205 protein-coding genes, 2 tRNA genes, 1 other RNA gene and 9 pseudogenes (2 of these 217 running past the window's edge) are annotated in these 230,686 nt (G+C 50.1%); 128 read left to right on the top strand and 89 right to left on the bottom strand.

From position 1 onward, the window contains the following. Positions 1 to 709: the 3' portion of a DNA-binding transcriptional regulator YqhC gene (yqhC, locus tag D9742_RS14285; protein ID WP_138158408.1), read on the top strand. The gene continues 191 nt to the left of window position 1, outside the view; only the last 709 of its 900 coding nucleotides appear in the window; the start codon falls outside the window, past its left edge; it ends in the stop codon at positions 707 to 709. A gap of 39 nt (positions 710 to 748) precedes the next feature. Here yqhC and yghB read toward each other — a convergent pair whose 3' ends face one another. Both yghB and metC read right to left on the bottom strand, forming a co-directional pair. Beyond that, positions 749 to 1,408: a DedA family general envelope maintenance protein YghB gene (yghB, locus tag D9742_RS14290; protein ID WP_130237335.1), complete on the bottom strand. Its 660-nt coding sequence runs from the start codon at positions 1,406 to 1,408 to the stop codon at positions 749 to 751. Positions 1,409 to 1,547: 139 nt separating this feature from the next. Then, complete coding sequence (metC, locus tag D9742_RS14295) at positions 1,548 to 2,735, bottom strand: cystathionine beta-lyase (RefSeq protein WP_130237336.1); 1,188 nt, start codon at positions 2,733 to 2,735, stop codon at positions 1,548 to 1,550. A gap of 251 nt (positions 2,736 to 2,986) precedes the next feature. Between metC and exbB the strand changes: the two genes are divergently transcribed. Beyond that, a complete protein-coding gene (exbB, locus tag D9742_RS14300) occupies positions 2,987 to 3,721 on the top strand; it encodes a tol-pal system-associated acyl-CoA thioesterase (protein ID WP_130237337.1) in 735 nt (244 codons plus the stop codon). Between the two features lie 6 nt (positions 3,722 to 3,727). Beyond that, on the top strand, positions 3,728 to 4,153 hold the full coding sequence (gene exbD, locus D9742_RS14305) for a TonB system transport protein ExbD (protein WP_130208035.1): 426 nt from the start codon (positions 3,728 to 3,730) through the stop codon (positions 4,151 to 4,153). A 147-nt stretch (positions 4,154 to 4,300) separates the two neighbouring features. Here the strand turns inward: exbD and yghA are convergent, their stop codons facing one another. After that, positions 4,301 to 5,185 carry an NADP(+)-dependent aldehyde reductase gene (gene yghA, locus D9742_RS14310; RefSeq protein ID WP_130237338.1) on the bottom strand — a complete coding sequence of 295 codons (885 nt, stop codon included), beginning with the start codon at positions 5,183 to 5,185 and terminating at the stop codon, positions 4,301 to 4,303. 190 nt (positions 5,186 to 5,375) lie between these two features. Here yghA and D9742_RS14315 point away from each other — a divergent pair, with 190 nt between their 5' ends. Next, positions 5,376 to 5,870: a TIGR00645 family protein gene (locus D9742_RS14315; RefSeq protein WP_000439331.1), complete on the top strand. Its 495-nt coding sequence runs from the start codon at positions 5,376 to 5,378 to the stop codon at positions 5,868 to 5,870. 39 nt (positions 5,871 to 5,909) lie between these two features. Here D9742_RS14315 and gpr read toward each other — a convergent pair whose 3' ends face one another. Next, on the bottom strand, positions 5,910 to 6,950 hold the full coding sequence (gpr, locus tag D9742_RS14320) for an L-glyceraldehyde 3-phosphate reductase (protein ID WP_130237339.1): 1,041 nt from the start codon (positions 6,948 to 6,950) through the stop codon (positions 5,910 to 5,912). A 156-nt stretch (positions 6,951 to 7,106) separates the two neighbouring features. Between gpr and yghX the strand changes: the two genes are divergently transcribed. The 10 genes from yghX to hybG all read left to right on the top strand — a co-directional run bounded on the left by yghX (position 7,107) and on the right by hybG (position 15,255). Then, entirely contained in the window at positions 7,107 to 7,994 is an 888-nt protein-coding gene (yghX, locus tag D9742_RS14325) for a YghX family hydrolase (protein WP_130237340.1), read from the top strand. Positions 7,995 to 8,112: 118 nt separating this feature from the next. Further along, complete coding sequence (yghW, locus tag D9742_RS14330; protein WP_064529658.1) at positions 8,113 to 8,400, top strand: DUF2623 family protein YghW; 288 nt, start codon at positions 8,113 to 8,115, stop codon at positions 8,398 to 8,400. A 188-nt stretch (positions 8,401 to 8,588) separates the two neighbouring features. Beyond that, a complete protein-coding gene (hybO, locus tag D9742_RS14335) occupies positions 8,589 to 9,707 on the top strand; it encodes a hydrogenase 2 small subunit (RefSeq protein WP_000145410.1) in 1,119 nt (372 codons plus the stop codon). Positions 9,708 to 9,709: 2 nt separating this feature from the next. After that, entirely contained in the window at positions 9,710 to 10,696 is a 987-nt protein-coding gene (gene hybA, locus D9742_RS14340; protein WP_001702576.1) for a hydrogenase 2 operon protein HybA, read from the top strand. Continuing rightward, positions 10,686 to 11,864, top strand: a complete 1,179-nt coding sequence (hybB, locus tag D9742_RS14345; RefSeq protein ID WP_000017703.1) for a Ni/Fe-hydrogenase cytochrome b subunit — start codon at positions 10,686 to 10,688, stop codon at positions 11,862 to 11,864. The genes hybA and hybB overlap by 11 nt, the downstream gene beginning before the upstream one ends. Further along, positions 11,861 to 13,564, top strand: coding sequence for a hydrogenase 2 large subunit (hybC, locus tag D9742_RS14350; RefSeq protein ID WP_130237341.1), 1,704 nt, complete (start codon positions 11,861 to 11,863; stop codon positions 13,562 to 13,564). Before hybB ends, hybC begins: the two co-directional genes overlap by 4 nt. After that, a complete protein-coding gene (locus D9742_RS14355; RefSeq protein ID WP_001221940.1) occupies positions 13,564 to 14,058 on the top strand; it encodes a HyaD/HybD family hydrogenase maturation endopeptidase in 495 nt (164 codons plus the stop codon). Before hybC ends, D9742_RS14355 begins: the two co-directional genes overlap by 1 nt. After that, entirely contained in the window at positions 14,051 to 14,539 is a 489-nt protein-coding gene (gene hybE, locus D9742_RS14360; RefSeq protein WP_130237342.1) for a hydrogenase-2 assembly chaperone, read from the top strand. The genes D9742_RS14355 and hybE overlap by 8 nt, the downstream gene beginning before the upstream one ends. Beyond that, a complete protein-coding gene (gene hypA / locus D9742_RS14365) occupies positions 14,532 to 14,873 on the top strand; it encodes a hydrogenase maturation nickel metallochaperone HypA (RefSeq protein ID WP_000544956.1) in 342 nt (113 codons plus the stop codon). Before hybE ends, hypA begins: the two co-directional genes overlap by 8 nt. 133 nt (positions 14,874 to 15,006) lie before the next feature. Continuing rightward, positions 15,007 to 15,255: a hydrogenase maturation factor HybG gene (gene hybG, locus D9742_RS14370; protein ID WP_000334896.1), complete on the top strand. Its 249-nt coding sequence runs from the start codon at positions 15,007 to 15,009 to the stop codon at positions 15,253 to 15,255. A gap of 172 nt (positions 15,256 to 15,427) precedes the next feature. On the opposite strand, the gene yghU is transcribed toward hybG, so the two are convergent. Next, positions 15,428 to 16,294: a glutathione-dependent disulfide-bond oxidoreductase gene (yghU, locus tag D9742_RS14375; RefSeq protein WP_001295515.1), complete on the bottom strand. Its 867-nt coding sequence runs from the start codon at positions 16,292 to 16,294 to the stop codon at positions 15,428 to 15,430. A 204-nt stretch (positions 16,295 to 16,498) separates the two neighbouring features. On the opposite strand from yghU, the gene gss reads away from it, so the two are divergent. Beyond that, the gene (gene gss, locus D9742_RS14380; RefSeq protein ID WP_130237343.1) at positions 16,499 to 18,358 is read left to right on the top strand and encodes a bifunctional glutathionylspermidine amidase/synthase; all 1,860 of its coding nucleotides are present in this window, start codon (positions 16,499 to 16,501) and stop codon (positions 18,356 to 18,358) included. Between the two features lie 302 nt (positions 18,359 to 18,660). Continuing rightward, the gene (gene pitB, locus D9742_RS14385; protein ID WP_130237344.1) at positions 18,661 to 20,160 is read left to right on the top strand and encodes an inorganic phosphate transporter PitB; all 1,500 of its coding nucleotides are present in this window, start codon (positions 18,661 to 18,663) and stop codon (positions 20,158 to 20,160) included. A gap of 47 nt (positions 20,161 to 20,207) precedes the next feature. On the opposite strand, the gene D9742_RS14390 is transcribed toward pitB, so the two are convergent. Continuing rightward, positions 20,208 to 20,900 (bottom strand): dTMP kinase, encoded by a 693-nt coding sequence (locus tag D9742_RS14390; RefSeq protein WP_130237345.1) that lies wholly within the window; start codon positions 20,898 to 20,900, stop codon positions 20,208 to 20,210. Positions 20,901 to 21,072: 172 nt separating this feature from the next. Here D9742_RS14390 and D9742_RS14395 point away from each other — a divergent pair, with 172 nt between their 5' ends. From D9742_RS14395 to lptG, 7 genes are read left to right on the top strand one after another with little or no spacing between them, the layout of a single operon-like run. Further along, positions 21,073 to 21,786 (top strand): dTMP kinase, encoded by a 714-nt coding sequence (locus D9742_RS14395; protein ID WP_130237346.1) that lies wholly within the window; start codon positions 21,073 to 21,075, stop codon positions 21,784 to 21,786. 31 nt (positions 21,787 to 21,817) lie between these two features. Then, positions 21,818 to 22,576 carry a hypothetical protein gene (locus D9742_RS14400; protein ID WP_130237347.1) on the top strand — a complete coding sequence of 253 codons (759 nt, stop codon included), beginning with the start codon at positions 21,818 to 21,820 and terminating at the stop codon, positions 22,574 to 22,576. A 46-nt stretch (positions 22,577 to 22,622) separates the two neighbouring features. After that, the gene (locus D9742_RS14405; protein WP_130237348.1) at positions 22,623 to 23,975 is read left to right on the top strand and encodes a lipopolysaccharide biosynthesis protein; all 1,353 of its coding nucleotides are present in this window, start codon (positions 22,623 to 22,625) and stop codon (positions 23,973 to 23,975) included. After that, positions 23,972 to 24,796, top strand: a complete 825-nt coding sequence (locus D9742_RS14410; RefSeq protein WP_130237349.1) for a hypothetical protein — start codon at positions 23,972 to 23,974, stop codon at positions 24,794 to 24,796. Before D9742_RS14405 ends, D9742_RS14410 begins: the two co-directional genes overlap by 4 nt. 11 nt (positions 24,797 to 24,807) lie before the next feature. Continuing rightward, complete coding sequence (locus D9742_RS14415) at positions 24,808 to 25,365, top strand: YtfJ family protein (RefSeq protein ID WP_096266393.1); 558 nt, start codon at positions 24,808 to 24,810, stop codon at positions 25,363 to 25,365. Positions 25,366 to 25,395: 30 nt separating this feature from the next. Continuing rightward, a complete protein-coding gene (gene lptF / locus D9742_RS14420) occupies positions 25,396 to 26,466 on the top strand; it encodes an LPS export ABC transporter permease LptF (protein WP_096266392.1) in 1,071 nt (356 codons plus the stop codon). Continuing rightward, positions 26,463 to 27,542 carry an LPS export ABC transporter permease LptG gene (gene lptG, locus D9742_RS14425; protein WP_130237350.1) on the top strand — a complete coding sequence of 360 codons (1,080 nt, stop codon included), beginning with the start codon at positions 26,463 to 26,465 and terminating at the stop codon, positions 27,540 to 27,542. Before lptF ends, lptG begins: the two co-directional genes overlap by 4 nt. Before the next feature lie 34 nt (positions 27,543 to 27,576). Here the strand turns inward: lptG and D9742_RS14430 are convergent, their stop codons facing one another. Genes D9742_RS14430 through D9742_RS14445 form a run of 4 tightly spaced genes read right to left on the bottom strand, consistent with a single transcriptional unit; the run spans position 27,577 to position 31,640 of the window. Further along, a complete protein-coding gene (locus D9742_RS14430; RefSeq protein ID WP_130237351.1) occupies positions 27,577 to 28,749 on the bottom strand; it encodes an aminotransferase class I/II-fold pyridoxal phosphate-dependent enzyme in 1,173 nt (390 codons plus the stop codon). Then, positions 28,749 to 28,997 (bottom strand): acyl carrier protein, encoded by a 249-nt coding sequence (locus tag D9742_RS14435; protein ID WP_001697422.1) that lies wholly within the window; start codon positions 28,995 to 28,997, stop codon positions 28,749 to 28,751. Before D9742_RS14435 ends, D9742_RS14430 begins: the two co-directional genes overlap by 1 nt. 31 nt (positions 28,998 to 29,028) lie before the next feature. After that, entirely contained in the window at positions 29,029 to 29,943 is a 915-nt protein-coding gene (locus D9742_RS14440) for an NAD-dependent epimerase/dehydratase family protein (protein ID WP_130237352.1), read from the bottom strand. After that, complete coding sequence (locus tag D9742_RS14445) at positions 29,940 to 31,640, bottom strand: fatty acyl-AMP ligase (RefSeq protein WP_240780483.1); 1,701 nt, start codon at positions 31,638 to 31,640, stop codon at positions 29,940 to 29,942. Before D9742_RS14445 ends, D9742_RS14440 begins: the two co-directional genes overlap by 4 nt. 396 nt (positions 31,641 to 32,036) lie before the next feature. Between D9742_RS14445 and yghO the strand changes: the two genes are divergently transcribed. Then, the gene (gene yghO, locus D9742_RS14450) at positions 32,037 to 33,179 is read left to right on the top strand and encodes a protein YghO (protein ID WP_205712876.1); all 1,143 of its coding nucleotides are present in this window, start codon (positions 32,037 to 32,039) and stop codon (positions 33,177 to 33,179) included. Between the two features lie 76 nt (positions 33,180 to 33,255). Here yghO and glcC read toward each other — a convergent pair whose 3' ends face one another. Beyond that, complete coding sequence (glcC, locus tag D9742_RS14455) at positions 33,256 to 34,026, bottom strand: transcriptional regulator GlcC (protein WP_130237354.1); 771 nt, start codon at positions 34,024 to 34,026, stop codon at positions 33,256 to 33,258. Between the two features lie 250 nt (positions 34,027 to 34,276). Between glcC and glcD the strand changes: the two genes are divergently transcribed. From glcD to D9742_RS14580, 25 genes are all read left to right on the top strand, one after another. Further along, complete coding sequence (glcD, locus tag D9742_RS14460) at positions 34,277 to 35,776, top strand: glycolate oxidase subunit GlcD (protein ID WP_130237355.1); 1,500 nt, start codon at positions 34,277 to 34,279, stop codon at positions 35,774 to 35,776. After that, the gene (gene glcE, locus D9742_RS14465) at positions 35,776 to 36,828 is read left to right on the top strand and encodes a glycolate oxidase subunit GlcE (RefSeq protein WP_089630447.1); all 1,053 of its coding nucleotides are present in this window, start codon (positions 35,776 to 35,778) and stop codon (positions 36,826 to 36,828) included. The genes glcD and glcE overlap by 1 nt, the downstream gene beginning before the upstream one ends. Before the next feature lie 10 nt (positions 36,829 to 36,838). Then, positions 36,839 to 38,062: a glycolate oxidase subunit GlcF gene (glcF, locus tag D9742_RS14470; RefSeq protein WP_130237356.1), complete on the top strand. Its 1,224-nt coding sequence runs from the start codon at positions 36,839 to 36,841 to the stop codon at positions 38,060 to 38,062. Between the two features lie 4 nt (positions 38,063 to 38,066). Continuing rightward, positions 38,067 to 38,471, top strand: coding sequence for a GlcG family protein (locus D9742_RS14475; protein WP_000853256.1), 405 nt, complete (start codon positions 38,067 to 38,069; stop codon positions 38,469 to 38,471). A 21-nt stretch (positions 38,472 to 38,492) separates the two neighbouring features. After that, positions 38,493 to 40,664: a malate synthase G gene (glcB, locus tag D9742_RS14480; RefSeq protein WP_130237357.1), complete on the top strand. Its 2,172-nt coding sequence runs from the start codon at positions 38,493 to 38,495 to the stop codon at positions 40,662 to 40,664. A gap of 355 nt (positions 40,665 to 41,019) precedes the next feature. After that, positions 41,020 to 42,702, top strand: a complete 1,683-nt coding sequence (gene glcA / locus D9742_RS14485; protein ID WP_106991688.1) for a glycolate permease GlcA — start codon at positions 41,020 to 41,022, stop codon at positions 42,700 to 42,702. Positions 42,703 to 43,186: 484 nt separating this feature from the next. Then, positions 43,187 to 47,734, top strand: coding sequence for a lipoprotein metalloprotease SslE (gene sslE, locus D9742_RS14490; protein WP_130237358.1), 4,548 nt, complete (start codon positions 43,187 to 43,189; stop codon positions 47,732 to 47,734). A gap of 326 nt (positions 47,735 to 48,060) precedes the next feature. Next, positions 48,061 to 48,870, top strand: coding sequence for a prepilin peptidase PppA (pppA, locus tag D9742_RS14495; RefSeq protein WP_130237487.1), 810 nt, complete (start codon positions 48,061 to 48,063; stop codon positions 48,868 to 48,870). Between the two features lie 65 nt (positions 48,871 to 48,935). Beyond that, positions 48,936 to 49,346 carry a type II secretion system pilot lipoprotein GspS-beta gene (gene gspS2 / locus D9742_RS14500; protein WP_130237359.1) on the top strand — a complete coding sequence of 137 codons (411 nt, stop codon included), beginning with the start codon at positions 48,936 to 48,938 and terminating at the stop codon, positions 49,344 to 49,346. Between the two features lie 17 nt (positions 49,347 to 49,363). Then, positions 49,364 to 50,323, top strand: coding sequence for a type II secretion system protein GspC (gspC, locus tag D9742_RS14505; protein ID WP_130237360.1), 960 nt, complete (start codon positions 49,364 to 49,366; stop codon positions 50,321 to 50,323). Positions 50,324 to 50,352: 29 nt separating this feature from the next. Next, on the top strand, positions 50,353 to 52,413 hold the full coding sequence (gene gspD / locus D9742_RS14510) for a type II secretion system secretin GspD (RefSeq protein ID WP_000498829.1): 2,061 nt from the start codon (positions 50,353 to 50,355) through the stop codon (positions 52,411 to 52,413). Next, the gene (gene gspE, locus D9742_RS14515) at positions 52,413 to 53,906 is read left to right on the top strand and encodes a type II secretion system ATPase GspE (protein WP_130237361.1); all 1,494 of its coding nucleotides are present in this window, start codon (positions 52,413 to 52,415) and stop codon (positions 53,904 to 53,906) included. Before gspD ends, gspE begins: the two co-directional genes overlap by 1 nt. Continuing rightward, complete coding sequence (gene gspF, locus D9742_RS14520; protein ID WP_130237362.1) at positions 53,906 to 55,129, top strand: type II secretion system inner membrane protein GspF; 1,224 nt, start codon at positions 53,906 to 53,908, stop codon at positions 55,127 to 55,129. Before gspE ends, gspF begins: the two co-directional genes overlap by 1 nt. Before the next feature lie 16 nt (positions 55,130 to 55,145). Beyond that, complete coding sequence (gene gspG, locus D9742_RS14525) at positions 55,146 to 55,601, top strand: type II secretion system major pseudopilin GspG (RefSeq protein ID WP_001087296.1); 456 nt, start codon at positions 55,146 to 55,148, stop codon at positions 55,599 to 55,601. A gap of 3 nt (positions 55,602 to 55,604) precedes the next feature. Beyond that, positions 55,605 to 56,168 carry a type II secretion system minor pseudopilin GspH gene (gene gspH / locus D9742_RS14530; RefSeq protein ID WP_130237363.1) on the top strand — a complete coding sequence of 188 codons (564 nt, stop codon included), beginning with the start codon at positions 55,605 to 55,607 and terminating at the stop codon, positions 56,166 to 56,168. Continuing rightward, positions 56,165 to 56,536 carry a type II secretion system minor pseudopilin GspI gene (gspI, locus tag D9742_RS14535; RefSeq protein ID WP_130237364.1) on the top strand — a complete coding sequence of 124 codons (372 nt, stop codon included), beginning with the start codon at positions 56,165 to 56,167 and terminating at the stop codon, positions 56,534 to 56,536. The genes gspH and gspI overlap by 4 nt, the downstream gene beginning before the upstream one ends. Next, positions 56,533 to 57,138 carry a type II secretion system minor pseudopilin GspJ gene (gspJ, locus tag D9742_RS14540; RefSeq protein WP_130237365.1) on the top strand — a complete coding sequence of 202 codons (606 nt, stop codon included), beginning with the start codon at positions 56,533 to 56,535 and terminating at the stop codon, positions 57,136 to 57,138. Before gspI ends, gspJ begins: the two co-directional genes overlap by 4 nt. Further along, the gene (gene gspK / locus D9742_RS14545) at positions 57,135 to 58,112 is read left to right on the top strand and encodes a type II secretion system minor pseudopilin GspK (RefSeq protein ID WP_130237366.1); all 978 of its coding nucleotides are present in this window, start codon (positions 57,135 to 57,137) and stop codon (positions 58,110 to 58,112) included. Before gspJ ends, gspK begins: the two co-directional genes overlap by 4 nt. Next, complete coding sequence (gene gspL, locus D9742_RS14550) at positions 58,109 to 59,287, top strand: type II secretion system protein GspL (RefSeq protein ID WP_130237367.1); 1,179 nt, start codon at positions 58,109 to 58,111, stop codon at positions 59,285 to 59,287. The genes gspK and gspL overlap by 4 nt, the downstream gene beginning before the upstream one ends. A gap of 1 nt (position 59,288) precedes the next feature. Beyond that, a complete protein-coding gene (gene yghD / locus D9742_RS14555; protein ID WP_130237368.1) occupies positions 59,289 to 59,825 on the top strand; it encodes a GspM family type II secretion system protein YghD in 537 nt (178 codons plus the stop codon). A 1,165-nt stretch (positions 59,826 to 60,990) separates the two neighbouring features. Continuing rightward, positions 60,991 to 61,767: an ABC transporter permease gene (locus tag D9742_RS14560; RefSeq protein ID WP_130237369.1), complete on the top strand. Its 777-nt coding sequence runs from the start codon at positions 60,991 to 60,993 to the stop codon at positions 61,765 to 61,767. Continuing rightward, positions 61,764 to 62,429, top strand: coding sequence for an ABC transporter ATP-binding protein (locus tag D9742_RS14565; protein ID WP_130237370.1), 666 nt, complete (start codon positions 61,764 to 61,766; stop codon positions 62,427 to 62,429). Before D9742_RS14560 ends, D9742_RS14565 begins: the two co-directional genes overlap by 4 nt. Positions 62,430 to 62,563: 134 nt before the next feature. Further along, a complete protein-coding gene (locus D9742_RS14570; RefSeq protein WP_130237371.1) occupies positions 62,564 to 63,847 on the top strand; it encodes a hypothetical protein in 1,284 nt (427 codons plus the stop codon). Between the two features lie 165 nt (positions 63,848 to 64,012). Next, a complete protein-coding gene (locus D9742_RS14575; protein WP_130237372.1) occupies positions 64,013 to 65,386 on the top strand; it encodes a bifunctional cytidylyltransferase/SDR family oxidoreductase in 1,374 nt (457 codons plus the stop codon). Between the two features lie 6 nt (positions 65,387 to 65,392). Continuing rightward, positions 65,393 to 66,559 carry a hypothetical protein gene (locus D9742_RS14580; protein ID WP_240780484.1) on the top strand — a complete coding sequence of 389 codons (1,167 nt, stop codon included), beginning with the start codon at positions 65,393 to 65,395 and terminating at the stop codon, positions 66,557 to 66,559. A gap of 447 nt (positions 66,560 to 67,006) precedes the next feature. On the opposite strand, the pseudogene D9742_RS23485 reads toward D9742_RS14580, so the two are convergent. Then, positions 67,007 to 67,284 (bottom strand): annotated as a pseudogene (locus D9742_RS23485) (hypothetical protein). Between the two features lie 584 nt (positions 67,285 to 67,868). Between D9742_RS23485 and D9742_RS14595 the strand changes: the two are divergent. Beyond that, the gene (locus D9742_RS14595; protein WP_240780480.1) at positions 67,869 to 69,197 is read left to right on the top strand and encodes a glycosyltransferase family 2 protein; all 1,329 of its coding nucleotides are present in this window, start codon (positions 67,869 to 67,871) and stop codon (positions 69,195 to 69,197) included. A gap of 300 nt (positions 69,198 to 69,497) precedes the next feature. On the opposite strand, the gene D9742_RS14600 is transcribed toward D9742_RS14595, so the two are convergent. The 8 genes from D9742_RS14600 to D9742_RS14635 all read right to left on the bottom strand — a co-directional run bounded on the left by D9742_RS14600 (position 69,498) and on the right by D9742_RS14635 (position 78,915). Further along, complete coding sequence (locus tag D9742_RS14600; protein ID WP_130237375.1) at positions 69,498 to 70,733, bottom strand: capsular biosynthesis protein; 1,236 nt, start codon at positions 70,731 to 70,733, stop codon at positions 69,498 to 69,500. Between the two features lie 34 nt (positions 70,734 to 70,767). Continuing rightward, a complete protein-coding gene (locus tag D9742_RS14605) occupies positions 70,768 to 72,795 on the bottom strand; it encodes a capsular polysaccharide biosynthesis protein (RefSeq protein ID WP_130237376.1) in 2,028 nt (675 codons plus the stop codon). Next, positions 72,792 to 73,532, bottom strand: coding sequence for a 3-deoxy-manno-octulosonate cytidylyltransferase (gene kdsB, locus D9742_RS14610; RefSeq protein WP_130237377.1), 741 nt, complete (start codon positions 73,530 to 73,532; stop codon positions 72,792 to 72,794). Before kdsB ends, D9742_RS14605 begins: the two co-directional genes overlap by 4 nt. 9 nt (positions 73,533 to 73,541) lie before the next feature. Then, entirely contained in the window at positions 73,542 to 75,218 is a 1,677-nt protein-coding gene (locus tag D9742_RS14615; RefSeq protein ID WP_130237378.1) for a polysaccharide biosynthesis/export family protein, read from the bottom strand. Positions 75,219 to 75,241: 23 nt separating this feature from the next. Then, a complete protein-coding gene (locus D9742_RS14620) occupies positions 75,242 to 76,390 on the bottom strand; it encodes a capsule polysaccharide export inner-membrane protein KpsE (protein ID WP_000905920.1) in 1,149 nt (382 codons plus the stop codon). Positions 76,391 to 76,461: 71 nt separating this feature from the next. Next, positions 76,462 to 77,445, bottom strand: coding sequence for a KpsF/GutQ family sugar-phosphate isomerase (locus D9742_RS14625; RefSeq protein ID WP_130237379.1), 984 nt, complete (start codon positions 77,443 to 77,445; stop codon positions 76,462 to 76,464). 706 nt (positions 77,446 to 78,151) lie between these two features. Then, positions 78,152 to 78,487 carry a lysozyme inhibitor LprI family protein gene (locus D9742_RS14630; protein ID WP_130237380.1) on the bottom strand — a complete coding sequence of 112 codons (336 nt, stop codon included), beginning with the start codon at positions 78,485 to 78,487 and terminating at the stop codon, positions 78,152 to 78,154. Beyond that, positions 78,484 to 78,915: a hypothetical protein gene (locus D9742_RS14635; protein ID WP_240780525.1), complete on the bottom strand. Its 432-nt coding sequence runs from the start codon at positions 78,913 to 78,915 to the stop codon at positions 78,484 to 78,486. The genes D9742_RS14630 and D9742_RS14635 overlap by 4 nt, the downstream gene beginning before the upstream one ends. A 702-nt stretch (positions 78,916 to 79,617) precedes the next feature. Between D9742_RS14635 and tssB the strand changes: the two genes are divergently transcribed. The 11 genes and pseudogenes from tssB (at position 79,618) to D9742_RS14685 (ending at position 89,905) form a co-directional block, all read left to right on the top strand. After that, positions 79,618 to 80,115, top strand: a complete 498-nt coding sequence (gene tssB / locus D9742_RS14640) for a type VI secretion system contractile sheath small subunit (RefSeq protein ID WP_130237382.1) — start codon at positions 79,618 to 79,620, stop codon at positions 80,113 to 80,115. A gap of 33 nt (positions 80,116 to 80,148) precedes the next feature. Beyond that, entirely contained in the window at positions 80,149 to 81,693 is a 1,545-nt protein-coding gene (tssC, locus tag D9742_RS14645; RefSeq protein ID WP_130237383.1) for a type VI secretion system contractile sheath large subunit, read from the top strand. 21 nt (positions 81,694 to 81,714) lie between these two features. Next, a pseudogene (gene tssK, locus D9742_RS14650) lies at positions 81,715 to 81,879 on the top strand (type VI secretion system baseplate subunit TssK); the annotation flags it as partial. After that, positions 81,870 to 82,463 (top strand): annotated as a pseudogene (locus D9742_RS14655) (OmpA family protein); the annotation flags it as partial. The pseudogenes tssK and D9742_RS14655, both read left to right, overlap by 10 nt. A gap of 4 nt (positions 82,464 to 82,467) precedes the next feature. Further along, positions 82,468 to 82,959, top strand: coding sequence for a type VI secretion system effector Hcp (hcp, locus tag D9742_RS14660; protein ID WP_024558534.1), 492 nt, complete (start codon positions 82,468 to 82,470; stop codon positions 82,957 to 82,959). A 176-nt stretch (positions 82,960 to 83,135) separates the two neighbouring features. Then, entirely contained in the window at positions 83,136 to 85,775 is a 2,640-nt protein-coding gene (tssH, locus tag D9742_RS14665) for a type VI secretion system ATPase TssH (RefSeq protein WP_130237384.1), read from the top strand. Positions 85,776 to 85,876: 101 nt separating this feature from the next. Beyond that, entirely contained in the window at positions 85,877 to 87,472 is a 1,596-nt protein-coding gene (tssA, locus tag D9742_RS14670; protein WP_130237385.1) for a type VI secretion system protein TssA, read from the top strand. 230 nt (positions 87,473 to 87,702) lie between these two features. Beyond that, positions 87,703 to 87,831, top strand: a pseudogene (locus D9742_RS23255) (type VI secretion system baseplate subunit TssF); the annotation flags it as partial. Continuing rightward, a pseudogene (locus D9742_RS23800) lies at positions 87,823 to 87,948 on the top strand (type VI secretion system lipoprotein TssJ); the annotation flags it as partial. The pseudogenes D9742_RS23255 and D9742_RS23800, both read left to right, overlap by 9 nt. After that, on the top strand, positions 87,941 to 88,390 hold the full coding sequence (gene tssE / locus D9742_RS14680) for a type VI secretion system baseplate subunit TssE (protein ID WP_130237387.1): 450 nt from the start codon (positions 87,941 to 87,943) through the stop codon (positions 88,388 to 88,390). The pseudogene D9742_RS23800 and the gene tssE, both read left to right, overlap by 8 nt. 123 nt (positions 88,391 to 88,513) lie before the next feature. Further along, entirely contained in the window at positions 88,514 to 89,905 is a 1,392-nt protein-coding gene (locus D9742_RS14685; protein ID WP_130237388.1) for a VasL domain-containing protein, read from the top strand. Positions 89,906 to 90,133: 228 nt separating this feature from the next. On the opposite strand, the gene D9742_RS14690 is transcribed toward D9742_RS14685, so the two are convergent. Together D9742_RS14690 and D9742_RS14695 are read right to left on the bottom strand one after the other, a co-directional pair. Further along, positions 90,134 to 90,209: transfer RNA gene (locus D9742_RS14690), tRNA-Phe, on the bottom strand. A 105-nt stretch (positions 90,210 to 90,314) separates the two neighbouring features. Further along, entirely contained in the window at positions 90,315 to 91,022 is a 708-nt protein-coding gene (locus tag D9742_RS14695; RefSeq protein ID WP_130237389.1) for a DUF554 domain-containing protein, read from the bottom strand. Positions 91,023 to 91,423: 401 nt separating this feature from the next. On the opposite strand from D9742_RS14695, the gene speC reads away from it, so the two are divergent. Further along, a complete protein-coding gene (gene speC, locus D9742_RS14700; protein ID WP_130237390.1) occupies positions 91,424 to 93,559 on the top strand; it encodes an ornithine decarboxylase in 2,136 nt (711 codons plus the stop codon). Between the two features lie 49 nt (positions 93,560 to 93,608). On the opposite strand, the gene nupG is transcribed toward speC, so the two are convergent. The 4 genes from nupG to mutY form a co-directional block, all read right to left on the bottom strand. Then, a complete protein-coding gene (gene nupG / locus D9742_RS14705; protein WP_130237391.1) occupies positions 93,609 to 94,865 on the bottom strand; it encodes a nucleoside permease NupG in 1,257 nt (418 codons plus the stop codon). Positions 94,866 to 95,067: 202 nt separating this feature from the next. Next, on the bottom strand, positions 95,068 to 96,147 hold the full coding sequence (gene mltC, locus D9742_RS14710) for a membrane-bound lytic murein transglycosylase MltC (protein WP_130237488.1): 1,080 nt from the start codon (positions 96,145 to 96,147) through the stop codon (positions 95,068 to 95,070). A 64-nt stretch (positions 96,148 to 96,211) separates the two neighbouring features. Next, positions 96,212 to 96,487 (bottom strand): oxidative damage protection protein, encoded by a 276-nt coding sequence (locus tag D9742_RS14715; RefSeq protein ID WP_000091700.1) that lies wholly within the window; start codon positions 96,485 to 96,487, stop codon positions 96,212 to 96,214. Positions 96,488 to 96,514: 27 nt separating this feature from the next. Continuing rightward, positions 96,515 to 97,567 (bottom strand): A/G-specific adenine glycosylase, encoded by a 1,053-nt coding sequence (gene mutY, locus D9742_RS14720; RefSeq protein ID WP_130237392.1) that lies wholly within the window; start codon positions 97,565 to 97,567, stop codon positions 96,515 to 96,517. A 160-nt stretch (positions 97,568 to 97,727) separates the two neighbouring features. Here mutY and trmB point away from each other — a divergent pair, with 160 nt between their 5' ends. The 5 genes from trmB (at position 97,728) to D9742_RS14745 (ending at position 102,023) form a co-directional block, all read left to right on the top strand. Next, positions 97,728 to 98,447 carry a tRNA (guanosine(46)-N7)-methyltransferase TrmB gene (gene trmB, locus D9742_RS14725; RefSeq protein ID WP_000786920.1) on the top strand — a complete coding sequence of 240 codons (720 nt, stop codon included), beginning with the start codon at positions 97,728 to 97,730 and terminating at the stop codon, positions 98,445 to 98,447. After that, a complete protein-coding gene (locus D9742_RS14730) occupies positions 98,447 to 98,773 on the top strand; it encodes a YggL family protein (protein WP_044865674.1) in 327 nt (108 codons plus the stop codon). The genes trmB and D9742_RS14730 overlap by 1 nt, the downstream gene beginning before the upstream one ends. 183 nt (positions 98,774 to 98,956) lie before the next feature. Continuing rightward, positions 98,957 to 99,676, top strand: coding sequence for a DUF2884 family protein (locus tag D9742_RS14735; RefSeq protein WP_000984799.1), 720 nt, complete (start codon positions 98,957 to 98,959; stop codon positions 99,674 to 99,676). A gap of 176 nt (positions 99,677 to 99,852) precedes the next feature. Continuing rightward, on the top strand, positions 99,853 to 100,899 hold the full coding sequence (gene ansB, locus D9742_RS14740; RefSeq protein ID WP_000394125.1) for an L-asparaginase 2: 1,047 nt from the start codon (positions 99,853 to 99,855) through the stop codon (positions 100,897 to 100,899). A gap of 116 nt (positions 100,900 to 101,015) precedes the next feature. Beyond that, positions 101,016 to 102,023 (top strand): DUF1202 family protein, encoded by a 1,008-nt coding sequence (locus D9742_RS14745; protein ID WP_130237393.1) that lies wholly within the window; start codon positions 101,016 to 101,018, stop codon positions 102,021 to 102,023. A 64-nt stretch (positions 102,024 to 102,087) separates the two neighbouring features. On the opposite strand, the gene hemW is transcribed toward D9742_RS14745, so the two are convergent. From hemW to yggS, 5 genes are read right to left on the bottom strand one after another with little or no spacing between them, the layout of a single operon-like run. Then, a complete protein-coding gene (hemW, locus tag D9742_RS14750; RefSeq protein WP_130237394.1) occupies positions 102,088 to 103,224 on the bottom strand; it encodes a radical SAM family heme chaperone HemW in 1,137 nt (378 codons plus the stop codon). Continuing rightward, entirely contained in the window at positions 103,217 to 103,810 is a 594-nt protein-coding gene (locus D9742_RS14755; protein ID WP_001174747.1) for an XTP/dITP diphosphatase, read from the bottom strand. Before D9742_RS14755 ends, hemW begins: the two co-directional genes overlap by 8 nt. A 7-nt stretch (positions 103,811 to 103,817) precedes the next feature. Then, positions 103,818 to 104,108, bottom strand: coding sequence for a DUF167 family protein YggU (gene yggU / locus D9742_RS14760; protein ID WP_001277217.1), 291 nt, complete (start codon positions 104,106 to 104,108; stop codon positions 103,818 to 103,820). After that, a complete protein-coding gene (yggT, locus tag D9742_RS14765; protein WP_001094831.1) occupies positions 104,105 to 104,671 on the bottom strand; it encodes an osmotic shock tolerance protein YggT in 567 nt (188 codons plus the stop codon). Before yggT ends, yggU begins: the two co-directional genes overlap by 4 nt. 17 nt (positions 104,672 to 104,688) lie before the next feature. Further along, a complete protein-coding gene (gene yggS, locus D9742_RS14770) occupies positions 104,689 to 105,393 on the bottom strand; it encodes a pyridoxal phosphate homeostasis protein (protein WP_073534959.1) in 705 nt (234 codons plus the stop codon). A 17-nt stretch (positions 105,394 to 105,410) separates the two neighbouring features. Here yggS and D9742_RS14775 point away from each other — a divergent pair, with 17 nt between their 5' ends. Beyond that, entirely contained in the window at positions 105,411 to 106,391 is a 981-nt protein-coding gene (locus D9742_RS14775) for a type IV pilus twitching motility protein PilT (RefSeq protein ID WP_130237395.1), read from the top strand. 228 nt (positions 106,392 to 106,619) lie between these two features. Here the strand turns inward: D9742_RS14775 and ruvX are convergent, their stop codons facing one another. The 8 genes from ruvX to metK form a co-directional block, all read right to left on the bottom strand. After that, entirely contained in the window at positions 106,620 to 107,036 is a 417-nt protein-coding gene (ruvX, locus tag D9742_RS14780) for a Holliday junction resolvase RuvX (protein WP_130221432.1), read from the bottom strand. After that, positions 107,036 to 107,599 (bottom strand): YqgE/AlgH family protein, encoded by a 564-nt coding sequence (locus D9742_RS14785; RefSeq protein ID WP_130237396.1) that lies wholly within the window; start codon positions 107,597 to 107,599, stop codon positions 107,036 to 107,038. Before D9742_RS14785 ends, ruvX begins: the two co-directional genes overlap by 1 nt. 108 nt (positions 107,600 to 107,707) lie before the next feature. Continuing rightward, entirely contained in the window at positions 107,708 to 108,658 is a 951-nt protein-coding gene (gene gshB, locus D9742_RS14790; RefSeq protein ID WP_130207907.1) for a glutathione synthase, read from the bottom strand. 12 nt (positions 108,659 to 108,670) lie between these two features. Then, positions 108,671 to 109,402 carry a 16S rRNA (uracil(1498)-N(3))-methyltransferase gene (rsmE, locus tag D9742_RS14795; protein WP_130237397.1) on the bottom strand — a complete coding sequence of 244 codons (732 nt, stop codon included), beginning with the start codon at positions 109,400 to 109,402 and terminating at the stop codon, positions 108,671 to 108,673. Positions 109,403 to 109,480: 78 nt separating this feature from the next. Then, positions 109,481 to 110,188 carry a deoxyribonuclease I gene (gene endA / locus D9742_RS14800; protein WP_130237398.1) on the bottom strand — a complete coding sequence of 236 codons (708 nt, stop codon included), beginning with the start codon at positions 110,186 to 110,188 and terminating at the stop codon, positions 109,481 to 109,483. A gap of 94 nt (positions 110,189 to 110,282) precedes the next feature. After that, positions 110,283 to 110,780 (bottom strand): SprT family zinc-dependent metalloprotease, encoded by a 498-nt coding sequence (locus tag D9742_RS14805; protein WP_130237399.1) that lies wholly within the window; start codon positions 110,778 to 110,780, stop codon positions 110,283 to 110,285. 76 nt (positions 110,781 to 110,856) lie between these two features. Next, positions 110,857 to 112,251 carry a galactose/proton symporter gene (gene galP / locus D9742_RS14810; RefSeq protein ID WP_130237400.1) on the bottom strand — a complete coding sequence of 465 codons (1,395 nt, stop codon included), beginning with the start codon at positions 112,249 to 112,251 and terminating at the stop codon, positions 110,857 to 110,859. 527 nt (positions 112,252 to 112,778) lie between these two features. Further along, positions 112,779 to 113,933 carry a methionine adenosyltransferase gene (gene metK / locus D9742_RS14815; RefSeq protein WP_130237401.1) on the bottom strand — a complete coding sequence of 385 codons (1,155 nt, stop codon included), beginning with the start codon at positions 113,931 to 113,933 and terminating at the stop codon, positions 112,779 to 112,781. Positions 113,934 to 113,988: 55 nt separating this feature from the next. Here metK and D9742_RS23685 point away from each other — a divergent pair. The 6 genes and pseudogenes from D9742_RS23685 (at position 113,989) to speB (ending at position 118,637) form a co-directional block, all read left to right on the top strand. Next, a pseudogene (locus D9742_RS23685) lies at positions 113,989 to 114,240 on the top strand (hypothetical protein). A 110-nt stretch (positions 114,241 to 114,350) separates the two neighbouring features. Beyond that, the gene (gene yqgG, locus D9742_RS23690) at positions 114,351 to 114,494 is read left to right on the top strand and encodes a protein YqgG (protein ID WP_276319709.1); all 144 of its coding nucleotides are present in this window, start codon (positions 114,351 to 114,353) and stop codon (positions 114,492 to 114,494) included. A gap of 93 nt (positions 114,495 to 114,587) precedes the next feature. Then, positions 114,588 to 114,719, top strand: a complete 132-nt coding sequence (yqgB, locus tag D9742_RS14830) for an acid stress response protein YqgB (RefSeq protein WP_130237402.1) — start codon at positions 114,588 to 114,590, stop codon at positions 114,717 to 114,719. A gap of 8 nt (positions 114,720 to 114,727) precedes the next feature. After that, positions 114,728 to 116,704 carry a biosynthetic arginine decarboxylase gene (gene speA, locus D9742_RS14835; RefSeq protein WP_130237403.1) on the top strand — a complete coding sequence of 659 codons (1,977 nt, stop codon included), beginning with the start codon at positions 114,728 to 114,730 and terminating at the stop codon, positions 116,702 to 116,704. 145 nt (positions 116,705 to 116,849) lie between these two features. Then, the gene (locus D9742_RS14840) at positions 116,850 to 117,581 is read left to right on the top strand and encodes a hypothetical protein (protein WP_130237404.1); all 732 of its coding nucleotides are present in this window, start codon (positions 116,850 to 116,852) and stop codon (positions 117,579 to 117,581) included. A gap of 135 nt (positions 117,582 to 117,716) precedes the next feature. Then, positions 117,717 to 118,637 (top strand): agmatinase, encoded by a 921-nt coding sequence (gene speB / locus D9742_RS14845; RefSeq protein ID WP_000105566.1) that lies wholly within the window; start codon positions 117,717 to 117,719, stop codon positions 118,635 to 118,637. Between the two features lie 205 nt (positions 118,638 to 118,842). Here speB and loiP read toward each other — a convergent pair whose 3' ends face one another. After that, a complete protein-coding gene (loiP, locus tag D9742_RS14850) occupies positions 118,843 to 119,601 on the bottom strand; it encodes a metalloprotease LoiP (RefSeq protein ID WP_130218025.1) in 759 nt (252 codons plus the stop codon). Between the two features lie 277 nt (positions 119,602 to 119,878). Here loiP and tkt point away from each other — a divergent pair, with 277 nt between their 5' ends. The 7 genes from tkt (at position 119,879) to D9742_RS14885 (ending at position 127,538) form a co-directional block, all read left to right on the top strand. Then, complete coding sequence (tkt, locus tag D9742_RS14855; protein ID WP_000098609.1) at positions 119,879 to 121,870, top strand: transketolase; 1,992 nt, start codon at positions 119,879 to 119,881, stop codon at positions 121,868 to 121,870. A 313-nt stretch (positions 121,871 to 122,183) separates the two neighbouring features. Continuing rightward, positions 122,184 to 122,627: a PTS mannitol transporter subunit IIA gene (gene cmtB, locus D9742_RS14860; RefSeq protein ID WP_001239650.1), complete on the top strand. Its 444-nt coding sequence runs from the start codon at positions 122,184 to 122,186 to the stop codon at positions 122,625 to 122,627. Between the two features lie 27 nt (positions 122,628 to 122,654). Then, on the top strand, positions 122,655 to 124,043 hold the full coding sequence (cmtA, locus tag D9742_RS14865; RefSeq protein ID WP_130237405.1) for a PTS mannitol transporter subunit IICB: 1,389 nt from the start codon (positions 122,655 to 122,657) through the stop codon (positions 124,041 to 124,043). Between the two features lie 14 nt (positions 124,044 to 124,057). Continuing rightward, entirely contained in the window at positions 124,058 to 125,335 is a 1,278-nt protein-coding gene (locus D9742_RS14870; protein WP_130237406.1) for a zinc-binding dehydrogenase, read from the top strand. Continuing rightward, on the top strand, positions 125,332 to 126,297 hold the full coding sequence (glpX, locus tag D9742_RS14875; RefSeq protein WP_130237407.1) for a class II fructose-bisphosphatase: 966 nt from the start codon (positions 125,332 to 125,334) through the stop codon (positions 126,295 to 126,297). The genes D9742_RS14870 and glpX overlap by 4 nt, the downstream gene beginning before the upstream one ends. Before the next feature lie 21 nt (positions 126,298 to 126,318). Then, on the top strand, positions 126,319 to 126,828 hold the full coding sequence (gene fumE / locus D9742_RS14880; protein WP_130237408.1) for a fumarase E: 510 nt from the start codon (positions 126,319 to 126,321) through the stop codon (positions 126,826 to 126,828). Beyond that, the gene (locus D9742_RS14885; protein ID WP_130237409.1) at positions 126,825 to 127,538 is read left to right on the top strand and encodes a nucleoside/nucleotide kinase family protein; all 714 of its coding nucleotides are present in this window, start codon (positions 126,825 to 126,827) and stop codon (positions 127,536 to 127,538) included. Before fumE ends, D9742_RS14885 begins: the two co-directional genes overlap by 4 nt. On the opposite strand, the pseudogene D9742_RS14890 reads toward D9742_RS14885, so the two are convergent. Beyond that, positions 127,510 to 127,740, bottom strand: a pseudogene (locus D9742_RS14890) (ABC transporter ATP-binding protein); the annotation flags it as partial. The gene D9742_RS14885 and the pseudogene D9742_RS14890 sit on opposite strands and share 29 nt — an antisense overlap. Then, positions 127,726 to 127,806, bottom strand: a pseudogene (locus D9742_RS23265) (DUF296 domain-containing protein); the annotation flags it as partial. The pseudogenes D9742_RS23265 and D9742_RS14890, both read right to left, overlap by 15 nt. Positions 127,807 to 128,177: 371 nt before the next feature. Here D9742_RS23265 and epd point away from each other — a divergent pair. From epd to D9742_RS14925, 7 genes are all read left to right on the top strand, one after another. After that, complete coding sequence (gene epd / locus D9742_RS14895) at positions 128,178 to 129,197, top strand: erythrose-4-phosphate dehydrogenase (protein ID WP_130237410.1); 1,020 nt, start codon at positions 128,178 to 128,180, stop codon at positions 129,195 to 129,197. Between the two features lie 48 nt (positions 129,198 to 129,245). Continuing rightward, positions 129,246 to 130,409, top strand: a complete 1,164-nt coding sequence (gene pgk, locus D9742_RS14900) for a phosphoglycerate kinase (RefSeq protein WP_130237411.1) — start codon at positions 129,246 to 129,248, stop codon at positions 130,407 to 130,409. A 142-nt stretch (positions 130,410 to 130,551) separates the two neighbouring features. Continuing rightward, positions 130,552 to 131,631 carry a class II fructose-bisphosphate aldolase gene (gene fbaA, locus D9742_RS14905; RefSeq protein ID WP_000034372.1) on the top strand — a complete coding sequence of 360 codons (1,080 nt, stop codon included), beginning with the start codon at positions 130,552 to 130,554 and terminating at the stop codon, positions 131,629 to 131,631. A gap of 527 nt (positions 131,632 to 132,158) precedes the next feature. Beyond that, positions 132,159 to 133,019, top strand: coding sequence for a small-conductance mechanosensitive channel MscS (gene mscS, locus D9742_RS14910; protein WP_130237412.1), 861 nt, complete (start codon positions 132,159 to 132,161; stop codon positions 133,017 to 133,019). Between the two features lie 138 nt (positions 133,020 to 133,157). Then, the gene (gene argO, locus D9742_RS14915; RefSeq protein ID WP_130237413.1) at positions 133,158 to 133,793 is read left to right on the top strand and encodes an arginine exporter ArgO; all 636 of its coding nucleotides are present in this window, start codon (positions 133,158 to 133,160) and stop codon (positions 133,791 to 133,793) included. Positions 133,794 to 133,885: 92 nt separating this feature from the next. Continuing rightward, a complete protein-coding gene (locus D9742_RS14920; RefSeq protein WP_130237414.1) occupies positions 133,886 to 134,626 on the top strand; it encodes an oxidative stress defense protein in 741 nt (246 codons plus the stop codon). Positions 134,627 to 134,796: 170 nt separating this feature from the next. Beyond that, positions 134,797 to 135,693, top strand: coding sequence for a LysR family transcriptional regulator (locus tag D9742_RS14925; RefSeq protein WP_130237415.1), 897 nt, complete (start codon positions 134,797 to 134,799; stop codon positions 135,691 to 135,693). Here D9742_RS14925 and scpC read toward each other — a convergent pair. The 9 genes from scpC to D9742_RS14965 form a co-directional block, all read right to left on the bottom strand. Continuing rightward, complete coding sequence (gene scpC / locus D9742_RS14930) at positions 135,690 to 137,168, bottom strand: propionyl-CoA:succinate CoA transferase (RefSeq protein WP_130237416.1); 1,479 nt, start codon at positions 137,166 to 137,168, stop codon at positions 135,690 to 135,692. The two genes, D9742_RS14925 and scpC, sit on opposite strands and share 4 nt — an antisense overlap. A gap of 25 nt (positions 137,169 to 137,193) precedes the next feature. Continuing rightward, positions 137,194 to 137,979: a methylmalonyl-CoA decarboxylase gene (scpB, locus tag D9742_RS14935; protein WP_130237417.1), complete on the bottom strand. Its 786-nt coding sequence runs from the start codon at positions 137,977 to 137,979 to the stop codon at positions 137,194 to 137,196. A gap of 10 nt (positions 137,980 to 137,989) precedes the next feature. Further along, positions 137,990 to 138,985 carry a methylmalonyl Co-A mutase-associated GTPase MeaB gene (gene meaB / locus D9742_RS14940; RefSeq protein WP_130237418.1) on the bottom strand — a complete coding sequence of 332 codons (996 nt, stop codon included), beginning with the start codon at positions 138,983 to 138,985 and terminating at the stop codon, positions 137,990 to 137,992. Continuing rightward, entirely contained in the window at positions 138,978 to 141,122 is a 2,145-nt protein-coding gene (gene scpA / locus D9742_RS14945) for a methylmalonyl-CoA mutase (protein WP_130237419.1), read from the bottom strand. Before scpA ends, meaB begins: the two co-directional genes overlap by 8 nt. Positions 141,123 to 141,325: 203 nt before the next feature. Then, a complete protein-coding gene (gene argP / locus D9742_RS14950; protein ID WP_000828349.1) occupies positions 141,326 to 142,219 on the bottom strand; it encodes a DNA-binding transcriptional regulator ArgP in 894 nt (297 codons plus the stop codon). A gap of 69 nt (positions 142,220 to 142,288) precedes the next feature. Continuing rightward, on the bottom strand, positions 142,289 to 142,495 hold the full coding sequence (locus D9742_RS23490) for a hypothetical protein (RefSeq protein WP_240780481.1): 207 nt from the start codon (positions 142,493 to 142,495) through the stop codon (positions 142,289 to 142,291). A 445-nt stretch (positions 142,496 to 142,940) separates the two neighbouring features. Next, positions 142,941 to 143,306: a ferric reductase-like transmembrane domain-containing protein gene (locus tag D9742_RS23495; protein WP_240780482.1), complete on the bottom strand. Its 366-nt coding sequence runs from the start codon at positions 143,304 to 143,306 to the stop codon at positions 142,941 to 142,943. Positions 143,307 to 143,354: 48 nt separating this feature from the next. Continuing rightward, complete coding sequence (locus D9742_RS14960; RefSeq protein WP_130237420.1) at positions 143,355 to 143,615, bottom strand: DUF1471 domain-containing protein; 261 nt, start codon at positions 143,613 to 143,615, stop codon at positions 143,355 to 143,357. Between the two features lie 16 nt (positions 143,616 to 143,631). Then, the gene (locus tag D9742_RS14965; RefSeq protein ID WP_130237421.1) at positions 143,632 to 144,261 is read right to left on the bottom strand and encodes an NAD(P)H-dependent oxidoreductase; all 630 of its coding nucleotides are present in this window, start codon (positions 144,259 to 144,261) and stop codon (positions 143,632 to 143,634) included. Between the two features lie 100 nt (positions 144,262 to 144,361). Here D9742_RS14965 and D9742_RS14970 point away from each other — a divergent pair, with 100 nt between their 5' ends. From D9742_RS14970 to D9742_RS14985, 4 genes are all read left to right on the top strand, one after another. After that, entirely contained in the window at positions 144,362 to 145,258 is an 897-nt protein-coding gene (locus D9742_RS14970) for a LysR family transcriptional regulator (RefSeq protein WP_130237422.1), read from the top strand. Positions 145,259 to 145,313: 55 nt separating this feature from the next. Continuing rightward, complete coding sequence (rpiA, locus tag D9742_RS14975; protein ID WP_130237423.1) at positions 145,314 to 145,973, top strand: ribose-5-phosphate isomerase RpiA; 660 nt, start codon at positions 145,314 to 145,316, stop codon at positions 145,971 to 145,973. Positions 145,974 to 146,227: 254 nt separating this feature from the next. Next, entirely contained in the window at positions 146,228 to 147,460 is a 1,233-nt protein-coding gene (gene serA / locus D9742_RS14980) for a phosphoglycerate dehydrogenase (RefSeq protein ID WP_001151604.1), read from the top strand. Between the two features lie 239 nt (positions 147,461 to 147,699). After that, positions 147,700 to 147,759, top strand: coding sequence for a type I toxin-antitoxin system Ibs family toxin (locus D9742_RS14985; RefSeq protein ID WP_100635201.1), 60 nt, complete (start codon positions 147,700 to 147,702; stop codon positions 147,757 to 147,759). A 101-nt stretch (positions 147,760 to 147,860) separates the two neighbouring features. Here D9742_RS14985 and D9742_RS14990 read toward each other — a convergent pair whose 3' ends face one another. The 3 genes from D9742_RS14990 to zapA form a co-directional block, all read right to left on the bottom strand. Further along, positions 147,861 to 148,463 (bottom strand): 5-formyltetrahydrofolate cyclo-ligase, encoded by a 603-nt coding sequence (locus tag D9742_RS14990; RefSeq protein ID WP_130237424.1) that lies wholly within the window; start codon positions 148,461 to 148,463, stop codon positions 147,861 to 147,863. 20 nt (positions 148,464 to 148,483) lie between these two features. Further along, positions 148,484 to 148,667, bottom strand: a non-coding RNA gene (gene ssrS, locus D9742_RS14995) — 6S RNA. A gap of 41 nt (positions 148,668 to 148,708) precedes the next feature. Then, the gene (zapA, locus tag D9742_RS15000; RefSeq protein ID WP_073520924.1) at positions 148,709 to 149,038 is read right to left on the bottom strand and encodes a cell division protein ZapA; all 330 of its coding nucleotides are present in this window, start codon (positions 149,036 to 149,038) and stop codon (positions 148,709 to 148,711) included. Positions 149,039 to 149,205: 167 nt separating this feature from the next. Between zapA and ygfB the strand changes: the two genes are divergently transcribed. Genes ygfB through ubiI form a run of 4 tightly spaced genes read left to right on the top strand, consistent with a single transcriptional unit; the run spans position 149,206 to position 153,535 of the window. Beyond that, a complete protein-coding gene (ygfB, locus tag D9742_RS15005; protein ID WP_001295378.1) occupies positions 149,206 to 149,784 on the top strand; it encodes a UPF0149 family protein YgfB in 579 nt (192 codons plus the stop codon). 25 nt (positions 149,785 to 149,809) lie between these two features. Continuing rightward, a complete protein-coding gene (gene pepP / locus D9742_RS15010) occupies positions 149,810 to 151,135 on the top strand; it encodes a Xaa-Pro aminopeptidase (protein WP_130237425.1) in 1,326 nt (441 codons plus the stop codon). After that, on the top strand, positions 151,132 to 152,310 hold the full coding sequence (ubiH, locus tag D9742_RS15015; protein ID WP_130237426.1) for a 2-octaprenyl-6-methoxyphenyl hydroxylase: 1,179 nt from the start codon (positions 151,132 to 151,134) through the stop codon (positions 152,308 to 152,310). Before pepP ends, ubiH begins: the two co-directional genes overlap by 4 nt. Positions 152,311 to 152,332: 22 nt before the next feature. Next, positions 152,333 to 153,535, top strand: coding sequence for an FAD-dependent 2-octaprenylphenol hydroxylase (gene ubiI / locus D9742_RS15020; protein WP_130237427.1), 1,203 nt, complete (start codon positions 152,333 to 152,335; stop codon positions 153,533 to 153,535). Positions 153,536 to 153,608: 73 nt separating this feature from the next. Here the strand turns inward: ubiI and D9742_RS15025 are convergent, their stop codons facing one another. Further along, positions 153,609 to 153,692, bottom strand: a complete 84-nt coding sequence (locus D9742_RS15025) for a hypothetical protein (protein WP_130237490.1) — start codon at positions 153,690 to 153,692, stop codon at positions 153,609 to 153,611. A gap of 288 nt (positions 153,693 to 153,980) precedes the next feature. On the opposite strand from D9742_RS15025, the gene gcvT reads away from it, so the two are divergent. The 4 genes from gcvT to D9742_RS15045 all read left to right on the top strand — a co-directional run bounded on the left by gcvT (position 153,981) and on the right by D9742_RS15045 (position 159,629). Continuing rightward, positions 153,981 to 155,075: a glycine cleavage system aminomethyltransferase GcvT gene (gene gcvT / locus D9742_RS15030; protein ID WP_130237428.1), complete on the top strand. Its 1,095-nt coding sequence runs from the start codon at positions 153,981 to 153,983 to the stop codon at positions 155,073 to 155,075. A gap of 23 nt (positions 155,076 to 155,098) precedes the next feature. Then, a complete protein-coding gene (gene gcvH, locus D9742_RS15035; protein ID WP_130237429.1) occupies positions 155,099 to 155,488 on the top strand; it encodes a glycine cleavage system protein GcvH in 390 nt (129 codons plus the stop codon). Positions 155,489 to 155,606: 118 nt separating this feature from the next. Beyond that, a complete protein-coding gene (gene gcvP, locus D9742_RS15040) occupies positions 155,607 to 158,480 on the top strand; it encodes an aminomethyl-transferring glycine dehydrogenase (RefSeq protein WP_130237430.1) in 2,874 nt (957 codons plus the stop codon). Between the two features lie 405 nt (positions 158,481 to 158,885). Continuing rightward, positions 158,886 to 159,629: an SDR family oxidoreductase gene (locus D9742_RS15045; protein WP_130237431.1), complete on the top strand. Its 744-nt coding sequence runs from the start codon at positions 158,886 to 158,888 to the stop codon at positions 159,627 to 159,629. Positions 159,630 to 159,690: 61 nt separating this feature from the next. Here the strand turns inward: D9742_RS15045 and bglA are convergent, their stop codons facing one another. After that, complete coding sequence (gene bglA / locus D9742_RS15050) at positions 159,691 to 161,124, bottom strand: 6-phospho-beta-glucosidase BglA (protein ID WP_165382781.1); 1,434 nt, start codon at positions 161,122 to 161,124, stop codon at positions 159,691 to 159,693. A gap of 44 nt (positions 161,125 to 161,168) precedes the next feature. On the opposite strand from bglA, the gene yqfB reads away from it, so the two are divergent. Then, positions 161,169 to 161,480 carry a N(4)-acetylcytidine aminohydrolase gene (gene yqfB / locus D9742_RS15055; RefSeq protein ID WP_130237433.1) on the top strand — a complete coding sequence of 104 codons (312 nt, stop codon included), beginning with the start codon at positions 161,169 to 161,171 and terminating at the stop codon, positions 161,478 to 161,480. 163 nt (positions 161,481 to 161,643) lie between these two features. Next, positions 161,644 to 162,303 carry a hemolysin III family protein gene (locus D9742_RS15060; RefSeq protein WP_130237434.1) on the top strand — a complete coding sequence of 220 codons (660 nt, stop codon included), beginning with the start codon at positions 161,644 to 161,646 and terminating at the stop codon, positions 162,301 to 162,303. Positions 162,304 to 162,498: 195 nt separating this feature from the next. Here the strand turns inward: D9742_RS15060 and ygfZ are convergent, their stop codons facing one another. Further along, on the bottom strand, positions 162,499 to 163,479 hold the full coding sequence (ygfZ, locus tag D9742_RS15065) for a tRNA-modifying protein YgfZ (protein ID WP_130237435.1): 981 nt from the start codon (positions 163,477 to 163,479) through the stop codon (positions 162,499 to 162,501). A 251-nt stretch (positions 163,480 to 163,730) separates the two neighbouring features. Here ygfZ and sdhE point away from each other — a divergent pair, with 251 nt between their 5' ends. Both sdhE and D9742_RS15075 read left to right on the top strand, forming a co-directional pair. Continuing rightward, a complete protein-coding gene (sdhE, locus tag D9742_RS15070) occupies positions 163,731 to 163,997 on the top strand; it encodes an FAD assembly factor SdhE (protein WP_000354046.1) in 267 nt (88 codons plus the stop codon). After that, positions 163,978 to 164,385, top strand: a complete 408-nt coding sequence (locus tag D9742_RS15075; protein WP_000244781.1) for a protein YgfX — start codon at positions 163,978 to 163,980, stop codon at positions 164,383 to 164,385. The genes sdhE and D9742_RS15075 overlap by 20 nt, the downstream gene beginning before the upstream one ends. Before the next feature lie 39 nt (positions 164,386 to 164,424). Here D9742_RS15075 and fldB read toward each other — a convergent pair whose 3' ends face one another. Continuing rightward, on the bottom strand, positions 164,425 to 164,946 hold the full coding sequence (gene fldB / locus D9742_RS15080; protein WP_130237436.1) for a flavodoxin FldB: 522 nt from the start codon (positions 164,944 to 164,946) through the stop codon (positions 164,425 to 164,427). Between the two features lie 111 nt (positions 164,947 to 165,057). On the opposite strand from fldB, the gene xerD reads away from it, so the two are divergent. From xerD to lysS, 5 genes are all read left to right on the top strand, one after another. Continuing rightward, positions 165,058 to 165,954 (top strand): site-specific tyrosine recombinase XerD, encoded by an 897-nt coding sequence (gene xerD / locus D9742_RS15085; protein WP_064529792.1) that lies wholly within the window; start codon positions 165,058 to 165,060, stop codon positions 165,952 to 165,954. Positions 165,955 to 165,978: 24 nt separating this feature from the next. After that, positions 165,979 to 166,689: a bifunctional protein-disulfide isomerase/oxidoreductase DsbC gene (dsbC, locus tag D9742_RS15090; protein WP_000715230.1), complete on the top strand. Its 711-nt coding sequence runs from the start codon at positions 165,979 to 165,981 to the stop codon at positions 166,687 to 166,689. Between the two features lie 5 nt (positions 166,690 to 166,694). Beyond that, the gene (gene recJ / locus D9742_RS15095) at positions 166,695 to 168,428 is read left to right on the top strand and encodes a single-stranded-DNA-specific exonuclease RecJ (protein WP_130237437.1); all 1,734 of its coding nucleotides are present in this window, start codon (positions 166,695 to 166,697) and stop codon (positions 168,426 to 168,428) included. A gap of 90 nt (positions 168,429 to 168,518) precedes the next feature. After that, positions 168,519 to 169,617, top strand: a protein-coding gene (prfB, locus tag D9742_RS15100) for a peptide chain release factor 2 (RefSeq protein WP_001701073.1) whose coding sequence is annotated in 2 segments (ribosomal slippage) — positions 168,519 to 168,593 and positions 168,595 to 169,617 — 1,098 coding nt in all. Because the reading frame shifts where the segments join, the coding sequence is not laid out codon by codon here. A 9-nt stretch (positions 169,618 to 169,626) separates the two neighbouring features. Beyond that, positions 169,627 to 171,144 carry a lysine--tRNA ligase gene (lysS, locus tag D9742_RS15105; protein ID WP_130237438.1) on the top strand — a complete coding sequence of 506 codons (1,518 nt, stop codon included), beginning with the start codon at positions 169,627 to 169,629 and terminating at the stop codon, positions 171,142 to 171,144. A gap of 63 nt (positions 171,145 to 171,207) precedes the next feature. Here lysS and D9742_RS23695 read toward each other — a convergent pair. Together D9742_RS23695 and idi are read right to left on the bottom strand one after the other, a co-directional pair. Further along, positions 171,208 to 171,306 (bottom strand): annotated as a pseudogene (locus D9742_RS23695) (hypothetical protein); the annotation flags it as partial. Between the two features lie 56 nt (positions 171,307 to 171,362). After that, complete coding sequence (gene idi / locus D9742_RS15115) at positions 171,363 to 171,911, bottom strand: isopentenyl-diphosphate Delta-isomerase (protein WP_130237439.1); 549 nt, start codon at positions 171,909 to 171,911, stop codon at positions 171,363 to 171,365. A gap of 54 nt (positions 171,912 to 171,965) precedes the next feature. On the opposite strand from idi, the gene D9742_RS15120 reads away from it, so the two are divergent. After that, positions 171,966 to 172,019 carry a hypothetical protein gene (locus tag D9742_RS15120; protein ID WP_123057966.1) on the top strand — a complete coding sequence of 18 codons (54 nt, stop codon included), beginning with the start codon at positions 171,966 to 171,968 and terminating at the stop codon, positions 172,017 to 172,019. A gap of 14 nt (positions 172,020 to 172,033) precedes the next feature. On the opposite strand, the gene D9742_RS15125 is transcribed toward D9742_RS15120, so the two are convergent. Both D9742_RS15125 and uacT read right to left on the bottom strand, forming a co-directional pair. Next, the gene (locus tag D9742_RS15125; RefSeq protein ID WP_064529875.1) at positions 172,034 to 172,159 is read right to left on the bottom strand and encodes a hypothetical protein; all 126 of its coding nucleotides are present in this window, start codon (positions 172,157 to 172,159) and stop codon (positions 172,034 to 172,036) included. 1 nt (position 172,160) lies between these two features. Continuing rightward, positions 172,161 to 173,609: a urate/proton symporter UacT gene (gene uacT / locus D9742_RS15130; RefSeq protein WP_130237440.1), complete on the bottom strand. Its 1,449-nt coding sequence runs from the start codon at positions 173,607 to 173,609 to the stop codon at positions 172,161 to 172,163. Positions 173,610 to 174,045: 436 nt separating this feature from the next. On the opposite strand from uacT, the gene ygfT reads away from it, so the two are divergent. Together ygfT and D9742_RS15140 are read left to right on the top strand one after the other, a co-directional pair. Beyond that, the gene (ygfT, locus tag D9742_RS15135; protein WP_130237441.1) at positions 174,046 to 175,965 is read left to right on the top strand and encodes a formate-dependent uric acid utilization protein YgfT; all 1,920 of its coding nucleotides are present in this window, start codon (positions 174,046 to 174,048) and stop codon (positions 175,963 to 175,965) included. Beyond that, positions 175,965 to 176,453, top strand: coding sequence for a 4Fe-4S dicluster domain-containing protein (locus tag D9742_RS15140; protein WP_130237442.1), 489 nt, complete (start codon positions 175,965 to 175,967; stop codon positions 176,451 to 176,453). The genes ygfT and D9742_RS15140 overlap by 1 nt, the downstream gene beginning before the upstream one ends. Positions 176,454 to 176,486: 33 nt before the next feature. Here D9742_RS15140 and ghxQ read toward each other — a convergent pair whose 3' ends face one another. The 8 genes from ghxQ to mocA form a co-directional block, all read right to left on the bottom strand. Next, a complete protein-coding gene (gene ghxQ, locus D9742_RS15145) occupies positions 176,487 to 177,854 on the bottom strand; it encodes a guanine/hypoxanthine transporter GhxQ (protein WP_130237443.1) in 1,368 nt (455 codons plus the stop codon). Between the two features lie 35 nt (positions 177,855 to 177,889). Then, entirely contained in the window at positions 177,890 to 179,206 is a 1,317-nt protein-coding gene (guaD, locus tag D9742_RS15150; RefSeq protein ID WP_130237444.1) for a guanine deaminase, read from the bottom strand. Positions 179,207 to 179,223: 17 nt separating this feature from the next. Then, positions 179,224 to 180,624: a xanthine/proton symporter XanQ gene (xanQ, locus tag D9742_RS15155; RefSeq protein WP_130237445.1), complete on the bottom strand. Its 1,401-nt coding sequence runs from the start codon at positions 180,622 to 180,624 to the stop codon at positions 179,224 to 179,226. 164 nt (positions 180,625 to 180,788) lie between these two features. Continuing rightward, positions 180,789 to 183,659 carry a molybdopterin-dependent oxidoreductase Mo/Fe-S-binding subunit gene (locus tag D9742_RS15160; RefSeq protein WP_130237446.1) on the bottom strand — a complete coding sequence of 957 codons (2,871 nt, stop codon included), beginning with the start codon at positions 183,657 to 183,659 and terminating at the stop codon, positions 180,789 to 180,791. Continuing rightward, complete coding sequence (gene ygfM, locus D9742_RS15165) at positions 183,656 to 184,435, bottom strand: molybdopterin-dependent oxidoreductase FAD-binding subunit (protein ID WP_130237447.1); 780 nt, start codon at positions 184,433 to 184,435, stop codon at positions 183,656 to 183,658. The genes D9742_RS15160 and ygfM overlap by 4 nt, the downstream gene beginning before the upstream one ends. 50 nt (positions 184,436 to 184,485) lie before the next feature. Beyond that, positions 184,486 to 185,814, bottom strand: coding sequence for a putative aminohydrolase SsnA (gene ssnA, locus D9742_RS15170; protein WP_130237448.1), 1,329 nt, complete (start codon positions 185,812 to 185,814; stop codon positions 184,486 to 184,488). Positions 185,815 to 185,816: 2 nt separating this feature from the next. Beyond that, positions 185,817 to 188,915 carry a putative selenate reductase subunit YgfK gene (gene ygfK / locus D9742_RS15175; protein WP_130237449.1) on the bottom strand — a complete coding sequence of 1,033 codons (3,099 nt, stop codon included), beginning with the start codon at positions 188,913 to 188,915 and terminating at the stop codon, positions 185,817 to 185,819. Positions 188,916 to 189,235: 320 nt separating this feature from the next. Beyond that, positions 189,236 to 189,814 (bottom strand): molybdenum cofactor cytidylyltransferase, encoded by a 579-nt coding sequence (mocA, locus tag D9742_RS15180; RefSeq protein ID WP_130237450.1) that lies wholly within the window; start codon positions 189,812 to 189,814, stop codon positions 189,236 to 189,238. A 93-nt stretch (positions 189,815 to 189,907) separates the two neighbouring features. Between mocA and yqeC the strand changes: the two genes are divergently transcribed. Further along, positions 189,908 to 190,678, top strand: a complete 771-nt coding sequence (gene yqeC, locus D9742_RS15185; protein ID WP_130237451.1) for a selenium cofactor biosynthesis protein YqeC — start codon at positions 189,908 to 189,910, stop codon at positions 190,676 to 190,678. 47 nt (positions 190,679 to 190,725) lie between these two features. After that, positions 190,726 to 192,351, top strand: coding sequence for a selenium-dependent molybdenum cofactor biosynthesis protein YqeB (yqeB, locus tag D9742_RS15190; protein WP_130237452.1), 1,626 nt, complete (start codon positions 190,726 to 190,728; stop codon positions 192,349 to 192,351). Between the two features lie 40 nt (positions 192,352 to 192,391). Here yqeB and arcC read toward each other — a convergent pair whose 3' ends face one another. The 5 genes from arcC to ygeW form a co-directional block, all read right to left on the bottom strand. Further along, positions 192,392 to 193,324: a carbamate kinase gene (gene arcC, locus D9742_RS15195; RefSeq protein WP_064529810.1), complete on the bottom strand. Its 933-nt coding sequence runs from the start codon at positions 193,322 to 193,324 to the stop codon at positions 192,392 to 192,394. 47 nt (positions 193,325 to 193,371) lie between these two features. Then, a complete protein-coding gene (gene hyuA, locus D9742_RS15200; protein WP_130237453.1) occupies positions 193,372 to 194,757 on the bottom strand; it encodes a D-phenylhydantoinase in 1,386 nt (461 codons plus the stop codon). A gap of 227 nt (positions 194,758 to 194,984) precedes the next feature. Then, positions 194,985 to 196,196 (bottom strand): YgeY family selenium metabolism-linked hydrolase, encoded by a 1,212-nt coding sequence (locus D9742_RS15205; protein ID WP_064529812.1) that lies wholly within the window; start codon positions 196,194 to 196,196, stop codon positions 194,985 to 194,987. Positions 196,197 to 196,253: 57 nt separating this feature from the next. Further along, positions 196,254 to 197,450 (bottom strand): diaminopropionate ammonia-lyase, encoded by a 1,197-nt coding sequence (gene dpaL / locus D9742_RS15210; protein WP_130237454.1) that lies wholly within the window; start codon positions 197,448 to 197,450, stop codon positions 196,254 to 196,256. 58 nt (positions 197,451 to 197,508) lie between these two features. After that, positions 197,509 to 198,696, bottom strand: a complete 1,188-nt coding sequence (ygeW, locus tag D9742_RS15215; protein ID WP_001360948.1) for a knotted carbamoyltransferase YgeW — start codon at positions 198,694 to 198,696, stop codon at positions 197,509 to 197,511. A 478-nt stretch (positions 198,697 to 199,174) separates the two neighbouring features. Between ygeW and D9742_RS15220 the strand changes: the two genes are divergently transcribed. Next, the gene (locus D9742_RS15220) at positions 199,175 to 200,953 is read left to right on the top strand and encodes a sigma-54-dependent Fis family transcriptional regulator (RefSeq protein WP_130237455.1); all 1,779 of its coding nucleotides are present in this window, start codon (positions 199,175 to 199,177) and stop codon (positions 200,951 to 200,953) included. Between the two features lie 40 nt (positions 200,954 to 200,993). On the opposite strand, the gene xdhC is transcribed toward D9742_RS15220, so the two are convergent. The 3 genes from xdhC to xdhA are packed head-to-tail and all read right to left on the bottom strand — an operon-like array spanning position 200,994 to position 204,656. Next, on the bottom strand, positions 200,994 to 201,473 hold the full coding sequence (gene xdhC, locus D9742_RS15225) for a xanthine dehydrogenase iron sulfur-binding subunit XdhC (RefSeq protein WP_130237456.1): 480 nt from the start codon (positions 201,471 to 201,473) through the stop codon (positions 200,994 to 200,996). Further along, complete coding sequence (gene xdhB, locus D9742_RS15230; RefSeq protein ID WP_130237457.1) at positions 201,470 to 202,348, bottom strand: xanthine dehydrogenase FAD-binding subunit XdhB; 879 nt, start codon at positions 202,346 to 202,348, stop codon at positions 201,470 to 201,472. The genes xdhC and xdhB overlap by 4 nt, the downstream gene beginning before the upstream one ends. A 10-nt stretch (positions 202,349 to 202,358) precedes the next feature. Then, a complete protein-coding gene (gene xdhA, locus D9742_RS15235; RefSeq protein WP_130237458.1) occupies positions 202,359 to 204,656 on the bottom strand; it encodes a xanthine dehydrogenase molybdenum-binding subunit XdhA in 2,298 nt (765 codons plus the stop codon). A gap of 376 nt (positions 204,657 to 205,032) precedes the next feature. Between xdhA and actS the strand changes: the two genes are divergently transcribed. Then, positions 205,033 to 205,791, top strand: a complete 759-nt coding sequence (gene actS / locus D9742_RS15240; RefSeq protein ID WP_130237459.1) for an amidase activator ActS — start codon at positions 205,033 to 205,035, stop codon at positions 205,789 to 205,791. Between the two features lie 78 nt (positions 205,792 to 205,869). Continuing rightward, positions 205,870 to 205,943, top strand: a tRNA-Gly gene (locus D9742_RS15245). A gap of 164 nt (positions 205,944 to 206,107) precedes the next feature. Here D9742_RS15245 and D9742_RS15250 read toward each other — a convergent pair. From D9742_RS15250 to D9742_RS15270, 5 genes are all read right to left on the bottom strand, one after another. Continuing rightward, complete coding sequence (locus D9742_RS15250; protein WP_130237460.1) at positions 206,108 to 207,514, bottom strand: winged helix-turn-helix domain-containing protein; 1,407 nt, start codon at positions 207,512 to 207,514, stop codon at positions 206,108 to 206,110. Between the two features lie 587 nt (positions 207,515 to 208,101). Continuing rightward, a complete protein-coding gene (locus D9742_RS15255; RefSeq protein ID WP_130237461.1) occupies positions 208,102 to 208,584 on the bottom strand; it encodes a hypothetical protein in 483 nt (160 codons plus the stop codon). Continuing rightward, positions 208,577 to 209,386 (bottom strand): transcriptional regulator, encoded by an 810-nt coding sequence (locus D9742_RS15260; protein ID WP_130237462.1) that lies wholly within the window; start codon positions 209,384 to 209,386, stop codon positions 208,577 to 208,579. The genes D9742_RS15255 and D9742_RS15260 overlap by 8 nt, the downstream gene beginning before the upstream one ends. Positions 209,387 to 209,731: 345 nt before the next feature. Beyond that, positions 209,732 to 210,364, bottom strand: a complete 633-nt coding sequence (locus tag D9742_RS15265; protein ID WP_130237463.1) for a helix-turn-helix transcriptional regulator — start codon at positions 210,362 to 210,364, stop codon at positions 209,732 to 209,734. Positions 210,365 to 210,824: 460 nt separating this feature from the next. Next, on the bottom strand, positions 210,825 to 212,054 hold the full coding sequence (locus D9742_RS15270) for an amino acid permease (RefSeq protein WP_130237464.1): 1,230 nt from the start codon (positions 212,052 to 212,054) through the stop codon (positions 210,825 to 210,827). Between the two features lie 254 nt (positions 212,055 to 212,308). On the opposite strand from D9742_RS15270, the gene D9742_RS15275 reads away from it, so the two are divergent. The 5 genes from D9742_RS15275 (at position 212,309) to ygeA (ending at position 217,945) form a co-directional block, all read left to right on the top strand. After that, positions 212,309 to 213,496: an acetyl-CoA C-acetyltransferase gene (locus tag D9742_RS15275; RefSeq protein ID WP_130237465.1), complete on the top strand. Its 1,188-nt coding sequence runs from the start codon at positions 212,309 to 212,311 to the stop codon at positions 213,494 to 213,496. 278 nt (positions 213,497 to 213,774) lie between these two features. Then, entirely contained in the window at positions 213,775 to 214,611 is an 837-nt protein-coding gene (gene kduI, locus D9742_RS15285) for a 5-dehydro-4-deoxy-D-glucuronate isomerase (RefSeq protein ID WP_130207764.1), read from the top strand. A 28-nt stretch (positions 214,612 to 214,639) separates the two neighbouring features. Further along, entirely contained in the window at positions 214,640 to 215,401 is a 762-nt protein-coding gene (kduD, locus tag D9742_RS15290) for a 2-dehydro-3-deoxy-D-gluconate 5-dehydrogenase KduD (protein ID WP_130237466.1), read from the top strand. A gap of 314 nt (positions 215,402 to 215,715) precedes the next feature. Continuing rightward, complete coding sequence (gene araE, locus D9742_RS15295; RefSeq protein WP_000256427.1) at positions 215,716 to 217,134, top strand: arabinose-proton symporter AraE; 1,419 nt, start codon at positions 215,716 to 215,718, stop codon at positions 217,132 to 217,134. Positions 217,135 to 217,252: 118 nt separating this feature from the next. Further along, positions 217,253 to 217,945 carry an amino acid racemase gene (gene ygeA / locus D9742_RS15300; RefSeq protein ID WP_130237467.1) on the top strand — a complete coding sequence of 231 codons (693 nt, stop codon included), beginning with the start codon at positions 217,253 to 217,255 and terminating at the stop codon, positions 217,943 to 217,945. A gap of 4 nt (positions 217,946 to 217,949) precedes the next feature. Here ygeA and lysR read toward each other — a convergent pair whose 3' ends face one another. Beyond that, positions 217,950 to 218,867 carry a DNA-binding transcriptional regulator LysR gene (gene lysR / locus D9742_RS15305; protein WP_130237468.1) on the bottom strand — a complete coding sequence of 306 codons (918 nt, stop codon included), beginning with the start codon at positions 218,865 to 218,867 and terminating at the stop codon, positions 217,950 to 217,952. A gap of 121 nt (positions 218,868 to 218,988) precedes the next feature. Here lysR and lysA point away from each other — a divergent pair, with 121 nt between their 5' ends. Then, on the top strand, positions 218,989 to 220,251 hold the full coding sequence (gene lysA, locus D9742_RS15310; protein WP_130237469.1) for a diaminopimelate decarboxylase: 1,263 nt from the start codon (positions 218,989 to 218,991) through the stop codon (positions 220,249 to 220,251). Between the two features lie 6 nt (positions 220,252 to 220,257). Here lysA and galR read toward each other — a convergent pair whose 3' ends face one another. Then, complete coding sequence (gene galR, locus D9742_RS15315) at positions 220,258 to 221,289, bottom strand: HTH-type transcriptional regulator GalR (protein ID WP_130237470.1); 1,032 nt, start codon at positions 221,287 to 221,289, stop codon at positions 220,258 to 220,260. 585 nt (positions 221,290 to 221,874) lie between these two features. Between galR and aas the strand changes: the two genes are divergently transcribed. Both aas and lplT read left to right on the top strand, forming a co-directional pair. After that, complete coding sequence (aas, locus tag D9742_RS15320; protein ID WP_130237471.1) at positions 221,875 to 224,034, top strand: bifunctional acyl-ACP--phospholipid O-acyltransferase/long-chain-fatty-acid--ACP ligase; 2,160 nt, start codon at positions 221,875 to 221,877, stop codon at positions 224,032 to 224,034. Continuing rightward, complete coding sequence (gene lplT / locus D9742_RS15325) at positions 224,027 to 225,220, top strand: lysophospholipid transporter LplT (RefSeq protein WP_130237472.1); 1,194 nt, start codon at positions 224,027 to 224,029, stop codon at positions 225,218 to 225,220. Before aas ends, lplT begins: the two co-directional genes overlap by 8 nt. Positions 225,221 to 225,252: 32 nt before the next feature. Here the strand turns inward: lplT and D9742_RS15330 are convergent, their stop codons facing one another. The 4 genes from D9742_RS15330 to mutH form a co-directional block, all read right to left on the bottom strand. Continuing rightward, positions 225,253 to 226,293, bottom strand: a complete 1,041-nt coding sequence (locus tag D9742_RS15330; RefSeq protein ID WP_130217886.1) for an NADP(H)-dependent aldo-keto reductase — start codon at positions 226,291 to 226,293, stop codon at positions 225,253 to 225,255. A gap of 107 nt (positions 226,294 to 226,400) precedes the next feature. After that, the gene (ygdR, locus tag D9742_RS15335) at positions 226,401 to 226,619 is read right to left on the bottom strand and encodes a lipoprotein YgdR (protein ID WP_130237473.1); all 219 of its coding nucleotides are present in this window, start codon (positions 226,617 to 226,619) and stop codon (positions 226,401 to 226,403) included. A gap of 141 nt (positions 226,620 to 226,760) precedes the next feature. Next, positions 226,761 to 227,474 (bottom strand): TerC family protein, encoded by a 714-nt coding sequence (locus tag D9742_RS15340; protein WP_064529833.1) that lies wholly within the window; start codon positions 227,472 to 227,474, stop codon positions 226,761 to 226,763. Between the two features lie 56 nt (positions 227,475 to 227,530). Then, positions 227,531 to 228,232 carry a DNA mismatch repair endonuclease MutH gene (mutH, locus tag D9742_RS15345; RefSeq protein ID WP_064529834.1) on the bottom strand — a complete coding sequence of 234 codons (702 nt, stop codon included), beginning with the start codon at positions 228,230 to 228,232 and terminating at the stop codon, positions 227,531 to 227,533. Between the two features lie 185 nt (positions 228,233 to 228,417). Here mutH and D9742_RS23700 point away from each other — a divergent pair, with 185 nt between their 5' ends. The 3 genes from D9742_RS23700 to ptsP form a co-directional block, all read left to right on the top strand. Further along, on the top strand, positions 228,418 to 228,564 hold the full coding sequence (locus tag D9742_RS23700; protein ID WP_276319710.1) for a hypothetical protein: 147 nt from the start codon (positions 228,418 to 228,420) through the stop codon (positions 228,562 to 228,564). Positions 228,565 to 228,916: 352 nt separating this feature from the next. Beyond that, positions 228,917 to 229,447, top strand: a complete 531-nt coding sequence (gene rppH / locus D9742_RS15355; RefSeq protein ID WP_130207736.1) for an RNA pyrophosphohydrolase — start codon at positions 228,917 to 228,919, stop codon at positions 229,445 to 229,447. Between the two features lie 12 nt (positions 229,448 to 229,459). Next, a protein-coding gene (ptsP, locus tag D9742_RS15360) for a phosphoenolpyruvate--protein phosphotransferase (RefSeq protein WP_130237475.1) crosses the window boundary here: on the top strand, positions 229,460 to 230,686 show its 5' portion. The gene runs 1,020 nt beyond the window's last position; the window shows 1,227 of its 2,247 coding nt (coding positions 1-1,227); its start codon is at positions 229,460 to 229,462; the stop codon falls past the right edge of the window.

Consider the following 230,686-nt stretch of genomic DNA (forward strand, 5'->3'; position numbering starts at 1 on the left):
TGAACGCGTGTTTCGCTATGACGCCAATGAATACCTGCTGCTGACGGTGCCGCTGCCGTTTGAGTGCGAAACCTATGCGACACCAGAGGTGCCGCTGGCGGGGGTGCGTCTCAATGTCGATATTTTGCAGTTACAAGAACTGTTGATGGACATTGGCGAAGATGAACATTTTCAGCCATCGATGGCAGCCAGCGGTATTAACTCCGCCACATTGTCAGAAGAGATTTTATGCGCGGCGGAGCGGTTACTGGATGTGATGGAACGACCGCTGGATGCGCGTATTCTCGGTAAACAGATTATCCGCGAAATTCTTTACTATGTGCTGACCGGGCCTTGTGGCGGCGCGTTACTGGCGCTGGTAAGTCGCCAGACTCACTTCAGCTTAATTAGCCGCGTGCTTAAACGAATTGAAAATAAATACACCGAAAACCTGAGCGTTGAGCAACTGGCGGCAGAAGCCAACATGAGCGTTTCGGCGTTTCACCATAATTTTAAGTCTGTCACCAGTACCTCGCCGTTGCAGTACCTGAAGAATTACCGTCTGCATAAGGCGCGGATGATGATAATCCACGACGGCATGAAGGCCAGCGCGGCGGCGATGCGCGTCGGCTATGAAAGCGCGTCGCAATTTAGCCGTGAGTTTAAACGTTATTTCGGTGTGACGCCGGGAGAAGATGCAGCCAGAATGCGGGCGATGCAGGGGAGTTAAATGCGTTCCCGGCATGGCCACCGGGAACGGAGAAAATCGTCAGACGCTAGAGTACTTTTTTTTAATCACCACGAACAACGTGCCTAACAAGCCAGCGGTTAACAAGGCAATCGGCAGGATCATCAGGAACGTCATCACCTGATCTTCATGGCGTTTTACAAACGGGATCATGCTTAAGGCATAGCCAAAACTGGTTACCACGCTGACCCATAGCAATCCGCTTAACCAGTTGAAAAACTGGAAGCGGCGGTTTGGTAGACCGGAAATCCCTGCCATGGTTGGCAGCAGCGTGCGGACAAAGGCGAGAAAACGTCCAGCCAGCAGCGCAAGTAGACCGTGGCGGTCAAACATACAGGTGGCGCGCTGGTGATATTTAGCCGGAAGCTGTGCCAGCCAGCCTTTCACCGTTTTGGTATTACCTAGCCAACGCCCCTGAATGTAACTCAGCCAACAACCCAGGCTGGCTGCGGCAGTCAGAATTGCGATTGTTGGCAGAAAATCCATAACCCCCTGGGCAATCAATGCGCCAGCCAGAATCAACAAGCTGTCGCCAGGCAAAAATGAGGCGGGCAGCAGGCCGTTTTCTAAAAACAGCGTGGCAAACATGACAAAGTAAACAACGCTAACAATGTGAGGGTCCGCCAGCGCGGCAAAGTCATGTTGCCAGAGCGCAGCGATAATATCTTGAATAACAGCCATGGACTTTCCTGTGGAACAGCGTTTAAGCCTTAATTTGACTATTGTACTCCTGAATCATCCGGGACGCCTTGATCCCGGACGCAACAATTTAAGACTAATCACAATTAAATGTCTGCAAAATTGTCCAAATTTAGCAATGTTACACAATTCGCGCGAAGCCGGCGTCCAGATCGGCAATCAGATCGTCGACATTTTCCAAACCAATATGCAGGCGAATCAAGGTGCCGCTGAAATCGATCTCGCCTTGCGGGCGGATAGCTGCGAGATGTTCTGGCTGGTTCGCGAGAATCAACGACTCATATCCGCCCCATGAGTAGGCCATGCTGAATAAACTGAAGTTATCCAGATAGTTAGCCAGTTCTTCATCGTTGAGTTTTTTCTTCAGCACAAAAGAAAATAGTCCGCTGCTGCCTGTAAAGTCTCGTTTCCAGAATTCATGGCCTTTACTGCCAGGCACGGCAGGGTGGTTAACCCGCTCAACCTGCGGATGTGCGGCCAGCCATTCTGCCACTTTCAGGCTGCTTTCATGATGTTGGCGCAGACGCACGCCCAGTGTACGCAGGCCGCGACTGGTCATGTAGGCGGTATCAGCATCAACCATCTGACCCATCAGGTAGGCATTTTCCCGTAGTTGCTCCCAGCAGCGGGCATTACACACCGCAGTACCAATCATCGCATCCGAATGCCCTATCAGATATTTGGTGGCGGCCTGAATGGAAACATCGATACCAAAATCAAGAGCTTTGAACAGCACTCCGGCAGCCCAGGTGTTATCGATCATAATGATGGCGTTCGGAACGACGCTGCGTACGGCGGCAACAATCGCTGGAACATCATGCACTTCCATAGTGATGGAGCCTGGTGATTCCAGAAATACGACTTTGGTGTTTGGCTGCAGATGTTTAACGATATCTGCGCCAATCAGCGGATCAAACCACGATGTCGTTACGCCCAACTTGCTGAGGATTTTGCTACAGAAATCCTGGCTCGGCTCGTAGGCGGTATTGGTCATCAACACATGATCGCCATGTTCAACAAAAGCAAGAATGGAATTGGCAACTGCGGCCGCCCCGCAAGGAAACAGCACGCAACCAGCGCCACCTTCCAGTTCGCACATTGCTTCTTGTAATGCGAAGTGCGTTAACGTTCCGCGCCGTCCATAGAACAACTCGCCATTGGCGCGATTGCGCGTCGCATGTTTTTTGGCTTCCACACTGTCAAAGACCAGCGAGGAGGCGCGCTGAATCACGCTATTTACCGCGCCGAGAGTGTATTTTTTGCTGCGTCCTGCATTCACCAGTTGAGTATCAAGTTGTTTGTCTGCCATGTTGGGATTCCTGTTTTTATACGTCTGGATGTCTAAACTAGCATGAATATCCACGGGCGCATCCTGAAGAATTGGCATAAAGCAGAAAAATTTCGCAAAAGGTGTACTGGTGACTTTTTTACTGCGTAAACGCAAAGAAAAGAAAGCAAAGGTACGGCAGTATGCAAATAGTAATGAGAACGACTATCAATTCGACGTCGTTTTGATATTATTGTGCGCAGATTTTGTGACTTGCGTCCTGGAGATACACAGTGGGTAATAATTTAATGCAGACGGACCTTTCCGTCTGGGGTATGTATCAGCACGCCGATATTGTCGTTAAGTGCGTGATGATTGGGCTTATTTTGGCCTCCGTAGTCACCTGGGCAATCTTCTTCAGTAAGAGCGTAGAGTTCTTCAATCAGAAGCGTCGCCTTAAGCGCGAGCAGCAACTGCTGGCTGAAGCACGCTCCTTAAACCAGGCCAGCGATATTGCCGCTGATTTTGGTGGCAAAAGCTTAAGTCTGCATTTGCTCAATGAAGCGCAAAACGAGCTGGAACTGTCAGAAGGCAGCGACGATAACGAAGGTATTAAAGAGCGTACCAGTTTCCGCCTTGAGCGTCGGGTCGCCGCAGTGGGTCGTCAAATGGGCCGCGGTAACGGTTATCTTGCTACCATCGGCGCAATTTCGCCGTTCGTTGGTCTGTTTGGTACCGTCTGGGGCATCATGAACAGCTTTATTGGTATTGCGCAAACGCAAACGACCAACCTGGCAGTGGTTGCGCCGGGTATCGCAGAAGCGTTGCTGGCAACGGCAATCGGTCTGGTGGCAGCGATTCCGGCGGTCGTTATCTATAACGTATTTGCACGCCAGATTGGCGGCTTTAAAGCGATGCTTGGCGATGTCGCAGCACAGGTATTGTTGCTGCAAAGCCGTGACCTGGATCTGGAAGCCAGCGCCGCTGCGCATCCGGTTCGTGTTGCACAAAAATTACGCGCAGGATAATGTCCGATGGCAATGCATCTTAACGAAAACCTCGACGATAACGGCGAAATGCATGATATCAACGTGACGCCGTTTATCGACGTGATGTTGGTTCTGCTGATTATCTTTATGGTGGCGGCGCCGTTAGCGACGGTAGATGTGAAGGTGAACTTGCCTGCTTCTACCAGCACGCCGCAGCCGCGCCCGGAAAAACCGGTTTATCTGTCGGTGAAGGCGGACAACTCAATGTTTATCGGTAATGATCCAGTCACCGATGAAACAATGGTTACGGCGCTGAATGCGTTAACCGAAGGTAAGAAAGACACCACCATCTTCTTCCGTGCAGATAAGACCGTCGACTATGAGATGTTGATGAAGGTAATGGATAAGCTGCATCAGGCAGGTTACCTGAAGATAGGTCTGGTCGGCGAAGAAACTGCCAAAGCGAAGTAAGGCAAAATTGCCTGATGCACTACGCTTATCAGGCCTACAAAATCTATCATACATGAGTTTGTAGGCCGGACAAGGCGTTCACGCCGCATCCGGCAAGAGTTATAAAGTACGATGATGCCCGGTGGCTTTACACAACCGGGCATTTTTTTAGCCTAAATGTTCGCCGCCACACACGCCGTGCACTTCTGCAGTGACGTAGCTCGACTCCTGACTTGCCAGATAAACATACACTGGGGCCAGTTCCGCCGGTTGCCCTGCACGTTTCATCGGTGTTTTCTGACCAAACTGCGGGATCTTATCCTGCGTCTGTCCACCGGAAATTTGCAGCGCCGTCCAGATAGGGCCTGGTGCGACAATATTCACCCGAATGCCTTTCTCGGCGACCTGCTTCGCCAGGCCACGGCTGTAGTTCAGAATCGCCGCTTTCGTTGCCGCGTAATCCAGCAAGTGCGGGCTCGGCTGGTATGCCTGGATTGATGAAGTGGTGATGATACTGGCGCCTTTAGGTAGTAGGGGAATTGCTTCCTGGGTTAGCCAGAACAGCGCGAAAACGTTAATGGCAAAGGTCTTTTGAAACTGTTCGCTGGTGAGGTCCGCAATATCAGGAATGGCAACCTGTTTCCCGGCAACCAGCGCCATAATATCCAGCCCGCCTAACGCCTTATGCGCGTCGTGAACCAGTGAACGGGCAAATTTCTCATCGCTTAAATCGCCAGGCAGCAGAGCGACTTTACGTCCGCACTCTTCAATAATTTTTTTCACATCCTGGGCGTCTTCTTCTTCCGCCGGAAGATAACTAATTGCCACGTCAGCGCCTTCACGCGCGTAAGCGATGGCGGCAGCGCGACCGATTCCGGAATCGCCCCCTGTCACCAGTGCTTTACGATCTTTCAGGCGACCGCTACCAACATAGGTTTTCTCGCCGCAATCCGGCACCGGTGTCATTTTCGCCTGGATGCCTGGCGTCGGTTGTTTCTGTTTGGGATATTCACCAGTGTAATACTGCGTGGTCGGGTCTTTTAAATGAGACATCGTTTTTCTCCCTTCAGGTTCAACGTCCTTTAAGGGTAGACGCACGCGCCACGGTAATCAGTGAACCAGGAAGATCCCTAAATCTCAGAATCATGCGACAACGGTTTAACGTATATGTTGATTTGCTGTTGCACGCTGTTTACTCAATTGCGATATACTGTTGCCCGTTTTAACTACACGACAGGAATGTATGGAACGTTTTCTTGAAAATGCAATGTATGCTTCTCGCTGGCTGCTTGCCCCCGTGTACTTTGGCCTTTCGCTGGCGCTGGTTGCCCTGGCGCTGAAGTTCTTTCAGGAGATTATTCACGTCCTGCCGAATATCTTCTCGATGGCAGAATCAGATTTGATTCTCGTGTTGCTATCGCTGGTGGATATGACGCTGGTTGGCGGTTTGCTGGTGATGGTGATGTTTTCCGGTTATGAGAATTTCGTCTCGCAGCTGGATATTTCTGAGAACAAAGAGAAGCTGAACTGGCTGGGGAAAATGGACGCAACGTCGCTAAAAAACAAAGTGGCAGCGTCGATTGTGGCAATCTCTTCCATTCACTTACTGCGCGTCTTTATGGATGCGAAAAATGTCCCTGATAACAAACTGATGTGGTACGTCATTATCCATCTGACGTTTGTGCTCTCTGCGTTTGTGATGGGCTATCTTGACCGACTGACTCGTCATAATCACTGATCTGATGCGGGCGCGGTTCTCGCGCCCGTTATTAACAGGTCATTTATCGGAAGAAGCCTGCCACAGATTTAGCTCGCCATCGGCGATATGCTGGTCAATCTGCGCCAGTTCTTCGGCACTAAACGTCAGGTTATTCAATGCCTGCACGTTCTCCTCTAGTTGCTCCGCGCGGCTGGCACCAATCAATACCGACGTCACGCGATCATCTTTCAGCAACCAGCTTAACGCCATTTGCGCCATTGATTGTCCACGCTGCTGTGCCATTTCATTCAATAAGCGCAGGCTGTTGAGGTTGGCTTCGGTGAGCATTTTCGGCGTCAGGCCACGAACTTTATGACCTTCGCGATGCATCCGTGAATCCTCCGGAATACCGTTGAGATATTTTCCGGTCAGCAATCCCTGGGCCAGTGGGGTGAAGGCGATGCAGCCTACGCCGTTATTTTCCAGAGTATCCAGCAGACCGCTTTTATCTACCCAGCGGTTGAGCAGATTGTATGAAGGTTGATGAATTAACAGAGGAATTTTCCACTCACGCAGCAACTCGACCATTTTTTGCGTCCGCTCTGGCGAGTAAGAGGAGATCCCGACATACAGCGCCTTGCCGCTTTGCACTGCATGAGCCAGCGCAGAGGCGGTTTCTTCCATCGGCGTGTTTTCATCGACGCGGTGCGAGTAAAAGATATCCACATACTCAAGCCCCATACGCTTCAGGCTTTGGTCGAGGCTGGCAAGCAGGTATTTACGTGAGCCGCCAGAGCCATACGGGCCAGGCCACATATCATAGCCAGCTTTGGTGGAGATAATTAACTCGTCACGATAAGGCGCAAAATCTTCCCGTAACAGACGACCAAAGTTCTCTTCTGCACTACCAGGAGGTGGGCCGTAGTTGTTGGCTAAATCAAAATGAGTAATACCCAAATCAAAGGCTTTGCGCAGGATTGCACGCTGTGTTTCCAGCGCGTTGACGTGACCGAAATTGTGCCATAAACCGAGCGATAACGCGGGCAGGCGTAAACCGCTTTTTCCGCAATAGCGGTACTGCATCTGCTCGTAACGTTCGGGATTCGCTAACCAGACCATGACATCTCCTTTCCACCATTCAATTTCGAAACATTGTTTCTAGTCTAGCGATTTACCCGTGTCTATCCCGTAGCATCGCTCACAGAGTGACGAAAAACTGGGCAAAAACACACGCTTATGCTTTGCTTAAAAAAACAACAGTTGAGGAGTAAAACGATGCCGCGTTTGACCGCCAAAGATTTTCCGCAAGAGTTGCTGGATTACTACGACTATTACGCTCATGGGAAAATATCAAAACGTGAGTTTCTCAACCTGGCAGCGAAGTACGCGGTGGGCGGGATGACGGCATTAGCGTTGTTTGATTTGCTCAAGCCAAATTACGCGTGGGCGACCCAGGTGGAGTTTACCGACCCGGAGATTGTTGCTGAGTACATCACGTATCCTTCGCCAAATGGTCACGGCGAGGTACGGGGTTATCTGGTGAAGCCCGCAAAGATGAGCGGCAAAACGCCAGCCGTGGTGGTGGTGCATGAGAATCGTGGACTGAATCCGTATATCGAAGATGTGGCACGGCGGGTGGCGAAGGCGGGATACATTGCTCTTGCGCCCGACGGTTTAAGTTCCGTTGGTGGTTATCCCGGAAATGATGATAAAGGCCGCGAGCTGCAACAGCAGATTGACCCAACCAAACTGATGAATGATTTCTTTGCCGCAATTGAGTTTATGCAACACTATCCCCAGGCCTCGGGCAAAGTTGGCATAACCGGATTTTGCTATGGCGGCGGCGTCTCGAACGCGGCTGCCGTGGCGTATCCGGAACTGGCCTGCGCGGTGCCTTTTTATGGTCGCCAGGCACCCACTGCCGATGTGGCGAAGATCGAAGCGCCTTTACTGCTCCATTATGCTGAACTGGACACGAGAATCAACGAAGGCTGGCCCGCCTATGAGGCGGCGTTGAAGGCCAATAACAAAGTCTATGAAGCGTATATTTATCCGGGGGTTAACCACGGGTTCCATAATGATTCCACGCCACGTTATGACAAATCAGCCGCCGATCTTGCCTGGCAAAGGACGCTGACATGGTTCGATAAATATCTTTCCTGATGTGTTTATCCCTTAAAGGATAACGTCCTACATGTGCAGGAAAAAATAGCGTGCGTAAAAGTCGGAGTTTGCCTAAAATATCGCTATATATATTGATATATAACGATTGAGGTAAACGATGAATAACCATTTCGGTAAAGGCTTAATGGCGGGATTAAAAGCAACGCATGCCGACAGTGCGGTTAATGTGACTAAATTTTGCGCCGATTATAAACGTGGTTTTGTATTAGGATACTCGCACCGGATGTATGAAAAGACCGGCGATCGCCAGCTTTGCGCCTGGGAAGCGGGTATTCTGACGCGCCGTTATGGGCTGGATAAAGAGATGGTAATGGATTTCTTTCGTGAGAATAATTCCTGTTCTACGTTGCGTTTTTTTATGGCCGGTTATCGCCTCGAAAATTGATCAAACATACGTATTATCTTGCTTTAATTAATTACACTAATGCTTATTCCCTTCGTTTTAGCGCCCCGCCGCAGTATCATTGTAATGATAACCATAATAAATGTGTGGTAAATGGCGCATCGATCGCATTATTGATTTTGCGATTGAGGCAAAATATATGCCAGGTCTTCGCAACGGAATAACTATAAATGACTGGAGATAACACCCTCATCCATTCTCACGGCATTAACCGTCGTGATTTCATGAAGCTTTGTGCAGCACTAGCCGCCACCATGGGGTTAAGTAGTAAAGCCGCCGCAGAGATGGCCGAATCGGTCACTAACCCGCAGCGCCCGCCGGTTATCTGGATTGGCGCGCAGGAATGCACCGGTTGTACGGAATCTCTGCTTCGTGCAACGCATCCAACGGTAGAAAACCTCGTGCTGGAGACTATCTCTCTGGAGTATCACGAAGTGCTCTCTGCCGCCTTCGGCCATCAGGTTGAAGAGAACAAACATAACGCGCTCGAGAAATACAAAGGGCAATATGTGTTGGTTGTGGATGGTTCCATCCCATTAAAAGATAACGGTATTTATTGCATGGTTGCCGGTGAGCCGATTGTGGACCACATCCGCAAAGCGGCAGAAGGCGCAGCAGCCATTATTGCAATCGGTTCCTGCTCCGCGTGGGGCGGTGTCGCCGCGGCTGGGGTTAACCCAACCGGCGCGGTCAGTCTGCAAGAAGTTCTGCCAGGCAAAACTGTAATCAACATTCCTGGCTGCCCGCCGAACCCGCACAACTTCCTCGCGACCGTTGCGCACATCATCACTTACGGCAAACCACCGAAGCTGGATGATAAAAACCGTCCGACCTTCGCCTACGGTCGTCTGATTCACGAACACTGTGAACGTCGCCCGCACTTCGATGCTGGTCGCTTTGCGAAAGAGTTCGGCGACGAAGGCCACCGCGAAGGCTGGTGCCTGTACCATCTCGGCTGTAAAGGGCCAGAAACTTACGGCAACTGCTCAACGCTGCAATTCTGCGACGTTGGCGGCGTGTGGCCGGTAGCGATTGGTCACCCGTGCTATGGCTGTAACGAAGAAGGTATCGGCTTCCATAAAGGCATCCATCAGCTTGCCAACGTCGAAAACCAGACGCCGCGTTCACAAAAACCGGACGTCAACGCTAAAGAAGGCGGCAACGTCTCTGCGGGCGCTATCGGTTTGCTCGGCGGTGTGGTTGGGCTGGTTGCCGGTGTCAGCGTGATGGCGGTGCGTGAACTGGGGCGTCAGCAAAAGAAAGATAACGCTGACTCACGGGGAGAATAACCGTGAACAGACGTAATTTTATTAAAGCAGCCTCCTGCGGGGCATTGCTGACGGGCGCTCTGCCGTCGGTCAGCCATGCGGCTGCTGAAAACCGCCCGCCAATTCCGGGAGCGCTGGGGATGTTGTATGACTCGACCTTGTGCGTAGGCTGCCAGGCTTGCGTCACCAAGTGTCAGGATATCAACTTCCCTGAACGTAACCCGCAAGGGGAACAGACCTGGTCGAACAACGACAAACTGTCGCCGTATACCAATAACATCATTCAGGTGTGGACCAGCGGCACGGGTGTCAACAAAGACCAGGAGGAGAACGGCTACGCGTACATTAAGAAACAGTGTATGCATTGCGTCGATCCGAACTGTGTCTCCGTGTGTCCGGTTTCTGCACTGAAAAAAGATCCGAAAACCGGCATTGTCCATTACGACAAAGATGTGTGCACTGGCTGCCGTTACTGCATGGTCGCCTGCCCATACAACGTGCCGAAGTACGACTACAACAACCCGTTTGGTGCGCTGCATAAATGTGAGCTGTGCAACCAGAAAGGTGTGGAGCGCCTCGATAAAGGCGGTCTGCCTGGCTGCGTAGAAGTGTGCCCGGCGGGCGCGGTGATTTTTGGTACGCGTGAAGAGCTGATGGCTGAGGCGAAAAAACGTCTGGCACTCAAGCCTGGCAGCGAATACCACTATCCGCGTCAGACGCTGAAATCTGGCGACACTTACCTGCACACGGTGCCGAAATATTATCCGCATCTGTACGGCGAGAAAGAGGGCGGCGGTACTCAGGTTCTGGTACTGACCGGCGTGCCTTATGAAAATCTCGACCTGCCGAAACTGGACGATCTTTCTACCGGTGCGCGTTCCGAAAATATTCAACACACCCTGTATAAAGGCATGATGCTACCACTGGCTGTGCTGGCGGGCTTAACCGTGCTGGTTCGTCGCAACACCAAAAACGACCATCACGACGGAGGAGACGATCATGAGTCATGATCCACAACCGCTGGGCGGCAAAATCATCAGTAAACCGGTCATGATTTTTGGACCGTTAATCGTCATCTGTATGCTCCTGATTGTGAAGCGTCTGGTGTTCGGTCTGGGCTCTGTCTCCGACCTGAACGGCGGCTTCCCGTGGGGCGTGTGGATCGCGTTTGACCTGCTGATTGGCACCGGCTTTGCCTGTGGCGGCTGGGCGCTGGCGTGGGCGGTATACGTCTTTAACCGTGGGCAATACCATCCGCTGGTGCGTCCGGCGCTGTTGGCGAGTCTGTTCGGTTACTCACTGGGTGGCTTGTCGATCACCATCGACGTTGGTCGTTACTGGAACCTGCCGTACTTCTACATTCCGGGTCACTTCAACGTGAACTCGGTACTGTTCGAGACGGCGGTCTGTATGACCATCTACATTGGTGTGATGGCACTGGAGTTTGCTCCGGCACTGTTTGAACGTCTGGGCTGGAAAGTGTCGCTACAGCGTCTGAACAAGGTGATGTTCTTCATCATTGCGCTCGGGGCGCTGCTGCCGACCATGCACCAGTCTTCAATGGGGTCGCTGATGATCTCGGCGGGCTACAAGGTGCATCCGTTGTGGCAGAGCTATGAAATGTTGCCGCTGTTCTCGCTGCTGACGGCGTTCATCATGGGCTTCTCGATTGTCATCTTTGAAGGTTCGCTGGTGCAGGCGGGTCTGCGTGGCAATGGTCCGGATGAAAAGAGCCTGTTCGTCAAGCTGACGAATACCATCAGCGTACTGCTGGCGATTTTCATCGTGCTGCGCTTTGGCGAGCTGATCTATCGCGACAAGCTGTCGTTAGCGTTTGCCGGTGACTTCTACTCCGTGATGTTCTGGATTGAAGTCCTGCTGATGCTCTTCCCGCTGGTCGTCCTGCGTGTGGCGAAGCTGCGTAATGATTCCCGCATGCTGTTCCTGTCAGCACTGAGCGCGCTGTTAGGTTGTGCAACCTGGCGTCTGACCTATTCGCTGGTGGCATTCAATCCAGGCGGTGGTTACGCCTACTTCCCGACCTGGGAAGAACTGTTGATTTCTATTGGTTTTGTGGCTATTGAGATTTGCGCTTACATCGTACTCATTCGTCTACTGCCGATACTTCCTCCTTTAAAACAAAACGATCATAATCGTCATGAGGCGAGCAAAGCATGAGCCAGAGAATTACTATTGATCCGGTAACCCGAATTGAAGGGCATTTACGCATCGATTGCGAAATCGAAAATGGCGTCGTTTCGAAAGCATGGGCTTCCGGTACCATGTGGCGCGGCATGGAAGAGATCGTGAAAAACCGCGATCCGCGCGATGCATGGATGATTGTGCAACGTATCTGTGGCGTATGTACTACCACTCACGCGCTGTCTTCCGTACGTGCGGCAGAGAACGCGCTGAATATCGACGTTCCGGTTAACGCGCAATACATCCGTAACATCATTCTGGCTGCGCACACCACGCATGACCATATTGTTCATTTCTATCAGCTTTCGGCGCTGGACTGGGTGGATATCACTTCTGCACTGCAAGCTGACCCAGCCAAAGCCTCTGAAATGCTGAAAGGCGTTTCGACCTGGCACCTGAACAGCCCGGAAGAGTTCACTAAAGTTCAGAACAAGATCAAAGATCTGGTTGCCAGCGGTCAGTTGGGGATTTTCGCCAACGGCTACTGGGGACACCCGGCGATGAAACTGCCGCCGGAAGTGAACCTGATTGCGGTAGCGCACTACCTGCAAGCGCTGGAGTGCCAGCGTGACGCTAACCGCGTCGTGGCGCTGCTGGGCGGTAAAACGCCGCACATTCAGAACCTGGCGGTAGGTGGTGTCGCGAACCCGATCAACCTCGACGGTCTGGGCGTGCTGAACCTTGAGCGTCTGATGTACATCAAGTCCTTCATCGACAAGCTGAGTGACTTTGTTGAGCAGGTTTACAAGGTCGATACCGCGGTTATCGCTGCGTTCTACCCGGAATGGCTGGAGCGTGGTAAAGGTGCGGTGAACTACCTGAGCGTGCCGGAATTCCCGACTGACAGCAAAAACGGCAGCTTCCTGTTCCCTGGCGGCTACATCCAGAATGCCGATCTATCGACTTACCGTCCGATTACTTCGCACTCTGATGAATACCTGATCAAAGGGATTCAGGAAAGCGCGAAGCACTCCTGGTATAAAGACGAAGCGCCGCAGGCACCGTGGGAAGGCACCACCATTCCGGCTTACGACGGTTGGTCTGACGACGGTAAATACTCCTGGGTGAAATCGCCGACTTTCTACGGCAAAACGGTAGAAGTGGGTCCGCTGGCTAACATGCTTGTGAAACTGGCAGCTGGTCGCGAATCTACCCAGAACAAACTGAATGAAATCGTTGCGATTTATCAGAAACTGACTGGCAACACGCTGGAAGTGGCGCAACTGCACTCCACGCTGGGCCGTATTATTGGTCGTACTGTTCACTGCTGCGAATTGCAGGATATCCTGCAAAATCAATACAGTGCACTGATCACCAATATCGGCAAAGGCGATCACACCACCTTTGTGAAGCCAAACATTCCGGCAACGGGCGAGTTCAAAGGCGTTGGCTTCCTCGAAGCACCGCGCGGAATGCTCTCTCACTGGATGGTGATTAAAGACGGTATTATCAGCAACTACCAGGCGGTCGTTCCGTCAACCTGGAACTCCGGCCCGCGTAACTTCAATGATGATGTAGGTCCGTACGAGCAGTCGCTGGTGGGCACGCCGATTGCCGATCCGAATAAACCGCTGGAAGTGGTGCGTACCATTCACTCCTTCGACCCGTGCATGGCATGTGCGGTACACGTAATGGATGCTGACGGCAACGAAGTGGTTTCAGTGAAGGTTCTGTAATGCGTATTTTAGTCTTAGGGGTCGGCAATATTTTGCTGACCGATGAAGCCATCGGTGTGCGGATTGTCGAAGCGTTAGAGCAACGATACATTCTGCCGGATTATGTTGAGATCCTCGATGGCGGCACGGCGGGAATGGAGCTGCTTGGCGACATGGCAAATCGCGATCATCTGATTATCGCCGACGCCATTGTGTCGAAAAAGAACGCGCCGGGAACGATGATGATCCTGCGGGATGAAGAAGTTCCGGCGTTGTTTACCAACAAAATCTCTCCGCATCAGCTTGGCCTGGCCGACGTATTGTCGGCCCTACGCTTCACCGGCGAGTTTCCGAAAAAGCTGACTCTTGTCGGCGTGATCCCGGAATCGCTGGAGCCGCACATCGGCTTAACGCCGACGGTTGAAGCAATGATTGAACCTGCGCTTGAGCAGGTTCTGGCTGCGCTGCGCGAATCAGGCGTGGAAGCCATCCCACGGGAGGCGACTCATGACTGAAGAGATAGCAGGTTTCCAGACCTCCCCGAAGGCGCAAGTACTGGCAGCGTTTGAAGAAATTGCCCGGCGCTCGATGCACGATCTCTCTTTTCTGCATCCTTCAATGCCGGTGTATGTTTCTGACTTTACGCTGTTCGAAGGTCAGTGGACGGGGTGTGTGATCACCCCGTGGATGCTGAGTGCAGTTATCTTCCCCGGCCCGGATCAACTCTGGCCGCTGCGGAAAGTGAGTGAAAAAATTGGTCTGCAACTGCCGTATGGCACTATGACCTTTACCGTTGGCGAACTGGACGGTGTGTCGCAATACCTCTCCTGCTCGCTGATGTCGCCGCTTTCGCACAGCATGTCGATTGAAGAGGGCCAACGCCTGACGGATGACTGCGCGCGAATGATCCTTTCGCTGCCAGTCACGAATCCGGATGTACCACACGCAGGGCGTCGCGCCCTGCTGTTTGGTCGCAGGAGTGGCGAAAATGCATGAGTTGTCGCTTTGCCAGAGTGCCGTTGAAATTATCCAACGGCAGGCGGAGCAGCACGATGTTAAGCGCGTCACCGCCGTGTGGCTGGAAATTGGCGCGCTCTCCTGCGTTGAGGAGAGCGCCGTCCGTTTTAGTTTTGAAATTGTCTGCCAGGGAACTGTGGCGCAAGGGTGCGATTTACATATCGTTTATAAACCCGCCCAGGCCTGGTGCTGGGATTGCAGCCAGGTGGTGGAGATTCATCAGCACGATGCGCAGTGTCCGATCTGTCACGGCGAACGGTTGCGTGTCGATACCGGCGATTCGCTGATCGTCAAAAGTATTGAAGTTGAATAAGACTGAGGACAACGCCTGAAAAGCGCACGGACGGTCCCCTCGCCCCTTCGGGGAGAGGGTTAGGGTGAGGGGAAACACCCGATAAAGGTTCTTTTTCGCGTTTGTCCGGCAATCGAAATAACCGGAGTTAACAATGTGTATTGGCGTTCCAGGCCAGGTGCTGGCTGTCGGTGAAGATATTCACCAGCTTGCGCAGGTTGAAGTATGTGGTATCAAGCGCGACGTGAATATCGCGCTGATTTGCGAAGGTAACCCTGCCGATCTACTGGGCCAGTGGGTGCTGGTACACGTCGGATTTGCCATGAGTATCATCGACGAAGACGAAGCCAAAGCCACATTAGACGCACTGCGCCAAATGGATTACGACATTACCAGCGCGTGATGATTAGCTTTCGTAGGCCTGATAAGACGCGGCAGCGTCGCATCAGGCATTGTGCTCGATTGCCTTTCAGTGAGCATTATTCGAGCCTGTGCTGACCTGTTCCCCTCACACTAACCCTCTCCCCGAAGGGGCGAGGGGACAATTTGTGCACAATTTTCCGCCTCGTCAACTCTTACCCCTGGCGCTTATCTTCCGTATTCGTCTCAAAATCACTGGCGTCATGGCGCTCATGCAACTGCTCGTTCAGCGGCCCGTTGGTGCGGTTAACAATACGCCCACGTTTCACTGCCGGACGTTCGCCCACTTCTTTCGCCCAGCGTTGCACATGTTTATAACTGCCCGCATCAAGAAACTCTGCGGCATCATATACGCCGCCTAACACCACGTTGCCAAACCACGGCCAGATCGCCATATCCGCAATGGTGTACTCATCGCCCGCGACAAACTTATGCTGCGCCAGTTGCTTATCCAGCACGTCGAGCAGGCGCTTGGCTTCCATGGTAAAGCGGTTAATGGCGTACTCAATTTTCACTGGCGCGTAATGATAAAAGTGACCAAAACCACCGCCGAGGAACGGTGCAGCGCCCTGTAACCAGAACAACCAGTTCATCGTTTCAGTTCGCTTCGCTAGATCCTGCGGCAGGAAGTAGCCAAATTTCTCGGCCAGATAAAGCAGAATCGATCCTGACTCAAAAACGCGGATCGGCGGGTTATGCGTATGATCGCGCAGAGCGGGAATTTTCGAATTTGGGTTCACTTCCACAAAACCGCTGGAGAATTGATCGCCATCGCCAATACGAATTAGCCATGCGTCGTATTCTGCCCCGGTAACGCCCAGCGCCAGCAGCTCCTCAAGCATAATCGTTACTTTCTGACCGTTCGGCGTTCCCAGCGAATAAAGTTGCAATGGGTGTTTGCCAACGGGCAGCGTTTTCTCATGCGTCGGACCAGAAACCGGGCGATTGATATTGGCGAACGCGCCGCCAGCGGATTTATCCCACGTCCAGACTTTCGCGGGCTGATAAGTATTGTCTGTCATAGTGAGTTGCCTTCTGAGTGGTAGTGTTGAAGCAGTGTAGCAGGTCACTTGCTGTACAGAATGTGAATTTTTTAACCCTTTGCGCCAGCCGCTGCGTTGAGGTGTATGATAAGTCTAACCTCTGTCCGGTTAATGTCGCTGAGCAGGTAATCAGAGCACAACAATTACGCCAACTGCTTAGGTTGTATTGTTAAAGGTAAAGTGATGAGCAAAGGAACGACCAGCCAGGATGCCCCGTTCGGGACGTTATTGGGCTACGCCCCCGGTGGGGTAGCAATCTACTCTTCAGATTACAGTTCTCTCGATCCGCTGGAATACGAAGATGACGCCGTATTCCGTAGCTATATCGACGACGAATATATGGGCCACAAATGGCAATGCGTTGAGTTTGCTCGCCGTTTTCTCTTTCTGAACTACGGTGTGGTCTTCACTGACGTGGGCATGGCGTGGGAGATTTTCTCGCTGCGCTTCCTGCGTGAAGTGGTTAATGACAACATCCTGCCATTGCAGGCATTTCCTAACGGCTCGCCGCGTGCGCCGGTGGCGGGCGCGCTTCTTATCTGGGATAAGGGCGGTGAATTTAAAGACACCGGCCATGTCGCCATCATTACGCAATTGCATGGCAACAAAGTCCGTATTGCCGAACAAAACGTGATTCATTCCCCGTTGCCGCAAGGGCAACAGTGGACGCGCGAGCTGGAGATGGTGGTAGAAAACGGCTGCTATACCCTCAAAGACACTTTCGATGACACCACCATTCTGGGCTGGATGATCCAGACGGAAGATACTGAATACAGCTTACCGCAGCCGGAAATTGCAGGCGAGCTGCTGAAAATCAGCGGAGCGCGCCTGGAAAACAAAGGCCAGTTTGATGGTAAATGGCTGGATGAAAAAGATCCGCTGCAAAACGCCTACGTGCAGGCGAACGGTCAGGTGATCAATCAGGATCCGTATCATTACTACACCATTACGGAGAGCGCCGAACAGGAACTGGTTAAAGCCACCAACGAGCTGCACCTGATGTATCTTCACGCTACCGACAAAGTGCTGAAAGATGACAATCTGCTGGCGCTGTTCGACATTCCGAAAATCCTCTGGCCGCGTTTGCGCCTCTCCTGGCAGCGTCGTCGCCACCATATGATCACCGGTCGTATGGATTTCTGCATGGATGAGCGTGGCCTGAAGGTCTATGAATACAATGCCGATTCCGCCTCCTGTCATACCGAAGCGGGCTTAATCCTCGAGCGTTGGGCGGAGCAGGGCTATAAAGGCAATGGCTTCAACCCGGCGGAAGGGCTGATTAACGAACTGGCTGGCGCGTGGAAACACAGTCGCGCGCGTCCGTTTGTCCATATCATGCAGGACAAAGATATTGAGGAGAACTATCACGCTCAGTTTATGGAGCAGGCGCTGCAACAGGCAGGTTTTGAAACGCGTATCTTGCGCGGGTTAGATGAACTGGGCTGGGATGCTGCCGGGCAACTGATTGATGGAGAAGGGCGACTGGTTAACTGCGTGTGGAAGACCTGGGCGTGGGAAACGGCGTTTGATCAGATTCGTGAAGTCAGTGACCGTGAATTTGCTGCGGTCCCGATTCGCACTGGTCACCCGCAAAATGAAGTGCGCCTGATCGACGTTCTGCTACGCCCGGAAGTGCTGGTCTTTGAACCGCTTTGGACGGTGATCCCTGGCAACAAAGCGATTCTGCCAATTCTCTGGTCGCTGTTTCCGCATCATCGTTATCTGCTGGATACCGATTTCACTGTTAATGATGAACTGGTGAAAACCGGTTATGCAGTGAAACCGATTGCCGGTCGCTGTGGTAGCAATATCGACCTGGTCAGCCATCATGAAGAGGTGCTCGACCAAACCAGCGGTAAATTTGCCGAGCAGAAAAATATCTACCAGCAACTGTGGTGTCTGCCAAAAGTGGACGGTAAATACATTCAGGTATGTACCTTCACCGTGGGCGGCAACTACGGTGGGACATGTTTGCGCGGCGATGAATCTCTGGTCATCAAAAAAGAGAGTGATATTGAACCGTTAATTGTGCTGAAAGAGTAATAGACTTTTTCGTAAACCCGTGCTGATTATCAAAAATAATCAGCACGGAAAATCGCTCATGGAATACTCAAAGTATTGAATGTTGTAATGCATGAAGTTAATAAATTCACAACGTGAATGTATTAATGATTGAAATGATTTGCCATTAATTATTTCTTAAAATTTTGAATGGCAACTTATTATCTGATACTAAAGTAATAACACTCTTTTTATCGCTAAAAGATGATATTTCACTTTGCCCACGCCGTTAAAGTCACTGATAATGCGTTCGTTCGTAAATTCAAAATGGCGTAATCTAATATATGCTAAATTTATTCGTTGGCCTTGATATATACACAGGGCTTTTGTTATTACTTGCTCTGGCATTTGTGTTGTTCTACGAAGCAATCAATGGTTTTCATGACACGGCGAATGCGGTGGCAACCGTTATTTATACCCGAGCCATGCAGCCACAACTTGCCGTGGTGATGGCGGCATTTTTTAACTTCTTTGGCGTGTTATTGGGCGGGCTTAGTGTCGCTTATGCCATCGTCCATATGTTGCCAACCGATTTGCTATTGAATATGGGGTCAACCCACGGTCTGGCGATGGTCTTTTCCATGCTGCTGGCGGCGATAATCTGGAACCTGGGAACGTGGTTCTTTGGTTTACCGGCTTCCAGTTCGCACACGTTGATTGGCGCGATTATCGGCATCGGCTTAACCAACGCGCTATTGACCGGCTCGTCGGTGATGGACGCGTTAAACCTGCGTGAAGTCACCAAGATTTTCTCTTCGTTGATTGTCTCCCCCATCGTCGGCCTGGTCATTGCAGGAGGGCTGATTTTCCTGCTGCGCCGTTTCTGGAGCGGGACGAAAAAGCGTGACCGTATTCACCGTATTCCTGAAGATCGCAAAAAGAAAAAGGGCAAACGTAAACCGCCATTCTGGACGCGTATTGCGCTGATTGTTTCCGCTGCGGGCGTGGCGTTTTCACATGGTGCGAACGACGGACAGAAAGGGATCGGCCTGGTAATGCTGGTATTGGTGGGGATAGCCCCCGCAGGGTTCGTCGTTAATATGAACGCGTCTGGCTATGAAATTACGCGTACCCGCGATGCCGTCACCAACTTCGAACACTATCTGCAACAGCATCCTGAACTGCCGCAGAAGTTGATTGCGATGGAACCTCCATTGCCTGCGGCACCGACTGATGGCACGCAAGTGACGGAGTTCCATTGTCATCCGGCAAATACCTTTGACGCAATTGCGCGCGTTAAAACGATGCTGCCGGGCAATATGGAAAGCTACGAACCGTTAAACGTGAGTCAACGCAGTCAGTTGCGCCGGATTATGCTTTGTATCTCTGATACCTCTGCGAAGCTGGCGAAACTGCCTGGCGTTAGCAAAGACGACCAGAACCTGCTGAAAAAACTGCGCAGCGATATGTTAAGCACCATTGAATATGCTCCTGTGTGGATAATCATGGCGGTGGCTTTAGCGCTCGGTATTGGCACCATGATTGGCTGGCGTCGTGTCGCGATGACCATCGGTGAGAAAATTGGTAAGCGCGGCATGACTTATGCGCAAGGGATGGCGGCGCAGATGACGGCGGCGGTATCAATCGGTCTTGCCAGCTATATTGGGATGCCAGTTTCCACAACTCACGTACTCTCTTCTGCGGTGGCGGGGACGATGGTGGTGGATGGCGGTGGGTTACAGCGTAAAACGGTAACCAGCATCCTGATGGCGTGGGTGTTTACCTTACCGGCAGCGATTTTTCTGTCTGGTAGTCTGTACTGGATTGCATTGCAGCTTATTTAACCTTCCTGATAATGCCCGGTCTTGCGATCGGGCATTATCACTTCTGACTAGTGATAACCTCGTGCTGTCATAAAATCCGTAATCGCTTTTTCCGCATCAACCAGCACTTGTTCCAGCGGTTGATTGGCATCGATATCAACCAGTTGCGCGCCTCCAAAAGTTAACTGTGGCGTTATGGCTATCTTCCTTTCCAGCGATGCCCTTTTGTGGTCAGGCTTACGCGCGCAGGCCACGTCCAGGGAGACATTGAGTTTGATGACCAGGTCAGGCTTATGGCTCGCCATCCAGTGAAATGCTTTACGTTCCTGACTTGCCAGCCAGGACACAAACCGGCTGCCTTCAACGTTAGGCGGAAACACCGTACCATCATAAGCGCCAGGAATTTGGTCTTGCGGATAACGGTCGGTTAAAACAATTAACCCGCGGCGACGACAGGCAAGCATATGACGAAAGCGCAGTAAGCGACGTGCGACAAACGCTGTAATTACCAGCGCCGGAACTGGCCCAGGCAATTTTTTCGCTGTTTTCACTTTATTGCGTTCAATGGATTTATTCAGCGATTTTCCCATTAAGGGCAGTTTTACCACTGCACGACCGACATTTCCGGCTTGTTTTCCGAGATGAACTCTTTCTGCGGCACCATATTTTTCGACAACGGTAATGAGATGTTCACAAACCGTTGACTTGCCTGAGCCATCACTACCAATAACGGCTATTAATGGAGGTGTTATTGACTGCATGAATATATCCTTAAATTTAAATATCCATCCAAAATATTTATTTGGTTAATATATTTTATGAAAGCGTAATTCAAGTGAATGTCACAATTAACCATTGTCACAATAAGATTGAACGGATATTCTGAGCACGGACCACGTAATATTCAATACATTATTTGCTGCCGGGTTTTTCGTGAATCAACGTAATATGTCAATAATTAATTCCATGCCAGTGCGTGTTATTGCCATTGTGGGATGTGATGGTTCAGGTAAATCGACCCTCACGGCAAGCCTGGTGAATGAACTGGCAGCAATAATGCCAACAGAACACATTTATCTCGGGCAATCGTCCGGGCGAATTGGCGAATGGATTTCACAGCTACCTATAATTGGCGCCCCTTTTGGGCGTTATCTGCGGGGGAAGGCAGCTCATGTGCATGAAAAGCCCTCAACGCCGCCTGGCAATATTACCGCGCTGGTTATCTATTTGCTTTCCTGCTGGCGGGCGTACAAGTTTCGCAAAATGTTAAGAAAAAGCCAGCAAGGCTATCTACTCATCACCGACCGCTACCCGCAGGTTGAAGTCCCTGGCTTTCGTTTTGATGGCCCACAACTGGCTAAAACTAAAGGCGGTAATGGTTGGGTAAAAATGTTAAGGCAGCGCGAGCTGAAGCTGTACCAATGGATGGCGTCTTATTTGCCCGTATTGTTGATTCGTCTTGGCATTGATGAACAAACCGCGTTTTCGCGTAAACCTGACCATCAACTGGCGGCGTTACAGGAAAAAATCGCCATTACGCCGCAACTGACGTTCAACGGCGCCAGGATCCTTGAACTGGATGGACGGCAACCCGCCGATGAAATCCTGCAAGCGTCACTACGCGCAATTCACGCCGAACTTTCCTGATCACCAAAATGGATAGGGGATGATTTAAAGAATGGATGCACTACAAACGCAAGCTGTAAACAGCACCACCGCTCCGCAGTCCAACTATATTCCGGGGCTAATTGCGGTGGTCGGGTGCGATGGCACCGGTAAATCAACGCTAACCACCGATCTGGTGAAATCATTACAACAGCACTGGCAAACCGAGCGTCGCTATCTGGGGCTGCTCTCCGGCGAAGACGGCGACAAAATCAAACGATTACCGTTGGTTGGTGTCTGGCTGGAGCGGCGGCTGGCGGCCAAATCCTCGAAAACCCAAAGCATGAAAACTCGCTCTCCGGCGCTCTGGGCAGCGGTGATTATGTACTGCTTTTCACTACGGCGAATGGCGAACCTTCGTAAGGTCCAGCGACTGGCACAAAGCGGCGTTCTGGTGGTCAGCGATCGCTTTCCGCAGGCGGAAATTTCCGGTTTTTATTATGACGGACCGGGGATTGGCGTCGAACGTGCGACCGGGAAAATCAGCATGTTTCTGGCGCGGCGCGAACGGCGTTTATACCAACAAATGGCGCAGTACCGTCCTGAATTAATCATTCGTTTGGGGATTGATATTGATACTGCCATCTCCCGCAAGCCTGATCATGACTATGCCGAGTTGCAGGACAAAATCGGCGTCATGTCGAAGATTGGCTATAACGGCACGAAAATTTTAGAGATTGATTCCAGAGCGCCCTACAGCGAAGTGCTGGAACAGGCACAGAAAGCGGTTTCTCTGGTTGCCATAGTTTCTGACCGCCGAAGCTTGACTTAAGGCAGACGGGATATTTTTCATTTTTCAACGATAAGGTCAGGCTGAATTGGCAGGTTTTAACATCAAACATTGGTTTGCAGATGGCGCCTTTCGCACCATTATTCGTAACAGTGCCTGGTTAGGTTCCAGCAATGTCGTGAGCGCCTTGCTGGGCTTACTGGCGCTTTCATGCGCCGGTAAAGGGATGACGCCAGCGATGTTTGGCGTACTTGTCGTCATACAGTCTTATGCCAAGTCGATCAGCGATTTTATTAAGTTTCAGACATGGCAGTTGGTGGTGCAGTACGGAACGCCAGCATTAACCAACAATAATCCCCAGCAATTCCGCAATGTCGTCTCATTTTCCTTCTCGCTGGATATCGTCAGCGGCGCGGTGGCGATTGTCGGCGGCATTGCCTTACTGCCATTCCTTTCCCATTCATTAGGTCTGGATGACCAAGGCTTTTGGCTGGCAGCGCTCTATTGCACGCTCATTCCTTCAATGGCTTCCTCCACGCCAACCGGCATTTTGCGTGCGGTTGATCGCTTCGACTTAATTGCGGTACAGCAGGCGACGAAACCTTTTCTGCGTGCGGCGGGCAGCGTAATCGCCTGGTATTTTAACTTAGGCTTTGCCGGATTTGTTATCGCCTGGTACGCATCGAATCTGGTTGGCGGCACCATGTACTGGTGGTTTGCCGCGCGTGAATTACGTCGCAGAAATATCCATAACGCCTTCAAATTGAACCTGTTTGAGTCTGCCCGACACATCAAAGGCGCGTGGAGTTTTGTCTGGTCAACCAACATTGCCCATTCCATTTGGTCGGCGCGTAATTCATGTAGCACGGTGCTGGTGGGGATCGTATTAGGACCAGCTGCTGCCGGGTTATTTAAAATCGCTATGACATTCTTCGATGCCGCCGGGACGCCTGCCAGTTTGTTGGGTAAGAGTTTTTACCCTGAAGTTATGCGCTTAGATCCACGAACGACCAGACCGTGGCTCCTTGGGGTGAAGTCTGGATTGCTGGCTGGCGGGATTGGCATTCTGGTGGCGCTGGCTGTGTTAATCGTTGGCAAGCCACTTATTTCACTGGTGTTTGGTGTTAAGTATCTCGAAGCGTATGACCTGATCCAGGTGATGCTCGGAGCGATTGTTATTTCGATGCTGGGCTTCCCACAGGAGTCATTATTGCTAATGGCAGGGAAACAGCGTGCCTTTCTCGTGGCGCAAACCATCGCCTCAATTGGTTATATCGTGTTGCTGTTCATGTTCTGTCATTTGTTTGGCGTGCTGGGGGCAGCATTTGCTTACTTCGGTGGGCAATGTCTGGATGTGGTGCTCTCATTAATTCCGACATTAAAGGCGTTCTTTCAACGCCATTTATTGGCCTATAACGCAGTGGGAGAAAAATCCCAATGATGAAAAAATATTTTCCACTTGAGGTCAGTGAGCGTTTATTTGTCGCGGTCGAAGAAGATGATGTTGTTGACGCTCAAGTTAGCTTACCGCCAACGATCGCACTGCGTTGTTCATCGGAAATTATTCATGACAATTATGCATTATGCCTGAGATTCTGGTTGGACGGAGTCAATCGCAAGGCGTTACTCCACCTGACCCTGAAGCAAGCGAAAGGCGACTCTCTTACCGATGAAGAACGCAAACAATTTAAATACATGCGAGCGCGCTACAAGCATCTGCGTTTTGCGCAACGGTTGTATTTAAAGAAGCATCAGGCCGGATTTTTATTCGGCAAAACGACGGTTTTTCTTGGACGTTTCCAGGACGGTTTTCGTAATGGTAAGAAAAATATTGTGTCGTATTACGGCAACCTGTTACGTGTTTATTTAAGCTCCCCTGTCTGGTGGCTGGTGAATTATTCATTACGCCATAGCCAGCTAGAAAGCGTTAACGGTTTTATCGCTTATCGCCAGAAGCAAATGCACATCCTGAAAAAAATTATTGCCAGGCCGCAGCTAACCGGCAGGGAATTTCATGATGTGCGAAAAATCATCAGTCAGCAGGTTTCTTATTACGACACTCTAAGATCGATTGATCCCGAAAATATAGAGGCGTTGCAGATTTCCCGCTTCCTGGCGGCCATTAATGGCCTGATGGGGGATAAGCACGATGACATGGTGGCGGATGATTTGGAAAATCGCCAGTCATATGATGCACCGGTGGCACTCGACAGCGATATTCGTCAGCGCTTAGAACTGCTGATTTCGCGTTTTCCGCTATAACCGGAGCAATGATGCCCTCTCGTCTGATTACTGCGCTGATATTTTTACTCTTCCCGTTCGGCGCGATTGCGCACAATTTCGTCATCGGAAAAACGGTCACGCCTGTTTATATTCAGGACGGTGGTGAATTGCTGCTTAAAAATGACGAAATTTACTATCAAAAATGGAACAGCACGCAACTGAAGGGAAAAGTCCGCATTATTCAGTATATTGCCGGACGAAAGTCAGCGAAGAAGAAGAACTCACTGTTAATCAAAGCAGTAGAAGCAGCAAACTATCCTCAGGATCGTTTTCAGCCCACCACCATCGTGAATACCGATGATGCCATCTTCGGCACCAGCTATTTTGTGACAGGTAAAATTGAAAAAAATAAACGTCGCTATCCGTGGGCGCAATTCGTAATCGACGGAAGCGGTCTGGGGCGCGTTGCCTGGCGCTTGCCGGAACAGAGTTCAACCATTCTGGTGCTGAATAAAGCCGGGCAAATTCAGTGGGCGAAGGACGGCAGCCTGACGCCAGAAGAGGTTGATCAGGTCATAGCGTTGGCGCAGAAACTGATCAATGAATAAAAAACTCAAAGGATTGAGGGCGTTAGTGAAATGAAACTGGTTGAACACTACATCATGCGTGGTACGCGCCGTCTGGTGCTGATTATCGTTGGTTTTTTGATCTTTATCTTCGCTAGCTACTCTGCACAGCGTTACCTGACCGAAGCAGCCAATGGGACTTTAGCGCTTGATGTAGTACTTAATGTCGTTTTCTACAAAGTGCTGATAGCGCTTGAAATGTTACTTCCGGTGGGCCTGTATGTGTCGGTTGGTGTGACGCTTGGGCAGATGTATACTGACTCGGAAATTACCGCTATCTCTGCGGCGGGCGCCAGTCCCGCACGTTTGTATAAAGCCGTTCTGTATCTGGCAATACCATTAAGCATTTTTGTCACGCTGTTGTCGATGTATGGTCGGCCCTGGGCTTATGCGCAGATTTATCAACTGGAACAACAGTCGCAGTCGGAACTGGATGTTCGCCAGTTGCGGGCAAAGAAATTTAATACTAACGATAACGGGCGAATGATCCTTTCACAGACGGTTGACCAGGACAATAATCGCCTGACTGACGCGCTGATTTACACCTCTACCGCCAATCGAACCCGCATTTTCCGCGCCCGTTCGCTTGATGTTGTTGACCCCTCTCCTGAGAAGCCTACCGTAATGTTGCATTCCGGCACGGCTTATATACTCGATCATGAGGGTAGTGACGACAACGAACAGATCTACCGTAATCTGCAATTACATCTGAATCCGCTGGATCAAAGCGCCAACGTCAAACGTAAAGCGAAATCGGTCGCGGAACTGGCGCGCTCTGTATTTCCTGCCGATCATGCTGAACTGCAATGGCGACAAAGCCGTGGCCTGACAGCGTTGTTGATGGCGCTGCTGGCCATCTCTTTAAGTCGTGTAAAACCGCGCCAGGGGCGATTTTCTACGTTACTGCCACTGACGTTGCTGTTTATTGCCATTTTTTATGGCGGCGATGTTTGCCGTACGCTGGTGGCTAATGGCGCGATCCCTCTTATTCCAGGTTTGTGGTTGATACCAGGGGTGATGTTGATTGGCTTGCTGCTGCTCATTGCCCGCGACTTCTCTTTGTTGCAGAAATACTTCCGATGAATATTTTCAGTCGCTATTTGATACGTCACGTGTTTCTCGGGTTTACGGCTGCGGCTGGATTACTGCTTCCGCTTTTCACCACCTTCAACCTGATTAACGAACTAGATGATGTCAGCCCCGGCGGCTATCGCTGGACCCAGGCGGTGATGGTGGTGTTGATGACCTTGCCGCGTACGCTTATCGATCTTGGACCGTTTATCGCCTTATTAGGCGGGATTGTTGGTCTTGGACAGATGTCGAAGAACAGTGAACTTACCGCCATTCGCACCACAGGTTTTTCCATTTTTCGTATTGCAATGGTGGTGTTGGTCGCGGGTATTCTGTGGGCTGTCTCGTTAGGCGCAATTGATGAATGGGTTGCTTCGCCATTGCAGCAACAGGCGCTGCAAATCAAATCGACCGCCACCGCGTTGGGGGAAGACGATGACATTACTGGCAATATGCTGTGGGCCAGACGTGGCAATGAATTTGTGACGGTAAAATCGCTAAACGAACAGGGCCAGCCGGTGGGGGTGGAGATTTTTCATTACCGTGACGATCTCTCGCTCGAATCCTACATTTACGCGCGCAGTGCCACTATTGAAGACGACAAAACGTGGATCCTGCATGGTGTGAATCATAAAAAATGGCTGAATGGCAAAGAAACGCTGGAAACATTAGATAATCTTGCCTGGCAATCGACATTCACCAGTATGAATCTTGAAGAACTGTCGATGCCGGGCAATAGCTTTTCCGTTCGTCAGCTCAACCATTACATCAATTACTTGCAGGAAACCGGACAACCGAGCAGTGAGTATCGCCTGGCATTGTGGGAAAAGCTGGGGCATCCCATTTTAACCCTGGCGATGATTTTGCTGGCAGTGCCTTTTACCTTTAGCGCCCCGCGCTCGCCGGGGATGGGCAGCCGTCTTGCTGTAGGCGTCATCGTTGGCTTACTTACCTGGATAAGCTACCAAATAATGGTCAATCTGGGATTATTATTTGCGCTGAGTGCGCCCGTTACTGCACTCGGTTTACCTATGGCATTTGTGCTGGTGGCGTTGATTCTGGTGTATCTATTTGATAGGCAACATTAAACCCGTCGTGGCGCAACACCACGGCGGGCTCACATTACTGCTTCAGAGTAGCAAATGCCTGAATGATGGCATCGATTTGCTCACGACTGTGGGCAGCGTTTACGCTACAGCGCAGCAGCGTGATGCCCGCCGGCGCGGCAGGTGGCAGGATAAGATTCACATACACGCCCAGCGAAATAAGCTCACGCCAGATGCGTAAACCTTCCTCTTTCGAACCGATTATTACCGGCACTACCGGACTAATATGTGAGCTTAACTCATAACCCAGCTTTTGCAGCCCGTCATACAGATGGTTGGCATTATCCATCAGTTTTTGCCGCAACTCTGGTTGAGTGGCAATAGTTCTTAACGACGAGCGCACGGTTGCAATGCAGGAAGGAGAAGGGGAGGCGGTAAAAATATACGGACGACTGCCGTAGCGCAGCACTTCCATCGCTTCCGAACCCACGGCAAAACCACCAATAGAAGCCAGGCTTTTACTGAAGGTGCCAACGATAATATCCACATCATCTTCAACGCCAACGGCTTCAACCAGCCCGCGCCCCGTTGCGCCTAACACGCCAAACGAGTGAGCTTCATCGACAATTAAATATCCGCCGAGACGACGTTTGATATCAACAATTTCCGCCAGCGGCGCAACGTCACCGAGCATACTGTAGATGCCTTCAACGATAATAATCGCCTCTTTTGCCCGTTCACCGAGGCGAACCATGCGACGTTCCAGATCGTTGGCGTCATTATGGCGGAAACGAATAATCTCCGCGCCGCCGAGAGAACAGGCGTCATAAATACTGGCGTGGCTGTCGGCATCCAGCAACACCACGGCGTTATGGTCGGCGAGTGCGCTGATGACACCTAAATTAGCGGTATAACCGGTTGAAAAAACGATAGCGGTAGGGCGATTGAAAAACTCGGCAATCTCTTTCTCTAACGCCAGATGCGGCGCATAACTACCATTAGCCATACGTGAACCGGTGGTGCCGGTACCTTGTGCCGCTAACGCTGCCTGACCATCGGTGATGGCATCATGATTGAAGGTTAATCCGAGATAATTATTGGTCCCGGCCAGAATCACTTTTTTATTGCCGATCCGGCCTTCGGTGGCGGAATACACTTCATCAATACAGGTGCCAAACGGTGTTAACCCGTTGTCACTAAATTGCAGTCGCTCGCCAGCAAGGCGCGCATATTTATCGTATAGCCCCATTATTTATTCTCCAGCCATGGAAGTAGTGTTTCCATTAATTGCACAGGGGTTTTGACATCCAGCAGAATATTAATCGGAATGGAAATATCAAATCTGTCTTCCAGCATCATTAAGAGATCCATCACTTTAATCGACTCCAGGCCGAGATCGTTGACGAGATCGCTGTCAGGCTTAATTTCCACACCGTTTTCGACCAAATCCTGTAAACAGGAAAGGATGTAATCCATTACTATTTCACGATTTACCATAGAAACGTTAACACACCTTTAAACAAGACAATCAAAATAGCCCGTTGCGTAATGCGTGTTCCAGGCTAATCCCGGGAAACCAATTAATATCTTCAGAAATACGGTTATTACTTGCCGACCAGTCAACATGGGTTAATTCACCCAATTTCGAGCGGGTCAGCATAGGTTCTTTACCTGCCAGGCGACTCAACGCGGTACTGATATCCGCAAGGCAGGTGAGTATCGGCAGAGGAATGCCAACCATTCGCACGGAACCACAACGGGCGTCGGCGGCAAGCTGTCGTACGCGTTGCCAGTCATAGCCGCCAGCGACGCCATCGCATAATTCATAGGTTTGCGTCTGTACGGAGTCGGCGCTTAACCACTGACCCACTGCTTGTGCGAAATCGGTGACGTGCAGGAAAGTGAGCTGCGTCTCTGGTGCGCCCAGCCGTGGCAGCAGGCCGCGCAGCATCCAGTCAAACAGTGGTTTTAACTCTTTATCGCCGGGGCCATAGACTGCCGTTGGGCGAAAAACGCCCAGCGTAATTGCGTCCGCCATTGCTGCCAGTCGTTGTTCGGCGACATGTTTGGATTTTGCATACCAGGAGAGCTCGGGATGGCGCGCCGCCAGCGAAGAGATAAATAGAAAACGTTGGCAAAAGCCGCTCTCTTTTGCCGCCTGCATCAGGCGCAGGCTGCCGTCAACGTTACAGCGAGTAAAGACATCCTCTTTGTGTCCACGTACTTGCCCGGCGCAATGGACCACAGCACCGGCACCAGCAACCAGCTCGCTAAGTGAATGTGTATCTTCCAGCGAACCGCGCACCCAGGTAACGTTATCGTTATGGTGAGCACGAGGAGTACGCGTCAATGCGCGGATGTGAAAGCCGCGGTCGAGCAGGTTATCGATAATATATTTACCGATAAACCCGGTAGCGCCCGTCACCGCGACAGTTTGGTTCATTGCGCAAAACCTGCGAGGGATTCCTGCACATGAAGATTGGCGGCATAGGCTTTCTGATAACGTTTTTTCGCTTCTGCGCGGGCAGGTTTACCGGAAGATGTGCGCGGAATACTGTGTGGTGGTAACAAGTCGATAGCCGCCGAAACGCCAAATTCGCTTTGTATCCGCGCTGCCAGAGAGTGGATAAGCTGGGCGCGTCGATTTTCGTCGCTGATCCGGCACTGGATCTGCAAAATGATTCTTTCCTGGGCGGTCACAAAAGCAATGGCATCGCCAGAGTGAATTTCCGGTTCTTGTTCCGCAATGTATTCAATATCTTGTGGCCAGATATTGCGGCCACGAATAATAATCAGATCTTTAATACGCCCAGTGACATAGAGGTAACCGTCCAGCAGATAACCGAGATCGCCGGTGTCTAACCAGCCCGTCGCCGCGATATCGTCCTGCGAAGTCTGGTCGCCAAAATAGCCGCTCATCAGGCTGGGGCCGGAGATGCAAATATGGCCTACCACACGTTCCGCGACAGGCATACCTGCTTCATTGCGGATTTCAATGCCATGTTCCGGCAACGCTTTACCGCAGTTGACGAAAGTCGATACGGCGCGTGTTTCAGCACCCGGCGCGACGGCTTTACCCTGATATTCGAGGATGTCGCGATCCACTTCGTTAACCACAACACCGGAGGCTTCATCGGAGAAGCTGACGGCCAGCGCGTTCTCTGCCAGTCCGTAGCACGGCATGAAAGTTTTATCGTCAAAGTTGACCTGACGGAAACATTCAGCGAATTGATGGAGTTGTTCTGCGGAGATCGGCTCAGCACCAATACCAGCGACGCGCCAGCAGGAGAGATCCAGTTCAGCGAGATCTTTTTCATTCACGCGGCGCTGGCACAATTCATAGCCAAACGGCGGCGCAACGGAAACGGTGCCACGATTTTTACTGATCAATTTAAGCCATTGCAGCGGGCGCATGGCAAAGTCCTGAGTTCGTAAATAATCCACCGAAAGCTGTGTGGCGACGGGGGTCAGGAGAAAACCGACCAGCCCCATATCATGGTAGAAAGGTAGCCAGGAGACGCAGCGGTCGCCAGGGCGTAATTTAATGCCGTCGTGGCTTATGGCGCGTAGATTAGCCATCACTTCGCGGTGAGTGATGATAACGCCACGGGGAAAACGGGTGCTGCCGGAGGTGTACTGGAGGTAGGCGATATCGTCTGGAACTGGGCGCTGGAGTGCAACATCGGCTTCCGGTAACGCCTTAAACCAGGCGTGGCTTAAAACATGTAATTCAGGGTTATCATGCGTTGCGGCATTGACCAGCGGCAACCATTCATCGCCAGTGATTATCGCGGCAGGTTGGCAGCTTGCCAGTAAACCTTGCAGTTTGGTGCTCCAGGAATCCCGCTGACCGACGCCCATTGGAATCGCCAATGGTACGGCAACTAATCCAGCATACTGGCAGGCAAAAAATGCCTCGACAAACCCGCTACTGGTTTCGGCAATCAGCGCCACGCGATCGCCTTTTTTCAGGTTCAGCGATAGCAGTCGCTTTGCTCCTGTTTCGGCGCGCGCTTTTAGTGTCTGATATTCCAATTTTTCTTCAAGTTGGCAACGCCTGTCGTAAAAACTCATTCCGGCGCTTCCCAGCGCGGCATAGTCCAAAGCATCAACCAGCGTTGGAAAATCGGCATAGCGCATAGGCAGGGAATGCGTAAAAATTTTATTGGACATATACACCACGAAAAAATTGGATATCAAAAATAAAGTGACAATAATGCGGTGGATTATATATGCATAAAAGATAAATGAGATAGTATTTTCATTGGTGTGATATTGAACATTGATTAAAATAATGCTTTAAATCTTAACTCTGTTTATTGTGAATAATATTTAATTTATGAATATATTAAGATAATGCCCTGGCGGGTCGCATTAAATCCACAATAGTCATGTTGATCGGCTAACGGTGGCGCTGGGTTATCGTAATTATTCATAAATATTATTTTGTTTTTTCTTATATTCACCGTGTGGATTGTTAAGGTGCCGTCCGTTGCTGTTTATTTTCAGCATTAATAATTTGTTATCCACAGAACTATGGAATGCGATCTGCTGATGATTAAAATTGAAAAAGTAATAAATAAAAACGACTTAAAGGTATTTATCGCTTTCCCGTCGTCACTTTATCCCGATGATCCGAACTGGATCCCTCCTTTATTCATTGAACGCAGCGAACATCTGTCAGCGAAAAATCCGGGGACGGACCATATCATCTGGCAGGCATGGGTGGCGAAAAAAGAAGGGCAGGTAGTAGGGCGCATTACTGCGCAAATCGATACCTTGCACCGCGAGCGTTACGGCAAAGATACCGGTCATTTCGGCATGATTGACGCCATTGATGATCCGCAGGTTTTTAAAGCTCTATTTGGCGCAGCGGAAGCGTGGTTGAAATCAAAAGGTGCAAGTAAGATCAGCGGTCCTTTCAGCCTGAATATCAATCAGGAAAGCGGATTACTGATTGAAGGTTTTGACACACCACCCTGTGCGATGATGCCACACGGCAAACCGTGGTATGCCGCGCATATTGAACAACTGGGTTATCACAAAGGCATTGATTTACTGGCATGGTGGATGCAGCGAACCGATCTCACTTTCTCTCCGGCGCTAAAAAAACTGATGGATCAGGTGCGCAAAAAGGTGACCATTCGCTGTATTAATCGTCAGCGGTTTGCTGAAGAGATGCAGATCCTGCGTGAGATTTTCAACTCTGGCTGGCAGCACAACTGGGGATTTGTGCCGTTTACCGAACATGAATTTGCGACCATGGGCGATCAACTTAAGTATTTGGTGCCGGACGATATGATCTACATCGCCGAGATTGATTCTGCTCCCTGCGCGTTTATTGTCGGCTTACCGAATATTAACGAGGCGATTGCCGATCTGAATGGATCGCTTTTTCCCTTCGGCTGGGCAAAATTGCTGTGGCGCTTGAAAGTCAGCGGTGTGCGGACCGCGCGAGTGCCGCTTATGGGCGTACGGGACGAGTATCAGTTCAGCCGCATCGGCCCGGTGATTGCGCTGTTATTGATTGAAGCTTTACGCGATCCGTTTGCCCGCCGGAAGATCGATGCGCTGGAAATGTCATGGATCCTCGAAACCAATACAGGCATGAATAACATGCTGGAACGTATTGGGGCGGAGCCGTACAAGCGTTACCGATTGTATGAAAAGCAGATTTAACACCAGATCCTATTAAGCGCAGGGGCGGTCCCCTCGCCCCTCGGGGAGAGGGTTAGGGTGAGGGGGAAAACTCTGCTCACATCCCCTCCTTGTTCATCTCCTGCGGCACTGCCGAACGAATCAAATGGTGGCCTTCCAGCTCGATATCGTGGAGATTCTTTTTCACGGTCCGCACATGATCGCGTGCTGCGCGCTGGGCGACGTGCGGCAGCCGCTGCAACACCGCGTTGTAGATCCGCGCATGCTGGCGATCGATCTGCTTTTTTTGCTGTGGTCGATGGTAGAGATTATTTACGCTGGCAAACACTGAATTAAACATCAGGTCGGTCAATGATTGCAGCGTAAACACCAGCACCTGATTGTGAGAAGCCTGACAAATGGCGAGATGGAAAGCGTGATCCAACTGCGCATGTTCGATCAGCGAAATCTCTTTGTTGTTCTCACTGGCGGCGAGCATTTTTTCATAACAGCGGGTTATCAAAACAAAATCAGCCTGGGTTCCCAGCGTAGCAGCCAACCTTGCCGATTCCCCTTCCAGCAATGCGCGAACGTCGAGTAGATCATACAGCGTTCGCGGCTGCGTGCTGAATAGATGAATTAGCGGGCTGGTGTCCTGGACCCGATTAAGCCGGGCGACACGAGAATCGCGCCCCTGCGCCGTTTCAATAATCCCGCGCCCGCGCAGCACGGTCAGCCCTTCACGCAGTGCGGAACGCGAGAAGCCGAGCTTTTCACACAGTCGACGCTCCGAAGGAAGCGGCTGTCCGACCTTCAGTACGCCGTCGATAATTAACCGTTCGATACTCTCTGCAACCACTTCGCAAATAGGGCGACGCTCATCTTTCATTCCCGGACCTCGTGCACAGGTAGGACCAATTTTTCTGTTCTTAACTCGCGAAACACGTACATCACGTAAGTGATTATGTTACATCAATTTAACATTAAGTTAACCAAGGCAAGGTCACAGAGATGGAAAAAAAATGGTCTGACCGGTAGCTAAAGAGATAGACGAAAACGAAAACCCCGCTTAATAACTGTTCACAGAAGCAGCGCGCAAAAATCAGCTGCCACACAACACAACAAAGCGAACTCTACTCATGAGCATCTTGTACGAAGAGCGTCTTGATGGCGCTTTACCCGATGTCGACCGTACATCGGTACTGATGGCACTGCGTGAGCATGTCCCTGGACTGGAGATCCTGCATACCGATGAGGAGATCACTCCTTACGAGTGTGACGGATTGAGCGCGTATCGCACGCGTCCATTACTGGTTGTTCTGCCTAAGCAGATGGAACAGGTGACGGCGATTCTGGCTGTCTGCCACCGCCTGCGTGTGCCGGTGGTGACCCGTGGTGCAGGCACCGGGCTTTCTGGCGGCGCGCTGCCGCTGGAAAAAGGTGTGTTGTTGGTGATGGCGCGCTTTAAAGAGATCCTCGACATTAACCCCGTTGGTCGCCGCGCGCGCGCGCAGCCGGGCGTGCGTAACCTGGCGATCTCCCAGGCCGTTGCACCGCATAATCTCTACTACGCACCGGACCCTTCCTCACAAATCGCCTGTTCGATTGGCGGCAATGTGGCGGAAAATGCCGGCGGCGTCCACTGCCTGAAATATGGTCTGACCGTACATAACCTGCTGAAAATTGAAGTGCAAACGCTGGACGGCGAGGCGCTGACGCTGGGATCGGATGCGCTGGATTCGCCTGGTTTTGACCTGCTGGCGCTGTTTACCGGATCGGAAGGTATGCTCGGCGTGACCACCGAAGTAACGGTGAAGCTGTTGCCGAAGCCGCCCGTGGCGCGGGTTCTGTTAGCCAGCTTTGACTCGGTAGAAAAAGCTGGACTTGCGGTTGGTGACATCATCGCCAATGGCATTATCCCCGGCGGGCTGGAGATGATGGATAACCTGTCGATCCGCGCGGCGGAAGATTTTATTCATGCCGGTTATCCCGTCGATGCCGAAGCGATTTTGTTGTGCGAGCTGGACGGCGTGGAGTCTGACGTACAGGAAGACTGCGAGCGGGTTAACGATATCTTACTGAAAGCGGGCGCGACTGACGTCCGTCTGGCACAGGACGAAGCAGAGCGCGTGCGTTTCTGGGCCGGTCGCAAAAATGCGTTTCCGGCAGTGGGGCGCATTTCCCCGGATTACTACTGCATGGATGGCACCATCCCGCGCCGCGCGCTGCCTGGCGTACTGGAAGGCATTGCCCGTTTATCGCAGCAATATGATTTACGCGTTGCCAACGTCTTTCATGCCGGAGACGGCAACATGCACCCGTTAATCCTTTTCGATGCCAACGAACCCGGTGAATTTGCTCGCGCGGAAGAGCTGGGCGGGAAGATCCTCGAACTCTGCGTTGAAGTTGGCGGCAGCATCAGTGGGGAACATGGCATCGGGCGAGAAAAAATCAATCAAATGTGCGCCCAGTTCAACAGCGATGAAATCACGACCTTCCATGCGGTCAAGGCGGCGTTTGACCCCGATGGTTTGCTGAACCCAGGAAAAAACATTCCCTCGCTACACCGCTGTGCTGAATTTGGTGCCATGCACGTGCATCACGGTCATTTACCTTTTCCTGAACTGGAGCGTTTCTGATGCTACGCGAGTGTGATTACAGCCAGGCGCTGCTGGAGCAGGTGAATCAGGCAATTAGCAATAAAACGCCGCTGGTGATTCAGGGCAGCAATAGCAAAGCCTTTTTAGGTCGCCCTGTCACCGGGCAAACGCTGGATGTGCGTTGTCATCGCGGCATTGTTAATTACGACCCGACCGAGCTGGTGATAACCGCTCGTGCCGGAACGCCGCTGGTGGCGATTGAAGCGGCGCTGGAGAGCGCGGGGCAAATGCTCCCCTGCGAGCCGCCACATTATGGTGAAGAAGCCACCTGGGGCGGGATGGTCGCCTGCGGGCTGGCGGGGCCGCGTCGCCCGTGGAGTGGTTCGGTACGCGATTTTGTCCTCGGTACGCGCATCATTACCGGTACTGGTAAACATCTGCGTTTTGGTGGCGAAGTGATGAAAAACGTTGCCGGATACGATCTCTCACGGTTAATGGCCGGAAGCTACGGCTGTCTTGGTGTGCTCACTGAAATCTCAATGAAAGTGTTACCGCGACCGCGCGCCTCCCTGAGCCTGCGTCGGGAAATCAGCCTGCAAGAAGCCATGAGTGAAATCGCCGAGTGGCAACTCCAGCCATTACCCATTAGTGGCTTATGTTACTTCGACAATGCGTTGTGGATCCGCCTTGAGGGCGGCGAAGGATCGGTAAAAGCAGCGCGTGAACTGCTGGGTGGCGAAGAGGTGGCGGGTCAGTTCTGGCAGCAATTGCGTGAACAACAACTGCCGTTCTTCTCGTTACCAGGTACCTTATGGCGCATTTCATTACCCAGCGATGCGCCGATGATGGATTTACCCGGAGAGCAACTGATCGACTGGGGCGGGGCGTTACGCTGGCTGAAATCGACAGCCGATGACAATCAAATCCATCGTATCGCCCGCAACGCTGGCGGTCATGCGACCCGCTTTAGTGCCGGAGATGGTGGCTTTGCCCCGCTACCGGCTCCTTTATTCCGCTATCACCAGCAGCTTAAACAGCAGCTCGACCCTTGCGGCGTGTTTAACCCCGGTCGCATGTACGCGGAACTTTAAGGAGCAGGCAATGCAAACCCGATTAACCGAAGAGATGCGTCAGAACGCGCGGGCGCTGGAGGCCGACAGCATCCTGCGCGCCTGTGTTCATTGCGGATTTTGTACCGCAACCTGCCCAACCTATCAACTTCTGGGCGATGAACTGGACGGGCCGCGCGGGCGCATCTATCTGATTAAACAGGTGCTGGAAGGCAACGAAGTCACGCTTAAAACACAGGAGCATCTCGATCGCTGTCTCACTTGCCGCAATTGTGAAACCACCTGTCCTTCTGGTGTGCGCTATCACAATTTGCTGGATATCGGGCGTGATATTGTCGAGCAGAAAGTGAAACGCCCACTGCCGGAGCGAATGCTGCGCGAAGGGTTGCGCCAGGTAGTGCCGCGTCCGGCGGTCTTTCGTGCGCTGACGCAGGTAGGGCTGGTGCTGCGACCGTTTCTGCCGGAACAGGTCAGAGCAAAACTGCCCGCCGAAGCGGTGAAAGCCAAACCGCGTCCGCCGCTGCGCCATAAGCGTCGGGTTTTAATGCTGGAAGGCTGCGCCCAGCCTACGCTTTCGCCCAACACCAACGCGGCAACTGCGCGAGTGCTGGATCGTCTGGGGATCAGCGTCATGCCAGCTAACGAAGCAGGCTGTTGTGGCGCGGTGGACTATCATCTTAATGCGCAGGAGAAAGGGCTGGCACGGGCGCGCAATAATATTGATGCCTGGTGGCCCGCGATTGAAGCAGGGGCCGAAGCAATTTTGCAAACCGCCAGCGGCTGCGGTGCGTTTGTCAAAGAGTACGGGCAGATGCTGAAAAACGATGCGCTGTATGCCGATAAAGCGCGTCAGGTCAGTGAGCTGGCGGTCGATTTAGTCGAACTTCTGCGCGAGGAGCCGCTGGAAAAACTGGCAATTCGCGGCGATAAAAAGCTGGCCTTCCACTGCCCATGTACCCTACAACATGCGCAAAAGCTCAATGGCGAAGTGGAAAAAGTGCTACTGCGCCTGGGATTTACCTTAACCGACGTTCCCGACAGCCATCTGTGCTGCGGGTCGGCGGGAACATATGCGTTAACGCATCCCGATCTGGCGCGCCAGCTGCGGGATAACAAAATGAATGCGCTGGAAAGCGGCAAACCGGAAATGATCGTCACCGCCAACATTGGTTGCCAGACGCATCTGGCGAGCGCCGGTCGTACCTCTGTGCGTCACTGGATTGAAATTGTAGAACAAGCCCTTGAAAAGGAATAACAAAATGAAAACTAAAGTCATTCTTAGCCAGCAAATGGCGAGTGCAATTATTGCCGCAGGTCAGGAAGAGGCGCAGAAAAATAACTGGTCCGTTTCCATTGCTGTTGCTGATGACGGCGGTCATCTGCTGGCATTAAGTCGCATGGACGATTGCGCGCCGATTGCGGCTTACATCTCCCAGGAGAAAGCGCGTACTGCCGCGCTGGGCCGTCGAGAAACCAAGGGCTATGAAGAGATGGTCAATAATGGGCGCACGGCGTTTGTGACTGCGCCGTTACTGACGTCGCTGGAAGGCGGCGTACCGGTTGTTGTTGATGGGCAAATTATTGGTGCCGTGGGCGTTTCTGGTTTAACCGGAGCACAGGATGCGCAGGTCGCGAAAGCGGCAGCAGCGGTGTTGGCGAAATAAGCGAAAACGAGGAGAGAAACAATGAGTCAAACCATAACCCAGGGCCGTTTACGCATTGACGCCAATTTTAAACGTTTTGTGGATGAAGAAGTTTTACCGGGCGTAGAACTGGATGCTGCCGCGTTCTGGCGCAATTTTGATGAGATCGTTCACGATCTGGCACCAGAAAATCGTCAGTTGCTGGCAGAACGCGATCGCATTCAGGCGGCGCTTGATGAGTGGCATCGCAGCAATCCGGGGCCGGTAAAAGATAAAGCGGCCTATAAATCTTTCCTGCGTGAACTGGGCTACCTGGTGCCGCAACCGGAGCGCGTGACGGTGGAAACCACGGGCATTGACAGCGAAATCACCAGTCAGGCGGGGCCACAGCTGGTGGTTCCGGCAATGAACGCCCGCTACGCGCTGAACGCGGCGAACGCTCGCTGGGGCTCACTGTACGATGCGTTATACGGCAGCGACATCATCCCGCAGGAAGGGGCGATGGTCAGCGGCTACGATCCGCAACGCGGTGAGCAGGTTATCGCCTGGGTTCGGCGTTTCCTCGATGAATCTCTACCGCTGGAAAACGGCAGCTATCAGGATGTGGTAGCGTTTAAGGTGGTCGATAAACAATTACGCATCCAGTTGAAAAATGGTAAAGAAACCACGTTACGTACCCCGGCGCAGTTTGTCGGTTACCGTGGCGATGCCGCTGCGCCGACCTGCATTTTGCTGAAAAATAACGGCCTGCATATTGAGCTGCAAATCGATGCCAACGGGCGGATTGGCAAAGACGATCCGGCGCACATCAACGATGTTATCGTCGAAGCGGCCATCAGTACCATTCTCGACTGCGAAGATTCGGTCGCGGCGGTTGATGCGGAAGATAAAATCCTGCTGTACCGCAACCTGCTGGGCCTGATGCAGGGGACTCTGCAAGAGAAAATGGAGAAAAACGGTCGGCAAATCGTACGTAAACTGAATGACGATCGTCATTACACCGCCGCCGATGGCTCTGAAATTTCTCTGCACGGACGCTCGTTGCTGTTTATCCGCAACGTGGGTCATTTGATGACCATTCCTGTGATTTGGGACAGTGAAGGCAATGAAATCCCGGAAGGCATTCTTGATGGCGTCATGACTGGCGCGATTGCCCTCTATGATTTAAAAGTGCAGAAAAACTCGCGCACTGGCAGTGTCTATATTGTGAAACCGAAAATGCACGGTCCGCAGGAAGTGGCGTTCGCCAACAAACTGTTTACCCGCGTTGAGACAATGCTCGGCATGGCTCCGAATACCCTGAAAATGGGTATTATGGATGAAGAACGTCGGACCTCGCTGAACTTGCGTAGCTGTATCGCTCAGGCGCGCAACCGCGTGGCGTTCATCAATACTGGTTTCCTCGACCGTACCGGCGATGAAATGCATTCGGTGATGGAAGCGGGCCCGATGCTGCGTAAAAATCAGATGAAATCGACGCCTTGGATCAAAGCCTACGAGCGTAATAACGTGCTTTCCGGTCTGTTCTGTGGGCTGCGCGGTAAAGCGCAAATTGGTAAAGGCATGTGGGCAATGCCGGACCTGATGGCAGACATGTACAGCCAGAAGGGCGACCAACTGCGTGCCGGGGCAAACACGGCCTGGGTTCCGTCACCAACCGCCGCTACGCTGCACGCGCTGCACTACCATCAAACCAACGTACAGAGCGTACAAGCTAACATTGCTCAGACCGAGTTCAATGCTGAATTTGAACCGTTGCTGGACGATCTGCTGACCATTCCGGTTGCTGAAAACGCTAACTGGTCGGCGCAAGAGATCCAACAAGAGCTGGATAACAACGTGCAGGGGATTCTGGGTTACGTGGTGCGTTGGGTAGAGCAGGGGATTGGTTGTTCAAAAGTGCCGGACATTCACAACGTGGCGCTGATGGAAGACCGCGCAACGCTGCGCATCTCCAGCCAGCATATCGCCAACTGGTTACGTCACGGTATTCTGACCAAAGAACAGGTTCAGGCGTCGCTGGAGAATATGGCGAAAGTGGTTGATCAGCAAAACGCTGGCGATCCGGCTTATCGTCCAATGGTGGGGAATTTCGCTGACTCGTGTGCCTTTAAAGCTGCCAGCGATTTGATCTTCCTCGGTGTGAAACAGCCAAACGGTTATACCGAACCGTTATTACACGCCTGGCGTTTACGCGAAAAAGAAAGTCATTAATAGCGTCAAAAAAAGCCCCGGCAAGATTTATTGTCGGGGCTATTATAGTAACTGCGGTAGTACATTTATCCCGGAAATAACCGGAGCGATTATCAGGGTTTAACAAAATTAAATACCCGTAGCGCATTACTAGCGGGCCTAAAACAACAATATGGACATCTTAACGATACTCTGCGCCTGCGTGTGCGGAACAGAAACCCTTACCCGATATACTTGTTATGCCAGAGGTAGCAATTGCGTTAGCAGCGTACTGTTGCTGTAAAGTATAACGCCTATATTTTACAGTTCAGTCCTCTTTTGCTTATTACAACCTTAATCATATCAAGCATATAAAGATAATAAGAGACTGAACAATATGGTTACCTGGACCCAAATGTATATGCCGATGGGAGGACTGGGGCTATCCGCTCTGGTTGCCCTGATCCCAATAATATTCTTCTTCGTTGCACTCGCGGTATTACGTCTGAAAGGACATGTCGCCGGAGCAATAACCCTTATATTATCTATCCTGATTGCGATATTCGCCTTTAAAATGCCGATTGATATGGCATTTGCTGCTGCGGGCTATGGCTTTATTTATGGTTTATGGCCTATTGCCTGGATTATTGTTGCAGCGGTATTCCTCTATAAATTAACCGTTGCCAGCGGTCAGTTTGATATTATCCGCAGCTCGGTCATCTCCATCACTGACGATCAGCGTTTGCAGGTGTTGCTGATTGGTTTCTCCTTTGGCGCGCTGTTAGAAGGTGCTGCGGGCTTTGGTGCGCCGGTGGCGATTACCGGCGCTCTGCTGGTGGGGCTGGGCTTCAAACCGTTATACGCGGCGGGGCTGTGTCTGATAGCCAACACTGCGCCGGTGGCGTTTGGTGCGTTGGGCGTGCCGATTCTGGTCGCCGGTCAGGTAACGGGAATCGATCCGTTCCACATTGGCGCAATGGCGGGACGTCAGTTACCGTTCCTGTCGGTTCTTGTGCCGTTCTGGCTGGTGGCAATGATGGACGGCTGGAAAGGGGTGAAAGAGACGTGGCCAGCGGCGCTGGTGGCAGGGGGAAGCTTCGCTGTCACTCAGTTCTTTACCTCTAACTACATTGGTCCGGAACTGCCGGATATTACTTCGGCGCTGGTGAGTATCGTCTCACTCTCTTTATTCCTCAAAGTGTGGCGGCCAAAAAATACTGAAACGGCAATCAGCATGGGGCAATCCGCAGGGGCGATGGTGGTGAATAAACCATCTTCTGGTGGGCCCGTGCCTTCAGAATATAGTCTGGGGCAAATCATTCGCGCGTGGTCACCGTTTTTAATCTTAACGGTGTTGGTCACCATCTGGACCATGAAACCGTTTAAAGCGTTATTTGCTCCGGGCGGTGCGTTTTATTCGCTGGTGATTAATTTCCAGATCCCTCATTTGCATCAACAAGTCTTGAAAGCGGCCCCCATTGTCGCCCAGCCGACACCAATGGATGCGGTGTTTAAATTCGACCCCCTCTCCGCTGGCGGCACCGCTATTTTCATTGCAGCGATTATCTCTATCTTCATCCTCGGCGTGGGGATCAAGAAAGGTATTGGCGTCTTTGCCGAAACGCTAATTAGCCTGAAGTGGCCGATACTGTCGATTGGCATGGTGCTGGCGTTCGCCTTCGTCACCAACTATTCTGGCATGTCCACCACGCTGGCGCTGGTACTGGCAGGTACAGGCGTGATGTTCCCGTTCTTCTCACCGTTCCTCGGCTGGCTGGGGGTATTCCTTACCGGCTCGGACACCTCCTCTAACGCCCTGTTTGGTTCACTGCAATCGACCACGGCGCAGCAAATCAACGTCTCTGACACTCTGCTGGTGGCAGCAAATACCAGCGGCGGCGTAACTGGCAAGATGATCTCCCCGCAATCTATCGCCGTGGCCTGCGCCGCGACGGGCATGGTGGGCCGAGAATCTGAACTGTTCCGCTACACCGTGAAGCACAGTCTGATTTTTGCCAGCGTTATCGGCATTATCACGCTGTTGCAGGCGTATGTGTTTACCGGGATGTTAGTCTCGTAAATCAATAAAGCCGGATGATCGTTAATATCATCCGGCTTCATTTACATTATTCTGTCTTATTAATTGAAAATCATTTCTCGCTTTATTATCCATGCAGCAATAATGTTTTGCGTTCAGATAACCTGCTAAATAATTAAGAGCGTGAGAACATCTATTTTTTTATCACGCAAAACAAGTCTGTATTAATTATGTTCGCTTGATGAGCAAACACCGTTCTATCTGTTGCTTTTGCAATCTTAATCGTTAAAACTACCAACGAATTTATATAGTTACGTTGTGAAATGTTGTTAATTTTTTGTTTATTGAAATTTCGTAAAAATAGCCAGATAGACATCGTATAGGGGTTATTCTTATAAATTTCACCTGTTTTCTATCAATGATGTCGTTTTCTTAAGAATGGAGGAAATTATTAAAGAAGATAAAGCATAAAACTATTTCTCCCAGTTACGAATTTTTTAACATTGTTTTGTCACTTGCGTTATTAATGAATAAGAAATTTAAATATAAGAAATCGCTTTTAGCGGCTATTTTGAGCGCAACCCTGTTAGCCGGTTGTGATGGCGGTGGTTCCGGATCTTCCTCCGATACGCCGCCTGTAGATTCTGGAACAGGGTCTTTGCCGGAAGTGAAACCTGATCCAACACCAAACCCGGAGCCGACGCCTGACCCTGAACCTACGCCGGATCCGACACCTGAACCAGAGCCAACACCAGAACCGGAGCCAGAACCTGTTCCGACGAAAACGGGTTATCTGACCCTGGGCGGAAGCCAGCGAGTAACCGGTGCTAAATGTAATGGTGAAAACAGCGACGGCTTTACTTTTACACCTGGCGAGAACGTTACTTGCGTGGCGGGTAACACGACAATTGCCACCTTCAACACTCAGTCAGAAGCTGCGCGTAGCTTGCGTGCGGTTGAAAAAGTGTCGTTTAGCCTTGAGGACGCGCAAGAACTGGCGGGCTCCGATGACAAGAAAAGCAATGCGGTTTCGCTGGTAACGTCCAGTAACAGCTGTCCGGCGAATACAGAACAGGTTTGTCTGACGTTCTCCTCGGTGATCGAGAGTAAACGCTTCGACTCGCTGTATAAGCAAATCGATCTGGCACCGGAAGAGTTCAAAAAGCTGGTCAATGAAGAGGTGGAAAACAATGCCGCAACCGATAAAGCGCCATCCACTCATACCTCTCCGGTCGTGCCAGTCACCACACCGGGAACAAAACCGGATCTGAACGCTTCCTTCGTGTCGGCTAACGCGGAACAGTTTTATCAGTATCAACCTACGGAAATCATTCGCTCCGAAGGCCGACTGGTAGATAGCATGGGCAATGGTGTGGTTGGCGTAAATTACTACACCAGCTCAGGCCGTGGCGTAACTGGCGAAAACGGCAAATTCAATTTCAGCTGGGGCGAAACCATCTCCTTTGGTATCGACACCTTTGAACTGGGCTCAGTACGCGGCAATAAGTCGACAATTGCATTGACTGAGTTGGGCGACGAAGTTCGCGGCGCGAATATTGATCAGCTTATTCATCGTTATTCCCAGGCCGGAAAAAATGATGAGCGTGAAGTGCCGGACGTAGTGCGCCAGGTCTTTGCCGAATATCCCAACGTGATCAACGAGATTATCAATCTCTCGTTATCCAATGGCGAGGCGTTGAGCGAAGGCGATCAAACCTTTGAGCGGACAAACGAATTTCTTGAGCAGTTTGAATCCGGGCAGGCTAAAGAGATTGATACGGCGATTTGTGACTCCCTTGGGGGCTGCAACTCTCAGCGTTGGTTCTCGTTGACAGCACGCAATGTTAACGAAGGTCAGATTCAGGGCGTTATCAACAAGCTGTGGGGTGTGGATAAAGATTACAAATCTGTGACGAAATTCCACGTATTCCATGACTCTACCAACTTCTATGGCAGCACCGGTAATGCGCGCGGTCAGGCGGTGGTAAATATCTCCAACGCGGCATTCCCGATTCTGATGGCGCGTAATGATAAAAACTACTGGCTGGCCTTCGGCGAAAAACGCGCCTGGGATAAAAACGAGCTGGCGTACATTACTGAAGCGCCTTCTCTTGTTGAGCCGGAAAACGTTACGCGCGATACCGCCACCTTTAACCTGCCGTTTATTTCGCTGGGGCAAGTGGGCGATGGCAAGCTGATGGTTATCGGTAACCCACACTACAACAGCATTTTGCGTTGCCCGAACGGTTACAGCTGGAACGGGGGCGTTAATAAAGACGGGCAGTGTACGCTCAGCGGTGATTCAGATGACATGAAGCACTTCATGCAGAACGTGTTGCGCTATCTGTCAAATAATCGCTGGTTGCCGGATGCAAAATCCAATATGACCGTGGGTACTAACCTGGACACGGTGTATTTCAAAAAACACGGGCAGGTTACAGGAAACAGTGCTGCGTTCGGCTTCCATCCGGATTTTGCGGGTATCTCCGTTGAGCATTTAAGTAGCTATGGCGATCTCGATCCGCAGGAAATGCCGCTGCTGATCCTTAACGGCTTTGAGTATGTGACTCAGGTGGGGGGCGATCCCTATGCCGTGCCTCTGCGTGCAGATACCAGCAAACCGAAGCTGACCCAGCAGGATGTGACCGATCTGATCGCCTATCTGAACAAAGGTGGCTCGGTGCTGATCATGGAAAACGTGATGAGCAATCTTAAGGAAGAGAGCGCGTCTGGCTTTGTGCGTCTGCTGGATGCCGCAGGCCTGTCAATGGCACTGAACAAGTCGGTGGTGAATAACGATCCGCAGGGGTATCCGGATCGCGTTCGTCAGCGTCGAGCGACTGGCATCTGGGTTTATGAACGTTATCCGGTTGTGGAAGGTGAGCTGCCGTACACCATTGATTCCCAAACAGGAAAAGTTACCTGGAAATATCAGATTGATAACAAACCTGATAAGAAACCGAAACTGGAAGTTGCTAGCTGGCAGGAGGAAGTTGAGGGCAAACAGGTAACGCGTTATGCCTTTATTGATGAAGCGGAATACACAACAAAAGAATCTCTGGATGCTGCGAAGAAGAAAATTCTGGATACTTTCAAGGGATTAAAGGAGTGTACGGACCCGACATATCACTACGAGGTCAACTGTCTGGAATACCGTCCTGGCACGAACGTTCCGGTAACCGGTGGCATGTATGTTCCGCAGTATACGCAACTGAATCTCAGCGCCGACACTGCGAAAGCAATGGTGCAGGCGGCGGATTTAGGCACCAACATTCAGCGTCTGTATCAGCACGAGCTTTACTTCCGTACCAATGGTCGCAAAGGTGAGCGTCTGAGCAGCGTCGATCTGGAACGTCTGTACCAGAACATGTCGGTCTGGCTGTGGAATAAAATTGAATATCGCTATGAAAACGACAAGGATGACGAGCTGGGCTTTAAAACGTTCACTGAGTTCCTGAACTGCTACGCCAACAATGCCTATAACGAAGGCACGCAGTGTTCTGCAGATCTGAAAAAATCGCTTGTCGATAACAACATGATCTACGGTGACGGTAGCAGCAAAGCAGGCATGATGAACCCGAGCTACCCGCTCAACTATATGGAAAAACCGCTGACGCGCCTGATGCTGGGGCGTTCCTGGTGGGATCTGAACATCAAGGTTGATGTCGAGAAGTATCCGGGGGCGGTATCGGCTGAAGGTGAGAAGGTTACTGAAACCATCAGCCTGTACTCGAATCCGACCAAATGGTTTGCGGGTAACATGCAGTCTACTGGTCTGTGGGCTCCGGCTCAGCAGGAAGTCAGCATTAAGTCCAATGCGAACGTTCCTGTGACTGTCACCGTGGCGCTGGCCGACGATCTGACCGGACGCGAGAAGCATGAAGTCGCGCTGAACCGTCCGCCAAAAGTGACTAAAACCTATGATCTGAAAGCCAATGGTGAGGTGACCTTCAAGGTTCCTTATGGCGGTCTGATTTATATCAAGGGCGACAGCCCAACGAATGAGTCAGCCAACTTCACCTTTACTGGCGTGGTAAAAGCGCCGTTCTATAAAGACGGTAAATGGAAAAACGCTCTGAACTCACCGGCTCCGCTGGGTGAGCTGGAGTCAGACTCTTTCGTCTACACCACACCGAAGAAGAACCTTGAGGCCAGCAATTACAAGGGCGGTCTGGAACAATTCGCTAAAGATCTGGATACCTTTGCCAGCTCGATGAATGACTTCTACGGTCGTGATGATGAAGACGGTAAGCACCGGATGTTTACCTATAAAGCATTGACGGGTCACAAACATCGTTTCACCAACGATGTGCAGATCTCCATCGGTGATGCGCACTCTGGTTATCCGGTGATGAACAGCAGCTTCTCGCCGAACAGCACCACGCTGCCGACGACGCCGCTGAACGACTGGCTGATCTGGCACGAAGTAGGGCACAACGCTGCAGAAACGCCGCTGACTGTACCGGGCGCAACTGAAGTGGCGAACAACGTGCTGGCGCTGTACATGCAGGATCGTTATCTCGGCAAGATGAACCGTGTCGCTGACGATATTACCGTCGCGCCGGAATATCTGGACGAGAGCAACGGTCAGGCATGGGCACGCGGCGGTGCGGGTGACCGTCTGCTGATGTACGCGCAGCTGAAGGAGTGGGCTGAGAAGAACTTTGATATCAAGAAATGGTATCCAGAAGGTGAATTGCCTAAGTTCTACAGCGAGCGTGAAGGGATGAAAGGCTGGAACCTGTTCCAGTTGATGCACCGTAAAGCACGTGGCGATGATGTTGGCAAAACCAAGTTTGGCGAAAGAAATTACTGTGCTGAGTCCAACGGTAACGCTGCGGACACGCTGATGCTGTGTGCATCCTGGGTCGCTCAGACGGACCTTTCCGCATTCTTTAAGAAATGGAATCCGGGCGCGAATGCTTACCAGTTGCCGGGAGCGACAGAGATGAACTTCGAGGGCGGTGTGAGCCAGTCGGCTTACGAGACGCTGGCGGCGCTTGGTCTGCCGAAACCGCAGCAAGGGCCGGAAACCATTAATCAGGTTACCGAGCATAAGATGTCAGCCGAGTAAGCCTGTATGCCGGATAAGGCGCTCGCGCCGCATCCGGCATGAAATAAGGCGCACCGGGTCAACACATATGCCCGATGCGCAAGCTTATCGGGCCTACAGAGAGGGAAAGCTGCGTTTATTTGCGTTGGCAGACACTTGTAGGCCGGATAAGGCGCTCGCGCCGCATCCGGCATGATATAAGGCGCATCGGGTTAACACATATGCCCGATGCGCCATCTTATCGGGTCTTCAGGGAAAGCCGCGATTACTTGCGTTGGCAGATACCTGTAGGCCGGATAAGGCGTTTTACGCCGCATCCGGCAAGTTACAACAAACAACCTTTAACCATGCTTTTTGATGTTTTTCAGCAATACCCCGCGGCGATGCCCGTCCTGGCAACCGTCGGAGGATTAATCATCGGTAGTTTTTTGAATGTGGTGATTTGGCGTTACCCCATCATGCTGCGCCAACAAATGGCGGAGTTTCACGGTGAAATGCCGAGTGCGCAGTCAAAAATAAGCCTGGCGCTGCCACGTTCGCACTGTCCACATTGTCAGCAGACCATCCGCGTTCGTGACAATATTCCGCTGCTCTCCTGGCTGATGCTCAAAGGGCGCTGCCGCGATTGTCAGGCGAAAATCAGCAAGCGTTATCCGCTGGTGGAGTTATTGACAGCACTCGCTTTTTTGCTGGCGAGCCTGGTGTGGCCGGAAAGTGGATGGGCGCTGGCGGTGATGATATTATCCGCCTGGCTGATTGCCGCGAGCATCATCGACCTCGATCACCAATGGCTGCCCGATGTTTTTACTCAGGGCGTATTGTGGACAGGACTGATTGCGGCATGGGCGCAGCAGAGTCCGCTCACGCTACAAGATGCAGTCACCGGCGTCCTGGTGGGGTTTATCACTTTTTACTCGCTGCGTTGGATAGCCGGAATAGTTCTGCGTAAAGAAGCATTAGGCATGGGCGATGTATTATTGTTCGCTGCTTTAGGTGGCTGGGTGGGGGCGTTGTTGCTGCCCAATGTTGCTTTAATCGCCTCATGCTGCGGCCTGATATATGCCGTTATTACAAAAAGAGGATCAACCACACTGCCTTTTGGACCGTGTTTAAGTCTGGGCGGTATAGCAACACTTTATCTACAGGCATTGTTTTAATGATAACCACGTCATTATCGAAGTGACATTTTAACTCTTATTAATAACCTTAGAGATTATTTACCATGTCGATAAAACAGATGCCAGGGAGGGTATTAATATCGCTATTGTTGAGCGTTACAGGATTATTAAGTGGCTGTGCCAGCCATAATGAAAACGCCAGTTTGCTGGCGAAAAAACAGGCGCAAAATATCAGCCAAAACCTGCCGATTAAATCTGCGGGATATACCTTAGTGCTGGCGCAAAGTAGCGGCACGACGGTAAAAATGACCATTATCAGCGAAGTGGGTGCTCAGACCACGCAGACGCCTGATGCCTTTTTAACCAGCTATCAACGACAAATGTGCGCTGACCCAACGGTGAAATTAATGATCACCGAGGGAATTAATTACAGCATAACGATTAATGATACACGTACAGGTAACCAGTATCAGCGGAAACTGGATCGTACCACCTGTGGAATAGTCAAAGCATAACGTCGGGTAAATATAAATTGGCGCGGGTTGTTTTTCGTGACGCACGAGTTTATTTCATTCAATGGCTGACTAAAATTCGTCACACTCTTAGCCAGAGACAATCTCTTAATACAGATAAAGAGCATCTGCGCAAAATTGCACGCGGGATGTTCTGGCTGATGCTGCTTATTATTTCTGCAAAAATGGCGTATTCACTCTGGCGCTATTTCTCCTTTTCTGCGGAATATACGGCGGTTTCTCAATCGGTGAATAAACCGACCCGTGCGGATGCAAAAGCGTTCGATAAAAAAGACGTGCAATTAATCAGCCAACAAAACTGGTTTGGCAAATATCAGCCCGTCGCCGCACCGGTAAAACAACCTGAACCTGCGCCTGTGGCAGAAACGCGTCTTAATGTGGTGCTGCGGGGGATCGCCTTTGGTGCCAGACCCGGCGCGGTTATTGAAGAAGGCGGTAAACAGCAGGTCTATTTGCAGGGTGAACGGCTTGGTTCTCACAACGCGGTAATTGAGGAAATCAATCGCGACCATGTGATGCTGCGCTATCAGGGAAAAATAGAGCGTCTGAGTCTGGCTGAAGAGGAGCGTTCCACGGTTGCTGTGACCCGCCAAAAAGCCGCCAGTGACGAAGCAAAGCAAGCTGTTGCTGAACCTGCTGCCAGTGCGCCCGTTGAGATCCCGGCAGCCGTGCGTCAGGCACTGGCGAAAGATCCGCAGAAAATTTTTAACTATATCCAGCTTACGCCTGTGCGTAAGGAGGGGATTGTCGGTTATGCAGTGAAACCGGGGGCAGATCGTTCTCTGTTCGATGCCAGCGGTTTCAAGGAAGGCGATATCGCCATTGCGCTAAATCAGCAGGATTTCACTGATCCACGAGCAATGATTGCTCTGATGCGGCAGTTACCTTCAATGGATTCCATTCAACTTACGGTTTTACGCAAGGGTGCGCGCTACGACATTTCCATCGCGCTGCGCTAACCGCATTTAATCCAGGAGAATCATTCATCGTGTTTTGGCGTGATATTACGTTGTCGGTCTGGCGTAAGAAGACAACTGGCCTCAAAACAAAAAAGCGTTTACTGCCGCTGGTGCTGGCAGCGGCATTATGCAGTTCACCGGTCTGGGCGGAAGAAGCCACTTTCACCGCTAATTTTAAAGATACCGACCTGAAATCGTTCATCGAAACCGTCGGCGCTAACCTTAATAAGACCATCATTATGGGGCCGGGCGTACAGGGAAAAGTGAGTATTCGCACCATGACCCCGCTCAATGAACGCCAGTATTACCAGCTATTCCTTAACCTGCTGGAAGCGCAGGGCTATGCGGTCGTACCGATGGAAAACGATGTGCTGAAGGTGGTGAAATCCAGCGCCGCAAAAGTTGAGCCGCTGCCGCTGGTCGGTGAAGGTAGCGACAACTACGCGGGCGATGAAATGGTCACCAAAGTAGTGCCGGTACGTAATGTGTCGGTACGCGAGCTGGCACCGATTCTGCGCCAGATGATCGACAGCGCAGGCTCAGGCAACGTTGTTAATTACGATCCCTCCAACGTGATTATGCTCACCGGACGTGCCTCCGTCGTGGAGCGCCTGACGGAAGTGATCCAGCGTGTGGATCATGCGGGAAATCGCACTGAAGAGGTGATCCCGCTGGATAACGCCTCGGCTTCGGAAATTGCCCGCGTGCTGGAAAGCCTGACTAAAAACAGCGGCGAGAATCAGCCAGCAACGCTGAAATCTCAAATTGTCGCCGACGAACGCACCAACAGTGTGATTGTCAGTGGTGACCCCGCCACGCGGGACAAAATGCGCCGCCTGATCCGTCGCCTGGACTCAGAAATGGAACGCAGCGGCAACAGCCAGGTTTTCTATCTCAAATACAGCAAAGCCGAAGATCTGGTCGATGTACTGAAGCAGGTCAGCGGCACGCTCACGGCGGCTAAAGAAGAGGCGGAAGGCACGGTCGGTAGCGGGCGTGAGGTTGTCTCCATCGCCGCCAGCAAACACAGTAATGCCCTGATTGTAACCGCGCCGCAGGACATCATGCAGTCGCTGCAAAGCGTTATTGAACAACTGGATATTCGCCGTGCTCAGGTGCATGTCGAGGCGTTGATCGTGGAAGTGGCCGAAGGCAGTAATATCAACTTCGGCGTGCAGTGGGCGTCGAAAGATGCCGGATTAATGCAGTTTGCTAATGGTACGCAGATCCCTATCGGTACGCTGGGGGCAGCCATTTCTCAGGCGAAACCGCAGAAAGGTTCTACGGTGATCAGCGAAAACGGCGCCACCACCATTAACCCGGATACCAACGGCGATCTCTCCACGCTCGCCCAGCTTCTTTCCGGCTTTAGCGGTACGGCGGTTGGCGTGGTGAAAGGCGACTGGATGGCGCTGGTACAGGCGGTTAAAAACGACTCCAGTTCTAACGTGCTCTCCACGCCGAGCATCACCACGCTGGACAACCAGGAAGCCTTCTTCATGGTGGGCCAGGATGTTCCGGTATTAACCGGATCTACCGTTGGCTCCAATAACAGCAACCCTTTCAACACAGTAGAGAGGAAAAAAGTCGGCATCATGCTGAAAGTCACGCCGCAGATTAACGAAGGTAACGCGGTACAGATGGTGATTGAGCAGGAAGTCTCGAAGGTGGAAGGACAGACCAGCCTCGACGTCGTGTTTGGTGAGCGCAAACTGAAAACCACCGTGCTGGCTAACGATGGTGAGCTGATTGTGCTTGGCGGTCTGATGGACGACCAGGCGGGAGAAAGCGTGGCGAAAGTGCCGCTGCTGGGCGATATCCCATTGATTGGTAACCTGTTTAAATCCACGGCGGATAAAAAAGAAAAACGTAACCTGATGGTGTTTATCCGTCCAACCATTCTGCGTGACGGTATGGCGGCAGACGGTGTGTCGCAGCGCAAATATAACTATATGCGCGCCGAGCAGATCTATCGTGATGAGCAAGGCTTAAGCCTGATGCCGCACACTGCGCAGCCGGTACTGCCAGCGCAAAACCAGGCCTTACCACCGGAAGTACGCGCATTCCTCAATGCCGGGAGAACGCGTTAATGGTGCCTGTAGCACAGGAAACCACCGCTAACACCGTGCGTCTGCCCTACAGTTTCAGCCGTCGGTTTAGCCTGGTGGCATGGTGCGAAGCGTCGCTGGAGATCCTCCACGTTCATCCGCTATCGCTCTCTGTTTTGCAGGAGCTGCAGCGGGGGCTGAACGCGCCCTTTACGCTGCGGCAAATCGACGAGGCCGAATTTGAACAGCGGCTGAATGCGGTCTGGCAGCGGGACTCTTCCGAGGCCCGCCAGCTGATGGAAGATCTCGGTTCTGCTGAGGACTTTTTTACTCTCGCTGAAGAACTGCCGGAAACGGAAGATCTGCTGGAAAGCGACGACGACGCGCCAATCATCAAACTGATCAACGCCATGCTGGCAGAGGCGATTAAAGAAGGCGCTTCGGATATCCACATCGAGACGTTTGAAAAGAGTCTGGTGATCCGTTTTCGCGTTGACGGCACATTACATGAAATGCTGCGCCCGGGGCGCAAACTGGCCTCGCTGCTGGTATCGCGTATTAAGGTGATGGCGCGGCTGGATATTGCCGAAAAGCGCGTACCGCAGGATGGGCGTATTGCGCTGCTGCTGGGCGGTCGGGCGATTGACGTGCGTGTCTCCACCATGCCTTCTGCCTGGGGCGAGCGCGTGGTGCTGCGACTGCTGGACAAAAACCAGGCCCGCCTGACGCTGGAGCGTCTGGGGCTTAGCCAGCAACTGACCGCGCAGTTGCGCCAGCTGTTACACAAACCGCACGGCATCTTTCTGGTGACGGGGCCGACGGGTTCCGGCAAAAGCACCACGCTGTACGCCGGATTGCAGGAGCTGAACAACCACTCGCGCAACATTCTCACGGTTGAAGACCCCATCGAATACATGATTGAAGGGATAGGTCAGACGCAGGTTAACACCCGCGTCGGCATGACCTTCGCCCGTGGCCTGCGCGCGATTTTGCGTCAGGACCCGGATGTGGTGATGGTCGGTGAAATCCGCGATACCGAAACCGCAGAAATCGCTGTCCAGGCATCGCTTACAGGGCACCTGGTACTTTCCACGCTGCATACCAACACGGCGGTGGGGGCGATCACGCGTTTGCAGGATATGGGCGTGGAGCCTTTCCTGCTCTCTTCCAGTCTGACGGGCGTGATGGCGCAGCGACTGGTTCGCACGCTGTGCCCCGACTGCCGCCAGCCCGCGTCTGCCACTGACGAAGAAAAACGCCTGCTGGGAATTACCGACGCGCGTACCGTCACTCTGTACCATCCGCAGGGCTGCCCCGCCTGTAATCACAAAGGTTTCCGCGGACGTACCGCCATCCATGAGCTGATCGTGGTAGACGCCACATTGCGTGATTTGATCCACCGTCAGGCCGGGGAACTGGAGCTGGAACGTTATGTCCGGCAACACTCTGCGGGTATCCGCAGCAACGGCATTGAGAAAGTGCTCGCCGGAGAAACCTCTCTCGATGAAGTTCTGCGGGTAACCATGGAGGCGTAATGGCACTGTTTTACTATCAGGCGCTGGAGCGTAATGGTCGCAAAACCAAAGGCATGATTGAGGCGGATTCCGCGCGTCATGCCCGCCAGTTGTTGCGCGGTAAAGAGCTTATCCCCGTGCACATTGAAGCCAGGATGAATGCTTCGGCAGGGGGGATGTTGCAGCGTCGGCGGCACGCACATCGTCGCGTGGCGGCGGCAGATCTGGCGCTGTTCACTCGCCAACTGGCAACGCTGGTACAGGCAGCAATGCCGCTGGAAACCTGCTTACAGGCGGTCAGTGAGCAAAGTGAAAAACTGCATGTAAAAAGCCTCGGAATGGCGCTGCGCAGCCGGATTCAGGAAGGTTACACCCTGTCGGACAGCCTGCGCGAACATCCCCGCGTCTTTGATTCCCTGTTTTGTTCGATGGTGGCTGCCGGAGAAAAATCCGGGCATCTCGACGTGGTGCTTAATCGCCTGGCGGATTACACCGAACAGCGGCAGCGCCTGAAATCACGACTGTTGCAGGCCATGCTCTATCCGCTGGTATTGCTGGTAGTGGCAACGGGCGTGGTCACTATTTTGTTGACGGCGGTAGTGCCGAAAATTATCGAACAGTTTGATCATCTCGGACACGCGCTGCCCGCCTCTACCCGCACGCTTATTGCCATGAGCGACGCGTTACAGGCCAGCGGCGTGTACTGGCTGGCAGGCCTGCTGGGGCTTCTGGTGCTGGGGCAACGGCTACTCAAAAATCCTGCGATGCGCCTGCGCTGGGACAAAACCCTGCTGCGCCTGCCTGTGATAGGGCGGGTCGCTCGCGGACTGAATACGGCGCGCTTTTCCCGCACCTTAAGCATCCTCACCGCCAGCAGTGTTCCGCTACTGGAAGGCATTCAGACCGCTGCCGCCGTGTCGGCAAATCTCTATGTCGAACAACAACTGCTGTTGGCGGCAGATCGCGTCCGCGAAGGAAGCAGTCTGCGCGCTGCACTGGCGGAGTTGCGCCTGTTCCCACCGATGATGCTGTACATGATCGCCTCCGGCGAACAGAGCGGCGAACTGGAAACCATGCTTGAGCAGGCAGCGGTCAACCAGGAACGGGAATTTGATACCCAGGTGGGGCTGGCGTTAGGGCTGTTTGAACCGGCGCTAGTGGTGATGATGGCGGGCGTGGTGCTGTTTATCGTCATCGCCATCCTCGAGCCGATGCTGCAACTGAACAATATGGTTGGAATATAATTTACGGAGTTATCACATGAATTCGTTATCCCGCACACAAAAACCACGGGCAGGTTTTACCCTGCTGGAAGTGATGGTGGTGATTGTTATTCTTGGCGTCCTGGCAAGTCTGGTGGTGCCTAACCTTTTGGGCAACAAAGAGAAAGCGGATCGGCAAAAAGCCATCAGCGATATCGTGGCGCTGGAGAACGCGCTGGATATGTATCGACTGGATAACGGGCGTTATCCGACCACCGAACAGGGGCTGGAGGCGCTGATCCAGCAACCGGCCAATATGGCGGACTCACGCAACTACCGTACCGGTGGATACATCAAACGGCTGCCAAAGGATCCGTGGGGCAATGATTATCAGTATCTCAGCCCGGGTGAAAAAGGGCTGTTTGATGTTTATACCCTGGGGGCAGATGGTCAGGAAAACGGGGAAGGCGCTGGCGCAGATATCGGTAACTGGAATTTGCAGGAGTTTCAGTAATCAGTGCCTGAACGCGGATTCACACTTCTGGAAATCATGCTGGTGATTTTCCTTATCGGCCTTGCCAGTGCGGGCGTGGTACAGACTTTTGCGACCGATTCTGAATCGCCTGCGAAAAAAGCGGCGCAGGATTTTCTGACTCGCTTTGCGCAGTTTAAGGACAGGGCAGTGATCGAAGGGCAAACACTCGGTGTGTTAATCGACCCGCCCGGCTACCAGTTTATGCAGCGTCGTCAGGGGCAGTGGTTGCCTGTTTCCGCGACCCGGTTATCGGCACAGGTTACGGTGCCGAAACAGGTACAGATGGTGTTACAACCCGGAAGTGATATCTGGCAGAAGGAATATGCGCTGGAGCTGCAACGTCGTCGCCTGACGCTGCACGATATTGAACTGGAGCTGCAAAAAGAGGCGAAAAAGAAGACGCCGCAGATCCGTTTCTCGCCTTTTGAACCCGCCACGCCGTTTACGCTGCGTTTTTACGCGGCTGCGCAAAACGCATGTTGGGCGGTAAAACTGGCGCACGATGGCGCGTTATCCCTCAATCAATGTGATGAGAGGATGCCATGAAGCGCGGATTTACCTTGCTGGAAGTGATGCTCGCGCTGGCGATTTTTGCGCTGGCTGCCACGGCGGTGTTACAGATTGCCAGCGGTGCGCTGAGTAATCAGCAAGTTCTTGAGGAGAAAACGGTAGCGGGCTGGGTAGCTGAAAACCAGACCGCATTGCTCTACCTGATGACCCGCGAGCAGCGGGCTGTCAGGCATCAGGGCGAGAGCGACATGGCAGGAAACCGCTGGTACTGGCGAACGATTCCACTGAATACAGGCAACGCGCTACTCCAGGCGGTGGATATTGAAGTCAGTCTTCACGAAGACTTTTCGCGGGTGATTCAGTCACGACGCGCCTGGTTTAGCGCCGTGGGAGGCCAACAGTGAGAAGGACTCGCGCTGGTTTCACGTTACTGGAAATGCTGGTGGCAATCGCCATTTTTTCCTCGCTGGCACTGATGGCGCAGCAGGTGACTAACGGCGTCACGCGCGTGAATAGCGCCGTCGCCGGACACGATCAAAAACTTAACCTCATGCAGCAAACGATGAGTTTTCTGACCCACGATCTGACCCAAATGATGCCGCGTCCGGTAAGAGGCGAGCAGGGCCAGCGAGAACCTGCGTTACTGGCGGGCGCTGGCGTGCTGGCGTCTGAGAGTGAAGGAATGCGCTTTGTACGCGGCGGCGTGGTTAATCCGTTGATGCGTCTGCCGCGCAGTAATCTGCTCACCGTCGGTTACCGCATTCATGACGGTTATCTCGAACGGTTAGCCTGGCCGCTGACCGATGCAGCAGGCAGCGTGAAGCCAACAATGCAAAAGTTGATTCCGGCGGATTCGCTCCGTTTGCAGTTCTACGACGGCACACGCTGGCAGGAGACCTGGTCATCACTTCAGGCGATTCCAGTGGCGGTACGCATGACCCTGCACTCGCCGCAATGGGGCGAGATTGAACGCATCTGGTTGTTACGCGGGCCGCAATTATCATGATCACCTTACCACCAAAACGCGGAATGGCACTGGTCGTGGTGCTGGTATTGCTGGCAGTTATGATGCTGGTAACCATCACGCTTTCCGGGCGGATGCAGCAACAACTTGGGCGAACGCGCAGCCAGCAGGAGTACCAGCAGGCGCTGTGGTACAGCGCCAGTGCCGAAAGCCTGGCGCTGAGCGCGCTCAGTCTGAGCCTGAAAAATGAAAAGCGTGTGCATCTGGCACAGCCGTGGGCTTCTGGCCCTCGTTTTTTCCCACTGCCGCTGGGGCAAATTGCCGTCACTCTGCGCGACGCACAGGCGTGCTTTAACCTGAATGCCCTTGCTCAGCCGACAACGGCGTCGCGTCCGCTCGCGGTACAACAACTGATTGCCCTGATCTCGCGCCTCGATGTGCCTGCTTATCGGGCCGAACTGATAGCCGAAAGCCTGTGGGAGTTTATTGACGAAGATCGCAGCGTGCAGACGCGTCTGGGCCGTGAAGACAGCGAGTATCTCGCCCGTTCGGTGCCGTTCTACGCCGCTAATCAACCGCTGGCCGATATCAGCGAGATGCGCGTGGTGCAGGGAATGGACGCCGGACTTTATCAAAAACTGAAACCGCTGGTTTGTGCGCTGCCGATGACCCGCCAGCAAATCAACATCAATACCCTGGACGTCACGCAAAGTGTGATTCTTGAGGCGCTGTTTGACCCGTGGTTAAGCCCTGTTCAGGCGCGGGCGTTATTACAACAACGTCCGGCGAAGGGCTGGGAAGATGTCGATCAGTTTCTTGCACAGCCGCTACTTGCTGACGTCGACGAGCGTACTAAAAAACAGCTAAAAACCGTCCTGAGCGTGGACAGCAATTACTTCTGGCTGCGTTCAGATATCACCGTGAATGAGATTGAACTGACGATGAATTCGTTAATTGTCCGCATGGGCCCACAACACTTTTCGGTTCTCTGGCATCAGACAGGAGAAAGTGAGTGAGTTCCATGCTTGAGATTTTTTTCCCGCTTTGCGCCTCCGACACCATCCGCTGGCAGCGCCGTACACCCGACGTGGAGCACGGTATCTGGCCTGACGTTGCTGACGAACGTCTCCAGCAATGGCTGCAAACTGATGCGATTCGACTCTACATTCCCGGCGAATGGATCAGCGTCTGGCAGGTTGAACTGCCTGATATCCCCCGCAAGCAGATACCGACTATTCTGCCCGCCTTGCTGGAAGAAGAGCTGAACCAGGATATCGATGAACTGCATTTCGCCCCGTTGAACATCGACCAGCAACAGGCAACCGTGGCAGTGATTCACCAGCAGCATATGCGCAACATTGCGCAGTGGTTGCAGGAAAACGGTATCGCCCGCGCTACCGTCGCGCCGGACTGGATGTCCATTCCTTGTGGGTTTATGGCTGGCGATGCGCAACGGGTTATCTGCCGCATTGATGAATGCCGGGGATGGAGCGCCGGGCGGGCGCTGGCTCCGCTCATGTTCCACGCCCAGCTCAATGAGCAGGATTTACCGCTTTCACTAACCGTAGTCGGCATTGCACCGGAAGAGCTATCTGCATGGGCTGGCGCGGACGCTGAACGCCTGACCGTTACGGCTCTGCCCGCCATTACCACTTATGGCGAACCGGAAGGGAACCTGCTGACAGGGCCGTGGCAGCCTCGCGTCAGCTACCGAAAACAGTGGGCGCGCTGGCGGGTGATGATTCTGCCGATATTGCTGATTCTGGTTACGCTGGCAGTGGAACGGGGCGTGACGTTATGGAGCGTCAGCGAACAGGTAGCGCAAAGCCGCGCCCAGGCTGAGAAACAGTTCTTAACGCTGTTCCCGGAGCAGAAGCGGATTGTGAATTTACGCTCTCAGGTGACGATGGCGCTGAAAAAATATCGCCCACAGACTGACGATACCCGGCTGCTCTCAGAGTTGTCAGCGATTGCCAGTATCCTGAAATCAGCGTCACTTTCCGACATTGAGATGCGTGGTTTCACCTTTGATCAAAAACGCCAGACGCTTCACCTCCAGCTACGGGCCGCGAACTTTGCCAGCTTCGACAAACTGCGTACCGCGCTGGCGGCAGATTTTGTTGTGCAACAGGACGCGTTACAGAAAGAGGGTGATGCGGTTTCCGGCGGCGTAACGTTGCGGAGGAAATAACATGTTACGCGATAAATTCCTTCACTATTTTCAGCAATGGCGTGAACGCCAGTTAAGCCGTGGCGAACACTGGCTGGCACAACACCTGGCGGGGCGTTCGCCGCGTGAAAAGGGCATGTTACTGGCAGCGGCGGTGTTCCTGTTTAGCGCCGGATATTACGTCCTCATCTGGCAGCCTTTGAGCGAACGGATAGAACAACAGGAGATGATGTTGCAGCAGCTGGTGGCGATGAACACCCGACTGAAGAGCGCCGCGCCGGATATTATTGCTGCGCGAAAATCCGCCACAACAACGCCCGTTCAGCTATCTCGAGTTATCAGCGATAGTGCATCTGCACACTCTGTGGTCATCAAGCGGATAGCCGAGCGTGGGGAGAATATTCAGGTCTGGATAGATCCGGTGGTGTTTAATGATCTGCTGAAATGGTTAAACGCGCTGGATGAAAAGTATGCGCTGCGGGTGACACAAATTGATGTCAGTGCGGGTGAAAAGCCTGGGATGGTGAACGTGCAGCGGCTGGAGTTTGGACGGGGGTAGGTATTGCCATCCCCTTAAACCCCACCTGATAACCTTAGCCCAAAGGTGATTGCGGAACCGACCCGCTCACCGGGCTAAGTTCCGATGTAGCAAGAATTATCTCCCTCCAGACCACCACGGAATATTCGGTAACACTGAAGGAACCTGTTTTTCACCATGTAGCCTTCGTTAATCGATATCTTTATAAAACTGTAAAGATGCTTAAGTGTTTTGACACATTATGATTATTAATAGTTGTAATAAATCATTGAGTAACAATTGATAGGTCAAAACATATAGGATAATTCTTGTGTGATCTGTATTTTGTGTAGCCTGGAAATTAGTAAAATTCCTGGAGATAATCAGAAAGGGAATTTTAAATAAACACAATGATTTCCCAGGAAACTATTCGTTGGTTTTAAGAAATATCGGCTCAGGTATATCTACTGAGGGATAATGCTGGCTGTAACACTGGTTAAAATAAATACACAAAATAATCAAGATGTATATTTTAATTGGTGAAAATAATTACTCGCGGGATTATTAATGCGACTTAAAAACACCGTTTAAATGTGATGTAAATCACAAATATGGCTGTAAAGAGGGGCTGTAGATATAAATAAGAAGTACATGAGTGAATTTTAAATAGGGAAATAGTTTCTATGTAAACAATTTATTGGTAATCAATCGCGTGCGTTCTGTTTGAGACAGATTGCAGGTGTTATTACGCATAAAATCCATAGGGGATATTATAATCAAGTAGTTAACAGTAATAGCAAAAAATAATTTCTTGCGAAATTAGTGGCCCATTTTGAATAAGTGTGTTCCGGAGTAATCCAGAACGCATGGCGCTTTACGTCTTTTTCAAGCCATATTGGTTAAGCAAAAAGAGGTAAAAATAATTTCCTGAGAAATTAACTCTACATTCTAAAACGGCCAGTTTTCTGAAATTACCAGAAGACCGAATGCGTTCATGCCTGAAGAATGGAATAGAAGAAACGAGACGGAAATAGAACAGTTTATTTCTGCGGAAATAATTTCTGCTGAAATTGTTTACGGCTATTAAAAAGGCCGAACCGTCTGAACGAAATTTATCCAGTTACAAATAAGTATTACCTCCAGTGTATTGGTAGCTGTTAAGCCAAGGGCGGTAGCATACCTGAAGATATTAGGATCACATCATCAAATGGCAAGAAGTGGATTTGAAGTCCAGAAAGTCACCGTAGAGGCATTATTTCTACGAGAAATACGAACACGCTTTGGTAAGTTCCGTCTGGGATATCTGTGGGCGATTCTCGAACCCTCTGCGCATTTGCTGATACTGTTGGGCATTTTTGGTTACATTATGCACCGCACGATGCCAGACATCTCATTCCCGGTGTTTTTACTTAATGGCCTGATCCCCTTTTTTATCTTTAGCAGTATTAGCAAACGTTCTATTGGTGCTATTGAAGCGAACCAGGGGTTGTTTAATTATCGTCCAGTAAAACCCATCGATACGATCATTGCGCGCGCACTGCTTGAGACACTGATTTACGTTGCTGTTTATATATTGCTCATGCTTATCGTCTGGATGGCAGGCGAATATTTCGAAATAACAAACTTTTTACAACTTGTGCTTACCTGGAGTCTGCTGATCATTCTTTCATGTGGCGTCGGCTTAATATTCATGGTCGTTGGCAAAACCTTCCCTGAAATGCAAAAGGTCCTGCCGATACTGCTTAAGCCGCTGTATTTCATCTCCTGCATCATGTTCCCTCTACACTCGATTCCAAAGCAATACTGGTCATATCTACTCTGGAACCCATTAGTGCATATCGTGGAGTTAAGCCGCGAGGCAGTTATGCCTGGCTATATCAGCGAAGGCGTGAGTCTGAACTACCTGGCAATGTTCACTCTGGTCACCCTGTTCATCGGTCTGGCGCTATACCGAACGCGTGAAGAGGCAATGCTGACGTCATGATTAAGATTGAGAATTTGACGAAGTCCTATCGCACGCCAACGGGTCGACACTATGTGTTTAAGGATTTAAACCTCGAAATCCCTTCAGGAAAAAGCGTTGCCTTTATTGGTCGTAATGGTGCAGGTAAATCAACGTTACTGAGAATGATTGGCGGCATTGACCGCCCCGACAGTGGAAAGATCATCACCAATAAAACAATATCATGGCCAGTCGGCCTTGCAGGTGGATTTCAGGGAAGTTTAACCGGACGCGAAAACGTAAAATTTGTTGCGCGGTTATACGCGAAGCAAGAAGAACTGAAAGAGAAAATTGAGTTTGTCGAAGAATTTGCCGAGCTCGGTAAGTACTTTGATATGCCGATTAAAACTTACTCATCAGGTATGCGATCTCGCCTGGGCTTTGGTTTAAGCATGGCATTTAAGTTTGATTATTATATCGTCGATGAAGTAACCGCAGTCGGTGATGCCAGGTTTAAAGAAAAATGCGCTCAATTGTTTAAAGAAAGGCATAAAGAATCTAGTTTTTTAATGGTTTCACATAGCTTGAATTCATTGAAAGAGTTTTGTGATGTGGCCATTGTGTTTAAAGATGATAATGCAGTTAGTTTTCATGAGGATGTTCAGGAGGGGATAGAGGAATATGTTGTAGAACAAAAAATATAGCCATTAGATACATTTTTCATAAACCTGTGCGGTTAATAAATAATGCAATTAATTTTTTAATAAATTATCTCTCGTACCATGAATTATATAAATGTGTGTGTGAAATTATATTTTTTTAAAATCAAGGAGCTAAAATGAGTAAGCTAACAAAGTTAATCACGAAACCGAGACTTTTTTTTAGAGATGCGAAAATAAATCGAAGTAATACAGAACCATCTAAACAAGTTGCGAAAAAAAACATGCCGGTACAAAAAAAAGTGGAAAGTAAAAAAGAGAAAGTCGTCACCAAGCCAAAAATAAATAGTCTTGATCATTTTAATATCTTAGATGATATCAGGGTTATTTTACATTCAGGAGAAAGTTTCGATGCAGGTGTGGCACATTTAAAACCCTGGATTGCAGTATTGATGCGCAGTAATGTTAAATTTCTGATATTAGTGCGTAATTTGAATTTATTTGAGTGGGTAAAGACGAACTTTCCATGGACATATGTATCCTATGCGAAAGGAGCTCAGGATATTGAAAATCTTTTAAAAAAAATGCCATATGTTAATACTGTTCTATATCCTTCAAGTACGGGTAACAATATACATCTTGTGCGGTTTAGTTATTTAAATCATATTTTTATTGGGCATGGTGATAGTGATAAGGCCTCTAGTGCGCACAAGGGATTAAGGTTATATGATGAGATATGGACGGCAGGAGAGGCACATATTGATAGATTTCGCAACAGTGATTTTAATACCCAGCATATGATATTCAATAAAGTTGGGAGGCCAAACAGTAAAAAAATTATAGAAGCATGCCAATCAAATTGGAAAGAAAGAAACTATCGCGTACTTTATTTGCCCACCTGGGAAGGTCATTTTGAAGAAAGCAACTATTCCTCTGCTTTGATTTCTGGAGGTATCATACAAACTGTTGCAAATAATCTAAAGCTACATATCGATGCCAAATTTCACCATATAACAGGGTCACGAATTAGTGAGTTAAAAAACCTTGATGCTAATTTATCACAATATAATTCTGATGAGGAAAGCAGAGTTACTATTATTCCGCGAACTATTCCTGTTGATACAATTTTAGCTACTTATAACATATTCATTTGCGATATTTCTGCTGTCATCAGTGAATGTCTCGCTGGTAATGGGCCAATATTTGTATATATTCCTCAAGATAGAGAAATTAATATCTCAAATTCTAATATGGCTTATGGCGATTATTGTTATACTTTTTCTACGCTTAATGAACTGGAAGAGAAGTTAAGCTCTGTATTAGCTGGCAATGACTATCTTGAGGAAAAAAGAAAATTTGCCATGAATTACATTTTAGGTTATGAAGAAACTCTTAATGATAAGTTCGTTAAAGAAATAAAAGAAATTTATGAACAACCTCAAAAAATAACGCAGCTTAAATAAAAGTAAGCATATCGATTAGTGAGAGTGAATAACTGTGCTCGCGAATACTGCTAAAAACGTTAGAGTTCTACACTAATTATTAATTAAAAAATCTTATCAAAACAATATCTGTAATTTATTGTTTTTACTTATTATAGTCTTTAATTATAAGCTTAGAGTTGAAAAATGAAGAATATCGCTGTGATTTTATCTGGAGGTACAGGTTCTCGTTTCGGAGGCACCCTGCCAAAACAATTTACAAAACTAGCTGGAAAAGCTGTTATAGAGTATACGATAGACGCATTCGAAAAATCTACTAATATTGATGAAATAATTATTGTATCTCAACCGGAGCATATGCATTTAACATGGGATATAATCAAAAAAAATAAATGGAAGAAAGTTGTTAAAGTCTTTGCTGGAGGTAAGGAGCGGTTTGATTCAACTTATTCAGCTATTGTTGGATTAGAGGGGTATAATCATGACTGTAATATTCTTATTCATGACGCAGTACGGCCATTAATAAATGAACATATTATAAATGACTGTGTTTTTGCTCTCAAAGAATTTGATGCTGTCGATGTTGTAATTCCTTCATCAGATACTTTAGTCGAAGTTTTTGATGATGAATGTATTTCCAATATACCCAATAGAGCTTTCATGCGTAGAGGGCAAACACCACAAGCTTTTAAACTTGGCACAATAAAAAAAGCTTATCAAAAAGCAATAAAAGAACAGAGATTCACATTTACTTGTGACTGTGGTGTTGTTAGATCAATGATACCGGGTATTAGAGTCGCTACAGTTAAAGGAAATGAAGCTAATATAAAAATTACTCATCCTATAGATCTCTTTATTGCTGAAAAATTATTGCAAGAAGCTAATAAAATTTCTTATAATCCTGAAGATGATTTATCATTTTTAAAAAATAAGAATCTAGTAATTTTCGGAGGGTCAAGTGGCATTGGTTTAGAAATAAAAAATTCAGCAATTTTGTTGGGTGCAAATGTGGATGTTGCAAGTCGCTCTTATAATAATGTAGATATAACTGACATTCATTCTATCAATAAATTTCTGGCTGTGGTTAAAAAAGAACGTGGCACAATCGATTATGTTATCAATACAGCTGGGCTGCTAATAAAAAAACCTATTGATTCTTTATCTCAGTCTGAAATTAATAATTTAATAGGAATAAATTATACAGGCGCAGTAAATGTTGCAATTGCATCTAAAAAATATTTAACTGAAAGTTCAGGTATGCTTGTTAATTTCACGTCAAGTTCATATACTCGTGGACGCTCATTATACGCGCTCTATTCATCATCTAAAGCAGCAATAGTTAACTTCACTCAAGCACTTGCTGAAGAATGGACAACAGAGAACATTCGCGTAAATTGTATTAATCCGGAAAGAACTGCAACACCAATGCGTACAGCTAATTTTGGTCTTGAACCAACTGAACTTTTACTAAATGCAAAAGATGTTGCATTAACAACTATTAAAATATTAGGAACCAGAAATACTGGGTTGATTGTTGATATTCGAAAAGATGGTCGGTAAGAGGTGATGCAAGTGTCTGGAAGTAATTTATATTATATTTATTTGGATACTAAAATAATTGGAGCTTTGGAGCAACTTATTGGTTATTTCCAGACACAAGTTTTTGACTCAAATAAATGTATTGAAGTAATATGTAAATACTATAAAGAGATAGCAGATACATTTAAGAATGTTTTTATTAAACATAATATTCCTTTCAGATTTGTACGCAAACAAGCAGATTATAAACTTGATAAAGGAAAAGTAGTATTATATCTTTTCAATGCACAGTCTAACTGTAGACTAGTCGCCAATAGGAGTTTGGTACATATTTTTGTTACTCATGGTGAAAGTCATAAATTAGCTTCAATTAAACCAATTATAAGAATTTATGATTATGTTGTAACATCAGGAAATGTCGGGATAGATCGTTTTCTTAAATCTGGAATTTTTTCTCCCTATGATGTTCAAAGCGGACGTATAATCACGTTAGGAGACACGTTTTTAGGAAATAATGAGTTTCATTATAATTTTAATAGCAATGCTTTAGTTTATGCTCCTACATGGGAAGGAGGAGTGCCTGAAGAAAATTACTGCTCATTACAAGAGGTAAATGTAAATAAAATAATTGATTTTTGTAAGCGGGAATTAATAAAATATGTATACATTAAGCCTCATCCAAATCTAGGGCACAGAGATAAGATTTATATATCACAATTAAATTTAGCTATTAAAAACATTAGGAAAAATGGGATCTTTGTGTTTGTTTGCACACCAAAAAATAAAAAATTCAATATTTTTAAGTTTTTACTAATTGCAAAAAATGGAGATGTTAAAAAAATTAATGATTGGGGGGCGGTTAAGTTTGCTATTACTGATATTTCTGCAATGGAAATGCAATTTATACGAAAAAAAATACCATGCCTAACGTTAATTGATAGAAAATACACCAATGAATTATACATTCCTAAAAGGCTTAACATGTATACATCAAAAACTTTTTTTGATGTTAATGATTGTTTATCGTATGATTCAGATTCAGAAAAAATCCGAGATGAGTTGTTTGATTATTTTATAACTTATCCTTCAGAGGATATTGCTGGCATGTCATATTCCGAACGTATTCAATGGCTCTGCCAATATACAACGATGCACATGCTGAAAAGAAATAAATTCTTCAAAGAAAATTATTGAGTATAAAATGAATGTTTTATTAATCTTGTCTCAACTTATTTTAATTGATTACAGTTATGCAACACTTCATGACTAAATATTCTCTCATTATGTAAATAACCCGTCTTCGAGTTTAGACGATAAGCGTTCTACTTCTCATTCATATCTATATCTTAGTGACTCACATTACATAGATAAAAATCGTAATGATATTCACTTGATACTTGGCGCGGTTGATGTATCAACACAGTTATTTTGTACTTGAAACTTCTTCTTGGCAGTCAGCTACGATGAATCTTCTTCTGTGGCTTTCACAACCGATCTTTCAGTCTGAAGTGGAATCGTTAACTATCAGTACAAAGTTTAGCAATACAGCATATAATGCTAATTTTCTAATACACTAACCCACAATAATCACTTTTAACGAAGCACAATAAGCTTTATTTTCCACCCGCGATTACCCAACAACTAGAGTAGCAAACACGTCATAACAGGAACCGCAGAATCCAACAGACTTGCCTTTCCTGTACGCTGAAATTAAAACTACCCCACCATGGCATGTTATTTCACTTGCTATGTCCGAATATTTTTATCCAGCGATATTCAGGTTGGACATGTTCACGCGCAATGAAGAATGTACAATCAGCTATAACACAATAGGTCCAATTTCCAGTAAGAAAGCCGACCAGTACCAATGCAACCACAGCACAAAGCACATGAAAATGGGGAGTATTTCTATCATGAATTTCCCTACTGGCCCCAGCATAATTCCATTTGTTATTAAGTTAGATAAAATAGTACACCTACGCAAATATATAATTACTTCACTGTGAATAACATATATGATAAAATCATGACCTAACTATCTGGAATTTAACCATTTCCGCGTTTTATGCCCGCAGCTTCCGCGGGCTTTTTTAGTGAAATTATCCCTAAAAAGAAACTATCATATTCACTTTTACCTCAATGCGGAATAAGATATACAATCACACAATTTGTACTATTAGTTTTGTTTCGTGCCTTCCCCGCTTTCGAAAGAATGTGGGGATTATTATATAACCAGAACTTCACATCCACTATATGTATACATATAATTCGCTGCGTTTAAAGATATTCAAAATGCATTTAGACAGATTTAGATATGCTAAACTCGACTGCCACAAACAATCACCAGTAAAACTGTTATGAATATTAAGTATATTGTGTCATTTTGTAGTAATCTATACAGATGACAACATTAAATTATGTAATAATATTTATATATAATTCTCCATCTTAAGATGGTGGTGTTTTTATACTATTAAATGCTGTTGATGTTAGAGATTGAAAAATGAAAGATGATATTGCTGCTATGACTGAAAATATAGTGAGATTTTTTGAGCAGACATCACTGCGCGAATACATCAAAAAAACATGGTTCTACAATGAAAATTGCTTCGTTGTTGATTTTGAATATAAGAATGTGAAATTCGCATTAGACTTCACCGCCAACCAGACAGTCTTGAACGTGGATTTTGTGCTTCGTACTGACTGTTCTTTTTTTACCATTAAAGGTATTGAAAAAAAAGAAAGAATTTCATCTTGTGTTATTTTAATTGAAGCTCTTCCCTGTGCTTTATATAAAATAATATCCGTTATAAATACTATCGATTCAAATATTAAATTCGACATCTCAGTTATAATTCCTGTTCATAATAGGGAAAATTTAATTGTTGAATGTATAAAGTCCATTAATTCGCAAACGCTAGATAAAAACAGATTTGAAGTGATTTTTATTGACGATGGTTCAACCGATAAAAGTATTTCAGCAATTGAGTATTTTATTGCGTCGGACATAAATTGGCGTGTTATTCGCAGAGAAATTCCTTCTGGAAATGCTTCCGCTCCACGCAATGAAGGAATAAAAGCAGCCAAAGGACGTTATGTTTTCTTTTTAGATTCTGATGATGCAATTCATCCAGAATTACTTTATGATGGACTACATATTGCAGATAAAAATAATAGTGATATTGTATATTTTAAACAAGCCTCATCTACAGGGCGTGGAATACCTATACGGGCATTCAGAAAAAGTGCTAACAAAGCAGATATTATCAAAAATCATTTATTCAGATCACTGAAAATTTTCAAATTATTTAAGAGAAAATTACTTATTGATAATGGGGTTTTATTCAACCCATCAATACCTGTTTACGAAGATATGATTTTTTCATGTCACGCGTTAACTGTTGCTAATACTGTATCAGTTTTAGCAGATAAGGATTATTATATTCTTAACGGGCACGATCAACCACATCTTTCTAAAGTGAGCTTCCCAGTTGAAAATAGAATTTTTGTTTTGCAAAGTGGATTAAACTATATTTTGCTTAGTAAGAATGAAATGATTGAAAAAATAAAAATGTTCAACGCATGGATGATCATATGTTCAGAACATTTAGCAGCCATCATAAGAAACAAAAATCTATCTAATGAGAAAAAAGAATGCTTTTTTAGTCAGATGCATAAATCATTAGCAGCCCATCCAGAACTTACAAACATTGATTTTATTTACAAAAAATTTAAAAATCTTTCACAATACCTTCTGGAGGGAAACTATGAAGATTTTAAACATGATGCTTTAGAATTGAATAAAATAAATAAGAAGCAGGAGAGTAATTGATTTAATAGTCTATTTAGCTGTATAAACATATTTTCACATAAGGAATTCCCATGCGAGATAAAACTAGTTATCCCGCATGGTTTTTTACATGTAAATAGATTTTATATATCTCAAAAATATTGGAAGCAGGACTGTAGTTAATATGTGAAAATTCTAGCGGTTAACTATTGAAAATTATATTTATCTTAATAAATCAAATTGTGAAGCGTAACTTTTCAGCATGTATCTAATAGTTAGTTTTGTTTTTTAATTAACATTCATTGAGACTTAAATTTAAATCACCTATCAATCCATTATGTTTCATACTTGACGCATAATACTACCAAAATCCTTACCCGCCTTAATATTATGTTCAAAATGTCTATCCCCATAATAAACCCCATTAACCTGCGTCTTCACCAATAAATACCCACGAAACTTCTTAAACAGTTTCATATCCGGTTTAAAGTCGGCCTGCCAGAACTGGTGCAAATGCCCTTGATACGTCAAGCCTTTGATGTCGTACAGGGCATTGCCCATCACTTTGAGTGGTTTGTTATGAATCAGTGCAGAGATCCCCGCCGTACTGTTAATTGTCACCACCGCTTTTGCATGGCGTAATAATTCCGGCATCGGGAGATCGTGCACATAAATGACTCGCTCACCTAAGCCATATTCCTTACTCAACCGCTTAATTAATGGTCGATAGAGTCTGTGACCACGATCCATTGGATGATGTTTGATCACCAAATAACTCTCTTTCGGCGCTTTACGCGAAAATGAGTACATGACTTCATTAATATAGTCACGTACATCGTTATAATTGCTGTGGTTACGAATCTGGCTATCGTTATACACTTGCAAAACGGCAAGATAATAACGTTGGTCCAGCTCGGTCATTAACCTCGGCAATACCTTACGCTGCGTTACCTTGTAAAGTTGCTTGCGCCAGTACGCACGAACCCAGCAACGTGCCTCATACCAGGGGGAAAACGATTTGTGATGACGGTAGCGAGGAAACTCATGACGGTAATGCCAGCCCATCAGGTAATACCACATCGCATGGCCAATGCGTTTCATCGTTGAAGGTTTTAAGTTCTCAATGTGCGGAGCAGGGATATCTGGTAACTTACGATAAAAATCCGGATCGCGCGGCAGCGATGAATATGCGTTCACTCCGCCTTCTTCAACGGTTATAAATTGCGGGCGTAAATATCCTTCCTCAAATGCCAGAAAGCGGATCCCTTTCGAATTTGCCCAGCGTTTTGCTTCTTTGTGTAATGGGCGGCAGTCACCAAAGCAGAGGATGGTATCAAAGTCATATTGTCGATGGAGATCTCGCAACCAACCGGGAAACTCTTTTGGCGTTTGGTAATAAGCCAGGTATTGTCGATTGCGGCAGTAAAAACGATCCCCACCGTTGAACACAACATTCACAGCGTTACGGCCTAATGACTCTAACCATTCGGCGACGTCATTGAAAAAAGGTCCCATCGGTCCCTGCAATAGCAGATATTTTTTACCGGATAATAAAATGGTTAGTGCGTTGCCTTGCATAAATAATCTGTGTAATAGTCAATAATGAAATTGTTCAGCCCAACCTGACTTTGCAGAACATAATTAATTTGCGGTAATAACGTATGAGCCGTCCCGCTTTTTTTCGGGTAATAAACATCGGCTTGCGCGGCGTCTGGATTAAATATTCCGCAGCTTCTTCAACCGTAATAGGTTGTAGCCGTGTTGGGTGAATGTATGTTGGGTAAATAATCAACGCCTGATAGATCAGGTCTGCTATCGTTAATCTGCGCTCGCGGCGCGGGCAGTGATGTTCATCAACGGTTAAACCCCAACCGGCATAGAAGGGCAGGCCGTAACAATGAACTTGCTTGCCATGTAATAACGCTTCAAACCCGGACAATGATGTCATGGTGTGCACTTCATCTGCGCGCTGAATACATTGAATAATATCTGCGTCCAGTGCCTGATAATCAGCGAGTTCAGCAATCAGTTCTGCTGGAATATTACCCTTGCGATTTCCCACTAATACATCCGGGTGCGGTTTATAAATAATGTAGGCGTGCGGGTTACGTTCACGTACGGTGCGCAATAACTCAAGGTTACTCTTAATAGAAACGGTGCCGGTTTTTATCGAGGCATCGTCTTCTACCTGACCCGGCACCAGGATGATTTTTTTATCTTTGGCCTCGGCAGGTAGAGAGAAATCGGCCCCCAGGTTGTATTTGCTCAGTTTGCTTTCAACCAGCCGCTGCCGTAACTTCTCAGCTCGCATCTGCTGCGCCAGCGTTAACTGGCTGTGATTAAGCAGCACTTCCAGGTCGCTGGGGCGCGTGGCGTCATAGTAGATCCCGCGTTTATCCAGCACCAACGATAGCGGCGGCAACAGGTCAGAGCCAAGCCCGGATGAACGCAGAAAGCCATCTTCCATCCGCCATAATGGCAGTGATTTTCGCTGCGCTTCGGCTCGCCATTGCTGCTCTCCCTTTACACCCCATACCACGCAAGCCGTCGCCGCAGCACAACGGCGTGAATAACTCAGCCTGTTTGTCGCGGTCCGCAAGAAAGGTTTCAGGATCGCCGACTTCCACAGCGTTAAGCCTGGCGCCCATAAATAGCCATTACGCTGCTGCTGATGGCTGCGCTGTAATTGCAGCCATTGCATTACGGTAAACAGATCACTTGCGGCCCCGGTTAGCGGGTCGATATAGCGACAGTAACGCAGGTATGCTGCGGCAAAAAGTTCTTCCAGCGTGGCAGAACCGCGTCGGGCAGATAACAAAGCCGACTGCGGATGGCGATCGTCGGTTAAGCCCCAGCCTGCATACCAGGGCTGACCGAAGCATGTCACCGGTTTTCCTGCCAGCAAGGCTTCAAAGCCGTATTGGGAGGTCACGACGTAAACCCGGGAAACGTGTCGCAACAGCGACTGCGGGCTGACATTCTCAGCAATCAAACGTACTCGTTGCGTGGCGCGCAGGTCAGCGAAATAACCTGTTTTCTTTCCTTCCAGTACATCAGGATGCACCTTCACCCAAATTTCGGCTTGAGGATTTTCCGCCATCGCAGCTTCGAGCATGGCGGCAAACTCATTCGGACCAGCATTGCCATACGTCACTGACATATCATTAAATGTCTGATCGACAACCAGAATGATGTCTGAATGCTCTGAGTCATCAGCCACAAACGCAGGCGCCAGGTTATATTTCGACAAATCTTCGGCCACGATGGTGTGCATCGCCTCTCTGGCCTGGCTTATCAGAGCGGCATTTCCGGCTTTATCCTGTACCAGTTTCTCCAGTGCTGAAGGCTTGCTGGCATCGTAGTAAATGCCGGAGTCGTCCACCACCAAAGAAAGCGGCGGCGCACCATTGACGCCAAGATCCAGCGAACGCACAAATCCATCTTCCAGACGAATGATGGGTTTTCCCGCTGCTTTGGCGATGGCGACTGGTTTCGCCGCGCTGGGGCGATGTCCCCACACGGCGATAGCATCGACGTTTTGCGGAACAGGACGCAGCAGAGAAAGTTTCTGGCACGGTTGCGCCAGAAATTTCTCCAGATGCGGAATACGCCAGATGCCAGGCGAGTAAATGCCAATCATGCGTTTTCAGCCAGTTCTTGCGCCATCAGAGCGCGCACTTTTTCAAGGCATGCCGGGGTGTCGACGCCCGGACCGGTTGCGGCAACCTCAAATGTGCGAATGTTGATCCCCGCGTTCATCAACCGTAGCTGCTCCAGTGATTCCGCCTGCTCCGGCATGGACTCTGGCAATTGACTGTAGTTTTGCAGCACATCACGGCGATAAGCGTAAATACCAACGTGTTTCAGGTAGCGCGCTTTTTCAGCATTACGCGGATACGGAATCGGCGAACGGCTGAAATAAAGTGCATCCTGGCGGGTATTTACCACCACTTTTACCGTGCTTGGCTCGGTCGCTTCTTCGGCAGTAATCGCGTGGCATAGCGTTGCCACTGGCAACGCGGGATCATCACGCATTCCTTGTAGCAGCGTTTCTACATCCTGCGGGCGAATCATTGGTTCATCGCCCTGCAAGTTAATGTAGATATCTGCTTCCACCGTATGCATCACCTCGACCAGCCGATCGGTGCCGGATTCATGATCGTTGCGCGTCATGATGGCTTTCCCGCCGAACGCCTGCACGGCCTGTTCAACGCGCGGGTCGTCTGTTGCCACCCAAACTTCCGCAACGCCCGCCACCTGTAACGCACGCTCGTAAACATGCTGGATCATTGGTTTGCCAACAATATCGAGCAGTGGCTTACCCGGCAGGCGCGATGAACCGTAGCGGGCCGGAATGACAATAACTGCTTTGCTCATCTCAACTCCTTACAAAGACAGAATCACTTTTGCACCCACCGCCAGCTGATAGAGGATGGTGGAAATACCACGGGTGACTTCAATATTTTTCGATTCATATTTCGGCAGAACCATAATCTCATCGCCCGGCTTGAGTGAATCCACATCTTCCGCGTTGACCGCCGCACCGTTCTGACGAATGACGATAATTCTGGCGTTACCCGATTTCTGCGTCAGGCCACCACATTTCTCGATGTAATCCTCGGTGGTCATCCCTTTCTGCCAGCTCACCGCGTTCGGGAACAGCACCTCACCATGAACCATAACCAGCGATGTTTTCTCCGGAATATTGATGACGTCGCCATCTTCAAGCAGAACAGAATCAATATTGGATTCGTTGAGGATCACTTCGCCTTTCGGGACCACGGTGCGCGCTTTCGCCACAAAGCGGCTAATCAGTTGCGCTTCCTGCATTCGCAGGCTGGCTTCTTCTTTAGTGGATGACTGGGCAGAAAGTGATGCTTCCTCCAGCTTTTGCAGCGAGAGATTCAGCATCTCTTTCTGACGCTGGGCTACTGATGGGCGATAAAGCTGAACCGCGTTCATCTGCGACATGCTATTCGGACGGACTTTTTCCAGAACCGCCCGCATGGTGGAACCATAAGGCAGTACCATGGCATGTTCGCCGGAGTGCGCGCCTTCAACCCGAACCTGAATGGTGCCGGCATAGCGGTCAGTGCTGACGATTAAGGTATCGCCATTTTGCAACATGCGGCCTGGCGCAGAGCTTATCGGATAGTATTCGCTACGTTTTTGCAGCCCTTGTTTACGCATAATCGTAATGTGAGTTGCGCCAGGCTTAGGACGCGCCCAGCTCAACGCTTCCGTTACGGGAATGCTGCTTTCGCGGAACTCAAAATCATAGCTGTTGAAGACATCGCCCTGAACGCTGAAAGTATGCTGACGTGGTCCGACGATGATGGTGTCACCATCGGCAAACTGCGAAAGCCCCAGTTTGCCGTTCAGCAGGAAGTCGTACAGGTTGACGTTGGAGCGCACGCGGTTGCCGCGCTTGACCACAATATCAACGTAACTTCCGCGCTCGGGATCAACGCCGCCAGCTTTGATCAGATAATTGAGTAACGAATCAGACGTCACACCGCCATACAGACCAGGATTACGCACAAATCCGGTCACGTACACTTTTACTGGCTGCGCCTGTAATAAGGAGGCGTAGACGTTGACGTTGGACTGGTACACTTCCTTCACTTTGGATGTGACCAGGGCATTTAACTGACTATTACTGACGCCAGCAACTTTCACCGGACCGACGTTCGGCAGAAAAATATTACCTTTGGGATCAATCTGTAACGCACCATCAAAGGTGAACGCACCCCACAAGCGGACCTGAATGCTATCGCCCGGATTCAGAATATAGTCTGGGTTGAATCCTACCGTCGCACCGCTATCTGCGCTGGTGCCATTAAATAGTTGGGCGCCAAACATACGGCTCATTACCACCGGCGGTGCTGGCGGCGGGGTATTGTCGAAGCCGCTCATGTTTTGCGTATCCGACTTCTGTCCGTTCAGAATACCGGTAAGCGGCGCGGCTCCTGTAAGGTTTGGGTCAGCGTTAATATCAATGGCCGCGCTGGCCTGCGCAGCCTGACAGGCGGCAATCAGTAAAATTGATTTAAATAATTTCATCACAAACTCATTCAGCGACAGCGTTAATCTCGGTGATCTTCAATGACAGCCAGCAACAGTTTCAGTGTGCCGAACAGCAGGCAGCACACCAGTAACCAACAGGCGATCAAATAAGGGATGTTTGGAAAAGATGATTCCTGCGGCAACTGTGGCGAACTGATCACAGACAGCACCTTGAGCTTACGAGCCGCTTCTACACGGGTCTTTTCAATGGAGGTCAGCGTCAGTTTGTAGAGCTCGGTGTTGAACTCTACTTTTGATTTGATTTCTTCAAAATCCACCGCCATCCGGTTTAGCTTGTCACCCTGTGGCGCTGTGATTTTGCTTTTTTCTTCATCGATTTGTGCCTGCAATGACTGAATCGCATTACGCGCACTCACAACTTGTGGGGCGTCTTCACGCAGATATGTCAGCAAGTTACGCAGATCCGCTTCCATCTGGATCTTCTGGCCCATCAGCGTATTCACTAACGTGCTCGCCGCCTGTGCCTGTGCCTGTGGATCCAGAACGTTGTTGTTGTCCTGATAAGAGAGCAGCTCCGCTTTGCTGGCATCCAGACGCTGGCGCGCTTTTTCCATCTCCGTTTCTGCAAAGGCAAGCTGGTCACGCGCAATGCGATGTGACATCTCATTGATAAAGCGCTCTGACTCTTTCAGTACGGTCTGGTTAAACTTAAGCGCAAACTCCGGGCTAAAGCCTTGGGTCTGAATATTGAGCAATCCGGTTTTATCGTCATACGAGACGTTGATACGGTCCTTGTAGTACTTCAGGAAGCCTTCTGCGGTTTCATCCTTGCTAAGATGATTAAGAAAATCGAGCCCGCTGTGGCTAAACGCTTCGCGAAAATTCAGTTGCTTATCTAACGCCGCCAGCATATCTGGAGAGTTGATGTACTCTTTCAGATATAACGCATCCTCTGCGGAACTCGGGTTAGAGGCACCCAATAGCAGACCAAAATTTAAGCTGCCGCTGTTTAAATCATCTGAGCGTTTAATGGCGACTTTCGACTCGCTCATATAGCGAGGCTGGCTGAAGATAGCCAGATAGATCAGCAGCACAGCCATCGGTGCCAGAATGATGATTTTCGCCAGGTGTTTTTGGATATCTGCCAGTGAGATGGCAGACAAACGAGCACGCATCCAGGATACGGCAGACTTCACTTTTATCAACATGTAACGATTATCAGAGTTTCAGTGGGGCGCATATTCAATGAGAGACTTAACTCTCGCGCCCTGTTGCTTAATTAGTCGAAAATGCGCACAAGGCCAGTGACTTTGTTCGCCTTGTTGGTCACCAATAACGTCGAGACGCGGTGTTTTTGCATCTTTTCTTCCGCTTCGATGATCATGGTTTCTTCTGGCAACGTCAGCGGTTCACGCGTCATCATCTGCGCCGCCGTGGCGGATGTCAGAGAATCCTCTTTTTCCATAAAGCGACGCAGGTCACCGTCGGTGATAATTCCCGCCAGCTCGCCTTCTGCGTCTTCTACCATCACCATTCCCTGGCAACCGCTGGTGATACGTTGAATTACCGTTTTAAATGGCGCATCCAGGTGAACCGAAGGGACATCATGCTGCATGACATCTGCAACGCGGGTCAGCAGGCGACGACCTAATGAACCGCCCGGGTGATAGCGCGCAAAATCATTCGGCATAAATTTGCGTTGGTGCATCATGGCAATCGCCAATGCATCGCCGATCGCCATGGTCAGGGTGGTAGACGTTGTTGGTGCAAGATTATTCGGGCAGGTTTCATTCGCCATGTGGAGTTCCAGCACGGCATTAGCATTTTTCGCCAGGGTAGAATTTCCATTATTGGTAATGGCGATAATTCGGTTGCCGAAATTCTTCAGTGACGGGACGAGCTTCAGGATTTCATCTGTTTCGCCGCTGGCAGAAATAAGGATCAGAAGATCGTAAGGCGTAATCATGCCCAGATCGCCATGGAAAGCTTCTGCGGGATGAATAAAGAAACTCGGCGTACCCGTAGAGGCCAGAGTAGCAGACATTTTTCGACCAACATGCCCTGATTTACCCATTCCCGAAAGAATAACGTGTCCTTTACAATTAATTATCAATTCAAGAGCACGCTGGTACTGAGTGTAATCCAGTTGTTTGGACAAATTTTGCAATGCTGCACCTTGCTCTGCCAGAGTCTGGCAAACCGAGGTAATTAAATATGGGTCGATAGTACTGCTCTGGTCATCAGGTAAATGTCTTTCAGACATATCAACTCCTTTGCTCGGAAATAATGCCATAGTCACAACAAGCCCGAACTATTAATTAATTATTGACATTAAATCAATGACTTATGGCGGATAATTTTAGTGAATATAAATTTTATGGGCAGTCCATTTTTTTATCATGGACTGGTCGCCTTCTTATAAAATCGCAATGTCTCATTGAAGTTAGAGGATGCTGCAATATTACAGATGAGAAGGGGAGCCAAATTTTGCCCACCTATTTAACATACCACCACATTATGGACAAGGGATTTGATTCTTTTATTTTTAAAACGGAATGTTTCGCGCTTAACTATTGAGTTAAAAAACAATTTAGCAATTGATTATAACAATGCAAACATGAGGTGTATGACACTGTTATCAATAAATAAAACATATCTACAACGGTGGGCGTTTTGCGATTTACTATTTTAATTGTTCATAGTTAACAGGTTGATTATCCCCCGATAAACCAGACGTAAATAATAAAATTTTTACGAGGAATATTAATCAATATGATAGTTTTGTGGTTGATTATTTATGGTGATAAATATGGATTTGAGTCAAACTGGGATTATATTTTCTCTGGAAACTATTATTAAATTAAAAAATAATGGCGGGGATTATCACGCATTAACCCATAACTGCACGCACTGGTAAGGAAGTGCCTCGTATGAAGGCACTTCCGACCACCAACGAGCCCACTTTAGATTCAGAGTGGTTTGTTAATCGCGTCATAAAGATGGTTCAACGTTGTTAAGCGCTGTCTGTATATTTCTCTCAGGCAGGGCTTGTCACTGCCACAACGGCGTCGTTTAGCCAGCCACTGTGTCTGTGATTCTTGTAGTTCCCCGGCGGCACCCATTGCGTAAAGTCCATGGAGAAATTTGTATTTAACGCTCATCTCCACATCCATGTCGTTCAGGGTACGCGATGCACAAATCGCTTTTTCATCCGCACGGTGGGGCTGTCGACAGTCAAAACTGGCTGCTGTGACAGAGAAAGCAGGCAAAGTGATGATAAGAAATGCCGCAAGTAGATTTTTCACTGGCTGACTCCTTCAGAAAGAATAACTGGTCCTGGCGCCATGGTCAGGGCTCTGTTTCTCGTCAGCCTGAATCCTGTTGCTTCCCCGGTTTTTACTGACAGTTCACATTCGAAGTGAAACGTCGTCCAGCTAATCCCCCTACGGTACTGGCCATTGCCTGTCAGTAGTGCAGGTGAGAGCAGCCGCTGCATATTATGTTTTCCCTGATCGAAAATAACCTTATCTACGTCGGGGTACTGCTTCTGCAGCTCTTTTAGTGCGAGCGGTCGGCAAATAAATTCGGCTACGCGCTGAGCTTCAGTCCATTTGGTGTTGACAAAATTACGGTCATTCTTCCCTTTTACCTCACGATTGATAACACTATTCAGATGTTCTACCTGGACAGAATTCAATGTGACGTTCGTTGCAAATGCAAATCCGGTATACATACAGGATATCGCAGTAATAACAACCAAATACTTACTAATCCGAAATACTCCATTACGCATAAGTACCTACTTTTACTGTGCAATTACAATGTCTACGTGAATATAAGTGGTGAAAATAAATAATATGCTGCGCTGCGTCAATGTTTATGCGTAATCAGAGTATTCCTGAAGCGGCTTGCGGATGTAAAAATGTAAAATTCCGATTACCTTAAATAAAAATATTAATAAATAAAATTTCTTTCTACGGTATTTAACCTAATAGAAACTGGTTTGACTTTAAGTTGGAGCGTGCAAGGAGGAAATGCCAGTGCATGGTGAATATTCACGGTTTACTATGGTGATATATTTTATATACAAACAAACTACTTCGATATTACATCGAAAAAACACTCAGGGTTGCCGCATGAGTATCATGAAGAATGTTGTTATATAATAAGTCAGCGTTTTGCACTTTGTACAATCTGGGTTAGGGTATAAAAAATAAAGTAGTTACGTAATGAAAATATAATTCAGAATATGTATAAAGGCGTTTTTAATTGCTTGATATGTCTACGGTTGTTTTTGTTGTCTGGCAGTATTCTTACTGTTTTTTAATTTCAATTTATTGATCTATATTGTTTTTTTGACCTTAATATTGCCCTAGTATCCGGTTAAGGAAATATTGTTGTTAATTTGACTTTAACTGAATTACGTGAGGGAACTATGAGTGACAGCTTCCAGCGGGAGATACCGAAAGCCCGTATTAATCTAAAATTAGATCTGCATACAGGTGGCGCAAGCAAAAAAATGGAATTACCCCTTAAGTTACTTATTGCGGGTGATTTCAGTAATGGTCAAGAATCCGCACCATTATCAGAACGTAAAAAAGTTAATCTTAACAAAAATAACTTTGATGCAGTCCTTTTTGATTATTCTCCAGAAGTAAATCTTATCGTTAAAAATACGCTTGCTGATGACGATAGCGAAGACAGTATCAAACTGACATTCCGCAGTATAAAGGATTTTTCCCCGGAACAAGTCTCCCGGCAAATACCGCAGCTGAAGGCCATGCTTTCCATGCGTAATTTACTTCGTGATTTAAAAGCAAATCTTCTGGATAACCAGGCTTTCCGCAAAGAACTGGAAAACATTCTGCTGGACCCGGCATTAAGCGCAGAACTCAGAGCCGAACTCTCAGCCCTGGCACCAAAACAGCCATAACGATCATGACGATTTAACGGATTAATAAGGAATATGTTGATGTCTGTAAATAATGAGAATGCCACTTCTGGCGAGAGTGTGGTCCTTGAACGTCCTGTGGCAAGTGGAGTTTATGCGTCCCTGTTTGAAAAAATTAATCTGAGCCCAGTCTCAGAGTTGAGTGCACTGGATATCTGGCAGGATGCACAGGCGATGTCGGATGCGACAGCGGATGAACGTTTAACGGCCGGGATGCAAGTATTCCTGGAATGTCTGACTAAATCCGGCTCTAAAGTTGAAAAGCTCGACAAAAATTTGATTGACCACCATATCGCAGAACTGGATTACCAGATAAGCCGTCAACTTGATGAAGTTATGCATCATGAGGCCTTTCAGGCGGTAGAAAGCCTGTGGCGGGGCGTGAAATCGTTGGTTGATAAAACTGATTTCCGTCAGAACGTGAAAATTGAACTGCTGGATATCTCTAAAGAAGACCTGCGTCAGGATTTTGAAGACAGCCCGGAAATTATCCAGAGTGGTTTGTACAAACACACATACATAGATGAGTATGACACACCGGGTGGCGAGCCGATTGCCGCGCTGATTTCCGCTTACGAGTTTGATGCTTCTGCGCAGGACGTGGCGCTGATGCGTAATTTGTCAAAAGTGTCTGCTGCGGCACATATGCCTTTTATCGGTTCTGCGGGGCCGAAATTTTTCCTGAAAGAGTCAATGGAAGAGGTCGCGGCCATCAAAGATATTGGTAACTACTTTGACCGCGCCGAGTACATTAAATGGAAAAGTTTCAGGGATACGGACGACTCCCGTTACATGGGGCTGGTCATGCCTCGTGTGCTGGGTCGTTTGCCGTATGGCCCGGACACAGTACCGGTACGTAGTTTTAATTATGTTGAAGAAGTGAAAGGCCCGGATCACGATAAATACCTGTGGACCAATGCCACCTTCGCTTTTGCGGCCAACATGGTGAAAAGCTTCATCAACAACGGCTGGTGCGTGCAAATCCGTGGTCCACAGGCCGGTGGTGCAGTGCAGGATCTGCCCATTCATCTGTATGATCTCGGCACGGGTAATCAGGTAAAAATTCCGTCAGAGGTGATGATCCCGGAAACCCGCGAATTTGAGTTCGCAAATCTTGGATTTATTCCCCTGTCGTACTACAAAAACCGCGATTATGCCTGTTTCTTCTCGGCGAACTCCACGCAAAAACCTGCGCTCTACGACACTGCTGATGCCACTGCCAATAGCCGCATCAATGCGCGTTTACCGTACATCTTTCTGCTGTCGCGAATCGCTCATTACCTGAAGCTGATTCAACGGGAAAACATTGGTACAACCAAGGATCGTCGTCTGCTGGAACTGGAGCTTAATACCTGGGTTCGTGGTCTTGTGACAGAAATGACCGATCCGGGCGATGACTTGCAGGCTTCTCACCCGCTGCGTGACGCGAAAGTGCTGGTGGAAGATATCGGGGATAACCCAGGCTTCTTCCGCGTGAAACTCTTTGCCATCCCCCACTTCCAGGTGGAAGGGATGGACATCAACCTATCACTGGTTTCCCAGATGCCAAAAGCCAAGTAGTAAGGCGAGGGGAAAGCAAGGATGAAAATTTTTCGCCAAGTTTGGGAGGACGGGGCTGCACTGGCCCCGCAACAGTTCCAGCAGCAGGCCCGCTGGAATGCGCACATTGCCGATACCGTTGCAAGGATGGGGATTTCCCATCCCTGGGGCGTGGTGAATGCGGAATTTGACACCGCCGCGCTGACGGTGCACTGCTGGATGATTGGCATCGTCGCGGTGAGCCTGTGCGCTATCGCCTCGGACTGTATCAGGGGCTGCGTCTTGTACCTGTTATTGAAGCCGTCATGAATGACCTGGCACCACCGTCGCTCTCTTCGCCTGTTATCCAAAAAATCGTCCCGGGGCAGAAGATTATCCGCCTCGACAGTATGTCGCTATTCGATTCCGGCAAATCGGTGCTGAAAGCAGGGTCTACCAAAAAGTTGGTTAATTCACTGGCGGGGTTCAGAGCAAAACCGGGCTGGCTGATTGTGGTCGCTGGCCACACGGATAACACCGGCAATGCACAACTAAACCAGACGCTTTCACAGAAACGTGCCGAAGCGGTGCGCGGCTGGATGCATGAAACCGGTGACGTGCCGGAAAGCTGTTTTGCGGTACAGGGCTATGGCGCAAGCCGTCCGGTCGCAACCAATGACACCCCGGAGGGCCGTGCGCTCAACCGCCGTGTCGAAATCAGTCTGGTACCGCAGGCTAATGCCTGTCAGATACCAGGACACACCCTGGCGTCATCGCAGGATGATGGCGCATCACAACATAATGGAGAGTAATTCCATGGCAATACCTGTTTATCTTTGGCTGAAGGACGATGGCGGCGCGGACATCAAAGGGTCTGTGGACGTTCAGGATCGTGAAGGCAGCATCGAAGTCGTGGCCCAGGAACACAACCTGTACATCCCGACTGATAACAACACAGGCAAACTGACCGGCACCCGTATCCATACCCCGTTCCTGTTCACCAAGGAAATCGACTCCTCCAGCCCGTACTTGTACAAGGCAGTGACCACCGGGCAGACCCTCAAGTCTGCCGAATTCAAGTGGTACAAAATCAACGACGCGGGCCAGGAAGTGGAGTACTTCAACACCAAACTTGAGAACGTGAAAGTGGTGAAGGTGAATCCTGAAATGTATGACATCAAGGATCCTTCTAAAGAGAAGCACAACCACCTTGAGCGCATTGAACTGCGTTACGAAAAAATCACCTGGACCTACAAAGACGGCAACATCATTCATTCCGATTCCTGGAACGAACGCGCCACCGCGTAACCACAAGCGGGCAGAGCTTCTCTGTCCGTTTTTTTGTTTTTGCTGAACGTCTGAAGCCATCGGGTTTTCAGCAAAGACTCCACAATCTACCAGCACGACCGTATGCGCTTTGGTCTTCTTCACGAGAAACAGCGAGGGGCGGTAGCGTGTTCAGAAACCGAAAAAGAGAGAAATTCATGGAAAATCCAGCCATTTTGCTGCGACGTCTGAACCCTTATTGCGCCCGAGCGATGGAAGGCGCGGCTTCACTCTGTCAGATTCGCGCACATGCGGAAATTTTGCCAGAGCACTGGCTGCTGAAACTTCTTGAGCAGGGCGAGGGTGATCTCACCGTGCTGGCACGCCGCTACGAGTGGGACATGGACATTCTCTGGCAAGATTTGCTTGCCTGGCTCGATAAACAACCTCGCTCGGTGCGCCATCGCCCGCAGCTTTCAGAAAATATCCAGATATTGATGCAACAAGCCTGGCTGATTGCCTCACTGGCGGGAGAAGAACAGATTCGAAGTCACCACCTGCTGATGGCGCTGGTGGCTAAACAGAAGCTGGTGCGCTGCGATGGTCTGTGGCCATTACTGACCCTGGGCCAGAGCCAGTTGGAGTGCCTGCGCCCGCTACTGGATGCTCAGTCAGACGAGCGTGCACAGGTACAGCAGGAAGCCGAACTCACGGGGAGCCATGGTGGGGACGTGGAGTTTATCGGGCGTCCAGTAGGGAGTGAGATGAAAGAAGGGGAAATGAGTCCGGCGCTGCAGAATGCGCTGGATAAATTCACCCATGACGTCACCGCCCAGGCGCGTGAAGGCAAAATTGATCCGGTATTTGGCCGCGATACTGAAATCCGCCAGATGGTGGACATTCTTTCTCGCCGCCGAAAAAACAACCCAATCCTGGTCGGTGAGCCAGGTGTTGGGAAAACCGCACTGGTAGAAGGTCTGGCGCTCAGAATCTCTGAAGGTAATGTCCCTGAATCCCTCAAGCCGGTGGTGCTACGCACTCTTGACCTCGGGCTGCTGCAGGCGGGGGCGGGAGTGAAGGGGGAATTTGAGCAGCGCCTGAAAAATGTGATTAATGCCGTACAGCAGTCTCCGGTACCCATTTTGCTGTTTATTGATGAGGCCCATACCATCATCGGCGCAGGTAATCAGGCTGGTGGTGCTGATGCTGCCAATCTGCTGAAACCTGCCCTGGCGCGCGGTGAGTTGCGAACCATCGCCGCGACGACCTGGTCTGAGTATAAACAATACTTTGAGCGCGATGCCGCACTCGAACGCCGCTTCCAGATGGTGAAAGTTGACGAACCAGACGACGACATGGCTTGTCTGATGTTGCGTGGCCTGAAATCCCGTTATGCCGAACATCATAATGTGCACATCACTGATGATGCGGTGTGCGCTGCCGTTACGTTATCCCGACGTTATCTGACAGGTCGTCAACTCCCGGACAAAGCCGTTGACCTGCTCGACACTGCAAGCGCTCGCGTGCGTATGAGTCTCGACACCGTACCCGAACAGCTGACCCGTATCCGTTCCCGGATTACCTCTCTTGAAATGGAGAGACAAGCTCTACAGGAAGATATTGCCGTCGGTAGTCAAAACCACGGTGAACGCCTGACGGCAATCGAACAGGAAGAGAAAAACGTCATCGTTGAACTCCACGAACTTGAAACCCAGTACGGCCAGGAACTGAAGCTTACTGAACAACTACGGGAAAGCCGTCAGGACATTTCCCGTCAGAGCGAAACGCATGCCCTGCAACAGGAGCTGAACGGTATGCAGCAGGGCAATCCGTTGTTGTCGGTGGATGTGGATGTGCGCACTGTTGCAACAGTGATTGCCGACTGGACCGGCGTGCCGCTTTCTTCGCTGATGAAAGACGAACAGACCGAACTGCTTACCCTGGAAAATGAAATCGGCAAACGTGTAGTCGGTCAGAGTGTTGCGCTTGAAGCCATCGCCCGGCGCCTGCGTGCCGCTAAAACTGGCCTCACCTCTGAGAACGGTCCACAGGGGGTATTCCTGCTGGTTGGCCCAAGTGGTGTAGGAAAAACTGAAACCGCGCTGGCACTGGCGGATGCGCTGTACGGTGGCGAAAAATCGCTGATTACCATTAACCTGTCGGAATACCAGGAGCCACACACAGTTTCCCAGCTGAAAGGTTCTCCACCTGGTTACGTCGGCTACGGCCAGGGCGGCATTCTTACTGAAGCCGTACGCAAGCGTCCGTACAGTGTGGTGCTGCTCGATGAAGTCGAAAAAGCGCACCGTGACGTGATGAATCTGTTCTATCAGGTATTCGATCGTGGTTTTATGCGCGACGGCGAAGGGCGTGAAATCGACTTCCGCAATACCGTTATTTTGATGACCTCCAACCTTGGTAGTGACCACCTGATGCAGTTGCTGGGCGAACAACCGGAAGCCTCCGAGGCAGACCTGCACGAACTGCTGCGCCCGATACTGCGCGACCACTTCCAGCCCGCGCTGCTCGCCCGTTTCCAGACCGTGATTTACCGTCCGCTGGCAGAAGCAGCCATGCACACGATTGTGGAGATGAAACTCTCCCAGGTCAGCAAGCGCTTACAGCGCCACTACGGCCTGACCACGCAGATTGATGAAAGCCTGTACGACGCGCTGACCGCTGCCTGCCTGCTACCGGACACTGGTGCGCGCAATGTTGACAGCTTACTCAACCAACAAATTCTGCCGGTGCTGAGTCAGCAATTACTGGTTCACATGGCGGCGAAAAAGAAACCACACTCCCTGGTGCTCTGCTGGAATGATGAAGAAGGGATTGTGCTGGAGTTTAAATATGACTGAAGGAACCTTATGAGTCTGACAGATACCATCTTCAGCACGGCGAAAGTGGCAGTGACAGACCCGGTCGCCAGCACGAACAGTGAGGCAGCGGAGGTCAATTGATGAGCACGTTAAATGCCCTGGTTAGCGCCTGCCAGACAGAGCCGACAACACTCCTTGACGCTACCCGTGAGCATGTGGCGCAGTGGAATAATTGGCTGCAGCCGTTACCCGGTGAGTCATCAGTGGGGGATGACCCAGGTTATGACGATGGCTTCCAGCAAATGCGTGAGGAGGTCAATAAGCTGTCCGGGGCGGATACTGAGCTTATCTGCCAGCTGGCGGAGAAAGTGCTCACCACCACCGCGAAAGACATTCGTGTGGCGACGTATTACTGCTGGGCCAGGTTGCATCGTGAAGGCGAGCAGGGGCTGGCAGAGGGACTCGAACTGCTGGCGGGGCTGATAGACCGCTTCGGTGTGCAGCTGCATCCACAGCGCAACCGCAGCCGCAAGGCAGCACTGGAATGGCTGGCTGGTTCACGCATGACGGATTCTCTTTCACTGTATCCGGAAGTGGTCAGGGAAGATGCGCAGCGCACCATCGGCGCGCTGCTGTTGATAGCGCAGCTCACCGAAAATGAGCCGGATGAAACCCGCCCAGAACTTAACGCGCTGTATGGTGCGCTGGAAAACCGCCTGCAGAAAGCGGGCGGTGTGGATGCAGTTGTACCGCAGAACGCCAGTACTACTGAGACACTTTCCACGGCAAGCCACAGCGATGCCCCTGCTATCGGGAGAATCACTTCCGGTCAGGATTTGCTGGCGCAGGCGCGCACTCTTAGCGAATACCTGCGCGAACAGCCCGACGGCTGGTTGTCGGCGCATCATCTGATGAAAAGTCTGCGCCACGATACCCTGCAGGCTATTCCGGCTCCAGATGCACAGGGTCGAACTCGCATCGAACCTCCAAGAGCAGACCAGCGTGCGCTGCTCAAACGCCTGTACCTGCAACAAAACTGGGCTGAGATTCTGGAAACGGCGGACAGTACCTTTTCCCGCGGTGCCAACCACCTGTGGCTGGATCTGCAGTGGTATATCCATCAGGCGCTGACGAAGTCCGGTAAAGAGATAGTGGCTGACATTATTGCCGCTGATCTGAAGGGGCTACTGACCCGGTTATCCGGGCTGGAGACGCTGGCATTCAGTGACGGTACGCCGTTTGCTGATGAAGTGACGCTGAACTGGATCCAGCAGAGCGTACTGGATACCACTGCTGGGTGGGGCAAAGAAACGCCTTCCGCCCGTATGACCGAAGTGAATGACGACATTATGGCTCTGGAGCCGGAAGCCGTGGCGCTGGCGGACAGCGAAAGCCCGGATGCAGCACTGAGCTGGTTACAGCATCGACCAGGCATCGCCACTGCGCGGCAGCAGTGGCTGCTGCGCCTGCTAATGGGGCGTATCGCAGAGCAGTACGGAAAAAATGAGCTCGCAGTGCATCTGTTCGCAGAACTGGGTGAGCGTGCCAGAGAAGTGGCCCTTAGCGACTGGGAACCCGAGCTGCTGTTTGAGGTACAGGCCCGTCATCTGAAACTCCTCAGACTGAAAGCCAGTCGCAGTGAGGCTGACAAGATTCGCCTCGGGCCTGCTATGGAAAAATTGCTAGGCGGGCTGATTCAGCTCGATCCGGCGCGGGCCGCGGTGTTATGTGGTTAGAGAAAGTTATTGGCTGGATAAAAGGAGGATGAATAAGTGTGGCTCATAATTTATAGCAAGGTACTTTCTCACATTTTTTCATCTGGTCAGTCATTCAGAAAAATAACTACTGAATTTGAGATTTTAAATGAGGAGATAAAACCTATGTCTCTGACTACTCGCGAAGTGGTGAGATAACTTCCACTTTTGGGGAAGAAAACATTGTTTCCTATATTTTGAGTAACTATTTTATGGAAGATTTAACCCTGCGTTATTACGACGCAGAAATGCGCTACCTGCGTGAAGCCGCGAAAGAGTTTGCACAAAGTCATCCGGACCGGGCAGCGATGTTAGACCTGGATAAGGCCGGCACTCCGGATCAGGTGAATAACACCTGGCGGATCGTGTTGAGCCGTGACGACCTTGACCCGGATTCTGCCAGAATCATTGAAGCAGGGAGCGACCGGTTGACTCTGAAGGCGTTGAAAAATGAATGACACTCCGCGTCCGTCGCTATATGAAACCTTGTTTGGGAATTTTACCGGAGGTCTGGATCTGAATCAGGTTAGCGAGCAGAACCAGATAATCCTCTCAGTACTGGACAATATGCAGCGCATTCTTAACTGTCGTGCCGGCACGTTGGCGCATCTGCCGGACTATGGTCTACCGGATATGACCAAAATTCTCCAGGGAATGCCGGGGACGGCGCATGAAATGATGGGGACGTTATCTACCGTACTGCTCAAATACGAGCCGCGCCTGAAAAAAATAACCGTTGTTCTGCTGGAACAGGTCGTTCCTGGCGAGTTGTGCTATGCCATTGACGCTGAACTTAAAGATGTTGGTCTGGTGCGTTATGGCACTGAATTTATGCCTGAAGGACGAGTCCTGTTGAGGCACCTGAAACAGCAGTATCTCGACACGGTAGCTCGTATTTAAGGCCTGGTTTTAGCGTTTCTCCCTAACCCTGTCAGTATCTGCCACGCCCTGAATATGCAGAACACGAAGCTGCATAAACAATCATCTTCTATAACCGCAAGTACGTCAGATGGATAACTGGTCATGAATGACATTACCCCACGTAGGATCAAAACCGGCGGTGACCCGCGCAGACTACCGGATTACGCCGCTTTGTGTGATGAACTAAATAAGCTAACGCATCCGGCACGCCCGGATGTGAACTGGCGTTATGCCGAAAAACTTTGTCTCTCACTGTTTGAGCAAAATGGTGTTGAGCTGCAGACTGCGGCCTGGTATACGCTGGCCCGTACGCAGCTAGCCGGATTGTTTGGTCTGAATGAAGGGTTGGCAATACTGGAGGCTCTGATAAGCCATCAGTGGGGCGTGCTTTGGCCGCAGCCTGTCCATGTTCGGATTGAGATCCTCAGTAATCTGAGCCAGCGTTTGCAACAACGGATGCGCTCACTCCCGCTGAAATACAGCGACCTTAGCCAACTGTACCGGGCAGAGCAAATTCTTACCCGTTTGGGGGCAGTTTTGCAGCGTCTGGAGCTCAGACATCTCAGTCAGCTGGATACATTGCGTACCCTGATGCATAACAACGCTGTCAGGTTGGAGAACAGCGATGACACAATCTGTACAGGGGCGACAATTCAGTCGGGTATCGTTTCGCATGGTCCGGTCATGAATGACGTGGGTATAACAACAGGTTCCCATACCGGTCGTTCGTTTGAAGCTGATAGTGCAGTGCAATGGGTTTACGTTACGCAGCCGAACGTGGAGGTACTGCCGGCAATACCTGCGCCAGTAAAAAAATGGAAATCTTTTGTCGGCGGGATGTGTACCATGCTGGTGATAGGTGCAGCAACGGTGTGGACCTGGCAGTTTTTTCATCGACCGGACCCGTTACAAACTCAGTTTACTGCCTCTCTGGCACCGTTACCCCCAGTACTCACGCCTGAACAATTGGATTTATTGCGTCAGCAATCTCCGTTGCCACTAGATTTAATTACGCAAACACAGCAGCAGATTACGCTTCTGGATAAGCTACCGCCGGACTGGCTCATAACCCGGGAAAGGCAGCTTGTCGAACAGGCCCGGGCGATATGGCCGGAGCGCGCAAAGCCCCTGATACAGCAGTGGCAGCAACAATTTAATGTTGCTGCATTGCCGACAGGAAATTTGAATGGCTGGCATCAGGGAATGGTTACGCTACAGAAACTGAGTGAACGACTGAACGGGCTGGATGAGCATAAGGGGAAATACATGACGGTCAGTGAGCTGAAGTCAGTGGTGTTTTCAACGATGCAATCTTTTAATCAATCCATACCGGCTGAAGAGCAACTGCGGATACTGGAACAGTCGTCGGCAGGACAACCACTCCCTCCAGCCGCAGGGGCTGAGGCAGAGATGCATCTGAAACAGCTCATCGCCAGATATGCTGACATTAGACAGAATGCTTCGAATATAAAAGGCGCGAATGTTTATGAGTGACTTTGCCCCTTATCGGAATAACCATGCCTTCCGGGATTGGTGGCTGACAGGATATCACTATGAACGCTCGTAATAATCATTGAGCAACCTGATGCGGAAAGAAGGCATCTGATCGGGGGAACTAAAACGGGACGGTGTCATCCCCGAGCTTCTTACTACAACCGATGTAAGCACTGAGGAGAGACCGAAAAAGAAAAAGCCCCGCTTTGCAGCGAGGCCTTATAAATTTGGTGCCCGGACTCGGAATCGAACCAAGGACACGGGGATTTTCAATCCCCTGCTCTACCGACTGAGCTATCCGGGCAACGGGGCGCATTAAACCTGATTCGCCTCGTCTCGTCAATCAAATTTCTTCAATTTACTGCAGACTGCACAATCTATCATCACTTTGCCGTTATTGCACACATTGTCAGGCAAACCAGGCGCTCCAGGCGGCGGAAAGAGGCATTGCCAGTAGCAAAGCGGGTAGCATGTTGACCACCGGAAACATTTTAATGCCGCAGATGCGCAAGCCGGTTGCTAACAACAGTAATCCCCCGACGGCGCTGAAGTCAGCCATCATCGATGGTGTGGTCATGGGGAGTATTAGTGTGGCGCAACTGGCAAGGGCTAACTGGATGATCAATAACGGGATGCTGATTACCGATACTGCAATGCCGAGCGAGCAGGCGAAAATCATTGCAGTAAAGAAATCGAGAAACGACTTGGCGATTAAAATACTCGGATCACCCGTCATCCCTTCGTTCATCGCACCGAAAATACCCGTGCCGCTGGCGCAGAACAGAACAATGATCGCCACAAAATTCTGAATAAACGATTCATGCGCTGTGTTTTTATGTGAGGAGCGAAACAGACTTTGCGCTCGGGTCACTGCGTTATTGATTCCCTTCTCCAACAAACACAACTCGCCAACCAATGCCCCCAGAAGTGTTGCTAATACCATGACGGGAAGATTGGCACATTTCACCACCAGTAAAATACCAATTCCCAGCGATGCCAGCCCAAAAATAGACGTCATCGAGACACGGATCCGCTCCGGTAAACGTTGGCTAAGTAGAGCGCCAAGTACGCCGCCAATAAGTACTGCACTTGCGTTGATAAAAGGGCCGATGACCACAAGAGTTCCTGTTAACTGTATTGTCAGATTTCTCTATTATGAACATATTCGCCGTCAGATGGCTTGTCTGGTCGCAAAGTCCTGGCTTGCACACGCTGGTGAAAGGTGCAATGATTGCGCGAATTTTCTCCTTCCTGTACGGAGTTTGCCTGATGCACGCCGCCTCCTTACATTCTTTCGCTTATCGCCGTTTCGCGCGAAATGTCTCCTGTTCTGTGACGCTGCTTTTTATGCGGTGACGTTAACGCATGCTCACTGCAGGGCAACAGTAAAATCAGAGCGTTTCTGCTTTTACTGATGTCTGGCGGTCGGAGCTGGTGACCAGTTTGACCCACATCTCATGGGGCAGGGTTTTCCACCTTGCCCGGTATTTTTACTTCCCCGAAACGGGTTTTGCGCTTATGAAATCAATGAGTATTGCCGCCAGTGGTGAACTGGTTTCCCGACTTTCTACTCATCGCCGCGTGGTGGCGCTGGAAGATACTGATTTTACGGACGTCGCGGCAGTCGTCATTACCGCTGCGGATAGTCGCAGCGGCATCCTTGCGTTACTTAAGCGCACCGGTTTTCATCTACCGGTGTTTTTGTATTCTGAAGATGCGGTTGAATTGCCCGCGGGTGTTACGGCTATCATCAACGGCAATGAACAGCAGTGGCTGGAGCTGGAATCCGCAGCCTGTCAGTATGAAGAGAATTTGCTGCCGCCATTTTATGACACGCTGACTCAGTACGTTGAGATGGGCAATAGCACCTTTGCTTGTCCAGGGCATCAACATGGCGCGTTCTTTAAAAAACATCCTGCCGGACGTCATTTTTACGATTTCTTTGGTGAGAACGTCTTTCGTGCCGATATGTGCAACGCCGACGTGAAACTGGGCGATTTGCTTATTCATGAAGGTTCCGCGAAGGATGCGCAGAAATTCGCTGCCAAAGTTTTTCATGCCGATAAAACTTATTTTGTCCTTAATGGCACCTCGGCGGCGAATAAGGTTGTGACAAATGCACTGTTAACACGTGGCGATCTGGTGCTATTCGATCGTAACAATCATAAGTCGAATCATCACGGTGCGCTGATTCAGGCGGGGGCGACGCCGGTCTATCTGGAAGCTTCACGTAACCCGTTTGGTTTTATCGGCGGGATTGATGCGCACTGTTTTAATGAAGAATATCTGCGCCAGCAAATTCGCGACGTTGCGCCAGAAAAAGCCGAACTGCCGCGCCCGTTCCGCCTGGCGATTATTCAGCTGGGAACCTATGATGGCACTATCTACAACGCCCGCCAGGTGATCGATACCATTGGCCATCTGTGTGATTACATTCTGTTTGATTCTGCATGGGTGGGGTACGAGCAGTTTATCCCGATGATGGCAGATAGCTCGCCGCTGCTGTTGGAACTTAACCAAAACGATCCGGGGATTTTTGTTACCCAGTCGGTGCACAAACAGCAAGCGGGATTTTCACAGACATCGCAGATTCATAAAAAAGATAACCATATCCGCGGACAGGCGCGTTTTTGCCCGCATAAGCGGTTGAATAATGCCTTTATGCTCCATGCTTCTACCAGCCCGTTCTACCCGCTGTTTGCCGCGCTGGACGTTAACGCCAAAATTCATGAAGGGGAGAGTGGGCGTCGGCTGTGGGCGGAGTGCGTTGAGTTGGGTATTGAGTCGCGCAAGGCGATTCTTGCGCGCTGTAAGCTTTTCCGCCCGTTTATCCCGCCCGTTGTTGATGGCAAATTGTGGCAGGATTATCCGACGTCAGTGTTAGCCAGCGACCGCCGTTTTTTCAGTTTTGAGCCGGGGGCGAAGTGGCACGGCTTTGAGGGATATGCCGCGGACCAGTATTTTGTTGATCCGTGCAAGCTGTTACTCACCACGCCGGGCATCGATGCTGAAACTGGCGAATATAGCGACTTTGGCGTTCCGGCGACGATTCTGGCGCACTATCTGCGTGAGAACGGCATTGTGCCGGAGAAGTGCGATCTCAATTCCATCCTGTTCTTATTAACTCCGGCGGAAAGCCATGAGAAGCTGGCGCAACTAGTGGCGATGCTGGTGCAGTTTGAACAGCATATTGAGGATGACTCGCCGCTGTCTGAGGTGTTGCCAAGCGTTTATAACAAATACCCGGTGCGCTATCGCGACTATACCTTGCGCCAGTTGTGTCAGGAGATGCACGATCTGTATGTCAGTTTTGACGTCAAAGACCTGCAAAAAGCGATGTTCCGCCAGCAGAGTTTCCCGCCAGTGGTGATGAATCCCCAGGATGCACATAACGCCTATATTCGCGGTGAAGTGGAGTTGGTGCGCATTCGTGATGCCGAAGGGCGAATTGCGGCAGAAGGCGCGTTGCCTTATCCACCAGGAGTGCTTTGCGTGGTGCCGGGAGAAGTGTGGGGCGGGGCGGTCCAGCGTTATTTCCTCGCGCTGGAAGAAGGCGTGAATTTGTTGCCGGGATTTTCGCCGGAACTGCAAGGGGTCTATAGCGAAACCGATGCAGATGGCATGAAACGATTGTACGGTTATGTGTTGAAATAAGAATAAAAAAAACGGGGCACCTTCTGGCGCCCCGTTTTTCTTTACGTAATTAGTGGCTAACAGTTTGTGTACCGGCAGGGACACGAACATGTTTGTATTTAAACATCGCCATGAATGCGAAGGCCAGAATCACGGAGTAACCTGCGAAAATCAGCCACACGGTCTGCCAGTCGGTAATGCCGTTTTGGGTATACATCTCAACCACTTTACCGCTCACGATACCGCCGAGGATACAGCCGAAGCCGTTGGTCATCATCAGGAACATCCCCTGCGCACTGGCGCGAATCGCCGGGCTAACTTCTTTTTCGACAAACACCGAACCTGAGATGTTGAAGAAGTCGAACGCACAGCCGTAAACAATCATCGACAGCACCAGCAGTACGGTGCCGAACGGAGTCGGGTCGCCGTAAGCAAACAGCGCAAAACGCAGGATCCACGCCACAATACTGATCATCATTACGTTCTTAATACCGTAGCGGCTTAAGAAGAACGGGATGGTCAGAATGAACAGGGTTTCAGAGATCTGCGAAATCGACATGATGATTGACGCATGCTGCACGATGAAGCTGCTGGCAAACATCGGATCTTTGTCGAAGCTGTGCAGGAAGGTATTACCGAACATGTTGGTAATCTGCAGTTCCGCGCCCAGCAGCATTGAGAAGATGAAGAAGATTGCCATACGCTTGTTTTTAAACAGCGCGAATGCATCGAGGCCCAGCAGGGTTGTCCAGCTCTGATTCGCTTGCTGTTTAGCAACCGGAATATGCGGCAGAGTCAGGGTAAACAGAACCAGAACGGCGGAAAGAGCTGCGCCAATATAGAGCTGCATGTGGCTCAATTCGAAGCCAGACAGGCTCACTACCCACATCGCCATGATAAAGCCGATAGTACCCCAGATACGGATTGGCGGGAAATCAGTCACGATATCCATTCCGGCATTTTGCAGGCGATAGTAGGAGATGGTGTTGATTAACCCAAGCGTTGGCATATAAGCAAACGAGTTAATCAATATCACAAGGAACATCGCCTCCGGAGTGGTAACTTGTGCCGCCAGGAAGAGGGTGATTGCACCGATGGTGTGACAAATAGCATACACCCATTTCGCACTTAACCATTTGTCGGCCACAATCCCCAGCAAAGCAGGCATAAAGACCGCAGCGATACCCAGTGAGCTATAAACTGCGCCAATAGAAGCACCGTCGAACTTCAGGGTAACGAACATATATGAGCCGAGGGTCGTCAGCCAACTTCCCCACAGACAGAACTGCAGAAAAGAGAGGATTTTCAGCTGCAGCTTAAGATTCATGTTAATTTCCTCACATCATGATGCGGATGAGTGTTTCAAAAAGCACATTTGACCGTGCAAGATGATGCGATTCTATCAACTTCGCGGACTGTTTTTTTGTTACCCGTGGCAAATAATTGCAAATAATATCATTTTGCAAAACGAAATTGTGAGGCAGATAACACTTTTGCCCCTGGGCATGGTCAAGGGGCGGTAAGTGGAATTATCGGCGACGGTAAGATTTTTGCGCCGTGTTCACTTTATAAAGATAGCGACGAGACTCCGCAGAAGGATGGCGGGTCGTCAGCGTCTGATAAACATCGCCCGGTGTCATGGTATTAATAATATTAGCAGCCTGAATCTTATCGTTAGAGAAAACGCGTAACACGCTGCCTGCGCCACCGTTATAGGCGGTGATGACGGCATAACGCCGCGACGTTGGGTTATCAATTCCGCCGAGATAGACATTGTTCAGTATCGCCAGATACGCGGTGCCGGTATCAATATTACTGGCAGGATCAAACAAGAAACTGCGGCTCGGCGTACCGGATTTCCCCTGTGAACGGAAAACATCTTTCCCGGCTGTGTGTTGTACCACCTGCATTAATCCCAGCGCATCGGAACGGCTGACCGCATACGGGTTAAAGGAAGATTCGGTCTGCATAATTGCCAGAATCAGCGACTCATCAACGCCATATTTCCGTGATGCCTGGCGGACCATGCCGAGATATTTATGCGCACGTTTATCAAGGTGGTTCGGCACCATGTTAATGGTGACGCTATAGATGATATGCAGCCCGTTGCTGCGGCTTTGCAGACGGTTTTTCAGCAGATAATCCGCGAAGTTGCTCGCGCGACCTTCCCAGCGAATCGGCTGCCCGGTGTTATCTACCACCTGACCGTAAAGGAAAGGTTCTTTCGAAATCGTAATATCATCAACGTCGGAATAGAGATCGACCGAACTCGGATCGTCACCCATCAGCAACGTTTTAATAATTGCCCGACGCAGATGCGCAGCAGGTTCTGTCCCGGCGATAGTTTCGATAGTGATCGTACCGTCATCGAAGTTGATGTGGCTGCGGGTCTGATATTGATCGGTGTATTTCACGTAGTCCTTAGGACCGGCGATCACCACCTCTTTGAATCCCCAGATGTTCTCAATATTGTGGGCAAATTGCCCCATCAGAATATCAAAACCGTTGGTATCTTTGACCCAGGCTTCGTTATAGGTATCGCCTTTTTTGGTCGTCGAACAGGAGATGAGCAACGGCGCAATCAAAGCCAGCGCGAGATATTTTTTCATCATTCCGGGTGCGTGTTGTGTTTGTTTTTATGCAAGTTGCCGGAGGCGTGCTCCGGCACTGTTTTTATTTTTTATCTTCCGGCGTATAGCCCTCGATATGCACCTCTTTACCCTCGAACAGGAAGTTGACCATCTCCTGCTCCAGCAGTTTGCGGTGCTCGGCATTCATCATGTTGAGTTTCTTTTCATTAATCAGCATGGTTTGTTTGTGCTGCCACTGCGCCCAGGCTTCTTTGGAGATCTCGTTATAGATGCGTTTTCCCAGTTCGCCGGGGTACAGCTGAAAATCCTGACCTTCTGCTTCACGTTGCAGGAAAGTACAAAAAATCGTTCTGCTCATAAATCATCCTCTTTATCGACTCACGCGCTAAACCGGCGCGCCAGTGCGTAACTGCTGTAACAAACGCTCCACGGGAGCCGCCAGGCCAACTGACGGCGGTTGCGCTAAGTTATACCAGAGCGCATTGCCTTCATCCATGCAACCGGTGAATGACGACACGGGAAGCCACATAGGCACAATATCTAAATGGAAATGGCTGAAGGTATGACGAAACGCGGTCAGTTGCGTCAGGTTATCGGCAGCAATCTGCCGTTGCGCCAGCCACTGCCGCAAACTGTCTTCGTCGGCAAACTGCGGGAAACAGTATAAACCGCCCCACAATCCACTTGGCGGGCGCTGCGCCAGCAATACTTCATCTTCGTGCTGTAACAGCAAAAAGTAGCCAGTGCGCTCCGGCAGCGTCTGTTTCGGTTTTTTGCCCGGATAAAGCGACCAGCTATTATTAGCGGCGGCAATACAACCGTTTTGTAGCGGGCAGAGCGAACATTTCGGCTTCGAACGCGTGCATATCATCGCGCCTAAATCCATCATCGCCTGATTAAACCGCTCCACGCCGACGGCAGGCGTCACCTGCTCGCTCAGATTCCACAGTTTATTCTCGACCTCTTTTTTCCCTGGCCAGCCGCTTACAGCATAGCAGCGTGCTAACACGCGTTTGACGTTACCGTCGAGAATCGGAAAGTGCTTACCCAGAGAAAGCGAGAGAATCGCGCCTGCAGTGGAACGCCCTACGCCTGGTAACGCCGCAACTTCCTCAAAGGTTTCCGGGAATTTACCGCCGTGTAAGGTGGCAACTTGCTGTGCCGCTTTATGCAGATTGCGCGCGCGGGCGTAATAGCCAAGTCCGGTCCATAAGTGGAGAACTTCATCCAGCGGCGCATTGGCGAGATCGGTCACCGTCGGGAAACGCGCCATAAAGCGTTCAAAATAGGGGATAACGGTCGCAACCTGAGTTTGTTGCAACATCACTTCTGAGAGCCATACTTTGTAGGGCGTCTTGTCAATTTGCCAGGGCAGCGTTTTCCGCCCGTATTTATCGTACCAGTCCAGAACCTGGGCTGAAAATTGCGACGCTTGCATGGTCACCGAATTCACTGTTGTTGGGGGCAAGATTGCAGCACAGCGGCGGCGGGGTGTAAACCGGAACTTTCCGCAGCTACGGCCTTATCATGCTTGCATCCGCCAACTAACTTTGGATAATGCCCGTTTTCAGAACACTTTCACAAGCGACTAAATCTTTATGAAAAACGACGTCATCTCACCGGAATTTGATGAAAACGGCCGCCCACTGCGCCGTATCCGTAGTTTTGTGCGCCGCCAGGGGCGACTGACCAAAGGCCAGGAACATGCGCTGGAAAACTACTGGCCGGTGATGGGCGTTGAGTTCAGCGAAGATATGCTGGATTTCCCTGCGCTTTTTGGCCGTGAAGCGCCGGTGACGCTTGAGATTGGTTTTGGCATGGGCGCTTCGCTGGTGGCAATGGCTAAAGAACGCCCCGAGCAGGACTTCCTCGGCATTGAAGTGCATTCACCGGGCGTTGGTGCATGCCTGGCTTCTGCGCATGAAGAGGGCTTAAGCAACCTGCGCGTGATGTGCCACGACGCGGTTGAAGTGCTGCATAAAATGATTCCTGACAATTCATTGCGCATGGTGCAGCTCTTTTTCCCTGACCCGTGGCACAAAGCGCGCCATAATAAACGCCGTATCGTTCAGGTGCCGTTTGCCGAACTGGTAAAAAGCAAACTGCAGCTGGGGGGCGTATTCCATATGGCGACCGATTGGGAACCTTATGCGGAACATATGCTCGAAGTGATGTCTTCCATTGACGGTTATAAAAACCTGTCAGAGAGCAACGATTACGTACCGCGCCCGGCATCACGTCCGGTGACGAAATTTGAACAACGTGGTCATCGTCTTGGTCACGGAGTATGGGACTTAATGTTCGAGAGGGTGAAATAATGGCAAAGAACCGTAGCCGTCGTCTGCGTAAAAAAATGCACATCGACGAATTCCAGGAATTAGGATTTTCGGTGGCATGGCGATTCCCGGAAGGTACATCGGAAGAACAGATTGATAAAACCGTTGATGACTTTATTAACGAGGTTATCGAACCGAACAAACTGGCCTTTGACGGCAGCGGTTATCTGGCCTGGGAAGGTCTGATCTGTATGCAGGAAATCGGCAAATGCACCGAAGAACATCAGGCGATTGTGCGTAATTGGCTGGAAGAGCGCAAACTGGATGAGGTACGCACCAGCGAACTTTTCGATGTTTGGTGGGACTAATAAAGCATACGGGCGATGACAAATGTAAAACTGCCTGATGCGCTACGCTTATCAGGCCTACAAAGATGCACAATCGAGTAGGCCGGATAAGGCGTTTACGCCGCATCCGGCATGGATAACGTGTACTTTGTCAGCAATCTGGGGCCAGCAAATGCTGGCCTGATTTGTTCTTGAGGGAAGACTATGATGCGCAAAATGCTGCTGGCGGCAGCACTTTCAGTGACGGCAATGACCGCTCACGCCGACTACCAGTGCAGCGTTACGCCGCGTGACGATGTGATTGTCAGCCCGCAAACCGTGCAGGTGAAGGGCGAAAACGGCAACCTGGTGATCACGCCAGACGGCAACGTGATGTACAACGGTAAGCAATATTCCCTGAACGCCGCCCAGCGCGAACAGGCGAAGGATTATCAGGCTGAGCTGCGTAGCACGCTGCCGTGGATTGATGAAGGCGCGAAAAGCCGCGTCGAGAAAGCACGCGTTGCGCTGGATAAAATTATTGTTCAGGAGATGGGCGAAAGCAGCAAAATGCGCAGCCGTCTGACCAAACTTGATGCGCAGCTGAAAGAACAGATGAATCGTATTATCGAAACGCGCAGCGATGGCCTGACGTTCCACTATAAAGCAATTGATCAGGTTCGCGCCGAAGGCCAGCAATTAGTGAATCAGGCGATGGGCGGGATTTTGCAGGACAGCATTAACGAAATGGGCGCGAAAGCGGTGCTGAAAAGTGGCGGTAACCCGTTGCAGAATGTGCTGGGAAGCCTGGGGGGACTGCAATCCTCAATCCAAACCGAGTGGAAAAAACAGGAAAAAGATTTCCAGCAATTTGGCAAAGATGTCTGTAGCCGTGTTGTGACTCTGGAAGACAGCCGTAAAGCCCTGGTCGGGAATTTGAAATAATCCTCTAGTTTAAGACGGCATAATGCTTTTTTATGCCGCTTAATTCTTCATTTTGTTACCTGCCTCTAATTTTTATAGATCTCTAAAATCTATTCATGAAGTTAATTGTTTAACGTCAAATTTCCTATACAAAGCTAAGGGATAATACGTAGCGTTCACGTAACTGGAGGAATGAAATGGAGTTTTTCAAAAAGACGGCACTTGCCGCACTGGTTATGGGTTTTAGTGGCGCAGCATTGGCATTACCGAATATCACTATTTTAGCGACCGGCGGGACTATTGCTGGTGGTGGTGACTCCGCAACCAAATCTAACTACACAGCAGGTAAAGTTGGCGTAGAAAATCTGGTCAATGCGGTGCCGCAACTGAAGGACATTGCGAATGTTAAAGGCGAGCAGGTCGTGAATATCGGCTCCCAGGACATGAACGATAATGTCTGGCTGACACTGGCGAAAAAAATTAACACCGACTGCGATAAAACCGACGGCTTCGTTATTACCCACGGTACTGACACGATGGAAGAGACTGCTTACTTCCTCGACCTGACGGTAAAATGCGACAAGCCCGTGGTGATGGTTGGCGCAATGCGTCCGTCCACCTCCATGAGTGCAGACGGTCCATTCAACCTGTATAACGCGGTAGTAACTGCGGCAGATAAAGCCTCCGCCAACCGTGGCGTTCTGGTAGTGATGAACGACACCGTGCTGGATGGTCGTGACGTCACCAAAACCAACACCACTGATGTAGCGACCTTTAAGTCTGTTAACTACGGTCCGCTGGGATACATTCACAACGGTAAGATTGACTACCAACGTACCCCGGCACGTAAGCACACCAGCGACACGCCGTTTGATGTCTCTAAGTTGAATGAACTGCCGAAAGTCGGCATTGTTTATAACTACGCTAACGCATCCGATCTTCCGGCTAAAGCCCTGGTAGATGCGGGTTATGACGGCATCGTTAGCGCCGGTGTGGGTAACGGTAACCTGTATAAATCCGTGTTCGACACGTTGGCAACCGCCGCGAAAAATGGCACTGCGGTAGTGCGTTCTTCCCGTGTGCCGACGGGAGCTACCACTCAGGATGCCGAAGTGGATGATGCGAAATACGGTTTTGTTGCCTCTGGTACGCTGAACCCGCAAAAAGCGCGCGTCCTGCTGCAACTGGCTCTGACGCAAACCAAAGATCCGCAGCAGATCCAGCAGATCTTCAATCAGTACTAATCACTTCGCCCCGGTATCGCGCCGGGGCTTAATCACTTCAGACTCACGTCCATTGCCAATTGTGATTACGCTAATGATAATCACTTGAATAAATTATTCCGCGTGAGGGTGTTCCGGTGAAAAAGCAATGGATTGTAGGCACTGCGCTGTTTGTGTTGATGTCTGGTAATGTCTGGGCAGATGGCGAACCGCCAACTGAAAATATCTTAAAAGATCAATTCAAAAAGCAGTATCACGGCATTCTCAAGCTTGATGCCATCAGTTTAAAAAACCTTGATGCGAAAGGTAATCAGGCCACCTGGTCAGCAGAAGGCGATGTTTCTTCCAGCGATGATCTCTATACCTGGGTCGGTCAGTTGGCAGATTACGAACTGCTGGAACAGACATGGACGAAAGATAAACCGGTAAAATTCTCGGCGATGTTAACCAGTAAAGGAACGCCCGCGTCTGGCTGGTCGGTGAACTTTTACTCTTTTCAGGCGGCAGCCAGCGATCGTGGTCGGGTGGTCGACGATATCAAAACGAATAATAAATACCTGATCGTGAATAGCGAAGATTTCAATTATCGCTTTAGTCAGCTTGAGTCTGCATTGAATAACCAGAAGAACTCGATTCCTGAGCTGGAAAAGGAAGTGAAAGAGCTTGATAAGAAAATGGTGGCGGCGCAGAAAGCAGCGGATGCATATTGGGGAAAAGATGCAAACGGTAAGCAAATGACCCGCGAAGACGCCTTTAAAAAAATTCACCAACAGCGTGATGAGTTTAATAAACAGAATGATAGCGAGGCGTTCGCGGTTAAATATGACAAAGAGGTTTATCAACCGGCGATTGCGGCATGTCATAAACAGAGTGAAGAGTGTTATGAAGTGCCGATTCAGCAGAAACGAGATTTCGATATCAACGAACAACGGCGACAGACTTTTCTGCAATCACAAAAACTTAGCCGTAAATTGCAGGATGACTGGGTAACGCTCGAAAAAGGGCAATATCCGTTAACGATGAAAGTTTCAGAAATAAACAGTAAAAAAGTCACGATTTTGATGAAAATTGACGATATCAACCAGGCTAATGAACGCTGGAAAAAAGATACCGAACAATTGCGGCGCAATGGGGTGATTAAGTAATTTTTGCGATGACGCATGAGTTGTAGCCGAATGCTGCGTACACGCCGCATCCGGCAATACAAATTTACTCAGCCAGAAAAAGCTCCAGCAGCGAATTTAAAAACAACTTCCCATGTTCCGTTATCTGCCAGTAATCCGCACACTCAGTGAGATAACCCTGAGCGATAGCCTCTTCTAACTGTGGGCGAATAACTTCTTCAGAAAGGCCAGTATACTGGCTAAACTCCATGCGCGGCGCGGCCTCCAGCAACCGGAAGCGATTCATAAAGAACTCAAACGGCTTATCTGCGGCTTCTACATCACGCTGGCTTTCCAGATACCTTCCCTGCATAAAACCACGCGGATGGCGCGTTTTGGTGGTACGCAGAATGCGCCCATCCGGGAAGGTCACTTTGCCGTGTGCGCCGCAACCAATACCGATGTAGTCACCAAAGCGCCAGTAGTTGAGATTGTGCTGGCACTGATAACCGGGTTTGGCGTAAGCGGAAGTTTCATATTGCTGATAACCCGCTGCGGTTAACAACTGATGCCCCTGTTCGAAAATATCCCATAACGCATCATCGTCCGGCAGTACGGGAGGACGCGAGCCAAACAGCGTATTAGGTTCGATGGTCAGTTGATACCAGGAAAGATGCGGCGGATTCAGTTCAATGGCCTGGCGCAGATCGCCAAGCGCCTCTTCCAGTGATTGATCCGGCAGCCCATGCATCAAATCAAGGTTAAAACTACGCAGCCCCAGCCCGCTTGCCAGATTCACAGCTCGTTTCGCTTCTTGCGGGCCATGAATGCGCCCAAGTCGTTTCAGCTTTTCTTCGCTAAAACTCTGTACGCCAATAGAGATGCGGTTCACGCCAGCACGCTGATAATCGACAAAGCGATCGGCTTCTACCGTACCAGGGTTCGCTTCCATAGTAATTTCTGCATCCGCTGCCAGCGGCAAACGCGCACGCACGCCGTCCAGCAGCGTTTGCATCGCTGGGCCGGAAAGCAGGCTCGGCGTACCACCGCCAATAAAAATTGTCTGCACTTCACGGCCCTGAGCGTAAGCCACATCGTTGTCCAGATCGCAAAGAAGATGCTGAACATAATCGTCGTGCGGCACTTCTCCTTTCAACGCGTGAGAGTTGAAATCGCAGTACGGGCATTTCTGCACGCACCACGGGATGTGAATGTAGAGACTCAGCGGCGGTAATTTAACCATTACGTAAAGCGTCCAGCAGCAGTTTCAACGCCTGACCACGGTGGGAAATGGCGCTCTTTTCTTCGCGAGTCAGTTCAGCAGCGGTTTTCCCTTCGGAAGGTACGAAGAAGATTGGATCATAACCAAAGCCGCCAGTACCCGCAGGTTCACGAGTAATCACGCCTGGCCAGCTACCGTGGCACACCAGCGGAGTCGGATCTTCCGCGTGACGCAGATATACCAGCACGCAGTGGAAACGCGCCTGACGTTGGTCGTCCGGTACGTCTTTCAGTGTTTCCAGCAGTTTTTGCAGATTCTTTTGATCAGTCGCGTCTTCACCGGAATAACGCGCGGAGTAAATGCCTGGCGCGCCACCAAGTACATCTACCGCCAGACCGGAGTCGTCGGCAATTGCCGGTAAACCGGTCACTTTTGCCGCATGGCGCGCTTTCAGAATCGCGTTTTCGATAAAGGTCAGGCCGGTTTCTTCAGCGGAATCTACGCCGAGGTCTGTTTGGGCCACGATATCAAGACCGAAGTCGCTAAGCAGCGACGCCAGCTCACGCACTTTACCGGCATTGCCGGTTGCGAGGACAACTTTTTGCATAGGATACCTAATTAATTAACGCCGCGATTTCTGGCGGGATTTGTTGCGGATTAATGATTTTAATTTGTTTGTGGCGGCCAAGTTCGCCTTTCTCAATCACCACCTGGCTTTTGGCAACCCGGAATTGCTTACCGAGAAACTTCACCAGATGGTTGTTGGCCTGACCGTCAACCGGCGGTGCGGTAATGGCGACTTTTACCTCGTCGCCATGTAAACCGACAATAGAATCACGGCTGGCTTTCGGCTGAATATAGAGCCGTAAAACCAGACCGTCATCGTTAACTGTTACGGCACTCATAACGCCATCCACAGCCCCGGCAGCAGCATATTTCCGGTCGCCTGTAATACTTCTGCGACACCCATATTGATGACATACAGCAGCAGAACGAGGATCATCGGCGAGAAGTCAATCCCACCCATTGCCGGTAGCAGGCGGCGAATCGGGCGCAGCAGCGGATCGGCCAGCTGAATCAGCACGTATTCAATTGGGCTACGACCCTGGCTTACCCAGCTCATAATCGCCATCACCAGCAGGACCCAGAAAATCAGCAGGCCGATGGTTTTCAACAGAATCAGCAAACCTGCAATCCAGATGATCGGCAGGAAGGTCACCACTTTGAACAGCACGATGGCTTTGATAAAACTCAAAATGTACGCGACCAGCAGTGAGGCGCTGTCAATCGGCCCCATTGCCGGAATAACGCGGCGCAGTGGCCCGATAATAGGCTGCGTCACCTTCACCACAAACTGTGAGAAGGGGTTGTAAAAATCACAATGAGCCCACTGCATCCAGATGCGTAATAACAGCACCATGGTATACAGCTCAATGACCGTTGAAAGCAGGAAAGTCAACGTATTCATGGCGTTCTTTTAATTCCTTATTTTTTAGAGTAATCACGCGCACCAAAAATTGCAGTGCCGATACGAACCATCGTGCTACCTGCCGCAATGGCGGCTTCCATATCGTCCGACATTCCCAGAGAGAGCGTGTCGATATGCGGGTAGCGTGTTTTCAGTCCGGTAAATGCTACAGCCATTTGGCGTGCAACTTCAAACTGCCTTACATATTCTGACTCAGGCGCAGGGATTGCCATCAACCCGCGCAGACGTAAACGCGGTAGTTCAGCGACCGCAGCGGCCAGCTCGTCCAGTTCAGCCAGTTGAATCCCGGACTTACTGTTTTCATCACTAATATTAATTTGAATCAGTACATTAAGAGGGGGAAGTTCTGCCGGTCGCTGGTCGTTCAGGCGGGTAGCGATACGCAAACGGTCGATGGTATGACACCAGTCGAAATGCTCTGCCACCAGGCGGCTTTTATTAGACTGCAACGGGCCAATAAAATGCCATTCTAATCCTGTTACGCCCAGTTCCTGAAAGTGGCGAATTTTATCTACCCCTTCCTGAACGTAGTTTTCACCAAATTGACGCTGCCCGGCATCAATGGCTTCTGCGATGGCGCTCGCAGGTTTTGTTTTACTGACTGCAAGCAGCGTAATTTCTTCTGGAGAACGGCCGCAACGCGTTGCAGCCGCTGAGATTTTGTCCCGGACCTGTGCCAGGTTATGCGCAATATCGTTCATTTTCCGAGGATCTTAGTATGAATATGGAAGAAATTGTGGCCCTTAGTGTAAAGCATAACGTCTCGGATCTACACCTGTGCAGCGCCTGGCCCGCACGATGGCGCATTCGCGGCAGAATAGAGGCCGCGCCGTTTGACGCGCCGGACGTCGAAGAGTTGCTACGGGAGTGGCTGGATGACGATCAGCGGGCGATGTTGCTTGAGAATGGTCAGCTTGATTTTGCCGTGTCGCTGGCGGAAAACCAGCGATTGCGTGGCAGCGCATTCGCGCAGCGGCAAGGCATTTCTCTGGCGTTACGGCTGTTGCCTTCGCACTGCCCGCAGCTCGAACAGCTTGGCGCACCACCGGTATTGCCGGAATTACTCAAGAGCGAGAATGGCCTGATTCTGGTGACGGGGGCGACGGGGAGTGGAAAATCTACCACGCTGGCGGCGATGGTTGGCTATCTCAATCAACATGCCGATGCGCATATTCTGACGCTGGAAGATCCTGTGGAATATCTCTATGCCAGCCACCGGTGTTTGATCCAGCAGCGGGAAATCGGTTTGCATTGTATGACGTTCGCATCGGGATTGCGGGCTGCATTGCGGGAAGATCCTGATGTGATTTTGCTCGGAGAGCTGCGTGACAGCGAAACGATACGTCTGGCGCTGACGGCGGCAGAAACCGGGCATCTGGTGCTGGCAACCTTACATACACGTGGTGCCGCGCAGGCAGTTGAGCGACTGGTGGATTCATTTCCGGCGCAAGAAAAAGATCCCGTGCGTAATCAACTGGCGGGTAGTTTACGGGCAGTGTTGTCACAAAAGCTGGAAGTGGATAAACAGGAAGGACGCGTGGCGCTGTTTGAATTACTGATTAACACACCCGCGGTGGGGAATTTGATTCGCGAAGGGAAAACCCACCAGTTACCGCATGTTATTCAAACCGGGCAACAAGTGGGGATGTTAACATTTCAGCAGAGTTATCAGCAGCGGATGAAAGAAGGGCGCTTGTGAGGATAAAGTGGTTGATTAGCATCGTAAATATGCCTGATGCGCTACGCTTATCAGGCCTACAAATGTAGTCATTCACGCCGTATCTGGCAATAAATGTCTGATGCGACGCTGACACGTCTTATCAGACCTACAACTGCAGCCACATGTAGGCCGGATAAGGCGTTTACGCCGCATCCGGCAAGACGGAGCGATGACGTTAACGACAATTCGCCATGATTGTAAATCGCTTTAATATCCCTGCTCGAAATAACTTTCGAGAATGATAACCGCAGAGGCAGAGTCGACTTTGCCTTTGTTTAGCGCCCGATAGCCGCCCTGTTCAAACAGACCGGAACGTGCTTCCACGGTACTAAGACGCTCGTCATGGAGCTTCACTTCAACACCGAAACGGCCATGAATACGGTTGGCGAATTTACGCGCCCGAGCAGTTAATGGTTGCTCGGTGCCGTCCATATTCAGCGGTAAACCGACGATGATTTCGTCTGGCTGCCACTCTTTCAGTAAACGTTCGAGGATGTTCCAGTCTGGCGTACCGTCCTGCGCTTTAATCGCGGGTAGCGGACGAGCGGTGCCAGTAATGCGTTGGCCGACCGCTACGCCAATACTTTTAGTGCCGAAGTCGAAGGCGAGTAAGGTTCCACTCATCAGGCGTGCCCCGCAACGCCAGGCATGGTGAGAATATCAACACCAATCAGTTTTGCCGCATCGCGCCAGCGGTCAGCAATCGGCGTTTTGAACAGAATATTCAGATCCGCCGGGGCAGTTAGCCACGCGTTATCGAGAATTTCTTGTTCCAGTTGACCTTTCTCCCAGGAGGAGTAACCAAGCGCTACCATCACGTCAGCAGGTTGTTTATCGGTGCCGAGAGTTTCCAGCACGTCGCGGGAAGTGGTCATCACCGTGTTATCTGAAATGCGAATACTGGACGCAAAATTGGATGGCGGAGTATGCAAAATAAACCCGCGATCTTCAGCCAACGGACCGCCAAGCATAACCGGTTTGTCCAGACGGATTGATTCATCACGCGGCTCCGGCGTGATCTTCAGCTTTTCCAGAATCCCTTCAATTTTGAGATTTTCCAGCGGCTTGTTAATGATGATCCCCATTGCTCCATTGGTATTATGTTCGCAAATGTAGACCACGGAACGACGGAAAATCGGATCCTGGAGAGCAGGCATGGCAATAAGAAAGTGATGCTGTAAATTCATTGTCAGAGGTTCTGTTTCCTGGTTCAAAAAAGCAACAGCGCCCAGTATGCGTGGAAAGTATGGCGCTGTCACTCATAGTCTCAACGAGATCCCTCTCGCTAAACAGGGTTACTGCTGCTGTAAACGAGCTTCAATCGCATCCATTAACATTCCGGTGATAGACACCGGAAACTCTGCTTCAATCTCACGAATACAGGTTGGGCTGGTGACGTTAATTTCTGTCAGACGGTCACCGATAATATCCAGGCCAACAAAAATCAACCCTTTTTCTTTCAGCGTCGGTCCTACCTGACGGGCGATTTTCCAGTCACTTTCAGTTAGCGGACGAGGTTCGCCACGACCACCGGCAGCCAGATTGCCACGGGTTTCGCCGCCTTGCGGAATACGCGCCAGGCAGTACGGTACTGGTTCGCCGTCCACCACCAGCACGCGTTTGTCGCCATCTTTAATAGCTGGCAGATAATTTTGTGCCATGCAGTAGCGAGTGCCGTGTTCGGTCAAGGTTTCGGCAATGACGCCGAGGTTTGGATCGCCTTCTTTCACGCGGAAAATAGATGCGCCACCCATACCGTCCAGCGGCTTAAGAATGATGTCGCTGTGTTTTTCCCAGAACGCTTTCAACTGCGCTTTATTACGCGTGACCAGCGTTTCTGGTGTTAAGTCAGAGAACCAGGCGGTAAACAGTTTTTCGTTACAGTCGCGCAGGCTCTGTGGCTTGTTGACGATCAGCGTTCCTTTCTCTTCGGCGCGTTCCAGAATATAGGTCGCGTAGATAAACTCGGTATCAAACGGCGGATCTTTACGCATCAGGATCACGTCGAGATCGGCCAGTTGCAGATCCTGCTCACCCGTGAACTCGTACCATTTATCGTAGTTCTGTTCGACGCTCAAAGTACGCGTACGAGCGCGAGCCTCACCATTGATCAAATAGAGATCGGCCATCTCCATATAGTGAAGTTCGTAACCACGACGCTGTGCTTCCAGCAACATAGCGAAACTGGAATCTTTCTTGATGTTGATGCTTGCGATGGGGTCCATCACGATGCCGAGCTTGATCATTATTCTTCTCCGTTAGCCCAGATCGCCAAAACGCACTTGTAGCGCGGTAATGGCGGTGAGCGCAGTTGTCTCAGTACGCAGAACGCGAGGTCCCAACAGGATATCAGTAAATTGATAGCGGGCAGTCATGGCAATTTCATCTGCCGACAAACCGCCTTCCGGGCCAATCAGCAGGCGGACGCGTTCAACCGGCAACGGCAATGTGTTGATGCTGTTACTGGCGCGCGGGTGAAGATTGAGTTTCAAGCCTTCATCCTGCTCTGCACACCAGGCTTCCAGATCCATCGCCGGACGGATTTCTGGTACCCGATTACGACCACACTGCTCGCAGGCGGCAATTGCAATTTTCTGCCACTGCTGGAGCTTCTTGTTCAGACGTTCGCTATCCAGTTTAACGCCGCAGCGTTCAGAAAAAAGTGGCGTAATGAGGCTTACGCCAAGTTCTATCGATTTCTGGATAGTGAATTCCATTTTTTCTCCGCGCGACATCACCTGACCGAGGTGAATATGCAAGGGGGATTCACGATCGTCTACCTGGCCTTCCAGCACTTTAACTTCCACGCTTTTTTTGCTGGCGCTGGTGATTTCTGCGTCAAAAACCTGGTTGCTGCCGTCAAATAACTGTAATGCCTGACCCGGCCCCATACGCAGCACGCGCCCGATATGGTTAGCGGCATCTTCACAAAGCGCGATATGCGAATTGCTGGTGAGTGGTTCAGGATGATAAATGCGGGGGATACGCATGGTTAAAAATCCGCGTCGTCTCCCCACGCGGTTGCGCGCGTGGGGTAGGGTTAACAAAAAGAATTTCGCTAGTGTAGGTTAGCTCTTTCGCGCCTGGCAAGCGCGTTGCACATACGGGTTGTGATTGCCTTGCACCTTCGCGATGCGTTCGTCACGCTCACACTCCCAGTCGGTGACCGGATACATCTTGTTCCAGGCGTTAAACAGCTGCGTTTGCTGGCGTGAGAGGGTCAGGTTGTACTGGTCACGCATGTAGAAGTAAATCCGCGCAATGGAGCCACGGGTATGAGCTGGCGGTTCAGCAACTTTTTCTTTGAAATCAACCTTCATGGCACACTGCCCATATTGCCCTTCGCCGCCATTCCACTGGCTGTACATAAAGTTGCCGCGATCGCCGTTCACTTCACCTATCGCGGGCTGCAGGTTATGCATATCGCTTTCCATTTGGCGATAAACCGGATCTTTAGCGCAGTTTTTACGACCGCCTTCCTGCCAGCATTGACGCTGGTGGCCGAACTGCCAGGCGGGAACAACATGTTCCCACTCTACGCGGCTGGCGCGGTTTTCATTTTTGCGAACCTGGTACCCGCACGACTCCAGATCCACGATGCCTTTTTTACCCTGCCAGTTAATTTTACATCCGCAGTAAAATGTTCCCGGCACATCAGCGTAGACTTTTACCGCTGCTGTTTTCGCCTGGGAAAAACTATTGATGCCTTCGGCTAACGCCGTGCCGGATAATGCTGCGCTCAGTACCACCGCAGCCACAGACAAATTACGGTACATCACTTACTCCGTGTTAAAACGAGCGAGCAACGTAGCGAAAGTTTTTTTGGTATGCAATCAGCCAGATCAGTAAAATACCTGATAGTTCTACTGGTTATTGGGCAACCAGTTGTTCGCCGCAGTGAACGCAGCGATAGACGGCTTCGCCTCGTACCACGCGGTTATGACGACGTACGGTAAGCTGATGTTCCTGGCATTTGCAACGGTAGGGGAAAGTGTTACGGCGCACGGATTGCAGTTCAAACTGATGCGTACGACGTGCAGGAACGCCCAGCACGCTTTCCATCATCCACTTCCACTCTTTGCCATGTGGCGCTACGCGACCAAAGTGTTTCCATACCAGCAAATGCGCCAGTTCGTGCGGCACCACTTCTTCTATAAACGCCTCGCAGTTTTCCATCAATAACACCGGATTGAGGCGAATTTCATAGCTTTCCAGCCAGGCCGTTCCTGCGGAGGTTCCGCGCTGAGTGTATGAGAGTTTTGGCTCCGGATAGTTACGCCCCAGCTTCAGGTTGGCCTGGGCGAGCTTTTCCCGCAGGCGACGCATAACAGCCTGTTGGATGGCGATAGGGAGACGGGATGTTTTCATAGCGGCAGAGGATAGAGCGAAGAAAAGATGACTGCAAGAGGTGGCTTCCTCCGCGACGGGAGGAAGCCTGAGGAGATTAATCGTGAGCGCCGATTTCGCGCAGTTTACGACCTTTCATCAGATTACGTTCAATGTGTTCCAGCGAAACGTGTTTGGTTTCTGGCACCAGCCACAGTGTCAGCAGGATAAACAGCACGTTCAGACCCGCGTAAACCCAGAAGGTATTGGCGTTGCCCAGCGTGTTGAGCATGGTCAGGAACGTTGCGCCGACAATCATGTTGGCAATCCAGTTAGTAGCGGTGGAACAGGTGATACCGAAGTCGCGGCCTTTAAGCGGCTGGATTTCAGAACACAGTACCCAAATCAAAGGACCCGCGCTCATGGCAAAACCGACAATAAACATCAGCAGCATGGCGATGGCGAAATACTGCGCCGACGGTGAGTGAATACCGATGTGCATCATTGTACCCAGTACGCCCATGCCCACAGCCATCACCAGGAAGCCCAGCGTCAGCGTCGGTTTACGTCCCCAACGGTCAACAAGGCCAATTGCGATGAAGGTAGCGAGTACGTTGGTCAGGCCGACGATCACGGTCCCCCACATTTGTTCCGTCGTGTTGGTATACCCCGCCAGTTCGAAGATTTTTGGCGCGTAATACATGATGACGTTCATCCCGGTGAATTGCTGCATCACCTGCAACAGTACACCCAGGAACACCGCACGACGGAAGTTACTGTTCTCTTTAAACAGCGCCCAACCGCTCTGTTTTACCTGCAAACTTTCACGGATTTCATCCAGTTCGCGTTTCGCTTCCGTGCTGGTGTCGCGCAGGCGCAGTAGCACGCGTTCGGCATCAACAAAGCGGCGTTTAGCAGCAAACCAACGTGGGCTGTCTGGCAGGAAGAAGACGCCAATCAGTAGCAGAATTGCCGGGATGATAATCACACCCAGCATCCAGCGCCATGCACCGGTGTAGCTGAAGGCGGTATCAGAAAGATAAGCGCCGAGGATCCCGATAGTGATCATCAACTGATACATCGAGATCATACTGCCGCGAATTTTTTCCGGCGCAATCTCAGAGAGGTACAGCGGTGCGGTATAGGAAGCCACACCCACCGCCAGCCCCAGCAGCACGCGGGAAAGAATCAGCACTTCAACGTTCGGCGCAGCGGCAGAGAACAGAGAGCCAGCAACAAACAGGATTGCGCCAATCATCAGGCTCTTTTTGCGCCCGAGTTTAAAGGAGAGCCAGCCGCTGCCTACCGCACCGACCGCCGCACCAAACATCATGGAACTTACGACCCATTCTTGAGTGTGCGAGGTAATCTGGAATTCATCTGCAATAAACGGCAGTGCGCCAGCAATTACACCGATATCCAGGCCAAAGAGTAATCCCGCCAGAGCAGCAAGGAAGCAGACGAAAAACGTCATTGCCTTGTTTGACCGCCCCTGTTTTTTAGCGTCAGGCATGATGCCCTCCAATATGGTTATTTTTTATTGTGAATTAAGATAGGTGAGTACGACATAAAAATATGTGAAGCAAATCACATCAGTGTAATCGATTACACTAACATTTATTATGGTTATAATTTAAGTGCATGAAAATAATTGAGTTATATCATCATAGATTAAGCAGTGTTATCTGCAATTAAGACTTTGCTGAAAAGAAATGTAACAACCGTGAAAGCCGAATAATAATATGAAAATATTACAAATATTTGGCTGTTGTGGTTGGTGTAATCGGTTTCAGTAGTGATGATAATTTGCGGTAAAACGTGTTCAGGAAGAATGATGTTATTGTGCGGGCGGTTTTTTTGCCGGATGCGGCGTGAATGCCTTATCCAGCCTACGAGCGCGGTGATATCTGTAGGTCGGATAAGATGCGGCAGCATCGCATCCGACACAATGCCGAATGCGGCGTGAACGCCTATCCACCGCGGTGAGGTGAAAGAAAAAGGCCAGCGCGAGGCTGGCCTTTGAAAGCATGTGAATAAAGATCACTTCAGACCGGCAGCATCGCGCAGCAGCTGCGCTTTGTCGGTTTTTTCCCACGGGAAATGTTCGCGACCAAAGTGACCGTATGCTGCGGTTTCTTTGTAGATCGGGTGCAGCAGATCCAGCATCTGAATCAGACCGTATGGGCGCAGGTCGAAGAACTCGCGTACCAGCAGAGTCAGCTGTTCAGAAGGCACTTTCTCAGTACCGAAAGTTTCCACCATGATGGAAGTCGGTTCAGCCACGCCGATTGCGTAGGAAACCTGAATTTCGCAACGGTCAGCCAGGCCAGCAGCCACGATATTTTTCGCTACATAACGTGCAGCGTACGCTGCAGAACGGTCCACTTTTGATGGATCTTTACCAGAGAACGCGCCGCCACCGTGACGCGCCATGCCGCCGTAGGTATCAACGATAATTTTACGACCAGTCAGACCGCAGTCACCCATCGGGCCGCCGATAACAAAACGTCCGGTCGGGTTGATGAAGAATTTGGTTGCGGAAGTCAGCCATTCAGCCGGCAGAATCGGCTTGATGATCTCTTCCATTACCGCTTCTTGCAGCGATTTCTGGTCGATATCTTCAGAGTGCTGAGTGGAAAGCACGACAGCATCAATGCCGACGATTTTGCCGTCGTCATACTGGAAAGTCACCTGGCTTTTCGCGTCCGGGCGCAGCCAAGGCAGAGTGCCGTTTTTACGCACTTCAGCCTGACGCTGTACCAGACGGTGTGCATAGGTGATAGGGGCTGGCATCAGCACGTCGGTTTCATTGGTTGCGTAGCCGAACATCAGACCCTGGTCGCCCGCGCCCTGTTCCAGCGGATCGGCACGGTCAACGCCCTGGTTGATGTCAGGAGATTGTTTGCCGATAGCGCTCAGGACCGCACAGGAGTTAGCGTCAAAGCCCATGTCAGAATGCACATAACCAATTTCGCGAACGGTGTTACGGGTGATCTCTTCGATGTCTACCCAGGCACTGGTAGTGATTTCACCGCCAACTAAAACCATGCCGGTTTTTACGTAGGTTTCGCAAGCAACGCGTGCTTTCGGATCCTGTTCGAGGATCGCGTCTAAAACGGCATCAGAGATTTGGTCAGCAATTTTGTCAGGATGCCCTTCAGAGACGGACTCGGACGTAAAAAGGTGTTTTGCCATATTTAATATCGCCTAAAGAGAATTTGGTTAGCTCAAACTGTTGTGTGGATTTTCTGTGGTAGCGGATCCTACCACGACTCGACAGGTTAAAAACACTGGCAGTCTGAGTGTTAATCAGTATGGATGGATTAACATCTGGATGGCTATTTTAGGTCATTCCTTCACCCGATTTCCACTTTTTTTTTAATCGTGTCTCATTCTGTTAAAAACGTGGCTGGAAATTTTTCCTGACAATGCTGGCATTCTGTGTATTTATCTTTTGCAATTTTCTGCCATTGTGGGGTATAAAACGCGGCGCGCGGCTTAAATAAAAAGCACACGACGTTTCTTTCGTGTTGCCACTTCCAGCCGGGTTGAAATCAGAGTTTTGGCTTGTGGGTTCGTCTTAACGGGCGGCCGTGGAGGTGATACGAAATAATGAACCGTTGTCTGCTGCTTAACCTGTCTCACCGTTCTGGTGAAGATTCGTTCCCCGCACTCTGCATCTCTGCTTTGCATACCTGCCGATGTTATACCCATCTCGGCGCTTCTCAGGATTCAAGAGCTGGCAACAGTTATTGAGGACTGAACAAGGGCGCTCTTGTAAAAACAAGAGTTTTCTCGTGGTTTCGCCGAACTGTCACACTTACGTTCGGTTATGTGCTTAATAATGTTATGAAAAAGAAACCGGTTGCGCAGTCGGAGTGTCAGCATATGCTGCTGGAAAATCCGTGTGCTTATGGGTTGTTATCGCAGTTTCAGGCTGCGATAGTGGTTAACTGTTTTACACTTAATAAAATAATTTGAGGTTCGCTATGTCTGACGACATGTCTATAAGTTTGCCTTCGTCAGCGGGCGAACACGGTGTACTACGCTCCATGCAGGAGGTTGCAATGAGCTCCCAGGAAGCCAGCAAGATGCTGCGTACTTACAATATTGCCTGGTGGGGCAATAACTACTATGACGTTAACGAGTTGGGTCACATCAGCGTGTGCCCGGACCCGGACGTCCCGGAAGCTCGCGTCGATCTCGCGCAGTTGGTGAAAACCCGCGAAGCACAGGGCCAGCGTCTGCCTGCACTGTTCTGTTTCCCACAGATCCTGCAGCACCGTTTGCGTTCCATTAACGCCGCGTTCAAACGTGCGCGTGAATCCTACGGCTATAACGGCGATTACTTCCTCGTTTATCCAATCAAAGTTAACCAGCACCGCCGCGTGATTGAGTCCCTGATTCATTCTGGCGAACCGCTGGGACTAGAAGCTGGCTCGAAAGCAGAGTTGATGGCGGTGCTTGCGCATGCTGGCATGACCCGTAGCGTCATCGTCTGTAATGGTTATAAAGACCGCGAATATATCCGCCTGGCGCTGATTGGCGAGAAGATGGGCCACAAGGTCTATCTGGTCATTGAGAAGATGTCAGAAATCGCCATTGTGCTGGATGAAGCCGAACGGCTGAACGTCATCCCGCGTTTGGGTGTGCGTGCACGTCTGGCTTCGCAGGGCTCGGGTAAATGGCAGTCCTCCGGTGGGGAAAAATCGAAGTTCGGTCTGGCGGCAACGCAAGTGCTGCAACTGGTTGAAACATTGCGTGAAGCCGGGCGTCTCGACAGCCTGCAACTGCTGCACTTCCACCTCGGTTCGCAGATGGCGAATATTCGCGATATCGCCACAGGTGTTCGTGAATCCGCTCGTTTCTATGTGGAACTGCACAAGCTGGGCGTCAATATTCAGTGCTTCGACGTCGGCGGCGGTCTGGGTGTCGACTATGAAGGCACCCGTTCGCAGTCTGACTGCTCCGTAAACTATGGCCTCAATGAATACGCCAACAACATCATCTGGGCGATTGGTGATGCGTGTGAAGAAAATGGTCTGCCGCATCCGACGGTAATCACCGAATCGGGTCGTGCGGTGACTGCGCATCACACCGTGCTGGTGTCTAATATCATCGGCGTGGAACGTAACGAATACACGGTGCCGACTGCGCCCGCAGAAGATGCGCCGCGTGCATTGCAAAGCATGTGGGAAACCTGGCAGGAGATGCACGAACCGGGAACTCGCCGTTCTCTGCGTGAATGGTTACACGACAGCCAGATGGATCTACACGATATTCATATTGGCTACTCTTCCGGCACCTTTAGCCTGCAAGAGCGCGCATGGGCTGAGCAGCTTTATCTGAGCATGTGCCATGAAGTGCAGAAGCAACTGGACCCGCAAAACCGTGCGCATCGCCCGATTATCGACGAGCTGCAGGAACGTATGGCGGACAAAATGTACGTAAACTTCTCGTTGTTCCAGTCGATGCCGGATGCGTGGGGGATCGACCAGCTATTCCCGGTTCTGCCGTTGGAAGGGCTGAATCAAGTCCCGGAACGTCGTGCGGTGCTGTTGGATATTACCTGTGACTCTGACGGTGCTATCGATCACTATATCGATGGTGATGGTATTGCCACGACAATGCCAATGCCGGAGTACGATCCGGAGAATCCGCCGATGCTCGGTTTCTTTATGGTCGGCGCATATCAGGAGATCCTCGGCAACATGCACAACCTGTTCGGTGATACCGAAGCGGTTGACGTGTTCGTCTTCCCTGACGGTAGCGTGGAAGTGGAACTGTCTGACGAAGGCGATACCGTGGCGGACATGCTGCAATATGTACAGCTCGATCCGAAAACGCTGTTAACTCAGTTCCGTGATCAAGTAAAGAAAACCGATCTTGATGCTGAACTGCAACAACAGTTCCTGGAAGAGTTCGAGGCAGGTTTGTACGGTTATACCTATCTTGAAGATGAATAATTAAGATTATTCCGCTGGCGGGGCGATTTATTTACGTAAATCGGCCCGCTTTCTTTTTATATATTCTTAAAAATAATCTGGCTGCTTTTCTTATTAAATAATCTCCCTACAATCGCTGCATTAATTAAATGCAGAGGGAACAGTAATGAAAAAATGGAAGCTACGTGGTGCATTGATAGGATTAATTGTGCTGCTGACAGGGTGCGCCAGTAATGCGCAGTATAATAGTAGCGCATCTGGCAATGTCGGCACAGCCTGGGGTGGGGACGTTCACTCAACAGTACAAGGCGTATCTGCTGAACGCGCCTGGCGCGACCCGGCAGAGATGATAGTGATTAACTACTCGACGAACATTCCTTCCGGCTACGATCGCGTTTACAGCATTCGTATTAACGAACTGGAATATGCTATTCGTGATGCTAATTTTAATTCTCTACCTATTACTCGAGTGTATGATTCATCAAATAATGAACCACGCTATATTGTTCATGCCAGAGTGGGGATGAATTATCAATTATATGTCCGTAACTACAGCCGGAACACTAACTACGAGATCGTCGCTACGGTAGATGGGCTGGATGTTCTGAACGGCAAGCAAGGTTCGCTGAATAACAACGGCTATATTGTGAATGCCGGAGATTCGTTAGCGATTAAAGGATTCCGCAAAGATAAACATACCGAAGCGGCTTTTCAGTTCGCCAACGTTGTTGATTCCTACGCAGCCAATTCGGCGCAAGGCGATGTGCGTAATACCGGTGTAATAGGCTTTGCCGCCTTTGAATTACAAGGCCAGGCGCAAAACGCGCTGCCACCGTGCTCTGGACAAGCCTTTCCGGCAGATAACAATGGCTATGCGCCGCCACCGTGTCGGAAATAGCAACCTCGCTTGATGCCTCGCCCATTTAAGGCGATAATTAGCACAAACTTGTGTTTCGCAAATCCAACCCTTCCTCGTCGGGCCTAACGACGCGGAAGGGTTTTTTTATATCGACTTTGTAATAGGAGTCCATCCATGAGCACCTTAGGTCATCAATACGATAACTCACTGGTTTCCAACGCCTTTGGTTTTTTACGCCTGCCGATGAACTTCCAGCCGTATGACAGCGATGCTGACTGGGTGATTACTGGCGTGCCGTTCGATATGGCCACTTCTGGTCGTGCGGGTGGACGCCACGGTCCAGCAGCTATTCGTCAGGTTTCGACGAATCTGGCCTGGGAACACAACCGCTTCCCGTGGAATTTCGACATGCGCGAGCGTCTGAACGTGGTGGACTGCGGCGATCTGGTGTATGCCTTCGGCGATGCCCGTGAAATGAGCGAGAAACTGCAGGCGCACGCCGAGAAGCTGCTGGCTGCCGGTAAGCGTATGCTCTCCTTCGGTGGTGACCATTTTGTTACGCTGCCGCTGCTGCGTGCTCATGCGAAGCATTTCGGCAAAATGGCGCTGGTACACTTTGACGCCCACACCGATACTTACGCGAACGGTTGTGAATTTGACCACGGCACCATGTTCTATACCGCGCCGAAAGAAGGTCTGATCGACCCGAATCATTCCGTGCAGATTGGTATTCGTACCGAGTTTGATAAAGACAACGGCTTTACCGTGCTGGACGCCTGCCAGGTGAACGATCGCAGCGTGGATGACGTTATCGCCCAGGTGAAACAGATTGTGGGTGATATGCCGGTTTACCTGACCTTTGATATCGACTGCCTGGATCCTGCTTTTGCACCAGGCACCGGTACCCCGGTAATTGGCGGCCTGACCTCCGATCGCGCTATTAAACTGGTACGCGGCCTGAAAGATCTCAACATCGTTGGGATGGACGTAGTGGAAGTGGCTCCGGCATACGATCAGTCGGAAATCACCGCTCTGGCTGCGGCGACGCTGGCGCTGGAGATGCTGTATATTCAGGCGGCGAAAAAGGGCGAGTAAGCGCCGGATAAGCAGCGCTCGGGTAAAATGTGCCATTAATGTCGGATGCGGCGTGAGCGCCTTATCCGACCTACGTTCGGCACCCGTAGGCCGGATAAGATGCGCCAGCATCGCATCCGGCAATGCGCACGAGGTAACAAATGTGCCATTAATGTCAGATGCGGCGTGAACGCCTTATCTGACCTACGTTCAGCACCACAAGGCTTTACTTAACTCCGTCCGCGCTCATACGATCGCGAATATGCTGGGCGCGTTCGGCGGATGCTGGATGGTCGTCAAACATTGAGCTTTGGCGACCTTCTTCCAGTTTTGCCAGTTTTTCAAAGCTGGTGGCAAGACCTGCCGGACTGATACCGCGTTGGCGCAGTAAATCGTAGGAGTAATCATCCGCCTCTGCTTCCTGGCGCTGGGAGAATTGCGAATTGACTAATTTCTCGCCCAGATCACCAAGCTGTGATTGCGATAAACTGCCGACGATACCGCCCGCAGAGGCCGCCGCGACTCGCACTGCGTTGGTACCAAGTGCTACCTGCATCCCTTTCTTCACATGCCCCAATGCCACGTGCCCCATTTCGTGACCGATCACCGCTTCGACTTCGTTATCAGTCATCATATCCATTAAGCCGCTATAGACGCGGATGCAACCGTTGGCCATTGCAAAGGCATTTACATCCTTCGCCATATACACTTTGTAATTTACCGGCTGACCGTTGATGTTATTGCCCAGCGCATTAGCAATGGTGGTCAGACGTTTAGCATATTCACTACCGTCTGGCGCAATCGTCGCCTTGCTGTCCATCTCCTGGCATGCCTGATCGCTCAGGGCTTTCACCTGCGCATCGCTCAAACTGTAAGCCTGAAAAGCTTCCGCTCCTGATGAGAGCAGTCCACTGGAGTCCATATTCTGACAACCGGTCAATACCGTTGCCACGCTCATTGCTACCAATAAGGCGCGAATTTTCATGTTTTCTCTTCCGCACAAGGTCAGGATTATTCTAAAAATGCGCCGTTTGCAGGTGAATCGACGCTCGCCCTAAGTATAAGAAAAAGCGCAGCGGACGGGCGAGCAGATTGCGCAACATGCGAGCATGATCCAGAGATTTCTGAAACGGCAAAAGGATGTTCCATGTACATGACGCGCGGCTTGGGGTAAATTGTTGGCAAATTTTCCGGCGTAGCCCAAAACGCGCTGTCGTCAAGTCGTTAAGGGCGTGCCCTTCATCATCCGATCTGGAGTCAAAATGTCCTCACGTAAAGAGCTTGCCAATGCTATTCGTGCGCTGAGCATGGACGCAGTACAGAAAGCCAAATCCGGTCACCCGGGCGCCCCGATGGGTATGGCTGACATTGCCGAAGTCCTGTGGCGTGATTTCCTGAAACACAACCCGCAGAATCCGTCCTGGGCTGACCGTGACCGCTTCGTGCTGTCCAACGGCCACGGCTCCATGCTGATCTATAGCCTGCTGCACCTCACTGGTTATGATCTGCCAATGGAAGAACTGAAAAACTTCCGTCAGCTGCACTCCAAAACTCCGGGTCACCCGGAAGTTGGTTATACCGCAGGTGTAGAAACCACCACTGGTCCGCTGGGTCAGGGGATTGCCAACGCAGTCGGTATGGCGATTGCAGAAAAAACGCTGGCGGCGCAGTTTAACCGTCCGGGTCACGACATTGTCGACCACTACACCTACGCTTTCATGGGCGACGGCTGCATGATGGAAGGCATCTCCCACGAAGTTTGCTCTCTGGCAGGTACGCTGAAGCTGGGTAAACTGATTGCGTTCTACGATGACAACGGTATTTCTATCGATGGTCACGTTGAAGGCTGGTTCACCGACGACACCGCAATGCGCTTCGAAGCCTACGGCTGGCACGTTATTCGCGACATCGACGGTCATGACGCGGCATCCATCAAACGCGCAGTAGAAGAAGCGCGCGCAGTGACTGACAAACCGTCTCTGCTGATGTGCAAAACCATCATCGGTTTCGGTTCCCCGAACAAAGCCGGTACTCATGACTCCCACGGTGCGCCGCTGGGCGACGCTGAAATTGCACTGACCCGCGAACAGCTGGGCTGGAAATACGCGCCGTTCGAAATCCCGTCTGAAATCTATGCTCAGTGGGATGCGAAAGAAGCAGGTCAGGCGAAAGAGTCCGCATGGAACGAGAAATTCGCTGCTTACGCGAAAGCTTATCCGCAGGAAGCCGCTGAATTTACCCGCCGTATGAAAGGCGAAATGCCGTCTGACTTCGACGCCAAAGCGAAAGAGTTTATCGCTAAACTGCAGGCTAATCCGGCGAAAATCGCCAGCCGTAAAGCGTCTCAGAATGCTATCGAAGCGTTCGGTCCGCTGTTGCCTGAATTCCTCGGCGGCTCTGCTGACCTGGCACCGTCTAACCTGACCCTGTGGTCTGGTTCTAAAGCAATCAACGAAGATGCTGCGGGTAACTACATCCACTACGGTGTTCGCGAGTTCGGTATGACCGCGATTGCTAACGGTATCTCCCTGCACGGTGGCTTCCTGCCGTACACCTCCACCTTCCTGATGTTCGTGGAATACGCACGTAACGCCGTACGTATGGCTGCGCTGATGAAACAGCGCCAGGTGATGGTTTACACCCACGACTCCATCGGTCTGGGCGAAGATGGCCCGACTCACCAGCCGGTAGAGCAGGTGGCTTCTCTGCGCGTGACCCCGAACATGTCCACATGGCGTCCGTGTGACCAGGTTGAATCCGCGGTCGCGTGGAAATACGGCGTTGAGCGTCAGGACGGCCCGACCGCGCTGATCCTCTCCCGTCAGAACCTGGCGCAGCAGGAACGTACCGAAGAGCAGTTGGCAAACATCGCGCGCGGTGGCTATGTGCTGAAAGACTGTGCCGGCCAGCCGGAACTGATCTTCATCGCTACTGGTTCTGAAGTTGAACTGGCTGTCGCTGCATACGAAAAACTGACTGCCGAAGGCGTGAAAGCGCGCGTGGTTTCCATGCCGTCTACCGACGCATTCGACAAGCAGGACGCGGCTTACCGTGAGTCTGTACTGCCGAAAGCGGTTACTGCACGCGTTGCGGTGGAAGCGGGTATTGCTGACTACTGGTACAAGTATGTTGGCCTGAATGGCGCTATCATCGGTATGACCACCTTCGGTGAGTCAGCTCCGGCAGAGTTGCTGTTCGAAGAGTTCGGCTTCACCGTCGACAACGTTGTTGCGAAAGCAAAAGAACTGCTGTAATTAGCATTTCGGGTAAAAAGGTCGCTTCGGCGACCTTTTTTATTACCTTGATATGTCCGTTTGCGGACAAGCAATAGATAAAGCGTGTTGTAGATCACAAATATTTATATGCAATAAATATCAATTATGTAATATGCATCACGATATGCGTGTTGACATTTGTTGTTATATTTATAACTCAATGTTATATAAGAAATTAATAATTCACTGTTTTCAAAACACCGGTTTCCCTGCTCAATTGCTTTCATTAAACCGCACGAGTATTTTATTTTTACCGCCGGACGGTACCCTAAAAATAAAATAAGGATAATTTATGCGGCTTAGTGATTATTTTCCAGAATCATCAATCTCAGTTATACATTCAGCAAAAGATTGGCAGGAAGCTATCGATTTCTCGATGGTATCATTGCTGGATAAAAACTATATCAGCGAGAATTACATTCAGGCAATTAAAGATTCCACCATTAACAATGGCCCTTATTATATTCTCGCACCAGGCGTGGCAATGCCTCATGCGCGACCGGAATGTGGGGCGCTTAAAACCGGGATGTCTTTGACATTACTTGAACAAGGTGTTTATTTTCCGGGGAATGACGAACCAATTAAATTACTCATCGGACTCTCTGCTGCCGATGCCGATTCGCACATTGGCGCTATTCAGGCGTTAAGTGAATTACTGTGCGAAGAAGAAATACTCGAACAACTCTTAACAGCATCATCAGAAAAACAATTAGCGGACATTATCAGCCGCGGATAATTACTCTCTCCTCTACAGGATTATACTATGGAAAACAAGTCTGCTCGTGCAAAGGTCCAGGCTTTTGGGGGCTTTTTGACGGCAATGGTCATCCCCAATATCGGTGCTTTTATTGCCTGGGGCTTTATAACTGCGTTATTTATTCCCACCGGTTGGCTGCCGAATGAACATTTCGCCAAAATTGTCGGCCCGATGATTACCTATTTATTGCCCGTGATGATTGGTTCTACTGGTGGTCATCTGGTCGGCGGTAAACGCGGCGCGGTAATGGGGGGAATAGGGACGATTGGCGTTATTGTCGGTGCTGAAATTCCGATGTTCCTTGGCTCAATGATCATGGGGCCGTTAGGTGGGCTGGTCATAAAATATGTCGATAAGGCACTGGAGAAACGCATACCTGCTGGTTTTGAGATGGTAATCAATAACTTCTCATTAGGTATCGCGGGGATGATCCTCTGTCTGTTGGGTTTTGAAGTTATCGGCCCGGCGGTATTAATTGCCAATACTTTCGTCAAAGAGTGTATTGAGGCGCTGGTACATGCGGGCTATCTGCCTTTGCTGTCAGTCATCAATGAACCGGCGAAAGTGCTTTTCCTCAATAACGCGATCGATCAGGGGGTCTATTACCCGTTGGGGATGCAACAGGCATCAGTTAATGGCAAATCCATCTTCTTTATGGTGGCGTCCAACCCTGGGCCTGGCTTAGGGCTGCTGCTGGCATTCACTCTGTTTGGTAAAGGGATGAGTAAGCGCTCTGCACCTGGTGCGATGATTATTCACTTCCTCGGTGGGATCCACGAACTGTATTTCCCGTATGTGCTGATGAAGCCGTTGACTATTATCGCCATGATTGCGGGCGGTATGTCTGGCACCTGGATGTTTAATTTACTGGACGGTGGTCTGGTGGCTGGCCCAAGTCCGGGGTCTATCTTTGCTTACCTGGCACTGACGCCGAAAGGCTCGTTCCTGGCGACAATTGCAGGAGTTACGGTAGGCACGCTGGTGTCCTTTGTCATCACTTCCCTGATACTGAAGATGGAAAAAACAGTGGAGACTGAGAGTGAAGATGAATTTACCGAGTCAGCCAATGCAGTTAAAGCAATGAAGCAGGAAGGTGCATTTTCGTTAAGCCGTGTTAAGCGTATCGCCTTTGTTTGCGATGCGGGGATGGGCTCCAGTGCGATGGGCGCGACCACCTTCCGTAAACGCCTGGAAAAAGCGGGGCTGGCAATTGAAGTAAAACATTACGCGATAGAAAACGTGCCTGCGGATGCGGATATCGTCGTTACTCATGCCAGTCTGGAAGGGCGCGTGAAACGTGTGACGGATAAGCCACTGATATTGATTAATAACTATATCGGTGACCCGAAACTCGACACTTTATTTAATCAATTAACCGCCGAACATAAACACTGATTACAGAGGTAAAAATGAAAACCAAAGTTGCTGCTATTTATGGCAAGCGGGATGTCCGTCTGCGCGAATTTGAATTGCCAGAAATTACTGATAACGAACTGTTGGTCAGTGTTATTTCTGACAGCGTCTGTTTATCGACCTGGAAAGCGGCGTTACTCGGCAGTGAACATAAACGTGTACCCGACGATTTAGAAAATCATCCGGTCATTACCGGGCATGAATGCGCCGGGGTTATTGTCGAAGTGGGTAAAAATCTCACCGACAAATATAAAAAAGGTCAGCGTTTTGTATTGCAACCGGCGATGGGGTTACCAAGCGGATATTCAGCGGGCTACAGCTACGAATATTTTGGCGGTAACGCCACCTATATGATTATTCCCGAGATCGCCATTAATCTGGGCTGCGTATTACCGTATCACGGCTCTTATTTTGCTGCGGCGTCGTTGGCAGAGCCTATGTGCTGCATTATTGGCGCTTACCATGCCAATTATCACACCACGCAATATGTTTATGAGCATCGCATGGGCGTCAAACCTGGCGGCAATATTGCGCTGCTGGCGTGTGCTGGGCCGATGGGGATTGGCGCTATCGATTACGCCATTAACGGCGGTATGCAACCGTCGCGGGTGGTGGTGGTCGATATCGACGACAAACGCCTGGCACAGGTGCAGAAGCTGCTGCCGGTGGAGCTGGCGGCCAGTAAAGGCATTGAGCTGGTGTATGTGAATACTAAAGGAATGGACGATCCGGTACAGAAGCTGCGGGCGCTGACAGGAGATGCCGGGTTCGATGATGTGTTTGTCTATGCAGCGGTGCCTGCTGTCGTTGAGATGGCTGACGAATTACTGGCGGAAGATGGCTGCCTGAACTTCTTTGCCGGGCCAACGGATAAAAACTTCAAAGTGCCGTTTAATTTCTACAACGTTCATTACAACAGCACGCACGTCGTCGGTACGTCCGGCGGTTCAACAGATGATATGAAAGAGGCGATTGCGCTAAGCGCCACGGGGCAGTTGCAGCCGTCCTTTATGGTGACCCATATCGGTGGGCTGGATGCGGTGCCAGAAACCGTGCTCAATTTGCCGGATATCCCTGGCGGCAAAAAGCTCATTTACAACGGCGTCACCATGCCGCTGACCGCCATTGCCGATTTTGCCGAAAAAGGCAAAACCGATCCGCTATTTAAAGAGCTGGCGCGGTTGGTTGAGGAAACGCACGGTATCTGGAATGAGCAGGCCGAGAAATATCTGCTGGCGCAATTTGGCGTTGATATTGGGGAGGCCGCGCAATGATGTCCCTGGCGTGGCCATTATTTCGCGTTACGGAGCAGGCAGCGTTGGCTGCCTGGCCGCAAACCGGATGTGGCGACAAAAACAAAATCGATGGCCTGGCGGTCACCGCGATGCGCCAGGCATTAAACGACGTCGCTTTTCGTGGGCAAGTGGTTATCGGCGAGGGAGAAATTGACCACGCGCCGATGCTGTGGATTGGCGAAGAGGTGGGCAAAGGCGATGGGCCAGAAGTCGATATCGCGGTTGACCCGATTGAAGGCACGCGGATGGTGGCGATGGGGCAGAGTAATGCGCTGGCGGTAATGGCCTTCGCCCCACGAGACAGCCTGCTACACGCGCCCGATATGTATATGAAAAAGCTGGTCGTTAATCGGCTGGCGGCGGGCGCGATTGATCTGTCTTTGCCCCTGGCGGACAACTTGCGTAACGTGGCGAAAGCGTTAGGCAAACCGCTGGACAAGCTGCGCATGGTTACGCTGGATAAACCGCGCCTGAGTGCCGCGATTGAGGAAGCAACACAGCTGGGCGTGAAGGTTTTTGCTCTTCCGGATGGCGATGTTGCGGCCAGCGTGCTGACCTGCTGGCAGGATAATCCTTACGATGTGATGTACACCATCGGTGGCGCGCCGGAGGGGGTTATTTCTGCCTGTGCTGTTAAAGCGTTAGGTGGGGATATGCAGGCCGAGCTGATTGATTTTTGTCAGGCCAAAGGAGATTACACGGAAAATCGCCAGGTGGCAGAACAAGAACGCCAGCGTTGTAAGGAAATGGGCGTTGAAGTTAACCGTGTGTACTCGCTCGACGAACTGGTGAGGGGGAAAGATATCCTCTTTAGCGCGACGGGCGTCACGGGCGGAGATCTGGTGAACGGTATCCAACAGACGGCGAATGGTGTGCGGACGCAGACATTACTAATCGGCGGCGCGGATCAAACGTGTAATATAATAGACTCCCTGCATTGATGGTGATCTATCGGAAGACCAATGGCGACGCTGACAGAAGATGATGTGCTTGAGCAACTGGATGCACAGGACAATTTATTTTCATTTATGAAAACTGCGCATACCATTTTGCTCCAGGGGATACGCCAGTTTCTGCCGTCGCTGTTTGTCGATAACGATGAAGAGATCGTCGAATATGCAGTGAAGCCGTTGCTCGCCCAAAGTGGCCCGCTTGACGATATTGATGTTGCGCTGCGTTTGATTTATGCGCTGGGGAAAATGGATAAATGGCTGTACGCCGATATCACGCATTTTTCCCAGTTCTGGCATTACCTGAACGAACAGGATGAAACGCCAGGATTTACCGATGACATGACCTGGGATTTTATCAGCAACGTCAATAGCATAACCCGCAATGCGACTCTCTATGACGCGTTAAAAGCGATGAAATTCGCCGATTTCGCCGTCTGGTCAGAGGCGCGTTTTACCGGGATGGTCAAAACGGCGCTGACGCTGGCAGTAACGACAACTTTAAAGGAATTAACGCCGTGAAAATCGAACTGACGGTGAATGGACTAAAGGTACAGGCGCAGTACTCTGATGATGAAATTGAGAATGTACATAAACCGCTACTGCGTATGCTGGCGGCCTTACAGGCGGTAAATCCGCAGCGGCGTACGGTGGTATTTCTGTGTGCTCCACCGGGGACGGGTAAATCTACCTTAACTACCTTCTGGGAATATCTCACGCAACAAGACCCTGAATTACCCGCTATTCAGACGCTACCGATGGATGGCTTTCACCATTACAACGCCTGGCTGGATGCGCATCAGCTTCGTCCATACAAAGGCGCACCACAGACGTTTGATGTGGCAAAACTGGCGGAAAATCTACGCCAGGCCGTGCAGGGTAACTGTGCGTGGCCGCAGTATGATCGACAAAAACATGATCCAGTAGAAGATGCGTTGCAGGTTACTGCGCCGCTCGTCATCGTCGAAGGAAACTGGCTATTGCTGGATGACGAGCAGTGGCGCACGTTAGCGCAATTTTGTGATTTCTCGATATTTATCAATGCGCCCGCATCTGCGTTGCGGGAGCGTCTGGTGGGGCGCAAGCTTGCGGGTGGATTATCGCAGGCAGATGCAGAAGCCTTTTATGAACGTACTGACGGGCCGAATGTTCGTCGGGTGCTTGAACAGAGCCTGCCCGCAAATTTAACTTTAATGATGACCGCTACGGGTGAATATCTTCTGGCGGATTAACATCCCTTATTACACCGCCTTCCTGTCGCACAACACGGGAGAAATGACGCTGGGTAAATTCGGCGTCATGGCTGATTGCCACCACGCCTGCACCTCGCTGGCGGCACTTTTCCAGCCAGCTTTCAAACACGCTCAACCAATTTTCGTCAAAATCCCGACTCGGCTCGTCCAGTAGCAATAGTGGCGGGGAGAGAATTTCCAGCCCGGGGAGCAGGCGCAGCGCGTAAAAGCGTGCGGAGGAAGAATAAGGATAGGGCAATGTCATCATTGGAGTACTCCGAAACTCGGACGTATTGCGAATAATATTGACGCTGCATTAGTCATATTCTGATATAAGTCAGGGTTTGTGACGGCACAACGAAAAGATTTTGCTACGCTTATTCGTGATTCTGCAAAGTGGAATAAATTCCAACGCATCAGGCCGGAAAACGTGACGCAAGTCAGATAATTGTCTTCTTTGACTGGACAATCATTCCTTTTATTCCATGTTTCGCTTATCCTAGCTGAAGCGTTTCAGTCGATTAAATGTTCGACAATTAACCAATCAGTCGCAGTTTGCGACAGGTAAGGTTTCCCCGAACGATTTGCTGGATTACTCTGTCTGGCAAATTTGCTCAGGGAAAGCCTTGCAGGAGATCTATGACCGTACGCGTAGCGATAAATGGCTTCGGTCGCATCGGGCGTAATGTGGTTCGTGCTTTGTATGAATCAGGACGTCGGGCGGAAATTACCGTGGTGGCAATCAACGAACTGGCGGATGCTGCGGGCATGGCGCATTTGTTGAAATATGACACCAGCCATGGCCGTTTTGCATGGGAAGTCCGTGAGGAACGTGATCAACTTTTTGTTGGTGATGATGCCATCCGCGTATTGCATGAATGTTCACTGCAATCGCTTCCCTGGCGTGAACTAGGCGTTGATGTGGTTCTCGATTGCACCGGCGTATATGGCACCCGCGAGCATGGCGAAGCGCACATTGCCGCCGGGGCCAAAAAAGTGCTCTTTTCACATCCTGGCAGTAACGATCTCGACGCTACCGTTGTTTATGGCGTCAATCAGGATCAACTTCGTGCGGAACACCGCATCGTTTCTAACGCTTCCTGTACCACGAATTGCATAATTCCCGTCATCAAATTGTTAGATGATGCGTACGGTATTGAGTCCGGCACTGTGACCACAATTCACTCCGCCATGCACGATCAACAGGTTATTGATGCGTACCATCCTGACCTGCGCCGCACCCGGGCAGCCAGCCAGTCGATCATTCCGGTCGATACCAAACTGGCCGCCGGTATCACACGATTTTTTCCGCAATTTAACGATCGTTTTGAAGCGATTGCGGTGCGTGTACCAACCATTAATGTGACGGCAATCGATTTAAGCGTAACGGTGAAGAAACCTGTAAAAGCCAATGAAGTCAACCAGTTGCTGCAAAAAGCAGCACAAGGTGCATTTCATGGTATAGTTGACTATACGGAATTGCCGTTAGTCTCGATAGATTTTAACCACGATCCGCACAGTGCCATTGTCGATGGTACTCAAACCCGGGTCAGTGGCGCACACCTGATCAAAACGTTGGTCTGGTGCGATAACGAATGGGGCTTTGCTAACCGAATGCTCGACACGACGTTAGCCATGGCCGCTGTTGCTTTCAGGTAAGACGCGTGCGCGTCTGCAAAACTTTTAGAATCAACGAGAGGATTCACCATGTCTGTAATTAAGATGACCGATCTGGATCTTGCTGGGAAACGTGTATTTATCCGTGCGGATCTGAACGTACCAGTAAAAGACGGGAAAGTAACCAGCGACGCGCGTATCCGTGCTTCTCTGCCGACCATCGAACTGGCCCTGAAACAAGGCGCAAAAGTGATGGTAACTTCCCACCTGGGTCGTCCTACCGAAGGCGAGTACAACGAAGAATTCTCTCTGCTGCCGGTTGTTAACTACCTGAAAGAAAAACTGTCTAACCCGGTTCGCCTGGTTAAAGATTACCTCGACGGCGTTGACGTTGCTGAGGGTGAACTGGTTGTTCTGGAAAACGTTCGCTTCAACAAAGGCGAGAAGAAAGACGACGAAGCCCTGTCCAAAAAATATGCTGCACTGTGCGACGTGTTCGTAATGGACGCATTCGGTACTGCTCACCGCGCGCAGGCTTCTACTCACGGTATCGGTAAATTTGCTGACGTTGCGTGCGCAGGCCCGCTGCTGGCAGCTGAACTGGACGCGCTGGGTAAAGCACTGAAAGAACCGGCTCGTCCGATGGTGGCTATCGTTGGTGGTTCTAAAGTTTCTACCAAACTGACCGTTCTGGACTCCCTGTCTAAAATCGCTGACCAGCTGATTGTTGGTGGTGGTATCGCTAACACCTTTATCGCGGCACAAGGCCACGATGTGGGTAAATCCCTGTACGAAGCTGACCTGGTTGACGAAGCAAAACGTCTGCTGACCACCTGCAACATCCCGGTTCCGTCTGATGTTCGCGTAGCAACTGAGTTCTCTGAAACTGCTCCGGCTACTCTCAAATCTGTTAACGACGTGAAAGCTGACGAGCAGATCCTGGATATCGGCGACGCTTCCGCACAGGAACTGGCTGAAATTCTGAAGAATGCGAAAACCATTCTGTGGAACGGCCCGGTTGGTGTGTTCGAATTCCCTAACTTCCGTAAAGGTACTGAAATCGTGGCTAACGCTATCGCAGACAGCGAAGCGTTCTCCATCGCTGGTGGCGGTGACACTCTGGCAGCAATCGACCTGTTCGGCATTGCTGACAAAATCTCCTATATTTCCACTGGCGGCGGCGCATTCCTCGAATTCGTGGAAGGTAAAGTACTGCCTGCAGTAGCGATGCTCGAAGAGCGCGCTAAGAAGTAAAAAATCACAGGGCAGGGAAACCTGCCCTTGTTGCAGCGCGCTTTTAAAGCACGCACTTTTTCATACTCTAAATAATTCGAGTTGCAGCACATGCAACTTGAAGTATGACGAGTATAAGGCCCGACGATACAGGACAAGAGACATGTCTAAGATTTTTGATTTCGTAAAACCTGGCGTAATCACTGGTGATGACGTACAGAAAGTTTTCCAGGTAGCAAAAGAAAACAACTTCGCACTGCCAGCAGTAAACTGCGTCGGTACTGACTCCATCAACGCCGTACTGGAAACCGCTGCTAAAGTTAAAGCGCCGGTTATCGTTCAGTTCTCCAACGGTGGTGCTTCCTTTATCGCTGGTAAAGGCGTGAAATCTGACGTTCCGCAGGGTGCTGCTATCCTGGGTGCGATCTCTGGTGCGCATCACGTTCACCAGATGGCTGAACACTATGGTGTTCCGGTTATCCTGCATACCGACCACTGCGCGAAGAAACTGCTGCCGTGGATCGACGGTCTGCTGGACGCGGGTGAAAAACACTTCGCTGCTACCGGTAAGCCGCTGTTCTCTTCTCACATGATCGACCTGTCTGAAGAATCTCTGCAAGAGAACATCGAAATCTGCTCTAAATACCTGGAGCGCATGTCCAAAATCGGCATGACTCTGGAAATCGAACTGGGTTGCACCGGTGGTGAAGAAGACGGCGTGGACAACAGCCACATGGACGCTTCTGCACTGTACACCCAGCCGGAAGACGTTGATTACGCATACACCGAGCTGAGCAAAATCAGCCCGCGCTTCACCATCGCAGCTTCCTTCGGTAACGTACACGGCGTATACAAGCCGGGTAACGTTGTTCTGACTCCGACCATTCTGCGCGACTCTCAGGAATATGTTTCCAAGAAACACAACCTGCCGCACAACAGCCTGAACTTCGTATTCCACGGCGGTTCCGGTTCTACTGCTCAGGAAATCAAAGACTCCGTAAGCTACGGTGTAGTTAAAATGAACATCGATACCGACACCCAATGGGCGACCTGGGAAGGTGTTCTGAACTACTACAAAGCGAACGAAGCTTACCTGCAGGGCCAGCTGGGCAACCCGAAAGGCGAAGATCAGCCGAACAAGAAATACTACGATCCGCGCGTATGGCTGCGTGCCGGTCAGACTTCAATGATCGCTCGTCTGGAAAAAGCATTCCAGGAACTGAACGCGATCGACGTTCTGTAAGATATTCCTTTCTGCTTATCTCAAGGCCCGCTCTGCGGGTCTTTTTTTCGCCAAAAGAAAAATTGCCTGATGCGCTACGCTTATCATGCCTACGTGATCTCTGCAATATATTGAATTTTCATGCTTTTGTAGGTCGGATAAGGCGTTCACGCCGCATCCGGCATGAACAAAGCGCACGTTGTCATCTGTCTGAGAGCCCGCTCTGCGGGGCTTTTTTCGCCAAAAGCAAAATTGCCTGATGCGCTACGCTTATCATGCCTACGTGATCTCTGCAATATATTGAATTTTCATGCTTTTGTAGGTCGGATAAGGCGTTCACGCCGCATCCGGCATGAACAAAGCTCACGTTGTCATCTGTCTGAGGCCCGCTCTGCGGGTCTTTTTTCGCCAAAAGCAAGGTGATGTACCTAAGAAATCTGTGATCTATTTGGCAAAATTATGCTTTATTGTTTACCCTTGTCAGACTGCCCGTCATAAGGCGGCGGAGTGTATTTCTCCATTTTGAGTCAGTTGAAAAGGAATATTGAATGGAAGATTTGAATGTTGTCGATAGCATACACGGTGCCGGTTCCTGGTTGGTGAATAACCAGGCGCTGTTGCTGAGTTATGCTGTAAACATCGTGGCGGCTCTCGCGATTATCATCATTGGTTTGATTGTCGCGCGGATGATCTCCAACGCGGTGAATCGCCTGATGATCTCCCGTAACATAGATGCCACCGTTGCAGATTTTCTTTCTGCATTAATCCGTTACGCAATTATCGCTTTTACGTTAATTGCAGCACTGGGCCGCGTGGGCGTACAAACCGCATCGGTCATTGCCGTACTCGGTGCCGCAGGTTTAGCTGTAGGTCTGGCCTTGCAGGGGTCACTGTCTAACCTGGCCGCTGGCGTGTTGCTGGTGTTGTTCCGCCCGTTCCGTGCCGGTGAATATGTTGACCTCGGCGGCGTTGCCGGTACAGTGCAGAGCGTGCAGATTTTCTCCACCACCATGCGTACCGCAGACGGTAAAATAATTGTTATTCCGAACGGTAAAATTATTGCCGGTAATATTATTAACTTTTCTCGCGAGCCGGCGCGCCGTAACGAATTTATTATTGGCGTAGCGTATGATTCTGATATCGATCAGGTTAAGCAGATCCTGACCGATATTATTCAGTCCGAAGATCGTATTTTAAAAGATCGTGAAATTACCGTACGCCTGAACGAACTTGGCGCATCGTCGATCAATTTCGTCGTTCGTGCCTGGAGCAACAGTGGCGATCTGCAAAACGTGTACTGGGATGTGCTGGAACGTATTAAACGTGAATTTGATGCTGCCGGTATCAGCTTCCCGTATCCGCAAATGGATGTGAACTTTAAGCGGGTGAAAGAGAACAAAGCCGCATAACACTTCCCCAGGCCAGATAATTTTATCTGGCCTTTCTATTATTAGTTATTCTGATTGCCAATTAACATTATCAATTATCTCTAATAACGTTCCTGAGTTATAGTCTCTTTATCAGATAATTAGTTCGGAATGTTCAACGTGTTTTCTTATTATTTTCAAGGTCTTGCGCTTGGGGCGGCTATGATCCTACCGCTCGGTCCACAAAATGCTTTTGTGATGAATCAGGGCATTCGTCGTCAGTACCACATTATGATTGCCTTGCTCTGCGCAATAAGCGATTTGGTCCTGATTTGCGCGGGGATTTTCGGCGGCAGCGCGTTATTGATGCAGTCGCCGTGGTTGCTGGCGCTGGTCACCTGGGGCGGCGTAGCCTTCTTGCTGTGGTATGGCTTTGGTGCGTTTAAAACGGCGATGAGCAGTAATATTGAACTGGTCAGTGCTGAAGTGATGAAGCAGGGACGTTGGAAAATTATTGCTACCATGCTGGCGGTAACCTGGCTGAATCCGCATGTTTACCTGGATACCTTTGTGGTATTGGGCAGCCTGGGCGGGCAACTTGAGCCAGATCCCAAACGTTGGTTTGCGCTCGGGACAATTAGCGCCTCTTTCCTGTGGTTCTTTGGTCTGGCTCTTCTTGCAGCCTGGCTGGCACCGCGTCTGCGTACGGCAAAAGCACAGCGCATTATTAATTTGGTTGTGGGATGTGTTATGTGGTTTATCGCCTTGCAGCTGGCGAGAGACGGTATTGCTCATGCACAAGCCTTGTTCAGTTAGGTGCTATCTGATGGAAAAATAAAACAGAGGCGCTAAGCTTGCCTCCAGAGGTCCTGAATTTTAGGCAAGTCAATTAACACGGAGAGACTAACGTGAAGTTCAAAGTTATCGCCCTGGCGGCATTGATGGGTTTCAGCGGAATGGCTGTGCAGGCCAATGAACTACCGGATGGTCCGCACATTGTCACTTCAGGAACGGCAAGCGTTGATGCGGTGCCAGATATCGCTATTCTTGCTATTGAAGTTAACGTGACGGCGAAGGATGCCGCGTCTGCCAAGAAGCAGGCGGATGAGCGCGTCGCGCAATATATCTCTTTCCTTGAACTCAATCAGATCGCGAAAAAAGATATCAGTTCCGCGAACTTGCGTACCCAGCCAGACTACGATTACCAGGATGGTAAAAGTATTCTGAAAGGCTACCGTGCCGTGAGAACGGTGGAAGTCACGCTTCGTCAGTTAGACAAACTGAATTCCTTGCTGGATGGTGCGCTGAAGGCCGGACTCAACGAAATTCGTTCTGTGTCGTTGGGCGTGGCGCAGCCGGATGCCTATAAAGACAAAGCGCGTAAGGCGGCGATTGATAACGCGATTCATCAGGCTCAGGAGCTGGCGAATGGCTTTAATCGCAAACTGGGGCCGGTATATAGCGTGCGCTACCATGTTTCCAATTATCAGCCCAGCCCAATGGTACGCATGATGAAAGCCGATGCCGCACCGGTTTCCGCCCGGGAAACTTACGAGCAGGCCGCTATTCAGTTTGATGATCAGGTCGATGTGGTCTTCCAGTTAGAACCAGTGGATCAACAACCCGCTAAAACACCTGCTGCACAATAATACTTGTAGCCCGACTCATATGTCGGGCTAATGTCTTTATCTGATATCGCCTCTTTTTTCTGTAATTTTCTGTAAAACCATGACGTAACCACCTATTTTTGCTTGCGATTTCATGAAGGATTAACTGACTGAAACGGTTAAGCGGACAGGGATGTCTGGAGGAAGCGGCGATGGATATTTTTATTTCGAAAAAGATGCGCAATTTTATTTTATTAGCGCAAACCAATAATATTGCCCGGGCGGCAGAAAAGTTACATATGACTGCTTCGCCGTTTGGCAAAAGTATTGCCGCTCTGGAAGAGCAAATTGGTTATACATTATTTACCCGTAAAGATAATAACATCAGCCTTAATAAAGCCGGGCAGGAGCTTTATCAAAAGCTCTTCCCGGTTTACCAACGGCTTTCTGCTATCGATAACGAAATTCATAATTCCGGACGTCGTAATCGTGAAATTGTGATAGGTATCGATAATACCTATCCGACGATTATTTTTGATCAGTTAATTAGCCTGGGTGATAAGTATGAAGGCGTGACGGCCCAGCCGGTTGAATTCAGCGAAAATGAGGTTATCGACAATCTCTTCTATCGTCAGCTTGATTTTATTATCTCTCCGCAGCATGTTTCCGCTCGTGTACACGGGTTGGATAATCTAGCCATGAGTGAACTGCCGCCGCTGCGACTGGGGTTTCTCGTTTCTCGGCGTTATGAAGAGCGTCAGGAGCAGGAGTTGTTACAGGAGCTGCCCTGGTTACAGATGCGCTTTCAAAACCGTGCTAATTATGAAGCGATGATAGATGCGAACATGCGCCCTTGTGGGATCAATCCAACAATTATTTATCGCCCATACAGTTTTATGGCCAAAATCAGCGCCGTTGAGCACGGACATTTTCTTACGGTGATCCCACATTTTGCATGGCGACTGGTGAACCCGGCTAAGTTGAAATATTTTGATGCACCGCAAAAGCCAATGTATATGCAGGAATACCTTTATTCATTGAAAAATCATCGCTATACCGCCACGCTGCTACAGCAAATTGCTGAAGATCGTGACGGTACGAGCGATTAACCCAGCATTGAGCCAGTTTCGATCAAATTACGATGCAGATCGAAAACGTGGCTAAGATCGTGGTGAATATGCCCGCCGGGCGCATTCTCCAGATAGCGATGCAGATAGTCACGGTACATCGGATGCGCGCAGTTATCGATGATAGTGCGCGCGCGCTGAAGTGGAGAGAGGCCACGCAAGTCGGCGATCCCTTGTTCTGTGATGATCACTTTCACGCTGTGTTCGCTGTGATCAACATGGCTGCACATAGGCACGACGGTTGAGATCTTGCCTTCTTTAGCAATCGACGGTGCCATAAAGATCGACAGATACGCGTTGCGTTCAAAATCGCCGCTGCCGCCGATACCATTCATTAAATTAACGCCGACTACGTGCGTTGAGTTGGCGTGTCCGTAAATATCAAACTCCAGGCCGACGTTCAGAGCGATAACACCAAGGCGGCGGATGATTTCTGGATTATTGGAAATCTCCTGCGGACGCAACACGATGCGGCTGGCGAAGTAATCCATATTGGCGTAAATCTTGCGCAGTGAATCGGCAGAAATTGTCAGACTGGAGGCGCTAGCGCCGGTAATTTTGCCGCTTTCCAGAAGATGAACCACAGACTCCTGTAGCACTTCCGAATACATCATAAACGGAGGAATATCCGGGTTTTCCCCCAGACGCGCCATTACCGCATTATTGATGTTGCCTACCCCACTTTGCAGTGGCAGAAATTCCCGCGGAATGCGCCCCTGCGCCATTTCACGCAACAAGAAGGTGACCACATTGTCGGCGATTTGCTGGCACATGGGATTTTGTTTATCCAGCGAGTTACCTGCATCAGGTAAGTTGGTTTCCACGACGGCGACAATTTTTTTCGGATCGATTTGTACATAACGCGTACCGACGCGATCCATTGCATGGAAGATTGACACGCTATTGCGCCGTGGTGGTGCGCCAGGAGTCACAATATCCGCCAGTTCTGCGACGCGAGGATCGTGATAATGATTGAGTTCAATGATCACTTTCTTTGCACGCAGCAACCAGGTCGGCGCATTACCAATCCCACTGGTTAACCAGACGCGACCATCCGGAGCGAGGGCTGAGGCTTCAATTACCGCAACATCGATGTCGCCGAAAAAGCCGTAGTTGACCATTTGCGCAACTTCGCTCAAATGCAGATCAACAAAACTAACCGACCCTTGATTGATTTTTTTACGTAATCCCGATGATGTCTGATATGGCGCGCGCCATGAAACGGCGTCAGCTTCAGAGAGTATGTCATCGGCGGCGGCGCTAATTGACGCTCCGGTCAGCAGGCGAATTTGATACGGTTTTTTCGCCTCATGTTGTTCATTGGCGCGACGGGCAATGGCGACGGGAAGAGCCTTGGGCGAACCCGCAGGGGTAAAACCACTGAATGCCACCATATCGTTGTGCTGGATAATTTCCGCCGCTTCATCGGCGGTCATCCTTGTCCGGGTAATATTCATCCTTTGCTCCTTAGTTCGCGGATCATTAATGACCGACGAAATTAGGTTTACGTTTTTCCAAGAAGGCGTTCATACCCTCCTGATAATCTTCGCTGTCATAAACTGCCCGGCGCATCCCTTGAATACGCTCAAATTCATCTGAATTCATGGTGTGCGCTTCACCCAGCACGCGCAGCTCTTCCTTGATTACTGCAATGGCTAACGGTGCTTTTTCGGAAATGTGGTGAGCCAGTTGTAAGGTGAAATCTTCCAGTTCGTCGGCCTCAACAACGTGGTTGAGAATGCCAACAGCCAGCGCGCGTTGGGCGGTGATTGGCGAAGCGGTAAAAATCAGCTCTTTGACGATGTGGAAGCCCGCGTCGCGAGTCAGGTTGTGGATCCCCACCAGGTTATACGGTACGCCCAGGTTGACTGGCGTCATTGAGAAGGTAGAGGTACTGGCGGCGATGATCAGATCAGAACTCATAATCATTTCAAATGCGCCACCCCAGACGCTACCTTCGACCATCGAAATTACCGGTTTGGGGCTTTTTTGGATCACGCGGGTAATTTGACGTAGCGGATCATCGTAAGAGAGCGGATCTCGACCTCCTGACGGCAACTCATGAATGTCGTGACCTGCGGAAAAAACTTTGGAACCACTTGGGGCGCGCAGAATGATGCAACGGATTTCTGGACGGTTGAGATCGTTTAATGCCTGAATAAGGTCATCAATAAAGACTTTACTTAACGCATTGAGTTTGCGGGCATAGTTAAACTCAATGACCGCCACTTTGTTGATGATGGTTACATTAACATACTGATAAGACATAAAAATTCCCTTAATTAAAATACTGAGTCTGGATAAAATCACTGAGCTGCCGCAAACCTGTGCGCGGCGAGAGCATATTATTTTTGACCGCTAGTAGCGTTTGGCTGTAATAGCGATCGAAATCTTCATTAGTGAACAGGTGGTGTAGCACCTCTTCTTCGGTCTGTTTACGCAGCCATTCCACCGATTGTTGTTGTCGCACCTGTTGTAAACGACCGCTGGTGGTCAGTGCGGTTTTGAAATCGATAATTGCGCGCCATATTTCATCGATACCGCATTTTTCCAGTGCACTACAGGTGAGGACCTGTGGCTGCCATTCGTCATATTTGCGACGCAGAATATGCAGAGCGCTTTCGTACATATGGCGGGCAATGGCGACATTCGTGTGGTTATCACCATCATCCTTGTTGATGACAATCAGATCTGCCATCTCCATCAAACCCTTTTTAATGCCCTGGAGATCATCGCCACCACCGGCAATCTGTAGCGAGATAAAGCAGTCCACCATGCGGGCGACTTCTGTTTCTGACTGCCCGACGCCGACGGTTTCAACGATCACCACGTCATAACCTGCTGCTTCACATAACAGCATTAACTCCCGCGCCCGCTGACTGGCGCCGCCAAGGTGACCAGATGACGGAACCGGGCGAATAAACGCTGCATCGGCACGCGCCAGTTCGGTCATGCGAGTCTTATCCCCAAGGATGCTGCCACCGGTCACAGGGCTGCTGGGATCGACGGCAATTACTGCGACCTTAAGTCCCTGGCGAATCAGTAACATGCCAAAGGCTTCAAGAAAGGTACTTTTTCCTGCTCCTGGCGTGCCGGTAACGCCCAGTCGCAGGGCGTTACCACAAAACGGCATGATGGTATCAAGCAGTTGAGTGCTGAGTGCCTGATGGCGAGGGTGACGGCTTTCAACCAGCGTCATGGCCTGGGCGAGCGTGGCTCGCTCCCCCAGACGTAGGCGTCGAATGCTGTCTGCCAGCGTGGTTTCGTTAATCATGATGTTGGCTAATCCGGTTCAGCACATCACGCACGCTGTCGAGCATGGGAGTGCCAGGACCGTAAATCGCCGCCACGCCACGCTCTTGCAGGAAGGCATAATCTTGCGGCGGAATAACGCCACCGGCGACCACGCAAATATCTTCGCGTCCCCATTTTTTCAGGGCTTCAACCAGTTCCGGGATTAGTGTTTTATGTCCTGCTGCAAGCGAGGACGCGCCCACCACATGAACGTCGTTTTCGACTGCCAGGCGGGCGATCTCTTCCGGCGTGGAGAACATGGGGCTTAAATCAACGTCGAAACCAAGATCGGAATAGGCACTGGCAATGACCTTAGCTCCGCGATCGTGTCCATCTTGTCCCATTTTGGCGATCAGAATGCGTGGGCGACGGCCATTATCCGCGAGGAATTGCTCCGTTTGCGCAACAATTGCATCAAACTCAAAGGCTGATTTTTCCGACTGATGATAGCTTTGCGCAATAACGCCGGTAACACACTGGCTCGGTACCAGATAACGGTCAAAAGCGGCTTCCAGCGCATCGGATATTTCACCCAGCGTCGCGCGAACGCGAGCCGCATTAACAGCGGCAGCCAGCAGGTTTTCGTTATGCTGTGCAGCGTGAGTCAGAGCGTTCAGTGCGGTAGTTACGGCGGCATCATCACGGGTGGCGCGAATGCGTTCCAGCGAAGCAATTTGCTCGTTACGCACCATCACGTTGTCGATTTCAAGGACATCAGTTTCGTCTTCGTGATCCAGTTTGTACTTGTTGACGCCGACGATCACGCGTTTGCCCTGGTCGATCAACGATTGTTCACGGGCAGACGCTTCTTCGATCATCCGTTTTGGCAGACCTGCTTCGATCGCCTTCGCCATGCCTCCGGCTTCGTCGATCTGATCGATGATGGCTCTGGCCTGTTTCACGATCTGATCGGTTAGTGACTCAACGTAATAAGAACCGGCTAGCGGATCGACGGTGCGACAGAGTTCTGACTCTTCCTGGATAATGATCTGGGTGTTACGGGCAATACGTGCCGAAAAATCGGTCGGCAAACCGAGCGCTTCGTCAAAGGCATTTGTATGCAGCGACTGGGTTCCGCCAAGGGTGGCTGCCAACGCTTCAATAGTGGTGCGGATAACGTTGTTATACGGATCCTGTTCGGTGAGACTCCAGCCAGAGGTTTGACAGTGGGTGCGTAGTGCCAGCGATTTCGGATCTTTGGCACCAAATCCGCTTACTGCTTCGCTCCAGAGATAGCGTGCGGCGCGCAGCATGGCGACGTTCATAAACAGGTCCATGCCGATACCAAAGAAGAACGACAGGCGCGGGGCGAAGTCATCAATTTTTAAGCCAGCAGAGAGAGCTGCTTTGATGTACTCAATCCCATCGGCGAGAGTAAATGCCACCTGTTGCACGCAGTTCGCACCAGCTTCGCCCATGTGGTAGCCGCTGATACTAATGGTATTGAAGCGCGGCATATTGCCGGAACACCAGGCGATAATGTCAGCGATAATGCGCATAGACGGTTTCGGTGGGTAAATATAGGTATTGCGGCAGAGGTACTCTTTGAGGATATCGTTCTGAATTGTTCCCGTCAGTTTATCGGGGGGAACGCCTTGCTCCTCTGCCGCCACGATATAAAAGGCCAGCACTGGCAGGACTGCGCCGTTCATGGTCATTGAAACCGACATTTTATCCAGCGGGATTTGGTCGAATAGCACCTTCATATCTTCTACGGTGTCGATAGCGACGCCCGCTTTACCAACATCGCCCGCCACACGCGGGTTGTCGGAGTCATAGCCACGGTGGGTAGCAAGGTCAAACGCCACGGAAAGACCTTTTTGCCCGGCTGCCAGGTTACGACGATAAAAAGCGTTGGACTCTTTGGCTGTCGAGAAACCGGCATACTGACGGATGGTCCACGGTTGGGCGGTATACATGGTGGCGCGGGGACCACGAACGTAGGGCGGCAAGCCAGGAAGGGTACCGGTCACTTCCAGATTGTCGAGATCGGCTTCGGTATACAGTGGCTTGATGGCGATCCCTTCCGCCGTTTGCTGAACCAGTGAGTCGACGGTTTTCTCCCGACGGCTCAACTCCTTGTTGGCAAGCTGTTGCCACTCTTGCACGTTTGACATTATTTGCTCCATAAAACGCAATAAAAATGAGGGTGTTTGCGCTTACGGTGAGCTTTTTATACGGGTTTGTCGCCAGCAAAAAAAATGGAATGGGGCGTCGTTTTTTGCCGTGTGAGATTTGTCTGTTTTGTGATGTTATTCAAAGAATAAAAAATAAAAAAAGAAAAACGCCTGATATGTGCTACCCGGCGTTAACTGATTGATTAATCCTGACGAAGCACTTTGTGACCATAGTCGAGCAAAGCATCAGTGACTTTACGCATCATGCGGCTTTCTGGGGCAAAGCGATGCCAGTAGAGCATTCGCCGTTGGAATAGCCCAGGTGTCAGATCAATCAATTCGCCGCTGGCCAATTCTTTTTCAATTTGCAGGTGTGGGATCATACAGCAGGTTGTTCCCTGGCGAGCGAGCTGAACGAAGGCTTCGGACGAGTTAACGATATGGCACGGTACGCTACCAGGTGGCAGATCGAAGTTTTGCTGTAAAAATGCCTGGTGCATATCGTCAAGATGGTCAAATGCGACTACCGGTGCTTTGAGCAGCGCAGAGCGGCTTACTCCGTTGGGGAAGTATTTCTCGGCAAACGGTTTGGAGCTGACGAACAGATAGTCGAGCGCGCCAAGTTTATCGACCAGGCAACTAGGCAGCGCCTGATGTTGAATACTCACCGCGCCGACCACTTCACCACGTCGCAGGCGTTCCTGGGTGCGGGTTTCATCTTCCACCTGTAAGTTCAGACGAATAGGCGAATCAGCCAGTACAGGAGCCAGTGCCGGAAGCAACCAGGTTGCCAGACTGTCGGCGTTGACTGCCAGTGAGAGCAGTAGTGGGGTAGAACCGGTTTGTTCATCGCCCAGCCACTCTTCTTCCAGCAGCTCGACCTGGCGAAGCAGTGCCAGTAATTTTTGCCCTTGTTCTGTCGGGCGCGGGGGAACTGTACGCACCAACAGCGGCTGCCCGAACATATTTTCCAGCTGCTTAATGCGTTGTGAGACGGCTGATTGCGTAATGCACAACTTTTGTGCCGCGCGCTCAAATCCTCGTTCACGTATCACCGCATCCAGTGCCTGTAATGTCCTGTAGTCCGGGCGTTTCATTTCTCTAACCTGCTCCTCAAATATTCTTATGCCGAACTATGACATAATTTTGCTTTGGGTACAGAGTATTTAACGCATACAAAAGCGGTCGTAGTGGAATTTTTGGTTGGCAATCCCATTTTCACGTAAACCGTTGCTGAGCGCTTTGGTCAAACTCTGTGGGCCGAAAAACCAGAAATGGAGGTTACATTTCTCTACTATTTTATCAGTAAGATTTTGCGCCTGTAGGTACTCATCTTTATGCGCATTAAGCAAGTGAGGTAAGTTTATCAACATACCAGGAATCCTCGCTTCGGCTGACGCAATACCAAAGATCCACAAGAACAGGGGACGTACCATGCTGGCTCAGATACTCAAGCTGGGCTATAAAGGGGGGAATGCTGATGCCTCCTGCTATCCAGACCTGGAGGGAGGAAGGGATAGTAAAATCAAACTTTCCCCATGGCCCTTCACGATGGCAGACTGGCCGATTTTTATCGAGGATGCAAGGGTAGAGGTATAATCCCCTAAATTTTTGATGGCAAAGCGCAACGTGTCCTTTTCTTTTGCATACACATGAAAGGTAATAGCCAGATAAAAATCAGGGAACAAACGGGGAACAATATGAAATAAATGATAGGGAACTCTTTACTAAGAGAGACGAAAACCATAGCCATCATAATAAACATTGCACATTCGCCGGCTAACAGTTCCGCATGAAGCCAATTCTCTTGTACTGATGTCAGGTTAAGCGCAACAAGCTTACCGGGATGAGTAATCCAGCCAAAGATTGGGGTAAATTTTCATCCAGCCAGTGGGGGAAAGCAAAAGCTATGGCGCATTCTCCTGCCCACTTATGTAATCGCCATGCTTTATCCAGACTGTTATCCAGACTGTCCAGCACTTTGTTAAGCCATGATGAACGTAACGATAAACACATCGTCAGCGTCATTAGACACCATGCAATTGCCCCTGTAAAAAAGAGCATGTTTTGTCGCAAGAACCATACTGGTGAGAGCGGCTTTTCACGAAAAATATCACCGGACGACAAAAAATAAGGCATGCGGCAAAGCAGACCAACGTACCTATAAGAATAGCTTTTTTTCATTTTGGTAGCGGAGCATAGAATAGTTCCATGCTCCCGTTAAACAGAGTGTTATTTATAGAAAATTACACTGGCATGGATATAATTTTTACCGGCAAAAGAACTAATGTAATAATTGCTGGCTTGTAACTCTTCTGCCTTCTCTTTGATCTGACTTTCAACGCCCGCTGGATTGCTATTGTGTGTGGATATACTCACTTTTGATATCTGCTCAAGGTTGTTGCCCGGTTTTTGTATCTCGGTTGCGGCAAATGCGTGTCCAGTGAGAGAGCAAAGAAACAACGCAGAAAATAAGTTTTGCTTAATAGACATAATAACTCCTTTTATATTAAATATGATGATTAAATACTTGTGTTATGAGATCAGGGATTTGCGCTAATGCATTTCGCTCCGCAAGTTCGCGCCCTGGCTGGGTTTTGTCGACGCCTTCCGCGCGCAAAATGTGTGTATTGGTAATTCCCATTAATTTCAGCGTGGCTTGCAGATAGCTTTCCTGATGATCCAGCGCCAGATGTGCCTCGTCGCAATAGATACCGCCGCGCGTCGAGACAATAAACGTCGGTTTATCCGTCAGCAACCCAACGGCGCCTGCAGAGCTAAAACGAAACGTTAAACCAGCCAGACAGACCTGATCGATCCAGGTTTTGAGACCGGATGAAACGCTGTGATTAATCATCGGCGCGCCAATAATGAGCACATCGCACGATGCCAGTTCTTCAATAGCGGCGTGAATACCATTCACCTCCTGCTGAATTTGTGCGTTCCCGCACTCCGCTTTACCGCAAAGCGCCAGAAAGGTTTCTTCACGCAAATGGGGCGGCGGCGTCAGGCCAACGTCGCGATGAATAATTGTGGCTTGTGCGAAGCGTTGGCAAAGCGCTTCTACCAGCGCCTGGCTTAATTTCCGCGAACTTGAATGCTTAAGCATTGGGCTGCTGTCGATATGGAGAATTTTCATGAGCTTGCTCTCGTTTCTGCGATGAGAGAAGTTTAACTGTTGTTTATATGGTGATTAAATAGACACAACTGAACTTCATTGTTGTGAAAATAGAACAATCATGATCGACTGGAATGATTACTACTACTTTGCCCTGATTGCCGATGAAGGCAGTTACAGCCAGGCGGCGCTGCGTGCGGGCGTGTCGAAATCGGTATTAAGCCGACGAATGGCAGCGCTGGAAGAGCGCCTCGGCGTGCGGCTTATTCAGCGAACTACTCGGCGTCTGACCCTGACGGCGGCAGGCGAACAGTTTGCCATCGAATGTCGAGCGCTGATGGCGCAGGAGAAACAGGCCAGAGCGGTGGTTATGGCTGCTCAGGAAAGCCCACAGGGAATGCTGCGCGTCAGCGCGCCGGTATTTATGGCTGAAACATGGTTTGGTGAGTTTGTCAGTGAGTTTATCGCCCGCTGGCCCCTGGCAAAGGTGCAGCTGCTGGCTATTAATCGCCCGGTGGATATGGTCGCTGAAGGCATTGATATTGCGCTGGTTACGGCTTCCGGCGCACTTGCGGACTCGACGCTGCATTATAAAAAATTACATACCCAGGCCGATATTTTAGTTGCCAGTTCGCAGTGGCTGGCCCGCCATCCGCAGGTGAAAGTTATTGAAGATCTTAACCACGTCGACGGGATCCTTCGGCTGGCGAACAATGGCGGGAGCCAGTGGCAGTTAATGAATGGCGAACAGCAGATTACGCTGCAACCTGAGGCGCGTTTGCAGTCAAATAACCTTCGCGTCATGCTGCAGGCAGTGCTTGGCGGGAATGGCGTGGCGCTATTACCTGAGTTTGCCTGTAAACAGGGGCTGGAGGATGGAGAGCTGGTGCGCCTGTTTGCACCATGGAGCGGCATACCCAGACCTTTGTATGCTTTGTTTGCGGGGCGGAAGGGGATGCCCGCCATTGCACGATATTTTATGGATGAGTTAACCACGCGGCTTGCTAACGGGGTCTGAATCGCTTTTTTTGTATATAATGCGTGTGAAATTTCATACCACAGGCGAAACGATCATGACGCAGGATGAATTGAAAAAAGCAGTAGGATGGGCGGCACTTCAGTATGTTCAGCCCGGCACCATTGTTGGTGTGGGTACAGGTTCCACCGCCGCACACTTTATTGACGCACTCGGCACGATGAAAGGCCAGATTGAGGGGGCCGTTTCCAGTTCAGATGCTTCCACTGAAAAACTGAAAAGCCTCGGCATTCACGTTTTTGATCTCAACGAAGTAGACAGCCTCGGCATCTACGTTGATGGCGCAGATGAAATCAACGGCCACATGCAGATGATCAAAGGCGGCGGCGCGGCGCTGACCCGTGAAAAAATCATTGCTTCGGTTGCGGAAAAATTTATCTGTATTGCAGACGCTTCCAAGCAGGTTGATATTCTGGGCAAATTCCCGCTGCCAGTAGAAGTTATCCCGATGGCACGTAGTGCAGTGGCGCGCCAGCTGGTGAAACTGGGCGGTCTTCCGGAATACCGTCAGGGCGTGGTGACCGATAACGGCAACGTGATCCTCGACGTCCACGGCATGGAAATCCTTGACCCGATTGCGATGGAAAACGCCATAAATGCGATTCCTGGCGTGGTGACTGTTGGCTTGTTTGCTAACCGTGGCGCGGATGTTGCGCTGATTGGCACACCTGACGGTGTCAAAACCATTGTGAAATGATCTGACGGGGGAACCTCCCCCGTTAAAAAAATTCTCTTCATTAAATTTGGTGACATGTGTCACGTTTTTACCTGACTATTGTCGATTGCTCTAAATAAACCCTCTAAACCAGCATATTCATCCAAGAAATACCTTTGCGTGATATTTCCTCAACATCGCGACGCAAACGTTCATATTGCCGCAATATTATTTTTTGATATGTTGAAAGGCGGATGCAAATCCGCACACAACATTTCAAAGACAGGATTGGGTAAATGGCAAAGGTATCGCTGGAGAAAGACAAGATTAAGTTTCTGCTGGTAGAAGGCGTGCACCAAAAGGCGCTGGAAAGCCTTCGTGCAGCTGGTTACACCAACATCGAATTTCACAAAGGCGCGCTGGATGATGAACAATTAAAAGAATCCATCCGCGATGCCCACTTCATCGGCCTGCGATCCCGTACCCATCTGACTGAAGACGTGATCAACGCCGCAGAAAAACTGGTCGCTATTGGCTGTTTCTGTATCGGAACAAACCAGGTTGATCTGGATGCGGCGGCAAAACGTGGTATCCCAGTATTTAATGCCCCGTTTTCAAATACGCGTTCCGTTGCTGAGCTGGTGATTGGCGAACTGCTGCTGCTATTGCGTGGAGTGCCGGAAGCCAACGCCAAAGCGCACCGTGGCGTGTGGAACAAACTGGCCGCAGGTTCTTTTGAAGCACGCGGCAAAAAGCTGGGCATTATTGGTTATGGTCATATTGGTACGCAGTTGGGCATTCTGGCGGAATCGCTGGGGATGTATGTTTACTTCTATGATATTGAAAACAAACTGCCGCTGGGCAACGCCACTCAGGTACAGCATCTTTCTGACCTGCTGAATATGAGCGATGTGGTGAGTCTGCATGTGCCAGAGAATCCGTCCACCAAAAATATGATGGGTGCGAAAGAGATTTCGCTAATGAAGCCCGGCTCGCTGCTGATTAATGCCTCGCGCGGTACAGTGGTGGATATTCCGGCGCTGTGTGATGCGCTGGCGAGTAAACATCTGGCAGGGGCGGCAATCGACGTATTCCCGACGGAACCGGCGACCAACAGCGATCCTTTTACCTCTCCGCTGTGTGAATTCGACAACGTCCTTCTGACGCCACACATTGGCGGTTCGACTCAGGAAGCGCAAGAGAATATAGGCCTGGAAGTTGCGGGTAAATTGATCAAGTATTCAGACAATGGCTCAACGCTCTCTGCGGTGAACTTCCCGGAAGTCTCGCTGCCGCTGCACGGTGGACGTCGTCTGATGCACATCCACGAAAACCGTCCGGGCGTGCTGACTGCGCTGAACAAAATCTTCGCCGAGCAGGGGGTCAACATCGCCGCGCAATATCTGCAAACTTCTGCCCAGATGGGTTATGTGGTTATTGATATTGAAGCTGATGAAGACGTTGCCGAAAAAGCGCTGCAGGCAATGAAAGCTATTCCGGGTACCATTCGCGCCCGTCTACTGTACTAATTCCCTTCTCTGACAATCAACGGGCAGGTCACTGACTTGCCCGTTTTTTTATCCCTTCTCCCGCGCATGTCGCTGCCATTTGTAGTGCGCTGCAATCGCCTTTGCGAGTCTGCTCGAAGAAATAAAGCAAAGTCAGATCAATGCGTTGTCTTTGTATGCGGAGGATTTACGATGGCGGGGCAGCATGGGGCTGTAACGGTAAAGCCCTCACCGAAGCGAGGGCTTGAAGGAGAAGGGTTATGATGCGACTCGTCATCATACTGATTGTACTGTTACTGATAAGTTTGCCAGCTTATTAACAGTCAGTCACAGGGGAGGAGTAATCCTCCTTTACCCTTACTCACTAAATTAGGTCAAAGAATCAACGATGTCAATCAGGGCGATGCGGGATGTATCGCCCTTACCATTCCCAGACTTTCGACGGTGTAACCACCGCAGGCAGTGGGATATCCCACTCTTCAACGGGGAGTTTTTCTACTAACTGGCAATCATGCGCATAACCCACCGGTTGCATTTTATAGTGCTGCCAGTTTTGCAACGTCCGATCATAAAAACCGCCCCCCATTCCCAGGCGTTGACCGTATTCATCAAAAGCCACCAGCGGCGTGATCAATACATCTAACCGGGAAAGGGGAAGCACATCGCGCACGTCCAGTTTTGGCTCGTGGATCTTCAGCCTGTTCATCACCAGTTCACTTTGCGGATGGTAATTCAGGAACAGTAAATTACCGACACTAAAGGGATGCAAAACGGGAAGATACACGCGCTTACCGGCGCGCCAGAGTTGTTCTATGAGCGGCTGGGTGTCGAGCTCGCCATCAAAAGAGAGAAATACAGCGACCGTATGCGCCATCACAACAGGGGGATAACTCATCATCCGCGTGGCAGCCTGTTGGCCCATTTCACGCTGTTGCTCCGGCGTTAACGCACGACGACGTTGCCGAATCATTTTACGGATTTCTTGTCGGGATAATGTCAGTGGGAGTTTTGGTAGTTGTGTCATGGCTGGTGCCAGATAAGAAGGGAATCTCCGAGATGCCGCCGCAGGCTGTAACCCTTGAACCCTTGGTTCAAGGTGAATGTGTCGTCGCAGTTTTAAGGCTTCTCGGACGGACCGAGCATGCTCACCAACCACGGAGCGCCACATTCTTGTGGTATGAAATATCGGCTCAGGGGACTGGCCCGCTTGCGAACATCTCAGAGAAATTTTGTCTTCACGGTTACTCTACCACAGTAAACCGGAAAGTGTCATTCAAAGTTTTGGTTCGTTTTTTCGGTGACGCGACCTTGTTCAAGTAACGCTTGTTCTATGGTCTGTTGCAGCATCCGAATACGCTGTTCCATACTTGCCGCGTAGTCACGAGTCTTCGCTTTTTCTTGCGCTAACTCGTAGCTGATATTCAATGCGGCAATGAAGACCAACTGTTCAGTATTTGTGACTCTAGTGCGTTCTTTCAGATCTTGCAACCGTTGGTTCAGATCGTCCGCAGCCTGATTCAACGCATCCCTTTGGTCAGGCGGGCAGTTCACACGCAGTGAACGGCCAAAAATTTGGATATCGACGGGTTGTGCAGACATGCCACCTTCCTGCTGATTGACTGCGCTGCCTTCGCCTTCAGACCTTTGGTCTGCGAAGGGGCGAAACTATAGCTACCCTGGTGCAATGAGACAAGCCCTTTTCTGGTCCACCAGGGTCCAAAGTGATAGCATATCATGAATCTTCCTCCCTTTGATGCCGAATGCTTATGTCAATACAGAACGAAATGCCTGGTTACAATGAAATGAACCAGTATCTGAACCAACAAGGGACAGGTCTGACCCCTGCTGAAATGCATGGTTTAATCAGCGGGATGATATGTGGCGGTAATGACGACAGCTCCTGGCTGCCGCTGCTTCACGACCTGACGAACGAAGGTATGGCTTTCGGGCATGAACTTGCCCAGGCATTGCGCAAAATGCACTCTGCCACCAGCGATGCCCTGCAAGATGATGGCTTCCTTTTTCAGCTTTATCTGCCTGATGGCGATGACGTTAGCGTTTTCGACCGCGCGGATGCGTTAGCAGGCTGGGTAAACCACTTCCTGCTCGGTCTTGGCGTTACGCAACCGAAGCTGGATAAAGTGACTGGCGAAACCGGTGAAGCTATCGACGATCTGCGTAACATCGCGCAGTTGGGCTACGACGAAGACGAAGATCAGGAAGAGCTGGAAATGTCGCTTGAAGAGATCATCGAATACGTTCGTGTTGCCGCGCTGTTATGCCACGATACCTTTACTCATCCGCAACCGACCGCACCAGAAGTACAAAAACCAACTCTACACTAAAAACAAAAAACGTAAGGAGAGTGTTATGAGTGAGATATCTCAGCAGGAATTTCAGCGCCGCCGTCAGGCCCTGGTGGAGCAAATGCAACCCGGCAGCGCCGCGCTGATTTTTGCGGCACCTGAAGTGACCCGAAGCGCCGACAGCGAATACCCTTATCGTCAGAACAGCGACTTTTGGTACTTCACCGGCTTTAATGAACCGGAAGCGGTGCTGGTGCTGATTAAAAGCGATGACACTCATAACCACAGCGTTTTGTTTAACCGCGTGCGCGACCTGACGGCGGAGATCTGGTTTGGCCGTCGTTTAGGTCAGGATGCCGCGCCAGAGAAACTGTGCGTTGACCGCGCACTGGCGTTCAGTGAAATCAATCAGCAACTTTATCAACTGCTTAATGGTCTGGATGTGGTTTACCACGCTCAGGGCGAATATGCCTATGCTGATGAGATCGTGAACAGCGCGCTGGAAAAGCTGCGTAAAGGCTCGCGACAAAATCTCACCGCACCGGCAACGATGATCGACTGGCGTCCCATTGTTCATGAAATGCGCCTGTTCAAATCACCGGAAGAGATTGCCGTACTTCGCCGCGCGGGTGAAATCACCGCACTGGCGCATACACGGGCGATGGAAAAATGCCGTCCGGGGATGTTCGAGTACCATCTGGAAGGCGAAATTCACCACGAATTTAACCGCCACGGTGCGCGTTACCCTTCCTATAACACCATTGTTGGCAGCGGTGAAAACGGCTGCATTCTGCATTACACCGAAAACGAGTGTGAAATGCGCGACGGCGACCTGGTGTTGATTGATGCTGGTTGTGAATACAAAGGTTACGCTGGCGATATCACCCGCACCTTCCCGGTCAATGGCAAATTCACCCAGGCCCAGCGTGAAATCTACGATATTGTGCTGGAATCTCTCGAAACCAGCTTGCGCCTGTATCGTCCGGGAACATCCATTCAGGAAGTCACCGGTGAAGTTGTGCGCATCATGATTAACGGCCTGGTAAAACTCGGGATCCTGAAAGGTGATGTTGATGAACTGATCGCTCAGAACGCACATCGTCCTTTCTTTATGCATGGCCTTAGCCACTGGTTAGGTCTGGATGTTCATGACGTTGGCGTTTATGGCCAGGATCGCTCGCGCATTCTTGAACCGGGCATGGCTCTGACCGTAGAGCCGGGGCTGTATATTGCGCCGGATGCGGATGTGCCAGAACAATATCGCGGTATCGGCATTCGTATTGAAGATGACATTGTGATTACCGAAACCGGCAACGAAAATCTCACTGCCAGCGTGGTGAAAAAGCCGGAAGAAATCGAAGCATTGATGGCAGCTGCGAGAAAGCAATGAGCGTAATCATCATCGGTGGCGGCATGGCGGGCGCGACGCTGGCGCTGGCTATTTCCCGATTAAGTCACGGGGCGCTGTCGGTACATCTGATTGAAGCGACCGCACCAGAGTCACATGCCCATCCAGGCTTTGATGGCCGGGCTATTGCGCTGGCAGCAGGCACTTGTCAGCAACTGGCGCGCATCGGTGTCTGGCAATCTCTGGCCGATTGCGCAACCGCCATCACCACCGTTCATGTCAGCGATCGCGGCCATGCCGGATTCGTCACTCTTGCCGCAGAAGATTATCAACTGGCGGCGCTAGGGCAGGTTGTCGAATTGCACAATGTTGGGCAACGGCTGTTTGCGCTGTTGCGTAAAGCACCAGGCGTCACGCTGCATTGTCCTGATCGCGTGGCTAACGTTTCCCGTACTCAGAGTCACGTTGAAGTGACGCTGGAGAGCGGCGAGATGCTGACGGGCCGTGTGCTGGTAGCCGCTGACGGCACCCGTTCAGCGTTAGCGACTACCTGTGGCGTTGACTGGCAGCAGGAGCCTTACGAACAACTGGCTGTGATTGCTAACGTTGCGACTTCCGTTGCGCATGAAGGGCGCGCTTTTGAACGCTTTACGCAACATGGCCCGCTGGCGATGTTGCCGATGTCTGAAGGACGCTGTTCTCTGGTCTGGTGTCATCCACTGGAACGGCGCGAAGAAGTGTTGGCGTGGAGCGACGAGAAGTTTTGCCGTGAACTCCAGTCTGCCTTTGGCTGGCGACTTGGGAAAATTACCCACGCCGGAAAACGCAGTGCTTATCCGCTGACGTTAACCCGTGCTGCCAAACCTATTACCCATCGCACCTTGCTGGTGGGTAATGCGGCGCAAACTCTGCACCCGATTGCCGGGCAAGGGTTCAACCTCGGTATGCGTGATGTCATGAGCCTTGCGGAAACCCTGACTCAGGCACAGGAGCGCGGAGATGACATTGGTGATTACGGCGTCTTGTGCCGTTATCAGCAGCGTCGACAGAGCGATCGCGAAGCAACCATCGGCGTCACGGACAGTCTGGTGCATCTTTTTGCCAACCGTTGGGCGCCGCTGGTTGTTGGGCGCAACATCGGGCTGATGGCGATGGAATTATTCACTCCGGCACGAGATGTGCTGGCGCAGCGCACCCTCGGTTGGGTGGCGCGTTGAAGGCGGTTTTAAGGAATAAACAATGCAAAGTGTTGATGTAGCCATTGTTGGCGGCGGCATGGTGGGGCTGGCGGTTGCCTGCGGCTTACAGGGTAGCGGCTTACGCGTTGCCGTACTGGAGCAGCGCGTACCGGAACCTCTGGCGGCGGATGCACCACCACAACTGCGCGTTTCGGCTATCAATGCCGCCAGCGAAAAATTACTCACTCGTCTTGGCGTCTGGCAGGACATTCTCTCTCGTAGGGCCAGTTGCTATCACGGCATGGAAGTGTGGGACAAAGACAGTTTTGGTCACATTTCGTTTGACGATCAAAGCATGGGCTATAGCCATCTTGGGCATATCGTTGAAAACTCAGTGATTCACTACGCGCTGTGGAACAAAGCGCTGCAGTCGTCAGATATCACCCTGCTGGCCCCCGCAGAATTACAGCAGGTCGCCTGGGGAGAAAATGAAACCTTCCTGACGCTGAAAGACGGCAGCATGTTAACGGCGCGTCTGGTGATTGGCGCAGACGGCGCTAATTCCTGGTTGCGCAACAAAGCCGATATCCCGCTGACTTTCTGGGATTATCAGCATCACGCACTGGTCGCGACCATTCGCACTGAAGAACCGCATGAAGCTGTGGCGCGGCAGGTTTTCCACGGCGAAGGTATTCTGGCCTTTTTGCCGCTTAGTGATCCGCACCTTTGCTCGATTGTCTGGTCCCTATCGCCAGAGGAAGCGCAGCGGATGCAGCAGGCAGGTGAAGACGAATTTAATCGCGCGTTAAATATCGCTTTTGATAATCGCCTTGGCTTATGCAAGGTTGAGAGCGCGCGTCAGGTGTTCCCACTGACGGGGCGTTATGCGCGCCAGTTTGCCGCGCACCGTCTGGCGCTGGTGGGCGACGCCGCGCATACCATTCATCCGCTGGCGGGGCAGGGGGTAAATCTCGGCTTTATGGACGCCGCAGAGTTGATCGCTGAACTGAAACGGTTGCATCGTCAGGGTAAAGACATCGGGCAGTACATTTACCTGCGTCGCTATGAACGTAGCCGCAAGCATAGTGCGGCGCTGATGCTGGCAGGTATGCAGGGCTTTCGTGATCTCTTTTCCGGGGCTAATCCGGCGAAAAAACTGCTGCGCGATATTGGCCTGAAACTGGCTGACACGCTTCCTGGCGTAAAGCCGCAACTCATTCGTCAGGCAATGGGATTAAATGATTTGCCTGAATGGCTGCGTTAAAAATTTCTCCTCTTTTGTTTATTTGATACCCATCACACTTTCGTCTCCCGGTTTTTTAACCGGGGGATTCTCCTCATTTGAAATAAACTAATTTCACCTGCGTTTTCGCATTATATTTTCTAATGTCACTAATTTTTGATTTAGTGATTTTAGACAATTTTTTAGTTCTTAATATTGGTTTATTCAAAATCGATTTATTAATTCGTCATATTCGTTCATTGGTAAAATATTTTTTGGTTTTTTATTCTGTTGTCATTTTTGCGTTTTTAAACCATAAGCTAATGTGATGATCAATTTTACCTTATGGTTAACCGTCTGTTTCGGTGGTAAGTTCAGGGAAAAGAGAACGATTGCGTTGGGGACCGGGAGTGGCTCCGATGCTGGGTTTCGTGGTGACAATTTCACCACGAAAAGTTGTCAGCCCCGCTTATTCAATGAGGACAAGATGGCACAACAGACTCCTTTGTACGAACAACACACGCTTTGCGGCGCTCGCATGGTGGATTTCCACGGCTGGATGATGCCGCTGCATTACGGTTCGCAAATCGACGAACATCATGCGGTACGTACCGATGCTGGAATGTTTGATGTGTCACATATGACCATCGTCGATCTTCGCGGCAGTCGCACCCGGGAGTTTCTGCGTTATCTACTGGCGAACGATGTAGCGAAGCTCACCAAAAGCGGCAAAGCCCTCTACTCGGGGATGTTGAATGCCTCTGGCGGTGTGATAGATGACCTGATCGTCTACTACTTCACTGAAGATTTCTTCCGCCTCGTTGTTAACTCCGCCACCCGCGAAAAAGACCTCTCCTGGATTACCCAACACGCTGAACCTTTCGGCATCGAAATTACTGTTCGTGATGACCTTTCCATGATTGCTGTACAAGGGCCGAATGCGCAGGCAAAAGCTGCCACACTGTTTAATGACGCCCAGCGTCAGGCAGTGGAAGGGATGAAACCGTTCTTTGGTGTGCAGGCGGGCGATCTGTTTATTGCCACTACCGGTTACACCGGTGAAGCGGGCTATGAAATTGCGCTGCCCAATGAAAAAGCGGCGGATTTCTGGCGGGCGCTGGTGGAAGCGGGCGTTAAACCCTGCGGTCTGGGGGCGCGTGACACGCTGCGTCTGGAAGCGGGTATGAATCTGTATAGCCAGGAGATGGACGAAACCATCTCTCCTTTAGCCGCCAATATGGGCTGGACTATCGCCTGGGAACCGGCAGATCGTGACTTCATCGGTCGTGAAGCCCTGGAAGTGCAGCGTGAGCATGGCACAGAAAAATTAGTTGGCCTGGTGATGACCGAAAAAGGCGTGCTGCGTAGTGAACTGCCGGTACGTTTTACCGACGCACAGGGCAACCAGCAAGAAGGCATTATCACCAGCGGTACTTTCTCCCCGACGCTGGGCTACAGCATTGCGCTGGCGCGTGTGCCGGAAGGCATTGGCGAAACAGCGATTGTGCAAATTCGCAACCGTGAAATGCCGGTAAAAGTGACTAAACCTGTTTTTGTGCGTAACGGCAAAGCCGTCGCGTGATTTACTTTTTTGGAGATTGATTGATGAGCAACGTACCAGCAGAACTGAAATACAGCAAAGAACACGAATGGCTGCGTAAAGAAACCGACGGCACTTACACCGTTGGCATCACCGAACACGCTCAGGAGCTGTTAGGCGATATGGTGTTTGTTGACCTGCCGGAAGTGGGCGCAACGGTTAGCGCGGGCGATGACTGCGCGGTTGCCGAATCAGTAAAAGCGGCATCAGACATTTATGCGCCAGTAAGCGGCGAAATCGTGGCGGTGAATGACGTACTGAGCGATTCCCCGGAACTGGTGAACAGCGAACCGTATGCAGGCGGCTGGATCTTTAAAATCAAAGCCAGCGATGAAAGCGAACTGGAATCACTGCTGGATGCAACCGCATACGAAGCATTGTTAGAAGACGAGTAACGGCTTTATTCCTCTTCTGCGGGAGAGGATCAGGGTGAGGCGAATTTACGCCTCACCCTCACTCTCTTCGCAAGGAGAGAGGATCACCATTCACTGCACGTTTCAGGAACCATCGCTCATGACACAGACGTTAAGCCAGCTTGAAAACAGCGGCGCTTTTATTGAACGCCATATCGGACCGGACGCCGCGCAACAGCAAGAAATGCTGAATGCCGTTGGCGCACAATCGTTAAACGCGCTGACCGGCCAGATTGTGCCGAAAGATATTCAGCTTGCGACTCCGCCGCAGGTTGGCGCACCGGCGACCGAATATGCCGCGTTGGCGGAACTCAAGGCTATTGCCAGTCGCAATAAACGCTTCACGTCTTACATCGGCATGGGTTACACCGCCGTGCAGCTACCGCCGGTTATCCTGCGTAACATGCTGGAAAATCCGGGCTGGTATACCGCGTATACTCCGTATCAACCTGAAGTCTCCCAGGGCCGCCTTGAAGCACTGCTCAACTTCCAGCAGGTAACGCTGGATTTAACCGGGCTGGATATGGCCTCTGCTTCTCTTCTTGACGAAGCCACTGCTGCCGCCGAAGCAATGGCGATGGCGAAACGCGTCAGCAAACTGAAAAATGCCAACCGCTTCTTCGTTGCTTCTGACGTTCATCCGCAAACGCTCGATGTGGTTCGCACCCGCGCAGAAACCTTTGGTTTTGAAGTGATTGTCGATGACGCGCAAAAAGTGCTCGATCATCAGGACGTGTTCGGCGTGCTGTTACAGCAGGTCGGTACTACTGGTGAAATTCACGACTACACTGCGCTTATCAGCGAACTGAAATCACGCAAAATTGTGGTCAGCGTCGCCGCCGATATTATGGCGCTGGTGCTGTTAACTGCGCCGGGCAAACAGGGCGCGGATATTGTCTTTGGTTCAGCGCAACGCTTTGGCGTACCGATGGGCTACGGTGGCCCACACGCGGCATTCTTTGCAGCGAAAGACGAATATAAACGCTCAATGCCGGGCCGTATTATCGGCGTATCGAAAGATGCCGCGGGCAATACCGCGCTGCGCATGGCGATGCAGACTCGCGAGCAACATATTCGCCGTGAGAAAGCGAACTCCAACATTTGTACTTCCCAGGTACTACTGGCAAACATTGCCAGTCTGTATGCCGTTTACCACGGTCCGGTTGGCCTGAAACGTATCGCTAACCGTATTCATCGTCTGACCGATATCCTGGCGACGGGCCTGCAACAAAAAGGTCTGAAACTGCGTCATGAGCACTATTTCGACACCTTGTGTGTGGAAGTGGCAGACAAAGCTGGCGTACTGGCGCGTGCCGAAGCGGCTGAAATCAACCTGCGGAGCGATATTCTGAACGCCGTGGGGATCACCCTTGATGAAACCACCACGCGTGAAAACGTGATGCAGCTTTTCAGCGTGTTACTGGGCGATAACCACGGGCTGGAGATCGACACGCTGGACAAAGACGTGGCTCACGACAGCCGCTCGATTCAACCTGCGATGCTGCGCGACGACGAAATCCTCACCCATCCGGTGTTTAATCGCTACCACAGCGAAACCGAAATGATGCGCTATATGCACTCGCTGGAGCGTAAAGATCTGGCGCTGAATCAGGCGATGATCCCGCTGGGTTCCTGCACCATGAAACTGAATGCCGCCGCCGAGATGATCCCAATCACCTGGCCGGAATTTGCCGAACTGCACCCGTTCTGCCCGCCGGAACAGGCCGAGGGTTATCAGCAGATGATCGCGCAACTAGCTGACTGGCTGGTGAAACTGACCGGTTACGACGCTGTGTGTATGCAGCCGAACTCTGGCGCTCAGGGCGAATACGCGGGCCTGCTGGCGATTCGTCATTATCATGAAAGCCGCAACGAAGGGCATCGCGATATCTGCCTGATCCCGGCCTCTGCGCACGGCACTAACCCGGCTTCCGCGCATATGGCAGGAATGCAGGTGGTGGTTGTGGCGTGTGATAAAAATGGCAACATCGATCTGGCAGACCTGCGCGCGAAAGCAGAGCAGGCGGGCGATAATCTCTCCTGCATCATGGTGACCTATCCTTCCACGCACGGCGTGTATGAAGAAACGATCCGTGAAGTATGTGAAATCGTGCATCAGTTCGGCGGTCAGGTTTATCTTGATGGTGCGAACATGAACGCTCAGGTCGGCATTACCTCACCGGGCTTTATTGGCGCGGACGTTTCACACCTTAACCTGCATAAAACCTTCTGCATTCCGCACGGCGGTGGCGGCCCTGGTATGGGACCGATCGGCGTGAAAGCGCATCTGGCACCGTTTGTACCGGGTCATAGCGTGGTGCAAATCGAAGGTATGTTAACCCGTCAGGGCGCGGTTTCTGCGGCACCGTTCGGTAGCGCATCCATTCTGCCAATCAGCTGGATGTACATCCGCATGATGGGCGCTGAAGGGCTGAAAAAAGCAAGCCAGGTGGCAATCCTCAACGCCAACTATATTGCCAGCCGCCTGCAGGATGCCTTCCCGGTGCTGTATACCGGTCGTGACGGTCGCGTGGCGCACGAATGTATTCTCGATATTCGTCCGTTGAAAGAAGAAATCGGCATCAGCGAGCTGGATATTGCCAAGCGCCTGATCGACTACGGTTTCCACGCACCGACCATGTCGTTCCCGGTGGCGGGTACACTGATGGTTGAACCGACTGAATCTGAAAGCAAAGTAGAACTGGATCGCTTTATCGACGCGATGCTGGCTATCCGTACGGAAATTGACCAGGTGAAAGCTGGTGTCTGGCCGCTGGAAGATAACCCGCTGGTGAACGCACCGCACATTCAGAACGAACTGGTCGCCGAGTGGGCGCATCCGTATAGCCGTGAAGTTGCGGTATTCCCGGCAGGCGTGGCAGACAAATACTGGCCGACGGTGAAACGTCTGGATGATGTTTACGGCGATCGTAACCTGTTCTGCTCCTGCGTACCGATTAGCGAATACCAGTAATTTTCTAATTCGACTATCTTTTAAAGGCGCTTCGGCGCTTTGACACTGATGTCAAACTCAACATTGCCTGATGCACTTCGTTTATCAGGCCTACATAGTCTGTGCAATGTATTGAATTTGCACGATCTTGTAGGGTGGATAAGGTGTTCACGCCGCATCCGGCATAATAAAAGCACTTTGTCATCAATAATTTGAAAGGCGCTTCGGCGCCTTTGACACTGATGTCAAACTCAACATTGCCTGATGCACTTCGTTTATCAGGCCTACATAGTCTGTGCAATATATTGAATTTGCACGATCTTGTAGGCTGGATAAGGCGTTCACGCCGCATCCGGCATAATAAAACCACTTTGTCATCAATAATTTGAAAGGCGCTTTGGCGTCTTTATTTTTTGGGAAAAACAAATGGCTATAGCACTTGTGACTGGTGGCAGTCGCGGCATCGGGCGGGCTACCGCGCTACAGTTGGCGCAAGAAGGATATACGGTGGCGGTTAATTATCAGCAAAACCGCCACGCGGCGCAGGAAGTGGTGAACTTAATAACGCAAGCCGGTGGCAAGGCATTCGTGCTCCAGGCGGATATCAGCGACGAAAACCAGGTGGTAGCGATGTTTGCGGCAATCGACCAGCGCGATGAACCGCTGGCCGCACTGGTCAATAACGCAGGAATTTTGTTTACCCAATGCTCAGTGGAAAATCTCACCGCAGAGCGAATCAACCGAGTACTATCCACCAATGTGACGGGATATTTTCTCTGCTGCCGCGAGGCGGTAAAGCGCATGGCGCTTAAGAACGGCGGTAATGGCGGCGCTATCGTCAATGTCTCTTCAGTGGCCTCACGGCTGGGATCGCCGGGGGAATACGTTGATTATGCGGCATCGAAAGGGGCGATCGATACGTTAACCACCGGACTATCGCTGGAAGTCGCCGCGCAGGGGATCCGCGTTAACTGCGTACGGCCAGGGTTTATTTATACCGAAATGCACGCCAGCGGCGGCGAGCCTGGACGCGTCGATCGCGTGAAGTCGAACATCCCCATGCAGCGCGGTGGCCAGGCGGAAGAGGTCGCGCAGGCCATTGTCTGGCTGCTCAGTGATAAAGCCTCTTATGTCACGGGAAGTTTTATCGATTTGGCAGGCGGGAAATAAGATGGGAAAGTTATCTGGGCGGATGCAACGCAATTGGCGTTGCATCCGGCACATCAGCTAATCACAGATTCTCGCCGTTGCTGGCAATTACCTCTTTGTACCAGTTAAAGCTCTTCTTACGTGAACGCGACATATCGCCAGTACCGTCGTCATGTTTATTCACATAGATAAAGCCGTAGCGTTTGCTGTACTGCCCGGTGGTGAACGACACGCAGTCGATGCAGCCCCACGGCGTGTAGCCCATCAGATCTACGCCATCGTAAGTCACTGCTTTTTTCATCTCTTCAATATGGGCGCGCAGGTAGTCAATGCGGTAGTCGTCGTTGATGCTGCCATCTTCTTCCACTTTGTCGTAAGCGCCAAAACCGTTTTCGACAATAAACAGCGGTTTCTGGTAACGCTCATACAGTTCGCAAAGTGCGTAACGCAGACCCACAGGATCAATCTGCCAGCCCCAGTCCGACGCTTTAACATAGGGGTTCGGTACGCTGCCTTCAAACCCAGAGATCGCATCACCGGTGCCGCCTTCGGCCTTCACCGCGTTGGTCATGTAATAGCTGAAACCGAGATAATCGCAGGTGCCTTCGCGCAGTACATCGAGATCGCCGTCTTCAATTTTGATGTTAAATCCGCGACGCTCCCACTCGTTCAACACATAGGATGGGTAATGGCCACGCAGTTGCACATCGGTAAAGACGTAGCGTTCGCGCATCGACTCCTGGGCGAACATCACATCGTCCGGGTTACAGGAGTAAGGGTAAAGTGGCACCATCGCCAGCATACAGCCGACTTTCATCTCCGGGTTAATGCGACGCGCGGCTTTCACCGCCAGGGCGCTGGCGACAAACTGGTGATGCAGCACCTGGTACATGGTTTCTTCCGGGTTTTCATGCTCGGTATAAACTACGCCAGAGCAGCAGTAACCGAACAGCGGCGCACGCCAGTTACGCTGATTGTTAATTTCGTTGAAGGTCATCCAGTATTTGACTTTGTGCTTATAGCGTTCAAATACCACTTCCGCGAAACGCACAAAGAAATCAACCACTTTACGGTTGGTCCAGCTGCCGTATTGCTGCACCAGATGTAACGGCATTTCAAAGTGGGAGAGAGTGATCACCGGTTCGATGTTGTATTTCAGCAGTTCATCGAACATATCATCGTAGAACTTCAGCCCTTCTTCGTTTGGCTGTGTTTCATCGCCTTTTGGAAAAATGCGCGTCCAGGCGATGGAAGTACGAAAACATTTGAAGCCCATTTCAGCAAATAGCTTGATGTCTTCTTTGTAGTGACCATAAAAATCAACGGCTTCATGGTTCGGATAGTATTTGCCTGGCAAAACCTCTTTGGTGATTTCGCGCGGAACGCCGTGTGCGCCACCGGTTAGTACGTCACAAATACTCGGCCCTTTGCCGCCTTTGTTCCAGCCGCCTTCGACCTGATGAGCGGCAACGGCGCCACCCCATAAGAAATCTTTCGGTAAGGTGAGTTTTTTCACTATCATAGGCTCCAAATGAGTCAATTCTTACAGGAAATAGTACCATGCAGCCAAACGACATCACTTTTTTTCAACGTTTCCAGGATGACATTCTGGCTGGGCGTAAAACCATCACTATTCGCGACGAGTCTGAATCGCACTTTAACCCGGGCGATGTGCTGCGAGTTGGGCGTTTTGAAGATGACGGCTATTTTTGCACCATTGAAGTCACCGCAACTTCAACCGTAACGCTGGATACTCTCACAGAAAAACATGCACAACAGGAAAATATGACTCTGGCTGAACTGAAAAAGGTCATTACCGATATCTATCCTGGTCAGACACAGTTTTATGTAATTGAATTTAAATGCCTTTAAGTTGAACTCACGCCTGTTAGTTGAAATTTCACATTTAATTTCATGATTTTTCGGAGATTACTCTCAAATCAGAATTTATTTTAGCTAACAGGTGTTCACTGGAACTATTCTCAGTTACGCTGGAGAAGTGTTCACGTGCGTGTACGTTTCTCCGGAGTAAGTTATGGTTCAGAAGCCTCTCATTAAGCAGGGATATTCGCTGGCAGAGGAAATTGCCAACAGCATCAGTCACGGCATTGGGCTGGTGTTCGGTATAGTTGGGTTGGTGTTGCTACTGGTTCAGGCGGTGGATCTTAATGCCAGCGCCACGGCGATAACCAGTTACAGCCTCTATGGCGGCAGTATGATCCTGCTGTTCCTCGCTTCGACGCTCTATCACGCCATTCCTCATCAACGGGCAAAAATGTGGCTGAAGAAATTTGACCATTGCGCCATTTACCTGTTGATTGCCGGAACCTACACGCCATTTTTGTTGGTGGGGTTAGATTCTCCGCTAGCGCGCGGGTTGATGATTGTTATCTGGAGCCTGGCGCTGCTGGGGATCCTGTTCAAGCTTACTATTGCGCACCGATTTAAAGCCTTATCGCTGGTGACCTATCTGGCGATGGGCTGGCTGTCGCTGGTGGTGATTTATGAAATGGCAGTTAAGCTCGCGGCGGGCAGCGTTACCTTACTGGCGGTAGGCGGAGTGGTTTACTCGCTTGGGGTGATTTTCTACGTCTGCAAACGCATCCCATACAACCACGCCATCTGGCACGGCTTTGTGCTCGGCGGCAGTGTGTGCCATTTCCTGGCGATCTATTTGTATATTGGGCAGCCGTAATTGCTGTGCATTGGTAGGCCTGAAAAGACGCGTCAGCGTCGCATCAGGCATCGGAGCGTAACTGCCGGATGCGGCGTGAACGCCTTATCCGGCCTACGGGCCGCGTCCCTATTGTGATAAAGGCATCAAATCCCAGGCATGATAAGACGCGTCAGCGCCGCTTCAGGCAATAGATGCCCGAAGCGATACAGAGATTTACTCTTCCAGCGAATAAGGCAGTGGTTCGATACGCAGCGTATTCGCATCGTCACGCACGCGGAAGATGCTGTCCGGTTCCATATCGTTATTCATCACTACCTGAACTACGACCTGACCATCTTCCAGTTTTACTGCGGCCAGCACCGTACCAGTACGACGCCAGTTTTCGCCCATTTTCAGCTCTAGGTCTTCACCTGCTTCCGGCAACCGGCTGGCGCTACCTGCCAGCAACCAGAGCGCGCGTTTGTTGGCGCCGCGGAACTTAGCTCGTGCCACCATTTCTTGCCCGGTGTAACAGCCTTTTTTAAAGCTGATGCCACCGAGCGCCTGAAGATTGGTTGCTTGCGGGATAAACTGCCCGCTGTTGGCGGCATCAATCACCGGGAAACCCGCTTCAATGTTTAATGCCAGCCACTGTTGGCTATTGTTCAACTCCGCTTCACCGCGCAGTTTATCGGTCAATGTATTGGCGGTAGCTGCATCGGTTACGATCAGAAAACGTTCCGCCGGATGTTCAAACCATAGCAGAGTAGTCGCACCTTCTCTGATTACCTGTTTTTCTTTCGAAGGCAGTTCGCTAAAGAGATTTGCCAGGGCGGCGCGCGCCTGAAAACCGGCAACACCGAGCAGCACACGCTCGTCGTCTGGCGCGATGGTCACTTTAGAGAACACCGCATATTTTTTCAGTTCAGTCAGCTGTGAATCACGCACGCTGCGGCGTTCAATCCACGCAAAGCCATCGCCGTCGCGGAACAGACGCAAATTGCTCCACATTTTACCTTTGGCGTCGCAATGGGCGGCGAGCAAATGCTGGTCTTCTGACATCTGACTGACATCTGCTGTTACCTGGCCCTGCATATATTTTTCGCTGTCCGCGCCAGAAATGGTAGCAAGCGCCCAGTCATCAAGCGTCATCAGCGTCAGTGGTAAACGGGCAGAAGCCGTAGGCTGACGGGGAGGAAAAGGTGTAAAAGCCATAATGGAGTCCTGTGTAACAAACGGCGTATTAATGACTAATGGTAAAAGAGCTATGAGGCAATGCAAGTGCTTTCACTACGCGATCTGTGCCTTCTGATATGCTTTGCGAGGAGACATCCAAAAAAATGAAGCCATTGAATTGTTGCGGATTAATTTCGCGATCGCGATTGTGTTTACCGATATTCCCGCAAAAGAAGTCGAAAAACACGTTACAATAGCCAGGTACTGGATTTTCGTGAGACAGGAAGAAGATGGACATTAACAACAAAGCCCGCATTCATTGGGCATGCCGCCGTGGTATGCGCGAACTCGATATTTCAATCATGCCGTTTTTCGAACATGAGTACGACAGCTTAAGCGATGACGAAAAACGCATCTTTATTCGTCTGCTGGAATGTGACGATCCCGATCTGTTCAACTGGCTGATGAATCACGGTAAACCGGCCGATGCAGAACTGGAAATGATGGTCCGACTCATCCAGACACGGAACCGGGAACGTGGTCCTGTGGCAATCTGATCTGCGCGTCTCCTGGCGCGCGCAGTGGCTTTCCTTGCTGATTCATGGGCTGGTTGCCGCTGTTATTTTACTCATGCCCTGGCCGCTAAGTTACACCCCGTTATGGATGGTGTTGCTTTCGCTGGTGGTGTTTGATTGCGTTCGCAGCCAGCGGCGCATTAATGCTCGCCAGGGGGAGATTCGCCTGTTGATGGACGGGCGATTACGTTGGCAAGGGCAGGAGTGGAGCATCGTCAAAGCGCCGTGGATGATTAAAAGCGGCATGATGTTGCGTTTACGCTCTGATAGCGGTAAACGTCAGCATTTGTGGCTGGCAGCAGACAGCATGGACGAAGCCGAATGGCGGGATTTACGGCGAATTTTGTTGCAACAAGAGACGCAAAGGTAAACATGACGGCAACGCTAATGCGCAAAGCCGTCAGTCACATCAGGCGTAATGCTCTGCCATTTCGTTAAGGATTTGCTCACACCAACTCTGAATACGCTCGTCGCTAAGGTCATACTGGTTAGTTTCATCCAGCGCCAGACCTACGAACAGCTGCCCGTCAGCAATCACCGGTTTCGGGCTGGTAAACTCATATCCTTCCGTTGGCCAGTAGCCGACGAACTTAACGCCTTTGGTCGAGAGTTTGTCATGCAGCATGCCGAGCGCATCAAGGAACCACTCGCCGTATCCCAGCTGATCGCCAAGCCCATATAACGCAACAATTTTATCGTCGAGATTCAGGTCGTCGAGCTGATCCCAGACGGCTTCCCAGTCTTCCTGGATTTCGCCAAAATCCCAGGTCGGGATACCCAGAATGAGCACATCGTACTGCTCCATTAATTTTGGGGAGTCGTCCTTGAGGTTATGTAAGGTCACCAGTTCTGGGCCGATAATATCGCGGATTTTTTCCGCCGCCATTTCGGTGTAACAGGTGCTGGAACCGTAAAAAAGACCTATATTCATAACGTAAGCTTCTCGATTCTGCTGTGGCTTTTGCGGCTAGTGTATCAGAATCGCTTTAGTCACGGCACAATAAGGCATAATGGATCAAACGAGTAACGATAAGGGGCGCAAGTGAAACAAGATCTGGCACGCATCGAGCAGTTTCTGGATGCCCTGTGGCTGGAAAAAAATCTCGCCGAAAATACTTTGAACGCATATCGTCGCGATCTGTCAATGATGGTGGAGTGGTTGCATCATCGGGGGCTGACGCTGGCAACGGCGCAAAGTGATGATTTGCAGGCATTACTGGCAGAACGGCTGGAGGGCGGGTATAAAGCCACCAGTTCAGCACGTTTGCTGAGTGCGGTGCGCCGATTGTTCCAGTATCTTTATCGCGAAAAATTTCGTGAAGACGATCCCAGTGCGCATCTGGCTTCGCCGAAATTGCCCCAGCGTTTGCCGAAAGATTTAAGCGAAGCGCAGGTTGAAAGATTATTACAGGCACCGTTAGTCGATCAGCCTCTGGAGCTTCGCGATAAAGCGATGCTCGAAGTGCTGTATGCTACCGGGCTGCGTGTCTCGGAACTGGTTGGGCTGACAATGAGCGACATTAGTCTGCGCCAGGGCGTGGTACGGGTCATTGGTAAAGGCAACAAAGAGCGCCTTGTGCCGTTAGGTGAAGAGGCGGTCTACTGGCTGGAAAACTATCTGGAACACGGACGACCATGGCTATTGAACGGTGTGTCGATTGACGTGCTGTTTCCCAGCCAGCGCGCGCAGCAGATGACGCGCCAGACCTTTTGGCACCGCATTAAACATTATGCCGTGCTGGCGGGTATCGATAGCGAAAAGCTGTCACCGCATGTGTTGCGTCATGCCTTTGCCACTCATTTGTTAAATCATGGTGCGGATTTACGCGTGGTACAGATGCTACTGGGCCACAGCGATCTCTCCACAACGCAAATTTATACGCATGTCGCTACCGAGCGTCTGCGGCAACTTCATCAACAGCATCACCCGCGGGCGTGATGTCTGAAAAGAACGGGAAGATTTATGAAGAAAGGTTTTATGTTGTTTACTTTGTTAGCGGCGTTTTCAGGCTTTGTTCAGGCGGATGACGCGGCAATTCAACAAACCTTAGCCAAAATGGGCATCAAAAGCAGCGATATTCAACCTGCGCCTGTTGCTGGTATGAAGACAGTTCTGACCAACAGCGGTGTGTTGTATATCACCGATGACGGCAAACATATCATTCAGGGGCCGATGTATGACGTTAGCGGCACAGCTCCGGTCAACGTCACCAATAAGATGCTGTTAAAGCAACTGAACGCGCTTGAAAAAGAGATGATTGTTTATAAAGCGCCGCAAGAGAAGCATGTTATCACTGTGTTCACCGATATTACTTGTGGCTACTGCCACAAGCTGCATGAGCAGATGGCCGACTACAACGCGCTGGGGATCACCGTGCGTTATCTCGCTTTCCCACGCCAGGGGCTGGACAGCGATGCAGAGAAAGAAATGAAAGCTATCTGGTGTGCGAAAGATAAAAACAAAGCGTTTGATGATGTGATGGCGGGTAAAAGCGTCGCACCAGCCAGCTGCGACGTGGATATTGCCGACCATTACGCACTTGGCGTCCAGCTTGGCGTTAGCGGTACTCCGGCAGTTGTACTGAGCAATGGCACACTTGTTCCAGGTTACCAGCCGCCGAAAGACATGAAAGAATTCCTCGACGAACATCAAAAAATGACCAGCGGTAAATAATTCGCGTGAAACAACAGATAAAACTTCGTCGCCGTGAAATCGATGAAACGGCAGACCTGCCTGCTGAACTGCCGCCCTTGCTGCGTCGTTTATACGCCAGCCGGGGCGTGCGTAGTGCGCAGGAACTGGAACGCGGTGTTAAAGGCATGCTGCCCTGGCAGCAACTGAGCGGCGTCGAAAAGGCCGTCGAGATCCTTTACAACGCTTTTCGCGAAGGAACGCGGATAATTGTGGTCGGAGATTTCGACGCCGACGGCGCCACCAGCACCGCCCTTAGCGTGCTGGCGATGCGTTCGCTTGGCTGCGCCAACATCGACTTCCTGGTGCCGAACCGTTTTGAAGACGGTTATGGCTTAAGCCCGGAAGTGGTTGATCAGGCGCATGCCCGTGGCGCGCAGTTGATTGTGACGGTGGATAACGGCATTTCCTCTCACGCGGGCGTTGAACACGCTCGCACGCTGGGCATTCCGGTTATTGTTACCGATCACCATTTGCCGGGCGATACGTTACCCGCGGCGGAAGCCATCATTAACCCTAACTTGCGCGACTGTAATTTCCCGTCGAAATCACTGGCAGGCGTGGGTGTGGCGTTTTATCTGATGCTGGCGCTGCGCACCTTTTTGCGCGATAAGGGCTGGTTTGATGAGCGTAACATCGCAATTCCTAACCTGGCAGAACTGCTGGATCTGGTCGCGCTGGGGACAGTGGCGGACGTCGTGCCGCTGGACGCTAATAATCGCATTCTGACCTGGCAGGGGATGAGTCGCATCCGAGCCGGAAAGTGCCGTCCGGGGATTAAAGCGCTGCTGGAAGTGGCCAATCGCGATGCACAAAAACTCGCCGCCAGCGATTTAGGTTTTGCGCTGGGGCCACGTCTCAATGCTGCCGGACGACTGGACGATATGTCCGTCGGTGTGGCGCTGTTGCTGTGCGACAACATCGGCGAAGCGCGTGTGCTGGCAAATGAACTCGACGCCCTAAACCAGACGCGCAAAGAGATTGAACAGGGAATGCAGGTTGAGGCGCTGACTCTGTGCGAGAAACTGGAGCGCAGCCGCGACACACTGCCCGGCGGGCTGGCAATGTATCATCCTGAATGGCATCAGGGGGTTGTCGGAATTCTGGCTTCGCGTATTAAAGAGCGTTTTCATCGTCCGGTTATTGCATTTGCGCCAGCGGGAGACGGTACGTTAAAAGGTTCTGGACGCTCCATTCAGGGGCTGCATATGCGCGATGCGCTGGAGCGCTTAGATACGCTCTATCCAGGCATGATGCTCAAGTTTGGCGGCCATGCGATGGCGGCAGGCCTGTCGCTGGAAGAGGATAAATTCGAACTTTTTCAGCAACGCTTTGGTGAACTGGTTACCGAGTGGCTGGACCCTGCATTATTACAGGGTGAGGTTGTCTCCGATGGCCCGTTAAGCGTTGACGAGATGACCATGGAAGTGGCGCAGCTGCTGCGTGATGCTGGCCCGTGGGGACAGATGTTCCCGGAACCGCTGTTTGATGGCCATTTCCGCCTGCTGCAACAGCGGCTGGTAGGCGAGCGTCATCTGAAAGTGATGGTCGAACCCGTCGGTGGTGGCCCGCTGCTGGATGGTATTGCGTTTAACGTTGATACGGCCCTCTGGCCGGATAACGGTGTGCGTGAAGTACAACTAGCCTATAAACTGGATATCAACGAGTTTCGCGGCAACCGCAATGTGCAGATTATCATTGATAATATCTGGCCAATTTAACGTCATCCTCTCTATAAAAAAGAGCGTGGATTCGGTACAATCCCGCTCTTATCACCGCATTTTGACTAGCTCAAGAAAAGAAATCAGACCATGTTTGAAATTAATCCGGTAAATAATCGCATTCAGGACCTCACGGAACGCTCCGACGTTCTTAGGGGGTATCTTTGACTATGACGCTAAGAAAGAGCGTCTGGAAGAAGTAAACGCCGAGCTGGAACAGCCGGATGTCTGGAACGAACCCGAACGCGCACAGGCGCTGGGTAAAGAGCGTTCCTCCCTCGAAGCTGTTGTCGACACCCTCGACCAAATGAAACAGGGGCTGGAAGATGTTTCTGGTCTGCTGGAACTGGCTGTAGAAGCTGACGACGAAGAAACCTTTAACGAAGCCGTTGCTGAACTCGACGCCCTGGAAGAAAAACTGGCGCAGCTTGAGTTCCGCCGTATGTTCTCTGGCGAATATGACAGCGCCGACTGCTACCTCGATATTCAGGCGGGGTCTGGCGGTACGGAAGCACAGGACTGGGCGAGCATGCTTGAGCGTATGTATCTGCGCTGGGCGGAATCGCGCGGCTTCAAAACTGAAATTATTGAAGAGTCGGAAGGTGAAGTGGCGGGTATCAAATCCGTGACTATCAAGATTTCCGGCGATTATGCTTATGGTTGGCTGCGCACAGAAACTGGCGTTCACCGCCTGGTGCGTAAGAGCCCGTTCGATTCCGGCGGTCGTCGCCATACGTCGTTCAGTTCAGCATTTGTTTACCCCGAAGTGGATGACGATATCGATATCGAAATCAACCCGGCTGATCTGCGCATCGACGTCTATCGTGCATCCGGCGCGGGTGGCCAGCACGTTAACCGTACCGAATCTGCGGTGCGTATTACTCACATCCCGACCGGGATTGTGACTCAGTGCCAGAACGACCGTTCCCAGCACAAGAACAAAGACCAGGCCATGAAGCAGATGAAAGCGAAGCTTTATGAACTGGAGATGCAGAAGAAGAATGCTGAGAAACAGGCGATGGAAGACAACAAATCTGATATCGGCTGGGGCAGCCAGATTCGTTCTTATGTCCTTGATGACTCCCGCATTAAAGATTTGCGTACAGGGGTTGAAACCCGCAACACGCAGGCAGTGCTGGATGGCAGCCTGGATCAATTTATCGAAGCAAGTTTGAAAGCTGGGTTATAAGGAACCAACATGTCTGAACAACACGTACAAGGCACTGACGCGGTAACCGATCTTAACAATGAACTGAAAACTCGTCGCGAAAAGCTGGCGAACCTGCGTGAGCAGGGGATTGCCTTCCCGAACGATTTCCGTCGCGACCATACTTCTGACCAACTGCATGCAGACTTCGACGCGAAAGAGAACGAAGAGCTGGAAGAGCTGAACATCGAAGTGGCTGTTGCTGGCCGCATGATGACCCGTCGTATCATGGGTAAAGCCTCCTTCGTTACCTTGCAGGACGTCGGTGGCCGCATTCAGCTGTATGTGGCTCGTGATGATCTGCCGGAAGGCGTTTATAACGATCAGTTCAAGAAATGGGATCTTGGCGACATTCTCGGCGCAAAAGGTAAGCTGTTTAAAACCAAAACCGGCGAACTGTCTATCCACTGTACCGAACTGCGTCTGCTGACCAAAGCTCTGCGTCCGCTGCCAGACAAATTCCACGGTTTGCAGGATCAGGAAGCGCGCTATCGTCAGCGTTACCTGGATCTCATCTCTAACGATGAATCCCGCAACACTTTTAAAGTGCGTTCGCAAATTCTTTCCGGTATTCGCCAGTTCATGGTGAATCGTGGCTTTATGGAAGTTGAAACCCCGATGATGCAGGTGATCCCGGGCGGTGCAGCTGCACGTCCATTTATCACCCATCACAACGCGCTGGATCTCGACATGTACCTGCGTATTGCGCCGGAACTGTACCTCAAGCGTCTGGTGGTTGGCGGCTTTGAGCGTGTGTTCGAAATCAACCGTAACTTCCGTAACGAAGGTATTTCCGTGCGTCATAACCCAGAGTTCACCATGATGGAACTCTATATGGCTTACGCGGATTACAAAGATCTGATTGAACTGACCGAATCGCTGTTCCGTACTCTGGCTCAGGATATTCTCGGTAAGACCGAAGTGACCTACGGCGACGTGGTACTGGACTTCGGCAAGCCGTTCGAAAAACTGACCATGCGTGAAGCTATCAAGAAATATCGCCCGGAAACCGACATGGCGGATCTGGACAACTTCGACTCTGCGAAAGCGATTGCTGAATCTCTCGGCATTCACGTTGAGAAGAGCTGGGGCCTGGGCCGTATCATCACCGAGATTTTCGACGAAGTAGCAGAAGCACATCTGATTCAGCCGACCTTTATTACTGAATACCCGGCTGAAGTTTCTCCGCTGGCGCGCCGTAACGACGTTAACCCGGAAATCACCGATCGCTTTGAGTTCTTCATTGGTGGTCGTGAAATCGGTAACGGCTTTAGCGAGCTGAACGATGCAGAAGATCAGGCTCAGCGCTTCCTGGATCAGGTCGCAGCGAAAGATGCAGGCGACGACGAAGCAATGTTCTACGACGAAGACTACGTCACCGCACTGGAACATGGTTTGCCGCCGACAGCAGGTCTGGGGATTGGTATCGACCGTATGGTTATGCTATTCACCAACAGCCATACCATCCGCGACGTTATTCTGTTCCCGGCAATGCGTCCGGTAAAATAAGCATTACGTTATGCTCACAACCCCGGCAAATGTCGGGGTTATGACTTTTGGCAAATGCAAAATTGCCTGATGCGCTACGCTTATCAGGCCTACATCGCCTCTGCAATATATTGCATTTTCACGACTTTGTAGGCCGGATAAGGCGTTCACGCCGCATCCGGCATAAAACAGCGAGCACATTGTCAGCAATCTGTTACCTCGGCAACCGTCGGAGTTTTTCATTTAATCTGTGTAAATGCAGACAATCGTTTTCTGGCTTCGCGATTTGTCGCCTGCATCACCATCCACGGACTAAACGCCCACGGTGTGGCATCAATAGCGCGTAAAGCATCTGATAAATCACACCATTGATAATCCATCACTTCATCACCGTTGGGCTGTAACGCGCTGGTAATTCGAGCGGCAAAGACTGGACATATTTCATTTTCGACAATGCCATTCGGGTCAGTGGCGCGATAGTGGAAGTCTGGATAAACCGGTTCGGGGGGCGTTATTTCCACGCCAAGTTCATAGAGGCAACGGCGGATCACCGCCTCTTCATTGCTTTCGCCCAGTTGCGGATGACCGCACACCGAGTTAGTCCACACGCCTGGCCACGCTTTTTTGCTTAGTGCGCGCCGGGTAACCAGCAGTTGTCCCTTAGCATTAAACAGCCAGCAGGAGAACGCGAGATGTAAGAGGGTATTTGCCGTGTGTGCGGCATACTTTTCCAGTGTACCCGAGGGGACTCCCTGTGCATTCAGTAAAATGACGTGTTCCGTTTGCATAATTTCTCACATGTAATTCTAATCACTCGTCATTATAGATAACTGAAGAGTAAAATGATTAACCAAGTGAGTGTTTATCGGCATCCGCCCGTTTTGAGCGGATGCTGACAGAGTAAGGCCATTTAAAAAAGCAGCATCATATATTTGAAGCGACTTTCAATAGCCATTGCCACACAGTCAGAAATGACAGGAATGGAGATCATTAAGAGTAATAACAGACTGAATATAGTGCGCATCAATAGGTTCATATCATTCACCATGCTCATTTTTCTTTAGCTTGCGCATCAAAAGCCACATACGCACTGTTCTGACTTTTAAATCTTTATCAGAGACAGATTCTTTCACCAGATCGGCATGATGCTGATAACCATTGAAAAAGACGTTCAGTACCACCGCGCTGATAGTCGCCAACATAATGCCGCTATGTAACAACGGTTGCAGTACCGCCGGTAACTTAGAAAAGAAATCATGAGAAAGCGTCGGGGTCATACCCACGCCAAGGCTAATAGCCACGATATACAGGTTGTAGCGGTTGGTGGTGTAGTTACAGCGCGACAGAATACGGATCCCCGTCGCCAGCACCATACCGAACATTACCAATCCTGCGCCGCCTAGTACAAATTGCGGAATGGATGCCACCAGCACCGCCATTTTGGGCACCATCCCAAACAGAATTAATATAATCCCGGAAGAGATACACACCCAGCGACTGTGAACGCGCGTCACGCTGACCAGGCCAACGTTTTGCGAAAAGGAAGTATGCGGGAAGCTGTTAAACGTGCCGCCGATCATTGTCCCTATGCCATCTACGCGTAACCCGCGAATAATGTCTTGTGAAGAAAGTTTTCTACCGACAATTTCCCCCAATGCCAGGAACATCCCCATCGACTCAATAAATACGATGATTAACACTGCGGTCATGGTCAGAATGGAAACCGGATCGAAAACTGGCGTACCAAACGACATTGGCGTGACAATGGCGAACCACGAAGCATCATTCAGTCCAGACAGATTCACTTCATTCATCATCCACGACAGCAAGAAGCCAAATACAATCCCCAGTAATACGGCGACATTGGACATAAATCCTTTGGCGTAACGGGTGATAAGCAAGATGAAAATTAAGACGGCGAAGGAAATGGTTAAATAGACCGGATTGCCATATTGTGGATTGCCTTTACCGCCAGCAGCCCAGTCAATGCCTACCTGAATAATACTCAGGCCGATAGAGGTAATAACCACACCGGTAACTAACGGCGGGAATAACGGCATTAAGCGACCAATAAGTGGTGCTAATAGCGTGGTGATAAAACCGGCCGCAATGGTTGCGCCAAAAATCCCCAGCAGACCGATATCCGGGTTCATCCCAATGGCAATCATTGGCGTTACAGCCGCAAAGGTCACCGACATAATCACCGGCAGGCGAATCCCCATAAAGCGGCCAATGCCGATACATTGCAATAATGTGACGATACCGCAGCAAAAGAGATCGGAGCTAATCAGCATTGCGATAGCTTCTTTCGAGAGTCCGAGTCTGTCACCAATCATAAGTGGGACGGCGACTGCGCCTGCGTACATAACAAGGACGTGTTGCAGACCGAGTATGATCAGCTTTCCTGGTGATAATATGCGGTCCACCTCATCCGTTGGGCGGTCTTGCCCTGAAGATGAGGGAATTTGAGAATCTATGGCGCTCATCAGTCTTTCTCCTTTCGCTCGCCAGAGTAAAAAGCAACCGTTTACGTTCACTAAAACTCTTTAATGACATGCTCGTGGGATGCCAGTTTTCACAAGGAGGGGACGTTACAAGATGGAAATGCGGGGGCAATCACATAATTGGGATTAAACCGAGAAAATGAGAATAAAAATAGACAATGAAATTATCTTTAATTTTCTCATATTGATATTTCATTAATCATTCTGGCATGTCGCACTCTCGTATTTAATACTTTTTATCTGGATGGCACTCTTTTGAACGACGATGTTTAAATATTGAAAGCGGCACAGATTGAGGGTTAATAATTTGATATCAGTCACATAATTATAATTAAAACTGGCTCGTTTCCTCATATATGCCCGTTTATTGCATTGCGACATTTGAGAAGACATAACTCATCAAATGAAAGGGATGCATATGAACAAGTTTATCGCTGCTGATGCTGCGGAATGTATAGGCTGTCATGCCTGTGAAATTGCCTGTGCGGTGGCCCACAATCAAGAAAACTGGCCGCAGAGTCACGGTGATTTTCGACCCCGTATCCACGTTGTTGGCAAAGGTCTGGCTGCAAATCCAGTGGCTTGCCATCATTGCAACAATGCCCCCTGCGTTACGGTTTGCCCGGTAAATGCTCTGACTTTCCAGCCTGATAGCGTACAACTGGATGAACAAAAATGCATTGGTTGTAAAAGATGCGCAATCGCTTGCCCCTTTGGGGTCATTGAGATGGTCGATGCTATTGCGCAGAAATGTGACCTTTGTAACCAGCGCAGTTCCGGGACGCAGGCCTGTATTGAAGTCTGCCCAACCCAGGCGTTGCGGCTGATGGATGAGAACGGCTTGCAGCAGATAAAAACGCTGCGACAACGCAGGACGGCGGAGGGAAAAGCATCGGAAAAACCACAATCATCTCGTCGCGAGGCATTGCTCCCCATCACTCTGCGCAAAGGGGCTGATAAAGTTGCTGCGAGCGAGCGAAAGACCCACTTTGGCGAAATTTATTGCGGCCTTGATCAAAAACAGGCGGCGTATGAAAGCGACCGTTGTGTCTATTGCGCCGAAAAAGCCAACTGTAACTGGCATTGCCCGCTGCATAACGCTATCCCTGATTACGTCCGCCTGGTGCGGGAAGGGAAGATTATTGAAGCAGCAGAACTCTGCCACCAGACCAGCTCCTTACCGGAAATTTGCGGTAGGGTATGTCCGCAGGACAGGCTTTGTGAAGGCGCATGTACTTTAAAAGATCACTCTGGCGCTGTCTCTATCGGTAATCTGGAACGCTATATTACTGATACCGCACTGGCGATGGGCTGGCGTCCTGGTGTCACCCAGGTTGTTCCTCGCATAGAAAAAGTGGCGGTGATTGGCGCAGGACCCGCGGGACTGGGATGTGCCGACATTCTGGCGAGGGCGGGTGTACATGTTGATGTGTTTGATCGCCATCCAGAAATTGGCGGTATGCTGACTTTTGGCATTCCTCCGTTCAAGCTCGATAAAATGGTATTAAGCCAGCGGCGGGAGATATTCACCGCAATGGGAATCGACTTCCATCTCAACTGTGAGGTTGGCCGCGATATCTCTTTCAACGAGTTAACGGCGGAATATGATGCCGTTTTCCTCGGTGTGGGGACTTACGGCATGATGCGTGCAGATTTGCCGCATGAAGATGCGCCTGGCGTCATTCAGGCGCTACCGTTCCTGACTGCCCATACCCGCCAGCTTATGGGACTGCCGGAGTCTGAAGAGTATCCGCTGACGGATGTTGAAGGTAAACGAGTCGTGGTTTTGGGCGGCGGCGACACGACAATGGATTGTTTGCGCACTTCCATCCGCCTGAATGCCGCCAGTGTGACCTGTGCGTATCGCCGTGATGAAGTCAGTATGCCCGGTTCGCGCAAAGAGGTGGTCAACGCGCGCGAGGAAGGCGTTGAGTTTCAGTTCAATGTTCAGCCGCAATATATTGCTTGTGATGATGATGGACGTTTAACTGCGGTGGGCCTGATCCGTACCGCAATGGGCGAGCCGGGACCAGATGGGCGCCGTCGTCCACGTCCGGTCGCAGGTTCAGAGTTTGAGCTGCCCGCCGATGTTCTGATTATGGCCTTTGGTTTCCAGGCGCATGCCATGCCGTGGTTGCAGGGCAGCGGAATTAAACTCGATAAATGGGGCCTGATTCAAACCGGCGACGTCGGGTATTTACCTACCCAGACGCATCTGAAAAAAGTCTTTGCTGGTGGTGATGCAGTTCATGGCGCGGATCTGGTCGTCACTGCAATGGCCGCAGGAAGGCAGGCGGCGCGCGATATGTTAACTCTGTTTGATACGAAGGCATCGTGATGAAATCGTTAATTATTGTTAATCCGGTTGACTGTATTGGCTGCCGTACTTGTGAAGTGGCCTGTGTGGTCGCTCACCCTTCAGAACAGGAGTTGACTGCCGATGTCTTTTTGCCTCGACTGAAGGTACAGCGTTTGGATCGAATTAGCGCGCCGGTGATGTGTCACCAGTGCGAAAATGCGCCTTGCGTTGGGGCCTGCCCCGTACAGGCGCTGACGATGGGCAAGCAGGTGGTGCAGGCAAATTCTGCCCGTTGTATCGGCTGCCAGAGTTGCGTCAGTGCGTGTCCGTTTGGGATGATCACCATTCACATATTGCCGGGAAATGTTCGGTCAGAAATCGTGAAATGTGACCTTTGCGAACAGCGGGAAGAGGGGCCGGCTTGCGTTGCATCTTGCCCGACGCAGGCGTTGCAGTTGTTAACCGAAGGAGAACTCAGGCGGGTCCGCCAGCTGCGTATTGCTGCCAGCGGCAAGAGTCCTCTCTGAAAAAACTCCGCGCTGTATGGCGCGGAGGTTCTTCTAGATAGCCCAACCACCCGCGTAAAACGCGACCAGGGCGGCAGTTATGATGACAGTACCAATATTGAGTTTGTTCCATTCGCGAGCAAAAACGCGACCCACTACGAGTGTCACAAAGCCCAGCATAATACCGGTGACGATATTACAGGTCAGGACGATAAAGACAGCGCAAACCAGGCCTGCCATCGCATCAATAAAGTCATTGAAGTCCAGTTTTGAGACGTTACTTAACATCAGCAGACCCACGTACATCAGTGCGGGCGCAGTGGCGTAACCGGGGATCAGAAACGATAACGGTGATAAAAACAGAATTAACAGGAACAGTAAGCCAACAATCGTCGCTGTCAGACCTGTTTTGCCACCAGCGGCGGTTCCTGCCGCAGATTCGATATAGACCGCCGCAGGTGCAGCACCCACCAGCCCAGAAAATATTGAGCTGACGGAATCGCTGGTCAGGGCTTTACCACCGTTGATTATCTGGTTGTCTTTATCCAGGAGATTCGCCTGGCCGGCTACTGCGCGGATGGTGCCGGTAGCATCAAATACGGCGGTCATCACCAGTGCCAGTACACTCGGGAGAACGGTTGGCTGGAGTGCACCCATAATGTCGAGGCTGAAAATTAGCGACTTACCATCTTCGCCAGTCAGACTCGGCATCGCCACCAGACCGTGGTATTTCACCTCAGGATCAAAGAATAAGCCGATTATTGAGATGGCGATAATTACCAGCAAGATCCCACCAGGTACGCGGCACTTTTCCAGTCCGAAAATCACCGCTAGTCCCAGCAAGCTCATCATCACAGGGAAAGAGGTAAATGCCCCGAGCGCAACTGGTAAGCCTTCAATCGGGTTTTTGATAACCATACCAACGCCGTTAGCAGCAATCAGCAGCAGGAACAGACCGATACCGATACCTGTACCGTGGGCTATGCCCATCGGTAAATTGCGCAAGATCCAGGTTCGTACTCCGGTCACGGAGATGGCGGTGAAGATGAGGCCCATCAGGAAGACCGCGCCCAGCGCGACAGGAACGCTAATTTGTTGCCCGAGGACCAGACTGAATGCGGTAAATGCCGTCAAGGAGATGGCGCAGCCGATCGCCATTGGCAAATTAGCCCACAGCCCCATTAGCAGCGATCCGAAGCCCGCGACCAGACAAGTAGCGACAAAGACCGCAGCAGGGGGGAAACCAGCTTTGCCCAGCATACCGGGAACCACGATTACAGAATAAACCATGGCCAGAAAGGTGGTTAAGCCCGCCAGAACTTCCTGGCGAACGGTACTGCCACGAGCGGTTATTTTAAAATAACTATCCAGCGCGCCCTGTGGCTTTGGTGCGACCGGTGTTTGTAGGATGTCTCCAGACATAATGATGTCCTCACGAGGATATTAAGGTTTTATTATTAGTTGCGTTCGTACACCAGACGACCATCAACGTAGGTGCGGTAGATCGAACGGTCATCGCCCAACGTCATCATCACGAACAATTTGTCGACTAAAGAAACTGAGTTGTCATAGCGCAGCTGCTGTAGTGGTGTGGCAGTGGGTTCCATCACCACAAAATCAGCCTCTTTGCCGGGTAAGAAGTTGCCGATAAGGTCGTCAAGGCCCAGAGATTTCGCGCCACCAAGGGTGGCAAGGTAAAGTGCTTCATACGCGGAGAGGCGGTATCCCTGTAACTGCAATACTTTGTAGGCTTCATTCAACGTTTGCAGCATGTTGAAGGTGGTTCCGGCTCCAATGTCAGTTCCCATGCCCACTTTGACTTTTTTCTTCCAGGCTTTTTGTAAGTTGAATAGACCACTGCCCAGGTAGAGGTTTGAAGTTGGGCAGAAAGCGATGCTGGATTTGGTTTCGCTAAGGCGATCCCACTCTTTTTCTTCGAGATGGACGCAGTGAGCAAAGACGCAGTTTTTACCTGTCAGGCCGTACTGATGGTAAACATCCAGATAACCATCATGTTCAGGATAGAGTGATTTCACCCAGGCAATTTCATCTTTGTTTTCACAGAGATGGGTATGTACCCACGTGTCTGGATACTCTTCTTTCAGGCGTTGTGCCATCGCCATCTGTTCAGGTGACGATGTTGGTGCGAAGCGTGGTGTAATGGCATATAACAGACGGCCATTTTTATGCCAGCGTTCGATCAGTTCTTTGCTTTGGTGATAGCTACTTTCCGCGGTGTCGAGCAGATAATCTGGCGCATTGCGGTCCATCATCACTTTACCGGCAATCATTCGCATATTGATATGACTGGCGGCTTCAAACAACGCATCCACAGATTGTGGATGAACCGTACCAAATACCAGTGCCGTAGTCGTACCGTTACGTAAAAGCTGCTTGATGAAGAACGCCGACATTTCGCGGGCGTACTCTAAATCCTCATAACGGCGCTCAGTAGGGAAGGTGTGTTTATTCAGCCATTCCAGTAACTGCTCGCCATAGGCACCGACCATTTCACTCTGCGGATAATGGATATGCGTATCGACAAAGCCCGGTACAATTAGTTTGCCGCGATAGTCGCGAACGCGAATAGTGTCAGGAATTTGATGTTTTCCGTCTTCCCATTCGCCAAACCATGCTACTTTCCCCTGTTTAATGAGTAATAAACCATCCTCAATAAATCGTAGCGCAGAAGCGATCTCTTCCGGGTGATCGACCGTACGGATGACATCAATAAAACTGCCTCGTACTGCTTTTAACGTGTGTTCTCCTGACATCATTGACTCCTTTACTGTTAATCCATTTCTTCCGCTGAGGTAATACCTAGCAGAACCTTTTCCTGTCGGTAGCCTCCAGGGAGGATGATATTTAATAAAATCGCAGTTAACCCTCCAGCACAAATAGGGTTTTCAACTAATACATAGATAGAGGCAGGTAATATTTTAAAAATTTCAGGATCGTAGGAAACACCAAGACCCAAACCTAATGAGGTGGCGACAATCAGCGTTTCACGGCGCTTTAAGCCGTTAGTGATAATGATGCGGATACCGGCAATGGCAATCATAGAAAACATTAACGTCATTGCGCCCCCCAGAACTGCCGAGGGAATAGTGGTGAAGAAGCCGCCGATCATCGGAAATAACCCAAGGATAACCAGCATTACCGCGATGGTTCGCCCGATATAACGTGAAGCGACGCCAGTCATCTGTATTACGCCATTATTTTGTGCAAAAGTGGTTAATGGTAATGAACCGACTGCGGAGGCGATAACTGAAACCAGGCCATCTGCCAGCACTCCGCCTTTCAGACGGGATTGATATTCTTCACCCTGAATAGGGCGGCGGGAAACCATCGCAGTGGCGGTGATATCGCCTACAGCTTCCAGCACGCTAAGTAAGTAAATAGTGCCGACGACAAGGAACTGATGAAAATTGAAACTAAACCCGTATTTGAAAGGGTGGGGGATAGTAATGAGGGGGAGATTGCGCAAACTGCTGAAGTCTACCATGCCAAGGCATAATGAAACTGCATAACCCACGCACAAACCAATGGCGATTCCGCCCATACGTAGTAGCGGACTGCGACAACAGTTAAAGCCAATAACCACAATCAGCACCAGTAAACCAACGCCAAGATGCTCGTAGCTGCCGAACGTGCCACTGCTCTTGGCGGCAAAACCACCGCCAAAATCAATAATGCCGACTTTAATCAGGCTTAAGCCGATCATCAGTACAACAATACCGCTGACAGTGGGAGTAATTACTCTGCGTAAATAAGGAAGAATAAAAGAGGCTCCGACCACCAGAAAGGCACCAACGAAGGAGACGCCGAGTAGCGATGACATGATTAATTCTTCATGGAAACCGTCACTTTTCATGCTGCTACCCAGTGCAATCATGACTGTCACAAATGAAAAATTGACTGACTGAATTGAGAGCAGACCAGAACCGACGATGCCATAACGATTTACCTGCAACCAGGTACCAATGCCAGAAGCGATCATCGCCATGGAAACCAGGTAGGCAGTGGTTTCTGCGGAAAGTTGTAAGGCCGCCCCCACAATTAGCGCGGGTGTTACCATTGGGACGAAAATTGCCAATAGATGGGTAATGGCACCCACGATAGCCTGATGAAAGGGAGGGCGATCCTCCAGTTCAAATATAAGGTCAGAACCTGCATGATTTATATCAGACATCCCTTCACTCCTTATAAAGTAAATTTGATCATCTGAATCAGTAAAATAAATTCCCACGAATTTGGGGCGCAGGACGCCTTGAGAACGGCTTATCTCATTTTCGCAGTCACTATCTGGTTATCTATAAAACAGAGAATCTGGCCGCCGAAGCGGCCATTAATTATTTATATTTTTTTCAGTTCGGTGAGTATTTTCTCCGGGGTGAAATGCCATTTGCGCAACCATATGCCGCAAGCATCGTGAATTGCGGTAGCAATTGCCGGTGCAGCGCCGTTCACGCCGATCTCCGAGATTGATTTCGCTCCGAATGGGCCGACTTTATCGTCACTTGGTACCAGCACAGCGCGGAAATCACGCGGAATATCGCCAATTTTCGGCGCGCCATAGCTGCGTAAATCACGCGTTAATGGGTGTCCTTTGGCGTCATAAATGATCTCTTCGCTCATGCTGTGGCCGATAGCTCGGAGGGTAGCGCCGTAGATCTGCCCCAACGCTAACTCCGGGTTGACCGGAGTACCGCAATCCAGCAAGGCGTAGAATTTATCCAGGCGGATTTCACCGGTACGTGTATTGACGGCCACTTCAGCGAAGTTTGCCCCATACGGGAAGGCGAAATCAGGCGTGATGTAACTGGCTGTTCCAACCAGCGAACCAAAGCCAGTACCGGTTTCGCCTTTATGGGCAATATCTCCGAAACTGACTTCGCCTTTCTTGCCGCGAACGACACCCGGCGTTGCCAGTTGAACATCTTCCAAGGGCTCACCCAACATCTGCGCGCCGTGAAAAAGGATTTTCTCGCGTAAATTTTCCGCGGCCATACGCGCGGCGTTGCCTGAGAAGCAAGTGCCAGAGGACGCATACGCGCCTTTATCAAACAACGCATGGTCGGTATCACCGGAGATAACATGCACGTCCTGCGGTGGGCAGTGCAGCACTTCCGCTGCCAGTTTAGTGACTACAGTATCCAGACCCGTACCGATGTCAGCACCGCCAGAATGGACGATAAATGTACCGTCTGATTCCAGTTTGATCATACAGTTAGCCTGATCGATATCCGGGATCCCCGACTTCTGCATGATAATGGCGACGCCACGACCCACGCGCCAGTCACCTTTCTGCGCTTTAGGTGAAGACCACTGGATCATTTCACGCCCCTGACGCAGGATCTCTTCCAGTGCGCAGCTGGCGGCGGAAGGAACGGAGGTCGGCGCTTTACCTTCGCCAATAGCGCCGAGAATTTTCAGCTCTTGCCCTTCGTGTACCCGGTTACGTTCGATAATTTCCAGCTGATCGATCTGCAACTGTTCAGCCAGTTCCGCTAATGCCATGGTGATAGCGAAGTTACCTTTCGGTGCGCCATAACCCTGATAAGCACCATTTGGGCAGATGTTGCTGTAGTAGGTGGTGACCTGGAAATCGACGTTATCGCACGGATATAACGGCAGTGATAGCGCCGGTCCGTTACACGGTACGGTGAGTGAGTGGTTGCCGTAAGGGCCTGTGTTGGCGCGGAAATCCATCTTCACTGCCGTCAGGCGACCATCTTTTTTGGCCCCCAGTTTGACGGTGACTTTCGCGACGTGACGAGAGGTGTTAGCAATAAACTCTTCTTCACGGGTGTAGCGGAACAGTACCGGACGCCCGGTCACGCAGGTTGCCCAGGCGCACACTTCTTCCAGCAGAATGTCCTGTTTAGACCCAAAACCGCCGCCTACGCGTTCTTTAATGACATGAACTTTATGCTGTTTCATACCCACGAGACGCGCAACCTGGCGGCGCAGGTGCCACGGTACTTGAGTGGACGCGTGGATAACCAGACGATCGCCGTCCATGCGGGTAAAGCAGATATGTGTTTCAGTCGGGCATTGCTGCGCCTGAGTGGAGTTATAGGTTCTTTCAATGATCACATCGGCGTCGGCAAAGCCTTTGTCCATATCACCAATATGACCATGAATACTGGCGGCGATATTTTTGCGAGGGCGAGAACCGATAGGGAAGTTAATGATCATATGCTCGCCGCGCTGGGCTGCATGGCTGTTATCGTCTTCCAGAGTATCTGGCGCACCAGCAACATACACCACCGGTTCATCGTGTACGACAGGCGCATCTTCCGCCATTGCCTCGTCAATCGACATTACTGGCTTAAGCACTTCATATTCAACGTCAATGAGCTCAAGTGCCGCGAGCGCGATCTCTTCACTCTCGGCAACAACCGCAGCAACGCGATCGCCGACGTGGCGCATTTTCTTACCAAACATGCGACGGTCTAACGGAGAAGGTTCCGGTGCGCTCTGACCACCTGGCGTGTAGTAGATATCCGGGCAATTCAGGTGAGTAATCACATGAACAACGCCCGGTAAGGCCTCGGCTTTGCTGACATCCAGACGGGTAATCAGTGCGTGAGCGTGTGGGCTACGTAACATTTTAATGACGCAGGCGTCAGCGGTTACGCGGTCTTCAACATAGCAGGGTTTAGCCTGCACCATTTTGGCAGCGTCGGTTTTTGGGTAATGTTTACCAATAACTTTAAGGTCATCGCGGAAAGTCGGGGCGATATCAATCGTGGCCTGTGGGTTATTCTTACGTGCAACAGCCAGTTCAATGACCTGGTAGTATTGCTGCCAGCCAGCATCGCGGCTGAACAGGCCAGAAAGCGCGTCGTCGATCTCTTCGCGAGTTGGTGTGGCGATGCGATCGAGAAGATCGGTGATAATCAGAGCCGCAGCCGGATCGTTATAACCGGACTGCACCACGCCGACATCAACCATTGCCTGTTGAACCAGACTTAATTCATTCCATTTTCCTAAGGATTCAGCGGTGAGAATGTCTGCGTTTTCTAACTGTGCTGCAATCAACAGGGAGGCGTTAAGGATATTACCGTTAAAAAGAATCGCATCAGAACCGGCAAAACCGAAGCCATCATCACTGTTGCGCACAGAGTGCATGCCCATGCCAAACAACAGCTTTTGCACGTTCTCGCCAGGATTGGCCTTTAGCTCCTGGGGCGCGCCATTTAAAGTAAAGTGGATATTCATACGGCTTCCTCCCCAGCCTGTTGGCAGTCGGCATACAGGTCGGCTACCAGAACTCCCGTGATATAGCGTTTATACGCTACGCTACCCCGCAAATCTTCCTGGGGGAAAATGGCGTTGGCGACGGCTTGTTCCAGCGCGTAGCCTTCCAGATTTTGTTTTTCAACATCATGTAGACGCAGTGCTTTACTGGTTACGCCATCCAGTGCAATTCGCATACCGTCGTGGTCTGTTATTGCAACGGCTGCCGTCACGACGGTTAAACCTGCCTGAGAACGGCTAATTTTGCGGGTCGCACAGGTGCGATACGGATCTTTAATGATAATTTCGGTTAGCAGGCGATCGCATGGGCAGGTCAGGTAGTCCTCGATTGACAGCGTTTCGCCGTTGCCAAAAACCAGTTCAGCATCCAGTGCCAGCAGGACGGGAAGCAGCACCGACTCTTCCTGCCGGGCGGCGATTTCACCACCAATGGTCGACTGATTACGAACATGGCGTGAGTAAACAAAACCGAGGGCTTCACGCAGTGCTGCAGGAATAAATCGCGCATCACGCAGTGGCTGCAAGCGAGACATTGCACCAATCCGCAGTGCACCGTTATCCCAGTCAACCCAGTCCAGTTCCAGATCCTGTAAGGAAATGGCAATCTTTTTATCGGTACGGGTTGGTGTAGCGTTGAGTTTGCTGCCCCCGGCGAACCAGACGGCTTCATCCTGGTAGCGGCGCTTCAGTTCCAGCGCCTGTTCGACAGAGTCGGGCCTGAAAAATTGTTCAATCATCTTCTTTCCTTATTTAACCCTCTTCCCGGAAGGAAGAGGGTTTTTGTCATTTATGCCAATGCATCCATACGACGCCACATACTGGCAGCGGCTTTTCTGGCTTGCGCATAAATGGAATCGCAATCGAAGTTAAACTGACGGTCTTCATAGACCATCACGCCATTGACCATCACGCTGTGAACGCAGCCAGACCCCATGCCAAAAGCGATATGTCCGGCGATATTGTCTGCCAGTAGCGGCGTCGGCGAGTTGTAATCGCAAATGGTTAAATCTGCTTTATAACCGGCTTCCAGGAGGCCAAATTTCGCGCCAAAGTTGCGGCTTATCAGTTCGTTGCCGTTAGCAAGAGCTTTGGCAAAACTGTCAGGCCACAGCGGACCACCCGCATCACGATGTTTAAAGAAGGCAAATTTCATCTCTTCAAACATGTCTGAACCAATGCCGTCGGTTCCCAACGCCAGATTGCGAATATCACTAAGGTGATGGTTGTAGCCGACATGGTTGTTCATGTTCGAACGAGCGTTATGCACCAGGAACGCATCGCGCTGATTGAGCAGAGCAATATCTTCTTTTGACAAATACAGACCGTGAGCAACCAGCGTTTTGCTGTCGATAAGATCGTATTCCGCCAGCCGTACCAACAGATCTTTTCCGTGCCAGTGATGGCTGTGAGAAACGTCGTAAAGGTCTTCAGCGGCGTGAATGTGTAAACCACGCCCGGTAGCTTTCACTGCTTCGCGCAGCATTTCCAGCCCGGCATCCGGCACGGTAAACGGGGCGTGAGCGCCGATATGCGCTTCCACCAGATACGGTTCGGTTGCCGCTTTCTTCGCATTATCAATCTGACGGGCGAAGCGGATATTTTCTTCTACCCCTTCCTGTAATTCTTTAATGCCGTTGTTACGGTCAGTGGTTTCAAAACAGGTCATCGCGCGCAGGCCAACTTTTAAAAATGCGTTGCGTAGCGTTGAGAGCGACCCGCCGATATACGCCGGAGAGGCATGGTGATCAATAACCGATGTACATCCGTTCTTGATCGCTTCCAGTGAACAAATCAGTCCGCTGTAGTAGAGAGATTCTTCGTCAAGGGCGCGATCGAGCCGCCACCAGAGATTTTTCAGCGTTGAGATGAAGTCAGGGCAGGGGGCGATGTTCGCCATAATCCCGCGGGAAAGCCCCGAGTAAAAATGGTTATGCGAGCAGACAATCCCTGGCATGACTATCCGACCGTGCATCTCTTTGAAGCTAGCTTCAGGAAAGCGTTGTGTCAGGGCATCACCGATCGCGACAATCACATCATTTTCGATGGCAATATCGACGCCTTCCTGCACTTTTGCCGGGTGCAACTGAACTGCGGTGACATTCTTCAGAATCAACATGATTACGCCTCCACGCGGCCCAACAGATAATGATGGTGCTGGTGGACATGGCTGATAATGCGGCACATATCGTTCAGCTCTGGCGGTACGTTGTTGAACTGGCCTTCGCTGTCGATGTTTAACACCCAGCTTTGGTTATTCAGACGCACGCGTACCCGACAATCTTCCACCAGGAAGCCTGGGTTACTGCTGTTATCAAAGTCTTGCGACAGGCTGAAGACGGTGATTTTGTCTTTGTACGGTTTACCGTTCCACGGGCAGAACTGAGCGCAGTTGCCGCATTCGTTACAGTAAGCGTCGAGGTGCAGCGTCTGGAAACGGTTCTGGAAGCCAGGGACCGCAATGGAGACGTTGGCGCGGTTCGGGCAGACATCAACACACTTGCTGCAAACGTAGTTACATTCAAGACAACGTGCGGCTTCCTGAGCGACAAATGCGTCACGATCATCGCTGTTCACCAGGGTGACAGAGATATCGCCTTTGCGTTGGTAGATTTCCGCCGGATTGACGTTGTTCCAGTATTTATCGCTTTGGTGTGAACGGATATTTTCCCGGCTAAGGATGGCATCCGATGCCCGACGAGCTGTGCCGACTGCCGCGACAATGGAGGATGGTCCGCGCTGTACGTCGCCGATCATAAAGACGTCAGTCAGACGAGTTTCGCCATTATGGTCGACGTCTGGCCAGCCGTTTTTGTCCAGCGGCACGCCCATCGCATTCAGGGCTTCAGTGTCCTGCTGTTCGCCAATGGCGGTAATCAGACTGTCTACATGCAGTGTTACCGTTTCGTTGGTTTCTACCGGGCGGCGACGACCTTTCTCGTCAGGTTCGCCAAGTGACATGACGCGCAACGTTAAGGTGCCATCAGCATCGAAACGTTCAGGATTGTTCAGAAAACGGAACTCTACGCCATCGTGCAGTGCTTCTTCATACTCTTCGCGCCACGCAGGCATCTCTTGCAATGAACGACGGTAAACGATAGTTGCTTTTTTTACGCCTGGAACGCGTAACGCCGCACGAGCGCAGTCCATTGCGGTGTTACCCGCTCCGACAACGACCACATGTTTGCCCAGCTTGAGCGCTGTGCCCTTGTTGTATTCACGCAGGAAGGGGAGTGATTTCCAGACATTTTGGTTGTCGCCCGCCAGTTTCACACCGCTATTTTTATCGGTGCCGGTGGCAATCAGAACATAATGGAAGCCCTGATTTTTTAACTGTTCAACGGTCAAATCGGGTGAGCAGCCATACTCAAATTTCACGCCGTGAGCGGCAACAAAATCGATATCGTGCTGAATTAACTCTGCAGGAATACGGAACTGAGGGATGATATTTTTCACCACGCCGCCCGCATTGGCTTCGCGTTCAAACAGCGTAACCGGATGGCCCGCTCTGGCAAGGAAGTAACCTGCTGCCAGACCCGCCGGACCTGCACCAATCACGGCAACCGGATGGCGTGAACCAGAACCGGCTGGTTTGTGCCAACGTTGCTTATATTCATCCCAACCTTTTTCCAGCGCGACTTTTTTCAGTACGCGGATATTCAGTGCACTGTCGTAATCCAGGCGGGTACAGTTGTATTGGCACTGGTGATCGCAAATATGACCGGTAATGGCGGGCAGGGCGTTGCGTTGGTAGATAAGTTCCAGCGCGTCGGCATAGCGGTGTTCGCCAAGCAGACGAATATATTCCGGAATGTCCTGTTTGATGGCACAAGCAGTAACACAGGGGGCAACGTAGCAGTCGGTTAGCGGCAGGTCTTCCGCCACTTCAACACGCTCTTCTGGCTTCCAGTGTTTCTGGGTGTATTCCATGGTTAGCGCGTCTGCTGCCAGTCTGTTCAGTCGTTCGACGTCAACATGGTCAAGTCCCCAGGCGTCGGAGCCTTCCAGCTCGCGCATGCAGGCACTTAAGCGCAGATAGCCACCAGGTTTCAGCAGGTCGGTTGCCATGGTGATAGGGCGAATACCAGTATCAAAAATATCGCGGATAGTCAGCTGACTGGCACCACCGGAATAAGAAATGGGCAGTTTGCCGTCAAAGGCGCGAGAGAGAACTGCTGCAACATTGATGGAGAGCGGGAACAGCGCACGGCCTGACATATACATCTCTTCACCAGGCAGTGCGCCTTTATTGTTGATGGTGCCGAGAGTGTTAGTCAGTTTTACGCCAAAGCCGAGTGATTTTTCTTTTGCCAGCGCCATCAGGCGTTCCAGCATTTCCAGTGCTTGCGTCAGCTTGAGGTCGTGATCAAATGACTCTTCTTTTAAGTCTATGTAACCGAAACCGCAGACATCGAGGATCTCACGAACACGCGCGTAACCCAATAATGTTGGGTTGAGTTTCACGAAGGTATTAAGCTCTTTTTCTTCCAGCATGTAACGGCAAATGGCTTCGATTTCATGTGGAGGGCAGCCGTGCATCGTTGAGAGGGTAACGCCTTGTACCATGCTGGTGGGGATGCGAGCGGGTAAGGCTTGCAAGCTTTCGCGTTTTTCCTGCAATCCGTGGCGGGCTAAAAATGCGTCATCCTGGAGTAATTTATTCAGCGTATCGCGATATTGAGCGAATTTCGGATGGTCAGATGCGTCCATCATATTGTCGATGAACTGTTGCATCGGCGGTTGCTTAATACCTTCGAGGTTGTAACCGACGCTCATATTAAAGATGAACGATTTACCGGAATCAGAAGGCTGGAACATCGCTTCGAGAAGGTGCAGGGCAAACCAGGCTTTGAGGTATTCATCCCAGGCTTTAAGCAGGGTAAATTCGGTAGACCATTCGGTGTTAAAGCACTCGTCTTCGGCATCGATACAGGGCTTTTCCAGCTCCAGGCGGTCAAGAATTTGGACGGTTTTTAGTTCGATGAAGCGTCCGCCAGTCAGCCAGGATGTGACGATGTTTTGTGCGAGTTGCGTGTGCGGACCTGCGGCAGGGCCGACCGGTGTTGCACAGGTTTCACCGAAAACACTGACGGATTTGCCTTTTGCGGGTGAGTAAAACTGTTGCTCGGGAATACCAAAGATTGAGCGTTGTTGTTGGTATTCATCAAATATGCGCGTCAAAAGTTCCTCAAACGGAATGGGACGCATAATATCCCCCATAACCCTCTCCTTAGCTTATACAGATATCATTGAGTGACCGGTGTTGAGACATCCGGTGGTTTAGGGGGATAGAGCAACAATCGCACCACTCTTGCCAGGTTAGGCGGGAAATATAAAAAAATGTGAGGCGGCTCGAAACTTAAGTGCTTTTTGTGAATGAACTCACAGGTGCCAAATGAGAATTAAAATCACTCCTGAAAATTATTATTGCTAGCCCATTTATCACTTTTTCTCTTTTCTCAAAATCAGTGATTCCTTATCATTATGATAAAGAGTATTGGGGGGGGTAATATTTGAACGCAATCGTTTAACTACGTTTTCTAAATTTCAATAAACCTTTTCTTCGCTGTAATAAAGTCATCAGGAGTATCAATATCTAAAATTATTTCTGCATTTTCTATTTCGACGGAATAATGTTCTCCCATAAGGAGTGCCTGACGCATATTGGAGACATTGGGTCGCTGAATTGCCTGCATCAGGCATGGCTTTGACACTAAAATCGGATGGCCGGGGATGCCATTATGGAGTGGCAGTATTGCGCCATAATTACGTAACGACCAGATTTTTCTAAAAATATCGATGGTGAGGGTTGGCATGTCACCGTGGGTGAGAAAACAATGTTCTGTTTGCACCGCGGGTACTGCAGCCTTTACTGATGTCAGTAACCCCTGCGCATAATCTGGGTTGTGGATAATAGTGATATTGCTCTGGTTCGCATAGCGTTCGTGCAGTTCATTACCACGATAGCCGGTGACTAAAATTATTCGGCTACAAAACTGCAACGCATTTTTGATACTTGTATCAAGAATTGTTCCCTGTTGCCAGGGTAACATCATTTTCCATTGCCCCATTCTTGATGATAATCCAGCAGCAGTAATTATACAGTCGATGGCTGACATAGTGGTTCCATTATTTATAGGAGCTAATAACGTCTGAAAATACGTTACTCCCTGATTAATGCGTATTTACCCCAGAGAGGTCCATGAAGATTCGTGAAAAGTATAATTGACCCATCGGCGTTATTCATTGATTTAGGCGCGCAGAAACACCCCACTGTGATTTCTGTTGTTGGCGCCGGGGGGAAAACCAGTCTGCTTTTTTGGCTGGCACAGTTATTTCAGTCTATCGGTAGGCGCGTGTTAATCACTACGACCACACATATGTTTATGCCAGATTCTCACTGGCCCGTGGTTTTCTGCCGTGATCCCGCAATGCTTCCTCACTCGTCTCTCAAATTCCCCATTTCATTTTGTTTTCACCGCTGGAAAGCGAATCAAGGAAAAGCGCAGGGGTTTGCGCCAGATGCCATTGATGCACTGGCGCAACGGCCAGAATGTGACGTAATTCTCATTGAGGCAGACGGCTCACGTGGAATGCCATTAAAAGCGCCGGGTGAGCATGAACCTTGCATACCCAAAAGCAGTTGCTGCGTGATTGCTGTGATGGGAGGACATATTTTGGGCGCTAAAGTGAGCGCAGAAAATGTCCATCGCTGGTCGCAGTTTGCTGATATTACCGGGTTAAAACCTGAAGTAACCTTGCAACTGAGCGATCTCGTTGCGCTGGTTCGTCACCCGCAGGGCGCGTTTAAAAACGTACCGCAAGGCTGTCGGCGAGTCTGGTTCATTAACCGTTTTTCTCAATGTGAGAATGCGATTGCGCAAAGCGAGCTACTTCAACCACTGCAACAACATGACGTAGAGGCAATCTGGCTGGGCGATATACAAGAACATCCTGCAATCGCGCGCAGATTTGTGAATTAGCGGCCCGGGCATTCCGGGGTACTGAAAGGATACCCATTGAGGTTGGTATGAATATTTTCACAGAGGCTGCAAAACTCGAAGAGCAAAATAGTCCGTTTGCGATGGCGCAAATTGTTGATAGCCGAGGCTCTACTCCCCGCCATTCTGCACAAATGTTAGTGCGCGCCGATGGTTCAATCGTCGGCACAATTGGCGGGGGAATGGTTGAGCGTAAGGTGATTGAAGAGTCGCTACAGGCATTGCAGGAACGTAAACCGCGATTATTCCATGGGCGCATGGCGCGTAACGGCGCGGATGCCGTCGGCTCAGATTGCGGAGGCGCAATGTCAGTGTTTATCAGCGTACATGGTATGAGACCCCGGCTGGTGTTGATCGGTGCGGGACATGTTAACCGGGCGATAGCCCAAAGCGCAGCATTGTTGGGGTTTGATATTGCTGTTGCCGATATTTATCGCGAAAGCCTGAATCCTGAACTTTTCCCACCATCAACTGCGCTTGTTCATGCCGATTCGTTTGGTGCAGCAGTGGAAGCACTGGAGATTCGCCCTGATAATTTTGTCCTGATTGCCACGAATAATCAGGATCGTGAAGCCCTCGATAAACTCATTGAACAGCCCATTGCATGGTTGGGGTTGCTGGCAAGTCGCCGCAAGGTTCAGCTATTCCTGCGTCAGTTGCGTGAGAAAGGCGTGGCTGAAGACCATATTGCTCGTTTGCATGCACCAGTGGGCTACAACATTGGTGCCGAAACACCGCAGGAGATCGCTATCAGCGTACTGGCAGAAATATTACAGGTGAAAAATAACGCGCCGGGTGGGCTGATGATGAAACCTTCGCACCCTTCCGGGCATCAACTGGTAGTGATTCGCGGCGCAGGGGATATTGCCAGTGGTGTGGCGCTGCGTTTGTATCATGCGGGATTCAAAGTGATCATGCTGGAAGTGGAAAAACCGACGGTGATTCGCTGTACCGTGGCGTTTGCCCAGGCAGTTTTCGACGACGAAATGACGGTTGAAGGTGTCACCGCCCGACTGGCAACCAGCTCTGCAGAGGCGATGAAACTGACTGAGCGTGGGTTTATTCCCGTGATGGTAGACCCCGACTGTTCATTGCTTGATGAGCTGAAACCACTTTGCGTGGTGGACGCTATTCTGGCGAAACAGAATTTGGGTACGCGTGCAGATATGGCACCAGTAACAATCGCGCTTGGGCCGGGCTTTACCGCAGGTAAAGATTGTCATGCGGTAATTGAAACAAATCGCGGGCACTGGCTCGGTCAGGTGATTTACTCCGGTTGTGCACAGGAGAACACTGGTGTTCCCGGCAATATTATGGGACATACCACCCGGCGAGTTATTCGCGCTCCGGCGGCAGGTATCATGTGTTCCAACGTGAAGCTAGGCGATCTGGTGCAGGAGGGCGATGTTATTGCCTGGATTGGCGAGCATGAAATAAAAGCGCCGCTGACGGGAATGGTGCGTGGTTTACTTAACGACGGGCTGGCGGTGGTCGGTGGCTTTAAAATTGGTGATATCGATCCCCGTGGTGAAACGGCTGATTTCACCAGCGTTTCTGATAAAGCCCGGGCGATTGGCGGCGGCGTACTTGAGGCGTTAATGATGTTGATGCATCAGGGCGTTAAAGCGACAAAAGAAGTGCTGGAAGTGGCTTAAATGAAAATGGCCGGATGGTATTACCCATCCGGCCTTTAAATTACTGGCAAATCACCGTTCCGGTTTTGCCTTCAATCCCTTCTTTTGCTTTGCTCAACACAGTAATCAGAGCTTCACGACCAGCGCGAGAGCGGGCAAATGATGCGGCGGCTTCAACTTTCGGTAGCATAGAACCTTTCGCAAAATGCCCTTCTTCGATAAAGCGTTCTGCATCGGCCAATGACAGACGGTCAAGCCATTGTTCATTCTCTTTGCCGAAGTTAATGGCCACTTTTTCTACAGCAGTCAGAATAATCAGCATATCGGCATCGATCATTTCTGCTAAACGGGCGCTGGCCCAGTCTTTATCGATAACCGCACTGGCACCGCGCAGATGGTTACCTTCACGAATTACAGGAATACCACCACCACCAACGGTGATCACAACCTGGCCTGCATCTACTAGCGCTTTAACTGTCTCTTTTTCAACAATATCTACCGGCTTAGGCGAAGCAACGACACGACGATAGCCGCGACCCGCATCTTCTTTCAGGGTGTAGCCCTGTTTTGTCAGTTGCTCTGCTTCTTGCTCGGTAAAGAACGAACCGATCGGCTTGGTCGGGTTGAGGAATGCCGGATCGTTAGCGTCGACTTCGACCTGGGTAACCAGCGTTGCTACAGGTTTATTAATGCCCCGAGAAAGCAGTTCTTCTCTTAAGGCGTTTTGCAGATCGTAACCAATATATCCCTGACTCAACGCAACACAGACAGACATTGGTAGCATCGGCGAGTGCGCTTCAGTTTTTGCAGCGGCTTCGAATGCCTGGTTAATCATGCCTACCTGCGGCCCATTACCATGAGTGACGATAACTTCATGTCCCTGGGCAATTAAATCAACAATTGCCTGAGACGTAATTTTTACCGCTTTCATTTGCCCGGCCAGATCGTCGCCCAGCGCATTCCCGCCGAGGGCGAGAACAATTTTCTTACTCATTTTTCCTCACTCATCATTCTTGATTGTGTATAGATCCCTGGCAGTGGTTAGAGCACGGGAGGGACAAACGGTTTGCGTCGCAGGAAACGTCCTCGTCCGGCTTTGCCTGTAAAGGTGCCGTCACAGAAAATCGTTTCACCACGGGATAAGGTTCTGACAATTGCGCCCTGACAGGTAAAGCCCTCCCAGGGAGAGTAGTCGGCGTTGTCGTGGAGATGGCGGTGCTGAATTTGTTGACTCTGACGTGGGTCGATAATTACCACATCACCATCTGAGCCGGGTGCTAATAATCCTTTTTGTGGCCACAGGCCAAACAGCCTGGCGGGCATTGCACTGGTTAATTCAACAAAACGTTCCGGTGTGATACGTCCCGTCATCACGCCACTGGAGAACAGCAACTGCATGCGATTTTCCACACCGGGTAAGCCATTTGGACAGCGGCTGAAATCACCTTTAGAAATCTGCTGGCGCTGGGCCATCGAGAAGGTGCAGTGATCTGTCGCCACCACGTCGATGGCACCATCGCTGATGCCACACCACAGCTTGTCCTGCTCGCGTACGTTGCGCAGCGGTGGGCTAAGAATGAACTTCATGCCGTCTTCTGTATCGTAACTGCGTTCGTCCAGCAGGAGATATTGCGGGCAGGTTTCCACCCAGACAGGCTGGTGGTTCGCGCGGGCAAGGCGCAGATAATCCAGACCTAAGCCGTTAGACAGATGCACAATATAGAGCGGGGCGTTACCGGCAATTTGTGCCAGGTTAATCATTCTGGCGATGGCTTCGGCTTCGCATTCCAGAGGGCGACTCAAGGCGTGGTAGCGCGGCGCGGTTAACCCAGCGGCGATAAACTCCGCTCGCTTACTGGCGATTGCGGCGTCATTTTCCGGGTGTACAGTGGTCAGCGCGCCGGACTCATGCAGGCGGTGTAACGCCTGCAACACCTCGTCATCGTTGAGTTTGTATTGATAGGTTAAATAGAGTTTAAAACTGCTCAGCCCTTCTTCGACCATCATCGGAATTTCGTCGAGGATGGCGTGATTAATATGCTGGATAACACCATGAAAGCTGTAGTCGATGACCGCTTTATGGGCTGCATAACCACGGTAAACTTCCAGTTGATGGCGTAAGCGGCAGCCATTTGGGCCAAATCCCATATGGTCAATAATGGTTGTTGTACCGCCACACGCAGCGGCGCGGGTACCGGTAAAAAAATCATCACAACTGCGCGCGATGCCAACATCAATATTAAAATGCGTATGGACATCCACGCCGCCTGGGAAAACGTAGCAGCCAGTGGCATCAATCTCTTCATAAGGGAGCTGTGGCGAAATATCTGTGCCTAACTGGCGAACAATTCCGCTTTCAATCAGCAAATCCTGCTTTGCTTGTCCATCTGCGTTAACGACAGTGCCGTTTTTGATCAATACGCGCATAGCAAACTCCAGAAAACCCTCCGGCGAACCGGAGGGAAATAGGTGAAGAGCGAACAGAATGCTGACAAATCGACTTAATCTTCAGCACGGGTACGGTTTTTTTATGCGAGAGATAGGGGATGATTTCCCACCAGTGCAGGCCTGTTCCCCTCACCCTAACCCTCTCCCCGAAGGGGAGAGGGGGCCGCCCGAGTGCTTTTTTGGCTTTGTCATCAGTCTGAGATTTATTACTCTGTTGCCAGCCAGCTTAACGGGATTGCAGCGTACATAGCGGCACAGGTCACCAGGTGAGATTTCCAGGTTTTTTCATTTGGCGCGTGTGCTTCAGGTTCCTTACCCGGGCCAAAGCCGATGACCGGAATGCCATGACGGCCCATGATGGATACGCCGTTAGTTGAGAACGTCCACTTATCAACGACCGGAGCTTTGCCAAACAGACCTTCGTAGGCATTCACCAGCGTTTTAACGGTGAAATGATCTTCTTCCACTTTCCAGGTCGGGAAGTAGCATTCGGTTGGGTAAACCAGGCCAGTCCAGGACGGACGGTCGTAGTTGTACATAGAAACGACAGCATTAGCTTTTTGTACGGCTGGCAGAGCGCGGATTTCATCCAGCGCGCCTTCCCAGGTTTCGCCCCAGGTCAGGCGACGGTCGATAGAAACGGCACAGCTGTCTGCTACTGCGCAACGGCTTGGTGAGGTGAAGAAAATTTCGGAAACCGTCAGAGTTCCTTTGCCGAGGAATTCGTCATAGCCCAAACGTTGGGACAGTTCTTGTAACTCGCCAAGAATCGGGCCCATTTTGAAAATGGCGTTATCACCGCGTTCTGGTGCAGAACCGTGGCAGCTAACGCCCTGAACATCAATGCGAATTTCCATACGACCGCGCTGACCACGATATACCTGGCAGTCGGTTGGTTCGGTACTGACCACAAATTCCGGGCGAATACCAGATTGTTCAATAATGTACTGCCAGCACAGACCGTCGCAGTCTTCTTCCTGCACCGTACCGGTAACCAGCAGGGTGTATTCATCTTCCAGACCGAGGTCTTTAATGATCTTACCGGCATAAACCATTGATGCCATGCCGCCTTCCTGGTCGGAAGTACCACGTCCACCGATCAGCTCGTCGGTTTCCATGCCTTCGTACGGATCGAATTCCCAGTTTTTGATGTTACCAATGCCTACGGTGTCGATGTGAGCGTCCATCGCAACCAGACGCGGGCCGTGGCCGATATAGCCGAGAACGTTACCCATCGGGTCGATTTCAACTTTATCGAAGCCGACTTTTTCCATCTCTTCTTTAATACGATGCACTACGCGTTTTTCGTCGCAGCTTTCGCTGGGAATCGCCACCATATCGCGCAGGAAGCGAGTCATGTCTGCCTGGTAATCTTTTGCTTTTTCAAGAATCAGTTTGAATGGAATATTCTTAGCCATTATTTTTCTCCAGATTTTTTACTCCCCGTTTGGCGGGGAGTTGTTCCAATAGGGTGATTAAGGTGCTACAGAGTGTTTGCCTTCCCAGACAACTTCGCGGTAGTGCTTCACGTCGGTGTCGCCTTCGGTGCTGATAACCAGGACGACGGCATCTTTGTTCAGCGCCAGTTTTTCCATCAGGCTTTGACGTTGCGGGTGATAATGAACAGCCGCGAGAACGCCCAAACCGACAGCGCCAGATTCACCGGAGATGATGCGCGGGTCGTTGCCGTACGGATTACCCAGCACGCGCATACCTAATGCGGCAACGCTGTCCTGGCAGGAGATAAATTGGGTGGCACAGTTACGTAAGATTTCCCAGCCCAGAGGGTTAGGTTCACCGCAAGCCAGGCCCGCCATAATAGTGGCCATATCACCGCCAACGTTGACGATGTCGCCTTTGACGCCAGAGCGATAAATACAGTCAGCTTTGTCAGGTTCAACAATGATGCTGTGCAGATTTTGTGGGGTGTAAACATCCACCAGATAACCCAGTACGCCGCCGGCCATCGCGCCGACACCGGCTTGCAGCAGAACGTGAGTTGGGGTTACGCCCTTTTCACGCATTTGCTCGACGGCTTCATCTGCCAGAGTGGCGTAGCCCTGCATGATCCAGGTTGGGATTTTGGTGTAACCTTCCCAGGCGGTATCTTGCACCACTTCCCAGCCGTGTTGCTGCGCGTGTTGCATGGTCAGGCGAACGGTATCGTCATAGTTCATATCAGTGACGATGCACTCGGCTCCGAGGTTCAGAATGGCGTCAACGCGTTCCTGAGCGGAACCTTTCGGCATGTAAATTACCGCGTTCTGACCGAGTTGCTGTGCTGCCCAGGCAACACCGCGCCCGTGGTTGCCGTCGGTCGTTGTAGCAAATGTCATTTTTTCGCCGATGGCATTTTTCAGATGCTCGAATGACAGTGTTTCGATATCAAGATGATATTTTTCGCACAACAACTGAGCGATGGCGTATGCGCCGCCGAGCATTTTGAATGCGTTCAGACCGAATCGTTTTGATTCGTCCTTAACGAGAATTTTCTTCACACCAAAAAGGTTTGCGAGATCGTCCAGCGCACAAAGCGGTGTTGGGCGATAGCCAGCAATTTTCTGGTGGAACTGGCGCGCCAGTTTTGCCTGGCTTTGCGAAAAGAGCGGTGATGTTTCGCCGTTGAAAAATTTGTTATCGGCGATATCAATCTTCAATGAGAAAACGGACATATCCTATCCTTTTGGCCTCTGGAAAAAGAGAGCCGACCTGTCGATCGGCCCGAGGGGGTTATTTCACGCGTTCTTGCGCTTCTTTCAGCAGTTGTTCGAGCAGTGCGCCTGGTTTGGAATATTTACGGGAAAGGATCATCGCTGCGATGATGTATGGCTTCCAGCTGGCTTCTTTGTAGGTCGCAATACGGTATTTTTCGAATACGCCTTCAGTAACTTCACCTTCTTTGCAGGATACGCCGCTGATATCGGCTGGCAGGCAGTGCATATACAGGGCTTCGCCATCACGGGTCAGCTCCATCATCTCTTCAGTACAATGCCAGTCTTTGTGCTGTGCGTTCTGTGCCAGACACTGTTTTTCCAGCGCTTTCAGTCCTTCGTGATCATTAGCGCGCAGCAGTTCAGTACGCTCTTCCATCACTTTGTAAGGTGCCCAGGACTTCGGATAAACGATGTCTGCGTCTTTGAATGCTTCTTCCATGCTTGTTACCTGACGGAAGCTACCGCCGGATGCTTTAGCATTGTTTTTAGCGACTTCAACGACATCTGGGATCAGGTCGTAACCTTCTGGATGGGCGAGGGTGACATCCATACCGAAGCGGGTCATCAGACCGATGATGCCTTGTGGTACAGACAGCGGTTTGCCATAGCTTGGGGAGTATGCCCATGTCATGGCGATTTTTTTACCTTTCAGGTTTTCCAGTGAGCCAAAGTGTTCACGCAACCATGCCAGGTCAGCCATTGACTGAGTCGGGTGGTCGATATCGCATTGCAGGTTAACTAAAGCCGGACGCTGCGGCAGTACGCCTTGCTTGTAGCCATCGTCGAGCGCCGCGCCAACTTCACGCATATAGGCGTTACCCGCACCCAAATACATATCGTCACGAATACCGATAGCGTCAGCGCAGAAGGAGATCATATTAGCGGTTTCACGGACGGTTTCGCCGTGCGCGATTTGTGATTTACCTTCGTCGAGATCCTGCTGTGCAAGGCCGAGCAGGTTAAGCGCGGAAGCATAAGAGAAACGGGTACGGGTGGAGTTATCGCGGAATACGGAAATACCTAATCCACTATTAAAGACTTTGGTAGAGATGTTTTCGGCACGCAGTGCTTTTAACGCTGCGGCAACGTCCAGTACTTGTTTCAGTTCATCTGGCGTCTGTTCCCACGTTAACAAAAAATCTTTCTCGTGCAGGTGAGAGGTCAGCGAATTGATATCCTTAATCAGCTCATTAACAGTTTTCATCATAAAGTCCCGGTAGTGGAATGACAGGCAAAGTGGTTTATTTCACTGTGACTTGCCAAAGTGATTGGTGTTTTCACAGCTATACCAGGGACTAACAATAAACATGCCAGAGTTATCAACGCGGTCACGAAACGCTAATCTGACAGGGGATATGTGGGATTGATCACAAATTATCGCCACAATACGGAAGTTAAAAATATACGAAAACGTTTGGCTTTTTTAACGCTGTTATTTATTTGCTGCTAAGTATCAGAAATAAGATAAAGGGACAGGTGAAACCTCGTCAGTTTGATAAACTCACTCCCGTAATTCTCATATTGATATAGAAATGTGATATCACTTCCATAATTTCATTAGAAAGTGATAAAAATCTTATGTTTTTAGCAAAGCGATTTTTGCCTGAGTTAATATCGTTATGATCTGTGAACCATCAACGTCTTCAATGATCGACTTTTAAGTGATTCTGGAAGGTAAAGCTATGGAGCTTGCTAATACGCAGTCAGTTTTGATGCAAATTCAACCAACAATTCAGCGTTTTGCCAGAATGCTAGCCAGCGTTTTGCAGCTTGAGGTTGAGATCGTTGATGAAAACTTGTGTCGCGTCGCTGGAACCGGCGCATATGGGAAATTTCTTGGCCGCCAGTTGAGTGGCAACTCACGCTTGCTCCGCTATGTCCTCGAAACAAAAACCGAAAAGGTCGTGACACAATCTCGCTTCGATCCCCTTTGTGAAGGCTGCGACAGTAAAGAGAGTTGTCGTGAGAAGGCGTTCCTGGGGACGCCCGTTATTCTGCAGGATCGTTGTGTCGGAGTGATAAGTTTGATTGCTGTTACTCATGAGCAACAAGAACATATCAGTGATAATTTACGCGAGTTTTCAGATTACGTTCGCCATATATCGACTATTTTTGTCTCGAAACTCCTGGAAGATCAGGGGCCGGGAGATAACATCAGTAAAATATTTGCTACCATGATCGATAATATGGATCAAGGTGTATTAGTTATTGATGAGGACAATCGCGTTCAGTTCGTTAACCAGACTGCATTAAAAACACTTGGCGTTGTACAAAATAATATGGTTGGGAAACTTATTCGTTTCAGGCCATTAACATTTGAGAGTAATTTTACTCATGGACATATGCAACATATTGTCTCGTGGGATGATAAAAGTGAATTGATAATTGGTCAGTTGCATAACATTCAGGGACGACAGCTTTTTTTAATGGCGTTTCACCAATCCCATACCAGTTTTTCCGTGGCAAATGCATCTGATGAACCGCATATTGAACAATTGGTTGGCGAGTGTCGTGTTATGCGGCAATTAAAACGGCTTATTAGTCGCATCGCACCTAGCCCATCCAGCGTCATGGTCGTTGGTGAAAGTGGGACAGGGAAAGAAGTGGTGGCCCGCGCTATTCATAAGTTGAGTGGGCGACGGAACAAACCATTTATCGCTATTAACTGCGCGGCGATTCCGGAGCAACTTCTGGAGAGCGAGTTGTTCGGTTATGTTAAAGGCGCATTTACTGGTGCTTCTGCCAACGGTAAAACAGGGCTGATTCAGGCAGCAAACACGGGAACGCTGTTTCTTGATGAAATTGGCGATATGCCTTTAATGCTTCAGGCAAAACTGCTGCGGGCGATTGAAGCACGTGAGATCCTGCCTATTGGCGCCAGTAGTCCAATACAGGTCGACATCCGCATCATTTCTGCAACTAACCAGAATCTGGCTCAGTTCATAGTCGAAGGTAAATTCCGCGAAGATCTTTTCTACCGACTTAACGTTATTCCCATCACTCTGCCACCGCTACGTGAGCGTCAGGAAGATATTGAACTATTGGTGCATTACTTTTTACATCTCCATACTCGTCGCCTGGGATCGGTTTACCCTGGTATTGCTCCCGATGTTGTTGAGTTACTGCGTAAGCATCGTTGGCCAGGAAACCTGCGAGAGTTAAGTAATTTGATGGAATATCTGGTTAACGTCGTTCCTTCGGGCGAAGTCATCGACAGTACGCTACTACCACCAAATCTGGTTAATAACGGTACGACGGAGCAAAGTGAGACGCCAGAAGCCGGCGAGGCACATTTGGCTCTCGATGATGCTGGCGGCACAGCGCTGGAGGAGATGGAAAAGCAGATGATTCGCGAGGCGCTCTCACGGCATAACAGTAAGAAGCAAGTCGCTGATGAGCTGGGAATTGGCATCGCCACGCTTTATCGTAAAATTAAGAAATATGAATTGTTAAGCGCATAGACATCAAAAAATCCGGCCTGAATTCAGGCCGGATTGCGTTTTACTTCGTTTCTTCACAGTCCAGAACAGTATTCACGATCATTTGATATCCGGTACAGCGACACAAATTCCCGGCCAAGCCACGGCGAATTTCCGTAATGGTTAACGGTTTCTCTCGAGGTTTTGCCAGCATTGCCGTAGTGGCCATAATAAGCCCCGGCGTACAAAAACCACACTGTACAGCGCCAGATTTCGCATAAGCCTGTTGTACATGAGAAAGTTTGCCGCCTTTTGCCTCTCCTTCCAGCGTGCGAATCTGTTTTCCTTCAGCCCATGCGGCCAGGTACAAGCAGCTGTCTATCGCGGTTCCGTCAACCAGCACCGTACAGGCACCGCATTCACCCACGCAGCATCCTTGTTTGACACTAAGCAGCCCTTGTTCGCGGAGCAGTTCCGAGAGCGGCATGCCTGGCGCGGCGTGAAGCTGAAAAGGCATACCGTTAATGATGCATTCAATAGTAATACTTTCGTTGTGATTCATTGCAATTTTCCCCCCGCCGCAGCGACGGCTTCGCTAATCACTTTTTTGGTCATCGTCTGGATGAGATGCAGACGGAACTCTTTACTTGCTCGCCATGAAGAACGCGGTGCGACATCCTGCAGGACAGATTCGCAGATGGCCTCCAGCGTTTGCAGGTTTAATGGCGCATTTTGCGCAGCCTGTTCGGCGTGCTGGCAGCGGATCGGCGTAGGCGCAGCAACGCCAAATGCCAGACGCAACTCGCTGAAGTAGCCGTTGTCCAATCGACAGTGAGCGGCACACCCGATTGTTGAAATATCCATCGCATCGCGCATGGCATATTTATAATGTGCGCTACCTGCGTGTTCTTTTGGCTGCGGAGGAAAATGAAACGCGACCAGAATTTCATCATGCTCAAGGGAAACCTTGCCTGGTCCGGTATGAAAACCATTAATCGAGACGAAACGGACCCCTCGCGGTGAATGGATTTCCAGCTTCGCATCATAAATCAGCGTTGGCGTGGCTGAATCTGCACTGGTGGCGCCGTTGCAAATATTTCCGCCGTAGGTAGCGACGTTACGGATTTGCGGGCCGGCAATAGACGAAGCCGCAGCGCATAACGCCGGGAGGTGATGTTGCGTTAACTGATTTTCTATTAACTGAGTAAAGGTCGTCGCAGAGCCGATGCGTAGTGCACCATCCTCTGCCAGCGTAATTCCCCGAAGCTCCGCCAGATTGTGGATATCAACAATATGGCGATAGCGATCATTGTGATGGTGGAGTTGAATCAATACATCAGTGCCACCGGCGAGCAGTTTTGCCTGCGGATCTTGAGCCAGCAGGTTGGTTGCATCGGCAACGGTCGTTGCGCGATGGTAAGAAGCAAAATCAAACATGATGTTATCCTCAAATCAATCCTGCCAGATGGAACTCTTCATATAACCGTTTTGGCGTCAGCGGCAGCGTATTGATTGCGACGCCGGTAGCCATCTTCACCGCATTACGAATTGCAGCGGCGACAGGAATAATTGGCGGCTCACCCAGTGACTTATGTCCGTATGCGGATTGTGGTTCATTAATTTCGACAAACGCACTTTCCAGTTGTGGCAGGTCCGGCATGGTCGGCATTTTGTAATCCAGTAAATTTGGGTTACGCACCACGCCACTTTTCGCGTCGATAATCATCTCTTCAAAAAGCGCCCAGCCGATGCCCATCCCCATCCCGCCGTGTACCTGACCTTCAGCCAACAGCGGATTAAGAATATGGCCCGAATCATGAACGTTGAGGATGCGGTTGATGGTGACCTTACACAGCGCGATATCGACCGTCAGATCAACAAAGGTACAGCCAAACGCAGGTGGGTTCGTGGTAGTTTTGATTGAGCTTTCTGCAGAAAGCTGTCCGCCACGCTCGGGATGATAAAATGCATCCATTGCCAGATCTTTTAACGACAGTAACGCTTCTTCCGGTCTTTCAACCAGTACGATATGGCCTTTTATCAGGGTTAGATTCATCGCCGACTGATGCAGCATTACTGCAGCGTGAGCGATAATTTTCTCTCTTAGCAATAGCGCTGCACTGCGTAGCGCCGGAGCTGCGACATAGCTCTGACGTGAAGCAAACGCGCCTGGATCGAATGGCGTAATATCGGTATCTTGCGTCGAAATTACGCGTACATCACTGACCGGAACGCCCACGGTTTCAGCCACCATTTGCGAGAACACAGTATCGGCACCCTGACCGATTTCCGTCGCGCCGCTTTGCACGTTGATGGTCCCATCCTGATTCATCAACAGGCGCGCGCCAGCGATTTCCACACCGACAGGCCAGGTATTCGAGGTGTAACTAAAACAGGCAACGCCAACGCCGCGGCGCAGATTACCTTGTTGCTTCTGGCACTCCACACGGCGCTTTTCCCATTCAAAAATTTCCCGCCCTTTTTCCAGACATTCTGGTAATCCGGCACTGTAAATGCGTTTGCCAGTGAGCGGATTTGCATCGCCTTCACGAGCAGCGTTGCGTAAACGAATTTCGATAGGGTCGATACCCAGTGCTTCGGCAGCGTCATCCAGCATGGATTCAACAGCAAAAACCACCTGCGGCGCGCCATAACCACGCATCGCACCCGCTGAGGGCAGGTTGGTATAGCAGGTCTTTGAGCTATAAGAATAGGCACAGCGCGGGTAGAGATAAGCAACTTTATTGCCGCCTGCAGAAGCGATGGAATGTCCGTGTGAAGCGTAAGCGCCGGTGTTAGACAGAACATCCAGACTATAGCCTTTCAGTGTACCATCGCGGTTTACGCCCATTTGTCCGTCAATGGTAAAAGCGTGGCGAGTGCGGGTCGCCAGAAAACATTCTTCGCGGCTTAGGGAAACTTTCACCGGAATTCCGCCGAGTTTACTGGTCAGGAATGCCGCCATCGGCTCTTCCAGTACATCTTGTTTATTACCAAAACCACCGCCAACAAAGGGCTTGATGACTCGCACGCACGACCAGGGAATATCCAGCGCCTGACCGACAACGCGGCGGACAATGTGCGGGATTTGGGTGCTGGAAACGATGGTAATTCGTGAATCGTCTTCCATCCACGCCAATGAGGTCACACTTTCCATATGACAATGTTGAATGACCGGCGTTTGATAATGCCCCTGCACCTGGTAATCGGCGGCATCGATTGCTTGTTGGACATTACCTGTCGACATTGTGCTTTGTTTCAGTAAATTGCCACCGCTATGGATTGGCGCAGCGTCTTCTGCCAGTGCCGCTTCTGGCGTGGTAATGACGGGTAATTCCTGCCATTCGATGTGAACAAGTTGTGCTGCTTTTTCCGCTGTGAGTTCATCACGGGCAACGACAATAGCAACCGCATCGCCATGATGGCGGACGTGGCGTGTTAACAGGGCGCGATCGGCGGTATCGCGCTTATTCTCATCCAGAGTCCAGGCATGGCCCGCCGTGGCAAAGGAAATATCAGGGACATCCTCCCAGGTAAATACGGCCAGTACGCCAGGAAAACTTCTGGCTTGTTCATCGTTAATGTTCACCGCATAACCATGCGCAATTGGGCTGCGTACATATTTCGCGTAACACATGCCCGCCATAACATAATCGTCAGTATATCGTGCTCGCCCGGTGACCTTCGCAATGGCATCGACGCGCATGCATGATTCACCTGTAGCGGTTGCTTCCCGCGCTTCCATAGAAATCCCCTTGATTTGAACATTTGGTTCTTATGGCAATGATTAAGTCTTTGCAGGCAAGAATTACGCCAGAAACGACTATAAGCACGAGGGGAGGGGGGAAGTGTGATGTCGTTAAAAAAACACTATGGATGATGCATTTTTATCAGCAAAGAAAGTGAGTGCAGTTTATCAATATGAGTGTGATAAAAATCATTGTGATAAATGAGTATTAGAGGTCAGTCAGGATGGTTCAGATTTCGTCATGGTTTGCTAACGGTGCGAATAGATTTTTTAGCAGTTATTGATTCGTACATACCTGTTTCCACGCAATGGATTGGGGATCTGACAGGGGGCTGCTATGATATAGCGTCTTGTTTTTTAGCGAGGAAAGATTTTGAGCGCAGGACGCCTGAATAAAAAAACTCTGGGTATCGTGATGCTGTTATCGGTAGGGCTGCTTCTGGCTGGCTGTTCGGGTAACAAATCATCAGATACAGGGACGTATTCTGGCTCCGTTTACACCGTGAAACGGGGGGATACGCTTTATCGTATTTCACGCACCACGGGAACCAGCGTAAAAGAGCTAGCCCGACTCAACGACATTTCACCCCCCTATACCATAGAAATCGGTCAAAAGTTGAAACTTGGTGGGGCGAAAAAAAGTAGTAACGGCACGCGTAAATCCACCGGCAAATCGACGACAAAAACAGCGTCAGTGACACCGTCTTCGGCCGTTTCGAAATCTTCATGGCCGCCGGTTGGGCAACGTTGCTGGCTATGGCCAACGAGCGGAAAGGTTATTATGCCTTACTCAATGGCAGATGGCGGCAATAAAGGGATTGATATTGCGGCGGCGCGCGGGACGCCAATATACGCTGCAGGTGCCGGTAAAGTGGTATATGTGGGTAATCAGCTACGTGGCTACGGTAATCTCATCATGATTAAACACAGTGAAGATTACATTACTGCTTATGCCCATAACGACACAATGCTGGTGAACAATGGGCAAAGTGTTAAAGCCGGGCAAAAGATAGCGACTATGGGGAGTACAGATGCGGAATCAGTGCGACTACATTTCCAGATTCGCTACCGTGCTACGGCAATAGATCCTTTGCGCTACTTGCCGCCACAGGGCAGCAAGCCAAAGTGCTGATGGCGAATTAATCAGCAGTCAGTAGCAAGGCACTTGCTAAGGAGAGCGTAAGGTTTATAATGCCTTACGCATCTCGAAGCGGGCGTAGTTCAATGGTAGAACGAGAGCTTCCCAAGCTCTATACGAGGGTTCGATTCCCTTCGCCCGCTCCAGCTTCTTAATTTTTCTCTTTCTCTGTTTTTTCCGTAGTCATCAAATTCTTCCGTTATTGTTGATACATTCACGTAAGATGTAGATAAATCCAACATCCCCAACAAAAATAGAGTGTATAGCTCAAAATATAGAGCGTTATTCTTTTTATGATGTTTATTACAGCTCAAGCAACCTCATATTGAGAATTAAAATCAATAATGTTGTTAATTTTTGTCAATTGCTTCAGTTTTTGAATGTTATTGATAATAACTAAATGATCTTCTTTCTCAGTTACGTGATAAGAGAATGCGTTTCTTTCATTTTGTATTGTAGAAACATATACATCAATGCATTTTTTTATTATGGCGGATTTATGTCTTTTGGGTTCAAGTAGCAGTGACTGGTCTATACAGGCGATAGCATCTTCAATTCTTTCGTTATATATGTTTACCAGTGTCTTGTAGTAATATAAGGAGGCTACATCTAATACTTGTGTCTGGGCATGGTCAAAAAAAATGCGTGATGCAGTCGTTTGTCCGGAAAGACCGGTTATCAGACCCATAATTCCTAAAATATTTCCATCAAAAATATTTTTGTCAGATACCTTATCTATAAAGGCCAATGCTTTTTGAGTTGCATGTTTAAGTTCATATAGCCCATGAAGAGCCATAGACATATGGCATTCAGCCAACAGGCAATAGCATTCATTGGTTATTGCCTGAGCATTAGATTTATTTTTAACACTTTCAAATATAGTGATTGCATTGGCAATGCTTTCAGGCGTGAATTTATTCAATTCATTTTTTCCGGCAGACATTTCTGCTGATAAAATACTTTCATCAGAAGGTATGTGTCGGGCCATAAACCCTGGTTCTGCTTTAGGTTTCTTCATTGCCAGATATAAGTTACTAATTATAAAGTGTGAGATTTTTTGTATGTCATCCGCTTGAAGATGTGTGCTGGCAATAAGATAATAACTTTTTGCATCGATTACTTCAATATATAAACTGTTTGCAGCATTATATTGGCTGATTCTTCCTGTTACAAAAAAATCGGGTTTGAATCTGGCAAGGAAGGCTGTCTGAGATTTATTATCTATGCAATACTGGGTTGCAGCCATTGGATATATATAGAGGTCATCAGTTCTTTTATTTGAGATGAGTTGTACCAGTTCCTGGTTAAGTGCTAATGGATCCTGATTGCTGTGAGATATTGCAAATGGAAATAAAGCAATAGTGCTACCCACATCATTATCTTGATTTTCTTTTATCTTGAATACTTGTCCACTGAATCGATAACCTTTTCTATATATGGTTTCAATGCAACGGTTGTAGCCAATTCTTTCAAAAATACATCTTAAAGAATAGATGCATCGTGTAAGGGACTCATCACTTACAATCACATTTTTCCATACTGATTCGATGATCGTATCTTTGGATACAACATTTCCCGCTGATTCAAGCAATACAAGTAATACACCGAGTTCTTTCGGTGGGATGTAAAATTCCTCATTCCCTTTTGTAAGAATGCCATCTTCTGTGAGTATGATTCCATCAGGGAAATGATATGAGAACTTATTTTCTAAATCCATTAGCTCACCTCTATTAAGTTTGTGGTTTTTTACATCCTGCATGAGTAACAGATATAACTGATATTCATATGTTTAATTTAATGTTTCTATTTACGAAATTCATCATGATTGTTTAAGTTAATTTATATTAGCCTGATGTGATTGTAATCTGAAATATTCTTATTTAATGCTGGTTAATCATGTAAGCGCATAACTTATTGAAAAGTATTGATAAAGTTATGATAATTACATTTCTTAATTTAATGTAATTATTCATTTAAGATAAAATGATATGCTATGAGGAATGGTTTATGTCGAATGGCAATCTGATGTGCAAGGATTATTTCAATAGTTATTTTATTTATTGGTAACTATTGTGTTCGTTTGCTCTATAAAATATCTCTGTGTGAAACATAAGTTATTTTTACACCATTATCTGCATAGTGGAGTGTGGAAGGTGTTATTAATGATGGATGTAAATTGAATGGGTGAGGGGATTGCCGTATGAACTGTCAGATATCAAAATAAATAAAGGTTATTTTTTAGCGCCAGAAATATTACATTTGTTATTTTGGCTTTTAATTATAGATGCAACATCAAGTTGTTTTTTACCTTGCACAATACATAATTGCTCTATTGCCAATGCTTAAAAGAAAATCATGATTGTTCTGTTTTTGAACATTATAGCTTATCATTTTTCCAGGGAATATATAAAAATCAGGTAGGAGTTGTGCCAGATTAGCATCTGAAATTTGATCAATAATATCAAACTTATTTATTTTAGTAGAGGTAAGATGCAAAGTGTCATAATTTTCAATCCATGTGTACTCAATATCTCGGCGAAATGATTTATAAGTGTTAGTGTTTTGTTTCCAGGTGCCACTGAGTGCAACAGTTCCTGTCTTTTTATTTTTATTATACATAAAGTCAATCGTGAGATTAGCCCTTCCCTGGTCATTAAAAATAACCCAATTGGCCGTGCATTTCTCATTGTATACTATTTGTTCTTTTGAATAATGATAGGCAATAAAAAAAATGAAGCCACTGATAAAGCATAAAATAATAAACAGCATTTTTTTATAACTAATCATGGTTAACTCCACGATACGATAGAGTTAAACAGTCTGCAACTGTGTTATTACTATACTTTTTTTTGCATGCCATAACAATCAATCCAGGAGACGACTTATCGAGAGGAAAATATAGCCAGGGATACTTTTTACAATCAATTCCAGAACCTAATATACGATTCTTATATTTATCGAGATCTTTCAAGCCATCAATGCTATCTTCTGTAACATTGAAATGACAACCATTTATTTGTGCAACGGTTTTGTAATCTTTAAAGAATGATTTGGGCTGACTATTGTGCCAGAGGAAAAATGCGGTAAGCAAACCTACAGCAAATGCACTTAGCATGGGGAAATAATTTTTAAATAGCCTGACTATATTTCTGCGGTAATTATAAGGATGAGCACTTGTCTCTTTAAACTCATCTTTCACGTTCAAGCATTGGGGAGATATGGTCTTTTGAGCATCTGCAGAAGGGATTATTACATGATTTTCTATTTTTATATCATTACTGAGCTTAAACCCTTTTCTCGGCACGGTTGCAATAAGCGAATGGTTGGTTTCACCAACCGTGCGAAACCCGCGTCTGATAATCGATATATTTTGATATAACGTATTGACCGGTACTCGCATGCCTTCTTCTTCCCAGACTTTAGAGAAAAAATCTTGTTGTGCAACCACATCAGGAAAGGCTTCGAGTAGCAGCGATAAGCACCTGCTTGCCGGCGTTGTCAGAACGGCGTTAAGCTCGGCGTCATGTACCGAAATTAATTTTCTGTGCTCTGGCCAGAACTCAATATTATCGTTAATAATCCAGTACATACGTCAATGAAACACAAAATTAAGCAAATTGAAATTATATAGTTTGATAAGTATATTAGTATTCATGAAATAAATATATATTAATTTTATATTTATCATGCAAACTATAATTATAACATATCAATGCAACTTAAAATTCCATGCGGGTTAACAAATTTAACACTCTTAACAGTTGTTTTTATACCTTTTTCTATCGCAATATCTCTTCATTTTTGCGGTAGTATGCAAAGATGACATAATTAAATAAGCACTCTAATAAACTGAGTTAAAAGTTCGTGTGATAAAATACGGGCATCTTTATAAGTGCCCGTATATACAATGCTTATTATTATCGATAGTTACGTTTCAGTGCTGAACGGAATGTGAGCGGATAAACAATTCGTTTATTTTACCGCCCATTCTTTTTTCAATTCTTTGCTTGTAGGCGTAGATGCTACGGATATCCATATCAAGAACCTCTGCAATCTGATATGGATTATAACCAGAAACCATATGTCCCATAATGGTGAATTCCATTTGAGTTAACGTATTGCCTCTTGTAAATGACAAATAACGACCAATGAATAGTTGCCTGATCTTTTCGTTGGCAACATCCAGTCCATCGTCATTATATATAATGGCTGATATCGCAGAGTTGTGTTTTCTCCAGTAATTAGCAAGAGATTGCATATTTCGGTCGCTTACTAGCACAATTCCCATCTCAGTACTCGTAAGATAGTCGATCCAGTCACTTTCTAAAAAAAGACGTAAAAAACTTACTGAAAAATCTACAAAAATATATCCGCTTAATCGAGCATTGTGGTTTTTACTTAATATACCTTCAACCACGCCACGATTAAAATACGAACTCTCTTCGGGCCACATACAAAAACAGGCATTTGCACAATACTGCAAACGTGGTGATTTTTCTGGCATTATTTGGCAATGCATTGAGCAACTATTGCATGTAAGACTTTTATAGCGACTACAAAGCCTCATGTTAATAACCTCCCTATTCATAGATAATTGCATAATTTCATTGGTTATTGATGATGTCAATACACTCTGATTTAGTAAGCTTTTTATGAAAAATTGTGTTTAATCCGTATTTGTCATTATTCTTAATGGTATATTTTATCGCGCATCATTAAGCTTTAAATATGATTGGATTTCACTCAGTTAATCATATTGACCTTATTGCAAATCAGACAAGTGCCTAATGTATTAAGAATATCTATACTGCAAATTGTTTTCGAATGACCAGAAGATATCTTGTAAATCTAAGAGATGCATCTTAAATAGTCTTAATTAAGATGTTCAGATTTTTATTTAGGATAACAGCTTGATAATGCTTGTTTAAGTTATGGAGCGTTTGGCGAGGGTGAACAATGCAAGATATGCATTGTAAGAACTGGAATGGTTCAAAACAGTGGCTATTTTGAACCATTCACATCAGTGATTAGCTAAAGAACATTACCGATACGCACAGGATACCGACGATCAACGTAATAAGATTTCCGATAGAACGCCAGGGCTTAAGTACCGGGATGAGATATGTTGACAGCGTTGGCATGATAAAAAGAATCATGGCAATAAGTGGACCACTGATCGCGTAAATCATCGAAATTGCATTAGGGTTGATGCAGCAAACGATGAAAGTAATCAGCGATACTAACATAATTGACAGCGCGCGGTTAAAGGCACGGCTTTTTTTTACGCCTGCCTGCTGTAGCGTTGTTTTGACTAATTCCGTTGCTCCTTCAATAACACCAAAGTAGGTACCTAAAAACGATTTGGACATTGCTACAACCGCGACAATAATTCCAGATATCGACAACCATGCAGGGGCATTTGGCAGCATAGAAAGTGCCGATAAAATGGTAACTCCCTCCTCTTTAGCTGTTTCAATATAAGAAGGTGGTATTGATAACAGGCAGCTAAAGACGAAGAAAAGCACACTCACACAGATGATGAGATAAGCGACTTTCATAATTTTTTTGCATTTATCCATAGCGTGTTCGCCATATTTCTCACGTCTATCAATAGCAAACGTAGAAATAATGGGCGTATGGCTAAAGGCGAAAACCATCACGGGAATCGATATCCATATCTGGTGAAGGGTGTTCTGATTGAACTCTACCTGGGTAGTTAATAGGGCTGGCTGCCAGCTACCGACGAGATAGAAAGAAAGAAATAAGAAATAGGCAATCAGTGGAAATACCAAAAATCCCATTACCCGAATTGTGGCATGGCGACCCATTAGAAAAATGAAATTCAGAATTAACACAACACCCAGACTCACCAGCATACGAATGCGCAGGTCGATTACCATATGCTTTGCCAGCTGTTCTGTCAGCGAATTGGTTATTGCCACTGCATATATCAACACGACGACAAAAAAAGCAATGAAGTAAAGAGTGGTAATCAGATTGCCGATCTTCTTGCCATAGTAATGAGTTACCGCGCCAGTAATCCCTTCGCCTGCCGATGTTTTTGAAGAAAGGATGAACTGGCACAGGGCCTTATGTGGCCAATATGTTAAAGGCCATGCGACCAGTGCTGTAATAAACAGGACTACCGCTCCCGCTGAACCTAGCTGAATAGGGAGAAAGAGCGTGCCTGCACCAACGGCTGTGCCGTACAGAGCGAAGCTCCAGAGAGTTTCTTCTTTTGACCAAATTTTAGACATTATTTGAACGTATCATCTACAAATTAAGAAAAATGGAGGGCAATTTACCATAAACCAGGTCAGAAATGGGAGATTAACGCTATATCGCCTCATGGATTCATGGGTTAGTAGATGCAAACCTTGCGTGCCAGTTGGGTATCCATCCCTCATTCCGGTGAATTTCCTTTGTGATAAAAATCACCATTTTTAAACATTTAAAATAATTTTCATTAACAATCATTTACTATTGCGCTGTTAATCTGTGCGAGGTTGTGATGAAAGACGTTGTGATTGTCGGTGCGTTACGAACACCTATCGGCTGCTATCGTGGAGCGTTGGCTGGTCATTCTGCTGTGGAACTTGGTAGCCTGGTCGTGAAAGCGTTATTAGAACGCACTGGCGTTGCTGCACATGCGGTGGATGAAGTGATTCTGGGGCAGGTTCTGACCGCAGGAGCTGGGCAGAATCCAGCACGGCAATCGGCCATTAAAGGTGGTCTACCCAACAGTGTTTCGGCCATAACGATTAATGATGTTTGTGGTTCCGGGCTAAAAGCACTGCATCTTGCCACGCAAGCGATCCAGTGTGGCGAGGCTGATATTGTCATCGCCGGTGGTCAGGAAAACATGAGTCGTGCACCACATGTATTGACTGATAGTCGTACCGGGGCACAGCTTGGCGATAGCCAACTGGTTGATAGTCTGGTGCATGATGGCTTATGGGACGCGTTCAATGATTACCATATTGGTGTCACTGCCGAAAATCTGGCGCGTGAATATGGTATCAGCCGTCAATTACAAGATGCCTATGCACTTAGTTCACAACAAAAAGCGCGGGCGGCCATTGATGCTGGACGATTCAAAGATGAGATTGTCCCGGTGAGAACGCAAAACAATGGGCAGCTACTGGTTGTTGATACCGATGAACAGCCGCGTACGGATGCCAGTGCAGAAGGGCTGGCTAGCTTAAATCCGTCATTTGATAGTCACGGTTCTGTTACTGCAGGTAATGCTTCATCGATTAATGATGGTGCTGCTGCAGTAATGATGATGAGCGAAGCCAAAGCCCGAGCGTTGAATCTACCCGTGCTGGCACGTATTCGCGCCTTTGCCAGTGTTGGTGTCGATCCTGCGCTGATGGGTATTGCTCCGGTATATGCGACTCGCCGTTGCCTTGAGCGTGTGGGCTGGCAGCTTTCTGATGTCGATCTTATTGAGGCTAATGAAGCGTTTGCCGCGCAGGCGCTTTCCGTTGGCAAAATGCTCGAATGGGATGAACGTCGGGTCAATGTTAATGGTGGCGCAATTGCGTTGGGTCACCCGATTGGCGCATCCGGTTGCCGCATTCTGGTTTCTTTGGTCCATGAAATGGTAAAACGCAACGCGCGTAAAGGACTGGCTACACTTTGTATTGGTGGCGGCCAGGGCGTGGCGTTAACTATCGAACGTGACGACCAGATCTAAATTCCTTTCTATCCGTTAAACATCTGCCGCCATCAAACCATTTCATGATGATGGTTGGCACATCTGTACACATACCCTATAGACTCTGAGTTTTTCCTTCACCTGACTTATTCGTGATCGACGCGACACTTTTCTCAATCCCTTGCTAAAAAATGAAACAATGTTTTATTTTTGATTGAAAAGCGCATTATGCAGGCATATCATCCTTTAAAGAATAAAACGAAACGATGTTTCACAATCGTTGTGATTTTACAGTTCAATGATTATCGGAGGTTGATGTGGACGTAAGACAGAGCATCCACAGTGCGCATGCAAAAACGCTGGATACCCAGGGGCTGCGTAATGAATTTTTGGTTGAAAAGGTATTCGTCGCGGATGAGTACACGATGGTTTACAGCCACATTGACCGCATTATTGTTGGCGGCATTATGCCGGTAGCAAAAACGGTTTCCGTTGGCGGGGAAGTTGGAAAACAACTGGGCGTGAGCTACTTCCTGGAGCGTCGCGAGCTGGGCGTAATTAATATTGGCGGCGCTGGTACGATTACCGTCGATGGTCAATGTTACGAAATCGGTCACCGCGACGCTCTCTATGTTGGCAAAGGTGCAAAAGAAGTGGTCTTTGCCAGCATTGATAGTGCCACTCCGGCGAAGTTTTATTACAACTGCGCACCTGCCCATACGACGTATCCCACTAAAAAAGTGACCCCTGCTGAAGTCGCTCCGGTTACGCTGGGCGATAACATCACCAGTAACCGTCGCACAATTAACAAATATTTTGTGCCAGATGTGCTGGAAACCTGCCAGTTGAGCATGGGGCTGACGGAACTGGCTCCGGGAAACCTGTGGAATACCATGCCGTGCCACACTCACGAGCGTCGGATGGAAGTTTACTTCTATTTCAACATGGATGATGACGCCTGCGTTTTCCACATGATGGGGCAACCGCAAGAAACGCGTCACATTGTGATGCATAACGAGCAGGCAGTAATTTCCCCGAGTTGGTCTATCCATTCCGGCGTAGGGACCAAAGCTTATACCTTTATCTGGGGCATGGTCGGTGAAAACCAGGTCTTCGATGATATGGACCACGTTGCCGTTAAAGATCTGCGCTAATTGCGGGCAAAATGAATAAGGTATTATTATGATTTTAAAAGCATTTTCTCTCGAAGGTAAAGTCGCGGTAGTCACCGGTTGTGACACTGGGCTGGGGCAGGGGATGGCGCTGGGACTAGCGCAAGCGGGCTGTGATATCGTCGGTATTAATATCGTTGAACCGACCGAAACTATTGAACAGGTCACGGCGCTGGGCCGTCGTTTTCTAAGCCTGACCGCCGATCTGCGTCAGATTGATGGCATTCCTGCACTGCTGGATCGTGCGGTAGCAGAGTTCGGCCATATTGATATCCTGGTGAATAACGCCGGATTGATTCGCCGTGAAGATGCTCTCGATTTCAGTGAAAAAGACTGGGACGATGTGATGAATCTGAACATCAAAAGTGTGTTCTTCATGTCTCAGGCGGCGGCGAAACATTTCATCGCACAGGGCAACGGCGGCAAGATTATCAATATCGCGTCGATGCTCTCATTTCAGGGCGGGATTCGCGTACCTTCGTATACCGCATCAAAAAGCGGCGTGATGGGCGTGACTCGCCTGATGGCGAACGAATGGGCAAAACATAACATCAACGTTAATGCGATTGCTCCGGGCTATATGGCGACCAACAATACCCAACAACTGCGGGCTGATGAACAGCGTAGTGCGGAAATTCTTGACCGTATCCCGGCAGGGCGTTGGGGATTGCCAAGCGATCTAATGGGGCCAGTGGTGTTCCTTGCCTCCAGTGCTTCAGACTATGTGAATGGTTATACCATCGCCGTAGATGGCGGCTGGCTGGCGCGTTAAGTTATTCATTTCATTTTTATTACCCTGCCATATGGCAGGGTTTTTTATACCTGCAGATCATCATAATCCATATCTCTGTTATGAAATAATCCATATCAATTATCAATTAATAAATTTTATGAGTTTTATCTACTTTAAAATTATGTAGTTAATAATAACGTCAATAATTTTACTTAATTTGAAAATTGGAATGTCCATCACATAACCGCATGTAGTAGCAGTTTAATCCATATTTATGCTAATTCCGACCTGACACCTGTATGAGTTGTTCACGTATTTTTTCACTATGTCTTATTCTCTGCTGGCAGGAAAAAATGGTTACTATCAATACGGAATCTGCTTTAACGCCGCGTCCTCTGCGAGATACGCGTCGTATGAATATGTTTGTTTCGGTAGCTGCTGCGGTCGCAGGATTGTTATTTGGTCTTGATATCGGGGTTATCGCCGGAGCGTTGCCGTTCATTACCGATCACTTTGTGCTAACCAGTCGATTGCAGGAATGGGTGGTCAGTAGCATGATGCTCGGCGCGGCAATTGGTGCGCTGTTTAATGGTTGGCTGTCGTTCCGTCTGGGGCGTAAATACAGTCTGATGGCAGGGGCTATCCTGTTTGTACTCGGTTCGATAGGGTCAGCTTTTGCGACCAGCGTAGAGATGTTAATTGCCGCTCGTGTGGTGCTTGGGATTGCCGTGGGGATTGCCTCTTATACCGCTCCACTGTACCTCTCTGAAATGGCGAGTGAAAACGTACGTGGCAAGATGATCAGTATGTATCAGTTGATGGTCACACTGGGCATCGTGCTGGCGTTTTTATCCGACACGGCATTCAGCTATAGCGGCAACTGGCGTGCAATGTTAGGTGTTCTAGCCCTACCGGCAGTCCTGTTGATTATTCTGGTCGTTTTCCTGCCAAATAGCCCGCGCTGGCTGGCGGAGAAAGGGCGTCATATCGAGGCGGAAGAAGTGTTGCGTATGCTGCGCGATACATCAGAAAAAGCGCGAGAAGAACTGAACGAAATTCGTGAAAGCCTGAAATTAAAACAAGGTGGTTGGGCGCTGTTTAAAATCAACCGTAACGTACGTCGTGCGGTGTTCCTCGGTATGTTGTTGCAGGCGATGCAACAATTTACCGGTATGAACATCATCATGTATTACGCGCCGCGTATCTTCAAAATGGCGGGCTTTACGACGACTGAACAGCAGATGATTGCGACTCTGGTCGTAGGGCTGACTTTTATGTTTGCCACTTTTATTGCGGTGTTTACGGTAGATAAAGCCGGGCGTAAACCGGCTCTGAAAATTGGTTTCAGCGTGATGGCGTTGGGGACCCTGGTGTTGGGCTATTGCCTGATGCAGTTTGATAACGGTACGGCTTCCAGCGGCTTGTCCTGGCTCTCTGTTGGCATGACGATGATGTGTATTGCCGGTTATGCAATGAGTGCTGCGCCAGTAGTGTGGATCCTGTGCTCTGAAATTCAACCGCTGAAATGCCGCGATTTTGGTATTACCTGTTCGACCACCACGAACTGGGTGTCGAACATGATTATCGGCGCGACCTTCCTGACACTGCTCGATAGCATTGGTGCTGCCGGTACGTTCTGGCTCTACACCGCGCTGAATATTGCGTTTGTGGGTATTACCTTCTGGCTCATTCCGGAAACCAAGAATGTCACGCTGGAGCATATCGAACGCAAACTGATGTCAGGCGAAAAATTGAGAAATATCGGCGTCTGATTTCACAGGCCGGATGTGCTGTACATCCGGCCTTTTTTTCGCTAATAGAGATCGGGCGCCAGGCCGTTGAGTTCCTTATTCAGCCTTGCTGCACTAACTCACAAGTCAGGAGAAAGGAATGAAAACAATTGGTCTGCTGGGTGGGATGAGCTGGGAATCCACTATTCCTTACTATCGTCTGATAAATGAAGGCATTAAACAGCGACTTGGTAGGCTTCACTCTGCGCAAGTGCTGCTACATAGCGTCGATTTTCATGAAATAGAAGAGTGCCAGCGTCGCGGGGAATGGGACAAAACCGGGGACATTTTAGCTGAGGCGGCGCTTGGCTTACAGCGGGCGGGGGCTGAAGGCATTGTGTTATGTACTAATACGATGCACAAAGTGGCGGATACTATCGAATCCCGTTGTTCACTGCCTTTCTTACATATTGCGGATGCTACCGGACGTGCAATTACCCGTGCCGGAATGACTCGCGTGGCGCTGCTGGGGACGCGCTACACCATGGAACAGGATTTTTATCGTGGGCGACTGGCGGAGCAATTTGCCATCGACTGTTTGATCCCTGAAGCGGATGAACGGGCGAAAATTAATCAGATTATTTTTGAAGAACTGTGTCTTGGGCAATTTAGCGAAACATCACGCGCTTATTATGCGCAAGTGATTGCTCGCCTCGCAGAGCAGGGCGCGCAGGGCGTCATTTTTGGCTGTACGGAAATTGGTTTACTGGTGCCAGAAGAGCGCAGTGTTCTGCCTGTGTTTGATACTGCGGCTATTCATGCCGAGGATGCTGTCGCTTTTATGCTGTCGTAATTCGCTACAAAATAGCCTCAAGAGCGGCAACCAGTTTTGGTAAACCGGTCTGTAAATGCTCGCTGAATGCCTGCACTAGTGCTGATGACGGACGATGCAGAGGGCGAATCAGGCTGACGGTGAAGGGAACCGCAATACTGAATCGCCGAACCACTAATCCGCTTGCCGCATAATCCAGAGCGGTGAGCGGGTTAACCACCGAAACTCCCGCCCCCGCCCGTACCATTGCGCAGACTGACGCGGCGCTGTGGGTTTCTACTATCATGCGTCGTTTAATCTGATTCTCAGTAAACAATTGATCCAGCAACTGGCGATAGCTGTCAGTACGGGAAAGGCTGATGTAGTTCTCACCCTGAAAATCTTCCGGCGTTAATACCTTTTTTACCGCCAGCGGATGACCCGGCGGTAAAACACACACTTCATCTAAAGACAGTAATTCGGTGCGTTCCGTACCCGCAGGTGTATGCAGCGTTTCGGTGAGTCCTAAATCATGACGCTGGGCCGAAAGCCACTCTTCAAGTAGCGGCGATTCCTGCGGCACAATGTTTAAGCTGACTTCAGGATAACGGGCCAGAAAGGGTTGCAGCAGCGGCGGCAAAAAAGACTGCGAAAAGACCGGCAGGCAGGCAATAGACAGTTCGCCCTGGCGAAACTCGCGCAGACTTTCGGCGGCACTGACGATGCGATCCAGCCCGTACCAGGAGCGCTGCACCTCTTCAAATAAACGCAGCCCTTGAACTGTTGGGTGTAATCGACCGCGTACGCGTTCAAACAGTTTCAGTCCGATCACCTTTTCAAAGCGTGCCAGTTCGCGGCTGACGGTTGGCTGTGAAGTATGCAGCAGTTGTGCCGCCTCAGTCAGGCTGCCGGCGGTCATAACCGCATGAAAAATTTCAATATGACGTAAGTTAACGGCGGCCATTGGCGCTCTCTCGTAATCCGGTAATCCATATCATTTTTGCATAGAGTCGGCATAAATCGATATTTTTTATTCTTTTTATGATGTGGCGTAATCATAAAAAAGCACTTATTCGGAGTTTGTTATGCCACATTCACTGTTCAGCACTGATACCGATCTCACCGCCGAAAATCTGCTGCGCTTGCCAGCAGAATTCGGTTGCCCGGTGTGGGTCTACGATGCACAAATTATCCGTCGGCAGATTGCAGCGCTGAAACAATTTGATGTGGTGCGCTTCGCGCAGAAAGCCTGTTCCAATATTCATATTTTGCGCTTAATGCGCGAGCAGGGCGTGAAAGTGGATTCCGTCTCATTGGGGGAAATCGAACGCGCGTTGGCGGCGGGATATAATCCGCAGACGCATCCCGATGACATTGTTTTTACTGCGGATGTTATCGATCAGGCGACCCTCGAGCGCGTCAGTGAATTGAAAATTCCAGTGAACGCTGGCTCAGTTGATATGCTCGACCAACTTGGCCAGGTTTCGCCAGGGCATCAGGTATGGCTGCGCGTTAATCCGGGCTTTGGTCACGGTCATAGCCAAAAAACCAATACCGGTGGCGAAAACAGCAAGCACGGCATCTGGTATACCGATCTTCCGGCCGCGCTGGAAGTCATACAACGTCATCATCTGCAACTGGTCGGCATTCATATGCACATCGGTTCTGGTGTTGATTATGCGCATCTGGAGCAGGTGTGTGGCGCGATGGTGCGTCAGGTTGTCGATTTTGGTCAGGATTTACAGGCTATTTCTGCGGGGGGCGGGCTTTCTGTTCCGTATCAGCAGGGAGAAGAGGCGGTTGATACTGAACATTATTATGGTCTGTGGAATGCCGCGCGTGAGCAAATCGCCCGCCATCTCGGTCACCATGTGAAACTGGAAATCGAACCGGGCCGCTTCCTGGTAGCGCAGTCTGGTGTGTTAATTACCCAAGTGCGGAGCGTCAAACAAATGGGGAGTCGCCACTTTGTGCTGGTTGACGCTGGATTTAATGATCTGATGCGCCCGGCAATGTACGGCAGTTATCACCATATTAGCGCGCTGGCGGCTGATGGTCGCTCTCTTGAACATGCGCCAACGGTGGAAACCGTTGTCGCAGGGCCATTGTGTGAATCGGGCGATGTCTTTACCCAGCAGGAAGGGGGAAATGTCGAAACCCGCGCCTTACCGGAAGTGAAGACCGGCGATTATCTGGTGCTACATGATACCGGCGCATATGGTGCATCAATGTCATCTAACTACAACAGTCGTCCACTGTTGCCAGAAGTTCTGTTTGATAATGGTCAGGCACGGTTGATTCGCCGCCGCCAGACCATTGAGGAATTACTGGCGCTCGAGTTGCTTTAATCGCGGCTAGTCGCTGGCTGCGTTATGACTTGCATCCAGCGACGGTGTTGAAACTGAATGGCGACGTACCAGCGTAGGACTAAAGACGTTGGTGATTTCCGGCAGGGGGCGATTATCCGCCAGCGCCAATGCCAGTTCGGCAGCCTGGGTCGCCATTGTCACTATTGGATAACGGACCGTGGTCAGCCGTGGGCGCACATAGCGTGACACCAGCACATCATCAAAACCAATCAGCGAAATTTCACTCGGTACATCAATCCCATTGTCATTGAGCACGCCCATCGCACCTGCCGCCATTGAGTCGTTATAACAAGCCACGGCGGTGAAATTTTTGCCTCTTCCCAACAGTTCAGTCATCGCCTGTTCGCCACCGCTTTCATCCGGTTCGCCGAAAGTCACCAGCCGATCATTAGCCGGAATACCGCTTTCGGCAAGGGCATCGTAATATCCTTGCAGGCGATCTTCGGCATCAGAAATAGAGTGGTTAGAGCAGAGGTAACCAATGCGCGTATGACCTTGTTGAATTAAATGGCGTGTCGCCAGCCAGGCACCGTAGCGATCGTCCAGAGCGATACAACGATTCTCAAAACCTGGAAGGATCCGGTTGATTAACACCATACCGGGTATTTGCTTCATCAATGAGGCCAAATCGGCGTCCGGGATCATTTTTGCATGGACGACCAGCGCGGCGCAGCGATGGCGAATCAACTGCTCAATGGCCTGGCGCTCTTTTTGTTCGTTGTGGTAACCGTTGCCAATTAATAAGAAATTACCGGTATGGTAAGCCACCTGTTCGACCGCTTTCACCATTGCACCGAAAAACGGATCGGAAACATCACCAACGACCAGTCCGACTGTTTCAGTGGTCTGTTGCGCCAACGCGCGGGCGTTAGCGTTCGGGTGATAGCTCAGAGATTCCATTGCGCTATGCACAGCCAGACGAGAAGCTTCGCTGGCTTTTGGAGAGTTATTAATGACGCGGGAAACGGTGGCGACTGAAACGCCTGCCAGTCGGGCTACATCCTTAATGGTCGCCATGAAAATACCTTTGTGGGTAAACGCTTACATTCTGCCAGTGTTACGGAAAACGCCCGTTGGTTCAAGGGGCGTTGTGATTTCAGCGTGAGGAGTGTGCGCGAAACGGTAATAAGTAAGAAAAAAAAGAGATTGCAAACCTTTGGTTACACTTTGCGAAACGCTGTTGCGATTGACTGCTGGTGGCATTTGTCTACAGGTTGATAAAGTGGTGATCCCAGAGGTATTGATAGGTGAAGTCAACTTCGGGTTGAGCACATGAATTACACCAGCCTGCGCAGATGCGCAGGTTTTTTTTGCCTGTCGCAAATCTGTAACAGTAACCGACAATTTACACACCTCGTTGCATTTCCCTTCATTCCTTTGCTTTTTCTCGCTGGCGAAGCGTCGTCGTGCGGACCACAATCAAGATCCCAGAGGTATTGATTGGTGAGATTATTCGGTACGCTCTTCGTACCCTGTCTCTTGCACCAACCTGCGCGGATGCGCAGGTTTTTTTTCGCACCGACTTTACTGTCGCTCGATCTCTTCATCTCGTGTAATCTCACCGCATTCGCATTTAATGAATAATGAGCAAAGGGAGTTGAAATGCTTTTTAGCTTTTTTCGAAATTTGTGCCTTGCTCTGTACCGCGTTCGCGTGACAGGTGACACCCAGGCGCTGAAGGGCGAGCGCGTTCTTATTACGCCCAATCACGTCTCTTTTATTGATGGCATTCTGCTGGCGCTATTTTTACCCGTTCGCCCGGTGTTTGCTGTTTACACCTCCATCAGCCAGCAGTGGTATATGCGTTGGTTGAAATCATTTATCGACTTCGTTCCTCTCGATCCGACTCAGCCGATGGCCATCAAACACCTGGTTCGTTTGGTGGAACAAGGCCGTCCGGTAGTGATTTTCCCGGAGGGTCGCATCACAACCACCGGCTCGCTGATGAAAATCTACGATGGCGCCGGTTTTGTGGCGGCGAAGTCAGGCGCGACGGTCATTCCGGTACGAATTGAAGGGGCGGAGCTTACGCACTTTAGTCGCCTGAAAGGTCTGGTTAAACGGCGCTTGTTCCCGCAAATTCATCTGCATATTTTGCCTCCCACGCAGGTGCCGATGCCGGATGCGCCGCGCGCCCGCGACCGCCGTAAAATCGCTGGTGAAATGCTGCATCAAATTATGATGGAAGCGCGAATGGCGGTGCGCCCGCGTGAAACGCTGTACGAATCTTTACTGAGCGCAATGTATCGCTTTGGAGCCGGGAAGAAATGTGTCGAAGACGTCAACTTTACCCCAGACTCCTATCGCAAATTGCTTACTAAAACACTGTTTGTTGGTCGCATCCTCGAAAAATATAGCGTTGAAGGGGAAAGAATCGGCTTAATGCTGCCCAATGCGGGCATTAGCGCGGCGGTGATTTTTGGGGCCATCGCCCGTCGCCGTATTCCGGCAATGATGAACTACACCGCCGGGGTAAAAGGGCTGACCAGTGCTATTACTGCCGCCGAAATCAAAACAATCTTCACTTCCCGCCAGTTCCTCGACAAAGGCAAACTCTGGCATCTGCCGGAGCAGCTGACTCAGGTGCGCTGGGTGTATCTGGAAGATTTAAAAGCGGACGTCACCACTATCGACAAAGTGTGGATCTTCGCCCATCTGTTGATGCCGCGTCTGGCACAGGTAAAACAGCAGCCAGAAGAAGAGGCGCTGATCCTCTTTACTTCCGGTTCTGAAGGCCATCCGAAAGGCGTTGTCCATAGCCATAAAAGCATTCTGGCGAACGTCGAGCAGATTAAAACTATCGCCGACTTCACTACCAACGATCGCTTTATGTCGGCGTTACCGCTGTTTCACTCTTTTGGTTTAACTGTTGGCCTGTTTACGCCACTCCTGACGGGCGCAGAAGTCTTCCTTTACCCCAGCCCATTGCATTACCGCATTGTGCCTGAACTGGTGTATGACCGCAGTTGTACGGTGCTTTTCGGCACTTCGACCTTCCTGGGCCATTACGCGCGCTTCGCCAACCCGTATGACTTCTATCGTCTACGCTATGTGGTGGCTGGCGCGGAGAAGCTGCAAGAAAGCACCAAACGACTTTGGCAGGATAAGTTTGGCCTGCGTATTCTTGAAGGCTACGGCGTGACTGAATGCGCGCCAGTAGTGTCCATCAACGTACCGATGGCAGCGAAACCTGGCACTGTCGGGCGTATTTTGCCGGGGATGGATGCTCGTCTGCTGGCGGTTCCGGGTATTGAAGAAGGCGGTCGCCTGCAACTAAAAGGGCCGAACATAATGAACGGCTACCTGCGGGTAGAGAAACCAGGCGTGCTGGAAGTGCCAACGGCTGAGAACATCCACGGTGAGATGGAGCGCGGCTGGTATGACACTGGCGATATTGTGCGTTTTGACGAGCAGGGCTTTGTGCAGATTCAGGGCCGCGCAAAACGCTTCGCCAAAATTGCCGGAGAGATGGTTTCACTGGAAATGGTGGAACAACTGGCACTTGGTGTTTCGCCAGATAAAGTCCATGCCACCGCGATTAAGAGCGACGCCAGTAAAGGCGAGGCGCTGGTACTATTCACTACAGACGGCGAACTGACGCGCGATAAACTACAGCAATACGCCCGCGAGCACGGCGTACCGGAACTTGCCGTACCGCGTGACATTCGCTATCTGAAACAGATGCCATTACTGGGCAGCGGTAAGCCAGACTTTGTCACGTTGAAAAGTTGGGTAGACGAAGCGGAAAAACACGATGAGTGAGTCAGTGCACACTAATACTTCGCTATGGTCGAAGGGAATGAAAGCGGTTATCGCCGCGCAGTTTCTCTCTGCCTTTGGCGATAACGCGCTGCTGTTTGCCACTCTGGCGTTACTGAAAGCGCAGTTCTACCCGGACTGGAGTCAACCAATCCTGCAAATGGTGTTTGTGGGTGCTTACATTCTCTTTGCGCCGTTTGTCGGTCAGGTGGCGGATAGCTTTGCGAAAGGCCGGGTAATGATGTTTGCCAACGGCCTTAAGTTGCTGGGCGCTGCCAGTATTTGTTTTGGCATTAATCCGTTTCTCGGTTATACGCTGGTGGGCGTTGGTGCAGCGGCTTATTCTCCGGCGAAATACGGTATTCTTGGCGAGCTAACTACTGGCAATCAGTTAGTGAAAGCTAACGGTTTGATGGAAGCCTCCACCATTGCGGCGATTTTGCTCGGCTCCGTAGCCGGTGGCGTGCTGGCGGACTGGCATGTTCTTGCTGCGCTGGCGGCCTGTGCACTGGCTTATGCTGGCGCGGTAGCGGCAAATCTCTACATTCCAAAACTGGCGGCGGCACGTCCGGGACAGTCGTGGAATCTCATCAACATGGCCCGCAGCTTTATCTCTGCTTGCGCCGTATTATGGCGCAACGGTGAAACTCGATTTTCGCTGGTGGGCACCAGTTTATTCTGGGGGGCGGGCGTCACGCTGCGTTTCCTGTTGGTGCTGTGGGTGCCAGTGGCGCTGGGCATTACCGATAACGCGACCCCGACCTACCTCAACGCGATGGTGGCGATTGGTATCGTGGTTGGTGCAGGGGCGGCAGCAAAACTGGTCACTCTGGAAACCGTATCTCGCTGCATGCCAGCCGGCATTTTGATTGGCGTGGTGGTGCTGATTTTCTCCCTGCAACACGAACTGTTGCCAGCCTATGCCTTGCTGATGTTGATTGGCGTGCTGGGCGGCTTTTTTGTTGTACCGCTTAATGCGTTGCTACAGGAGCGAGGCAAAAAAAGCGTCGGGGCGGGGAATGCGATTGCCGTACAAAACCTTGGCGAAAACAGCGCCATGCTGCTGATGTTGGGAATTTACTCGCTGGCGGTAATGGTGGGTATTCCGGTTGTGCCAATTGGTATTGGCTTTGGTGCACTGTTTGCGCTGGCAATAACGGCGCTGTGGATTTGGCAACGCCGTCATTAATATTTAACGCCGGTTTTACCCGGCGTTAATTTTTACGGTGCCGGATAAGTATAAACCTGATGTACCGCTTCAATTTCTGCCAACACGTCTTCGCTTAACTCCAGATGCAAACTTTCGACGTTAGTTTTCAGCTGCTCCATCGTTGTTGCGCCCAGCAGAGTGCTGGCAACAAACGGTTGACGGCGCACAAAGGCCAGCGCCATTTGAGCAGGATCCAGACCATGACGTTTGGCTATATCAACATACGCCGCGACGGCTTTTTGCGTTTGCTCACCGCTGTAGCGAGTGAAGCGGCTAAAGAGCGTATTGCGCGCGCCAGCCGGTTTTGCGCCGTTGAGATATTTCCCGCTCAACGTGCCAAACCCCAGACACGAATAGGCCAGTAACTCGACGCCTTCATACTGGCTGACTTCTGCCAGGCCCACTTCAAAGCTGCGATTTAACAAGCTGTAGGGGTTTTGAATGGTGACGATACGCGGCAGGTCGTGTTTATCCGCGAGATGTAAATAGCGCATTACGCCAAATGCGGTTTCATTCGACACGCCGATATAACGAATTTTCCCCGCGCGTTGGTACTCTGCCAGTGCGTCCAGCGTATCCAGCAGCGAAACTGCAGGCGCAGAATCTGTCCAGCTATAACCGAGCTTGCCAAAACAGTTGGTGGGCCGCTGTGGCCAGTGCACCTGATAGAGATCGAGATAATCAGTCTGCAAACGCTTGAGGCTGTCATGCAGAGCTTCGCGAATATTCTTCCGGTCCAGTGCCTGATCCGGGCGGATCCCCTTGTCATTATTACGCGACGGTCCGCTCACTTTAGAGGCGATAATTAACTTTTCGCGATTGCCATGTTTTGCCAGCCAGTTACCGACATAGGTTTCGGTTAACCCTTGAGTTTCGGGACGTGGTGGTACCGGGTACATCTCGGCAACGTCGATAAGGTTAATGCCCTGAGCAACGGCATAGTCGAGTTGTGCGTGGGCGTCGGCTTCGCTGTTCTGTTCACCAAACGTCATCGTGCCAAGCCCCAGCGTGCTGACTTCCAGCGAGCTGTGGGGTATACGGTGATATTGCATAGCCGTTTCCTTTTTATAATCACGACATAAGGAATATAAAAATGGCAGAGGGAAGGGAAAAGGGAAAGAGAAAAATCTTAAGGCCAGCCGGATGCTGACCTTATTTTTTAACGTTCAATAATTTGCGAGACATCATCACGGTTTATTTGCATAGCGTTACCTTGCTGATCGTGATAACTCACCAGCCCGGTATCATCATCAATTTCCGGTTTTCCATCTGTCAAAATCATACGACCATCTTTGGTCGCCATGACGTAATCACTGGAACAGCCGGAAACGGCAAATGCCAGTCCGACTGCAGAAATTAATACTGCCCATCTTTTCATCCGGTCATCCTCACCTATTTTGCCCATTAATGATAATAGACTGTTTATAATCTGACGTTATATATCATGAAAGCAGGAAAATCTTAAACTGTGAGGAAGAGAGCTGGGCGAACGCTCTCCCGCAGGAGAGCGAACGGAATATCAGAGCGGATTCTTTTTGTTGCGAATCAGGTTGAGGCTTTCAACCGCAATAGAGAAGAACATCGCGAAGTAGATGTAACCTTTCGGAACGTGGATGTCGAAACTTTCCAGAATCAGGGTAAAGCCCACCAGAATCAGGAAAGAGAGCGCCAGCATTTTTACCGAAGGGTGGCGTTCGACAAAATCACCAATTGAGCGCGCGGCGAACATCATCACGCCTACAGCAATCACCACTGCTGCCATCATTATGAATAAGTGATCTGACAGGCCTACAGCGGTAATTACCGAATCGAGGCTGAAAATAATATCCAGCAGCATAATCTGCACGATAGCGCCGAGGAATGATGAAACGCGAGTTTTCAGCCCTTCTTCTTCGCCTTCAATGGACTCGTGGATTTCCTTGCTGGCTTTCCAGATAAGGAACAGGCCGCCGAGTAACAAAATTAAATCGCGTGCGGAAATTTCCTGACTGAAAATTGTAAAAAGCGGATTCGTCAGACGCGTCACCCAGGCAATAGACGCCAGTAGTGCCAGACGCATGACCATCGCCGCTGCCAAACCCAGACGTCGCGCGTGGCCACGTTGTGCTGTAGGTAGTTTTGCCACCACCAGCGAGAGGAAAATAATATTATCGATCCCAAGAACGATCTCCAGCAGCGTCAGCGTACCGAGCGCAAGCCAGGCGTTAGGATCGGTTACCCATGCAAATAACATCAAAAAAGCCCTGCCAAAAAAATGAAGCGGTAATTATATGCCCGGAACGCGGCAGGTCAAAGCGATGGGTGCTGGATCAAAAAATGACGAGCCAATAGCGCACTGGTGAAATTCTTCTTTAAATAAAAGCCGCGCGGCAGTGTCAGAATCGGTTCACCTCGGGAGCCAATGGCTTCGGTGAGCGCTTTCGCATTCGCCGCTTTAGGTCTTATCTGTAAATATTCCCCGTGACGAGCGGTAATCCTTTCAACCTGACCGAGGACAATCATATCCATCAATTCTTCCCAGTCTTCGCGTAACTGCCGTTCCTCTTCTTCATTCGGACTCCACAGTAATGGTGACCCTACGCGCCGCTGCGCCAGAGGAATACTGCGCTCGCCTTCCACAGGAATCCACAGCACGCGTTTTAATTTGTGACGTACATGGCTGGTTTCCCAGGTAACGCCGCTATTGCCGGTTAAAGGTGCCACGCAAACGAAAGTGGTTTCCAGAGGACGGCCAAGACTATCCACAGGAATCGTTTTTAGCTCTACGCCGAGGGCCGCAAAATCTTGTTCAGGTTTACTGCCTGCGCTTGCGCCAAGCCAAATTTCCAGCAACACGCCTATCCAGCCTTTATCGCGCTTCAAATTCTCCGGTGCAACCAGCCCGGCAAGTGCCGCCAGCTCACCCAGTGTGTAACCGGAAAGTTGCTGTGCTTGCGCAAATAACTGCGCTTCAGTTTCTGGCGGAGAGAGCAATGGGCGGGGCTGGAGCATGGTGTTACACCTTGATTAAAAATTGAGCAGCAATTTTATACCGGATATACCAAGTGTAACTTTTTCCACGCGTGGTATTCAATTTCATGATTTATATTGCTTTTTAGGCTTAAGATGACCACGTTGCGCAACGTATGGGCAGGTTTTCCAAATCTGGTCACTGAAAATAAACAGGATCTTACACCATGTTATCCACAGAAAGCTGGGATAACTGTGAAAAACCCTCACTACTGTTTCCATTTACAGCCTTGACGTGCGACGAAACTCCAATTTTTGGTGGTGCGGTGCTTAACTTATTGGCACATTCTGTGGATAAATACGACATTGGTTGATCTTTCACCACCTTGTATGTGGCGAGTGTGATGCAGGTCACGAATTTACCTGTTTGGTAGCGAATTAAGCTTATAATTCATTGATTATTAATTATTATTTTGTATTGCCTGAATTAAGCTTGTTCAGAATGCTCTGGGTTTTCCCGCAGTAATTCCGTACTTCTTCACAACTCTATCCACAGAAAAGGTGAATAAAAACGGTGATGTTCCCCCTCTGCTGTTTATAACTCTGCACTTAACTGTGAGTTATTCAATTGTTATTAGTGTGTAATGCCTTGCAGAGAGTGGTTTACCGCCTTCCAGGAGTATGAAACAATCATTCGCATATAAAGTTTTATTTTGAGGTAGTCCGGTGATTGATGACGATGGCTACCGCCCAAACGTAGGTATCGTGATTTGTAATCGTCAGGGGCAAGTAATGTGGGCCCGTCGATTTGGTCAGCACTCCTGGCAATTTCCGCAAGGCGGAATTAACCCCGGAGAATCCGCAGAACAGGCGATGTACCGTGAATTGTTTGAAGAAGTAGGATTAAGCCGCAAAGACGTTCGAATCCTTGCTTCAACGCGTAACTGGTTGCGCTACAAATTACCAAAACGTTTGGTGCGTTGGGACACGAAGCCGGTGTGTATCGGCCAAAAACAAAAATGGTTTCTCTTGCAGCTGGTGAGCGGCGATGCGGAAATCAATATGCAAACCAGCAGTACACCAGAGTTTGACGGCTGGCGTTGGGTAAGTTACTGGTACCCGGTCAGACAGGTGGTGTCATTTAAACGTGATGTCTACCGCAGGGTAATGAAAGAGTTTGCGAGTGTTGTGATGGCGCTACAGGACAATACGCCTAAACCACAAAACGCATCTACTTATCGACGTAAAAGAGGTTAAGTCACGCCAATTATGCTCACTCGCCTGCGCGAAATAGTCGAAAAGGTAGCCAGTGCTCCCCGCCTTAACGAGGCGTTGAATATTCTGGTTACCGACATCTGTCTTGCGATGGATACCGAGGTCTGTTCGGTCTACCTTGCCGATCACGACCGACGTTGTTACTACCTGATGGCGACCCGGGGGTTAAAAAAACCGCGAGGTCGCACTGTAACGCTTGCGTTTGATGAAGGGATCGTCGGCCTGGTTGGCAGGCTGGCGGAACCGATAAACCTTGCGGATGCGCAAAAACACCCCAGCTTCAAATATGTCCCCTCCGTAAAAGAAGAGCGTTTTCGTGCCTTCTTAGGTGTTCCGATTATTCAGCGTCGCCAATTGCTTGGCGTGTTGGTGGTCCAGCAACGAGAGCTGCGCCAGTACGATGAAAGCGAAGAATCCTTTCTGGTGACGCTCGCCACCCAGATGGCGGCCATTCTTTCCCAGTCGCAGTTGACTGCCTTATTCGGGCAATACCGCCAGACGCGAATCCGCGCATTACCGGCCGCACCCGGCGTGGCTATTGCCGAAGGTTGGCAGGATGCCACTTTACCTTTAATGGAACAGGTGTATCAGGCATCAACGCTGGATCCGGCTCTGGAACGCGAACGACTGACCGGAGCGCTGGAAGAGGCAGCCAACGAATTTCGTCGCTACAGCAAACGCTTTGCTGCTGGGGCACAGAAAGAAACTGCGGCCATTTTCGATCTTTACTCACACCTGCTTTCCGACACCCGTTTGCGTCGTGAACTGTTTGCCGAGGTGGATAAAGGCTCGGTCGCAGAGTGGGCTGTGAAAACGGTAATTGAAAAATTTGCTGAACAGTTTGCCGCGCTAAGTGATAACTATCTTAAAGAGCGCGCTGGCGATTTACGTGCGCTGGGGCAGCGGTTGCTGTTTCACCTTGATGATGCGAATCAGGGGGCAAACGCCTGGCCAGAACGTTTCATTCTGGTGGCAGATGAATTGTCGGCGACAACCCTTGCGGAGTTGCCCCAGGATCGCTTAGTCGGCGTTGTTGTGCGCGATGGTGCGGCCAACTCTCATGCTGCGATTATGGTACGAGCGCTGGGTATTCCTACCGTTATGGGGGCGGACATTCAACCTTCAGTACTGCATCATCGGACGCTGATTGTTGATGGTTATCGCGGCGAATTACTGGTCGACCCGGAACCGGTGCTGCAGCAAGAATACCAACGGCTAATT

This window comes from Escherichia sp. E1V33 (assembly GCF_004211955.1).
Classification (GTDB): Bacteria; Pseudomonadota; Gammaproteobacteria; order Enterobacterales; family Enterobacteriaceae; genus Escherichia.

Bases quoted from the DNA above. Each gene is read 5' to 3' on its own strand.
- D9742_RS14570 (WP_130237371.1), top strand. From the start codon at position 62,564: ATGAGTAAGCTAACAAAGTTAATCACGAAACCGAGACTTTTTTTTAGA.
- xdhB (WP_130237457.1), bottom strand. From the start codon at position 202,348: ATGTTTGATTTTGCTTCTTACCATCGCGCAACGACCGTTGCCGATGCA.
- D9742_RS14775 (WP_130237395.1), top strand. From the start codon at position 105,411: ATGAATATGGAAGAAATTGTGGCCCTTAGTGTAAAGCATAACGTCTCG.
- loiP (WP_130218025.1), bottom strand. From the start codon at position 119,601: ATGAAAATTCGCGCCTTATTGGTAGCAATGAGCGTGGCAACGGTATTG.
- ygdR (WP_130237473.1), bottom strand. From the start codon at position 226,619: ATGAAAAGATGGGCAGTATTAATTTCTGCAGTCGGACTGGCATTTGCC.
- D9742_RS15340 (WP_064529833.1), bottom strand. From the start codon at position 227,474: ATGTTATTTGCATGGGTAACCGATCCTAACGCCTGGCTTGCGCTCGGT.
- ygfT (WP_130237441.1), top strand. From the start codon at position 174,046: ATGAACAAGTTTATCGCTGCTGATGCTGCGGAATGTATAGGCTGTCAT.
- D9742_RS14785 (WP_130237396.1), bottom strand. From the start codon at position 107,599: ATGAATTTACAGCATCACTTTCTTATTGCCATGCCTGCTCTCCAGGAT.
- mocA (WP_130237450.1), bottom strand. From the start codon at position 189,814: ATGTCAGCCATCGACTGTATAATTACTGCTGCTGGATTATCATCAAGA.
- yqgG (WP_276319709.1), top strand. From the start codon at position 114,351: ATGAACCGTTGTCTGCTGCTTAACCTGTCTCACCGTTCTGGTGAAGAT.
- yqfB (WP_130237433.1), top strand. From the start codon at position 161,169: ATGCAGCCAAACGACATCACTTTTTTTCAACGTTTCCAGGATGACATT.
- exbD (WP_130208035.1), top strand. From the start codon at position 3,728: ATGGCAATGCATCTTAACGAAAACCTCGACGATAACGGCGAAATGCAT.
- fumE (WP_130237408.1), top strand. From the start codon at position 126,319: ATGGCGACGCTGACAGAAGATGATGTGCTTGAGCAACTGGATGCACAG.
- mutY (WP_130237392.1), bottom strand. From the start codon at position 97,567: ATGCAAGCGTCGCAATTTTCAGCCCAGGTTCTGGACTGGTACGATAAA.
- D9742_RS14390 (WP_130237345.1), bottom strand. From the start codon at position 20,900: ATGCAGTCAATAACACCTCCATTAATAGCCGTTATTGGTAGTGATGGC.
- D9742_RS14400 (WP_130237347.1), top strand. From the start codon at position 21,818: ATGGATGCACTACAAACGCAAGCTGTAAACAGCACCACCGCTCCGCAG.
- fldB (WP_130237436.1), bottom strand. From the start codon at position 164,946: ATGAATATAGGTCTTTTTTACGGTTCCAGCACCTGTTACACCGAAATG.
- ubiI (WP_130237427.1), top strand. From the start codon at position 152,333: ATGCAAAGTGTTGATGTAGCCATTGTTGGCGGCGGCATGGTGGGGCTG.
- lysA (WP_130237469.1), top strand. From the start codon at position 218,989: ATGCCACATTCACTGTTCAGCACTGATACCGATCTCACCGCCGAAAAT.
- zapA (WP_073520924.1), bottom strand. From the start codon at position 149,038: ATGTCTGCACAACCCGTCGATATCCAAATTTTTGGCCGTTCACTGCGT.
- D9742_RS15330 (WP_130217886.1), bottom strand. From the start codon at position 226,293: ATGCAATATCACCGTATACCCCACAGCTCGCTGGAAGTCAGCACGCTG.
- D9742_RS14415 (WP_096266393.1), top strand. From the start codon at position 24,808: ATGCCCTCTCGTCTGATTACTGCGCTGATATTTTTACTCTTCCCGTTC.
- dpaL (WP_130237454.1), bottom strand. From the start codon at position 197,450: ATGTCCGTTTTCTCATTGAAGATTGATATCGCCGATAACAAATTTTTC.
- D9742_RS14575 (WP_130237372.1), top strand. From the start codon at position 64,013: ATGAAGAATATCGCTGTGATTTTATCTGGAGGTACAGGTTCTCGTTTC.
- lptG (WP_130237350.1), top strand. From the start codon at position 26,463: ATGAATATTTTCAGTCGCTATTTGATACGTCACGTGTTTCTCGGGTTT.
- yghX (WP_130237340.1), top strand. From the start codon at position 7,107: ATGCCGCGTTTGACCGCCAAAGATTTTCCGCAAGAGTTGCTGGATTAC.
- D9742_RS14440 (WP_130237352.1), bottom strand. From the start codon at position 29,943: ATGAACCAAACTGTCGCGGTGACGGGCGCTACCGGGTTTATCGGTAAA.
- yghA (WP_130237338.1), bottom strand. From the start codon at position 5,185: ATGTCTCATTTAAAAGACCCGACCACGCAGTATTACACTGGTGAATAT.
- pgk (WP_130237411.1), top strand. From the start codon at position 129,246: ATGTCTGTAATTAAGATGACCGATCTGGATCTTGCTGGGAAACGTGTA.
- D9742_RS15255 (WP_130237461.1), bottom strand. From the start codon at position 208,584: ATGATTAGTTATAAAAAAATGCTGTTTATTATTTTATGCTTTATCAGT.
- D9742_RS14990 (WP_130237424.1), bottom strand. From the start codon at position 148,463: ATGACACAACTACCAAAACTCCCACTGACATTATCCCGACAAGAAATC.
- aas (WP_130237471.1), top strand. From the start codon at position 221,875: ATGCTTTTTAGCTTTTTTCGAAATTTGTGCCTTGCTCTGTACCGCGTT.
- mscS (WP_130237412.1), top strand. From the start codon at position 132,159: ATGGAAGATTTGAATGTTGTCGATAGCATACACGGTGCCGGTTCCTGG.
- tssC (WP_130237383.1), top strand. From the start codon at position 80,149: ATGTTGATGTCTGTAAATAATGAGAATGCCACTTCTGGCGAGAGTGTG.
- ygfM (WP_130237447.1), bottom strand. From the start codon at position 184,435: ATGATTGAACAATTTTTCAGGCCCGACTCTGTCGAACAGGCGCTGGAA.
- D9742_RS15220 (WP_130237455.1), top strand. From the start codon at position 199,175: ATGGAGCTTGCTAATACGCAGTCAGTTTTGATGCAAATTCAACCAACA.
- D9742_RS14565 (WP_130237370.1), top strand. From the start codon at position 61,764: ATGATTAAGATTGAGAATTTGACGAAGTCCTATCGCACGCCAACGGGT.
- tssB (WP_130237382.1), top strand. From the start codon at position 79,618: ATGAGTGACAGCTTCCAGCGGGAGATACCGAAAGCCCGTATTAATCTA.
- D9742_RS23700 (WP_276319710.1), top strand. From the start codon at position 228,418: ATGTTATCCACAGAAAGCTGGGATAACTGTGAAAAACCCTCACTACTG.
- D9742_RS14605 (WP_130237376.1), bottom strand. From the start codon at position 72,795: ATGATTGGCATTTACTCGCCTGGCATCTGGCGTATTCCGCATCTGGAG.
- D9742_RS14595 (WP_240780480.1), top strand. From the start codon at position 67,869: ATGAAAGATGATATTGCTGCTATGACTGAAAATATAGTGAGATTTTTT.
- glcC (WP_130237354.1), bottom strand. From the start codon at position 34,026: ATGAAAGATGAGCGTCGCCCTATTTGCGAAGTGGTTGCAGAGAGTATC.
- D9742_RS14960 (WP_130237420.1), bottom strand. From the start codon at position 143,615: ATGTCTATTAAGCAAAACTTATTTTCTGCGTTGTTTCTTTGCTCTCTC.
- D9742_RS14625 (WP_130237379.1), bottom strand. From the start codon at position 77,445: ATGTCTGAAAGACATTTACCTGATGACCAGAGCAGTACTATCGACCCA.
- D9742_RS14870 (WP_130237406.1), top strand. From the start codon at position 124,058: ATGAAAACCAAAGTTGCTGCTATTTATGGCAAGCGGGATGTCCGTCTG.
- ygfB (WP_001295378.1), top strand. From the start codon at position 149,206: ATGTCAATACAGAACGAAATGCCTGGTTACAATGAAATGAACCAGTAT.
- D9742_RS15205 (WP_064529812.1), bottom strand. From the start codon at position 196,196: ATGGCTAAGAATATTCCATTCAAACTGATTCTTGAAAAAGCAAAAGAT.
- metC (WP_130237336.1), bottom strand. From the start codon at position 2,735: ATGGCAGACAAACAACTTGATACTCAACTGGTGAATGCAGGACGCAGC.
- D9742_RS14840 (WP_130237404.1), top strand. From the start codon at position 116,850: ATGAAAAAATGGAAGCTACGTGGTGCATTGATAGGATTAATTGTGCTG.
- yggU (WP_001277217.1), bottom strand. From the start codon at position 104,108: ATGAGTGCCGTAACAGTTAACGATGACGGTCTGGTTTTACGGCTCTAT.
- hybB (WP_000017703.1), top strand. From the start codon at position 10,686: ATGAGTCATGATCCACAACCGCTGGGCGGCAAAATCATCAGTAAACCG.
- yghB (WP_130237335.1), bottom strand. From the start codon at position 1,408: ATGGCTGTTATTCAAGATATTATCGCTGCGCTCTGGCAACATGACTTT.
- glcF (WP_130237356.1), top strand. From the start codon at position 36,839: ATGCAAACCCGATTAACCGAAGAGATGCGTCAGAACGCGCGGGCGCTG.
- D9742_RS15140 (WP_130237442.1), top strand. From the start codon at position 175,965: ATGAAATCGTTAATTATTGTTAATCCGGTTGACTGTATTGGCTGCCGT.
- endA (WP_130237398.1), bottom strand. From the start codon at position 110,188: ATGTACCGTAATTTGTCTGTGGCTGCGGTGGTACTGAGCGCAGCATTA.
- tssA (WP_130237385.1), top strand. From the start codon at position 85,877: ATGAGCACGTTAAATGCCCTGGTTAGCGCCTGCCAGACAGAGCCGACA.
- D9742_RS14635 (WP_240780525.1), bottom strand. From the start codon at position 78,915: ATGTATACCGGATTTGCATTTGCAACGAACGTCACATTGAATTCTGTC.
- ansB (WP_000394125.1), top strand. From the start codon at position 99,853: ATGGAGTTTTTCAAAAAGACGGCACTTGCCGCACTGGTTATGGGTTTT.
- hybC (WP_130237341.1), top strand. From the start codon at position 11,861: ATGAGCCAGAGAATTACTATTGATCCGGTAACCCGAATTGAAGGGCAT.
- gspK (WP_130237366.1), top strand. From the start codon at position 57,135: ATGATCACCTTACCACCAAAACGCGGAATGGCACTGGTCGTGGTGCTG.
- hybG (WP_000334896.1), top strand. From the start codon at position 15,007: ATGTGTATTGGCGTTCCAGGCCAGGTGCTGGCTGTCGGTGAAGATATT.
- scpB (WP_130237417.1), bottom strand. From the start codon at position 137,979: ATGTCTTATCAGTATGTTAATGTAACCATCATCAACAAAGTGGCGGTC.
- kduD (WP_130237466.1), top strand. From the start codon at position 214,640: ATGATTTTAAAAGCATTTTCTCTCGAAGGTAAAGTCGCGGTAGTCACC.
- cmtA (WP_130237405.1), top strand. From the start codon at position 122,655: ATGGAAAACAAGTCTGCTCGTGCAAAGGTCCAGGCTTTTGGGGGCTTT.
- metK (WP_130237401.1), bottom strand. From the start codon at position 113,933: ATGGCAAAACACCTTTTTACGTCCGAGTCCGTCTCTGAAGGGCATCCT.
- D9742_RS14410 (WP_130237349.1), top strand. From the start codon at position 23,972: ATGATGAAAAAATATTTTCCACTTGAGGTCAGTGAGCGTTTATTTGTC.
- D9742_RS14925 (WP_130237415.1), top strand. From the start codon at position 134,797: ATGGATATTTTTATTTCGAAAAAGATGCGCAATTTTATTTTATTAGCG.
- arcC (WP_064529810.1), bottom strand. From the start codon at position 193,324: ATGAGTAAGAAAATTGTTCTCGCCCTCGGCGGGAATGCGCTGGGCGAC.
- hcp (WP_024558534.1), top strand. From the start codon at position 82,468: ATGGCAATACCTGTTTATCTTTGGCTGAAGGACGATGGCGGCGCGGAC.
- ygfZ (WP_130237435.1), bottom strand. From the start codon at position 163,479: ATGGCTTTTACACCTTTTCCTCCCCGTCAGCCTACGGCTTCTGCCCGT.
- D9742_RS14805 (WP_130237399.1), bottom strand. From the start codon at position 110,780: ATGAAAACATCCCGTCTCCCTATCGCCATCCAACAGGCTGTTATGCGT.
- gspI (WP_130237364.1), top strand. From the start codon at position 56,165: ATGAAGCGCGGATTTACCTTGCTGGAAGTGATGCTCGCGCTGGCGATT.
- pppA (WP_130237487.1), top strand. From the start codon at position 48,061: ATGCTTTTTGATGTTTTTCAGCAATACCCCGCGGCGATGCCCGTCCTG.
- D9742_RS14355 (WP_001221940.1), top strand. From the start codon at position 13,564: ATGCGTATTTTAGTCTTAGGGGTCGGCAATATTTTGCTGACCGATGAA.
- D9742_RS14965 (WP_130237421.1), bottom strand. From the start codon at position 144,261: ATGAAAATTCTCCATATCGACAGCAGCCCAATGCTTAAGCATTCAAGT.
- yqgB (WP_130237402.1), top strand. From the start codon at position 114,588: ATGAAAAAGAAACCGGTTGCGCAGTCGGAGTGTCAGCATATGCTGCTG.
- ygeW (WP_001360948.1), bottom strand. From the start codon at position 198,696: ATGAAAACTGTTAATGAGCTGATTAAGGATATCAATTCGCTGACCTCT.
- tkt (WP_000098609.1), top strand. From the start codon at position 119,879: ATGTCCTCACGTAAAGAGCTTGCCAATGCTATTCGTGCGCTGAGCATG.
- cmtB (WP_001239650.1), top strand. From the start codon at position 122,184: ATGCGGCTTAGTGATTATTTTCCAGAATCATCAATCTCAGTTATACAT.
- D9742_RS14600 (WP_130237375.1), bottom strand. From the start codon at position 70,733: ATGCAAGGCAACGCACTAACCATTTTATTATCCGGTAAAAAATATCTG.
- D9742_RS15260 (WP_130237462.1), bottom strand. From the start codon at position 209,386: ATGTACTGGATTATTAACGATAATATTGAGTTCTGGCCAGAGCACAGA.
- galR (WP_130237470.1), bottom strand. From the start codon at position 221,289: ATGGCGACCATTAAGGATGTAGCCCGACTGGCAGGCGTTTCAGTCGCC.
- yggT (WP_001094831.1), bottom strand. From the start codon at position 104,671: ATGAATACGTTGACTTTCCTGCTTTCAACGGTCATTGAGCTGTATACC.
- sdhE (WP_000354046.1), top strand. From the start codon at position 163,731: ATGGACATTAACAACAAAGCCCGCATTCATTGGGCATGCCGCCGTGGT.
- yghU (WP_001295515.1), bottom strand. From the start codon at position 16,294: ATGACAGACAATACTTATCAGCCCGCGAAAGTCTGGACGTGGGATAAA.
- kdsB (WP_130237377.1), bottom strand. From the start codon at position 73,532: ATGAGCAAAGCAGTTATTGTCATTCCGGCCCGCTACGGTTCATCGCGC.
- gspE (WP_130237361.1), top strand. From the start codon at position 52,413: ATGGTGCCTGTAGCACAGGAAACCACCGCTAACACCGTGCGTCTGCCC.
- tssE (WP_130237387.1), top strand. From the start codon at position 87,941: ATGAATGACACTCCGCGTCCGTCGCTATATGAAACCTTGTTTGGGAAT.
- D9742_RS23495 (WP_240780482.1), bottom strand. From the start codon at position 143,306: ATGAAAAAAAGCTATTCTTATAGGTACGTTGGTCTGCTTTGCCGCATG.
- hybO (WP_000145410.1), top strand. From the start codon at position 8,589: ATGACTGGAGATAACACCCTCATCCATTCTCACGGCATTAACCGTCGT.
- uacT (WP_130237440.1), bottom strand. From the start codon at position 173,609: ATGAGCGCCATAGATTCTCAAATTCCCTCATCTTCAGGGCAAGACCGC.
- galP (WP_130237400.1), bottom strand. From the start codon at position 112,251: ATGCCTGACGCTAAAAAACAGGGGCGGTCAAACAAGGCAATGACGTTT.
- D9742_RS14315 (WP_000439331.1), top strand. From the start codon at position 5,376: ATGGAACGTTTTCTTGAAAATGCAATGTATGCTTCTCGCTGGCTGCTT.
- D9742_RS14715 (WP_000091700.1), bottom strand. From the start codon at position 96,487: ATGAGCAGAACGATTTTTTGTACTTTCCTGCAACGTGAAGCAGAAGGT.
- ghxQ (WP_130237443.1), bottom strand. From the start codon at position 177,854: ATGTCTGGAGACATCCTACAAACACCGGTCGCACCAAAGCCACAGGGC.
- trmB (WP_000786920.1), top strand. From the start codon at position 97,728: ATGAAAAACGACGTCATCTCACCGGAATTTGATGAAAACGGCCGCCCA.
- argP (WP_000828349.1), bottom strand. From the start codon at position 142,219: ATGAAACGCCCGGACTACAGGACATTACAGGCACTGGATGCGGTGATA.
- D9742_RS15270 (WP_130237464.1), bottom strand. From the start codon at position 212,054: ATGTCTAAAATTTGGTCAAAAGAAGAAACTCTCTGGAGCTTCGCTCTG.
- sslE (WP_130237358.1), top strand. From the start codon at position 43,187: ATGAATAAGAAATTTAAATATAAGAAATCGCTTTTAGCGGCTATTTTG.
- D9742_RS14560 (WP_130237369.1), top strand. From the start codon at position 60,991: ATGGCAAGAAGTGGATTTGAAGTCCAGAAAGTCACCGTAGAGGCATTA.
- xanQ (WP_130237445.1), bottom strand. From the start codon at position 180,624: ATGTCTGATATAAATCATGCAGGTTCTGACCTTATATTTGAACTGGAG.
- gshB (WP_130207907.1), bottom strand. From the start codon at position 108,658: ATGATCAAGCTCGGCATCGTGATGGACCCCATCGCAAGCATCAACATC.
- ssnA (WP_130237448.1), bottom strand. From the start codon at position 185,814: ATGTTGATTCTGAAGAATGTCACCGCAGTTCAGTTGCACCCGGCAAAA.
- fbaA (WP_000034372.1), top strand. From the start codon at position 130,552: ATGTCTAAGATTTTTGATTTCGTAAAACCTGGCGTAATCACTGGTGAT.
- D9742_RS15045 (WP_130237431.1), top strand. From the start codon at position 158,886: ATGGCTATAGCACTTGTGACTGGTGGCAGTCGCGGCATCGGGCGGGCT.
- yghO (WP_205712876.1), top strand. From the start codon at position 32,037: ATGGAATGCGATCTGCTGATGATTAAAATTGAAAAAGTAATAAATAAA.
- D9742_RS14475 (WP_000853256.1), top strand. From the start codon at position 38,067: ATGAAAACTAAAGTCATTCTTAGCCAGCAAATGGCGAGTGCAATTATT.
- glcB (WP_130237357.1), top strand. From the start codon at position 38,493: ATGAGTCAAACCATAACCCAGGGCCGTTTACGCATTGACGCCAATTTT.
- idi (WP_130237439.1), bottom strand. From the start codon at position 171,911: ATGCAAACGGAACACGTCATTTTACTGAATGCACAGGGAGTCCCCTCG.
- ubiH (WP_130237426.1), top strand. From the start codon at position 151,132: ATGAGCGTAATCATCATCGGTGGCGGCATGGCGGGCGCGACGCTGGCG.
- D9742_RS14435 (WP_001697422.1), bottom strand. From the start codon at position 28,997: ATGGTAAATCGTGAAATAGTAATGGATTACATCCTTTCCTGTTTACAG.
- lysR (WP_130237468.1), bottom strand. From the start codon at position 218,867: ATGGCCGCCGTTAACTTACGTCATATTGAAATTTTTCATGCGGTTATG.
- ygeA (WP_130237467.1), top strand. From the start codon at position 217,253: ATGAAAACAATTGGTCTGCTGGGTGGGATGAGCTGGGAATCCACTATT.
- D9742_RS23490 (WP_240780481.1), bottom strand. From the start codon at position 142,495: ATGTTGATAAACTTACCTCACTTGCTTAATGCGCATAAAGATGAGTAC.
- lplT (WP_130237472.1), top strand. From the start codon at position 224,027: ATGAGTGAGTCAGTGCACACTAATACTTCGCTATGGTCGAAGGGAATG.
- D9742_RS14615 (WP_130237378.1), bottom strand. From the start codon at position 75,218: ATGAAATTATTTAAATCAATTTTACTGATTGCCGCCTGTCAGGCTGCG.
- hyuA (WP_130237453.1), bottom strand. From the start codon at position 194,757: ATGCGCGTATTGATCAAAAACGGCACTGTCGTTAACGCAGATGGACAA.
- tssH (WP_130237384.1), top strand. From the start codon at position 83,136: ATGGAAAATCCAGCCATTTTGCTGCGACGTCTGAACCCTTATTGCGCC.
- speA (WP_130237403.1), top strand. From the start codon at position 114,728: ATGTCTGACGACATGTCTATAAGTTTGCCTTCGTCAGCGGGCGAACAC.
- gspF (WP_130237362.1), top strand. From the start codon at position 53,906: ATGGCACTGTTTTACTATCAGGCGCTGGAGCGTAATGGTCGCAAAACC.
- D9742_RS15060 (WP_130237434.1), top strand. From the start codon at position 161,644: ATGGTTCAGAAGCCTCTCATTAAGCAGGGATATTCGCTGGCAGAGGAA.
- meaB (WP_130237418.1), bottom strand. From the start codon at position 138,985: ATGATTAACGAAACCACGCTGGCAGACAGCATTCGACGCCTACGTCTG.
- guaD (WP_130237444.1), bottom strand. From the start codon at position 179,206: ATGTCAGGAGAACACACGTTAAAAGCAGTACGAGGCAGTTTTATTGAT.
- glcE (WP_089630447.1), top strand. From the start codon at position 35,776: ATGCTACGCGAGTGTGATTACAGCCAGGCGCTGCTGGAGCAGGTGAAT.
- D9742_RS15125 (WP_064529875.1), bottom strand. From the start codon at position 172,159: ATGAACCTATTGATGCGCACTATATTCAGTCTGTTATTACTCTTAATG.
- xdhC (WP_130237456.1), bottom strand. From the start codon at position 201,473: ATGAATCACAACGAAAGTATTACTATTGAATGCATCATTAACGGTATG.
- mutH (WP_064529834.1), bottom strand. From the start codon at position 228,232: ATGCTCCAGCCCCGCCCATTGCTCTCTCCGCCAGAAACTGAAGCGCAG.
- gspS2 (WP_130237359.1), top strand. From the start codon at position 48,936: ATGTCGATAAAACAGATGCCAGGGAGGGTATTAATATCGCTATTGTTG.
- scpC (WP_130237416.1), bottom strand. From the start codon at position 137,168: ATGAATATTACCCGGACAAGGATGACCGCCGATGAAGCGGCGGAAATT.
- nupG (WP_130237391.1), bottom strand. From the start codon at position 94,865: ATGAATCTTAAGCTGCAGCTGAAAATCCTCTCTTTTCTGCAGTTCTGT.
- gspG (WP_001087296.1), top strand. From the start codon at position 55,146: ATGAATTCGTTATCCCGCACACAAAAACCACGGGCAGGTTTTACCCTG.
- yqeB (WP_130237452.1), top strand. From the start codon at position 190,726: ATGAATATTTTCACAGAGGCTGCAAAACTCGAAGAGCAAAATAGTCCG.
- serA (WP_001151604.1), top strand. From the start codon at position 146,228: ATGGCAAAGGTATCGCTGGAGAAAGACAAGATTAAGTTTCTGCTGGTA.
- glcD (WP_130237355.1), top strand. From the start codon at position 34,277: ATGAGCATCTTGTACGAAGAGCGTCTTGATGGCGCTTTACCCGATGTC.
- D9742_RS15160 (WP_130237446.1), bottom strand. From the start codon at position 183,659: ATGAATATCCACTTTACTTTAAATGGCGCGCCCCAGGAGCTAAAGGCC.
- D9742_RS14685 (WP_130237388.1), top strand. From the start codon at position 88,514: ATGAATGACATTACCCCACGTAGGATCAAAACCGGCGGTGACCCGCGC.
- epd (WP_130237410.1), top strand. From the start codon at position 128,178: ATGACCGTACGCGTAGCGATAAATGGCTTCGGTCGCATCGGGCGTAAT.
- dsbC (WP_000715230.1), top strand. From the start codon at position 165,979: ATGAAGAAAGGTTTTATGTTGTTTACTTTGTTAGCGGCGTTTTCAGGC.
- scpA (WP_130237419.1), bottom strand. From the start codon at position 141,122: ATGTCAAACGTGCAAGAGTGGCAACAGCTTGCCAACAAGGAGTTGAGC.
- D9742_RS14970 (WP_130237422.1), top strand. From the start codon at position 144,362: ATGATCGACTGGAATGATTACTACTACTTTGCCCTGATTGCCGATGAA.
- gcvP (WP_130237430.1), top strand. From the start codon at position 155,607: ATGACACAGACGTTAAGCCAGCTTGAAAACAGCGGCGCTTTTATTGAA.
- D9742_RS15250 (WP_130237460.1), bottom strand. From the start codon at position 207,514: ATGGATTTAGAAAATAAGTTCTCATATCATTTCCCTGATGGAATCATA.
- gcvH (WP_130237429.1), top strand. From the start codon at position 155,099: ATGAGCAACGTACCAGCAGAACTGAAATACAGCAAAGAACACGAATGG.
- speB (WP_000105566.1), top strand. From the start codon at position 117,717: ATGAGCACCTTAGGTCATCAATACGATAACTCACTGGTTTCCAACGCC.
- glpX (WP_130237407.1), top strand. From the start codon at position 125,332: ATGATGTCCCTGGCGTGGCCATTATTTCGCGTTACGGAGCAGGCAGCG.
- hemW (WP_130237394.1), bottom strand. From the start codon at position 103,224: ATGGTTAAATTACCGCCGCTGAGTCTCTACATTCACATCCCGTGGTGC.
- pepP (WP_130237425.1), top strand. From the start codon at position 149,810: ATGAGTGAGATATCTCAGCAGGAATTTCAGCGCCGCCGTCAGGCCCTG.
- D9742_RS14735 (WP_000984799.1), top strand. From the start codon at position 98,957: ATGATGCGCAAAATGCTGCTGGCGGCAGCACTTTCAGTGACGGCAATG.
- gcvT (WP_130237428.1), top strand. From the start codon at position 153,981: ATGGCACAACAGACTCCTTTGTACGAACAACACACGCTTTGCGGCGCT.
- xdhA (WP_130237458.1), bottom strand. From the start codon at position 204,656: ATGGAAGCGCGGGAAGCAACCGCTACAGGTGAATCATGCATGCGCGTC.
- D9742_RS14445 (WP_240780483.1), bottom strand. From the start codon at position 31,640: ATGCGCTATGCCGATTTTCCAACGCTGGTTGATGCTTTGGACTATGCC.
- D9742_RS14755 (WP_001174747.1), bottom strand. From the start codon at position 103,810: ATGCAAAAAGTTGTCCTCGCAACCGGCAATGCCGGTAAAGTGCGTGAG.
- D9742_RS15275 (WP_130237465.1), top strand. From the start codon at position 212,309: ATGAAAGACGTTGTGATTGTCGGTGCGTTACGAACACCTATCGGCTGC.
- rsmE (WP_130237397.1), bottom strand. From the start codon at position 109,402: ATGCGTATCCCCCGCATTTATCATCCTGAACCACTCACCAGCAATTCG.
- gpr (WP_130237339.1), bottom strand. From the start codon at position 6,950: ATGGTCTGGTTAGCGAATCCCGAACGTTACGAGCAGATGCAGTACCGC.
- speC (WP_130237390.1), top strand. From the start codon at position 91,424: ATGAAATCAATGAGTATTGCCGCCAGTGGTGAACTGGTTTCCCGACTT.
- yghD (WP_130237368.1), top strand. From the start codon at position 59,289: ATGTTACGCGATAAATTCCTTCACTATTTTCAGCAATGGCGTGAACGC.
- hypA (WP_000544956.1), top strand. From the start codon at position 14,532: ATGCATGAGTTGTCGCTTTGCCAGAGTGCCGTTGAAATTATCCAACGG.
- D9742_RS14730 (WP_044865674.1), top strand. From the start codon at position 98,447: ATGGCAAAGAACCGTAGCCGTCGTCTGCGTAAAAAAATGCACATCGAC.
- yghW (WP_064529658.1), top strand. From the start codon at position 8,113: ATGAATAACCATTTCGGTAAAGGCTTAATGGCGGGATTAAAAGCAACG.
- D9742_RS14620 (WP_000905920.1), bottom strand. From the start codon at position 76,390: ATGTTGATAAAAGTGAAGTCTGCCGTATCCTGGATGCGTGCTCGTTTG.
- ygfK (WP_130237449.1), bottom strand. From the start codon at position 188,915: ATGGGGGATATTATGCGTCCCATTCCGTTTGAGGAACTTTTGACGCGC.
- yggS (WP_073534959.1), bottom strand. From the start codon at position 105,393: ATGAACGATATTGCGCATAACCTGGCACAGGTCCGGGACAAAATCTCA.
- D9742_RS14430 (WP_130237351.1), bottom strand. From the start codon at position 28,749: ATGGGGCTATACGATAAATATGCGCGCCTTGCTGGCGAGCGACTGCAA.
- gss (WP_130237343.1), top strand. From the start codon at position 16,499: ATGAGCAAAGGAACGACCAGCCAGGATGCCCCGTTCGGGACGTTATTG.
- rpiA (WP_130237423.1), top strand. From the start codon at position 145,314: ATGACGCAGGATGAATTGAAAAAAGCAGTAGGATGGGCGGCACTTCAG.
- glcA (WP_106991688.1), top strand. From the start codon at position 41,020: ATGGTTACCTGGACCCAAATGTATATGCCGATGGGAGGACTGGGGCTA.
- D9742_RS14580 (WP_240780484.1), top strand. From the start codon at position 65,393: ATGCAAGTGTCTGGAAGTAATTTATATTATATTTATTTGGATACTAAA.
- mltC (WP_130237488.1), bottom strand. From the start codon at position 96,147: ATGAAAAAATATCTCGCGCTGGCTTTGATTGCGCCGTTGCTCATCTCC.
- araE (WP_000256427.1), top strand. From the start codon at position 215,716: ATGGTTACTATCAATACGGAATCTGCTTTAACGCCGCGTCCTCTGCGA.
- hybE (WP_130237342.1), top strand. From the start codon at position 14,051: ATGACTGAAGAGATAGCAGGTTTCCAGACCTCCCCGAAGGCGCAAGTA.
- ruvX (WP_130221432.1), bottom strand. From the start codon at position 107,036: ATGAGTGGAACCTTACTCGCCTTCGACTTCGGCACTAAAAGTATTGGC.
- lptF (WP_096266392.1), top strand. From the start codon at position 25,396: ATGAAACTGGTTGAACACTACATCATGCGTGGTACGCGCCGTCTGGTG.
- lysS (WP_130237438.1), top strand. From the start codon at position 169,627: ATGTCTGAACAACACGTACAAGGCACTGACGCGGTAACCGATCTTAAC.
- D9742_RS15265 (WP_130237463.1), bottom strand. From the start codon at position 210,364: ATGAGGCTTTGTAGTCGCTATAAAAGTCTTACATGCAATAGTTGCTCA.
- pitB (WP_130237344.1), top strand. From the start codon at position 18,661: ATGCTAAATTTATTCGTTGGCCTTGATATATACACAGGGCTTTTGTTA.